This window comes from Pseudomonas parafulva NBRC 16636 = DSM 17004, from assembly GCF_000730645.1.
GTDB lineage: Bacteria > Pseudomonadota > Gammaproteobacteria > Pseudomonadales > Pseudomonadaceae > Aquipseudomonas > Aquipseudomonas parafulva.
The window spans coordinates 115,343-296,298 of the sequence record NZ_BBIU01000006.1 but is presented as its reverse complement, the minus strand read 5'-3'; the positions used below and the strand labels follow the sequence as shown (position 1 = coordinate 296,298).

Below are 180,956 nucleotides of genomic sequence, written 5' to 3'. Positions count from 1 at the left end.
ACCTTCTTCACACACGCGGCATGGCTGGATCAGGCTTTCGCCCATTGTCCAATATTCCCCACTGCTGCCTCCCGTAGGAGTCTGGACCGTGTCTCAGTTCCAGTGTGACTGATCATCCTCTCAGACCAGTTACGGATCGTCGCCTTGGTGAGCCATTACCTCACCAACAAGCTAATCCGACCTAGGCTCATCTGATAGCGCAAGGCCCGAAGGTCCCCTGCTTTCTCCCGTAGGACGTATGCGGTATTAGCGTTCCTTTCGAAACGTTGTCCCCCACTACCAGGCAGATTCCTAGGCATTACTCACCCGTCCGCCGCTGAATCCAGGAGCAAGCTCCCGTCATCCGCTCGACTTGCATGTGTTAGGCCTGCCGCCAGCGTTCAATCTGAGCCATGATCAAACTCTTCAGTTCAATACTGCTTGGGTTTTTAAGAAACCCTAAACTTGGCTCAGCAATCTCAAATGACTATGTGATTTCTCGCATGGCCACTTGTGATGCTGATAATCTTTGTGACTATCAGTCCGTACTCACAAGCACCCACACGAATTGCTTGATTCGATTTGTTAAAGAGCGTTTGGCTACGAGTGTTTCGTCTCAACCGAGGCGCGCATTCTACGCTTTCCTCATTTGCTGTCAAGCGTTTATTTTGAAGTTTTTGCGAGAAACTCGTTTAGCTTCAAACACTTGACTCAACGGCTCAGCTTGCTTTGCCTTGCTGCATCGTTGGAGTGGTGCGCATTATAGGCTGTTATCTCAGGCGGTCAACCTTTAATTTCAACTTTTGAAAGGCCACCTTAATGCAAGGCACGCCTTGTCGAGCGAGCAGCAATTGCGCACTATACTGCGCAACCGCCCTTCCTTATGGAACACCCCCTCGCTATGAACACCTCGCCCCGCAGCCTGGCCGCTACGCTGTTCCCCATCGGCCTGCTGTTGATCGCCATGGCATCTATCCAATCCGGCGCATCATTGGCCAAAAGCATGTTCCCCATCATTGGCGCCCAAGGCACCACCACCCTTCGCCTGGTGTTCGCCAGCATCATCATGTTGCTGATATTGAGACCCTGGCGGGCCCGCCTCAATAGCCGAACCCTGCGCAACGTAGTCATCTACGGCCTGGCCCTGGGCGGTATGAACTTCCTCTTCTATATGGCATTGCAGACAGTGCCCATTGGTATCGCCGTGGCGCTCGAGTTTACCGGCCCGCTGGCGGTTGCAATTTTTTCCTCGCGCCGCGCCATCGACTTTCTATGGATTGCCCTGGCCCTGTTTGGCTTGCTGCTGCTTCTCCCCGCAGGCCACGACGGCCAGGCACTTGACCCGACAGGTGCCGCGTACGCCCTGGGCGCTGGCGTCTGCTGGGCGCTCTATATTCTGTTCGGCCAACGCGCCGGAGCCGAGCATGGCGTGCAAAGTGCAGCCCTGGGCGTGGTGGTCGCAGCCTTGTTCATTGCGCCCATCGGTATCGCCCACGCCGGCGCCACCTTGCTCACCCCAGCCGTGATCCCCATGGCGCTGGGTGTCGCGATACTGTCAACCGCCCTTCCCTATAGCCTGGAAATGGTCGCACTGACGCGCATTCCTGCACGCACCTTCGGCACGTTGATGAGCATCGAACCTGCCTTCGGCGCGCTGTCCGGCCTGCTGTTTCTCGGGGAAGTCCTGTCCATGACCCAATGGCTGGCCATCCTTGCGATCATCATTGCCTCGGTTGGCACCACGCTTTCCATGCGCAAAGCGCCCAGCCCAGCGATCGCCGCTGACTGATATGAGAAATATTTTCATTTGAGACAACGATAGTGATTGTGGCGACCGGCATCGCTGATTAAGCTGTCAAAGCACCATCATCTTCATGCTATCTAATGCATCGAACAGGGACGCTGGGAAATTTCAGGAAGAATCATAGCGATAACGACGGAACCAGCTTGCTGATCCGTCCTGCATTTAAGGACAGGAATGAAACGTACCTTGCTCATCCTGGCCATCTTGGCTATTGCTGGATGTGCCGCCACGGCGAAGACCGAGGTAAAAAGGGGCAAGAAAGGCCTGCATATCAATTGCTCCGGCCTTTCTTCTTCATGGGACAGCTGCTACAGCAAAGCAGCCACCGCCTGCAGCTCACGCGGATACCGCGTCATTGCACGCTCAGGCGACAGCGATGAAGAGGATGGGGATTACCTGTTCGGGATCAACCCTGCGGGCTATACCAGCCGCAGCATGATCGTCATTTGCAAGTAAATGGGGCTGCCGTTGCGCAGCCCCATTCGTATGCAACAACCGCTCTACAGCAAGGCAGTACGTGCGTGAAGCCAGGCCAGCGCTTCACCCTCCAGATACGGTGAGAGCCGTTCACGCACCATGGTGTGGTAACCATTCAACCATGCCCGTTCCTCGGCAGTGAGCCTTTCAGGCAACAAACAGCGGGTGTCGATAGGGCAGAGTGTCAGGGTTTCAAACGCCAGAAAGTCACCAAAGGCGCTTTTGCCTGCATTGCGGTTAGCCACCAGGTTCTCGATGCGAACCCCCCATTGCCCAGGCCGGTAAGTGCCTGGCTCAATCGAGCTGATCATGCCTGCCTGCATCGCTGTTTGCGGTGAGGGCGTTGCCTGGTAGGCAATTACCTGCGGTCCTTCGTGCACATTCATGAAGTAACCGACACCGTGGCCGGTGCCATGACCGTAGTCCACCTGGTCGGCCCACAGCGGTGCACGGGCGATGGCGTCGAGCAACGGCGACAACACGCCCTGGGGGAATGTAGCCCGGGACAGTGCAATCATGCCTTTGAGCACGCGCGTGCAATCCTGCTTTTGCAGCTCGCTGGGCTGGCCCACCGGCACCATGCGGGTGATATCGGTGGTACCGCCCAGGTACTGCCCGCCCGAATCGATAAGCAGCAGACCGTCGCCTTCGATCATTGAATGGGACTGCTCGGTTGCGCGGTAATGGGGCATGGCGCCGTTGGCATTGAAAGCCGCGATGGTGGCGAAACTCAGGGACACGAAACCTGGGCGGCGAGCCCTGGCGGCGCTCAGCTGCTCATCGATCGTCAGCTCGGTGATGGGCTCGCTGCCCAGCCGGGCCTCCAGCCAGGCAAAGAACTCGCAGAGTGCGGCGCCATCCTGCTCCATTACCTGGCGAACATGCCTCAGCTCTGGCTCCCCTTTGCACGCCTTGCTCAACGTGGTGGGGTTCGGGCCTTCGAGCAACTGCACCCCATCGCCCAGGTGGTCCATAAGCCCACACGTGACACGGGCAGGGTCGACCAACAAGCGGCTGCCACCGGGGATATCAGCCAGCGCCGCCCCTGCCTGGTCGTAATCGCGTACCTCTATACCGTCTGCCGCCAGAACAGCACGCAGGTTTTCGTCCAGCTTCCCGCTGCCGACAAACAGCAACGCCTGCTGCTGACTGATCAAGGCAAATGCGAGAAAGACAGGGTTATAGGACACATCGGTGCCGCGCAGATTGAACAGCCACGCAATGTCGTCCAGCGTGGCGAGAAAGTGCCAGTGCGCACCCTTCACCTGCATGACCTCGCGCAATGCGGCCAGTTTGTCCAACCTGGACACGGTGGCATAGGGCGGCAGGTGTTGGTAGACCGGATGGCCGGGCAACGCCGCACGCCCCTCCCACACCTGGCCAAGCACGTCTTTGTCAGTGACCAGGCGCACACCGCGACGGCCCAGGCGCTCACGCAATTGGCGCGCCGAGGCCAACGCCATTACCGCGCCATCCACCCCGACGCGACCATTGGCTGGCGCATGCTCGCCAAGCCAATCCAGCGCTCCGGGCTGACCAGGCGAGAGCTTCATCAATTCAATGCCGGTGCCCGCGAGCTCGCGCTCGGCCTGTTGCCAGTACCGGCTGTCTACCCACAACCCGGCAAACTCGGGCATGACCACCAGCGTACCTACCGACCCATGGAAACCCGACAGCCATCGACGGCCTTGCCAATGTTTGGGCAGGTACTCTGAAAGATGCGGGTCGGCCGATGGAACCAGCAAGGCATCCAGGCCTTCGGCGGCCATGGCCTGGCGCACGCGCGCCAAGCGCTCTGGCGTAGGTTGCTCATAGGTAGGCTGCGCGTTCATGGGCTCTCCTGCAGGTGCGTCTGGGTTGATTCGTGGCACCGATAATGAAACAGCTCCCAGAGGGCTGCAATCAACATCGGCACCGGCATGCCACTAGACCGCGCACATTTCAGCATTTCAGACGGGTCCTACAACCCTCAGGCGTTACCCACGCTGTGCGTCATGCTCACCCACTTGGCAGTAGAGGGCACCGTGTGGGCCACGCGCCAGGCTGCGTAGCGCCTGGTAGGCAGCGAAATGGGCCCCGCGCGCCTGGTAGCGCTCCAGCAATTGCACATACGACTCGTCGACAAAGTAGGCCGCAGCACCGACCCACGCCTGCCGGGACTCCCACTGCAGGTATTGCAGCACCCGGCTGCCGTCTTCGCTCGCCTGTATGCTGATCGTTTGCAACCCGCTGCATTGAAGTGCCAGCGCCTCACTGCGGTTCATCAACGCTTGCGCCAGCTCGCGCTGAAACAGGCTGGGTACTTGGTATTCGATCATCTGGGTGAACCAGATGGCAGTAGGGTTTGCCGACATTCACTCTCTCCTGGCCATTGGTGCTTGGTGCGCAATGCCGGAGAGGGTAAAACCTCAACTAAACTCGAGGTCAAGTGCCTGGCCGAGATATTCGGCTTTCAGATCACGACGTTGCGCACAAAAGTGACTGCGGTTTCGCCGTCGTTCCGGTAGGCATAGCGGCAGTTACTGGGGAACACATGAAACTGCCCTTGCTGCAGCCGGTGCTCGGTGGCTTCGATGATCAATGTGAGCTGCCCCTGCGTCACATACAACTGCTCACTCCAGCCCTCGGCATCGGCCTCGCTGCGATAGCACTCGCCGGGGGCCAAGGTCCACTCCCACAACTCCACCTCGCGCCGCGCCACGCTGCTGCCCAGCAGCACTGCACGGCTTTGCGGGTGTTCACCGGCCCAGGCCAGTTCCTCGATGCGGCCAGGGTCACGCAAGTTGGGCGCCTGGATCAGTGTACTGAACGCCACACCCAGGCTCTGGGCAATCAAGTCCAGCGTGGTGAGGCTGACATTCTTTTCACCCGCCTCGATCGCCACCAGCATGCGCCGGCTCACACCAGAGCGATCGGCGAGCACGGCCTGACTCATGCCTGCCGCGTGGCGCAGGTTGCGCACATTGAGGCTGACGTGCTGCAAAACCGAGGCGCGGTGTGAAGGGTCTTTGTGCACTATATTGCTCACTTACAAGGGTTGCGCAGTATACTGCCCAGTGTGCGGCGATTGTGCGCCGCCCCCTAAGAGCATGCAAGCCCATGACGCCAGCCAGCCAACAGCCCACCCCCACCGTCACGTTTCGCCTGAGCAAGGCGGAACTGGTGCTGATATTCATCACCATGTTATGGGGTGGCACCTTCCTGCTGGTGCACAACGTGATGACCGTCAGCGGCCCCCTGTTCTTCGTCGGCCTTCGCTTTGCCGCAGCTGCGCTGTTCGTGGGCATGGTTTCTGCGCGGGCGCTGGGCGGGCTCACACTCACCGAACTCAAGGCTGGGATGCTGATCGGCGTGACCATCATGCTGGGTTACGGTCTGCAAACCATGGGCCTGCAGACCATAAGCAGCAGCCAGTCGGCGTTCATCACCGCACTCTACGTACCCTTCGTGCCACTGCTGCAGTGGGTGGTACTGGGGCGCAGGCCCGGCCTGATGCCGAGCATTGGCATAGGCATCGCGTTCGTTGGGCTCATGCTGCTGGCAGGGCCGGACAGCGGCAGCTTGCACATGAGCGAAGGTGAAGTGGTCACCCTGGTCAGCGCCATCGCCATCGCCGCCGAAATCATCTTGATCAGCCGCTTCGCCGGCCAGGTCGATGTGCGACGGGTCACCGTGGTGCAACTGGCAACTGCCTCGGTGCTGGCGTTTCTGATGGTGGTCCCGACGCAGGAACGTATTCCGGACTTCTCCTGGCTGCTGCTCACTAGTGCAGTGGGTCTTGGGGCCATGAGCGCCGTGATCCAGGTTGCCATGAACTGGGCACAGAAATCCGTATCGCCCACCCGGGCCACCTTGATCTACGCGGGCGAGCCTGTGTGGGCAGGCCTGGTCGGGCGCGTGGCGGGGGAGCGCCTGCCCGGTGTGGCCCTGTTGGGCGGGCTGTTGATCGTGATCGCGGTGGTGGTCAGCGAGCTCAAGGTACGCCGCACGCAGCCACAGAATGAACGCGAACCCCAGGCCGACCTCTAACGCTGCGGCTATGCTTTGTAAAAAACTGTTATAAAAAAACAGCTTGTCACAGCGTATTTGTAGGATTCTGCGACAGCTTGCGGGTTGGTGATCGACCCCTCCGGCACGTATGATCCTTGGCAAACCTCTCAGAATAGAACTCTATGTCATTGATAGTGCTATTGCTTCTGCCGTTCGTGGGCAGTTTGCTGGCAGCCGCGCTGCCGCACAACGCACGGAACGCCGAGTCCATTCTTGCTGGGCTCGTGGCCTTGGTCGGTACCGTCCAGGTAGCACTGCTTTACCCTCAGATCGCCCACGGGGGCGTCATTCGCGAAGAGTTTTTGTGGCTGCCAAGCCTGGGGCTGAACCTGGTATTGCGCATGGACGGCTTTGCCTGGCTGTTCTCGCTGCTGGTACTGGGCATCGGCACCCTGGTGTCGCTGTACGCCCGCTACTACATGTCTCCACAAGACCCGGTTCCACGCTTCTTCGCGTTTTTCCTGGCCTTCATGGGGGCCATGCTTGGCCTGGTCATCTCGGGCAACCTCATACAGCTGGTGTTCTTCTGGGAACTGACCAGCCTGTTCTCGTTCCTGCTGATTGGCTACTGGCACCACCGCGCGGACGCGCGTCGCGGCGCCTACATGGCCCTGATGGTCACCGGTGCGGGGGGCCTATGCCTGCTGGTGGGGGCGCTACTGCTCGGCCATGTGGCAGGCAGCTATGACCTGGACAAGGTCCTGGCTGCAGGTGACACCATCCGCCAGCACGCACTGTACCCCGTGCTGCTGCCACTGATCCTCATCGGCGCACTCAGCAAGAGCGCGCAGTTCCCCTTCCAGTTCTGGCTGCCCCACGCCATGGCGGCCCCCACACCGGTCTCGGCCTATCTGCACTCGGCGACCATGGTCAAGGCCGGGGTCTTCTTGCTGGCAAGGCTGTGGCCAGTATTGTCCGGCAGCGAAGAATGGTTCTGGATCGTCGGCGGTGCCGGCGCCTTGACGTTGTTGCTCGGCGCCTTCGCCGCCATGTTCCAGAACGACCTCAAGGGCCTGCTGGCCTACTCCACCATCAGCCATCTTGGCCTGATCACCCTGCTGCTTGGGTTGAACAGTCCGCTGGCCGCGGTGGCTGCGGTGTTCCACATCCTCAACCACGCCACCTTCAAGGCGTCGCTGTTCATGGCCGCAGGCATCATCGACCATGAAAGCGGCACGCGCGACATACGCCGTCTCAGTGGGTTGATTCGCCTGGTGCCCTACACTGCCACACTGGCCATGGTCGCCAGCGCGTCGATGGCCGGGGTACCGCTGATGAACGGTTTCCTGTCCAAAGAGATGTTCTTTGCCGAAACCGTATTCATCACCTCCAGTGCCTGGATCGAAGCCTTGCTGCCGGTCATCGCCACCCTGGCAGGCACCTTCAGCGTGGCGTACGCCCTGCGTTTCACCGTGGACGTGTTCTTCGGCCCCACGGCGCAAGACCTGCCGCATACCCCGCACGAGCCGCCACGCTGGATGCGTGCGCCGGTCGAGTTGTTGGTCCTGACCTGCCTGGTGGTGGGCATCTTCCCTGCCCAGTCGGTTGGCCCACTGCTGGCGGCCGCAGCCCTGCCCGTGGTCGGCGGCACGCTGCCTGAATACAGCCTGGCGATCTGGCACGGCTGGAATGCCCCGTTGATCATGAGCCTGGTGGCCATGAGCGGCGGCGTAGTGCTGTACCTGATGCTTCGCAAGCAGATGCGCCGCGGGCGCTTCACGTACCCGCCGGTGATCGAACGCTTCAACGGCAAGCGCCTGTTCGAGCATGGGCAAATACAGTTGATGCTGCTGGCCCGGCACGTGGAGCGCCTGCTCACCAGCCGCCGCCTCCAGGCGCAACTGTTCATGATCGTGGTGGCAGCGTTCCTCGCCGGCCTTACGCCCATGGTCTACAGTGGCCTCACATGGGGCGATCGGCCGAAGATTCCAGGCTCCGGCGTGTTCGTCGCACTCTGGCTCATCGCGATTGCCTGCGCGATTGGCGCCGCCTACCAGGCCAAGTACCACCGCCTGGCCGCACTGATCATGGTCAGCGTCTGCGGCCTGATGACCTGCATCACCTTCGTCTGGTTCTCCGCCCCTGACCTGGCGCTGACCCAGCTGGTGGTGGAAGTGGTGACCACGGTATTGATACTGCTGGGCCTGCGCTGGCTGCCAAGGCGTATAGAAGGTGTATCACCACTGCCAGGCAAATTTGACCGGGCCCGCGCCCGACGGCTGCGCGACCTGCTGCTGGCGGTGCTGGTGGGCGGCGGCATGGCAGTGCTGTCCTATGCCATGCTCACGCGGCCAACCCCCAACGACATTTCCTCGTTCTACCTTAGCCGCGCACTGCCCCAGGGTGGTGGGACCAACGTGGTCAATGTGATGCTGGTGGACTTCCGCGGCTTCGACACCCTCGGTGAAATCACCGTGCTGGTCGCCGTGGCGCTTACCGTATTCGCATTGCTGCGGCGCTTCCGCCCACCCAAGGAGAGCATGCAACTGCCCACACAACAGCGCCAGCTGGCGCCCGATGTGGTGACCGACCTGGTCAACCCACGCCACGCCACAGACACCGCCATGGGCTTCATGATGGTGCCGGCCGTGCTGGTACGCTTGCTGCTGCCCATCGCCCTGCTGGTCTCGATGTACCTGTTCATGCGGGGTCACAACCAACCTGGCGGTGGCTTCGTGGCAGGCTTGGTCATGTCGGTGGCGTTCATCCTGCAGTACATGGTTGCCGGCACCCAATGGGTCGAGGCGCAGATGAGCCTGCGCCCACTGCGCTGGATGGGCATGGGCCTGCTGTGCGCGACCGTCACCGGTGCCGGGGCCATGCTGCTCGGCTACCCGTTCCTCACCACGCACACTGCCCACCTGCACCTGCCGATACTGGGTGATGTGCACGTGGCCAGCGCACTGTTCTTCGATGTCGGCGTGTACACGGTAGTGGTCGGGTCGACCCTGTTGATCCTTACCGCACTGGCCCACCAGTCAGTGCGCGCCTACCGTCCGGCCAACCCGGCCAAGAACCGACAGACAGGAGCCGCCTGATGGAAGAAGTCATTGCAGTCGCCATCGGCGTGCTGGCCGCATCCGGGGTGTGGCTGATTCTGCGTCCCCGTACCTACCAGGTGATCATGGGCCTGTGCCTGTTGTCGTACGGGGTCAACCTGTTCATCTTCAGCATGGGGAGCCTGTTCATCGGCAAAGAGCCGATCATCAAGGCGGGTGTGACGCAAGACTTGCTGCACTACACCGACCCGCTGCCTCAGGCGCTGGTGCTCACCGCCATCGTCATCAGCTTCGCCATGACCGCGTTGTTCCTGGTGGTGTTGCTGGCCTCCCGCGGGCTCACGGGCACCGACCATGTCGATGGCCGGGAGCGTGAGGAATGAGTGGCATGAGTCAACTGATCGTCGCCCCCATCCTGCTGCCCCTGATCACCGCAGCCATCATGCTGTTGCTTGGCGAAAAGCACCGGCAAATCAAGGCCCGCCTGAATTTGCTTTCCACCTTGGCAGGCCTGTGTGTGGCCGTAAGCCTGCTGTTATGGGTGCGCACTCAGGGCCAGGCAGAATCGATCGGCGTGTACCTGCCAGGCAACTGGCCAGCGCCGTTCGGGATCGTACTGGTACTCGATCACCTTTCTGCGCTGATGTTGACGCTGACCGGCATCATCGGTTTCTGCGCCCTGCTGTTCGCCCGAGCCCGCTGGGATGGGGCCGGCGCCAGCTTCCATGCATTGTTCCAGGTCCAGTTGATGGGCCTGTACGGCGCCTTTCTTACCGCCGACCTGTTCAACCTGTTCGTGTTCTTCGAAGTATTGCTGGCTGCCTCGTACGGGCTATTGCTACACGGCTCTGGCCGGGCACGGGTACGGGCGGGGCTGCACTATATCGCTGTAAACCTGTTCGCTTCGTCATTGTTCCTGATTGGCGCGGCGATGTTGTACGGCGTTACCGGCACCCTGAACATGGCCGACCTGGCCCTCAAGATTCCACTGGTGCCCGAGGCCGACCGCGGCCTGCTGCACGCAGGTGCGGCCATCCTCGCCATGGCGTTTCTGGTCAAGGCCGGTATATGGCCGCTGAACTTCTGGTTGGTGCCTGCCTACGCATCGGCCAGCGCCCCGGTGGCAGCGCTGTTCGCCATCATGACCAAAGTCGGCTTGTACGCCGTGCTGCGCCTGTGGACCTTGCTGTTCTCCGGCCAGGCCGGTGCATCGGCCTATTTTGGCGGGGAATGGCTGGTGTATGGCGGCCTGGCAACGTTGGCAGTGGCGGCAGTGTCGATCCTGGCTGCCCAGCGCCTGGAACGCATGGCAGCGCTCAGCATCCTGGTTTCAGCGGGCACCCTGCTGGGCGCTGTCGGCTTTGCCCAACTCGCCCTGACCGGTGCAGCCCTGTTCTACCTGGTCAACTCCACCCTGGCCATGTGTGCGCTGTTCTTGCTGGCCGAACTGGTCGAACGCTCGCGCTCGGCCAATGAATTGCCGCTGGACGAAGAAGAAGACGCCATGCCGTCGCCGCTGGAGTCGCTTCACCCCCCAAAAGGCATCAACCTCGATGACCAGCAAAAGGCGGTGATCGGCCAGATCATCCCCTGGACCATGGCGTTCCTCGGCCTCAGCTTCATCGCCTGCGCCCTGCTGATTATCGGCATGCCGCCGCTCTCGGGCTTTGTGGCCAAGGTGAACCTGATCAGCGCACTGTTCAACCCTAACAGCCTGGGTATGCCGGCCGAGCAGCCGCTAGGCGCGGCCGGGTGGGGCCTGGTGGCGCTGCTGGTGTTGTCGGGTATGGCTTCGCTGATTGCCTTTGGTCGCGTGGGTATCCAGCGTTTCTGGAAGCCAGACGAGCGCCCTTCACCGGTACTGCGCCGCTTCGAATGCCTGGCGGTCGTGCTGCTGCTGGCCTTGTGCATGGCACTCAGTTTCAAGGCCGAGCCATTGCTGCGCTATACCCAGGACACGGCGGCGAGCCTGCAGGCGCCGGATGCCTACATCGACGCGGTGATGGCGGCGCGGCCAATACCTGGCCCGACTTCGTTCGACGTGCAGGCTGAGGTGCAACCATGAGCCGCCTGTTCCCCGCGCCCCTGCTATCCCTGTCCTTGTTCGGCTTGTGGCTGCTGCTGAACCTTTCGGTGAGTGCCGGCAACCTGCTGCTGGCAGCCGCACTGGGTATCCTTGCACCGCTGCTGATGGCGCCCCTGCGCCCGCAGCACGCCCACGTGCGCCGCCCATGGGTGATCGTGAAACTGATCGGTCGCGTAGGCCTGGATGTAGTCCTGTCCAACCTGCAAGTGGCACGGGGCGTACTGCGCGCCGGCAAACGGCCGCCCCGTTCGGCCTTTGTTCACATACCGCTGGCCTTGCGTGACCCCCACGGCCTGGCGGCGCTGTCGATGATCACCACCGTGGTACCCGGCACTGTCTGGTCTGAACTGGCGCTGGACCGCAGCGTGCTGTTGCTCCATGTGTTCGATCTGGAGGACGAGGCGGCTTTTATCAAGCACTTCAAGGAAATCTACGAACGCCCGCTGATGGAGATCTTCCAATGACCGGCCTGCTCGCCAATGCTGTTCTTGCCAGCCTGTTCATCTTCGCACTGGCCATGGGGCTCACGCTGGTACGGCTATTCCGCGGTCCATCGGCCCAGGACAGGGTACTGGCGCTGGACTACCTGTACATCCTGGCCATGCTGACCATGCTGGTGCTGGGTATCCGCTATGCCAGTGACACCTATTTCGAAGGCGCGCTGCTGATTGCGCTCTTCGGTTTCGTCGGGTCGTTTGCCCTGGCCAAATTCCTGCTGCGCGGTGAGGTGATCGAATGACCGAATCTCTGACATTGCCCTTCTGGCTCGAGCTGGTCACAGCCCTGCTGCTGGTGACCGGCAGCCTGTTCGCCCTGGTTGGCGCAATAGGCCTGGTGCGCTTGAAAGACTACTTCCAGCGCATGCACCCCCCGGCACTGGCCTCGACCATCGGCGCCTGGTGCGTGGCGCTCGCGTCGATCATCTACTTCTCCTGGCTCAAGGAAGCTGCCGTACTGCACGCTTGGTTGATCCCGATTCTGCTGTCCATTACGGTGCCGGTCACCACGCTGTTGCTGGCGCGTGCCGGGCTGTTTCGCAAGCGCCAGGCCAAAGAGCCGGTACCCGAAGAAGTCAGCAGCGGCCTGGACAGCGGCAACTGAGCGTGGTTGCCGTCACGTTTGGCTGAGGCGCTGCAATTCGCGCCTGACCATGGCGGCATAGGGCGGCGGCCCCAGCTGATAAAGCTCGGCCGCTACCCAACTCAACCAGCCTGCTCGCAGCTCACAACGCCGGGCCAGCAACCGCTCAGCCTCGGCCACTGCCCGCGCATGGTGCTGGCGATGGAACGCTGCGCGGGTGCCAGTGCCATCCCCGGTCACTCACTGGCCTTGAAGGTAGTGAGCTCACCTTTACGCCATTTGGCAACCTTGCCCGTCACTGCCTTGAGCAGCTTGCCAAGGCCTTCCTGAACCTGCTGCTGGGCTGCGAACACCAGCATGACGCCCTGGCCTTCACGGAACACGATGCCCTCGCCTTCGGGCACCGACACGAATGCGTAATCGCCTACCCCGTACACATTCAACTTGATATCGCGAAAGCGTATTTCCAACTTGCCGCCCTCGCGGCTCGGTAGCACGGCAGCACGAAAGTGGTCGCCGACTTTCAGCTCCAATCGCTGTTTGTCATCCACCACCAACGCGCTTTCGGTATCGAGTTCGGCCATGTAAAGGCCATCGGGGTTCTGTTCGGTAACGTAGACAAAACGGCCTTGAAACAAATGAGCCAACTTGCCGCGCAGGTCGCCCAAGGCGAACAACGCATGCGTATCAAGAGTACTGACTGCCAATGAAGTAATCCTCAACCGGTTACTACCCGCGCCCGTCAACGCTCGACGAGGCACGGCCGTTTCTAATCGATAGGCGAAAAGACTAATAAAACACGCTGTGAAATGTCTGCCCCCGCTGGCGCTGCAGCGTGCAGGAATTTTTACTGTGGCTTGCCGGCTTCGCCGTCGTTAAAAGACTTGGGGCATGCTCCCACGACGATGAGCGTTTAGTCTGACACTCACTGCCTGTAAAAATGCGGTTCAGGAATGGGCCCGCACGATACGAGCCCTGACATCCACTTGCGCACTGCTGGCGGGGGAATATGCCCGAAAACGGTGAAACCCGTCGAGAGCCAATCCCTATTTAGCAGGCCGCAGGGACTTTGCGCAACTGCCACTGCTGTGCCCGGCGTATGTAACCGATCAACCCGCCAGAAAAGCAAAAAGCCCCAGGGATCGCTCCGTGGGGCTGTGCATCGCGTGCGGATCAGACCTGGCGCTGGTGGCGGTCCAGCTGCTCGTGGCGCTCCTGGGCTTCGATGCAGTACTTGGTGGTCGGGCTGATGAGCAGACGCTTCAGGCCGATGGGTTCACCGCTGTCGTCGCACCAGCCGAAGCTCTCGTCAGTGATGCGGTCCAACGCCATCTCCAACTGCGGCAGCAGGCGCTGATCACGGTCGATGGCGTTCACCAGCCAGCTGCGCTCTTCTTCGACCGACGCCACATCGGCAGGGTCCGACGGGGTGTCCAGGCCTTCGATGGTGGCGCGGCTCAGCTCGATGCGTTCATGGGTTTCGACTTTCATCGCTTGCAGCAGCTGTGTGAAGAAGGCCAGCTGATCAGCGTTCATGTAGTCATCGGCCGACATGGCCAGCAACTGTTCCTTGGTCATCGAATTCTCTATGAAAATATGTGCATTTGGGCGATTCGGTTGCCGCCGACGCCCAGGCATCGGCAGCGAAATTCTTCAAGCGCCAATCGGCACTCTTTTACAGGGGGCGGAAGTCTAAGGCGCCACGTCGCCTGGAGCAACAGCAATCGCGGGCGAATTTGCGTGAAGGGGGCAGATTCCGCTGGTCGGTGCGCACAAAGCGGGCCGCCACCGGCAAGTGCCCTTGCAGGTGGCGGCAGCATCCAGCAACTCAAGCAGGCAAGCGGCAAGGCTCAACGGTCCTTGAACTGCGCCTCGCGTTTGGCGATAAAGGCCGACATGCCTTCTTTCTGGTCTTCAGTGGCAAAGGCTGCGTGGAACACCCGGCGCTCGAAGCGCACCCCCTCGCTCAGCGTCACCTCGAAGGCGCGGTTCACGCTTTCCTTGACCATCATGCTCACCGGCACTGACTTGCTGGCAATGGTCGCCGCCACCTTGAGGGCTTCTTCCAGCAGTTCGGCCTGGGGCACCACACGCGCCACCAGCCCCGCCCGCTCCGCCTCTTCAGCCCCCATCAGGCGCCCGGTGAGGCACAGCTCCATGGCCTTGGCCTTGCCCACTGCACGCGTCAGGCGCTGGGTACCGCCCATACCGGGCAATACACCGAGGTTGATTTCCGGTTGGCCGAACCGGGCGTTGTCGCCCGCCAGGATGAAATCGCACATCATGGCCAGCTCGCAGCCGCCGCCCAGGGCAAAGCCAGACACCGCGGCAATGATCGGCTTTCGGCGGTTGGCGATGCGATCGGCGTCGGCGAACAGGTCATCGACGTAGATTTGCGGGTACTCAAGGCCGGCCATCTCCTTGATATCGGCGCCCGCGGCGAACGCCTTGGCAGAGCCTGTCAGCACGATGCAACCAATCGCCGGGTCGCGCTCCAGCTGGTCCAGGGCCTGATTGATCTCGCTGACGATCTGCGCGTTCAGTGCGTTCAGTGCCTGAGGGCGATTGAGCGTAATCAGCCCGACCTTGCCGTGGATGTCCAACAGGATGGTTTCGAATGCCATGCGGTCTGCTCCTTCAAAGATTGCGCGCAATGACCATGCGCTGAATATCGCTGGTGCCTTCGTAAATCTGGCAAACCCGTACGTCGCGGTAAATGCGCTCCAGCGGGAAGTCACTCAGATAGCCATAACCCCCCAATGTCTGCAAGGCATCCGAACAGACCTTTTCGGCCATTTCAGAGGCGAACAGCTTGGCCATCGACGCCTCCACCAGCGCCGGGCGCCCGGCGTCACGCAGGGCAGCGGCATGCAGCACCATCTGCCGGGCGACGGCAATTCGGGTAGCCATGTCTGCCAGCCTGAAGGCGACGGCCTGATGCTCCACCAACGCCTTGCCAAAGCTCTGCCGCTCGCGCGCATAGTCGCGGGCCACCTCGAACGCAGCCCGGGCCATGCCCACGGCCTGGGCTGCGATACCGATACGCCCGCCTTCGAGGTTGGCCAACGCGATGCGGTAGCCCTCGCCCTCTTCGCCCAGACGGTTGGCCACGGGTACGCGCACATGGTCGAACACGATCTGGCACGTGTCGGAGGCGTGCTGGCCCAGTTTGTCTTCGACCCGCGCTACCTGATAACCCTGCGAGTCGGTGGGGACGATGAAGGCACTGATACCGCGCTTGCCAGCATCGGGGTCGGTGACGGCGAATACGATCACCACGCCGGCATTCTGCCCGGAGGTGATGAACTGCTTGCTGCCGGTCAGCACGTAGTGGTTGCCTTCACGCCGCGCACGCGCCTTCAGGCTGCTGGCATCAGAGCCTGCCTGGGGTTCGGTGAGGGCGAACGCGCCCAACATCTCGCCTGTGGCCAACGGCGTGAGGAACTGTGCCTTCTGTTGGTCGCTGCCGAAACGCAGAATGGGCACACACCCTACCGAGTTATGTACGCTCATGATGGTCGAGCAGGCACCATCACCGGCGGCGATCTCCTCCAGGGCCATGGCATAGGCCACGTAGCCCGTGTCACTGCCGCCCCACTGCTCGGGCACCAACATGCCGAACAGGCCAAGCCCGGCCATTTCTTCGATGGCCTCCTTGGGAAACCGGTGGGCCTTGTCCCATTGCTCGGCAAAGGGTTTGAGCCGCTCCTGGGCGAAACTGCGCACCGCATCGGCGATCTGTTGTTGCTCGTCGTTAACCAGCATGCTTCACCTCAGTACAGGCATTCGATGGCCATGGCCGTAGCCTCGCCACCGCCAATGCAGATGGCCGCTACACCACGGCGCAGGTTGTTCTGGCGCAGCGCGTGCAGCAGCGTGACCAGAATGCGCGCCCCGGAAGCACCAATCGGGTGGCCCAGCGCACAGGCACCGCCATGGATGTTGACCTTGTCATGGGGCAGATCCAGCTGTTTCATCGCCGCCAGGGTCACCACAGCGAAGGCTTCGTTGATCTCGAACAGGTCGACCTCGCTCAGGCTCCAGCCGGTGCGCTTCATCAGCTTGTGCATGGCACCGATGGGCGCCGTGGGGAACAGTGCAGGGGCATCGGCGAACGCGGCATGCCCATGGATCACCGCCAGCGGTTGCAACCCGCGCTGGTCGGCCTGGGAGCGACGCATCAGCACCAATGCTGCGGCGCCATCGGAAATGGAACTGGCGTTGGCCGCGGTCACTGTCCCGCCTTCGCGGAAAGCCGGTTTGAGCTGGGCGATCTTGTCCAGGCGCGCCTTGGGTGGCTGCTCGTCATCCTTGATGACCCGCTGCTGCTTGCCCTCGACCACGTCCACCGGCACGATCTCCGCAGCGAAGCGGCCGGCCGCAATGGCCTGTTGGGCGCGGGTGAGCGAGGCCAGGGCGAACTGGTCCTGGGCTTCGCGGCTGAAGCCGTTGGCCTGCGCGCAGTCCTCGGCGAAGGTGCCCATCAGCCGGCCCTTGTCATAAGCGTCTTCCAGGCCGTCCATGAACATGTGGTCGATGACCTTGCCGTGGCCCATGCGGTAGCCCGCACGGGCCTTGTCCAGCAGGTAGGGCGCGTTGCTCATGCTCTCCATGCCGCCGGCCACCACCACATCGGCGGTGCCGGCCAGCAGCAGGTCATGGCCCATGATGGCCGCCTGCATGCCCGAGCCGCACATCTTGTTCAGGGTGGTGCAGGTGGTGTGCTTGCCCAGCCCTGCGCCCAACGCCGCCTGGCGTGCCGGTGCCTGGCCCTGGCCGGCCGGCAGCACGCAACCGAACAGCACCTGGTCGACACTGGCTGCATCCAGGCCGGCGCGCTCGACAGCCCCACGAATGGCGACGCTGCCAAGCTGCGCTGCAGTCAGGCTCTTGAGGTCGCCCTGCAACCCGCCCATGGGGGTGCGTGCAGCGCTGACGATTACCACCGGATCATTGCCCAGGTTCATGATGCTTCTCCTTACTTGGCCGCCATGCGCAGCGCACCGTCAAGGCGGATCACCTCGCCGTTGAGCATGCTGTTCTCGATGATATGCCGCGCCAGCGCGGCGTACTCCTGTGGGCGCCCGAGCCGTGGCGGGAACGGCACGCCGGCCGCCAGGGAAGCCCGCACGTCCTCGGTCATGCCAGCCATCATGGGGGTTTCGAAAATGCCCGGGGCGATGGTCATCACCCGGATGCCATGACGCGCCAGCTCGCGGGCAGCAGGCAGCGTCAGGCTGGCAATCGCCCCCTTCGACGCTGCGTAGGCCGCCTGGCCAATCTGCCCGTCATAGGCGGCTATGGAGGCCGTATTGATGATGACCCCGCGCTCGGCCCCCTCGTCGGCAACCCCTTCAGCCATGGCCTCGGCGGCGAGCCGCAGCATGTTGAAGCTGCCGATCAGGTTGACGTTGATGACCGCGGCAAAGCTGGCCAGGCGGTGCGGGCCCTGCTTGCCGAGCACCTTTTCAGCGCCAACGATGCCTGCGCAGTTGACCAGGCCGTGCAGGCTGCCAAATGCACTGACGGCAGCCGCTACGGCGGCCTTGGCTGCCGCTTCGTCGCTGATGTCTGCCACGCTGAACCTGGCCCGCTCGCCCAACGCCTGGGCTTTGGCCTCGACCGCCTCCGCGTTGAGGTCCACCAGCATCACCGAGGCACCGGCCTCGATCAGCATCTGCGCAGTGGCAGCCCCCAGGCCGGAGGCTGCGCCGGTGACGATGAACTGTTTGTTGGCTATCTGCATGTCGGGTTTCCTTTCAGGCGCCGGCGTTATTGGCTTGTTGCGCTTGTTGTCTGGCCACTTCCTGGTTACGCAGGATGAAGCGTTGCAGCTTGCCGCTCGGGGTCTTGGGCAGCTCGCTGACGAATTCGATTTCTCTTGGGTAGGCGTGGGCGTAGAGCCGTTGGCGAACATGCTGGCGCAATTGCTCTTCCAGTTCGTCACTGGCCGTGAAGCCATTGGCCAACACCACGAATGCCTTGATCAGCTCGGTGCGCTCAGGGTCCGGCTTGCCAACCACCGCCGCCTCCACCACCGCCGCATGCTCGATCAGCGCACTCTCCACGTCGAACGGCCCCACCCGGTAGCCCGACGTGGTGATCACATCATCGCTACGCCCGACAAAGCTGATGCTGCCGTCCGGGTTCAATTCGACGGTGTCGCCGCTGAGGTAGTACTTGCCGGCAAATGCCTTGGTCGGCAGCGCGTGATAGCCCGCAAACCAGCACATCGGCGACTGCTCACGGTCAACGGCCAGAATGCCCGGCTGGCCCGGTGGCAACTCGCGACGCTGCTCGTCCAGCACCACGATGCGGTGCCCAGGCACGGCAAAACCCGCTGCGCCCAGGTGCACGGGATGAGCAAGGCCATGGTGGTTGCACAGCACCATCCCCAGTTCGGTTTGCCCGTAATGGTCATGGATGGTCACACCCAGTTCGTTGCCAAACCAGCGGATAACCTCGGGGTTCAGCGGCTCGCCGGCACTGCTGACCACCCGCAGGCAACCCTTGACCGGTGCAGAAAACTGCTCGCCCGCAGCGATGAGCAGGCGGTAGGCCGTCGGCGAACCGGCAAGGTTGGTGATACCCCGTGTGCGGATCACCCGTGCGCAGCTCTCCACGCTGAACGGCCCGTCATAGAAAGTGGTGGCATGCCCAAGCGACAACGGCCCGGTCACAGCGTAGTAAAGGCCATACGCCCAGCCGGGGTCAGCCAGGTTCCAGAACCTGTCCTCGCCGCGCAGGTCGATGGCGTCACGCATGTAGCCCTGAAACGCAACGATTGCCTTCAGGGGGACCTGCAAGGGTTTGGCAGGCCCGGTGGTGCCGGACGTAAACATCAGCAGAAACGGGTCGTCGCCCGTCAGCATCACCGGGTCGCACCCCTGTTGCGTCTGTTCCAGACACTGCTGGAAGTCCAGCTCACCGTTACGGGCATTGACCGTGATGATCAGCGGGCAAGCCTGGACATCGTCCAGCTTGAAGCGGTTATGGCTGTCGGTGACCACCACCCGGGCGTGCGACTGGTGCAGGCGGTGCTCGATGGCCGTCGGCCCGAAAGCGGTGAACAGCGGCTGGTAAACGGCGCCCAGGCGCCAGGTGGCCAAAATCGTCACCAGCAGTTGCGGAGTCCGCGGCAACAGCCCCGCCACCCGGTCACCGGCTACCACGCCCTGTGCTCTCAGCACGCTGGCAAACCGAGCGGCAAGCGCCTGCAGTTGCTCGAAACTCAACTGTTCGGTATTGCCATCGCGGTCTTCCCAATGCAGGGCCAGCTTGCCACTGCCGACATGGCGATCGCAGCACTCGACGCAGGCATTGAGCGCGTCGAGGCTGCCGTGCAGCGCAGCGCTTGCAGTGTCGAAATAATTGAACGAACGGGCAGCCTCGGCGTAATCACGCATCGTCGGACTCCTGGCTTGTTTTTGTTGGAGTGGTCCGACGATGTTCGCGCCGGCCAGGCGCTGGGGCAATGGCCAAAGCTGTCAATGTGGCTGACCGGTTTGGCCGCTGAGGGCGTCAGCCCAGGCCCCGCTCCCGGCCCAACAGCAACTGCCGCGTCAGTTCCTGAACAAGCATCTGTCGATTCCCAGCGTGCTCGATCTCAAGGTCGTCCCACTCCAACTGGTATTGATCAGCAGGCAACTCGCCTTGTCGCGCAGCCAAGGTAGCGCGTCGGGCGGCCAGATTTATATCGAGTGACGCGAAGGCCTGGGGATGCAGGGTTTCCATGCAACGCTCCCAGAACGCACGCTGGGCCAGGCTGACAGCCAGTGCGTCAGGCGGCTGCGCCGACAGCACCTCCTGACAGGCCTGGTCGAGCTGGGCCTGAGTCACGTTGGCGGCCTCCTCGTAGCGCATCGCCCGGGGCTGGCACGGCAGGTTCAGCCGCACCCGCAAACGCACGCGGTACTGCAGGCTGAGCGCGATCTGGTCGACCCATTCGCGAGCGGCCAACCGCTGCAGGATATCGCGCCTGACCACCTGCTCCAGCCGTTCCAGGCGAAACAACTGCTGGCCGAGCATGAGCAGGTCATTGGTTCGGTCCGGCAGCGTATAATGCTCGGCCGCCTCGGCCAGCACCCTCAGTTGCAGCTCACAGAACCGGTCAGCGACCGTGTTGGCACAGGTCAACGGCAATTCGGCCAGGCTGAAGACGCGCTGTCGCAATTGAGCGTTGCCATCAATCGCTTCAAGTACCGACCAGACTCGCTCGCCAAGGTAGAACGAGGCTTGCTGGTAGTCGCCAGTATCCTGCAGGCGGCTGAGCACTCTGAGCAGGCCGCCACTGCGCGGCATTGCCATGACGCGGTCCCACAGCGCCTGCCGGCCAGGCGTCTGCTGCAAATCGATGGCATCCAGCCAAAGCTGACGGGTAGCCGTCGGCTCGATGGCCCGCCGGGCCTCAGGCAAGTGGAAGTGCTCGGCGATGGTGTCGAGTGCGAAGAGCTGCTGAATGTCTGCCATGCTCAAGCGGTTACGGTCGACCATCAGGCCGAGCCGTTGCACGTGGGGCATTGAAAGGATTGCCTGCGGCACCAGACCCAACTGGTTGTCCCGCAGGTCTGCCCGTTCCAGGCCTGCACACAGCTCCAGCCCGGATGGCCATTCACCCAGTTGGCAATGGCGCAGGTTCAGCTCAACCAGGTGTGGCAACTGGTTGTAGCGCACATGGAAGGCCCCAAGCGGGTTGTAGCTCAAGTCCAGCGAGCGCAGGTGGGGCAGGCCATTCATTACATCCAGGGCATTGCGGTTCAGACGAATGCGGTTGTGCCCCAGACGCAGCGTGCGTAGCTCTACAAGGTAAGCGAGGCCGACCGGTACCTGCAACAGGCGGTTGTTGGAAAGGGTCAGCTCACGCAGGCCACTGAATGCACGAAGAAAATCTGTAGGCACATGGGTGATGGGTACGTCGCGGACCACCAGCGCCCTGATCTGGGGGAAATCGATGTGCCCGGGCAACTCCGGCAGGCTGGCCAGGTTCAGGTTGATCAGGCTCAGCCGCTGGCCCTGCCCGTCGCTGCCCCAGGGTTCCCCTTGCAGCCGCCATGCCCGGCGCAGCCGCGCCGCCACCTGCTGGCGCACAGCTTGGCGTGCAGGGTCGAACTCGAAGCTGGCCCATCGGTTCAGATGCCGTTCAAGGTCGGCAAAGTCCTCCTCCAGCTCAAGCAAAGCGTCGTAGACAGAGCGCTGCCCTTCCAGCAAGCGGTTCAGTTGCTCATCGATCTGGGTATCGTCCAACCCTGGGTACAGATTACGTAAACGCTCGCGCAGTACGCGCTGGGGGCTTGGGTACCGAGGCAAGCGCCCACTTAATGGGTAGCCGTCACGGCCGTCGGGCATGCGCCGACCAGGGTTGAACCAGCGGGCTTGGGGCGCCCACCCGAGCACGCGGGCGATCCCGTCGTGGCTGGCCGGAAGGTGCTTGATCAACTGCTTGCGCAACGCCGTGACCGGCTGGATGCCCGCAAGCCCCAGGCCTTCTGATTGCGCAGGCGTCAACACCGCCACCAGGCACTCGAACAGGCTGCCCGACTCATGCACCAACGCACCATAGCCTGGGGCCACCTCTTCGCGTAACTGGAAAAGCCCACCCCGGTGTACCACCCTCAGCACAGCTGCATTCCCCCTCGGCTCGCCCAACACAGCGATACGACGCCCTGGATCATCCATGCTCCAGAGTTCCAGGTATCGGGGCGGCCAACCTTCCTGCCGGGCCAACAATGCGAACACAAGCTCACCGGCCTCATCGCAATAGGCATGATCCAGATACAAGCCGCAGACAGCGCGATTCAGCCGAGCCACGCGCAACAGCGCTGCGCCCTGCCGCAGGCTACGCAACGGCAACTTGCCTTCGGCCAACGCAAGCTGTCGTTCAGCGGCGCCCATTTCATGGACCAATGCCTGGGCATAGGTTACGGGCAGCCCTGGCAAGTCTTGCGCCATCACCGCCAGCAGTGGGTCGCCGTCAGCCTCCTGGCGGCACAAATGATCGAACAGACGCCTGCGTAGCCGAGGTGCCGCGGCCAGCAGTTCATCACGGGCATCGGCCTCCAGCGATATGCCACGCTCGTTGAGGCACCACGCTAGAACCTGAGCATCATCGCGGGGTATCGAACCTGCCTGCAGCCCCGCGAAGAAATTGCCGATACGCCTGTCAGCGCTAAACCGCAGCAGGGTATCGTGCAGGTTTGCAGGCGTATCCCGGCACTCCACCTGCAGACCGCGCAGCTCATCCATGTCGACACCTGCTGCACGCAGAACGCGGGAGGCGTCCGTTTCATCCAGCGGGCTGTGCAAGGGCCACAGGCTGTTGAGCAACTCCCCAGGGTTCGGCTGCTCAAGCGGGCGTGTATCGGTCAATCGCCAACTGCGGCTGCCAAATGCCTCGATGCTCGGCCCATAGCCGCCTGGGCGTCGAGGGTGGCAAATACGCCAAGGGCCATCGCCTTGCGGGCGGTGCACGGGATAGTAGTGCTGGCCGACGCGAAGCAACCTGTGCCCCTGATCCCGGTACAGCCCATCCGCAGACAGTTGAGGATAATCTGGCGTCAGCGCATAAGGCTTCAGGTCATTGGCCCACAGCCGCTTGCGGCCGTCGCCGAGCACAACCGGTTCCAAGCCTTCAACAAATTCACTGGCGGCGAAACCGCGGGCCGTGATGTTCACGCCTGCTGCAACCGCTGCCGTCACCGCCAACGTTTCTGCTACGCCCAACATGTGTTCCAGTGCCTCATGCTGGTGCCCGTGGTACCAGTCGGCTGCGCCCTCGAAAACCTCAGCAAGCGTCTGAACCACCAGTTGCCCCAGCAACATGGCCCCGACCAGCGGGATGAACAGCCCTGCCAGGTTGGCGAGGCCCAGGCCGACAGATACCCACTGCTCGCGCAACCTTGCCGACGCCTGTTGATCGACCTGCGCGGTGGGCACCAGTAATAGCCGGGCATCGTCCTTTACCCGTTGTACCTGCTGCGTGACCAGCATGCTGAAAATATCCCCGACCTGAGGCACGCCCTCCATCGCCAGGTCTGGCACGGGGTCGGCCAGCCGTTTACCCAGCAACTGCAAAAATGCGGCGCGGTCCTGCACGGCCACCAACTGGCTGAGATAGCTACGGTACCCCGGCTCGCGCAAGGCATCGGCCAATGCGGCGTTCATCCGTGCAGCAGAGGAAAAGTAGCGTAAGGCCTGCGTGGGATCGCTGGGCAGGTACAAGACCAGACCCTGGTCGTTACCGCGTGCATCGCGCAGCTGGATCAGCAAGGCATCGGCCAAGGTGTGCCCCAGCACACTGAACAGGCCTGGATACCCATGAAGGTCCAGGCTGCCCGCATCGCTGCTGGCGATGTGCGCGAGTGCAAGCTGCTGAGGCGCGGTAAGGTCACCGCGCAGTGCGGCAATTTCGGTCGCCAGGCTCAGGGCTGCACGTTTGTCCTGGGCCAACGCTTCACAGGCCTGCTCGGTAAACACCTGCGTCAGCAGGCGTTGATAAAGCTCACCAGCATCCAGCCTGCGGCAGGCCAGCACCAAGGCCTCGGTATCCCCGGAAAGCGGGGTACTCTCGCCTTCCATCACCAAGCCACTGCCCTGATAAAAACTGGCCTTGTCTTCGAAATTCTGCATCAACCGCAACACCGCAGGTTCTCGCCACTCGATGACGGCTTGCACCGGCAGGGCGACCCCCGGTGGCACCGTGAACCTGCGACGGATTTCGAGCCACTGCAGTTTTTCCAGGCCCGGGCTGCCCGGCAGACCCTCGACCAGGCGTTGCATGTGCAGCTGGGCAAAGCTTTGTAACGGAATCAATCGGCGTGTGGCAGAGCGTACGTGCGCCTGGCTGGCGTGATGCGCCTTGAAACGATCGCGCAGGCGGTTGATCTGGGCTGGCGATGCCTGCTTCAGCCATGCGGGCAGGCGGGCGCCGATGAAATCATGGGCAGCACGTGCCATCTTGGCGTTGCGCTGTGCAGTGGAGAGCGGGGGCGTTGCGCGGTCGGTCATGAGGCTTGGTCCAGAAAGAGGGCTGACCACCCAACTCTGTCGCCCTTACCTACTGACCGGCAGCAGGAAACACCCCCTCACTCACCTCGTCATTACCCAGCACAAGGCTGCGGTAATGCCCTGGGTTGCAACCAAACCACTTGCGAAACGCCTTGTAGAACGAGCTGGCATCCGCGAAGCCCAGCCGCGCCGCAATTTCGAACATGTCCAACTGCCCTTCGGCCAGCCAGGCGATTGCCAGTTGCCGCCGCACGCTGTCCTTCAGCCCCTGGTAACTGTGGCCTTCGTCCGCCAACCGGCGACGTAGCGTGGAGGCAGACAGGCACAGTTGCCGCGCCAGTTCATCGGCATCTGGCCATGAAGACGGGTGCCTGGCCAGCAAGCCGTGGCGTACCCGTTGAGCCAGGCTGGCAGGGTCCCGGTATTTGACCAGAATGTTGCCTGGCGCCTGCGCAAGAAACCGCTGCAGCTCGCTTTCGCTTCGCCGTATGGGCTGGGCCAGGCAGTCTGCGGCAATGATCATGCGCGTTCGCGGGCGCCCGAACTGCAGGTTTTCAGAAAACATGACCCGGTAATCATCGCAGAACGGGGGCTCGGCACAGCGCAGTTCAATGGCCAGAATAGGGATGCGTCGCCCCGCCAACCAGCAAGCCACACCGTGCACGATCATCCAGAAGGTAAAGTAGGTGAAGGCCCGGCGCGGCTCATCACGGGGCTCGTTGATGACGATTTCGGCCAGGCTGTGCTGGCGAACCAGGCTTGGCTGCAGGTCCTCGAGCATCAGCGTGAGAAAGTCCAGGGCTGTGTCCAGCCCTGCCTCGACGGTGGGCTGGGCCATGCTCGCCCGGCACAAAAACGCCAGGCTACCGCTGCGCAGGCCGCGCGGGTCCATCGCAAAGAACTCGTCGTTACAGCGTCGTGCCAACAGACGCCACAGGCGCGCATAGGCCGTCGACGGCACCCGTGCATTCGCTTCATGCAGCAACTGCGGGTCAATCCCGGCTTTGCTCAGCAGCCCCGCAACCGGGCAACCTTGCGGGCAGGCCTGCAGCAGCGCCTCACGCACCAGTTGCATGGAAATGGTGTCTTTGTCGCTCATCGCTTGCCCAGATTGCTCGATGCCAGCCATCTTAAAGCGACGGCGAAAAAACACCACCCTGGCGCGTGAACCGGTGGTGGGCCGCAGCAGGCTCGCCAACGGTATCGCGCACATCAAATCAGCCCAACGAAGCCTCGGCCTGCCTGGCCAAGGCCTGGCGGGTAAGCTCCAGCATCTTGGCCTTGACTGCACTGTCACAGGCCTTGGCAATGGCTTTGGCGCGGCGATCGTATACCGCGTCGATCATGCTTTGCCGGTCGGCGTACAAGCGTTCCATCTGTTCGGCGAAGGGCTCGCGGATTGCTTCGAACACAGCGCCATGGCGCGCCTGCAAGTGATCGCTCCAGAAGCCTCGCTCGCTGATGTCCGTTACCAGCTGATCGCTGGCCTCGGCCTGCCGCACATGGGCCTCGGCAGCATCAAGATCCTGCTGGCTAACACCCGCGGTAGACTCGAACTCCATGGTCCGCGCCTGCCCCGGCAAGTCCAGTTTGCTGGCCAACCCTACCCGGTAGGCCAGGCTGACCTCGATCTGGTCGACATTCTCCCCACCGGTTTCGCGCTGGCTCATCGCCTGCCTTGCATACGCCTCGACCTGGTCAAGACGGAAAAAACGCCGGGCAAGGCTCAGCAGCTCTCCCTCGGCATCACCGCCAGCGGCCCCTTCCACTGCCGCGCTCAGCAACCTGACCTCCAGCAGCCCGAAGCTTGAGATCACGCTGTCCACACATGTGCGCGGCTCGCTGGCCAGGGTAAAGGTCTGCTCACGCAGGCCGGTGTGCTGCTCGATTGTGTCAAACATCGCCCACAGTCGCGCTTCCAGGTCTCCACGTGCCAGGCGGAAGTCGCTGGTGTCTGTGAGCTCACCCACCAAGGTAAAGAAATCACCACTGCCGGGCTCGGTCAGCAGGCGGTTCCACTGGGCCGTTCGCAGGGCTCGCGCCTCGGCGTCAAGGTGCTCCATCCAGCGGTTCAGGTGAAACGCATCCCCATCGCTGCTGGCTTCGCTGTCGGAGGTGCGGCTTGCATCGATCCACAGGTCTCGATAAATGTCCGGCAAAGGGTTGCCCGCCAGGGCGATTCGTTGCCGCCACTGTGCCCGCTGCGCATTCAGCGAGGCCGGCAGCTCAGTGATATGGTTGTCACGCAGGTCGACGTACTCAAGCGATACAGCGTGTTCCAGGTGCGACGGGACCTCCGTCAGGCCTGCCCCCCTCAGCCCCAGCTGTCGTAGGCGCGGCAAACGGTCCAGCGCCAGCCCGAAGCTGCCCAGGGGGTTCTCGCTGAGATCCAGCACACTCAACCTGGACATACCTGCCAGCACCTCGAAATGTGAGGCATCCAGATGCAGGTTGTTACGTGAAAGCATCAGCTCCTGCAGATGCAACAGCCGGCTGAGTGCTTGCGGCAATGTGGTCAGGGCATTGTTGTCCACGTTCAGCGCACGCACGTTGCGAAATGGATACATGAACCCGGCCGGCACTTCGCTCAGCTGCATGTTCGCCAGGCTGAGTTCACTGACATGAGTGAGGCCCCCTTGCCCGCTCAGGTCCGGTAGATCTCCGGCGCCTATCCCGGAAAGCACCAGGACCATGCCCGGGTCACCATTGGGTTGGCGTCTGCCTGCCAGGCCCTGGAAGCGCCAGCACCGGCGCAGCTCATCGGCGACCATGCGCCGCTGTGGGCGCCTGGCAGCGCCCGCCGTGTCGACCGTCCACCGGTCCAGCGCCTGGTCGAGTTGTGCGTATTCACGCTCCAGGTCCAGCAAAACCGTAAAGGGCGAGCCTGGTTGCTCATCAAGCACATTCAGAAACAGTTCCAGCTGGCGCTCGCTGAAGCCTGGGTAAAGGCTGCGCACACGGTCCTGCAGGGTACGCTCGGCGAGGTGGTTGCCCGTGCCCCGGCCACTGAGCAAGTACCCGAAGCGCCGATCGGGCAGCCGGTCGGGGGAGCGGAATGTGGGCTTGATCGCTTCGATACCCATCAGACGACGCAGTGCAGCGCGGTCCGTCGGCAGGCGCTGCTGCAAGCTGTCACGCAGCGCAGCCACACCGCCCTCGCCCGCCCAGCCCAGGCGCGCCCTGTCTGCTGCAGGCAAGCAGTCCAAAAGCGCCTGGAGCAATCCCCCACCGCCGCCCTGGCCAAGTTCCAGTGGCCGGCCGCTCTGATGCACCGTCATCTTGCCCGCACCCCATACCAGCACCTTGGGCGGGTTGGCCGAATCAGACGGGTGAAGCTCGGCGATCAACCGCCCACCGGCACCACCCTCGCGCACCTGAACGTTGACCTGCTGCGGCCAGCCCGGGCTCTTTCTCAGCAATGCGAACACCAGCGACGCCGTGTCTGGATGGTACGCGTTGTTCAGATAAAGCCCTTGCAATGCTCGACACACTCTGGCGTTCTGCAGGGCCAGGCGGGCAGCCTCCGCCATGGCCAGGTCCAACCGACCGGTGGCGCTCAGGCGTACCTGCTGGTCGGCACTGGCATTGAGCAGCAGATCGGCGGCATAAGCACGTGGCAAACCGGGGAAATCCCGCTGGATGACGTCCATGCCCGCCGTGCCCTGGCCTTTGTCGGTCAGGTGCAACATCAGTTTTTCACGTAGCGGCGGCGCCTGCTGGCGAATCGCCTGCACCTTGGCATCCTGGGTCGACGGGAGGGTGGCCAATTGCTCGGAGCACCATTGCAGCAGCTGTGTGTCAGGCACCTCCTGGCCAACCTGCAGGGAACGGAAGAATTCGTCGATGCGCCGGTCGGCAGCAAAACGCTCCAAGGTGTCACGTAAATGCACAGGCATGACACGCTGCTCACTGACCAACCGACGCAGCGCGGGCTCATCGACGTCAGCAATGCTCAGCACCTGGCTGATCCGCTCGGCATCGAAATCGTGGGAGATCGGCCACAAGCGCCCCAGCAGCGCTGCCTGACCATGCCACTCCTGAGGGTGTTGCCACGACAGGCGCCAACCGTACTCCCCATTCCATTGCAGGGTGGGCGCAAAACCTTTTTGCCTGTCAGTGCGCAACAGCCGCCACTGGCGCGAGAGCGGGTCCCTGTGAACCTCGTGGTAGTGGCCCTCGTTCAGCCACCAGCGCCGGTCACCGTAGTGGAACAGCCCGTCACGCCCACGCAAAGCCCGGCTGGGCACCTGTGCCGCCCGGAACGGCTTGATGTCTTGCGACCACAGGTTCGCCGTTTCAGCATTGGGTTCCACCGGTACCAGTTCATCGACGAACGCGCTGCGTTTGAACGAGCGAGCGACCGCGTGCCCGCCCGCAGCGCCCAACGCGTTGACCGCCACTACTTCGGCTACGCCCAGCATGTGCTCCAAGGCTTCATGCTGGTGGCCCCGGGACCAGTCGTTCACCCCCTGGTACACCTCCTCGATCACCTGCCCAACCGTCGCCGCGAGCATCAGAGTGCCCAGTTGCGGCACGAACATCGAGGCCATCTGCAGCAGGTTCAGGCCAACCGCTCCCAGGGTTTGCAGGCGATGGAGCCGTTGCTGCGCATCCACATCGGTCACCGGCACCAGGATGAACCGGGCGTCATCCTTGATGCGCTGCACGTGCAGGCCAGCCAGTTCCCTGAACAACGGCGTACCCGCTGGCTTGCCGGTGACTTCCAGGTCTGGCACGGGATCACTCAGGCGCTTTTTCAGCAGCCCCTCGAATGCAACCCGCTCGCTCAACGCAACCTGGGCGAGCAGCACCGGATAGTTGTGGGGGTTACGCAGCAGGGTGGCCATGTGCGCGTTCAAGGCGCCCAGGTCTGCAAACCGTTGCAGTGGCAGATGCGGCAGGTAGAGCAGCAAGCCTGCCGTGGGGCGGGCATGCTCGGGGGCGCCCGCGTCCGACAGCTCGATCAGCAGGCCATTGAGCATGGCATGGCCAAGCACATACAGGTGCTTGACCAAGACTGCGGGGTGCTTGGCGTTGGCGACGGGCAGTTCGCCAAGCGTGTGTTCGAGGTTGGCGACATCCGCTTCATCGATGCCTTGCTGCAACCCTGCCAGCTCCACTGCCAGGGCCAGGCGCTTGCGCTGGTCCTGCGCCATGAATGTGGTAACCGAGTTATCCAGAAAGCCGTCGAGGTACTGCTGGTAGCGCTTGCCCACATCCGCTTTGCGACACGCCACGGCCAGCTGCGCGGTGTCTACAAGTACCTCCGGGGGGTTGGCGGCAGTACGATGGGCAACAGAGACCAGGCCAGTTTTGGAATTGAAGCTGGCGCCTGACGGGAAGTTCTGCATCAAGTGGCTCATGGCCGGGTCGTAGGTATCATGGTTGCGCAGTGACTCGCCCCCCATGAGGCTGTAGTTTTCCCAGCGCTCGCGCCACAACGTGTGGGCAAGGTCGAGCTTGAGCTTGAATGTCTGCTCGAGCATTTCGGTCAGTGCTGCCCGGGCGAAGTGTTCCGGTGAGACCAGGCGGTTGAAGACCGTCTGAAGGCGCTGCTCGATGACGCGGTGGTCTTCGAAACGTGTACGCAGGGCGACGATCTGCTCGACCGAGGCAGCGTGCAACCAGTCGGGCAGGTGTTCGGCAATGAAGCCGTCGATGTGATCGGTGGTGGCGGCAGGGTTGGCCATGGTGGGCTCCAGATGGTTGATAGCCCGGCACCTTTGCCCATCCGCCACAACCTGGGCAGGCGGAACCGCGTCCTAGCCCGCCCGCTGTGCCTGCGACACGTCCATGAACACCTGGATCAAGCGCAGCCCCCGCCGCCGCTCCAGGCAGCCCACCCAATGCTGGTTGACCAACGCTGCACCGCTCAACGGGCGCACCACCACGCGCGGGTCGTGGGGGGCTTCGGTGGACGAGACGATACCGATGCCCAGCTCGGCGGCCACTGCCTCGACCACAGCTTCCCGGCTGCCCAATTCCAGCAGCACACGCGGTTGTAGCCGCGCCACGGCGCAAGCCTCGTCGAAGGTGCGGCGGGTAGTGGAACCCTGCTCGCGCAGCACCATGGCCTGCTGATCGAGCCTGCTGAGCGGCAGGTCGCCAGCGCTCGCAGCCCAGGCATGGCCGGCCGGCAGCAGGGCGCAAATACGGGACTGGCACAGCGGTTGGAGGTAGAGCGCCTTGTGCGGCTCGGTGTCTGTGAGCACTGCCACATCGACGTGCTCGCTGAGCAAGGCCGCCAGGGTTTCACGCGCATTGCCCAGGCGCAGGCTGACGGTGACACCCGGGTGAGCCTGGCGCAACTGCGCCAGAATCGGCATGACGCGGTGCGGGCTGTCGGCAGCCACCTCCAGGCGCCCACTCAGCAGTTGCTGGTTGGCTTCGAGCATGGCCTTCGCCTCGTCGGCCAGGCCGAACATCGCCCGTGTCACGGCTGCCAGCCGCACGCCCGCTTCGGTCAGTTCCACCCGCCTGGCAGTGCGGCGCAACAACGTGACCTGGTAGTGCTCTTCCAGTGCCTTCACATGCCCGGTAACGGCCGGCTGGCTGATGAACAGGCGCGCAGCGGCGCGGGTGAAGCTGCCCTCGCGGGCCACGGCGTCGAACGCGCGGAGCTGAAACAAATTCATGGATATCGGCCTGGCTTATGGCTGGCATCGGAACAAGCAATTTGATTGATGGCCGCACCGATTGCAACCTCATGCCACAACCACGGCCACTGCTGACGAGGCATCCCCCATGAGCACCGCGCCCACTCTTTTGACCCCCGGCCCCCTCACCACTTCCCTGCGCACCCGCCAGGCCATGCTGGTGGACTGGGGCTCCTGGGACGAGGATTTCAACCGCATCACCCACCGCGTGTGCGAACAACTGTTGGCCATCGCCAGCGCCAACGCCACCCATCACTGCGTACCGCTGCAAGGCAGCGGCACGTTCGCGGTAGAAGCGGCCATCGGTACCCTGGTACCCCGCGCAGGCAAGGTGCTGGTGCTGATCAATGGCGCCTACGGCCGCCGCATCGCCAACATCTGCCGGGTACTCGGGCGCACCTGCCTGCCGTTCGAAACCGCCGAAGACCAGGCTGTGAGCGCCGCGCAGGTCGATCGGCTGCTCACTGAGCACGCCGATGTCACCCATGTGGTGCTGGTTCACTGCGAAACCAGCACCGGCATCCGCAACCCGCTGGAGCTGATCGCACAGGTGGTGAGCAGGCATGGCAAGCGCCTGATCATCGATGCCATGAGCTCGTTCGGCGCCATCCCGATAGACGCCAGCAGCACACCCTTCGAAGCGCTGATCGCCGCCTCGGGAAAATGCCTGGAGGGGGTGCCGGGCATGGCGTTCGTGCTCGCCCAGAAGCACGCGCTGGCGGCCGCGGCAGGCAATGCCCACTCGCTGGCGCTGGACCTCTGCGACCAGCAGGCCTACATGGCCAGCACCGGCCAATGGCGCTTCACACCTCCCACCCACGTGGTGGCTGCCCTGCACGAAGCCCTGCAGCAGTATGCCGAGCAAGGCGGCCTGCCCGCACGGGCGCGCCGCTATGCCGAAAACTGCGAATGCCTGCTGCATGGTATGGCTGAGCTGGGGCTGCGCCGCTTTTTGCCCGCTGAAGTCCAGGCACCCATCATCGTCACCTTCCATGCGCCGCGCGATGCCCGCTATCGCTTCAAGGACTTCTACGAAGGGGTCAAGGCCAAGGGCTTCATTCTCTACCCAGGCAAGCTGACCGAGGTGGACACCTTCCGCGTCGGCTGCATCGGCGCGGTATCGCAGGACCGCATGCAGGCAGCGGTGAACGCCGTAGCAGAGGTACTTCGTGACCTGCACATCCGGTACATCTGACCCCCATCGACTATCTGGAAACAGCACCCATGAACTACAGCAACCCTGCGCAATTACAGGCCGCCATCCTCGACTGGGCCGGCACCGTAGTCGACTTCGGTTCTTTTGCCCCTACCCAGATTTTTGTCGAGGCCTTCGCCGAATTCGGCGTCAGCCTTACACTCGAAGAAGCCCGCGGCCCGATGGGCATGGGCAAATGGGACCACATCCGCACGTTGTGCAATGTGCCAACCATCGCCTCACAGTATTGCCAAGCCTTTGGCCGGCTACCTACTGATGAAGACGTCACGGCCATCTACCAACGCTTCATGCCCCTGCAGATCGACAAGATCGCACTGCACTCGGCGTTGGTTCCCGGCGCATTGCACACGCTCAAGCGCCTGCGCGCGAGCGGCCTCAAGATCGGCTCATGCTCTGGCTACCCCAAGCGCGTGATGGACAGGGTGGTCGCGCTGGCTGCCAGCAGCGGTTACGTGGCCGACCACGTGGTAGCCACGGATGAAACACCCAACGGCCGCCCCTGGCCGGCCCAGGCGCTGGCCAACGTGATCGCGCTGGGCATCGAGGACGTTGCAGCGTGCGTCAAGGTCGACGACACGCTGCCGGGTATTCTGGAAGGCCGGCGTGCCGGCATGTGGACCGTCGCCCTGATGTGCTCAGGCAACGCCCTGGGCCTGAGCTGGGAGGGCTACCAGGCACTGACCGGCGAACAACTGCAGCACCAGCGCATGCGCATCGCGGCCCTGTTCGAAGGGGCGCAACCCCACTACCTGGTCGATACGCTCAACGGGCTGCCGGCCGTAGTGGATGACATCAACCGCCGCCTGGCAGCCGGCGAAATGCCCCAGACGGCGCAGGCCAATGCCCTGCTCGGCAGCCTGGGGTGAAGGCTACTGGGGTAACTGCACCTGCGGCTTGTTGGACACGAAAATCGCCCAGCTGGAGATGAACAGCGCCGCGATCAATGGCCCGATCACGAAGCCGTTGAGCCCGAACACCGACAGCCCACCCAGGGTAGATACGAGGATCAGGTAGTCTGGCATGCGCGTGTCCTTGCCTACCAGAATCGGCCGCAACAGGTTATCCACCAGGCCGATCACCAATACCCCGAAGGCGGTCAATATCACCCCCTGAAGGATTGCACCGGTCATCAGGAAGTAGATCGCCACGGGGCCCCAGACAATGCCCGCGCCCACGGCAGGCAGCAACGACAGGAACGCCATCATCACCGCCCACACCAGCGCACTGGGAATACCCAGTACCCAGAAGATGAAGCCACCCAGCGCGCCCTGGGTAATCGCTACCAGTACGTTGCCCTTGACGGTGGCACGCACCACACGCTTGAACTTCAGCTGCAGGCGGCGCTTCTGGTGCTCAGGCAGCGGCACCGCCATGCGCACGCGCCGGGCCACCTCGGCGCCTTCGCGCAGGAAGAAGAACAGCAGGTACATCATGATGCCGAAGCCGACCACGAAATCGAACGTACCCTGGCCGAAGCTGAACGCCTGGCTGGCGAGAATCTGGCTGCCCTCGGAGGCCCAGGTGGTGATCTTGTCGCGCAAGGCCCCCAGGTTGCCCATGCCCATGTTGTCCAGGCCCGTCTGGGCGAAGGCCGGCAGCATCTCCTTGCCCCGCGCGACGTACCCGGCAATGTCCAGCTGCCCGCTCTGGATGCGCTGGTACAGCGACGCGCCTTCCTGCACCAGCAGGCCGCTGGTGACGATGACCGGCAGTACCGCCACCAGCAGGCAGATCAGCGTGGTCACGCCGGCGGCCACGTTGCGCCGCCGCCCGAAGCGGATCAACAGGTTGCGCTGCAAAGGCGCAAACAGGATGCCAAGAATCACCGCCCAGAAGATGGCGCCGTAATAGGGCAGCAAGATCCACACGAAGGCGATGGTCACCAGCGCCAGGAGCACTGCCAGGGCTTTGTTCTGCAAAGCGGTTTCGTTCATTTCCGGTCCTCGGAGGGTTACTGGCATATTAGTGCGCGCGGCACTGCCAAAAGTGCCGTTGTTCACTTGATTCAGATCAATAACCTACCCCGCGCCAGGCGCTAGCATCCGCGCCCTTTACCCGGTGCGCCCATGACCCCCACTGCCAAGCCCGAACTGCTGGCCCCAGCCGGTACCCTCAAGACCATGCGCTATGCGTTCGCCTATGGCGCCGACGCGGTCTACGCGGGCCAGCCACGCTACAGCTTGCGGGTGCGCAACAACGAGTTCGACCACGCCAACCTCGCCCTGGGCATCCAGGAGGCCCATGCCTTGGGCAAGCGCTTCTACGTCGTGGTCAACATCGCCCCGCACAACGCCAAGCTCAAGACCTTCCTCAAGGACCTGGCACCGGTGATTGCCATGGCCCCCGACGCGTTGATCATGTCCGACCCCGGCTTGATCATGCTGGTGCGCCAGCACTTCCCGCACATGCCGGTGCACCTGTCGGTGCAGGCCAACACCGTCAACTGGGCCAGCGTGCAGTTCTGGCAGTCGCTGGGGCTTACCCGGGTGATCCTCTCGCGGGAACTCTCGCTCGAAGAAATCGCCGAGATCCGCCAGCAGGTGCCCGACATGGAGCTGGAGGTGTTCGTGCATGGCGCCCTGTGCATGGCCTACTCTGGCCGGTGCCTGCTGTCTGGCTACCTGAACAAGCGCGATGCCAACCAAGGCACTTGCACCAACGCCTGCCGCTGGCAGTACGACGTGAAACCCGCCAGCGAAAACGCGACCGGCGACATCGTGCGCGAAGTGCAGCCCACGCTGGGCCTGGGGGCGCCCACCGACCAGGTGTTCCTGCTGCAGGAGAGCAACCGCCCGGGCACCGAAATGCCAGCGTTCGAAGACGAGCATGGTACCTACATCATGAACGCCAAGGACCTGCGTGCCATCCAGCACGTCGAGCGCCTGGCCGGCATGGGTGTGCACTCGCTGAAGATCGAGGGCCGCACCAAGTCGCACTTCTACTGCGCCCGTGCGGTGCAGTCCTACCGCAAGGCCATTGATGACGCCGTGAACGGGCGCCCCTTCGACCGCGCGTTGATGGGCAACCTTGAATCGCTGGCGCAGCGCGGTTACACCGAGGGCTTCCTGCGCCGCCACGTGCACGACGAATACCAGAACTACCAGCGCGGCAACTCGGTGTCCGACCGCCAGCAGTTCGTGGGCGAGCTGACCGGGCAGCGCATCGACGGCCTGGCCGAAGTCAAGGTCAAGAACCGTTTTGCCGTGGGTGATCACCTGGAGCTGATGACGCCGCGCGGCAACTATCACTTCGACCTGCACCAGCTGTGCAATCGCCAGCAGCAGGCCATTGCAGTGGCGCCAGGTGACGGCCACGTGGTGTACCTGCCGATTCCGGAACAGGTCGCGCTCGAGCACGGCCTGCTGATGCGTGACCTTGCCGATGACGGAGCTGCCAGCTGACAAAGCTGTAATGAATGCGTCAGCAGGCTGACAGGCGCTGCGGGCGAACATGCATCGCAAGCTGCCCCGCAACCGCGCCTGCGCTATGCTGCCGGCCCGGTCGGCGGTATTTCGCCCGCATCACTCAAGGAGCTTTGATCATGCTGCGCAAACACCTGCTCACGCTGGGCCTGCTGGCCGCCTCCGGCATCGCCCAGGCCGCCGACACCGTCGATGTCTACCGCGACCCGAACTGTGGCTGCTGCAAGGCCTGGATCAGCCACCTGCAGGAAAACGGCTTCACCGTGAATGACCACGTTGAACCGAACATGAGCGCAGTGAAACAGCGCCTCGGTGTGGCGCCACGCCTGGCTTCGTGCCACACCGGCGTGATCAACGGCAAGTTCGTCGAGGGCCATGTGCCCGCCGAGCAGGTGCGCCTGCTGGCCGGGCGCAGTGACCTCAAGGGGGTTGCGGTGCCGGGCATGCCTGTCGGGTCACCCGGCATGGAAATGGGTGAGCGCAAGGACGCCTATGAGGTGATCGGGGTCACCCAGCAAGGCGAGGACACCGTGGTCGCCCGCTACTGATGTTCAGCCTGTGGGCGCTGTTTCTCAGCGCCTTTGGCGCCGCTACCCTGCTGCCGCTGCAGTCGGAGGCCGTGCTGGTCGGCTTGCTGCTGCGCCAGCCCGAAGCCTGGGTAACCCTGCTGCTGGTCGCCACCTTGGGCAATGTGTTGGGTTCGGTGGTGAACTGGCTGCTGGGGCGCGCCATCGAGCGCCTGCGCGACAAGCGCTGGTTCCCCTTCAGCCCCGCGCAATTGGCGCGTGCGCAGCGCCGCTATCAGCGTTGGGGCCCTTGGTCTTTGCTGCTCAGCTGGGTGCCGGTGATCGGCGACCCGCTCACATTGATTGCCGGGATCATGGGTGAACCGCTGTGGCGCTTCCTGCTGCTGGTTACCCTGGCCAAGGCCGGCCGCTACGCCGTGCTGGTCATGCTCACCCTGGGCTGGTTTCACGCTTGGTAACACCTTCTCGACTACGCCGTGTCCAACGGCTGGTACAGTCGCCGTTTCCTACGTGATCTGACATGGAGTGCCACATGCTGCGCGCAACCGCCCTGGCCCTGACCTGCCTGGCCGGCAGTTCGGCCATTGCCGCTGAACCGCCCACCTACGGTGCCCAGCTCGAAGGGTTCACCTACCCTCACCCGCTCAAGCACTTTGAATTCGAATCCCAGCGCCAGGTGCTGCAGATGGGGTACATGGACGTACCCGCCCAAGGCCAGGCCAATGGCCGCAGCGTCGTGCTGATGCACGGCAAGAACTTCTGCGCCGCCACCTGGGAAACCACCATCGATGCCCTGAGCAAGGCAGGCTACCGGGTGATCGCGCCCGACCAGGTCGGCTTCTGTACCTCCAGCAAGCCCGCGCATTACCAGTACAGTTTCCAGCAACTGGCCGACAACACCCATGCATTGCTGCAGCACCTCGGCATCCAGCAGAGCGCCGTGCTTGGCCACTCCACCGGCGGCATGCTCGCCACCCGCTACGCGCTGATGTACCCACAGCAGGTCACACGCCTGGCCATGGTCAACCCCATCGGCCTCGAAGACTGGAAAGCTCTGGGGGTGCCTTATCGCACGGTAGACCAGTGGTATGCCCGCGAACTCAAGCTGGACGCAGCAGGCGTGCGCGACTATGAACGCAAGACCTACTATGCCGGCCGCTGGAAGCCGCAGTACGAGCGCTGGGTGCAGATGCTGGTGGGGCTCAACCAGGGGCCCGGGCATGAAGCGGTGGCATGGAACTCGGCGCTGATCTACGACATGATCTTCACCCAACCGGTGTATCACGAGTTCAAGCACCTGCAGATGCCGACGCTGCTGCTGATCGGTGACAAGGACACCACGGCCATTGGCAGCGATATCGCACCTGCGGACGTGAAGGCGAAGCTGGGCAAGTACGACGTGCTTGGCCCACGCGTCGCCAAGCTGATTCCCCAAGGGGAGCTGATCACCTTCGAAGGCATGGGGCATGCACCCCAGATCGAGGAACCTGTCCGGTTCAACCGCACCCTGATCGACTGGCTGGGGCGCTGAACACCGCGCCTGGCGTCGTCAGGCGAAACGTTGCAGCTGCATTTCCTTCAGCCGGCTGAGGGTACGCTGGTACGGGAAGGCCAGGTAGCCCTCGGTGTACAACTGGTCGAGCGGCACCTGTGCCTCCAGGTACAGGGCCACTCGGCGGTCGTAGCACTCGTCGACCAGGGCGATGAAGCGGCGCACCGCATCGTCCTTGGGCGACAGCGCCGGCAACTCCCGGTCACCCGCCGCTACCCGCGCAGCACCGTCTTCGGTACCGCGGGCGATACGGCCGGCCTGCTGCTGCCCGCCCAGGGCAGGAATACCCGAAAGCAAGATGGCCGTGAACCCATCGCACAGGGCCATGAACTCGGCGGTCGCGAACGGCTGTTCGCACAGGTTGGCGAATGGGCACCAGATCACGTGCTGGCTGCGACGCAACACCTGCAACCGCCTGCTGCCCATGGCCAAAGGCTGATCGGTACCGGGGTCGCCCGGGCTGAGCTGGCTGAACAGGGCCGCAAACTGGCTGACCTGCCCGGCGGGCACCACCCAATAGCGCTGCCGCTGCGCCCCGGGATGCAAGCGGTGATCCTGCTCGCCCGACACCGACAACACGTGCATGTGCTGCTCGATTGCCTTGATGGCCGGCAAGAACCGCTCGCGGTTGAAGCCGTCTCGGTAGAGCTGGTCGGGCGGCTGGTTGGAGGTAGCGACGATCACCACGCCGCGGTCGAACAATACCTGGAACAAACGCCCCAGGATGATCGCATCGGCAATGTCATTGACGAACAATTCATCGAAGCACAGCACGCGGATCTGGCCTGCCAGCTCGGCCGCCAGCGCGAGCAGAGGGTCTGGGGTGCCGTTGAGCTGGAACAGGCGCTGGTGTACCCAGGCCATGAAATGGTGAAAGTGCTGGCGCCGACTTGGCACCTGCAGGCAGCGGTGAAACTGGTCCATCAGCCAGGTCTTGCCACGCCCCACCGGGCCCCAAAGGTACAGCCCATCGGGAACGCGGCCGCGTTCGATCATCTCAAAGCAGGCCTGCAGGGCCTGAACGGCACAGGCCTGGGCGGGGTCGGCAACAAAGCCCTGGGTGCTCAGGGCTTGCTGGTAGAGGGTTTGGGGGTCGTTGGCCATGGCGCATTGTACACGCCCGCGTGCCCCATGCCGGCCAATGCCAACGGGTCAATTGTCGCGGGCTAGCCCCACTTTCAACAGCGCACCGTCCTTGGCATCGGTCAGCACATACAGGTAGCCGTCCGGGCCAACGCGCACGTCACGGATGCGCGCCTTCAGGTCGCCCAGCAAACGCTCTTCGTGCACCACCTTGTCTCCGTCCAGCTGGAGGCGGATCAGCTCCTCGGTGGCCAGGGCGCCAATGAACAGGTTGTGGTCCCAGGCGGTGAACACGGGGCTGTCGTAGAACGCCATGCCACTGACGCCCGGGGATTTCTCCCACACATGGTGGGGGTCGACCATGCCGTCCACATGTTTGCCCTTGGCTTCCGGAATCGGCAGCATCGAATAGTTGATGCCGTGAGTCGCGATCGGCCAGCCGTAGTTCTTGCCCGCCGCCGGAATATTGATTTCATCCCCGCCACGCGGGCCGTGTTCGTTGGTCCACAGCTTGCCCGTCCACGGGTTCAGGGCTGCGCCCTGCTGGTTGCGGTGGCCGTAGGACCAGATCTCGGGGCGCACGTTTTTCTGGCCAACAAAGGGGTTGTCCTTCGGCACCTCGCCGTCCGGTAAAATGCGCACAATCTTGCCTTGCAGCTTGTCCAGGTCCTGGGCGGTGGGGCGCTGGTTGTTTTCGCCCAGGGCAATGAACAGGTAACCGTCGCGGTCGAACACTAGGCGCGAGCCAAAGTGATTGCCCTCGGACAGCTTCGGTTGCTGGCGGAAGATAACGGTGAAGTTTTCCAGGCGGGCGCGGTCCTCGGACAGTTGCCCACGGCCCACCGCCGTCCCCCCCTTGCCGTCATCGCCTTGTTCGGCGTACGACAGGTACAGGGTGCGGTCCTTGGCGAACGTGGGTGACAGCACCACATCCAGCAGGCCACCCTGGCCCTCGGTCCAGACCTTCGGTACCCCGCTGATCGCCGGCCCCACTTTGCCTTCGGCGCTGATGACCCGCAGGTTGCCCATGCGCTCGGTCACCAGCAGGTCCTTGCCGCCCGGCAAGAATGCCAGCGCCCACGGGTTTCGCAGGCCATCGGCGACGGTGTCTACCGTCAGCGTGCCTTCTTCACTTTTGAACGTCTGCTGCGCGGCGGCGTGGGCCAGCAGCGGTGACAGTGCAGCGGCGGTGAGGGTGACTAGCCAGGTTGCTCGGGACATGCGGGGTTCCTTAGGGCAAGTGCTTGGTAGAGGGCTCAAGGCGCGCGCGGGTTGTCGCGCGGGGGCCGCGTGGGTTCGAGGTTGGGGGCTTGCTGTTGGCGGCGCAGGTTGTCACCGTTACCGATCCCGCGGTTGTCCAGCGTGGGCGGGCGTGGTGTGGGCTGCGTGGAAGGGCCACGTACCGCAGGCGTTGCCGGAACGCTGCCCTGGCGGCTATTGGGGTTGGCGCGCTGGATGGGGCTGTTGTAGGGGTTGTTGCTGCCTGCGACAGGCTGCAGCCCGGGTTGTGGGGCTGCCTGCACCGGCAGGCAAAGGGCTGCACCCAGCAATAGCATGGCAAATTGGGGTTTCATGCTCCACCTCCTGTACGAAACGCTGCGCCTGGGGGTTTGATAGCCTACGGCGCAAAGGGTTCGGGCCAAAAGGCAGAATGCGGGCGGAGATGATTCCTGATGTTTCTGGGGGCGGTTTTGGGGGGCGCCGCTTTTGCGGCGCATCGCGAGCTGGCGCTCGCTCCTACGAAAGCAGGAACGGGCACCGGCTCGGGGCGGGCGCCAACTCGCTAGGCGCCGCGAAGGTGGGTGCTCAGTACGCCAGGCTCCAGGTCAAGGTGTACGTTCGCCCGCGCCCCTGGTAGTCGTACAGGTAAGCCGGCCCGTAGGTAGGCGAATAGAACAATGCAGCCCGCTGCCCCCACACCGTGCTGTACTGTTTGTCCAGCAGGTTCTGAATACCGGCGCTGAATGTGCCAAAGCCTGTGTCCTGGCTGCCCAGCAGGTCGAAGGTGGTGTAGCCGTCGATCGTGTGCCCGGCATCGTCCTTCAGGCTGAACGCCCGGTTGGCCTGCAGCCGTGCGCTGCGGCCATCATCCTTCCAGCCAACGAATGCTGTGGCCTTGGACAGCGAGGCATAGCGGGCATCACGCTTGATCCAGCCGCCACCGGCCGCCTCTTCTTCGGAACGGGTCAGGTGCAAGGTGCCACCCGCCTCCCAGCCGCTCTGGAAATGACGGGTAAGCGCACCCTCGAAACCAAAATCACGGCTCTTCTGAGCCTCCACGTCAATGGTCAGCGTTTGCGAATCGACGTTGATGATCTTGTCCGACCAGATGTAATACAGCGCCGCCTGCGCATCCCATTGCAGGTCCGCGTAGCGCCAGCCCAGCTCCACCTGGCGGCTCTTGATACCGGCCAGGGGGTTGTCACCCACGCTCAGGCCAGGCTTGCCGTAATACTTGGCCGGGTCCGGCAGGTCGAAACCCTCGCCGTAGTTGGTCCACAGCTGATGGCCGTTCTTGAAGTCGTAGATGGCCCCGAGGTTGTACAGGTTGACCTGGTAATCGTTACTGCCCCCCGGCACCCCCTTGAAGTTGCTAACATCCACGTCCATCTGCTGACGCCGCGCGCCGCCGGAGAACGTGAGGTTGTCCGTGGCATGCCAGTCCAGCTGCCCGTAGAACGACACGCCGTCCACCCGGTAGCTGGGGTAGCGTGCCGCCTTGCCGGTCTTGTCCAGGTCCAGGCCACCGGTGGCGGACGAGGTGCGGGCGTCAAAGGTGGTCTGGTCGGCATTGAACCGCTCGCGGTCAACGTCCACGCCATAGGTGAGTTTCAACGTGTCCCACTGTTTGGCGAACAGTCCCTTCAGGCTGGTGACCTCGAAGTTCTGCTGGGACCCGGCAAAATACACCCCTCGTGAACCGGTCGGCGCACCGCGGTTGTAGTAAGGGAACGGGTAGAAATTGTCGGCTTCCTTGCGGTAGGACGCTTGCAGGTAGAAGTCCTGGCCCAGCACGTCGCTGTGGTGGTAGTTGGCGTTGAGCAACAGGCGCCGGGTGCGCGGGTTGAGGTCTGACGAATAGCCGCTGCGCAGTTCGGCGTCCTCCAGGTCCGACGGTGCGTTGTACTTGAGGTGGGGGAACCAGATGCCGGTGCTGCCGTGGTTGCCCGAATCGTAGTACTGCGCCAGCAGGTCCAGGCTTTGCTGGTCGTTGAACTGCATACCCACGGTACCCAGCAGGTCCAGGGTGCGGTTGTACTGCAGGTCGGTCTGGGTGTTGTCGATGAAAATCTGGTCGCCCGCACCGTCGTAGAACGCTTCGTTCTGCTCCCCGGACACGCCCAGCCGTGCGTTGAAGCGGTCGTTGCCGCCGCTGACCGACTGGGCGAAGCGGGTGGCGAGGTCGTCGCTGTTGTTGAAACCGCTGCTGGCGCCAAGCTGGGTTTCGAAGCGCGCCGGCCCGGGCTCGCCCTTCTTGGTCACGATGTTGATGATGCCGCCGGTAGCGCCGCCCCCGTAGATGGCGCTGGCGCCGGACAGCACTTCCACACGCTCCACGTTGAAGGGCGAAATGCTGTCGAACTGGCGCGACAGCCCACGGGAGCTGTTCTGGCTGACCCCATCGATCATCACCAGCACATTGCGCCCGCGCATGTTCTGGCCGTAGTTGGTCCGCCCTTCCGGGGCCAGGTCCAGGCCGGGGACCAGCTTGCCGATGGCCTCCTTGAGGCTTACGCCACTGTCGATCTGCTCGCGCAATTGCTGCTGGTCAACCACCCAGACGGTACCTGGGATTTCGGCGATGGCGGTGCTGGTGCGCGACGCCACGCTGACCTCTATGGGCTTGAGGCTCACAGCCTGCGGCGGGGCATCAGCCTTGCGCAAGGTGATGGTGCCGGCATCGGTGAACTGCCAGCGCAGGCCACTGCCTGCCAGCAGCACTTGCAGCGCCCGCTCCACACCGTACTGCCCCTGCAGGGCAGTACTGGTAAGGCCGGCGACGTCGGCCGTGGTGTACAGCAGGTGCACACCCGCCTGGTCGGCAAAGGCCGTCAGGGCCTGGTCCAGGGGCTGGGCGGGGACGTTCAGCTGCACCTGTGTGGCCTGCAGTGGCGCAGGCTGCGCAGCGCTGGCGGCCTGTAACTGCAGCGGGCCGACCAGCAAAGCCACAGCGCTGCAGGACATCAAAGCATGATGGAGGTAACCGCCGCGGCGGTTGATGGGCATGGGCTTCAAATGCACGATTGAGCTTCCAGGCAAGTCGTCAATGGGAAGAGGTTGCTGATCAGTCCCACTACGACGATCTGGCCTGGAAGAACTTGCAGTCCCCATTGAAAGTATTTTTCAGTTAGCCCGCACAGGCGGCTTAACGCACTACCGCCAACCATGGCAGGTAGGTGACTGTCAGGCCGTAGCGCTGTTCCAGGGTACGCAGCAACGCCTGAGGGTCATCGAGGTCGAACACCCCGCTGACCTCCATGGCTGCCAGCTGGCTGTTTGAAAGCACGATGCGGCCATGGCGGTAACGCTCCAGCTCTTCCAGCACCTGGCCCAGCGGCCTGCCATTGAAGATCAGCTTGCCCCGTTGCCAGGCCATCTGCGTGCTGGCATCACTGGCGACTGCCACAGGCTGCCCCCCGACCTGCGCAGTGCCTTGGGCCAGGACCACACCGCCATCGCGGCGCACACTGAAGCGTGCGGCATCGCCGCGCACCCGCTGCGCCGCCGTTTCGACCACAAAAGGCCGCGCCCCGGGCGCAGTCTCGAACAGCGCCTCGCCTGCCACCAGCACCACGCGCCGCTCGTGCTCGTCAAAGGCCACGTCAAGGGCGCTGGCGCTGTTCAATGTCACCCGCGTGCCATCGGCCAAGATAATGACCCGGCGCTCACCTATGCCCGTGTGGTAGTCGGCCAGCAGCGCGGGCGCCTGCTGCCAAACCACCAGCGCTGTCACCAGCGCGGCCACGGATGCAGCCACACCGGCCTGCTTCAACCATCCCCGACAGTGGCGCAGGGCATGCCCGATGTACTTGGCCACCATGCTTTCGGACACCCCCAGGCGCTGGGCTACCTGCCTTTGCGTCAGCCCTTCCACCCGGTTCAACAGCAATGCCTGACGCGCGTTGGCCGGCAGTTGCAACAGCGCCTGGTCAAGAATCTGCAAGCGTTCATGGGCCAGCAACGCCGCTTCCGGCGGGGGTGCCTGGCAGGCCACGTTCACAACGCCCTCACCTTCATCGTGGCACGCTGCGATCCGCCGCTCTCGCCGCAAGGCATCGATCGCCAGGTTGCCCGCCACCCGGAAGATGAAGCTGCGCGCATGCAACACCGGAACCGCCTGGGCGTCGATTTTAACCAGCTTCAGGTAGGTTTCCTGAGCCACATCCGCAGCACGCTGGCGATCGCTCATGCGCCGGGTCAGAAACCGCAGCAGGTCGTCATAATGCTCCTGGAAACTCGCCAGCAAGCCCGGCGCGGGGGAAGTCAGCATGGGTTCGGCCACTGCACGTTAGGAGTAATTATCGGGCGTTAATGAGAAACAGTATCTTTCATCTACGCTGTCACTTTCAACGCCGACGCGCATTTGCCACACTGCCCGCACTCCCCAAGGCAAGGTTTTTACCTCATGACTGCCCGCTTCTACCGTACAACCCGCTCGTTCATGGTACTGGTAATGGTCACCGCCCTTGGCGCCTGCGCCCTGCTGCAGCCGCGCGAGCCGGTTAATGTCAGCGTGATCGGCATAGACCCTTTACCCGGGCAAGACCTGGAGCTGCGCATGGCCGTGAAAATGCGGGTGCAAAACCCCAACGAAACACCCATCGACTACAACGGGGTTGCCCTCAACCTGGAAGTGAACGGCCAACCGCTGGCCGCAGGCGTCAGCGACCAGCACGGGCAGATCGGGCGTTATGGCGAAGCCGTGATCGAGGTACCGGTGAGCATCACTGCGTTTTCTTTCCTGCGCCAGGCCTACGGCCTGGGCAAGCTCGACGCGCTGCAAGGGCTGCCGTACAAGCTGCGCGGCAAGCTGGCCGGCGGGCCGCTGGGCACCGTACGCTTCACCGATGAAGGCAAGCTGGACCTGCCCAAGGGCACCGACTGGTAGGTACCGGTATGCCGGCTTAGCGGCCGGCGTTGGCTGCGGCCATCAGCTTGTTGACTTCGCTGCGCACCATGTTGCCGTACTCGGGCGGGGTCATGTTGTCGAGCTCGTTGCGCACCCACTCTGCCCACTTGCCCTTGCGCCTGGGCTTCTCGGCGATCAGGCGCGCCGCTTCACCCTTGGCCTTACCCAAGTTGGCCTGCCACATTTCGAACAGCCGCGCCTTCTCGGCCTCGATCTGCGCCCGTTCCTCGAAGCTCATGTTGGCGAGGTTGAAACTCATGGATCACCTGCTAGCTGTAAATGGCGGCTATCTTACACCAACGCGCCAACAGCGATTGGAAGCAACTTTTACGGCGCACGAGTATCCATTGTTCTAACAACCCATAGACGAGGAGCATGGCATGGCCCGTAAAAATGCCGCTGCAGCCGACAGCGACCAGATCAAAGACCAGGTATTCAGCGAGTTGCAGGCGCTGATCGAAGAATCGGAAAAACTGCTCAACGACAGCGCTGCCCTGGTGGGCGAGGAAGCGGAAACCCTGCGCGCCCAAGTGAGCCTGAAACTGCGCCAGGCCCGTGAAGCGGCCGGCAACGTGCGTGACAAGGCCCAGCCGATGGTAGACGCCACCCAGGACTACATCGGTGGGCACCCGTGGCAGACCGTTGCCATTTCTGCAGGCGTTGGCCTGGTGGTTGGCCTGTTGCTGGGCCGCCGTGACTGACCCACTGGCCGCCTGGCAACTGTCAGGCGGCTTGCGCCATGGGGATACCACTGTGGAAGCGCAGCTCCTGGTCGGGTGACTGGATAAGCTCCACTTCCGCGGCGCGTACCAACTCCACCCGGCGAGCAATATCCGCCTCATCACCGTAAAGGTGCGCCAGCTTCAGGTAGCCCTGGTAATGGCGTGCCTCACTCTTGAGCAGGCCGTGGTAAAAGCGGCCCAGCTCGTCATCCAGGTGCGGCACCAGGGCCGCGAAGCGCTCACAGCTGCGCGCTTCGATAAATGCCCCCACCACCAGCGTATCCACCAGCTTGACCGGTTCGTGGGCCCGCACCATGCGCCGCAGGCCAGACGCGTAGCGCCCTGCCGACACCGGCCGCAAGGGCACTCCACGGCGTTTCATCAAGCGCAGCACCTGTTCGTGATGCACCAGTTCCTCTCGCGCCAGGCGCGACATCATGTTGATCAGGTCCAGGTGGGTGTTGTACTTGGCGATCAGGCTGAGGGCCGTGCTGGCAGCCTTGAATTCGCAGTTCTTGTGGTCGATCAACAGCGTGTCCTGATCGGCCAGCGCCGCCTGGATCCAGGCGTCTGGCGTGGGGCAGCCGAGAAAGGCGTCGATTTCAGGGATCAGGGACATGAGCGGGCAACCACAGAGAACAGGCAGGGCCGGCGATTATAGCGGCGGCGGCGGCCTGCGTCAGTGGCTATGCTTGATATACGTCAAGCGCCCGCGGGGCAAGCGCCGACTATAGTCAGGCACCGGTTGCCAATCTCGAAGGGAGTCTACGCCCATGCAAGCCGTCCGCAGCATTCTCGTCGTGCTCGACCCTGAGCACGCCCACAGCCGGGCTTTGACCCGGGCCAAACTGATCGCCAGCGTCACGGGTGCGCGCCTGCACCTGCTGATGTGCGACAAGCGCCACGAACACAGCGCGGTGCTGAGCCTGCTGAGCAGCCAGCTGCACGATGACGGGTACGACAACGTTACCCACGAGGAGGCCTGGCGCGGCACGCTGCATGACACCATCATTCATGTGCAGCAAGCCGAGGGCTGCGAGCTGGTGATCAAGGAGCACCGACCCGACAACCCGCTCAAGCGCGCCCTGCTCACCCCCACCGACTGGAAGCTGTTGCGCCACTGCCCCTGCGCGGTGCTGATGGTGAAAAGCGAGCGGCCGTGGACCGAGGGCAAGATCCTGGCAGCGGTGGACGTCGGCAACCAGGATGACCACCACCGGCGGCTGCATGCCGCCATTGTCGACCACGGCTATGACATTGCGGCGCTGGCAAAGGGCGAGCTGCACGTCATCAGTGCCCACCCGTCGCCGATGCTCTCCGCGGCCGACCCGGCCTTCCAGCTGAGCGAAACCATCGAGCAGCGTTACCGGGATGCGTGCAAGGCCTTCCAGGCTGAATATGACATCAGCGAGGACCGTCTGCATGTGGCCGAAGGGCCAGCGGACGTGCTGATACCCCACGTGCAGAAAAAGCTCGACGCCGTGGTGACGGTGATCGGTACGGTGTGCCGAACGGGTATCAATGGCGCTTTGATCGGCAATACATCGGAGGTGGTGCTGGATACGCTGGAAAGCGATGTACTGGTGCTCAAGAGCGAGGAAGCCAGCGCGCACCTGGCGCAACTGGCACGCTCAGCATAACTGGACGGTGTGGGCTGCCTCCGTGCGTTACTGGAGGCAGCCCACTGACCGGTTTCAGCCCAACGCCTCCTTCACCTTCGGGTCCAGCCCCTCCCCGGCATGTTCGTCGATCCACGCCAGCAATTGCCTGCGCATCGACGGTGTCCAGAAGCTGTGCAGGTGCTGGCGTACCCCTTGCACGGCCAGCGCCCGGTTAGGTTCGCTGTCGAAATAATGGGCAATCTGGTTGGCCATCTTCACCAGGCTGTCATTGCTCATTGGCGCACCTCGGCTTTCTCCGCTTTGCGGCGCTCCTGCAGCAGGCGCCGCTGTTCGTCACTGAAGTCCTGATAACGCTTCTGCCACTGCGACGGTTGGAACACCTTCACCACTTCCACCGCCGTGACCTTGTATTCAGGGCAGTTGGTGGCCCAGTCGGAGTTGTCGGTGGTGATCACGTTGGCCCCAGATTCGGGGAAATGGAACGTGGTGTACACCACCCCCGGCGCTACCCGCCCGCTCACACGGGCGCGCAGCACCGTTTGCCCGGCCCGGCTGCCGATGCCCACCCAGTCACCGTCCTGGATACCCCGGCTCTCGGCATCGGTGGGGTGGATCTCCAGGCGGTCGGCGTCGTGCCAGGCCACGTTGCCGGTGCGCCGCGTCTGCGCGCCCACGTTGTACTGGCTAAGGATGCGCCCAGTGGTCAGCAGCAACGGGTAGCGCCCGTTGACCTTCTCGTCGGTAGGCACGTACCCGGTGAGCATGAACCGGCCCTTGCCGCGCACAAACTGGTCGATGTGCATGGTCGGCGTGCCATCGGGCGCGGCATCGTTGCAGGGCCACTGCAAGCTGCCGTGGCGTTCGATCTCGGCGTAGCTCACACGGTGGAACGACGGCGTCAGGCGGGCGATCTCGTCCATGATCTCGGACGGGTGGCGGTAGTTCATCGGGTAGCCCAAGGCGTTGGCCAAGGCCACGGTGGCCTCCCAGTCAGCCTTGCCGGCCAACGGTTCCATCACCTTGCGCACCCGCGAAATACGCCGTTCGGCATTGGTAAAGGTACCGTCCTTCTCAAGGAACGAGCTGCCGGGCAGGAACACGTGGGCGAACTTGGCGGTTTCGTTGAGGAAGATGTCCTGTACCACCACGCATTCCATGGCCAGCAAGGCTGCGGTCACGTGCTGGGTATTCGGGTCACTCTGGGCAATGTCTTCGCCCTGGCAGTACAGCGCTTTGAAACTACCGTCCAATGCGGCTTCGAACATGTTCGGGATACGCAGGCCCGGGTCGGGCTGCAGGGTCACGCCCCAGGCCTGTTCGAACTCGGCGCGCACGCTCTCGTTGGAAATATGCCGGTACCCGGGCAGCTCATGGGGGAACGAGCCCATGTCGCACGAACCCTGCACGTTGTTCTGCCCGCGCAGCGGGTTCACCCCTACCCCTTCGCGGCCGATGTTGCCGGTGGCCATGGCCAGGTTGGCGATCCCCATCACCGCCGTGCTGCCCTGGCTGTGCTCGGTCACCCCCAGGCCATAGTAGATGGCCGCGTTGCCGCCGGTGGCGTACAACCGGGCCGCCGCGCGGATCTCTGCGGCGGGTACGCCACAGACCGGGCCCAGTACCTCGGGGGCGTTTTCCGGCAGGCTGACAAAGTCGCGCCAGCGGGCGAAGTCCTCGGTTTCGCAACGGGCGTCGATAAAGCGCTGGGCCAGCAGGCCTTCGGTGACCACCACATGGGCCAGGGCGTTGAGCATGGCCACGTTGGTGCCTGGGCGCAGCTGCAAGTGCAACTCGGCGCGGGCATGGGGCGAGTCCACCAGGTCGATGCGCCGTGGGTCGATCACGATCAGCCGGGCACCCTGGCGCAAGCGGCGCTTGAGCTGCGAGCCGAACACCGGGTGCGCATCGGTTGGGTTGGCACCGATCACCAGCACCACGTCGGCCTTCATCACCGAGTCGAAGCTCTGTGTACCCGCCGATTCCCCCAGGGTCTGCTTGAGGCCATAGCCGGTGGGGGAATGGCACACCCGCGCGCAGGTGTCGACGTTGTTGTTGCCGAACGCCGTACGCACCAGTTTCTGTACCAAGTACGCCTCTTCGTTGGTGCAGCGGCTGGAGGTGATGCCCCCGATCGAATCACGCCCGTATTTGAGCTGGATGCGGCGCAGTTCGCTGGCGGCATAGGTGACCGCTTCTTCCCAGCTCACCTCCTGCCACGGGTCTTCCAGGCGCTTGCGGATCATGGGCTTGGTGATGCGGTCCGGGTGGGTGGCGTAACCCCAGGCAAAACGCCCTTTCACGCAGGCGTGGCCATGGTTGGCCCCGCCGTTCTTGTCCGGCACCATGCGCACCAGTTGGTCGCCTTTCATCTCGGCGCGGAACGAGCAGCCCACGCCGCAGTAGGCGCAGGTGGTGATCACCGTGCGTTCCGGCTGGCCCAGCTGCACCAGGCTCTTTTCGGTCAGGGTTGCCGTCGGGCAGGCCTGCACGCAGGCACCGCACGACACGCACTCGGAACTGAGGAAATCATCGCCACCGGCGGCCGCCACCCGGGACTCGAACCCACGGCCGGTGATGGTCAGTGCAAAGGTGCCCTGGATGTCCTCGCACGCCCGCACGCAGCGGCTGCACACGATGCACTTGCTGGGCTCGTAGTTGAAATACGGGTTGGAAAGGTCCTTCTTTTCGGCCAGGTGGTTGGCGCCGTCGTAGCCATAGCGCACCTCGCGCAAGCCGACCTGCCCGGCCACGGTCTGCAGCTCGCAGTTGCCATTGGCCGAACAGGTCAGACAGTCCAGCGGGTGGTCGGAAATGTACAGCTCCATCACATTGCGCCGCAGGCCCGCCAGGCGCGGCGTCTCGGTGCGCACCACCATGCCTTCGCTGACCGGGGTGGTGCAGGAGGCCGGGTAGCCGCGCATGCCTTCGATTTCCACCATGCACATGCGGCACGAACCGAACGCCTCCAGGCTGTCGGTGGCGCACAATTTGGGAATGCTGGTGCCCAGCATGGCCGCGGCGCGCATCACCGAAGTACCGGCCGGCACACTGATGGCACGGCCATCGATGTTCAGGCTGACCTGCACGTCGCTGTCACGGGCTGGGGTGCCCAGGTCGGTTTCCGGGTCGAAGTAGTTGATCATTGCGCGGCCTCCGTTTGGGTCAGCCCGAAATCGGCAGGGAAGTACTTGAGGGCGCTGGCCACCGGGTAGGCAGTCATGCCGCCCATGGCGCACAGCGAACCGTACTGCATGGTGTCGCACAGGTCGCGCAGCAGCAGCGCGTGGTCGTGGCGGTCGGTGATGTCCTGGCTGGCGATCAGCCGGTCTACCACCTCCATGCCACGGGTGGAACCGATGCGACACGGGGTGCACTTGCCACAGGACTCTTCGGCGCAGAACTGCAGGGCAAACCGCGCCATGCTGGCCATGTTCAGGGTATCGTCGGCCACCACCACCCCGCCGTGGCCGAGCATGGCGCCCATGGCGGCGAACGCTTCGTAGTCCAGCGGCGTGTCGAAGTGGCTGGGCGGCACCCAGGCGCCGAGCGGGCCACCCACCTGCGCGGCCTTCAGCGGCCGGCCGCTGGCAGTGCCGCCGCCGTAACCCTCCACCAGCTCACGCAGGGTCAGGCCGAAGGCCCGCTCCACCAACCCGCCGTGGCGGATATTGCCGGCCAGCTGGAACGGCATGGTCCCCAGCGAGCGCCCCATGCCGAAGTCGCGGTAGAACGCCGCGCCCTTGGCCAGGATGATCGGCACCGAGGCCAGGGTGAGCACGTTGTGCACCAGCGTCGGCAGGCCGAACAACCCCTCGAGCGCCGGCAGCGGCGGCTTGGCACGCACAATGCCGCGCTTGCCTTCTATGGATTCGAGCAGCGCGGTTTCTTCCCCGCAGATGTACGCACCGGCGCCTACCCGCACCTCCAGCTCGAAGGCCTTGCCACTGCCGGCGACGTTGGCACCCAGGTAGCCCGCCTCCCGCGCGACCACGAACGCCTGGTTCAGGGTCCTGATGGCATCGGGGTATTCGGAACGCACGTAGATGTAGCCCCTGTCGGCGCCCACGGCCAGGCCTGCGATGATCATGCCTTCGATCAGCAGGAAGGGGTCGCCTTCCATCAGCATGCGGTCGGCAAAGGTGCCGGAGTCGCCCTCGTCGGCATTGCACACCACATACTTCTGCCCACCGGTAGCGCCCCGCACGGTACGCCACTTGATGCCTGCCGGGAACGCAGCGCCACCGCGGCCGCGCAGGCCCGAGTCGAGCACGCTGGCGACCACGTCATCGCCCTTCATCGCTACCGCCGCTTCCAGGCCGGCAAAGCCGCCATGGGCGCGGTAATCCTCCACCGACAGTGGCCGGGTAATGCCAGCGCGGGCGAACAACAGGCGTTGCTGGGTTTTCAGGTAGGGGATGGCTTCCACCGGGCCGAGTGCCAGCGCATGGCCAACCGCCTCGCCAAGCAGTGCGTCGAACAACGACGGCACATCCTGCGGGGTCACCGGGCCAAAGCCGACGCGGCCCTGCACACTGTCACACTCAACCAAGGGCTCCAGCCAGTACAGGCCGCGGGCGCTGGTGCGTTGCACATCGAGCGGCAACTGCCGCTGCAGGGCCTCGCGCTGCAGCGCATCGACCACCTGGTCGGCCCCCACAGCACGGGCTACCGAATCACAAGGTACGTACACCGTCAGCATGCTGCGTCCTCCCGGCAACCGTTCACCAGCTCACGCAGGCGCTCAGGGGTGAGCCGCGCGTGCACCTGCCCGTCCAGCTCCAGGGCCGGCGAACAGGCGCATGCGCCCAGGCAGTACACAGGGCGCAGGCTGATGGCACCGTCTGCGCTGGTGCCATGGTCGTCCAGGGCCAACTGCTCGCGCAATTGTGCGGCCAAGGCTTCGGCACCGCGGCTCTGGCACGACTCGGCGCGGCAAAGGCGCAGGGTGTGGCGGGCTGGCGGTGTGGTGTGGAAGTCGTGGTAGAAGGTGATCACCCCGCGCACCTCGGCCTGGCTGAGGTTCAGCGCATGGGCGATTTCGGCGACGGCGGCGTCGGGGACAAAACCGATGTCCTGCTGGATGGCATGCAGGATCGGCAGCAACGCGCCAGGGGTGCCCTGGTGGCGTGCCAGAATACGTTCAACGGCGGGCAGGTGAAGCAGTTCATCAGGCATACAGCGGACCTCGGCATCACGGCCCCGCCCCTGTTGTTATGTTGGCGGGTGCCGGCGTGTTCTGCTGCGGCGCGCCGGCCACGTCACGGTTGCGTGGTACTGGCGGCCTCCGTGCCCCTGTTCATGTGTCTACGCACACTGATACGGGGGCATCCTGAAAGCATGGCACTTGTGGGCGCAAGCGGATGCGTACGAACGACCAGGCGCATCCTGAAACCGACGGATGGGGCAGCCGACCAGGGTGCAGCGTCCAGGGGGCCAAGCCTTAAGCCTCCAGACACTCGACGCCACTCACAACTGCGTTTAAGCTGTCGCGTTTCCTACGCACGGAACAGCGTATGCCAGGCACATTCCAGGGAAGCTGCCTTTGTGCTGCGGTTGGCTACCAACTGCTCTCCCCACCCAAGGCGATAAGCCACTGCCATTGCAGCCAATGCCGCAAAGCCCATGGCGCCGCATTTGCGTCCTACGGCAGTGTGCCCCGCACCCACCTGCGCATTCTGCGCGGCGCCGACCGCATTCACAGCTTTGCCTCTTCTGCCACCGTACAGCGCCAGTTCTGCGCAGCCTGCGGCTCAAACCTGTTCTGGTCGCGCAGCGAGGGTGAATTCGCCGAATGGGTTTCGGTCGCTCTGGGCACCCTGGACACACCGTTCCAGCCCGCAAAGCAAAAACACCTTCACACCGACAACGCACCCTCGTGGCACCTGCCATCAGGTTCCTCCACCCCCGACTCACCACCCGAAAAGGAAATCCCATGCGTACCCTGAAACTCGCCCTTGCAGCCCTGCCGTTTTTCGTTCTGGCCGGCTGCGGCAACGACGCCCTCGAAGGCACCTACGAACAGACCACCACCGTGATGGGCTTCGAAGCCCCCAAGCAAACCTGGGAGTTCTCCAAGGACTACATCATCGCCAATGGCAACAAGCTGAAAGTGGATGAGTGGGAGCGCAAGGATGACGTGGTCACCGCCCGCAACAAGGACGGCATGGCCCTGCTGAACGTTCGTGTACTGGAAGGCGGCAAGCGCCTGGAAGCCATTGGCGGCAGCGAAATGAACAAGAACGTGTTCGTGCGGGTCGACTGACCCGTTGCGGGCCCAGGCAAGGCACCTCAGTTGCGCCTTGCCTGCCCTGCCCCAACGCAGGTCAACCCGCCCGATCACGCATCACATTTTGAAGGTGTTGACCAGGGTATTGAACGAAATGGCCAGACGCGACAGTTCCTGACTGGAAGCGTTGGTCTGGTTGGCCCCTGCCGAGGTCTGGGTCGACAGGTCCTGAATGTTGATCAGGTTGCGGTCCACCTCTCGCGCCACATTGGCCTGCTCTTCCGACGCCGTGGCGATCAACAGGTTGCGGTCGTTGATCTGGGCGATGTTCTGGGCGATCCGCTCAAGCGACTCACCCGTGGCCTTGGCCAATGCCTCGGTGCTGTCTGCCAGGCTGCGGCTGTTGCCCATGGCCTTCACCGCATCGTCGGCACGCGACTGCACACTGGTGATCATGGCTTCGATCTCACCGGTAGACGCCTGGGTACGCGCCGCCAGTGCGCGCACTTCGTCGGCAACCACGGCAAAGCCACGCCCTTGTTCACCAGCACGTGCGGCCTCGATCGCCGCATTGAGCGCCAACAGGTTGGTCTGCTCGGCGATGCCACGGATCACATCCACCACCTTGGCGATATCACGCACGCTGCCCGCCAGCTCGTCGACAATCACGGTCGACTGGCCGATTTCGCTGTTGACGCTGGTAATGGCCTGCACCGCTTCACGGGCCTGGTCACGACCACTGGCCGCCTCCTGGCTGGTTTGGCGAGAGGCTTCGGAGGTGGACGTTGCGTTACGGGCCACTTCCTCGACCGCTGCGCTCATCTCGGTCACCGCAGTGGCCGCCAGCTGAATCTCGTCGTTCTGACGCACCAGCCCGCGGGTGCTCTCTTCGGTGACCGCATTCAGTTCTTCAGCGGCGGAGGCCAACTGGTCTGCCGCACTGGCGATCTGCTGAATTGTGGTTTTCAGGTTGTTCTGCATGCCACCCAGCGCGGTCAGCAGTTGGCCGGTTTCATCGGCATGGCCGCTTTCAACCGCCTGGGTGAGGTCGCCGCCCGCAATGCGTTCGGCGTTACGAACAGCCACCGCAATCGGTTTGCTGATCACCCGGCTGATGAACATGCCCAGCAGCAGTGCAGCCACGAAGGCGACACCAATGCCGATGTACAGGTTGAGCTTGGCAGCCGTCTCACTGTCCCTGGCGTCCTGCGCGCCCTCACCGATCTGGCGGTTGTTGGATTCGACCATGATGGTCAGTTCGTCGATCACGGTACGGAAGGCCTGGTGCAACTCGCCGGCCATCAGTTGCCTGGCAGCTGCAAGGTCGCCGCTCTGGATGGTCGCCACGGTCCGGTCGACGACCGCTTGGTAGGCGGGCCAGTCCTTTTCCATCTTGTCGCCGGCCGCACGCTCGTCATCAGCCAAGGGCGTTGCACGATAAACAGCGAAGGCTTTTTCGCTCGCCAGGCGATTCTCTTTCATGGAGGCGAGAATGGCACTGCGTTCCTCTTGCGGCGCATTGGTGGTAGTTGCCGCCAGGAAGCGATAAAGATCACGACTCTGCGCAATTGCACTGGAGCGGGTTTCGGCAGTTTTGGCCACCGACACCAGGTTATTGGAGAACACGAGTTGCAAACTCGAAGACAACGAGCCGATTCCTTGGCTACCGACAACTCCTACAATCAAGGTGATCAATGCGCAAAGCGCGAAGGCGAGGTACAGCTTGATTGCTAATCGGGCGTCGTAGAACCAATTCATTAGGGAGGCCTGCAATAAAAGGGATGGGCTGCAATTGCACTCAGGCGCTGGCATCAATGCTGTATCGGCGGCACCCGATTACCCTGAAGTGCCGTGCGATATTTTTCATCAACTCAAAAGCCAGGACGATCAGTACGCCCTTGAACGTAACTAATGGCCAATTGCCAAGACACTGACCCCACCCCGGCGCCAAGCGTTCCACTGGCCGATGACTTTAATGAAAAAAATGGCGCCACATCGTTGACGCATATAAAAAACGCCTGCGGTTCAGGCAGGCGTCCGGGCGCAGCAATGCCGCTTACCAGAAGGTGCCACGCAGCGTCAGCACAACGTTGCGCGGCTCGCCATAGTAATTTCCATACTCAGAAGTGCCGACACTGGCGTAATAACGGCGATCGAACAAATTGTTGCCGTTTAGCGCAACCGTCCAATGATTATCAATATCGTATTCAATCATCGCATCGTAGACCGCATAACCGCTCTGGCTGAAATCATAATCATTGCTGTCTGTCACATTGCCGTTGCCATCGAATCGGTAGGCTTTACCGGTGACGTAAGTGGGGCTCATGGCCGTTACCCCACCCCCCACGCGCCAGCCCTCCAGCGCCCCCTTGAAGTTGTAGACGCTCCACAGTTTCAACAGATGACGGGGCGTTACCGTGCTCGACAGCGTCTCTTCGCTGCTGTTGCGGATCACGTTGTAGGTATACCCCGCCATGATGTCCCACCCCGGCATGATCTCGCCGGTCGCCTCCAGGTCGATGCCTTTGCTGATGACCTTGTCCTGCGCCAGGAAGCAACATGAGCTGCTGTAGCTGAAGGGTGGGTTAGGGTAGGCTGGGTCGGTGGCCGCCTGGTGCTCACGGGTGGTGTAGAACAGCGCTGCACTGACATTGAGCGCGCCCTGGAACAGCTCCCCTTTGAGGCCGGTTTCATAGGTTTTACCGGTCATTGGCTCAAGGGGTGATGGCGAGGCCTCGGGGCCTTGCATTTTCTGCGACTGCGGCTTGAACACTTCCGAGTAACTGGCATAAGCAGACCACTGTTCGTCCAACGCATAGATCAGCCCACCATAGGGCACCAGCGTGGTCGCTTCGCGGTCGGTGACCCGGTCCTGCTCTTGCCACGGCCCGGTGCCGTCATTGTTGCGCAGGCTATAGGCCTGCTCGAACCTGTAACGCTGGGCGCGGGCGCCGGCCACGAGTTTCAGCGGGTCGGTCAACTGCAGGCGCAGCGTGGTATAGGCGCCGTACTGCTCTCGCGTATTGGGGTTGTAGTCCCGCCAGAAGCTCCGGTTGGAGCCCAACTCCGGCAAGGGCGTGGCACCAGGGTTCCACAGGTCGATCAACCCGCCTTTACCGTTGACACCCATGGCAGCGCGCCAGCGACTGGTCACCTTCTGGTAGTCGGCGCCCAGCAGCAATTCGTGCTGGCGGCCAAAGGCGTCGAAGGTGCCCGAGAGGTTGATGTCGAATACCGACTGGTTGCTCCAGCTTGAAACGTAGCTGCCCCACCAGTACGTGCCGGTGTTGGTGGTTTCGTCTACTGAGCCGTAAGGGTTTATCCCCTCGACGTTGGCGCTGTTATACGAGTGGGTATAGGAAGCGTTGAGCTTCCAGTCCGGGTTGAAGCTGTGGTCGATCTTGGCAAACCACTCCCGGGTGTAGCTGTCCGACCATGCCCGGTTGGAGGTGAACCAGGTGCTGCGCGGCAGTTTCAGGTCGCCACCTGTGCTGTAGCGCGGCAGGCCGTCCCCGGTACCGTTGTCCTTGACCTTGTCATAGCTGCCACCCACCGTCAGCATCGTGTCATCGGTAACGTCCGCTTCCAGAATGCCGTACAGGAAAGGCTTTTCGGTGCTGCGCTTGTCCATGAAGTATTGGCGGTCGGTGTAGGCCGCCACTACCCGGCCGCGCAGCTTGCCCTCCAGGCCCAGAGGGCCGGTGAGGTCCACTTCGCTGCGGTAATTGTCCCAGGAGCCTGCGGAAGTGTTCAGTTTCAGCTGGTAGCTGGCCATTGGCCGCTTGCGCACCAGGTTGACGATGCCACCCGGGTCCCCGGTGCCGCCCAACAACCCACTTGCACCGCGCAATACCTCAACGTGGTCATAGGGCGCCATGTCGTACAGCCGCTCACTGTAGAAGGTGCCCAGCCCGGTGCCGATGTCCATCGGTGACGTGCCGTCGATCTGCACGTTGTCGATACCGAAACCTCGGGAATAGAACTGCTGCGAACTGTAACTGTTGTTGCGCACGGTGATGCCCGGGGTACGCTTCATGGCTTCGGGCAGCGTGGTGATGCGCTGGTCCTCGATCATCTGCTGGCTGATGATGGAAACAGCCTGGGGGGTGTCCTTCAGGCTGGTGGGCGTCTTCGAACCCACGCTGACCAGGCCTGCCGTGTATGACTTGCTGTTTTCGGTCGCCTCACCCATCCCCTGCCCCTGAATGGTGATGGCCCCGAGGGTCAGCGCATTGTCGGCAGTGACCTGTTCGGCGATCACGTAGCTGCCCTCCGCCGTCTTCTCCACACTCAGGCTCGAACCCTGCAACAGCCGTTGCAGCGCCTGATCCACGCTCAAATGGCCAGCCAGCGAAGGTGCCTGCCGGCCCGCAGCAGTATCGGTGGCGAACAGGATGCGGCTGCCCGTCTGGCGGGCCAGGGCGTTGAGCGCCTGGTCCAGTTGCTGGGCAGGTACATTCACGTTGTACTGGGCTTCCTGGGCCTGCAGGCTGGAGGCCAGCAGCAGGCTTGCCGTCAGTGCCGACAGGCGGCCGACATGGATACGGCGCGGTGGTGTGTGGTTGTTCATGCAGCTCCCCAATGACGCGATCAAAAGTGACGTTCATTGGCAGTGGCGGATGAAAGTAGCGCAATGTTGAGGTGCGATGCGAAAAATTATCGTTAGCTTCTGATAACCGCCCCGGCGACAGCGCTATCGGCCGCTCACTGTAACGGTGCCGTTACCGGAGCGGGTCACTATCACGGGTAGAATCGCCGGCAGCAGGTCAATCAGCGATTCGATGGCCGCCGTGTCAAACTCCCCAGACACACGCAGGTGTGCCAAACGCGGGTCTGCCAGGTTGACCGGCGCCTGGCGGTAGCGACGGATATCGGCCAGCACCTCGCGCAGCGGTGTGCCATCAAAGCGCAGTTTGCCTTGCTGCCAGGCACTGGCCTGCGATGGCGCACGTGCTGTCACACGCCCGAGGTGTTGATTGCTCGCCAGCACCTGCTGGCCGCCCTCCAGGCGTCGTGGCGCAACCGAAGCGGTTGAAACCTCCACCGCGCCTTCCACCACCGCAACCGCGACACCGCGGGCGTCGCTGCGCACGTTGAATACGGTGCCAATATCCCGCACCGTCACCCCTTGGCTGCGAACGATGAACGGCCTGGCACCGTGCGCAACGGTGAAGGCGGCCTCCCCCTCCAGCAGTTCAAACTGGCGGCTACGCAAGCGGTGTTCGATACGCAGGTGGGTGGCGCTGTTGAGCACCGCGAGGCTGCCGTCGGGCAACTGCAGGCGCTGTCGCTGGGCATAACCGGTGCGCAGGTCATCCGTACGCCAGGCCGGGTCCAACATCCATAACGTGACTGCCAGGCACAGCACCGAAACCGTGGCGCCCAGCACTTTCTTGCGTGTGCGCTGCCGGGCGGTTTGCGCCTTGGCTTCAGCCAGCACGGCCTCACGCGAAGGCACCCGTTCGCGCACTGCACGTTCGAAGGCCGTAAGTGGGTCGCCCGGGTCGGGCCGACGGGGCTGTGCCATGGCTCAGCCCCGCCCCGCCAATGCCTGCCGCGCAGGCTCCCAGCGCTGGGCAATGCTGCGCATGGCCCGGGCAAAGTGCTGGGTGACCATGTTCACCGAGATCCCCAGTTCACACGCGATCTCCCGTTGCGGCATGTCGTGAATCCGATGCAGCAGGAACACCTGCCGGGCACGCGCCGGCAACGCGTCGATGATCGCCAGCAGCGCTTCCAACTGTTGCTCGAAGTCCAGCGCTGCGGCGCCATCGAGCTCATGCACATAGCAGTCAGGTACCGAGCCGGTGGGTTCGAAGTACGCCAGGCGCGTGTTGTCCGCGCGGCGGCGGTCGATGGCGCGGTTGAAGGATGTGCGGCGCAGAAACGCGAATGGCAGCTTGACCGCCTGTTGCGGCGGCTTCTCCAGCAATTGCAGGCACACGTCATGCACGACGTCTCGGGCGAACTGGCTGCCGTGAAAGCGCCTGCGGATATAGGCGACCAGGTCGTCATAATGCAGGGCCAGCGCACTGATCAGTTCGGCATCAGGGGAAGACTTGGTCATGACCAGACAGGGGCTAATTGGGAGTGAGTCGCATTATATATAAAATGCGACCCCTGCCTACTCTTCCCGATCGCCCAGGGTTCAGGTGCGCATCATGTCAGCCGCTTGCTCGGTGGCCTCGGTGGTGCGCGTGGCCAGCTTGCGCACTTCATCCGCCACCACCGCAAAGCCCCTGCCCGCCTCGCCTGCACGGGCCGCTTCAATGGCCGCGTTCAGTGCCAGCAGGTTGGTCTGGCTGGCAATGCTCTGGATGGTGCCGACAATCTGCGTAAGCTTGACGATGTTCGCTTCCAGCGTGCGCTGGTGGGCCGCCTCGGTATCGCGCATGGCGCTTTGCTGGTGCTCCAGGTCCACGTCCACCAGCGCCCCCACCACCCGCAGTGGCGCACCGTGGGCATCGCGCTTGGTCTGCCCGCGTGCGCGGAACCAGCGGTATTCGCCGCTTTTCATCTTCAACCGGTACTCAATGTCGAAGGGGGTCTTGCCGGAGCGGTCGTTCAGGTGGGCCTGGAACGCTTCCAGGCTGTAGGCCTTGTCTTGCGGATGCAGGCGCGAGGCCCAGCTGTCCAGCACGTCAGGGAATTCCTCCACCGTCTCGAAGCCCAGCAGGCGGCGGAACTGCGGCGACCACCAGAACGGGTTGTTCGGGTTGACCGGGTCACCCGCGATCACTTCCATGTCCCACAAGCCATCGGACAACATCTCCCGTGCCAGCTCGAAACGGGTGATGATCACATCGTGTTCCTGCTCGCGCTGCAGCTCGTCATGGATGTCCCGCAACGCACCGGCAACCCTCAGCGGCACGCCCCGGCTGTCACGCAGGGTTTCGCCCTGGGCGAAGAACCAGCGGTAGCTGCCGTCCTTCATGGCCAGGCGGTTGCGCACCCGGTACGGTGTCATGCCCGACTTGTCGTTCAGGTGGCGGGCAAACGCATCCAGAGTGGCGGCCCGGTCATCCGGGTGCAGGCGGTCGGCCCAGCTGGCCAGCACGTTGGGGAAGTCGCGCTCGTCGCGAAAGCCCAGCATCTCCCTGAATTGCTGCGACCACCAGAAGCGGTTACGTGGGTTGACTGGGTCGCCAGCCACCACTTCCATGTCCCACAGGCCTTCGCTGGAGGCGCGGTTGACCAGGTCGAAGCGGGTTTCCGAAGCACGGGCACTGGCATCGGCTTCGGCCAGCAACTGGCGCGCAGACTCCAGCTCGCGCTCCAGTTCGGCAATACGGTTGTCCCGCTCTGCCGCTTTCAGTTCGCGTGAAGTCCATTCACTTTGCACGTCTGCCCAGCTGGCCGAGCCACGGCCAGCCTCGGCCCTGGAGGAGGAAGGCAGCGCGGCAGCCAGTTGCCTGAGGACCTGAAGCTCATGGCGGTTACGAAATAGATGAAGCATGGGTTGATACTCGGAGGAAGACGAAGAATGCCGAATCCCTGGCTTGCATGGCACATTGCAGCGGTTACATAACGCAGCATCTGCGGTTGCGAGACGCAATCAGTGCATACTCCGACCGCTGCATTGCGCAAAAGGTTGCGTAGCACTGACATCATTACGATATCAGTTTTAAAGGCGCAGTCACTGCCTAGTGAACACTATTGCCGACAGAGCAACTACGGCTAGGCAACGCACCCGCTGAAGCGGGAATGATAGGCATACCGCAACGTTCAGAGACCCCATCGTTGACCGACCAGAAACTGCTCGCCAAGTACGCGAAACGGTTTGATGCCGTACTCGCCCACATTGATGGCCACCTCGACGGTGACCTCTCGGTCGAAACGCTGAGCCGCCTTGCGAATTTTTCGGCGTATCACTTTCACCGACAGTTCAGCGCGTTCATGGGCGTGCCGGTATCGCGCTACGTCCAGCTCACCCGGCTGCGCCGCGCGGCACATCAGCTGGCGGCGTCACCACAGGTCTCGGTCGTGCAGGCCGCGCTCGGTGCGGGCTTCGAAAGCCCCGAGGCGTTTTCCAGGGCATTCAGGCGCGCCTTCGGCATGCCCCCCAGCGCCTTTGCCAAGGCGCCCAACTGGAAGGCCTGGAGTGCGGTGTTCGTGGTTCCCCACCTTGCCAGGCGTATCAGCATGCAGATCCGTATCGTGAACTTCCCTGAAACCCGCGTTGCCGCGCTGGACCACCACGGGGCGCCCAACCGCGTGGGCGAAACCGTGGCGCGCTTTCGCCAGTGGCGAATGCAAACCGGCCAATCGCCCGTCGCCAGCTGCCGCACGTTCGGCATCCCCTACGACAACCCCGACACCACCCCCGCAGAGGATTTCCGCTTCGCCGTGTGCGGCGAGATGCGCGATGCCCTGCAGGCCAACACCTATGGCGTGCAAGCGCGGGTGATACCGGCAGGACGGTGTGCGGTGATCCGCCACGTCGGCTCGCTGGACTGCATTGGCGAAACGATCTACCCGGTGTACCGGGACTGGCTGCCCGCCAGCGGAGAGGAGCTGCGCGACCATCCGCTGATATTCGAATACCTGAGTGTGTATCCCGAAACACCGGTAGAGCGGTGGGAGACGGATGTTTATGTGCCGTTGAAATAGGCCGGCTTTGGCACTAGTCGGCCTGCTCGTCGGGTATTTGATTCAAGGTGGCCAACATGATCACTTCCGTGGCCGAATACAGGCCATCGATACTGGCCACCACCTTTGCGCCCAGCACTTTCGCGTAAAGCTGCTGGGCAGCGTTGTCGGCACGGGTTGAGACGAGGACCGACTTTATACGTTGGCCCTGGCTGCTGAACGCTTCGGTAACCAAGGCCAGTGACGCCCTGATCAGCTGCTCGCCGAAGCCGTGCCCGCGATGCCGGCCGGCCACCGCTATTTGATCGAGTTCCAGCGTGGCCTCGGGGCGAATGCCGGACTTCTGCGCCCAGAAGATATAGCCGGCGATTTCGCCTTCCAGGTCCAACACGAACGCCAGCATTCGCGGTGAGGCGGACAACGTGGCGTGTACCCAGGTGTCGGAGCCCATCTGGCGTGTGAAGGCCTCGCGGTGCAAGGTTGCGATTGGTAGGGTGTCGGCGAGGGTGGCGGGTCTTACTTGGGGGTGCATGGCGGGGCCTGGGTTGGGTCAGCGGGTGAGCCATCTGAGTGGGCGGATGGGTGGGTCGTTCAGCGAGTTCGCAGTCAAGCGCGGTGAAGGACTGGCACCTGGTGAAGCAGGATACTATTGGCGGCGGCTCATTAGGAGGCTCGGTGCAGAGATGAACCTGGAAGAATGGGATGAAGCGGTGCCCAATCCGCTCACTGCGCGTGAGGCCTGCCAAGTGCTGCGGGAAGCGCTTTTCGGGCGCCGGACGATGACAATTGTTCGTGGCCAGGTTTCAGAACAATTGGATTGCTTGCATTACGTAGTGGATGTCGATGGCTGGAAGATGCGCATCTGCGCCAACAGCGGCGAGCCTGAGTTTTGCGAGTGGTGTGTGAGCCCGGAGGGCAGGTGCTGGGCGTTCGACCCGGGTGCCCGTATTGATCCGATTGCGTTGCTGTCAGGGTGGGAATATCAGAATCTGCAGCGGTTGCTGACTACACTTTAAGCGGATGGCTGCGGTACCTGTGTTGCTTACTGAATAGGTGCAAGGGATATGCGCGATAAAAGACAGTTATGGCTGCTGCCAATCGTGGTGCTCTTCGTCGTGGTCTGGGCAACCGGAAAAAAGAGCCCGTCTGAAGTTAAGAAGCCGATTAGCCCCACGCCAGTGAGCACCCTTGCGGCCGAGTCGCCAGGTGTGGGGCAAAAACCCTCATCTTCAACCCTTGAGCATTTTGTGAACGCTGACAAGCTGAACCTGCGTGCCAGCCCAGGCGGCACGGTGGTTGGCAGCCTTAAACGGGGTGACACTGTGCGAGTTTACGAACAACGCGCGGATTGGGGTCGCATCAGCCTCGATGGCCAGGCTCCGCGCTGGCTTTCGTTAAAGAACCTCTGCACCACAGCAAATTGCTTTGTCCACGCCACGCAAAAAAGGCAGCGGGCGGTTCCGCAGCCTGCTCGCAACGCCGGACCTACGTATGGTATGTCGTGCCCCTGCTCTTCTGGCCGTGTTTGTATCGGGCCCCGCGGTGGTCGCTACTGCATTACCTCAGGGGGTAACAAGCGGTATGGCATTTGACGGGTTTTGTAGCGAGGCCGGGCTGGATGGTTTAGAGCCCAGCTGAAAGCCCCCCATCGGACAAAACCGGACGCGGGATTGCTTGGGTTGATAGACTATGCGCCTCCTCGAATACCACTTGGCCTGGCGCGGTGCGCCTGGTCATTCAGACACGTGACTTAGATGCCTCAAGACTTGAACAAACAACGCATTGAGCCGTCCCGCCGCTTCAGCGTTGCCCCGATGATGGATTGGGCCTATCTTGGCTCTAACGTGCGTGATTCAAAGGCTTGAGCAGAATTAAACTGAATACGTACCATTTTTGTACCAACTGCTCGTTAGCCTAGCTTCGTCACTACCCCATTGACGACAACCTCTAGTAGCGCTTTGTATTATGAGGTGTTAACTAACTCGAACGGTGAGAGCCTGCAAGAATGTCCAAGCCATTGCGGAAAATCATGCCCAGCCCCAGTAGCTAGCCACCAACTATGCATATTGATTCGCAATCCAAGTAACAGCGAGCCAATTGCACGAGCGTGATTTAAAAACGTCTGCTACCGTTCCTGCTTGTGTAGTCGAAACTGTATGTGGCCGCTCTCAAATATTGTGTTTGAGACGTACCGAGAGCTAAATAAATCTTTGTACTTCATTGTTATGACCTAAATGCCCCACGCGACTAAAACCTTAGGCAATTAATAATATCCGATGGCATTTTAGCAAAAAATTATTTTAACAACCTATAGCTCTTGCTTATAAAATTTCATTTTGATATACTGCTAAAATTTAGTATGGAGTTGAGACATGAGCAGCAAATCGCGTAATCGAAGCAAAGGATCTGTAATCGCCAGCGCAAATACGAACCGGGCAGATGCTCCAAAGTTCGCTAACTCTTTTTCCCTTAGCACACTTCATAATGAAGTCATATGCATTGACTTCGCTGACGTCGAGGAAGGTTACGAAAATATTTTCAGTTCTGTAGTGCTTACTAAAACTGCAGCAAAAAGCTTCAACCGACACTTGTCGGATCTGATCGACTCAATGGATCCTGTTGATGAGGAGCACGAATCGGAAGATGAAAACTGATACTAAGAGCGCAGCTCACTCTTTTACAATGGACACCCCAAACATCAAAAAAAAGGTGTTTTCCACGCCGGCTAAATCCCACTTTTTCTTTACCAATTTACCGCAAAAATATAAAAGTAATTCGTTCGAACCATTTAAATTCAATGAATCCGAAGTATTGCTTGATGATTGGTCGGTTTATATGGATCGGTTTTCCGCACCAAGCTTGAGCTTCATAAACTATAGCGCCACGCACGCTTTAAAAGAATTTATCAAAGCCCTTCCGAAAAAATTTAAAACCTCCCATTGGAGCTGGTATTTTTCAGATCTATCGAGAACAATTGACAGCTATATGAAAGAGCTTCACGAAGGTGATCGACCAATGTCGCAACCTTCAGGAGAGTCATTAAATTACTTCCTCCGCTATCTTCCTCATTTTGCTGACTCCAAGGGCAAGAGTTACATTGATAGAAGTACAGGTTGCTTCGGCGTGTTAGTATGCAAAAACTTGAACATACTTGACATCCAAGTCCGCACAGACTCTGACTTAATATTCTCATACGCTACACCTGGCACTCAAAAAAACTTTCCATCATTTAGCGGCGAGGCTACTATTATCGATAGCAGCGATGCCAAGCAAATACGAAAAATTCTGCGCATTGCATTTGATTGAGCAAAGGATATGACTCAAGTTGCCAACAACACAGTACCCGATTATCTTTATAGATTCATTAGATCGAACTGGCTAGAGAACACTCAAGACTGGCTCGTATTGAGACCTGGGCCTCCACCTGAAGATTTTATCTCTCTTTATGTAGGAGTTGGCGCAACATCGCAAATCAGGGTTTGTGACGCTGTCGCCAATTGCTCCCCACGATTTAACCTTTCAGCCGAAGGCAAAGCGTGGGAGCTTGACACTAACGCAATCTCAGAAAGAATTAATCGACGAAAAACAATAGTAAATTTTATTCCAGCTGGACCACCTCACTATGGAATGCAATACAAGACAACTATTGACCGTGAGATCCAGCAAGCAAATACGATTTTAATTGCGATGAGTCACGACAAACTGCATAGCTACAATCATTGCCAAAGTTACATAGAAAAAAAAGCAAAGCAGGCACAGCTAAACAAGGACAAAAAAAAGAAAAAGTAATCCCACACATGTTCTGGCTCGAAGTTCGTCTAATACCGCATATCAAGGCTATGCTGAATAGCCTTGATACCAGCCTTGAGACTCATACCAAAATTGAACCTCATTCTTTGGACTAAGTTAAGCTTTAAACAGCCACCACTCAAGTATCGCTGAAAAGCAGCTTAAACAACTTTCTCAATTCCTTCCCCGATCCACTACCATACCGCGATCAAGCTCGCACCGGCTCTCGAACCGACCCAGGGTGACATTGCACCGGCGCCAACCAGAGACAGGCATTTGTACCCGCCCGACACTTTCGATATTCTATCGCAGGATAGCATAACCAAGTACAATGACCTTGGCAAAGCGCCCGTTTAAGCTAGGCGCCTTTGTAATCTCCCTATGAGTTCCGAACCTGGAGCATGCTGATGGATGACCAAAACTCGACGACTGCGGACACGCTAGAACTGCTGCTTCTGAACCAAGTTGCCATCCGGGCGGCGCTGGAGGAGCTTTCACTTTGGGTAAGCCGTCGTGGCTCAGTCAACGTACATGAAAACGTCACTATTGCTCTAGCGACCCTTGATATTCATGCTGAAGCAATATTGGCTGGTATATCACAGCTCAGGAGTTAAGTCGTCACATAGTTGCAGCGGGCGAATTAGCCAAGCCGACTGAAACCAGACACGAGCATGGTTATGGATTGGTAGACGCTTTCTTCAAACCTTAGCACATTGATACCTACAGACAAAAGCACTTCCACGCCTATGAATTTATACCACTAATAGCTGCCCAATGAAAAGTCTCATCGCTTCGCGGATTGAAAAACTAATACCCCACCCAGTCAACTTCCCATCAACCAAAACAGTCTCGCCCAATTATTCCGATAATCATATATTAACGCAATACTTGGACGAGGAACTTGAAGCAGAACTAGAACTAGAACTAGAACTAGAACTAGAACTAGAACTAGAACTAGAACCAAGCCTAAATTTATACATTAAAAATATATCGACGCTTCAATTTTATTGATCAATCCGCCGCTGTTCTTCACGTTTAGCCACAAAGAAATCTGTCACAGCTTGCGAGCCAAACTCACAGCGAAGTCCATGTCGGGCAAGGCCAACATGCCTAAAGAAGACTGGAGTCCTATGCTTTTTAGTGTATTTTTTCTCCTCATCCATAATCTTGACATAGTGCCGCTTCATGACTTCTCTCAATCGCCCGACATTATCGATACCGAAGTTCACCAGATCTCCCAACAAATCGTTATAGTCTTCCGATTCACTTTTATTAGCGGACGGGAAAATCTTCGTGAGCACTGCCTCAACTAGATCGACATTCAGAAGCTCATCTGGATCACTTACTACAGACTCTGCCTCTAAATACTCATCACGAGCTATAAGCAAACGATCAAACTCGACATCCACAGTCTCCAAAAGTGCAGAAGCCCTATTAATAGCTCTACGCAAGGGCGGAGGCACGCCCGCCTCTTGTTTATATTGGAGCTTGTGTGAAACAGCTGCCCAAATATGTTGAGCCAATGTCCTTACTTGAATTTCAACTCGTAAACCGCCCAGATCACTCCATGTAGGTAGTTTTGTCCATTCGTCTGGGGCCTTTATAATAAAATGCTGAGACTGATAACCGAACTGTGACTCCCCTAGCTGAGCGGACTTGTCTTCAGACTGAATAACCGTGAGATTAGAATTCAGCATCTTAGACACCACAGCCAAATCCTTGCTGAAGAGCAGTATTAATCTTATGCCTATTAGATCATTCAATTTCGCTACACTGTCGAACTCTATAGACTTTCGCTCAGCCTTTTCAGCTATTGACTCCCACGCTTTGATTCGCGACTCAATCGGTACACCGAGAGCAACATTCTCTTTTTTGAGTAAGTGATCTAACTCAGCCAGCAAAGCGATTCTCAATCTTTCTGCTCGGGGCACTATTTTATGATAACTATCCGAGAGTGTGCTTGCACCCATCTTCACTACGATTATATCTCCGATCAAAGATAAACTATCATCCACAGCAGCACAGCTTCGCAGGCGCGAGGCATGGCGATATGACATTACCACGACACATACTGGTTGTGCTTGAGATATCAGACACGACCGCCGTTGGAGCGGTTTTTTTGTGTCCGCAGCATGGCTTCACCCGTTATGGGCGGGCCGTGCATGGGAGCCTTCGGGCTCGCCGGCCCTGCGTCCGGTACGCCAACCCGCACGGTTCCGCTCACCTAATTGGCGTTGGGGAGCGGCTCACAGAGCGAACGCAGGTATCCAACAATGAAGACCATCGTAACCGTTTCTCCTGTATCCATAGAGTTGATTGACGGCCATCCAACCACCACTAGTCTCGATGTCGCTGCCCACTTCGGCAAGCGCCATGACGACGTTCTCAAGCTTCTGCGTAACTTGGATTGCTCATCTGAATTCGCACTCCGCAATTTTGCGGCGTGTGCCCGTCCCGGCTCGAACAATAAGCCCGAGCCGTACTACCGCATGACCCGCGATGGCTTAACCTTCCTGTGCATGGGCTTCACTGGCAAAGAAGCGGCGAAGTGGAAAGAGGCATATATCAACGCCTTCAACCAGCTGGAGCAAGCGGCCACCGAGAAGAGCAGCTTGCCAGTTATACAGGATGCCGTGCTCGAGCACCGCGCGTTCCGTGGCCGCCACATCTTGATCGCTAAACTGAACGACACCTATTGGCTCAGCGCCGGCAACCTATGCACAGCACTATGCCTGGGCAGCTCTGATAGAATAGTCCGCAGCCTGCTGCCACAGCACAAGCGTAAGCTGCGTCGGGGTAATCGTGATCTGTGGATGATCGACACCATGGGTGCCGAGCGTGCAGCAGACTATTGCAAAGCCGAGCTGGGCAGCGAGTCCCGCATATGGCTTAATCGCCAGTTCACTCAGCTGCCAGCAGAAAAGCCTATTGAAGCGCCGACACTGACGGGCCGGCGCCGGTTGATATCGTTCGATCATACGGGCAAGGAACACATCCAACCTGTCCCGGAAGATGCTGTTGTGATGACGCTGAGGGAAATGATCAGCGCCGTTGCCACTGGCCACCTATTGCTATCCACCCCAGAGCTGTTTCAGCTCTCAGCCGCCCTGCATCATCGAATCGAACGGCGCACGGCAGATGAGGCTGAGCAGTTGAAAGAGCTGCAGCAACGAATCGCGATGGGCCGATAGCTCGCACATTGACAGAGCCAGGGTGGGGCACCTGCCCACCCTGCTCGACCAGCGTCAGAAAAGTTGCCCAAGCCCCGTCGGTTGCCAATTCATGATCACCAGTTCGCCGGTCACCTCCGCCTTACCTTGGCGCTGGTTAGTGTTGGTGTAGCGGATATCCAGGTATTCGAAGTGGAAGCCATCGAAGGCGCGCCTGATGTCCGGGTGGTCATTGATGCTGACCATCACCCTGCCCTTGCACCGGCGCATGAAGTCGGCCATGCGCTCGTATTCCTCGAAGGGAAAGTCAACGCCATAGCCAGCCGTCTGCCAGTAGGGCGGGTCCATGTAGAAGAACGTGTGCGCTCGATCATAGCGTTCGGCGCAGGCGAGCCAGTGCAGGTTCTCGACATAGGTGCCGGCGAGGCGTTGCCACGCGGCGGAAAGGTTCTCCTCGATGCGCAGCAGGTTGATGGCCGGCGCAGTAGTTGCGGTACCGAAGGTTTGCCCAGTTACCTTGCCGCCAAAGGTATGCTGCTGCAGGTAGAAGAACCGCGCCGCGCGCTGGATATCGGTCAGAGTTTCAGGACGCGTCATTTTTTGCCACTCGAAGATCTGCCGAGAGCTGAGCGCCCATTTGAACTGGCGCACAAATTCCTCCAGGTGGTTCTGTACCACGCGATAGAGGGTGACCAGCTCACCGTTCAGATCATTCAGCACCTCCACCGGGGCGGGCTGGGGACGCATGAAGAACAACGCGGCACCGCCGGCGAAGACTTCGACATAGCATTCATGAGGGGGAAAGAGAGGGATCAAGCGGTCGGCCAGGCGGCGTTTGCCACCCATCCAGGGGATGATTGGAGAGGTCATAGGTATGCAAGTCTTTACTGTATGGATAAACAGGTGTTAGGCTCGCCGCGCTTTGTGCACAAGGCAGGGGCCACGGCTGGACTTGCAGGAAGGGTCTGCGGGTTCGGTGGGCCGGGCTGGATGTTGACGCATCCTTCCCGGCTCGCCTCTTTTACTGCTTGGTGATTTCGCGGACGTAGGCCTGACAGGCCTGCAAGGCGATCAGTCCGCGGTCGCCTTCATCGGTGATGGCGATAATTCGTTGAGCATGCGCTCGGTCAAGTTGGGCGCGTACGGCGCTAGGTACCACGCCTCCGGTGCCGGCGGTTTCTCGCACCCCACCGCTACAACTCGAGCGGGCAACGGCTCCTGAGTCGACGAGGACTGACAGCCGCAGATCAGTGGTAGCAAGCCGGTCACGCAGGCGAGCTTGAGTTTGTTGCGCATCTTCCATCTCCTTCCAGTGGTTTTGTGCCTGGGCCTGCAGGCGAGCCTCCAGGGCGCTACGGGCTTGCTGCTGTGCAGCTAGATGATCGAGCGCGGCAGACGCCGCCCTCTCCCGCTCTAGGCCGTTGATGCGATCCTTCTCTGCCAGCTGCTTGCCGTAGTCGTCGGCCTGATCAGCGAGCTGCGCGTTGTATGCGTTAGCCTGCCAAACCCAAGCTGCTCGGGCGCCAACCGCACAGGCGAGCAGCAGCGCCGCGACAGCCAATAGGCGGGAGACCCACCCGTTCACTGCAGCACCTCAAGCGCTCGCACGTAGATGGCCTTTCGATCCTCCAGGCCATTGGTACCGCCATTGATGCGCTTGGTGATGGCCAGGAGGTCACCCTTGTCGGCCAGGCTGTTCAAGCCCTCTTTCTGCCAGAACCAGCCTGCCGACATGGATGCGTAGACCGGGTGCTCAAGCAGCTCTGGCGTGTTCAGCAGCCGACTATCTCCGAACAGGGCTTCGCTGCAGGCTTCATAGTTGGAGCGGCCAGTCACTTGAATCAGCCCTCGGCCGCGATAGAGCTGGCCATCCCCATCCGCCTCAGGCGTGTTACCAAGCCGCTGGGCCAAGCGACCGGTGTCGTACTTGGACAGGTACTTGTCATTACCGAGTTCGCGGACGTACTGCAGCTGGCCCGACTCATGGCCGATCTGAGCCAGGAACGCAGCCATGCGCAGTCGCGTAACGATGGCGTACTTACCCATGGTGGCGTTGAGGCCGGGAACAAAAACGCCGGCTTTGCGACCGGCGTTCGGGAGGATCTGTAACAACTGCTTTTCGTTGATTGGCATCGCTTGTCTCCAAAGAGTGATGGGTTACGCCGCAGACACGTCCACGATGCGCAGTGGTTTGGTCTGCTTCTTTTTCTTGCCCTTGGCTTTCGCCTTGCCCTGCTTGCCGCCGTTGCACTCGACCGTGGTCGACCAGCCCGAGGGCATAAACACCTGCTCCACGCTGTCCACCAAGTACTCGCCGTCGAGCCCGTTTTTGAAGCCCTGGGCGTTGATCGAGCGTTCGGCAAACAGGTCGGTGCGCCCGAGCATTTCCAGGCGCACGCCGGCGGTGCTGCGGTTGAACGCAGCCAAGCGGGCTTTGGCCGCCTGCTCGGCAGCGCCCTTGTCGGGGTAGATATGGCGGTCGGTGTGCACGGCGGGCAGGCCTTCGGGCGCTTCGTCGTTGCCCAGCTCCACGACCTTGAGCGCGCCGGTTTTCTTGTCCTGGTACTGCGTCTTCACGGCCTTCTGCGTGGTGCGGTCGCCCAGGCGGAAGCTGTAGCGGTTCACATCACTGCGCTGGATGGTGACGGCACCAAAGGCCTTGCCCCCGGGGGTGCTGCCACCCTGTCGCGGCATGACCAGCAGTTGCCCGTCACCCACCTTGGCCGTGCAGTCGTACTGCCTGGCCAGGCGGGTGATGAAGTTAAAATCGGACTCGTTGCGCTGGTCGACGCGGGCCACCTTGGTCTGCACGGTGCAGCCAGGTTTCCACCCGTTGCGCGCAGCCAGGTCACTGACGATCTGCGCGAGCGGCACGTTCTCCCAGCTGCCACTACGGGTGGTTTTGCCGCTACCGCGCATGTCGCTGGCCTTGCCGCGCAGGGTGATGGTGTCCGGCGGGCCAGTCACCTCGATTTCATCCACCCGGTAACTGCCCAGGCGCGCAAGCGGCTTGCCCTCATAGCCCAAAAAGGCCTCGATCAAGGCGCCGCGCTTGGGCAGCGTGACGGCTTGGTCGCGGTCATCAATGCGCAGTTCGAATTCGTCAGAGTCCATCCCGGGTTTGTCCAGGGTGCGCAGCAACAGCAGGCGGTCGTTAATCAGCAGGGTGATATCCCAGCCGTCAGCGACGATGCGGAACGTGGGTTTCATGGTGGCTCCAGAAAGTAAAAACCCCGCACAGGGCGGGGTTCGTTACGCGTAACGCGGGGTCAGTCCCACAGGGTGACGTGCTCGGCCTCAGCCTCAGCTGCAGGCAGATCGGGGAAGTGAATCAGCACGCCGGCGCGGAACGGCTGCGGTTCCTCGGCAAGGCCTTGGTTGGCTTCCATGACCGCCTCCACGGCGCCCATCAAATGGCCGTAGTAGGCCTGGCACAGCGTATCGAGCACGTCCCCGTCAGACGTTCTGCAGGTCGTCGCCATACTTGGTGAACTCCAGGGTAAAGGCTTGTTTGCGCGGGATACCGCCGGCAAGCAATGCCGATTGATCCTCTTCGACCTTGCGCAGGCACCAGTTGCCCAGCACGGCGCCGTAGCCGGTGGTCAGGCTCACGGGCAGCAACAGGCGGCCGATGGTGCGCAGCGTATCCAGCTGGCTGATACCGCCTCGGAACAACGGGAAAACGGCCCCTTTGATCGTCAGCGTGTCTTCGCCAGGCCCCACGGCCTGCTGGGCCATGTCGCGTGTCAAACGCTCCTGAGCGGCCCAGCGGTACGCGGTACGGCGCTGCAGCTCGTCAAACGCTGCAGTGTTGAGGTTGAAGTAAAAGGGCTGTGACCCTGCCTTGAGTGGCTGCAGGGTCAGCAGGTGGGGGAACGGCGTTACCGCTGCTGCTGCAGGTGTAGCGCTTGGAGCAAACGCACTGCTCGGCACAATGCCCGCCAAGGACGGGCTGAGCTTGCCGGCCATGCGGTTGATAGCCGACCCCGCCTTGCTGGCCTGCTCGCCCAGTGAGCCCAGGCGGTCGCGCACCTGGGTGGCGGCGGTGGTGACCTGGCTGTACTTCGACGCGACCATGCCCACGGTGGACTGCGCCGCGTTGATCGCGCGCATGGTGCGTTGCAGCTTGGCCCCTACCGCCGGCCCGATGATCGGCAGGCTTTCCAGCTCCGATGCGGCGCCGGTCATGTCACTGACGGCGCCATTAAGCGGTCCCAGCATGCCATCGATACTGGTACGGCCGGCCTCGCCGGCCGCCACCAGGGACGATAGCGTTGATTTCATCAAGTCCATGTAAGCCATGGCACCCCCTTAGACATGCGCCTCGTCGTAGAGCTGGGCACTGAACCGGGTACCCGCGAACTCACGCTGCAGGCGGTCAAACAAGCCGCGCAGCGGTGTTTCTAGACCGGCCACAACCTGATAGGGGTCTTTCACATCCCCTTGAATGGTGACCGGCATGCTCAGTGCGATTGAAAAGGTCTGTTCAACCTTGGGTGGCTCGGCCTTGGTGCGTTCGGCCGGCTTGGGCGGTTCCGGCGCCGGCGCTGCAGCACTGGGCGCAGTCACCTCAACCAGCGAACGCACCACGTCGCCCATAGAGTCGGCACGCTCCACCGCATGACGGCGCAGCCCGCGCGCGAACCCGGGGCGCTCCCGATCTGCTGGTTTGGGCGTGTCCTGAGCGGCCGGTACCGGCTCCTGCTTGGGCCTGGCCAGGCCCGTGGGCGAACCCGCCTCAACCTTCACCACGGGCACCGGCTGCTGCGAGCCAGGCGCCGTTACGGTAACGACCGGCGGTTGTACCGTCACCGGCGCCGACGGCGGCGTCACACCCTGGGCAACCGGCGCCGGCGGCTTGGCGATGGGCGCCGGCACAGTGGCCACCGGGGCCTGCGCCTTCGTCACCGGCTCAGGCTGCAGCACCACTGGGGGCTGCAGGGTCGGCTGCAGGGGCTTGGGCGCCTCGATCACCGGCGCTGGCATAACCGCCACGGGTGCTGCAGGTGCTGCAGGCGCAGCGGGTTGCGATTCCGCGCCGGCCTGGCCATCAGCCTGCGCCTGCTCCTGCTGCGGCTTGTCCTCACCGAACCAAGTACGGCCCAGCCAACCGCCCAGGGCATCGCCACCAAGCCCGCCCAGGGCCATGCCAATGGCACCCCCGATGGCGGTACCAATGATTGGCACCACCGAGCCGATGGCAGCGCCGGCGGCACCACCCGCCCAGGCCCCCGCCATGCCGCCCGCCAGGCCGCCATACCCCTCGGCCTTTTCGTCCCGGGTTTGCGCATTCAGCGCGATATCCAGCACCCCGGGGATAGCATCAGCGAGCTGGCCACCGGGCAACCTGCCGGCCGCTCGGGTCATACCGCGAACGCCATGCACCATCTGCCCGAAGCGGCTCAGCTCAGGGGCAACAGGCGCCCTTGGGGCCAGTGCCGATACATCCACCGCTGGCAGGGCCGGTTGTGGACGCCGGGGCATCGGCGCCGGTGCTGCAGCTGCCGCCGGTACCGGTGCCGTCACTTTCGCCGCCGGCGTAACCACAGGGGTCAGCCTAACCGGCGCCTTTGCTGCAGCCGGTACCGGCGCCGCCACTTTCGCTGCCGGCGCAACCACAGGTGTCAGCCGTACTGGCGCCTTGACTGCCGCCGGCACGGGCTTGGGTGGAGCACTGAGCGGACTGCGCGCGGCACCCAGCTGAGCGACCGGCCGGCGCCGGCGCACGCGGCGTGCTCGCTTCGGCCCTCCAGGGCCTGTATTAGGCGCGCCAGGCCCGTACCTGCCAAAGGCATCAGCATTGACCACAAACACGCGCTGCGGCTCGTTGCTGGGCGCCTGGCCAGGGTCATTGCTGGCCGGCACTCCCAGCACCTTGCCCAAGGCACCCAGGCCCGCATCCACCACCCGGTTACGGGCCTTCGGGGCTGCAGCCTCGCCCGGCTGGCCAGATTCCTTGCCTGGGCGCCTGTAGCCCCATGCTCGCCCCAGGGCCACGTTGAATGCACCGCGGCCGATCTTGGCCGCGCTACGGGCCGCCATGACCGCACCCACGGCCGCAGCCAGGCCTGTCAGCCCCATGGCCAACTGGGGCGCATGGTCCGACAGCTTGGTAATCCAGCGGGCAACGGTTGTTGCGCCGGTAGCAAACGCATCGGTCGCCGGCCGGATGGCATCCCCGATGCTGCGCATGGCGTCATCAGTGGACTGCACAAGCTCAGACCAACGCTGTGCCGACGTTTCGCGCCGCTCCGCCAGGTTCTTGTCGAGGATGCCGGTTGCCTTCATGGAATCGGCTTTCAGCTCGTTGTAGAGCCCACGGTTCTGACCATAAGCGGTCAGCGCCGCCTTAACCTGCATATCGGCAAACAAGTCGCCGGTACGCAGGGTCTTTTCCAGGGCTTCCAGCGCCGCTTTGGCCTTTTCCGGGTCGGCCTGCTTATCGATCTTGGATTGCGCATCCTTGATCTTTTTGGCCTTGGCCGGGTCGGTCGCCTCCACGTACTGCATGGCCAGGCCCATGGACGCCTCAATGACGTTCATGCCCTTCTGCAGGCCGGTGTTCAGCGAGGCCTGATAGTCGATGCCGGCATCTTTGTACGCCTTGACCACGTCGCCGGCGCCGATCTTCTCCATCCAGTTCTTGAAGTTGTTGGCCGCTTCGTCCGAGCTGCCGGCAGTCTTCATCTGCACCTGCAGCATCGAGCCCAGCGACGACACAGCGTCAAGGCCTGTGATGCCGTTCTTTTCCATGCCGGCCAGCAGCTGCGGGAACCACTTGGCCATGTCGCTGGCTTCGAAGCTCCCCGCCTGGCCCTGATAGGCGATGGCCTCCAGGGCCTGCTGCATGACCTTCGGGTCGGTGATCTTGGCGTTCTGCTGCAGCGCCATAATCATGCTGGCTGTGTCGACGCCAGAAGCCCCCTGCCCGACCGCGAACGCCGCCGCCGTCTTGGAGTAGGCCATGGCCTTGTCCAGCTCCATGCCGGCACCGACCAGTTGGTTAATCAGGTCGGCCACGTCATTGCGGCCCATCCCGGTAGCGTTCGAGGTCTGGATAACGGACCGGCTCAGCTGCACCTCTTCGGGCTTGTTGGCAGCGTCCGCCTTGATCGCAATGTCGCGAATGATCGCCTGATAGTCCGCGCTGATTTTGGTGGGTACGGCCGTCAGGCCAATGCCCACCGCTGCAGCACCTACCGTGGACTTGAGCGAAGCCCGGCCGGCGGCGATTCGCTCGTGCCCCTTCACCTGCAGGTCGGCGGCTTTGGCATCCCGGCCCAGGCGTTGATACTCCCGCCCCAGGCGGCCCACCTCCACGCCTTGCTTACGCAGGGCATCAAGGTTGCCATTGAGCTTTCGCAGCAGCTTGTCAGCACTGGCCGCGCCGGTGTCGTGGGCTTTCTTCCACTCCGCCTGCAGCTTCATGGTTTCGCCAATGGTGCTCTGCAGCACCTTGGCCTTGTCGCCCTTTTTCTTGAGCTTGTCGATGCCGCTTTCAACCGTGCGGAAAGCGGCCCCGACCGACGACGCGACGGCGCCGCCAATCACCAGCGATAGCGCCAGTTTGCTTGCCATCGGTAACCCCCTTAGCGGCTCAGTCCGTGAGCCACCAGACCATGTCGGACCACGGCATGGTCATGATTTCAGCTGAAGAAAAACCCAGCTCAGTGGCCAGCCGCTTGGCCAGCCCCTTTTGCACCGAGGGGTTAAACCTCGTCGTCTTGCACCAGACGAAAGTAACCCGTCTGCAGACGGGTGTAGTCCTTGAGTGCCAGCCCTTCCAAATCCTTGGAGCCGACTTCCGCCAGGCTGGCAAACAGGTTCAATTCGGCTTGCTCTTCGTCGCCGGCGGCCGTGGTCGACGCCGCACGAACGTCACGCACAGTCGGTGCACGCAGGTGGATAGAATCGGTTTGTACACCGTTCATTTCAGTGGGACAGCTCAGGCGCACGGTAATGCCGGCGTCGGTCAGGGCCAGGTATTTGGGCAGTGGCTTGGTCATGATTGTGGTTTCCTTGAAGTTATGAGGGGTTACAGGCCCAGGGCCTGGCGTTGCGCGGCCAGTTGGTCGACGCCGTCGATGACGCGGCGCATGCCCAGGGCGTCGATTTCGTACACGGTGCGGCCGTCTACTTCGAGCTTGTAGTAAGTCAGCGCTACGGCGTGCTTGATTTCGGCCTTGTCGCCGGCCTTCCAATCGCCCATGTCGATTTCTTTGAGCGAGCCGCGCAGCGTCACAGCCACCGGCTTTATCGCGCCTTTCAGGCCCTTGAAGGCGCCACGGAACGTGCCGTTGAAAGCGGTACCGTCAGCCAGGCCAAAGAATTTCAGCGCCTCGCGGCGCACGCCGGTGGTGGTGAAGTTCGCTTCTTGCTTCTCCATGCCCATGTCCAGCTCAACGGGCATATCCATACCGCCGGGGCGGTGCTCTTCCATCTTGAGCGTGAGCTTGGGCAGCGTCAGGCTGGGCACATCGCCCTGGAAGCTGATGCCGTCCACGAACAGGTTCAGGTTGGCCAGGGTTTCGGGAATCATTGCCATGGTGGTGCGCTCCTTAAGCGGCGGTGTCGAGGACTTCGGTCAGCCACTGGTCAGTGACTTCAACGCGGAAATTGGGGTTTTCGGCAGGCGGCACATCGGTAAGGCGGATGTTCCAATACACCTTGCCCTGCCCCAGCTGGCTGGCCGTGTTCAGCTCAGGGTCGGCGTACACTTCAAAGTTGATGATTGCGCCCTGGGCTTTCAGGTCGCGCATGAAGTTCTGCAGGCCCTCGGTTACGTCCTTGACGTAAGTGGCCGTGATCGAGCGGTCTACCGCCCATTTGTGCCCTGCCTGAATGGCGTCCATGACGATATCGAGCGTTCGCACGCGGGTGACAAAGGCCCATTTCGGATCGCTCGACAAGGTGCGGTTACCCCACAGGCGGTAACCGTCGTCGCGAATGATGGTCGCGATCTTCGCGTTGTTGAGCAGGTTGGCCCGGCACGTCTCGTCACCGTCGAGGAACTCGATAGGCCGGGTGGTACCGGTGATGCCGACCAACTCTTTGTTCGACGGCGAGGCCCAGAAGCCATATTCGCTGTCGGTCCAGGCGAACAGGCCAGCCACCCAGGCCGAACCCGGGGCGTCGACGGTGGCGTTTTTGGTGGTGTCCCAATACTGCACGCCGGGGTCGACCATGAACGCGCGCTTGGCACCAAACCCGGCGGCGTAAGCGATGGCCGCTTCGTCGGTGGTACCGGGACCGTCGATGATGGCGAGGCCGCGCAGCTTGTCCGCCAGGGCCACCAGGGCGGTGCCTACGGCCTGGGTCGCGCTGTGCTTGGGCGCAACCAGCAAACGGGGCTGGGCGTTGAAGCGGCTTTTACCATCGCGCAGCGCCTGCAGGCCGGTGCGGGTGCCGTTGGCCAGCACGCCGCCGATGATGGCCGATGTTTGCTCGGCGGGGTCGGTCAGCTTGGCCACGCCACAGGCGACAATCGCGGCCTTGGCGCGGGTAAAGATGGCGCGGCAGGCTTTGGTGATTGCCGCGTCGGCACCGAAAGCCGCGACTGCTTCACGCTCGCTGGTGATAAGCACCAGGTCGTTTGCCTTGGCGGTCGGGGTACCGGCCGCGCCAGGCCCTGGGGTGAAGGTGTCGACCAGGCCGATGATCGAGGACGACGGCAGGGCAATGCTGCGCGCGCCTGTGTCGACGTTCGTTACGGTAACGCCGTGAAAGAAACCACTCATAAAACCAATCTCCAGATGTGAGAAAGCCCCGCGTGCGGGGCTTGTGGTACTGCGGAAATGAAAACGCCCCGTCAGTGCGGGGCGTCTATTCGGTTAGCGAAGCCAGCCAGGTGGCCAGCGCTTCGTCGTTGGGGCTACTCGGCCAGTCGTCATCGGCCGGGGCGCTGCTGGTGATATCCAGGCGCCCCAGCTCGATGCGGTACACCTTCCACGCTTTGAGCGCGTCGGTTTCGGCCGGGCTGGCCATGTCCAGGTCAACCGCGTCCTGCAGGGTACTGATGCGCCCTGTGGCGTACTGATTGGCCAGCTGCTGCTTGCGGTAGGCCACACGGCGCGCCGCCTCAGCGATGGCCGCTTCGTCCGGCACCCACTTTTCATCCTCCCAGGTATCGAATGGCGTTTCTGGCTCCTGCAGGGTATAGCCCTCGGGCAGGCCCCCCAGGGCATGCCACTCACGAGCCTCGCCCGTCTCGGTGCTGTACACCGTCGCGCCGCGATGGTCTGCGACCACCTCCCAGCCGTTACCGTCACGGTTAATCAGTGCGGCAAACCCAGCTTCCAGCGCTGGCGGCTCGATCTGGTAACTGCAGGCTGGGAATAGCCACACATCCGGCTCCAGCGGGCTGGGGTCAGCTTCCGAAACCCCCAGGTACTCACCGGTACCGCGATGCACGTTGCACACCTTGGGCGCCTCAACCCCCTGTAGGTGCCACCAAGGCAGCTCGGGTTGTTCGGGCAGCTCTGTGGAATCCTGCAGTTCCTGCAGCTCAGTGACCTCTTCGCTCATAAATCCCTCAATACTTGATGCAGGCCAGATAGGCCCGGTTGGCCATACGGGTTTCGTTGCCGCCCGTCGCGCTGATGATTAGGGTGTGGTTGTGCGCCCCCCCAGTGCCGGTAGTCAGCGTTTGATACCCCTCTTCCACCTCGTCACCGAGTACAGCGTCTTTAGACATGGCACCAGACCCGCCGTAGTCGCCATTCACCAGGTCGCGAGGAACGCTCATGTTGTGAACGTGCGCGCCGGCGGTGCTGGTGATGCCACCGTGGGCGTGCGACTCGATTTGCCCGGCCTGCGCCGAGAACAACGCCCGCCCTGCGTCGGCCGCGTTAAGGCCATCGGTCCAGGCCCGGTCAATCAGCTCTCGGTCATCCGGCAGGTTGAACGTGGTTGATCCATCACCAGCACCGAACTGGGTACCAATCACGGCGAACAGCGCGGCGTAGGTCGTACGCGAGACTGCTGCACCGTTACGCTTTAGCCAGCCGCTGGGCGGACTGCTTAGGGCGAAGTGAGCGACCTGGCCGACCGGGGCAGCCATATCAACCTTTTTCTTGACCCAGGCACTGTTGACCGCACGCGTGCTGTTGTCGTCATCAGTCGGCGCGGCCACAGTCGCACCGCACGCAAACCGCAGCAGGCCTGTAGCAAAGTCCAGCTGGAACGGCCGCAGTGCGTTAAAGCTACCGTTTGGGTTTCCATTGTCAGTTAACAGCATGTAAAAGCTGCCGTTGTCCACACGGTTGAGAAGTCCGTATGACTCCGCATCGTTGATGTAACGCAGGACATTACCGCCCTTTACGGACACCTCACCCGTAAAGCTGGGCGACTCCAGCATGGCAAAAGTGGTCCAGCCGGTGTATGTGCCCGTACCTGTTGCGTAGCGAACAAATAGCTTTCTCGCGACGTAGTCGGCCGCAATCTGCGTTGGTCGGCTATCACGGGGCAGGTGCAGCAACGCGCCGGCTGCCTCAGTGGGCGCACCCGGCGTTTTCACTGCGTACATGTACAAGCCGCCTTTGGTCAGGCTGGCAATGTCGCTCACCGCCTCATTGGCAGGGTTAGCACTACCAATGCCAAACAGCCCCATTGCCGCCTGAACAAACGCAGTGTTCGCAAGGCTGGTGTCATTATCTCCAACAGGTGCGGTCGGTGCGGTTGGATTGCCAGTAAAGGCTGGGCTGGCCAGCGCGGCCTTTTTGGCCAACTCGTTGACCATGGTTGTAGAAAAGTTCGGGTCATTCCCTAACGCTGTTGCAAGCTCACTCAGTGTATCCAGCGCAGCCGGGGAGGCATTTATCAGCGCTGCAATGGCGTCTTGCACAAACGCGGTATTGGCGATCTGCGCCGTCTTGGTGCCCTTGGGTGCCGTCGGCGCCGTGGGAGTGCCGGTTAAGGCTGGACTGGCCAGATCTGCTTTCAATGCTGCAAGCGCGGCCACAAAGGCCGTGCTGGCTGCCTGGGTCGTGTTGCTGCCGGCCGGCGCAGTCGGCACCCGAGGGGTACCCGTAAGACTTGGCGAGTCGAGCGGGGCCAGCTCGATCGGGTCACGCCAACTGCCATCCTGATTACTGGCCCGCCCAAAAAACCGGTCCTTGTAGGGAATGTTGCCAATCTCAAACCCGCGATTACCGCCATATGTCATTCGCTGAACAAAGGCGTACTCAGGGTATGGCGAGATCGCTGACGGGTAGTAGTAGTTGCCCGATGGCATGGAGGCTAGGCCCGCCATGTTGTCCGGCAAGCCCTTGCCACCCTCTGTAGAGCCCACACCGAAACGTGCCAGCATATTTCGTGTACTGGCCATGGTTGCCAACGCGTTCGACGTATCGGCGGGGTCTTGATTTGGAGCGGTGGGGCTGCCTGTGAAAGCGGGCGAGTCAAGGCGCCCCACTTGCTGCCAATCGGACCACGCACCACCGGCTTTGGTACGCCAAAAAAGCCGGCCATTGCCAATGTTAGAACTACAGCTTGCCGCCAGCTGGAAGCATCCTGTCTGGTTGAACTGAATATGAAGCAACGCCATAGATGCATTCGGGAACGGTGAGCTTTTGGCGCTGCCTTCTGCTCGATAAAGGCCCGTTTCCGTGACGCCATCGAAATCGGCAATTGTGATGCCGATGGTCGTACCCAAGCCAAAGGCCTGGAGCGCTGCCAACACTGCCACCATGTTGGCGGCCTGCTTGGTAGTCGATCCAACAGGCGCGGTTGGAACCTCTGGCGTGCCGGTGAATACAGGCGAGTCCAGTTCGGCCACTTCTTTGAGCTTGCCACGCCCTACAACGAACCAGGCCGTGCCCGACGACGCCAGTTCAGCCCATTCAAAGGGTTTGAGGGGCATTTGCCCGATTGTCGACCCACCGTCAACGATAGAGCCAGATGATGCGACCACAACGGTCTGCGTGGCTGTGGCCGATGGATTGCGCAGCATCACCGAGGCACCATTGCCCACATCTGCCAGGGACGGTAAGGCGAGTGTCAGCGGGCCAGTATTGAACTGCACAGCGTTGCCCATCTGCGCGGCAGTCAACGTCAGGTTCGTGCTCACACCGATAACGGCCGTCTTGAACTGACGTGCGGACGCGGCCACGGCTGTAGCTAAGGCGCTCATGTTTGCGACCTGCAGCCCGGTGCTACTGGCAGCAGGTGTTGGCGTCTCAGGCGTTCCCGAGAACTTGGGCGACAGCAGCGGCGCCTTTTTGGCCAGCTCGTTGACCATGGTTGTGGCGAAGTTCGGGTCATTGCCGATGGCGGTGGCCAGCTCTTTGAGTGTGTCCAAGGCGCCCGGCGCTGAGTCCACCAGGCCATTCACTGCGCTAGTGACCGAATCGGCAATAGCCTTGGCGATTTCGCTCCGGTTGTAGGTTTCCGACTTGGTGTACACGTCGGTGATGCCATAGCCCCCAACGGTGGTCGGGTTGGTCGCGGCAACCACCCGGCCGTACTTGTCGACCTGCACGCTTTTGTACGTGCCGGCGTTCACGCCCGTGCGGCCAAAGGCCATTTCAAACGACAACGCCGTTACGCCCAGGGCAATCGGGGCATCGGTCACCAGCTGCCAGGCGCTGTCACCGTTGAGCGTGCCCGACTCCACCAGTACCAGCAGGCCTGGGGTTACCTTGGCGCTGCTGTCGGCATCGGTGGAGCGCTTCCAGGCGGCGCCCGAAACCACGGTGTAGATACCGTTTTCCTTGGCCGCTGCTTGGTTCTTGACCAGCACGCGTGCGCCTGCAGCCAAGGCCACACCGTCGATAGTCTGCTGGCCGCTCAGGCTGATGTTTGCCGTGGTGGCCACCAGCACCGAGTGCTTGAAGTCCTGCCGGCTCAGTTCCTCGGTAACCCACTCACGGGTGGCCAGCACCACGCTGGGGTCAATCTTGAGCTGCACGTTCGCCGCGCTGCTGACCACCAGGCTCATGCGCAGCACCTGGGTGCGGCCCGAGCCCTGCGACAGCACCGGTTTGTACGTCGGTGCGCAGTTGGCCACGGCCACCAGGTCGCCGTCTTCATCGTACAAACCGATCTCGCGAATCCACATGCCGCCGATATCGGCCGGGATGACCTGTTCGGCCACGATGATCGACGGGTCGTTGTCGTCCACCTTGAGCTGGTTGAGCGGCGCACGGCGCCACTCGTTAATGAGCGCCTTCTGTGTCGCGTTCGGGGTCGGGTCGGTGCCCTTGGCATCCCCCACGCCCATTTGCGTGATTTTCCACGCGATGCCCAGGGCGTCGGCGTTGGCCTGCTTGGCTGCGCCGACATTCGTCAGGATCGCGTAGAACTGGGTGTTCTTATCAACCATATCCAATTTCCAATGTGTCGATTGTGGTTTCACGGCCACCGCGCCCGATCACGCCGATGACTTCAATGGCGCGCTGTATGGGTGGGTACACGCTCAGAATGTCGCCCTCGCTCAGGCTCGCCCCGATGTAGCAGCGGCCCTTGGTTTCAAGGCTGATTTCCAGGCCGACCATGTGCCGGCTCACCGGCCGGGCGTCATCGAGCAACGCCGACAGCTCGCGGTAGGTGTCATCGCTGATACCCGAGTCCGACACCCCGACCTTGAGCGCGAAGGTGCCAGGCACACCCACAGGGGCCATCCGCCACCACTCGACCACCTCAATCAGGTAGCCGAACGGCTCCACCACACGGCGCAGCGCGCCGATGGTTCCTTTGTGCTTGTGGATGTAGAACGACGACTTGATAACCGAGCGCTTGACCGCCTCTGACCAGTTGTCATCCCAGCGGTCGACCGACCAGGCCCACGCCAGCTGGTACAGCAGGTGGGCCGGGCAGGTGTCGGGGTTGTAGAGGGTGCGCAGCGTGATTTCGGTTGACTCGGTCCCGGCACCCTCTACAGCGCGCTCCAGGGGCGTGCGGTTGTTGGGGAGTAGACTAGTCATCACGTCCCCCGCACTACACTGATTCCACTGCACCAGGCCGCCTGCGCCTTGGTGGGCTTGATATCTGCCCACCCAGTCAGCTCAACCCGGGAAACCCCGTTGATGTGCAGCTGAGCGTCAACCCCGGACCTGGCCACCTCCACCCCGAGGCGCCGCCGGGGGTTGACCCAGGCCTGCAGGCGCTCGCGGCAGGTGGCCAGAATCGCCTCATTCTCAGGGCCATTGCTGACCATGTAGACCTTGGCATTGACCTTGTACGGCAGAATCTGCGCGCTCTGTACGGTGACCCGGTCCGCCACCGGCCGCACGTCATCGTCGTTCAGCTGAGCTGCCACGGTATCGAGCAATTCAGCCGGCGCCGCCCCGGTGCCGTCCAGCGACAGCACAGTGACCACCACCACCGCCGGCGACGGGCTTTCGGCCGTAGCATCTGCCACCAGGCCCGAGGCGTTGCGCGCGTGCAGGATGTAGCTGTTGCGCGGCCCAGCCGTGGTCAGGCCTTCGTAGACCAGCTGCACCCGCTCGCGCAGCGCGTCATCTTCTTCCATCACCGCCGGCACCGGCGGTACCGCAGTCAAGTCCTCGGCCTGGATGACCAGGCGCTGCAGGTTGACGTTGGCGGCCAGTTGGTCAAGGTCGGTGCCCTTGGCATAGGCCAGCAACAGTGCCTTGCCGGCATCATTGACCCGCGCCCGGTTGAGCAAGCGCCGATAGCTGCCCAGCTCGATCAGCTTGGTGACCGGGTCGCTTTCCAGCGGCGCCGACCATTCCTGCCCGTCCTGCTCCATCAGCTGCCGGAAGGTGGCCAGCTCCCCCTGATACGTCTCTTCGAAGTCCAGCGTTTCCAGCACTGCCGGCGCGGGCAGCGCAGTTAAGTCAATCGTCATGCGCTTGCCTCCAGTACCACGTCGTCGCCCAGGTACTTGCCGGATAACTGCAGGGTGACTTTGCCGTCGATGACCGACACAACCTTCACCCGCTCCATCTGCAGGCGGGGCTCCCACCGCCCCAGGGCGCGGGCCACCTCAGCCTGTACGGCGCTTTTCCAGCCCTCGTTAACCGGCAGGTCGACGTAACGGCGCAGGGTGCTGCCGTACTCCGGGCGCATGCGCCGGGAGCCCAGTGGCGTAGTTAGAATGTCCTCTATGGACTGCCGCAGATGGGCCAGGCCCGACAGCGGCTTACCCGTTCGGCGGTCCATTCCGATCATGGGTTACCCCTCCTGGCTCAGCGCCTCGAAGTCGCCACGCGCATCGAGAAACTGGCGCGCCTCGTCGTCGTCGGCCGGCACCACCAGGCGGGCACACACCACCACCAGCTCGCGGCCGCTGGGCAAGAACAGCGAGCGCTGTGAATAGGCTTTGTCGCAATAGATCATGTCCGCCGGCGCACTGGGCGCGGCGCTGTCTTTCTTCGTCCCCATGGAATACTCCAGACGTAAAAAAGCCCGCAGAAGCGGGCTGTCAGTGTTTGTGGTTTGGCGTATTGCCGGCAGTGTCGATGATGCGTGCACCACCTAAGATGTCCCCCGTTACGCTCAACGTCCCGTTGATCGTCACAGGGCCTGTCAGTGTGATGGCACCGGCTTTGGCAGTGATCGCGCTATCGGTTACCACTACTTCGCTGCTGGCCACCTTTACAGTGACTGTGCCGCTTGGGAGCGTGATGGTGTAGCTCTTTGCCTTCCAGTCGTAGACCAGCGAGCCGCCATCATCGAAACGCCACACCTCGACGTGGTCACGGTTGTCTGGCTGCGCGCCGGCGTTGCCATAGAGCCCTGGAATAAACGTGCCCTGGGCAGGCTCACCACTCGGGCTGATAAGCGCGCCCTGCTCGTCCAGACTGGGCGCTCGCCAATGGCGGGCCTTGCCGGCCGCCTGGGCATGCCAGCGGACCCAGGCGCTGGTCCAGCCGCTGCCGTCGGATACACGCACCATGGCGGCTTGCAGATCAACGGCCACTACCCGGCAGGGAATCACCAGGCACGACAACATGCGGTCGTGCTGTGCGGTCGCGTAACTCACAGGTCCTCCGGCGCGACGTAGTGATGCTCATTGCCTGGGCCGGTGTCGGGATCGAACGCAACGACCAGCGGGCCGGGCTCTCGGGGCCAGGGCCATTCCTCTTCACCGAGGTAGATAACCTGCGTCCATTCGACAACCCATACGGCGAAGCTGTCCAGCTCAGGACGGCTCCAGTCCCGCTCTGCCCGCACGAACTCAGCGAACTCCACGGCTAGCCCCCAGGACTGCATGCGCAACAGAACAGTCAGCTGGGCCGCAACGAACGCCGCAACGTGCAGGCAGTTCTCTTCCTCTCCCGGAACAAGTACCCGCGCCTCGAATCGAGCTTCTACCGCAACCTCACCGGTACCGGGATCCTTGTCGGCATTCTCAAATCCGGCCAGCTCCAGCACCACAGCTGGCGGCGGCACCACCTCGATACCGCTCGGCATGGTTCCGACATACTGGAGGCCCGGAATGGCCTGCCTGATGTGCTCTTCCATGGCCGCGTAGACTTGAGCGAGCGGGATAGGATCATCAACCATTGCCGGATCTCCGTAAGTATTTTTGCAACTCGAAGTTCAACTCCTGCTCTATCACGATCACCAAACGCTGATGAGCGCGCCCGGTCCACTCTTCAAAGTGTGGTCGGACTTCCGCCAGGGAGATCTTGGCCTTGGCCACCGGGAAGCGGCTGTCGTTCTCGGAGATCCATCCTGATCGGTGACCGCCACGCCCGGATACCTCGCTATCCGGGTAGTCATCCGCGTCAAAGTGTTTACTTGCGGTGCGGATCCAAATATCCGGCTTGCCTCCATATACCGTTTTGAAGAACGCGCCTTCATATTTACGGCCCGCCACTGCCACGCCTGTGCGTGTTTGACGTGGCCGCCCCGCCCGGCTGGCCTCGATGGCATTGATACCAAACCACAACTTGCCGCGACCGCTTCCCGACACAGGAAACGCCCTGAGCCGTTGCCTCACTGCCGCAATAGCGATGCGCTGCTGCTGGCCAACCGCACGAGCGATATGCGTCCGCAGCCAGCGCAGTGTCTTGTTGATTGCCCTTCGCTGGGCTGCGTGAGCGGCTTTGGGGAATTGCCGGGTGAACTGTTCGAATGCATCAACCCCTGCGGGATCCAACTGCAGTGTTATCAAGCCGCTGTTGGATGACTGCTTGAAATAGCTGCCTACACTCATAGCGCTTTCCTCAAGATCAGCGTTACAAGTCCATCGCCACCAGGCTCACTGCCAGCGATGGTGTACTTCCCGCCACCGTCCTCGGCCGGCAGATCGATCACGACCCTTTGCTTGACCTCGACACCTGCGTTGTCGCCAACGCGGATAACCAGATGCGGCTCGCGAAGCGCTGTTCTGATCTGGCCGAGCTTGGGTTGCAACCAGGGCGCCGAGAACATCCCGAGAACCGGACGACCATCGATTTCAGCCGGATCGCCCAGCACGTCAAAGATCGCCTCATCCACGTCGTCGACCAGGTCACGGAAAGCCATGATCAGATCGTCAGGCGGATGACAGCACGCGGGCGGGTGCAGATGTGTAATGGGTTGGACTGTGCTTCGCCCTCAACCCCCTTGCCGAACTTCATTTCCTCGATCTTGCTGTAATACGGCAGCCCTTCGGTGTTGACCGTTTCCATGTAGTCCGCAGGGGCATAGATAGACAGGAATAGGTCTGAGACACCTTCTGGTACCAGACGAGCTTCGTCGTCAGGCACAAACGGAACACCCGATACCTTGCCCCGATAGCGCTCCCAGCTGATGCCACCGAAGTCGAACGTTTCGCGGCCATCACCACGCAACGCAGCGGCCTGCTGGCTGCCCTTGTAAGTCTCGACCACCGACTGATGGGCAATCAGCTTCTTCCAGTAGTTTTTGCCACAGAAGGCACGGGCGCCCGTGGTGGTAACGTTACCAAGCGCGTCTTCTTGCATGTCCAGCGCTTCAACGCACTGAACCTGGACATTCACATTCGCATCGTTCAGCCCCATCGCCAGCTTCTGCTGGGACACACCAAATACCTTGAAGATATCCAGCAGCACCAAGGAACCGTCAGCATCCAGCACTTTGCCGTTAATTGCCCCCATGCGATGGAACTCGTGGGTGGCATCCAGCTGACGCTTTGCTTTGGCCAGGCGTTTGTTCACCACATCCTGCACAGCCTGCAGCTCGGTCAGGCTGCCAAAAGCGCGAATACCCTGGATCTCGTCCGCCTTGATAGCAAAGCGCTGTGGCAAGTGGACCGTGTTGAACGGGATCAGAGTCCGTTTGCTGCCCCCGACTACCAGGCCGGAAGTGCCGCGCTCGCCGGCAGGCACCAGCGCAAGGGTGTCACCGTCCTTCTCGATCTGCACAGTCAGGGTAGCAACCCCCTCCTCTTGAAACAGACCAAGTGCGGCAAGGCGACCTGGGAGATATTCCTGATCGTTAATAGCTGCGGTGAGGGCCGCAACACTGAAAGCGTCGTCTTGAAAAATGGCAATGTCAGCCATGAGGTACTCCAGAAAGTAAGAACCCCGCTCGAGGCGGGGTTGAGAGAAATGACGTAACAGGATCAGCGCAATATGATGAAGTGCGCGGCTAAGGCTTGTTCGGCATCCGCGTCTACACCTGTCAGCAGAGCCTCATGCACCTCGGCAAGGCGAACCACTGCGCGGCCGCGCCTGGGAATGTCGGACTCGCCCAAGGATGAATAGAGAATGCAGACGGCCTTTTCACTGCCGTCTTCCGCAGCTGGGTTGTAGGCGGTGAATTCACCGGTTGCGGTGACCAGACCGAGCAGCTGGCCGGCCACCAGTGCCGAGCCAGCGGCTACGTTGATTGCTTCGCGGGAAATTTTGCCCGGTCCTTCGGAAAGCAGGAATTCCCCGGCGTGAACCGGTTCCTGTCGGATGCTGCTCATGGTCGTGCTCCTCTGTTGGCGGCCTGCCGGCGGGCAGCCCAAATGCTGGAGGGGTTGGGTAGTTGGGCTCTGACTTTCTCTGGCTCGTCATCGGCCGGGGGGAGGCTGTTGTCGATCTCGATTCCCTTGCCTGAGCCGACCACCTTCTCGAACAACCGCGCCCGCACCGCATCGGGCTCCAGCCCGGCCATCACGAACTCAGCGGTAAGCTCTGGCAACCGAGCTGCTACGCAGAGCCCGTGTACATCCTTGGCGCGATTCAAAGCGGCCTGCACCTCGCTCGGATTAGTCAGTTTTGTCGAGGCAATAAGAGGCTCAACCAGGTTGCTGATCCCCGCTTTCGCACAGGCTTGGGTGATCATCAATGCAAGCGCTGTGGCATCACCGGCACTTGGCGCTGGGGGTTCAAGCGGCGTTGCCGGATCGTCTGTGGGTGGTTCCAAGCTGCTTGCAAGCTGGTCCAGTAGCGCCTGGGGAGTATTTCGGTACCGTGCCATGGCATTGCCTTGGCCAAGGCAGGCCCGTACCTGAAGGCCATTTCCAACCTCATCAGCCAGCCCGAGTTCGAGCGCCTCCTGGGCGGTGAGCCAGGTTTCATCGTTGACCATACGGCGCAATTCAGCTTCATCGATATCAGGTGCTTTGGCCTTGTAGGCTGCGATGATCACTTCGAACGCCTGATCGAGCACATCGGCTACACGTCGCAATTCCTCTGCATCCCCACCCGCCCAGGTGTATGGGTTGTGGATCATCAGGATTGCGTTCGATGCCATCACCACCCGATGTGCGCCGCATACCGCTACGCTGCCAGCGCTTGCCGCCAGTGCATCGACTCGGCCCGTACAGCGTTCGCCCAGGCGGCTCAGCGCATTGTGGATGGCAAGCCCTTCAAAAAGGTCACCACCGTTGGTGTTGAAAGCCACCACAACCGGCGACACGCCATCGTCAACCGCTTTCAAGTCCTGAATAAATTGGTTGGCGGTAATCCCCCACCCGCCAATCTCGCCATAAACATAAACTTCGATGGGGGTGGGCTCAGCCCCATCCGCGCCCTCCTCCTTCACGGCTGCGGTGATCTTGTACCAATGCTGATCTTCGATTGACGGCACCGAGGGCGCCTTATTGAAGATGCGAAACGGCATCAACGGTTTCATGTCTTCCCCTTTTGGCCGGGCTCATCAGGATCATCCTCAATGACCGGCAGGCTGCTGTAGTTGAGGCCCAAGGCCTTGGCCCGGGCAATGTCGGCGGCGTTCTCTTCGTCCACCACCTCTGAGTCGGTCCCGTTGCGCAGGCAAACTTCGCTGCGCGATGCGAACCCCGCAGCGATTTCCATACTGCGTGACTGGACGTCTTGAACCGGGTGGATGTAGGCCCAACCCTGCGGCACCCAGCGGGTACGCTGATACTCACGTCGGCGCTGGGAGTAGTCCGGTAGCTCCAATGCCCCGGCGAGCACGGCCATGTCCAACCAGGCTTTGCGTACTGGGCGACACAGCTGGTGGACGTACACTTGGAACTGGAGCTGCTCCAGCCGCCGCCGGAACTCGTTCAGCACCACGCGGATTGCCCGGTCGTTCACGCCCTGCATGTCACCGGTCATCAGCTCGTAGGGAAGTCCCGAGCCGGCGGCTGCAGCCATCAGCTGCTGTCGCATGAAGTCGGGGTAGTTGTTGCCGGCATCAGGGGGGGCCGAGAACTCGACCTGCTCCCCAGGGAGCAGCTCCTGCATCGTCCCGGGCTCCAGGCCTACCATAGGCGTGAAGGCATCCCGGTCGAGCTTGACCGGCGCACCCGTGACCATGTCGAGTTGAGGTGCGCCATCGGGGGCCGGCTTGCGAACGAAGCCGGCGAACAGGTTGGCCACTTCCTGCCTGAACAGCACCGCATCATCGAAGTTGTCCAGGCTGCGCAGCCGCTTGAGGACTGGCGCCAAGCGCGGCACACCGCGCAGTTGCCCAGGTTCCATAGGCTCGAAGACATGCAGCATCTGCTCTGCCGGAATCCGTACCAGTTGGTTGTAGCCCACATTGAGCGATGATTTATCGCTGGGGTGGTTGCGGTAGCACCAGTACGCCACTCGACGGCCCATGCCATTGAATTCGATGCCCGCCCGGATCACATTGCCGGAACGGGTCAGCTCGAACTTGTCATGGGGGATGAATTCTGGTGCCAGGCACTGCAGCTGCAACGGTACCGCGTAGCCATCTTCAGGTCTGCGCGGGCGCAGGCGGATGAAGCATTCACCCGACTGCTCGACGGTACGCGCTACGAGTGCCTGCAAGCCGTAGAAGTCTGTAAGTTGATCGGCATCAGCTTCATCCACCCAGTCCTCCCACAATTCCTGCATGGCCTTGCGGACCGTCTTGTCCAGCAATCGCGGGTGCGGTGTGATACCGGTGCCGATCAGGTTGCTGACACGCTTATCAATGACGTTGGCGGCATAGGGATCATTGCGTACCGCACTGCGCGAGCGGGACCGCAAGTTCCTCAACGCGGGCATGATCAGGCTGTTTGCGCCAGTGTCCGGCGCATCCCACCCTGATGAACGCCGCCCCTCGGCAGCGCCTTCATAGCTGGCCTTGATACGCTCAGGCACCAAAATGCCCGAACGCCCAAGGGATAGGTATCGTCCGCTCAAAGCCCCTTACCCCCGTGATAAATGCGGATCACCCGGGACCGGGGCCCGGCAGCGGCAGTTAGCTCAGTGCGGATCAGGTCACGAGCCTTGATCAGCTCGTCAACCGTGCGGTACTCAACGGTGCGGTCGGTGTACCGAACGGTCTTTTCACCACGCGCAATCGCCCGCTCGACCGCGTCGAGGTGGGCCTTTGTATATGCCATGTCAGCGTCTCTTGAGATAGCCGCTGCTGGAGCTGCGGCGTTGCATGGATTGGGGTGCGGCTCGCGGAGCCGGCGGTGGTGGGGGATCGTTGCGCTCGGCTGGAACAGGCGCGGAACCCGGCGACTGGACTTCGTTGTCCACGTCGTCATCAGGCTCGCTGGCCTGGGGCCGGGCTGGCTCCGGTTCGCCTTGCTCGAACAAATTGGCCTGAGCGAGCGCCTGCCGCAGCCTGTCCCAGTCCTGCTCACCGTAGCGATGAAGGCCGAGAAAGTTGGCCATGGCCAAGTTGTACACCATCAGGTCGAGCGCCTCGTTGCGGTCGGCCTTGCCTTTTACCCACTCGATTCGCTTATAGCCTTTGACGTAGCGGGCGATCTTCCGCTCGGCCACGCACTGCTTGAAGAATTCATCCGGCAGGTCTTTGGCGAAGTGCAGCGCACCAGGCCCCTTTTCAAAGCTGTAACGGTTGTAAATCCAGTCCTTGGCCGTGTCGGTACCGACAATCCACAACTCCGCGCCGTTACGCTCCGTTTGCCCCTTCCAGGTGACATCCACCTGAGAGGGCCGCTGAGCGATCACCGGGCGCCCTGGTTTACTCGCGCCCTTGAGCGCGAACACGTTGCGCCAGCGCCGCACGCGGGTGAACTGATACACCTCATGCGTGTGATGACCGCCGGAGTCGATGCCAGTGGCCAGGATCCCCAGGCTCACACCACAGGGGTGCCGGTACCGGACCTTTAGACGTTCGTCCAGTAATTCCCAAGTACGCTCATCAGCCGGATCACCTGGGATAACCTGGTGATCAACCACCCAGCGCTCCATCCCGGCCCCCCAGGCCATTGTCATCAGTTCCAGGCGGTTGGCCTGTACGTCAACGGCGGCGGTCAGTGCAAGTGCCCCAACTGGCAAGGTGCCTAGAACGTAGTCCTCTTGCAGCGCCCTCGCCTGCAGCACCTCAGCTTTGGTCTGCTCGACCGCGCTGTCCCAAACCTTCGCCAGACGGGTGTTGTAGAACACCTGCATAGGTTCAAGGTCACCCCGGTCCTGGGCACGCTTGGCCTTCTCGAACTGCTTGGCCAGATCAGCCCATGAAGTCCAACCGAGCGGGGCATACAGAGCGTTGAGGTGGAAACCAACCGTTTCCCCATCGCCCTGGGTGGTCGAGCGCCACTCACCCTTGGCGAGCATTTCGCCCTTGTAGTGTTCCTCGATCAGCACATCACAATCGCCAGATGAACACCTGTAGTGGACTGTCTGGAAATCGGCTGAATAAAGCAGATTCTCCCACTCCAATACCTGCATGTGACCGCAGGTCGGGCACGGGACGTAGTAGTACCGCTGGTCACTTATCTCAAACAGGTCAGAGATCCGCGATGCACCTTTGATAGTGGGCGAACTGGAGAAATAGAACTTGGCATTCCGGCCAAAGGTACTTCCCCGGGTTTCAGCCAGGTCAACTGGGTCCCCCTCTTCATCGACGTCAACGTCCCACCGGTCGATCTCGTCGCCGTAGATGAATCGTGCGGCCAGTTCTGCAAGGTTGGAGGCCGAGCCAGCAGTGGTGGCGTACAGCGTGCCGCCTTCGAACTCCTTGGTATCCATGGTATTACGTGCATCCCGTGAACGGGAGGTCGCCACTCGCGCTTTCAGCTCTGGCGTAGCGGCGATGGTCTTCCCGATCCGTGCTGACACCCGCTTAGCCAGGGCGAGGCTTGGCAGTAACGTCAGGATGTTCGAGGGAGACATATGGATCAGCGCCCCAATCCAGTTCAAGGCGATCTGAGTTTTCATCAGCTGCGAGGCGACCATGGTTATGACGCGCTTGCAGGGATGCGCTGGTGATAGGCAGCGCATAGGTTCACGGGCATATGGCGTCCGCGCCGTGCGGTATTTGCCGGGCTCGGCTGCACCAGTATCACGCGGGATGCGCATGTACTCGTCAGCCCATTCGTCCACCCACAATTCAGGGTCGGGCTTCAGCCCACGGCCATACGCTTCGCGGTACACCTTGACACCGTCCGCGTATCCGGTGGGCATAGGCTCAGCTCTGTGTCATGGCTTGTTCAAGATCGGCGTCACTCATCTTCGCCGCGTCTTCGAAGACTTGGCGAAAGGCACCGGTGAGATGTTTCTCGATTTCCCAGGAATCGTTCATCCCGGTCAGCTCTGCAGCGAGCTGGGGTGCAAGGCCGAACACCAGGTCGCGAAGTGTGCGTCCAGCCGTAAAGGCTGCATCCTCCACACACTTGCGCTCGACTAGGTTGCCTTGCACCCTGTTGAATTCGGCCTCCGCCAGTTGGGCGAGATAGAACTCGCGGTGTGCCCTCGCCTTCTGAAAATCCAGCCCCTTGCCTGGTTGCTGAACCGCTGGCTGCACCGCAGGAGCGTCACTGGCCGGCACGAGTTGGCTGCGGACATCTCGGTCAATTCGGTTTTCCTCATGCCGGGCCGTGACGGCCGCTTTGCTAGGGTCCGCCGACTCGGCTAGCAGGGTCTCTGTCGCCTCGACATCAACTTTGCCACCTTCGGTGAGCACCAGGCGGTCCTGGCTGGCCAGCTTGGAAACATAGGATTTTGACCATCCGCGCCTGGCGGCGAATTCCGATTTCGTCAGGTATGTCATTGCTAAATGTCCAGTTCACCCAATGAATCCAAGGGGTTAACCAGTTCACCGCAGTTCACTAAGCTGGTGAACCTCCCGCTAACGAAGAACCGCGGGTTCCCAGTCCCGTACCCTGGCCAGGTTGCCAGGGTCCCCGGCACCACCGGGGCTGCCGGTCGCGTCACTGCCCCGGCTCGCCGGCCTGGGGCGGCGCCTGGTCGAGGCCCAAACGCTTGGCGGCCCACCGCTCATAGAGATTGATCGCCACATCGGCGCCGGCCATGGCGGTCAGGCATCCAACCGCTGCAGCCGCCCACACCGAAACACCCAACGCATACAGCAGCATGTTGGTCGACAGCCCACAGGTGACGCAGGCACCAGACCGCAGTGCCAACCGGCGAACCAGCCCCCACCCGCGAGCGCCCGCCTTGTCGGCCCGCCACATTTCTCCCGAAACACCGCCGACCAGGGACAGCACTATCACCATCCAGATCGGCAGTTCGGCTAACGCTTGTTGCTCGCTGTTCATTCAAGCCTCGTTGGCAAAGCAAAGTGCCGGAAAAAGAAAACCCCGCCGGTTGGCAGGGTTCTCGATGCACCGATAGGTCGGGGCCGGTTGCACAACACAGTGCTTGTGGGGGAAGCGCCTAAGCGCACTTTTGATATCGTGGGGACTTTTTACAGGTCACCGGAAAAACCGAAAAGGGTCTATTTTCGGTACGTCGCAATGTGGTGACTATCTGTCATCCATGTTGCACGCAAGTCGCATACCCACCCGACGAACGGTCTGTTGTCGGACGCGGCCTGCGCGGGCGGCAAGCACAGAGAAGACCTGCAGATGTAGCGCCTTCACCCAGTTCCGATAGGTACGGTCGGCGTGCTCCCCCAGTCCTACCTCCCGCATCTGCACCCTGATGGTGGCCAGCTCCATGTACCTCAGCTCGGCCAGCTTGGCCAGCGTTGCTCCTCGTTCGTCACGGCGGGCTAATTCAGCCACCGCCGCATCGACTTCGGCAGCGGCATGATCCAGGCCTGCCCCTGCTACCAGTATCCGCGCTCCAGAAGTACCGGTGCGTGGCGCCGAACCCTTCCATTCCATGATGGTACCCATCTGGCTGCCGATGCTTGCTTCAAGCCCAAGCTGCCTACGCTGCTCCCCCCAGTGTTGCATCAGACCGGCCACCAGGTGCAGCCGCTCGGTTTGGTCAATCAACTCGGCCATCTCCTTGATGTGCTGGGCCAACTGCATCTGGCGCTGAGGGCTCCCGCCTGCGTCCATGTTCACCGTTTTACCTCCAAATCCAGCACCCAACACACATTTGGCCAACCCAACACAGACCCAACACACTCGAAACTCAATGAATTCAAAGGATTAGAGATACCTGTGTGAAGTGTGTTGGGTGTGTTGGGTTTTTCAGGGCTCGCATGGAGATTTTTTCCCTCCGTGATTTCGGTGCTTGATAAAGATCGTATGCGCGCACGCGTGCGCGAACCCAACACACCCAACACAGGCTGACCGCAAGCCACGGATTCCGGGGGTTGCATGCGTGTTGGCTTGATAAAACCAACCCAACACCGACCCAACACACCCAACACACTTGCTGACGCGCTCATGCAGCCACCCTTTTTATGTGGTCCCAGGCTTCCACCGTCCAGCCTGCGAGCTTCGCTCGCTCACGCCATTCGCGAACATTCTTCCCCAGCACGGCCGCATTCAAGGATGGGGGCAGGGAAGGATCGCCATCTGTGGGCATGAAGAACGCTGCGAATCTACGGGTTGCACACTCTGTGGAGCAGTCTGACCAAGGGATAGCTCTCGTCTTCTCCACCTTCGCGCTCAGCATCAATGAGAACTTAGTCTGGCTCATGGCGTGTTCCTTGTTGTGAGCACACCATTCGATGAACATGGCGTATACGTCCGAGGTCAGGCAGCAGCCCCAAAGGCCGTACCCAAGCTCGCCGTTGCGCCAGAGGTAGTAGAAGGTTTGCCAAGATGTGCGACTCAGCTCGACCAGCCGCTGGCGGGCCTCCGTCTTCGGTGGGCGTGTTCGTTGATTGAAGTCCTCGAGGTCGACGCCTAGAAGCCATCCATACAGAGCAGCCACGCCACCCTTGGCCAGCTCTGCGGCAATGGCTTTCTGACGCTCAGGTGGCAGCGTTTCCAGAGGCCACATCACCAGCATTCGGCGGTCGTCTTCGCTGATCGGCCACGGCATGATCTCGTTGCTCAGGAATGCAGAGTTCATGTGGTTGGACTCTTCCCAGCCGTTAATGAACTTGGACTCCATGCGTACCGTCTTGCCGGTAATCATGTGCTTGATCTTACCGACCTGGTTGTAGCGCTGATCTCGGCTCACAACCTCTTCGAATACCGCCCACAACTTGCCGCTCTGCCAGGCGTTGAAGTTACCTTCCAACTGCGCCTGCCCTACCGTAGCGCTGTACCTGCCATACAGCTCGCCCATGATGTCTGCGAACAGCAAGCTCTTACCCGAGCCCTCCATGGTCGAATGGAACAGGATCGCCGTATCCATCTTCGCGCCCATGTGTTGCAGCGGGTAAGCAAGCCACTTGATCAGCCAATCCAAGGCTTCTTCGTCATTGTTACAAAGGAAGGCGATCAGCCAGCGCAGGTTCTCGCAGGCGGCGTCATTGCGCACCGGCGTAAGCGGCAGGCCCTCGAAGGTATTGATGTAGACCGCAGGGTCTTTCGTCATCGTCGGGTCGAACACAATATGGTCGACGTCCACTACCCGGCGATCCGGGCTGTTCAGCCAGAGCTGATAGGCATCACCCAAAGCCATTTTGACGCTGCCTTCGGGCAGGCGCCGCTTCTTCTCGCGGTCCCAGGCCTCTTTGGTACCGTCGATATAGATGTACCGATCCAGCGGCTCGAGTTTCAGCGCACCGCCTTTCTTGCTGGACATCTTCCGAGCCTGTTCAAGCTCAGTCACCTGCTCGGACCCGATCAACTTCTTGTCAGTGCGCTCTACCCACTCCTTAGCCAGCGGCTTCCCAACCAAGGCTTCGAACCCTGCCCGCTTCATCGCCCTGCCCTTATCCAAATCCCACACGCTGGTGGTTCCTTCCACCAGGGCGAACCGGCGCATCGCACCGTCGATATCCAGGGTGTCCCCCCCGTTCCCCCCTTTGGCCGAGGAGCCGGCCGGGCTGGGGGCTTCTTCATCCGATGGGGCGTGGGGAAGTTGCTCGGCATCACCGTTCCCGGGCGGAGGCTGTTCGGCCTTCTCAATCACAGATGGGGTGCGGGGAAGTTCGCCTAATGGCGGAGGGGCCGGCGGTCGAGGCTTCGCATCCAAACCGAGGATTTGAGCCGCTGCCCTAGTCGCCGCCCTTTGATCACCGTCGTGCATAAGGATGCAGAAGACATCGAACGCATCATTCTTGTGTCCGTTAGCCAACGGATCCGATGTGTGATGCGAATAGAGTTTGCCGTCCGTGATCGTCACCCCTGGCTGGCCTGAACTGCTGTGCGGGCTCAGCCACTTGCCATCGAGACGCTTGTAGCCATGGGCTTCGATCATGGTTGCAATGTCATGGACCCGATTGAACTCAGGAATCACCTCTGGAAGCCGGTCACCTGACCTAGCCGTTGAGGATGTTGGCCTAGCACTAGGCCGAGAAACCGATGGAGGCTTTGGCGCCTTCGGCTTCCACGGACATACGTTTTCTCCCTGCACCTTGAAGGCATCCCAGTCCTGCCAAATCTCTAACAGATCGGTCGGCAATTCAGGCAGCCCATCTGCAGCCGGCGGGGTCTTCCACGTGTAAGGCCTACCAGTACCTGGGTGTATGGATGGAGGCAAGACGTCCTGCACCAAACCGCCACGTAACTCGAACACGGTCACCTTTTTGAACGGTTCAGCCGCCATGCGGAACGCTGCTTCGCGGGCCGCGTCACCGCTTTCCATGGCAGCCTTTACTTGCGCCATCAACCCCTTGTAAATGGTGCCATCAGGGTCATTCCTGTTGGGCCACACCAGTGCGTGGCGGCTTAATTCCACGCCCTCAGGCACACGAAACATCACGCGGAAGCGTTCAGGGTTTCCGATAGAGGTGGGATATTCCTCAGCCAGGGCGTCAACATTGAGACCCAATGTTTGCTGAAGGACCAGCCGCGTTAGCTCGACGTCGTCAACATCGAGCGAACAGACACGACTCGGCCCAAGCACAACACCGAGGTTATGGCTCGGGTTCCCGGTCCAGAACGCCTCTGCCTTCGACGGGTCGGTGAAGTACCCGCCAGGCTTGTTCCAACCAGCGCCCTTTGGCCCTTTCTCACCTGGCTCAATCGGAACGAGTGCGAGATCGAAGGTTTCAATGTAACGCCGCGCCCAATCAGCGGTTGCGCGGGTTGGGCGCTCTCTCATCTCCGACGCTCCCGCAGGCTCTGGCAGTCGATGCAGGTTTCGCAACCTGCAACCGATTGCTGTCGGGCCAGAGGTATCGCTTCATCACAGTCCTCGCAGAACTGTGCGCTTGGCTTGTCGGGAAGTCGAGCAAGACGCCGCAAGGACAGCTGCAGGAAGTACTCGGCGTGGTCGTTTGCAAAATCAACGGCATCAGCCATGGGCTTCGTCCTCCATGGCTTGGCGGGCCCCGGCCATGATTGCCAGGACTTGGCGGATCACATCCATCCCCCGGTGCTCAAGGTCGAGCACTTCGGTTTCCGTCCAGACGTTGTCAGCAGCTCCGTCGTGCAGGCTACCGACAAATTCACCGGACTCTTCCAGCAGCTTGGCAACGGCAAGAAGAGCCGCATTCGTCGCAGGTACAGGTTCAGGCTGATACCAGACCACGCCAGCCGGCCGAACAAGGGCATCAAGCAGACGAGGGTCTGCGGTCCAGCGAACAATCTCCTCGATCTCGTCCGGGCTGGGCCAACGCCGCTCTTCAGTGGGGTGAAGTTTCTTCTGCAGGGTGTCCACATCCATGACCATGTCGAAGGCCAATTTTGTGATACCACCGTGATAGTCACGACCGGCGCGATAGAGCGCCTGACGCAATGCGAGAACCGGACCAGCGTCCGGCAAAAGATCGATGCGACTCATAACCGTAAATCCTCGGTTTACGGTGTAGCCACAAGAAGGGGTAACCCCTATCCTACAGCCACGACCGTTTTGCTTTGCGTAAATCCGCGCTGTGCTGTGCGTGTATTGCATGCGGTAACAGTCGTCCGGTCGCACTTGTGAGAGAGGCTGCCGGACGATGGGAGTGACGATGCGTAGCACTGTCATAGCTGGGCCGGGAGGTGAGAGTCCTGGCTCAGCGGTCCTACTTTTTTTCCTGTCTCAAGTACCCCCAATCAATGTCTGGACGGAGCGACTCGCATCGAATCTCCCCGCCTGTTTCCCGATCCAGGCTGACAGCCAAGCCCGCACTCGCCCGACGGTTCCCGTAGGCCACCTGCTTGAGCTGACCTACTGAAGTCCCGCAGTGCTGTGCGAGGGCATCCAGCCCCTCCTTGTTCATGGTCTTTAGGTACTCGCTGAGCGTCATAGGGCCTCCATTGGCAGGCAGATTAGCAATTGCTAATTATCTAAGCAATAGCAGATCGTAATTTACTGTTTGCTAACGGAAAGCAATCATCACGGCATGGACATAAATGAAAGGCGTATCGCCTCACTCCGTACGATCATGGGCAAGCTGAGCCAGAAGGAATTCGCTGAGGCTCACGACCTAGACGCGTCGTACCTTTCGCAGCTACTCAACGGCCACCGGAAGCTGGGCGAGAAAGCTGCGCGAAATCTGGAAGTCAAAATAGGACTTGCGGCAGGGATGCTGACATCTCCTCCTGCGGAGGAGCCCTCCAACGCAGCCCCCACAAACGTCGTTCGCCTGCCCACCCGGGCCACAAAGGACAAGAACTTCGTGTTGATTCCGTACCTCGATATCGCGGGATCAATGGGCCATGGCAAGGTAGCCCCAGAAATGCACATTGAAGTCATCCGCGACATGACGGTCCACCTCGACTGGCTGAGGATGCAGGGCCTCACCTTCTCCAAGGTTGAAAACCTGGCCATCATCACCGGCGATGGCGACAGCATGTCGGGTACATTCGCTGACGGCGACGCCCTGCTGGTGGATCGTGGAATTTCCGAAGTTCGAACCGACGCTATCTATGTCTTCACCTTGGAAGGTGATCTCTATATCAAGCGTCTGCAGCGCCTAACCGGTGGCCAGCTACGGATGATTTCCGACAACCCGATCTACCCCCCCATCACCATTGATGAGTCGATGATCGAGCGGATGCACATCCAAGCCCGCGTTCTGCTGGCCTGGAACGCCAAGAAGCTCTAACCGTTCCTCGTTGCCTCACACCGGAGATATTGCCGGGGAGCAACAACGCCCCGCTGATTTAGCATCTGCTATTGATATAAAAATTAGCTTTTGCTAATTTCTGTCTGTGCCCACTCTCACACCAAGGACACAGACAAATGAAAACAGCACAGCGAAGCGGACCAGCAGCGGTCCTGATTCATCCAACAGCTTGCAGTAGCCCTGCGAGAATCCAGGCGTTCCAGCGCAGCACTGGCTTGCAACTAATCGTCGCTCTGGACGGCAAAACTCAGGCTATCCCCGTCGACGGGGGTGCAGCATGAACGACTTCCAGATTCCTCTGCGTCAGATCATGTTGTTGCAGCGCACTCTGGATCACGGAGGCACGGCGACGTGCAGAATGCAGCGCCCTGAAATCACTGTCGATGCACACATCGAGATTGAAAACGACAGCACACACCATTGCATCAAAGTGTCCGTGGGCCCGCTCAGCAGCAGCCTCACCCTTCCACGTGCGCTGTCCACCAAGTGTCAATCCTTACGGGACTTCGTGCAGGACCTTGCGAATGGACGGGCTGACACCGGCGCCCAATCGGAACAAGCGCTGGCACTGATGGAGGCGCAGGTCTGCGTCGAAGAGGTGCTGCAGTCGGGTCAAACCGCCTACGTCATCGCCACCGTCAACCGCCAACTTCCCCTTGGCGCAGTCGTAACCAACGACCTGGGCGACGTCTGCGTTGCTGTGACTGGCTCTAGCAAAGAGCAACTCGCAGCAGCCGTGCACGCCAAGCTTCAGCCCGGCCCTGACGACTTCGGGAAATGCGCATGAGCACCTTGGAGCAACTACGCGCCGAGTTCTCCACGCCCTGCCCAACGCTGTCCGCTGTAAGGGAGCGCTACTTCTCTCACATCGGGTCAGACAGGCGCTTCAAAGAACTTATCAATAAAGGGCGGATTGGTCTTCGCGTGAGCAAGATTGACTGCTCTAAGAAAGCCTCATATGTGGTTTATCTGCACAACCTGGCCGATTACCTCGACCGTCAGGCAGAGCGCGATAAGCAATCCGCCTGAACCAGGCGGCCCCGGCCATCAGGGGCATCCAGCCCGCCGCCGACTCTCACCTTGCCCGGTGGCCGGCTAACTTGGAGCACAGCGCATGCAACCGCACCAACAAGTACTCGCTTTGGGGATCGTATGGCTAGTCAGCCTGATTGCCCTCACCTTCATCATTCCGAAGGTACGACACCGTGTCTTCCTCCACGGCGTCGACGCGGGCAGACAGCAGCAAAGGGCCGATCTGAAGCTGCAGATCAACGGTCTGCAGGCAGATCTGGACGAGGCACGCATTCAGGCTGAAGCAGCACAACGCAAGCACCATCTGACAGTGGCTAACCTCAAAGCCAGTATTGCTGAGCTTGAAGCCCGCGTCATGTCGTACACCGGTCTGGCCGTGACCAAGAAGGACTATGAGAGGCTTGTTAGCGCCTCGTCTACTATCCGCCTGGCCCAACGTACGTTCAAAGCGTTGAACATCGAATCAGAAGCCACCAAAGCAGGTGCACAGGTTGACTTGGTTGACGACTTGGCCAAGCGGATTCACGAACAACTTCGCGTCAACCGTGGTAGCGCCGCTACCTCAGGAGTTGCCGCATGATCGCTAACACTCCACGCAGCTGCATCGTCTACGGTCCAGCGGGATGCGGCAAATCCACCCATGCCTATGCCATCGCCAAAGCGCTTGGCTTGAGTCGCATTCACGATAACTGGACTGCAGGCGCCGTAGTGCCGCTGTTTGATACTTTAATCCTGACAGACGCGGACAATCCCTCCTGGTACTTCAACGGCCGGATGCTGACTTTCAACCAGGCGATGCGGCTGATCGAGAATGGAAAAGCCAATGACCCGGCTGCGCCCGAGGCAGAGCAGCGACCCGCGGCTTGGCTCGGCCAGGCCGGGCTGTACCGCATTCGGTTCGATGCCGTGCGCAATTTCGAGCAGTCTGTCACGCCGGTCTCCGCCGCCGAGCTCTTCAACCTTGCCAGCAAGCAGGTGCTCAACCAGGTAAATGAGGGCCGGCAATCCGCTCGACCAAGCAGCGCAAAACCGATTTCGCATGAGCAGGAGGGCCATGCATGAAGACAGCCTTTGTGTTGATGGCGCAGTACAACGGCGTAGCGATTATCTCGCTCGAACAGGTATGCGCTGACTACTTCACGCACCTCACGCCGCTCGTATTCCAGCGCAAGGTGCTGGCCGGGGAGATCCAGCTGCCAATCACCCGACTTGAATCGAGTCAGAAGAGCGCCCGAGGCATACACATTGCCGATCTAGCCCTGTATCTGGACCAGCAGCGAGATGCTGCGCGCAAAGAGTGTGCGCAATTGAATAAGAGGTGACGGGCGGGCAGATACGGAGAGTGCGCCCCATGGTAAATGTCAGTCGTTCACAGCGAACATCTGACTGCATCCGCCCCTCCTCCTAGTCGAACCCACTTTAGCCACTTTGCATCGATGGCCGCCTACGATCGGCGGCTATTGATCTGCTCCCTAAGTGGGCTGGATGGGAATAGCCAAACTGCCCTAGTCCCTTACACGATACTGGCCGCTTTCGACCAATTGCAGAAATTCAGGGGCTCTCCAAGATGTGGTGTTGCAGGTCGCATCGAGACTTATCTCCTAACAGACCACCCGTCAGCTTGACCCCGCGTGGAGCAGTGTTTCAATACCTGCTAGAACGTTTCGCGGATCGCGACTATGCATCGCGACATATACCCGCATAGTTCCCGAGTTCACCAAGGCCAGCACACATGAAGGTGTCCAAGTTCGAGAGTCACACAAGCAGTCAGCTCATCAAGGCCATTTTCCAGTAGTGAAAGGGCCAGCGCATCTGCCTTATGATCACCAGGCTACTGTGTGAACTCATACAGCGCCTCGCCAAACAAAATAGTCATTTAGGTGAAAAATTCGTCTAGCCGTTAGAGTCGCGCTCGGTGACAACCAATTTTGATTTATAGCTTAAACACCATCACCATAAATTTGGCGTCGTATCGCGTAATCAACCTCGCAATAGCCAGGATATAGTTTACCGCAGGAGAAGTCACGCTCGTCATAACCCGGGAAATACTCAACCCCATCCTCATCCTGCTTAAACTGAATGTACATTTGAGGCGAGCCATTCAGCACCCTGTTGTTTAATGATATAATATGGTTGGCGGCCTTAATTAATTGGTAAAACAAGCTTTGGAGTACACCTTTTCGATATGAAATGTATTTTTCTCGCTGGAAGTAATCAAGATGCTGGCAGCTTACCCAGTAAGCATATTCATCACCTTCAATATATTTGTTTTCGTGCAGACAACAAATGGTGACAAGATCGCGACATACAGAATTAAAGTTGCGAATGGCACTTATAAGTGCCGTGGAATTTATATCATTCTCGTGATCCTCTATTATCCACTCAACTTGAGATAAGTAGGATTGAATTCGAAGCAGGAACTGCTCTGAAATCCGAACATCATAATAAAAAAACGGCAGAAAACAGCAGTAGTAAACAAGGTTGCTCGGATCTATCTTATCGCACCAAAATCGGTAGATTCGCGATGTCGACAGGTCTCGACTGGATGTGTTTCGTGCGTAGAACAATTCAGAATCTAAGAAATCTACAATTGTTTTTAGCTTGGAAAGATCAGAGTTATTAACTATTTCCCTGACTAGATCGGCCACATCAAGCATGTCGCTTTTGGTATCGAATTCGTATTCAGCAGTGCCTATTTTGGCAATCCGATGATTAGATTTGCTCACAATATTTAGAATTATCAACCTATCATAATTTTTATAGAGGCCTTTTTCTATAAACTTGTCGACAGTGTGTTTCGTTTTGGTTAGGGCTGACGTGGACGTCACCTGAAAAGCAACTCGACTTTGGCTGTCACCTAAATCTATCGCAGCAGCATTATTGTTAATGATATTAATATTTTTAAGCTTGAGACCATAAATTAAATTCAGAAGACCGCAATAAAAATCTTCTGCACCATGATTTATATCCGTTAGCGCCATGCCGTTATGAATCTCGACCTGGGCTTTTAACCAAGCGAGCGCTGCTATTATTTCTTTGTGATAGTTAAGTCGATTCATTTCTTTGAGTGCTCCGAAAATTCATAAGTGGCTATGAGAAAGCAGCAGTCGTGACACTACCAAAAATTCGCAAGCCGGTGGCCAGTGATGGCCAAAAGCTACATTTAGTTATGATGGATGTCCACTCAATATTTTGGGTAGTCGCTTTGGGAATAACCCACCCGAATATCACGGACGCATGATAGAAGCACGCGATGATGCGCTCTGATGTCGTTCAGATTGACTGTTCAAGGCTTGAGGATGGGGGATTGTCAGCGTTGCTCAACTGAGCAGGAGCGCTTTAGGGAGGTTCACGCGGGAGCTTAAGGTGCATAGATCAAATTCGACAACAGGCCTTCTCAGTGCTTTGAATGGGAGTCGATAGCGTCCGCTTTCAAGTCAGGCTGTGTGAAAACGTTCGACGCGATCCGGCTGGTTAGAAAACGACCAGAATTCCGCGCTCCTGCGCGAAATCTGGGCTAGCTGAATAACCAAGCCATTACAGATTTCACGTACGCTCGCGCTCTTCAGCGATCCGTTTACGTTTTCACACAACCGGGGTCGAAAGCGGCCACCCTACAATTCAGATAGACCCAAAGCGGTGTTGAGCGCAGAGCAGATCATGGCCGCTTCGGGCCGCTCAAACCGTTCATTGGACTAATCAGGCCCGGTGCATAGAATCGTCAAGACAAGTGCAAGTGACGCTGAATCTGCGCATCCCTCAAACAACTACTCGGCACGTGTGCCTAGGTAGGCTGGCGCCTGGATGATCCGCTCTAACCAAATCCATTCCATATATCGATCCCCACGCCCCCTCAGATGGGTGTAACGCCGCAGCGAGTTCCAGTCACGATGACCGGAAACACTCGATACACGCGGGATGTCCCAATCCATTTCGAACAACCGGCTCACACCTTCATGGCGCAGATCATGAAAATGCAGGTCCTCCACGCCAACCATCTTGCACGCTCTGGACCAGGCTGTGCCGATTGAGTCGGTGTTGTAAGGAAAGATCTCAGCGCACTGACGCGGCATGCTTTGCACAATCGCCCACGCCTCATCCGGTAGATGGCACCACACATCGTTACCGATTTTCTGCCCTGGGTTCTTCATATCCCGCACTTTCACCGCCTGGCGGTGCTCATCCAGATCCTCCCACATGATGCGAGCGATCTCGTCCATACGCCGCGTAGAAAAGATGGCAAACGCCACGACCTTCGGCATGTGAATGACAGTCGGACGCCGTGCAAGCATCTCGAAAAAGTGCTCAAGCACCTTGTCGAGTTCTTCAAGCGTTGGCCTGCGATCCCGCTCCCGGCTTTTCATGTTGTAGCCCAGGCGTTTCAGGACAAGGCGTGCGTCGGGCATAGCCTGGGGGTTGATTTCGTACTCCCACGCTGCCCTGGCCAGCGACAACACTGAACCCAGGTGAGCCAGATCATTGCCGGCTGTCTGCGGCTGGATGCCACCGCCTGAGGGGCTCATACGCCATAGGGCATAGTCCACCAGCACCTGCTGGTTAATTTCGGAGTCGACCATCTCACCCAGGTAGCTGCTTTTGATGGCGTTCAACGTGCGTCGCTTGGTCTCGCCCAGTGGCCGGGCTTTTTCTGCCTCGACCAGGTAACGGTCGATCATCTGCTTGACCGTGTGCCCTACCCGCTTGGCGCGCTCGATAGCACCAGGCTCAGACAGCTCGGTTTCCCGTCGCTTCGCCCAGGCCACTGCAGCCTGTTTGCGGGCGAACGTTTGGCTCTCTTGGTAGACTGTCACCTTGTCGCGATTAATGCGGATCTGGACGAGGTAGCTGCTGCTGCCATCGGCTTTTTTACGCGTTCTGATCGTTGCCATCTGAGATTGGTACACGTCGTCTGTCGGTTGGTACATTGTACCAAGCGCTTGGTTAAAACGCCCCAAAATCCCGAAGATTGGTACAAAACACGTTGAACGAAACGACTGCAAAATCAGGCTATAAGCCAGAAACCACGCGCCCTGGGCCTTCCCGCCGCTTCAGCGTTGCACCTATGATGGACTGGACCGACCGCCACTGCCGGTTCTTCCTGCGCCTGCTATCCAAGCACACCCTGCTCTACACCGAAATGGTCACCACCGGTGCCCTGCTGCACAACGACGCCCAGCGCTTTCTACGTCACGATGCCAGCGAACACCCGCTGGCCCTGCAGCTGGGCGGCAGTGTGCCGGCAGACTTGGCTGCCTGCGCCAGGCTCGCCGAGCAGGATGGTTATGACGAGGTCAACCTGAATGTCGGTTGCCCCAGCGACCGGGTGCAGAACAACATGATCGGTGCCTGCCTGATGGCGCATCCGGCGCTGGTGGCTGATTGCGTGAAGGCCATGCGCGATGCGGTGTCGACCCCTGTGACGGTCAAGCACCGCATTGGCATCAATGGGCGCGACCGTTATGCCGAGCTGTGCGATTTTGTCGGCCAGGTGCGCGAGGCTGGGTGCCGCAGCTTCACTGTGCATGCGCGTATCGCCATTCTTGAAGGCTTGTCGCCGAAAGAGAACCGCGAGGTGCCGCCGCTGCGCTATGACGTGGCGGCGCAGCTGAAAGCGGATTTCCCAGACCTGGAAATCGTGCTCAACGGTGGTATCAAAACCCTGGCAGAGTGTGAAGCGCACCTGCAAACCTTTGATGGGGTGATGCTGGGGCGCGAGGCTTATCACAACCCTTACTTGCTGGCAGACGTGGACCAGCGGCTGTTTGCCAGCGCTGCGCCGGTGGTTACGCGCAGCGAGGTGATGATGCAGTTGCGGCCTTACATCGTGGCGCACATGGAAAGTGGCGGTGCGATGCACCATGTCACCCGGCATATTCTTGGACTCGCCCAGGGGTTCAAGGGGGCGCGGCGGTTCAGGCAGTTGCTGTCGGCGGATATTCACAAGGCGGCGGAGCCGCTGGTGGTGTTTGATCAGGCGTTGGAGTTGTTGCAGGGGCGGTGATTTTTGGTGGCCTTGGGGTTGGGGCTGCTTTGCAGCCCATCGCGAGCTTTGCTCGCTCCTACGCTGAATGGGGTATGGGGCGGGCAAGCGATTCCAGCCTGTTTATGCCGAGACGTTCTAAACAGCAGTCTGCCGTTCGGGGTCAAACGCCTGCGCCTTCGCGCTGCGCCCCACCCATGCGGGAACCTGGCCCCCAGCGCACACTCGAACAGTCACCTCTCGTAAAGCCTTGCCCTTGAGCGACCCTCGGGGCTGGGGTAATGTCGAGTCATTGCACAGGACAGAGCACGCCCATGACCTCCAAGCTGGAACAACTCAAGCAGTTCACCACCGTGGTCGCCGACACCGGGGACCTGGACGCCATTACCCGTCTGAAACCGGTCGATGCCACCACCAACCCGTCGCTGCTGCTCAAGGCAGCGGCCATCCCGGCTTATGCCGACTTGCTCAAGCAGGTTAAAGCCGAAGCCAAGGGTGACGTGGACCTGGCCTGCGATGCGTTCGCGGTGGCGGTGGGCTCCGGCATTCTCAAGGCGATCCCTGGGCGGATTTCCACCGAGGTGGATGCGCGTCTGTCGTTCGATGAGCCTGCACTGCTGGCCAAGGCACGCACCCTGATCGGCCTATACGACAAAGCCGGTGTTGGCCGTGACCGCGTGCTGATCAAGCTGGCGTCTACCTGGGAAGGCATCCGCGCCGCTGAGAAGCTCGAGCAGGAAGGCATCCAGACCAACCTCACCCTGCTGTTCTCCTTCGCTCAGGCCCAGGCCTGCGCCGATGCGGGTGTGTTCCTTATTTCACCCTTCGTAGGCCGTATCTACGACTGGTACAAGAAAAATACCGGCAAGGAATACACCGGCGCAGAAGACCCAGGCGTGCAGTCGGTTACGCGCATCTACAACTACTACAAGGCCAATGGCTACGACACCGTGGTGATGGGTGCCAGCTTCCGCAACGTTGGCCAGATCGAACACCTGGCGGGCTGCGACCGCCTCACCATCAGCCCTGAACTGTTGCAGCAACTCAGCGACGATCAGGGCGACCTGCCGCAGGTGCTCAAACCCGGCAATGCCGGTGAGCCAAAGCAAGCACTCAACGAAAGCCAGTTCCGCTGGGCCATGAACGAAGACGCCATGGCGACAGAGAAGCTCGCCGAAGGCATTCGCCAATTCGCCCGCGACCAGGAAAAGCTCGAGAAGGTGATGGCAGAAAAGGCCTGACACAGTTCGCGTTTGCCTAACGGGCGGGAAATGTTCAGCATTTCCCGCCCGTTTTGCTTCTGCCCCTGCAATCCTGACTAGGCCCGTGCGGCCGGCCCTCGCTCACATGACCACGCCTCCTGTACTACCCCTTGTCCTCGCCGGCCCGATACTTCGCCGGCTGGAGCCACAGCGCCTGGCTATCTGGCTGGCAGCCACACGACCGCTACAGCCCGACGTCGTGTTCCATTCGGCCGAAACCAAGGTGGAATGCCAGGTGGTTGCGGTGGGGCAGCATGCGTTCATTCACCTGCTGGAAGTTCGCTTCGAGCAGCCGCTGCCCTGCGATCAGTGGCTGGACTACGACGTGCTGATCAATGGCGAGGGTATCGCAAGCTGGGCGCCACACCTGCTCTACCCCGGCCAGCAGCGCCCCAACCTGGTGCTGCGCGGGCGGCTTGATCACCTGCTGCATGGCTCCTGCCGCAAACCGCACCACCCCGCGGCTGACGGCCTGCTGTGCGCTGATCGGTTGCTTGAGCGGTGCACACAACCCCAAGATCGCCCGGCAGTGCTGATGATGACAGGGGACCAGGTATACGCCGACGATGTGGCAGGCCCCATGCTGCGAGCCATTCATACCCTGATCGAACGGCTGGGGTTGCACGACGAGCAGCTAGATGGCGCAGTGGTGGCGGACAGCCAGGCTTTGTACCGCCACCCGGCCAGCTACTACCACCGCGCCCATCTGCTTCCTGCACAAGCCCGTAACGAAAACCTGCGGGCGCGCTTTTTCGGTGGCAAGCGCAAGCCGATCTTCTCGTCCAGCAACGCCGACAACCACCTGGTCACCTTCGCCGAAGTCATGGCCATGTACCTGTTGGTATGGTCGCCCGTGCCTTGGCAACTGGTGCATCTGGACATGCCCGAGAGCCTCGACCCTGCATGCCGCACGCGCTACCAGCGCGAATTACCGCTGGTGCAGGGGTTCGCCGAACGCCTGGGGCAAGTCGCTCGGGCAATGGCTCACCTGCCCAGCCTGATGATTTTTGACGACCACGACATCACCGACGACTGGAACCTCTCGGCGCAGTGGGAGCACACCGCCTACGGCCATCCACTTTCGCGACGCATCATCGGCAATGCCTTGATGGGATACCTGGTGTGCCAAGGCTGGGGTAACGACCCGGACGGGTGCGGGCCATTGATCAAACGCTGCCAATCAATGAACGCGCACAACCAGGATGCGCTGATCGGCGAACTGTTGCGCTTCCAGGGCTGGCAATTCAGCTTGCCTACCCACCCGCCGTTGCTGGTGCTCGACACCCGCACCCGCCGCTGGCGCAGTGAAGGTAACCCGGCCAGGCCCTCCGGCCTGATGGACTGGGAGGCCCTGAGCGAATTGCAGCAGGCATTGCTGGACCACCCCTCTGCGGTGGTCGTGTCGCCAGCGCCTATCTTTGGCGTGAAACTGATCGAGACCGTGCAAAAAGTATTCAGTACCCTGGGTTATCCCCTGCTGGTGGACGCCGAGAACTGGATGGCCCACCGCGAAGCCGCACAGGTCATCCTGAACATCTTCCGCCACTCGCGCACACCTGGGCATTACGTGGTGCTGTCAGGGGATGTGCACTACTCATTCGTCTACGAAGTGTTGATCCGCGACCGGCAGCACAGCCCACACCTGTGGCAGGTCACCAGCAGCGGGATCAAGAACGAATTCCCCAGGCGCCTGCTGGATGTGCTCGACCGCCTCAACCGGTGGCTCTACGCGCCAAGGTCACCTCTGAACTGGTTCACGTCGCGCCGTGAAATGCAGGTTGAGCCACGCACACCCAACCGCAGCCAGGCCGGCGAAAGGCTCTGGAACGGGGCAGGTTTGGGGCAGGTATTCTTTAACGAGCAAGGGCGCCCGGCGCGGGTTTCTCAGCTTGACGCGGGCGGTGGCGAGGCTACCGAGTTTGAGCGCCGGTAAAGGATCAGCTGCGTTCCAGCGCACTCACAAGGTCATGGAAGGCTTCACGGTTCGAGTCGTTCAGGCCCATGAGGATTTTGTGCGCCTCCAACACCTTGGAGCGCACCACTTCTTCGTTCTGGTCCTGCGAAGGCAAGTCGGCGAGGCATTCCGGGCAGGGTATCGGGCGGTCGACGATGTTGAACACCTGGTCGAAGCCCATCGACTGCAGCAGCCGGGAAATGTCCGGGTTGGTGGTTACCACGGTCGGCAACAAGCCCACTTTCTGGCGTGACAGGATCGACAGCTTGGCCAGCAGGCCCAGGGTGGTGCTGTCGATGCTCTCGGTTTCGGTGAGGTCGATGACAATGGTCGAGAAATTCAGCGCGGTGAAGATCTTCTCGATCGTTGCATCCAGCGCAGAACACAAGGTCAGGCGCACTTCACCGACGAATTTCAGTACGAAGGTACCGTTCTGCTCGGCGAACTGGATTCTACCGGTACTCATTGAAGGTTCCTGCTCAACACCAATAGGGCGATATCATCCGGCATCTCCCCAAGCGTAGCCAATCCAAAACGTTGACGCAGCCCATCCAGGCTACCACCTGCTGCCCTGACGATCTCCGGCAGGGCGGCTTCTTTATCTTTGAGCGTGGCACCCGGCAAAAGGTCCAGAATACCGTCGGACATCAGGCTGAGGCTGAACCGCGGTGGCAATTCGATCACCTGGTCCTGATAGCTCGCTTCGTCGAACAGCCCCACCGGTAAGCCACGGCCTTCGAGGTAGTGGGTGTGCTCCGGGGTGTGCAGCACCGGCATGGGCAGGTGCCCGCCAACTGCGTAGGTCAGCAGGCCGGTGTCCTCGTCGATCACCCCCCCCACCATCGTCACGTGCTTGCCGAGCTTGCAGTTGATCAACCCACGGTTGATATGGCTGAGCACTTCCGACGGTTTGAAGTCGGGCATCTTGCCGCCACGCTTGAATTCGAACAACAAACGCGTGGTCATGAACTTGAGCAGCACCGTGACGAACGCCGACGAAGCACCATGGCCAGACACATCGGCGAGATAGAACGCGATGCGGCGCTCATCCACGCGGAAGTAGTCGGCGAAATCGCCAGACAAGTACAGCGATGGAATGATCTGGTGCTCGAAAGCGAAGTCGCCCGCTACCCAAGGGCTTTCGGGCAGCATGTTCATCTGCACCTGGCGCCCGGCGGTCTGGTCCTCCTGCAACAGGTGCAGGCTGGCTTCCAGTTCGCGGTTGGCGGCTTCGAGCTTGCCACGGTAGCGCTGGTTTTCAAGCACCAGGTGCGCCCGATCGAGCGCGCGCCGTACCGACAGTTCAAGTACCGCCAAGTCTTCCAAAGGCTTGATGAGGTAATCGGCAGCCCCCAGCCGCAAGGCCTCGACTGCATCGGTCATGACCCCTGCACCCGACACAACGATCACCGGCAACTGCGGCGCGCGTGCACTGATCTGGCGGATCAGTTCGAGCCCGCCCATCTGCGGCATGCGCAGGTCGCAGATCACAAGATCAGGCTGGTGTTCTTCGAAGACCTGGAGCCCCTGCTGGCCGTTGCCAGCCTGGAGAACGCTGAAGCCACTGTCTTCAAGGTAGGCGGCGAGGCTTGCACGGACCACGTCGTCGTCATCGATGATCAGCAGCGTTGCACTGGTTTTCTGCATGTGGGCGAACGGCGCCGATTTGGGTTGGTGCAGCGGTGTCGGCAAGGCAGACGGCCAGCTACGGGAGTTCTATTTGTTCACACTCTACCTGAGTTGTAGGCCAAGAACACCTGCCCGGCAACTGTCAGAGCGACCTTGTAAGGCGCAGACGGTACTCCCATCCGCCAGGCGTTTCAAGCGTGTAACGGTCAGCCAGGGCGCTCTTTACAGGGCAAATCACCGGGAGTTATAAGAAAGCCGACCAGTGCAACCCTAACGGAAGGATGCAGCATGTCTAACACGTCCATTAGCCACAGCGAAAAACGCGATTTCATACGCATGCGCATCGATACCGAGGTGACCCTGCTGCACGAGGGCCAGGTCATTGCCGCCGTGTGCCTGGACCTGTCCAGCAGTGGCATGCAGGTGCAGGCGCCACAAAGCTTTCAGGTAGGTGATAAGTTGGAAGTGCGCATCGACTCCGACCACCCGTCACTCAAAGGCCTGCGTGCCAGCACGGAAGTGGTGTGGATTGCGGGCCAGCCAGACGGGCAACACACCTTCGGGCTGCGCATTCTGGCCATGCATTGACCCAAGGGGCCGCGGTGCGGCCCCCCTCTCCATCAGAAGTCGTCTTCGACCTCGCCGTCGCGCACCTTGAACTCGCGGTTCTGCAGGTAGGCGTTGCGGATGAAGATGTACTTGTCACCCTGAATCAGCTTCTCGGCAGACAGCAGGCTGGCGCGAGTATCCACCACGTCGAGGGCGAAGATGGAGTTGCGCGTTGGCACATGGTCGATATAGCGGTACGGCCTGGTGAACGTGTCCGGGTACTTGGCCACGCCGTCACGTACAGTGCTCGGCCCCAGTAGCGGGATGACCACGTACGGGCCACTTGGCACCCCCCAGTAGCCCAAGGTCTGGCCGAAGTCCTCATCACTGCGCTGCAGGCCCATCTTGGTACCCACGTCGAAGAAGCCGCCCAGCCCGAAGGTGGTGTTGACGATGATTCGCGCAGTATCCACGCCCGCCGCATGCGGCTTCAGTTGCAGCACGTTGTTGGCCAGGTTGGTGACATCCCCCAGGTTGCGGAAGATGTTGTGGATGCCGTCTTCAAGAAATTGCGGCGTGACAAACTGGTAGCCCTTGGCCAACGGCTTGAGCGCGTAGGTGTCGAGGGTATCGTTGAAACGGAAGATCGGGCGGTTGACCGCTTCCCAGGGATCTTCCTCGGTGGCGGCCTGGGTGGCTGCCACGGGTGCCAGCAACATGCCGGCACAGACACAGGCCTGGGTGACTCGTTCGATCACACTGGCACCGATCCTACGCATAGTGTTTCTCCATCGGGTTTTCGGCCGCAAGCGCAACCGGTCGCGCTGCTGTAAGGCGGCAGTATAGAGACTTGCGTGCCGATAAACAGCTTTGCAAGTGTATATGGAATTATTGTGACCAAGTGTTGCTCAAGACGTGCTGTCACAGCACGGCAACATTTTTTCAATAATCTGCCGGCTATTTGCGAGGACGTTGCCATGGATGCTGAACCGGCCTTCACAGCGGTACTGTTCGGCTTGCGCGGCTGCCTGGTACAAAGCGCCGAAACCGGCCCGTCGCCGGCCCCCGGCGCCCTGGCCACCCTCGCCCACCTGCGCGAACGCCAGGTGCCCTGCATCTGGCTGGATGACCTCACAGGCCAGCCCAGCCAGCCCTTTGCCAATGTGCTGCCAGGCTGGTTGCCTGGGCACCGGGAGCAAGGCGCCCGCTGGCCTGCCCCCAACGGTTGCTGGCAGGCACTGATGGCGCTGGGCAGCCAGCGCCTGGACGGCTGCGTACTGGTCAGCGGCGAACCTGGGCTGTTGCAAGCCGGCCTCAATGCAGGGCTATGGACGGTTGGCCTGGCCGCCTGCAGCCCGCACTGCGAGCGCAGCGCCCGTGAGTGGCAGGGCATGACTGCGCAGCAGCAGGGTGCGGCGCGCGGCAAAGCGACCCTGGAACTGTTCAGCCTGGGGGTGCATTCGGTGATCGACCACCTGGAAGCCCTGGACAACTGCCTGGCGCATATCGCCCAGCGCCGCAGCAAGGGTGAAAAACCCTGATACAGCACCCTTGACGCGGGTCATGCAAAGCCGCTGCAGGTGGATTACGCTTTACACAGGCCAGAACCTTTGCCGCTTCGCTGAGGTCCATGGCTTGCCAAGCCATTGATGGAGAAAAGCCAATGCCTGCCCGCGAACTGCAAGAGCGTCTGAACACCCTGCGCGAGCAACTGGACCGCAACGTTCCGCTCTCGGATGAAGAGCTGGCCGCGCTGCACGAAGAAGCGCGCCAGATCGAGGCGCAGCTGAAACTTGAGGAAGCCACCCCTGACAACAATGTGGTCGATGGTGTGAACCTGGCCATCGAACGGTTCGAGGCGGAGCACCCTGACCTTACGGCCACGCTGCGCAGTATTGCCAACTCGTTGCACAGCATGGGTATCTGAGGTTACCCGGGGGCCTTGGCCCCCGGTCGCAACCCGCGTTCGCCCGTGACTCGGGGCCGGGCTACTGGCGCACCAGGCGGCCGTTGGCTGGGGTGATGGTGGTGGTGCTGCGGTAGGGGTTGATGTCCAGCCCGCCACGGCGCACGTAACGTGCGTACACGGTCAAATGCTCCGGCTGGAGCAGGTTTTTCAGGTCCAGATAAATGCGTTCCACGCACTGTTCGTGGAAATCGGCATGTTGACGGAAGCTGATGAGGTAAGTCAGCAGGCTGGCATGGTCCAGCGCCCTGCCCTTGTACTCCACCACGACGCTCCCCCAATCGGGCTGACCGGTCACCGGGCAGTTGGACTTCAGCAAGTGGCTGTGCAGGGTTTCTTCGACCACCCGCTCGGTATCACAGCGCAGCAGTTCAGGCTGAGGCTGTTCGTAGTTGCTGATGGCAACGTCCAGCGCATCCACACACAGCCCTGGCAACGCCACCACGCCCTGCGCCTCGACCTCGGCCAGGGTGCGAACCCTGACCGCTACCGCCTTGCCGGCGGCGGCTGACAAGTCGTTTTCCAGGCACGCCTGCAACTGCTCGAACGACGCGAACACGGTCTGGTTCAGCGAGTTGAGATAGAGTTTGAACGACTTGGATTCAATGATGTTCGGCGAGTCGGCAGGGATCGCAAACTCACCGATCGCTACCACGGGCTTGCCCGATGGCAATAGCCAGGACAGCTCGAAACAGTTCCAGTAATCCACGCCCTGCCATGGCAAGGTCTGGGCAGTGACGCCCAGTTCCGCCCACTTGGCGGTGCGCGGAATCGGGAACAGCAACTGCGGCGAATAAGTGGCGATGTACTCGCTGGATTTACCCAGCGGTGAGTGTTCGGCGGCGGGGTGCATGGAAACTGACCTGCAAGTTCGAAATTGCCGCTAGTCTACCGGTTTTACACCCCGCCTTGCAGCGCCCGTCACTCGATGGTCAATGGGCCGACCATGCCGGCCTGGTAGTGCCCGGGTACATTGCAGGCGAACTCGATGGGCGCCGAGGTGCGGAAGGTCCAGGTGAGCTCGGCGCGCTGGCCGGGCATCACCAGCACCGTGTTGCCGCCACCGTGGGCATGCCCGCCCGCCTGCTCTGCGCCTTGCGCATGGCCCGCCATCTGCCCGTGATCCATGCCCTGATGCCCGCCAGTGGCGCTGTACAGCTTGCCCTGCATGGCCACCATCTCCTTCTGGTGCTCCTCGTGCATGGCCTTGGTGCCCAGGTTGAACTCATGGGGCAGCTGGCCCTCGTTCACCAGCACGAAACGCACGGTTTCACCTGCTTTTACCTGCAGGTTCTTGGGCTCAAAGGCAATGTCCTTGAGCAGCACCTCGACGGTGCGGGTTGCTTTCGCAGCCGGCGCAGGCTCACCGAAGGGGAAGCGTTGCGCAGGCTCTGCAAGCGCAGGCAGGCTGGCCAATGCAAGGGCAGATGCGATCAACAGGCGGTACATGGCGTCTCCACGGCTCAACGATCAGATGCCGCAAACCTTAAACTGCGGCGACTGCCAGCAAGCTGACCGCAACATTACAACTTTGTCAGTTTGGCTAGGATGATGCCAGGTCACGTATTATTTAAGACCTCGCAACGCCGGAGCCCAAGCCCGCAATGAAACTGCTGATCGTCGAAGACCAGGCCCGCACCGGCCAGTACCTGAGCCAGGGCCTGAACGAAGCCGGCTTCGCCACCGAGCTGGCCACCGACGGCGAAACCGGCCAGTTCCTGGCCCTGACCGGCGGCCACGACCTGTTGATTCTCGATGTGATGCTGCCAGGACGCGACGGCTGGCAGATCCTTCAGGCCGTGCGTCAGGCAGGCCTGGGTACACCGGTGTTGTTCCTGACCGCCCGTGACGCGGTGGCAGACCGGGTGCGGGGACTGGAACTGGGTGCCGATGACTATCTGGTGAAGCCGTTCGCATTCTCCGAATTGCTGGCCCGGGTGCGCAGCCTGCTGCGCCGGGGAGCCAGCCCGGCCAGCGAAACCTCACTGGGCCTGGCCGACCTGCGCCTGGACCTGATCCGCCGCCGCGCCGAACGGGCCGGCCTGCGCATCGACCTGACCGCCAAGGAATTCGGCCTGCTGGAACTGCTGCTGCGCCGCCAGGGCGAAGTGCTGCCCAAATCACTGATCGCCTCGCAGGTGTGGGACATGAACTTCGACAGCGACACCAATGTGATCGAAGTGGCGATCCGCCGGCTGCGCCTGAAAATCGACGACGCGCATGGCAACAAGCTGATCCACACCGTCCGCGGCATGGGCTACGTGCTTGAAGAGCGGGCACCGTGATGGGCAAGGTATCGCTGGTCAACCGCCTGGCGCTGCTGTTCGCCGCCTGCACAGCCGCCGTGTCGCTGGGGGCCGGCCTGCTGTTCAACCACGCCAGTGAGCAGCACTTCATCGAGCTGGACCAACAACTGCTGGAATCCCGGCTGTCCTTGCTGCGCGCGCAACTGGCCGGGGTCACCCGCGCCGAAGACCTGCGCGCCCGCCTGCCCGCCCTGAGGGCCGAACTGGGTCACCAGGCCGACCTGGGCCTGCGCATCATCGCCAGCGACGGCACACGCTGGTTCGAAAGCCGCAACGGGTTACCTGCACTGCCGGTGCCCGGCGGCCTTGCCACCTTGCACGCCCAGGGCACCGATTACCGCAGCCTGGCGCAACCGTTGCTGCCGGGCGCCCCGCAGTCGCCGCAAGTGGCGCTGTACCTGGATATCACTCACCACCAGCATTTTCTGCAGGGCATGCAACGGTTGATCTGGCTCACGGTGGGCCTGTCGGCGCTGGCCACTGCGCTGCTGGGCGCCTGGGCTGCACGCAGCAGCCTGCGGCCGTTACGGCAAATGGGCCAGGTGGCGGCCAGCGTGGGCGCAAGCTCGTTGACCACACGCCTGCCGGTGGCGCAGATGCCCGACGAGCTGGCAGAACTGGCCACCGCCATGAATGCCATGCTGCAACGCCTGGACGACGCCTTCCAGCGTCTGTCGGCGTTTTCGGCCGACATCGCCCATGAGCTGCGCACGCCATTGTCCAACATGCTCACCCACACCCAAGTCACCCTCACCCGCCCGCGCAGCCTGGAGGAATACCACGAGGCGCTGCATGGCAACCTTGAAGCACTGCAGGGCATGGCGCAGATGATCAACGACATGCTGTTCCTGGCCAAGGCCGACCATGGCCTGCTGGTACCTGGGCAGACGCCGCTGGCGCTGCATGATGAAGCAGATGCCTTGCTGGAGTTCTACGCGCCCCTGGCCGAAGACAACAGCGTGACCCTGCACCGCGAAGGGCAGGCCACGCTGAGCGGCGACCGGCCGATGTTGCGCCGGGCACTGTCCAACCTGCTGGACAACGCCCTGCGCTTCACCCCCGACGGTGGGCAGGTGCAGGTGACCTTGCAACCCGGGCCTGTCATCTGCGTGGCCAATACCGGCGCGGCCATCAGCCCGGCCGCCCTACCGCGGCTTTTCGACCGTTTCTATCGGGTAGACCCGGCCCGCCATGAAGGCAGCCGTGAGCATGCGGGGCTGGGCCTGGCGCTCACCAAGTCCATCGTGCAAGCCCATGGTGGGGACATTACGGTAGCGTGTGCAAACGGCTGGACACGCTTCGTGATCACGTTCTCAGAAGCGCACTGAGAGGGGCGCAGCACGCCCCTCCTGGGGTACCGGCTGTGGTTACACAGCCAGGCCGATCGCCGGCTGCACCTGCGAGGCGCGGTAGGCCGGGTAGAGGGTGGCAAGGAAGCTCATCACCAGGCCAGCCGCGCAGATGATCGCCACATCCCCCCACTGCAGCTCGGAGGGCAGGCTGCTGATGAAGTACACGTCCGAGGTAAAGATGTGCTGGCCGCTCACGCGCTCCAGCCAACCGACGATCTGGCTCACATTCAGCGCGGCAATCACACCCAATACGCCGCCGATGAGCGTGCCGACCACCCCGATCAGGCTGCCTTGCACCATGAACGTGCCCATGATCTGCGCAGGCGTGGCACCCAGGGTGCGCAAAATGGCGATGTCCGGGCCCTTGTCGTTCACCACCATCACCAAGGTGGCGATGATGTTGAATGCGGCCACGGCGATGATCATCATCAGCAACAGGCCGATCATGGTCTTTTCCATCTTCATGGCACTGAACAGGCTGCCCTGGGTGTGGGACCAATCATCGGCGCGGTAGCCGTCGCCCAGTTGCGCAGCAATGGCCTTGGACACCTGCGGCGCGGCGTACAGGTCATGCAGCTTCAGCCGTACGCCCTGCACCTGGCCCGGCGCCCAGCGTTGCATGGCTGCGGCATCGGCCATGTGAATGTAGGCCTGGGAACCGTCGAGTTCGGCGCCCACCTTGAAGATGCCCACCACGGTCAGGCGCTGCATGCGCGGCGTGATACCGCCTGGCTCGGTGCTGATTTCCGGCACGATCAGGGTTAGCTTGTCACCGGTATTGAGGCGAAAGCGCCGGGCGGTCAGCTCGCCGATCACCACCCCGTACTCGCCGGGCTGCAGGGCCTGCAATTGGCCCTGGACGATGTGCTGGCCAACGATAGAGACCTTGCTCTCCTGCGCTGGGTCGATGCCGCCTACCTGGATGGGCTGCATCGCGCCTTTGTAAGACAACATGCCTTCCATCTCGGTGATCGGCGCCGCCGCCATCACGGCCGGGTTCTGCAGGGCGGCGTCGGCCACCTTGTGCCAATTCTCCAGTGGCTGCTCGCCAAGGATGGCGGCATGGGGCACCAGGCCGAGGATGCGCGAGCTCATTTCGCGCTGGAAGCCGTTCATCACCGACAGCACCACGATCATTGCCAGCACGCCCAGCGACAGGCCGATCATCGAAGTCATCGAGATGAACGAGATGAAGTGGTTGCGGCGCTTGGCCCGGGTGTAGCGCGCGCCGATGAAAATGGGCAAGGGTCTGAACATGTGCAAGAACACCCAATGAAAAACGGAAAACGGGGCGGCAGTGCCGCCCCGGCAAATCGGTCAGATCGCCACCAGGTGGCCGTCTTCGAGCTTCAGCACGCGGTCCATCTGACGGGCCAGGTTCAGGTCATGGGTGACTACCAGGAATGCCGTGCGCGATGCACCCGACAGCTCCTGCATCAGCTCCTGTATGCCCTGGGCGGTGTGGTGGTCGAGGTTGCCGGTGGGCTCGTCGAGCATCACCAGCCCCGGGCGGTTGACCAGCGCCCGGGCAATGGCCACCCGCTGACGCTCACCGCCGGACAATTCTGCCGGCTTGTGGTTGAAGCGGTGGGCCAGGCCCACGCGCGTGAGCAGCGCTTCGGCACGCTCACGGGCCTCGGGGATGGGCGTACGGCCGATCAGCAGCGGCATGCACACGTTCTCGACGGCGGTGAACTCGGGCAGCAGATGGTGGAACTGGTAGACGAAACCCAGCGCCCGGTTGCGCAGCAAGCCGCGGGCACGCTCCCCCAACGCCGACAACTCTTCACCGGCCAGCCAGACGCTGCCCTGGGTCGGCCGGTCGAGGCCGCCCAGCAGGTTGAGCAAGGTACTCTTGCCCGAGCCAGAACTGCCGACGATGGCCACACGCTCACCGGGGTGCAGCTCCAGGTTGAGCCCGGACAACACCTGCACCGATTCCGGCCCCTCGTCGTAGGCCTTGCCCAGGTTGCGGCAACTCAGAACGGCTTTATCACTCATGCGCGACTCACTCATAACGTAGCGCCTCTGCAGGCTGGGTGCGGGCGGCACGCCAGGCCGGGTACAGGGTGGCGAAGAAACTCAGGACCAGCGCCGCACCACAGACCATGTACACATCCTGGGCCTGGATCTGCGAGGGCAGGTAATCGATGAAATACACGTCGGCATTGAGGAACTTGTGCCCGATCAGTTTCTCGATGCCGGCGATGGCGGCGCTGACGTTAAGCGCCGCGAGGATGCCGACCACGGCACCGATCAGGGTGCCGATCACGCCAATCACCGTGCCCTGGACCATGAAGATGAGCATGATCTGGCCCGGGGTAGCCCCCAGTGTGCGCAGGATGGCGATGTCGCCGCGCTTGTCGTTCACCACCATCACCAGCGTGGAAATGATGTTGAACGCAGCCACTGCAACGATCAGCAGCAACAACAGGCCGATCATGGCCTTCTCCATGCGGATGGCCTGGTACAGGTTGCCGTGGGTACGGGTCCAGTCGCGGCTGTAGAATTCCTGGTCGCCCAGGCGCTGGGCGATGTCATAGGCCACCCGTGGCGCCTGGAACAGGTCATCGAACTTCAGCCGCAGGCCCTGCACCTGATCGGGTTTCCAGCGGTGCAGGCGCGACAGGTCGCTGATGTTGGTCAGCCCCAGGTAGCCGTCGATCTCACCCGCGCCAACGTGGAAAGTGCCCACTACGGTAAAGCGTTTCATGCGCGGGAACATGCCGGCAGGCGTCACACTGACCTCGGGGGCCACGAACGTGAGCTTGTCGCCAATGGCCACGCCCAGTTTGGCAGCGGCCTTGTCCCCGATCATGATGCCCCACTCGCCCGGCGCCAGCTGGTCCAGGCGGCCTTGCAGGAGGAACTTGTCGATGATCGACACCTCCCGCTCGCGCGCAGGGTCGATGCCGTTGAGCAGCACCTTCTGCACCTTGCCATCATGGGTCAGCAGGCCCTGCATCTGGGTGTAGGGCGCTACGGCCAGCACCTGAGGATTCTGCTTTACTTGTTGGGCAAGGGCCGGCCAGTCGGCGATGGGCTGGCCGCTCTCCAGGGTGGCATGCGGGATCATGCCCAACACCCGGGTGCGCATTTCGTGGTCAAAACCGTTCATGACCGATAGCACCACGATCATCACCACCACGCCCAGGGCGAGGCCGATCATCGAGGTCAGGGAAATGAACGAGACGAAGTGGTTACGGCGTTTGGCACGGGTGTAACGCGTGCCAATGAATGCGAAAAGAGGTCTGAACATGTCGGGGCTTGTTCGGATGAAAGGGAACGTCCTTGTGGCGAGGCGCCTGCGGCGGCTTTACACTCGGACCACTGCCGCTACCCAGGGTTCGCCATGACGACATTAGACGAAGAAGATCGCCGCGAATACTACCGCATCGCAGACCGCATCGCACTTCAATTAAGCCCCCTGAGCGCAGCGCAAGCCCTTGAGGCAGATGTGTTGCAGGATGAATCCCCACTGTTCAACCTGCTCAGCGAGCTGCATTTGTCCGACTTCGAGGCCCAGCACCTGCTGCGCCAGCTGAGCGACAAGGACCGCACCCTGGCCGCGTTCCTGCGGGCGCAGAACAAACGCCTGGACCTGCTCAGCGCAGTGGTGGCCCAGACCTTGCTCGGCGAAGTGGGCCAACCGCAACCGGTGGTCATCTCCGAGGGCGGCATCGAATGCGTGCAGGCCACCCCCGTGCCACCGGGCACCCGCGTGAAGGTGAAACTGGTGCTGATGCCGCGCGCCCATGGCCTGCTGCTGCGCGGCAAGGTCACCCACTGCGACCCGCGCAGCCAGGGCGGGTTCGACATTGGCACCGAATTTACCGACATGACCGACGCCCAGCGTCAATTGCTGGCCCGCTATATTCTGCAGCGCCAGCAACAACAGCGACGTGAGCAACTGGAACACAACGACCCTGCGTCCTGAATGCCTTTTCTCTCTGATTTGAAGGAACGAACGTGACCCTGATCTACGGCCATCGCGGCGCCAAGGGCGAAGCACCCGAGAACACCCTCAACAGTTTCCGACAGTGCCTGTCTCACGGCGTGATGCGCTGCGAGCTGGACCTGCACCTGTCGGCAGACAACCAGCTCATGGTCATCCACGACCCGAGCCTCAAACGCACCACAGGCAAACGCGGCAAGGTGGTCGAGCACCCGGCGGCAGACCTGGTCAAGATCGACGCACGCAACGGTGGCCCGGGCTGGGTGCAGCCCTGCCCTATTCCGCGGCTCGAGGAGTTGTTCGAGAAGTGCCCGTTCGAGCACTGGCAGCTGGAAGTGAAAAGCGCCTCGCGCACCCGCGCCGCCACCACGGTTCTGGCCATTCGCGAGCTGGCACAGCAATACGGCCTGCTGGACAAGGTGACCATCACGTCAAGTTCACGTGAAGTACTGGGCGCCGCCCAGGAACTGGTGCCAGACGTGCAGCGCGGCCTGGTGGCCGAGTACGCCTGGCTGGACCCGCTGAAAGTGGCCCAGAACTACGGCTGCCAGATGCTGGCGCTGAACTGGACACTGTGCACCCCCGAGCGCCTGCTCAAAGCGCAGGGCCAGGGTTTGCACGTGTCGGTGTGGACGGTCAACGAACCCGCGCTGATGCGAAGGCTCGCCGACTTCGGCGTGGACAGCCTGATTACAGACTTTCCCGGTTTGGCCAGGACCACCCTCGGGCAGGGTTGAATTCGGTCTCTCCGACCGGCTCAGGCCACCGGTCGGAGCCGCTCAAAAAAGCCGGTTCAGGCCGTCGTACGCCGCTACCCGATAGGCCTCGGCCATGGTCGGGTAGTTGAACGTGGTGTTGACGAAGTACTTCAGGTTGTTCAGTTCGCCAGGCTGGTTCATCACCGCCTGCCCGATGTGCACAATCTCCGAAGCCTGGTAGCCGAAGCAGTGCACGCCCAGCACCTGCAGGGTTTCCCGGTGGAACAGGATCTTCAGCATGCCCTGGGGCTCACCGGCAATCTGCGCCCGCGCCATGCTCTTGAAGAACGCCTTGCCCACCTCGTACGGCACCTTGGCCTGGGTGAGTTCCTGCTCGTTCTTGCCGATGGAGCTGATCTCGGGAATGGTGTAGATGCCGGTGGGCACATCGTTGACGAAGCGCCAGCTACCGTTGTCGACGATGCTGCCGGCGGCAGAACGGCCCTGGTCGTGGGCAGCACTGGCCAGGCTCGGCCAGCCGATCACGTCGCCCGCACCATAGATGTTCGGCACGCTGGTGCGGTAGGCCTCGTCCACTTCGATCTGGCCGCGGCTGTTGACCTTGATGCCGATGTTCTCCAGGCCCAGCTTGTCGGTGTTGCCGGTACGGCCATTGCACCACAGCAAGGCATCGGCCTTGATCTTCTTGCCCGACTTCAGGTGCAGGATCACACCGTTGTCCAGCCCTTCCACGCGCTCGTAATCTTCGTTATGGCGCACGGTGATGTTGTTATTGCTGAAGTGGTAGCTCAGCGCCTGGGAAATTTCCGAATCCAGGAAGCTGAGCAACTGCCCCCGGTTGTCCACCAGCTCCACCAGCACGCCCAGGCCGCTGAAGATGGAGGCATATTCGCAACCGATCACCCCGGCCCCGTATACGATCAACTTGCGCGGGGTGTGGCTGAGGCTGAGGATGGTGTCGCTGTCATACACCCGCGGGTGGTTGAAGTCGATGTCGGCAGGGCGATAGGGGCGCGAGCCGGTGGCGATGATGATGTGCTTGGCGTTGAGTTTTTCAACCACACCGTTGGGGCACACCACCTCGATGGTTTGTTCGTCAGCGAAGCTGCCCGTGCCGAAGAACAGGTCGACGCGGTTGCGCGCATAGTAGCCGGTGCGTGAAGCCACCTGCTTGGCGATGACCTTTTCGGCGCTTTTCAGCACATCAGGGAACGAGAACCAGCGCGGCTCACCGATGGCGCGGAACATGGTGTTGGTGTTGAACTGCATGATCTGCCGCACTGAGTGGCGCAGTGCCTTGGACGGAATGGTACCCAGGTGAGTGCAGTTACCCCCGACCTGGCGACGGCTGTCCACCATCGCCACCTTGCGCCCTGCTTTGGCGGCGTTCATCGCCGCACCCTCACCGGCCGGGCCGGAACCCAGCACCACTACGTCGTAGTTGTAGACAGCCATGCGTACTCCTTCAGAACTGGCCCGCAAGCCACGGTCGCTTGCGGGGCGCGATCATGTCGCCAGGGCGCCATGAGAAAATTCGGGTGCAGTCTAATCAAGCGTGAACGCCGCGCACATTAACCCTTGGTCGCGTCGTAGGCCAATTTTACCCGCACTACATAGGGTCACCGATTCCCTGGCGTTGATCATCCCTGCTGGTGCTTTCACTCGCCTTTCGACGCCTGCCGAATGCGGGGCAGTCACCCAGCCACTGCACAAAAGCGTCGGCCATTCTCCGTCAAATGCCGGATGGAGTCACCCGGGCACTCGCCGCCGGCCAGAACGAAAACGGGAACCCGAAGGTTCCCGTCTGCTCATGGCCTTGCAGGCGTATCAGTGCGGGAATGCTGGCGGGTTGACCCCGGCCATTTCTTCCATCACACGGACCACCTGGCAGCTGTAGCCAAACTCGTTGTCGTACCACACGTACAGCACGACACGGTTGTCGTTGCAGATGGTGGCCTCGGCGTCTACCACACCGGCGTGACGCGAACCGACGAAGTCGGTGGACACCACTTCCTGCGAGCTGACGTAGTCGATCTGCTTGTGCAGTTCCGAGTGCATGGCGGTCTGGCGCAGGTACTCGTTGATTTCTTCGCGGGTGGTGGCCTTGTCCAGGTTCAGGTTCAGGATGGCCATCGACACGTTCGGCGTCGGCACGCGAATGGCGTTGCCGGTCAGCTTGCCCTTGAGTACTGGCAAGGCCTTGGCGGCAGCGGTGGCAGCACCGGTTTCGGTGATGACCATGTTCAGCGGCGCGGCACGGCCACGACGGCTGCCCTTGTGGAAGTTGTCGATCAGGTTCTGGTCGTTGGTGAACGAGTGAACGGTTTCGACGTGACCATTGATGATGCCGTACTGGTCGTTGACAGCCTTGAGCACCGGCACGATGGCGTTGGTGGTGCAGGAGGCGGCCGAGATGATCTTGTCATCGGCAGCGATGTCGCCGTGGTTGATACCGTGCACGATGTTCTTCAGCGCGCCCTTGCCAGGTGCGGTAAGGATCACGCGACCGGCGCCCGGGCAGGCCAGGTGCTGGCCCAGGCCGTCGGCATCGCGCCATACGCCGGTGTTGTCGACGATCAGTGCGTTCTCGATGCCGTACTGGGTGTAGTCGACTTCGCTCGGGCTCTTGGCGTAGATGATCTGGATCAGGTTGCCGTTGGCGGTGAGGGTGTTGTTGGCTTCATCGATGGTGATGGTGCCATCGAACGGGCCGTGCACCGAGTCGCGACGCAGCAGGCTGGCGCGCTTGACCAGGTCGTTTTCAGCGCCTTTGCGCACGACGATGGCACGCAGGCGCAGGCCGTCGCCACCACCGGTTTTTTCGATCAGGATGCGTGCCAGCAGGCGGCCGATGCGACCGAAGCCATACAGCACCACGTCGGTGCCCTTGCGCGCAGCAGCGTTCTGCTGGCCAACCACTTCGGCCAGTTCTTCGCGGACGAACTGCTCGGCCGTACGGCCATTGCCTTCCTGCTTGAACTTGTTGGCCAGCTTGCCCAGGTCGACCGAAGCGGCGCCCAGCTTCAGCTCGCTCATGGCCTTGAGCAGGGGGAATGTCTCGTGAACAGACAGTTCGGTTTCGTCGGTTTGGCGATGACGCGCAAAGCGGTGCGCCTTGAGGATCGAGATAACCGAACGGTTGATCAGGCTACGGCCATAAATCGAGCTCACCACATTGTTGTTGCGGTAGAGCTGACCGATAAGCGGGATCATCGCTTCAGCCAGGGCTTCACGATCGATCCACTCACCAAGACACTGGTCGGGCTTCTGAGTCACGGGAACCTTCCACATGTAGGGACAGAAAAAAGGGGCTACATTATGACGCCCCGATGCGTAACCGGCAATGAGCGCCTGTCGCGGTGACGCAGGCCAGCAATCATGCCCATCCAAGCCTGACAGCCGGCACGGTCACCGGTACAATCGACCTCTTTGCCGCAACGCTTGGAGTGCCATCTCCCGTGTCAGTTCTGCGCCTACCGCAACTGTCGGCCACGGCCGGCAAACAAACCTGGGGCAACCTGCCCGGGGCCGCCCTCAGCCTTGCCATCGCCGAGGCCGCCAGCAGCGCTGGCCGCTTCACCCTGCTGCTGACCGCCGACAGCCAGGCCGCCGACCGCCTCGAGCAAGAGCTGAAGTTCTTCGCCCCCGAGCTGCCGGTGCTGCCGTTTCCCGATTGGGAAACCCTGCCGTACGACCTGTTCTCGCCGCACCAGGACATCATTTCCCAGCGCATCGCCAGCCTGTACCGGCTGCCGGAGCTCAGCCACGGCATCCTGGTGGTTCCCATCACCACCGCCCTGCACCGCCTGGCGCCTACACGGTTTCTGCTGGGCAGCAGCCTGGTGCTGGACGTAGGCCAGACGATCGACGTAGAGCAGATGCGCAGCCGCCTGGAGGCCACGGGCTACCGATGCGTCGACACCGTGTACGAACATGGTGAGTTCGCCGTGCGTGGCGCCCTGATCGACCTGTTCCCCATGGGCAGCAAACTGCCCTACCGCATCGACCTGTTCGATGACGAGATCGAAACGCTGCGCACCTTCGACCCGGAAACCCAGCGCTCCATCGACAAGGTCGACTCGATCCGGCTGCTGCCGGCGCGGGAATTCCCGATGCAGAAGGAAGAAGTGACCCGCTTCAAGGCGCGGTTCCGTGAGCGCTTCGACGTCGACTTCCGCCGCAGCGCTATCTTCCAGGACCTCGCCAGCGGCATCATCCCGGCGGGCATCGAGTACTACCTGCCACTGTTCTTCGAAGAAACCGCCACGCTGTTCGACTACTTGCCCGCCGACACCCAGGTGTTCTCGCTGCCAGGCGTGGAGCAGGCCGCCGAGCACTTCTGGAACGACGTGCGCGGCCGCTATGAAGACCGCCGCGGCGACTTGAGCCGCCCGCTGCTGCCCCCGGCCGAACTGTTCCTGCCGGTAGAAGACTGCTTCGCCCGGCTCAAGCAATGGCCCCGGGTGGTGGTCAGCAGCGAGGACCTGGACGCTGGCGCTGGCCGCGCGCGTTTCGCTGCCCGGGCGCTGCCCAACCTTGCGATCGAAGCCAAGGCCAACCAGCCACTGGCCGAGCTGTCAGCCTTCCTCGACCAGTTCGGCGGCCGCGTGCTGTTCACCGCCGAATCCGCCGGGCGCCGCGAAGTGCTGCTGGAGCTGCTCGAGCGGCTCAAGCTGCGCCCGCACACGGTCGAGGGCTGGGCAGACTTCATCACCGGCAGCGAGCGCCTGGCCATTACCATCGCCCCGCTGGACGAAGGCCTGGTGCTGGACGACCCCGCCATTGCCTTGGTTGCCGAGAGCCCGCTGTTCGGCCAGCGCGTGATGCAGCGCCGGCGCCGTGACAAGCGCGGCGAAACCGCCAACGACGCCGTCATCAAGAACCTGACCGAACTGCGCGAAGGCGCGCCCGTGGTGCACATCGACCACGGTGTTGGCCGTTACCTGGGCCTGGCTACGCTGGAAATCGACGGCCAGGCCGCCGAGTTCCTTACCCTGGAGTATGCCGAGGGCGCCAAGCTGTACGTGCCGGTTGCCAACCTGCACCTCATCGCCCGCTATACCGGCAGCGACGATGCCCTGGCCCCGCTGCACCGGCTGGGTTCCGAAGCCTGGCAAAAAGCCAAGCGCAAGGCCGCCGAACAGGTGCGCGACGTGGCCGCCGAACTGCTCGACATCTATGCCCGCCGCGCCGCGCGCAAGGGCTATGCCTTCGCCGACCCGGCCGCCGACTACGCCACCTTCAGTGCCGGCTTCCCGTTCGAGGAAACCCCTGACCAGCAGGCGGCCATCGAAGCGGTGCGCACCGACATGCTGGCGCCCAAGCCCATGGACCGCCTGGTGTGCGGCGACGTGGGCTTCGGCAAGACCGAAGTGGCCATGCGCGCCGCATTCATCGCGGTGCACAGTGGCCGCCAGGTGGCCGTGCTGGTGCCTACCACCTTGCTCGCGCAGCAGCACTACAACAGCTTCCGCGACCGCTTTGCCGACTGGCCGGTGACCGTAGAGGTCATGAGCCGCTTCAAGTCCGCGAAGGAGGTGGCCAGCGCCGCTGCGGACCTGGCCGAGGGCAAGATCGACATCCTCATCGGCACCCACAAGCTGCTGCAGGACGATGTGCGCTTCAAAGACCTGGGCCTGGCCATCATCGACGAAGAGCACCGCTTTGGCGTGCGCCAGAAAGAACAACTGAAGGCGTTGCGCAGCGAGGTCGACATCCTCACCCTCACCGCCACGCCCATTCCGCGCACGCTGAACATGGCAGTGGCCGGCATGCGTGACCTGTCCATCATCGCCACGCCGCCGGCACGTCGCCTGTCGGTGCGCACCTTCGTCATGGAGCAGAACAACAGCACGGTGAAGGAAGCGCTGCTGCGCGAACTGCTGCGCGGCGGCCAGGTGTACTACCTGCACAACGATGTAAAAACCATCGAGAAGTGCGCCGCCGACCTGGCAGAGCTGGTGCCCGAGGCGCGCATCGGCATCGGCCATGGGCAGATGCGCGAGCGTGAACTGGAGCAGGTGATGAGCGACTTCTACCACAAGCGCTTCAACGTGCTGGTGGCCTCAACCATCATCGAAACCGGCATCGACGTGCCCAGCGCCAACACCATCGTCATCGAGCGCGCCGACAAGTTCGGCCTGGCCCAGCTGCACCAGCTGCGTGGCCGGGTAGGCCGCAGCCACCACCAGGCCTACGCCTACTTGCTCACGCCCACCCGGCAAAAGGTGAGCGCCGACGCCGAAAAGCGCCTGGAAGCCATCGCCAACACCCAGGACCTGGGGGCCGGCTTCGTGCTGGCCACCAACGACCTGGAAATCCGCGGGGCTGGCGAACTGCTGGGCGAAGGCCAGAGTGGTCAGATCCAGGCGGTGGGCTTCACGCTCTACATGGAAATGCTCGAGCGCGCGGTCAAGGCCATCCGCAAGGGCACCCAGCCCAACCTCGAGCAGCCACTGGGCGGCGGCCCGGAGATCAACCTGCGCCTGCCGGCGCTGATCCCGGAAGACTACCTGCCGGACGTGCATGCGCGGCTGATCCTGTACAAGCGCATCGCCTCGGCCGCCGACGAAGAAGGCCTCAAGGACCTGCAGGTGGAGATGATCGACCGCTTCGGCCTGCTGCCGGAGCCGACCAAGAACTTGATGCGCCTGACGGCGCTCAAGCTGCAGGCAGAAAAGCTCGGCATCAAGAAGGTCGACGCCGGCCCCAACGGCGGCAAGCTCGAGTTCGAGGCCGAAACCCCGGTCGACCCGTTGACCCTGATCAAGCTGATCCAGGGCCAACCCAAACGCTACAAGTTCGAGGGGGCTACCCAGTTCCGCTTCATGGTCCCGATGGAACGGCCCGACGAACGCTTCAACACCCTGGAGGCGCTGTTCGAGCGCCTGACACCACAGCCTGCTTAAGGAAGACCCATGCGTGCCATCCGTTGCCTGACCCTGCTGCTGGCGGCTTTTGCCCCCAGCGCATTCGCCCAGGGCCTGTACCAGGTAGAAATGATACTGGTACGGCAAAACAACGTGCCCGCCTTCACCAGCCCGTTCGCGCCTGAAAACTGGAGTGCCGGTGCCCCACGCCTTGGCAAGGACGCCGAACAGCGCCCTGCCCTTGAAGATGAAGCCACCCGCCTGGAGGCCACGGCAGACTACACCGTGCTGATGCACCGGGCCTGGCAGCAGCAGGTGGGCGATGGGCCAAGCCGTATTGCCTTGGGTGAGGGCAACGAGCAGTTCGGCCACTTCCCTATCGAAGGCAACCTCAGCATTGGCCAAGGCCGCTTCATCACGGTGGAGGCCAACCTGTGGGTCAACCAGCTCGACGGCAATGGCAACGTGTTGCAAAGCGAGCAGTTCAGGCAGGCCAACAGCAACGTCAAAGGCGGCCAACTCACCTTCCTCGACGGCGGCCACTTGGCCTTGCTGCTGAAAGTAACGCCGCCGGGCACGCCCAAAATGCCGCCCATGGACCCGGAATTGCTGGAGCAGTAAGCCATGGCAAGAGATGCGTTCGAATGCTTGAGCGACAATCCGAACTGGGTCAAATGCTTCGACCGTGGCGCCTTGCAGCGGGGCGAGAAATACGCCGAAGAAGGCAGGGTCGAACTGGAAGCAATCGACACCCAGCTGATTTCCGCCACGTGCGAGGGAAGCCGCGGGCAGCGCTACAGCCAGACGATCTTCGTCACCCTGGAAAACGGGCGGTGCATGATCGACGGTGACTGCACCTGCCCCGTGCAGGTCAACTGCAAACACTGCGCCGCTGTGCTGTTTTCAATCTGTGACCCTTACGCCAGCCATGCGCCCGCCGCACCCAAAAGCACGACCCTCTCGCCCGAGCTGCAGCACTGGCTGACCGGCCTGGAGCAGGCACCCCGCAAAACCGAAGAGGGCAAGGACAAACGCGGGCGCATGGTCTGCTACGAACTCAGGCTCGAGAATGACGACAGCTGCTCGTTGATGGTGCGCAAAGGCACACGCACGGCCGATGGCATCCGTTACAGCCGTGTGCAGTCACTTTACGATTACCTGTATCAGCCGCCGAACTTCGTCACCGAGGACGACATCCGCATCCTGCGGCTGCTTTCGGCACTGAACCAGGGCGGCGGCCAGGATCGCGGCTACCGGCTGAGGGGTCACGAAGGCGGCGAGCTGTTCCAGCGCGCCCTTGATACCGGGCGCCTGCTGTACCTACCAGAGCTGCCGCTGCTGCGCCAGGGGCCTGCGCTCAAGGCCGAGTTTCGCTGGGTACGGCTGGACAGCGGTGCCTATCGCGGCACCTGGGTGAGCGAAGGGGGGCAGATGCTGTGTGTCATCCCCCTGGTACCACTCTACTACCTCGATATCGATACAAAAGAAGTCGGCACGGTCGAGCACACCCTGAACCCGCACACGGCCATGCAACTGACCGTCGCCCCTGTGGTGCCTGAGCACCTGGTCGTCCCTCTCAGCCATAAACTCAACGCGCTCAGCCATCAGGTGCCCACCCCGGCGCCCGTACAGGAGCAACTGATCGACGACATCCCGCCCACGCCCCACCTCACCCTGGGGAGTGTCGAGTTCACCGCCTACATGCCCAAGACCGGCCGCATGCAGCGGCAGTTGCAGCACCGCGCCGCACTGGCCTTCGACTACGATGGTTTGCGGGCGAGTGGCAATGACGACAAGCCCCTGACCCGCCTGGTGGGCAGCACCAGCCAACGCATCCGCCGCCAGCCCGAAGCTGAGCAACGGTTGCGCAAAGCGCTGCGCGACATGGGCTTCAAGGTGGCAACGCGGCAGAGCAAGGCACTGCCTGACAGCGCGGGTGAAATGTTCCAACTCGCCGACGACGAAGCATGGCTGAAGTTCGCGCGCGAAGGCGCAGGGCAGCTGCGTGATGCGGGCTGGCAAATAGATATGCACCGCGACTTTGCCTTCAACCTGCAGGAGGTGGATGACTGGTACGCGTCCATCGATGAAGCGCCAGGCCATGAATGGTTCGACCTGGAACTGGGCATCGTGGTCGAAGGGCAGCGCCACAGCCTGCTACCCATCGTGCTGCAACTGCTGCGCAGCAGCCCCGAACTGCTACGCCCCAGCGAACTGGCCAAACGCAACGATGACGAACACCTGCTGATTGACCTGAACCGCGGGCGGCTGGACAGCCCTGCCCTGCGCGTCGCCCTGCCCTATGGCCGGGTCAAGGCGGTCATGGCGACCCTGGGCGGGCTGTACCTCGGTGAACACGAAGCCGGCCCCGCCGTACGCCTGGACCGTGCCGATGCCGCGCGGCTGAACGAAGTCGATGGGCTGCCCCTGCACTGGGAAGGCGGCGCGCATGTCCGCGACCTGGGCCGCCGCCTGCGCGATGCCCGCGACCTGCAGGTGCCACCACCCACAGGTCTACAGGCCAGCCTGCGCCCCTATCAGCAGCAAGGCCTGAACTGGTTGCAGGCGCTGCGCGAGATGGGCACGGGCGGCATCCTGGGCGATGACATGGGGCTGGGCAAAACCCTGCAGGCCTTGGCGCACCTGCTGCTGGAAAAAGAAGCCGGCAGGCTCGGCTCGCCGGCCCTGGTGGTGATGCCCACCAGCCTTGTACCCAACTGGCTGGACGAGGCCCAGCGCTTCGCCCCCGAACTGCGCGTGCTGGCCCTGCAGGGCCCTTCGCGCAACAAGCACTTTGCAAACCTGCACGAATACGACCTGGTGTTGACCACCTATGCACTGGTGCCCCGCGACCTGGGCTATTTACAGGATCAACCCTGGCACGTGCTGATCCTGGACGAAGCGCAGAACATCAAGAGCAGCACCAGCAAGGCTGCGCAAGCGGTGTGCGAGCTCAAGGCCAACCAGCGCGTATGCCTGACGGGCACGCCGATGGAAAACAACCTGGGCGAGCTGTGGTCGATCTTTCACTTCCTGATGCCCGGCTGGCTGGGGGACCTGAAGCGGTTCAACCAGGACTACCGCAACCCGATCGAGCGTCAAGGCGACAGTGAGCGGCTGGCCCACCTGGTGACCCGTATCCGCCCGTTTCTGCTGCGCCGTACCAAGGAACAGGTCGCAACCGAGCTGCCAGCCAAGACCGAGATGGTGCACTGGGTCGAGCTCAGCGACGCCCAGCGCGACACCTACGAGGCGGTGCGGGTAGCGATGGACAAAAAGGTTCGCGACGAAATTGCCCGCAGTGGCGCGGCGCGCAGCCAGATCGTCATTCTGGATGCGCTGCTCAAGCTTCGCCAGGTGTGCTGCGACCTGCGCCTGGTCAAGGGTGTGGAAACCCGGGGCAACCAGGCCGACAAGGGCAAGCTGGGGGCATTGATGGAGATGCTCGCCGAGCTGCTGGGTGAAGGGCGGCGGGTGTTGCTGTTCTCCCAGTTCACCTCGATGCTGGCCCTGATCGAACAGGAACTGCAAAAGCGCCACATACGTTACAGCCTGCTCACAGGGGATACCCGTGACAGGCGCACACCGGTGCAACAGTTTCAGGAGGGTCACAGCGAGGTATTTCTGATCAGCCTGAAGGCAGGCGGCGTGGGGCTGAACCTGACCGCTGCCGACACCGTGATCCACTTCGACCCCTGGTGGAACCCGGCCAGCGAGAGCCAGGCCACCGACCGCGCCTACCGCATTGGCCAGGACAAGCCGGTGTTCGTGTTCAAGCTGATTACCCGCGGCACCGTCGAGGAGAAGATCCAGCTGCTGCAACAAGACAAGGCAGCGTTGGCCGCCAGCTTGCTCGACGGCGGGCAGGCCGGGCAATGGCGCCTGGGGGATGAGGAAATCGAAGCCCTGTTTGCACCACTGCCGGGTAAACGCGGCCGCTGACGGGTACGGAACCATGCCCACCCCGCAGCCGCGGGGTCAGTCGATCAACTGCGCCTCGCGCAACGCCCCCAACGCCTCGAGCCAGCGCGGTTGCTGGCGGTAATCCGTGCAGGCAAAGCCCTGGCCGCGCATGCGTGCGATGCGTGGCGAGGGCTTCACCTGCATACGCTGTGCTGCGCTCAACGCCAGCTCCGCTGCAGCCCGGTCATTGCACACCAGGCCCATGTCGCAGCCGGCGGTAAGCGCCGCCTCGATTCGGCTGGCGGCGTCACCCACCACATGCGCCCCGGCCATGGACAGGTCGTCACTGAAGATCACACCGTCGAAGCCCAGCTCGCCGCGCAGGATGTCCTGCAGCCAGCGCCGGGAAAAGCCAGCCGGGCGGTCGTCGACCTGCGGGTAGATGACATGCGCCGGCATCACCGCCGCCAGCTGCCCACTGAGGCGGCTGAAGGGAATCAGGTCGGCCTGGCGCAGTTGCGCCAAACTGCGCTCGTCGGTCGGGATGGCCACATGGGAGTCGGCTTCAGCCCAGCCGTGGCCAGGGAAGTGTTTGCCGCAGGCAGCCATGCCCGCCGCATTCATGCCCCGGATGAACGCGGCAGCCAGATCGGTAGCGCGCTGCGGGTCACCCTCGAAGGCTCGGCTGCCCACCACGGCGCTGCGCTGGTGGTCAAGGTCGAGCACGGGGGCAAAGCTCAGGTCCAGGCCAACCGCCAGCACTTCGGTGGCCATCACCCAGCCGCATTGCTCGGCGAGGTACAGGGCATTGCCGTTGTCCGCCAATGCCCGCATGGCCGGCAGTCGTACGAACCCCTGGCGCAGACGCTGGACGCGGCCGCCTTCCTGATCCACTGCCAGCACAAGGTCAGGGCGGATGGCGCGAATGGAGGCGCACAGCTCACGCACCTGGCGCGGGCTGTCGATGTTGCGGGCAAAGATGATCAACCCCGCCACTTCGGGTTGACGCAACAGGTGGCGGTCTTCGGCGGTCAGCCATTGGCCGGCGATATCCACCATCAGGGAGCCTTGCAGGCTGACGGTCATGGGTAATCCTTGAATTGAGACGGGGTGGCGCGCGCCGCAGCCTCGCGGCGTGGCGGCATCAAGCCTTGGCGCTGGAAACCACGGGGGCGGCCTTGGTGCGCGGGCGCAACTGGGCACTGGCCATGGCCGGGTCGGTGACACCGGTGTCGGCACGCATGCCGGCCGCCAGGAAAGGTACCATGAGGCGCATCACCTGTTCGATGGAGGTGTTGATGCCAAAATCGGTTTCGGCAATAGCCCGCAGCGCCTTGATACCCGACATGCTGAAGGCAGCAGCGCCGAGCATGAAGTGCACGCGCCAGAACAGCTCCAGCGGCGGGATGCGCGGCGCAGCCTCGTTGACCAGCAGCATATAGCGGCGGAACACCTTGCCATACATGTCTTCGAGGTAGCGGCGCAGGTGCCCCTGGCTCTGGCTGAAGGCCAGGCCCAGCAGGCGCATGAAGATCGACAGGTCATTGTTGCTGCGCGGCTGCACCACCAGTGCCTGCTCAACGAGCATTTCCAGCAGTTCTTCGAGGGTAGGCCTGGGTTCCGGCTTGGCTTGACGGCGTTCGAGCTCGCGCTCCAGGCTGGCGCAGAACGGCCCCAGGAATCGCGAGAACACGGCCTGGATCAGGGCTTTCTTGGAGCCGAAATGGTAATTTACGGCAGCCAGGTTGACCCCGGCCTTGCTGGTAATCAGCCGCAACGAGGTTTCGGCGAACCCTCTTTCCGCGAACAGCTGCTCGGCAGCATCGAGAATGCGTTCAACGGTTTCCGATTGGGCCATGGTTACTCCGCGCGCTCCGCCAGACAAACAGGTGTTTGAAACATACGTTTCAACCCTGCGTCTGTCAAGGCTCCGTGACCGGCCAGTCTCACCTGCTTCCTACCCGTTCTGGGCTGCCCTGCCGGCCCTTGCCGGTGATGCTTATTACTTGCCACTAGCAGCTTGCCACTTGCAGCTTGAGGCTAGAAGCTTGCAGCCACCCCAATACTGTATATAATCCCAGTCACTGTACAAAAAGACAGAGCGCTGATCATGTTGAAACTGACGCCACGCCAAGCCGAAATCCTCGCGTTCATCAAGCGTTGCCTTGAGGACAACGGTTTCCCGCCGACCCGCGCCGAGATTGCACAGGAGCTCGGGTTCAAGTCCCCCAACGCCGCAGAAGAACATCTCAAGGCACTCGCCCGCAAAGGCGCCATCGAGATGACCCCTGGTGCTTCGCGCGGCATCCGCATCCCGGGCCTTGAAGCCAAGGCCGAGGAAGCTGGGCTGCCGATCATCGGTCGGGTGGCAGCGGGTGCCCCCATTCTGGCCGAGCAGCACATCGAGCAATCGTGCAACATCAGCCCTGCCTTCTTCCACCCCCAGGCCGACTACCTGTTGCGCGTCCACGGCATGAGCATGAAGGACGTCGGTATTCTAGATGGCGACCTGCTGGCCGTGCACACCTGCCGCGAAGCCCGTAACGGGCAGATCGTCGTGGCCCGCATCGGCGACGAGGTGACCGTCAAGCGCTTCAAGCGCGAAGGCAACAAGGTCTGGCTGCTCGCTGAAAACCCAGAATTCGCCCCCATCGAAGTCAACCTGAAAGAACAGGAACTGGTGATCGAGGGCTTGAGCGTCGGCGTCATTCGCCGCTGATCCAGGAGGCGTCATGCAGCAGATCATTCACGCACACGAGCAAGTCCAGTTGCCCCTGTTCGAAGCATTCCTCGCACAGCCTGTATTGCCTGGGCTGAAAGCCAGCGAACTGAGTCGCCAGAGCAGCGCGCCCGACCTGTTCAGCGAGTTGTCGCTGCACGGCGCACCCAGCCATTGCCAGACCTTGTTAGCACCGGTACTGCGCGAACTGAGCGAAGAGGACGAAGCCCGCTGGCTCACCCTGATCGCCCCGCCGTCCAGCCTGACCCAGGCGTGGCTACGGGATGCCGGCCTCAACCGTGAGCGCATCCTGCTGCTGCATCCTCGCGGCAACAAGAGCCCGTTGCAACTGACCTGCGAAGCGCTGCGCCTGGGGCGCAGCCATACCGTGGTCAGCTGGCTGGGCAACGTCAACGCAACTGCACGCCAGCAGTTGGTCCGCGCTGCCAGCGCGGGTAATGCACAAAGCCTGAACATCCGCTTTGGCTGATGTTCAGGCTTTGCCAGCGACCACACAGAACTTTACGCGTGACGCACCTCAATGCAGTACGCGCGGCCCTTCTTCCCGCTCAAGCTCGCCATCCATAAGCCGCCCGGCCATTTGCACGCCAACGCTGAGCATGGCCTTGGCCACCTCCACATGCTGACCCTGCAGAAACACCTTGGCATCCTCCGAGAAATCCAAGGTTACCAATGAGCCCTCATCCTCGGCGCGACGCAGTTCGATGCGGCCATCAGGCAACTCGACAATTTCCAGAAAAGACGTAGACATAAACGGCGGTTCTCCACGAAAGGCCAGCATTGTACCAGCGCTGGCTGGACTCAGCACTCACTCAACGCGTCGCGAAAACGCCTGACGAGCGCTTTGAGGTTAGAGCGCCAGCTTTCCAACTCATCCCTCGACAGTGGTTCGGTGGCCGGCTCATCAAGGCTTACAGCCTGGATCAGCGGCTGAGTGACGTCAGTTTTTGGCGCCTTGCGTGCGACGGGCGGCCGGAACAGGTCGGCGTAAGCCCCCAGCATTTGCGCCAGCCAGGTCTCCCGCTGGCGGGCAAGCTCCAGCAGTTCTGCAACCTCTGGGATGGCAAGGCCATTAAGCGCATCATCCGCCAAGGCCTGCTCCACACTGGCAGCAGCTGGAAGACGGTAGAAAGCACTGACCTCATGACACAGCCCTAGCAATGCGCCATACAGGTGAAACAGCGCGGCTTCACGCTCTGCCTGGGCCAGGCCCTGCGCGTTCATGGCCTGGCTTTGTTCCGCCTTGGCCATGGATTCAAGCGCAAGCCCGGCAAAAAACAGTTTCTGGTTGGTACGGGTGTAGACTTCCTGGGCCATTTCTATGCCCTCCCATCAGGCTGCATGGCGAATTAGACGGCTCATGAATGACGAGGGCCGCATAGCGGCCCCAATACAATACACGCTGTTGCTCAGCGCTTGTCTTCGACCTTCCAGGCGTTGCCATCGTAGAACGCCTTCCAGCCAGTCGGCTTGCCGTCGACTTCAGACTGCACGTACTGCTCCTTGGTCTTGCGGCTGTAGCGGATCACCGCCGGGCGGCCGTCCGGGTCTTTGGCAGGCGCATCGCACAGGAAGTGGTACTTGGGATCGATCTCGTGCTTGTGCGGCACAATCTCCAAGACCAACGGCGCACGGGTTTCCCGATTTTTCGGGAACTGGCTGGCAGCCAGGAACAAGCCTGAAGCACCGTCACGCAGCACGTAGGTGTCATCCACCTTTTCGCACTTGAGCTCGGGCATGTCCACCTTGTCCATCTTCGGCGGCGCCGCTTCGCCACTTTTCAGCAGCTTGCGGGTGTTCTTGCAGGCCGGGTTGGTGCAGCCGAAGAACTTGCCGAACCGGCCCGTTTTCAGCTGCATCTCGCTGCCGCACTTGTCGCACTCAAGGCTAGGCCCTTCGTACCCCTTGATGCGGTAGTTACCCTCTTCGATCTCGTAACCCGGGCAGTCAGGGTTGTTGCCGCAGATGTGCAGCTTGTGCTTCTCGTCCAGCAGGTACGCATCCATCGCCGTGGCGCAGATCGGGCAGCGGTGCTTGCCAAGCAGTACCCGCGATTCCGACTCACCCTCGTCGTCGGCGGCGATCTCATCGCCCGGCACCAGGTTGACAGTCGCCTTGCAGCGCTCTTTGGGCGGCAGGCTGTAACCGGAGCAGCCTAGGAACACACCGGTCGAGGCGGTGCGAATCATCATCGGCCGGCCGCATTCCTTGCAGGCGATGTTGGTCATGGTCGGCTGGTTGGCGCGCATGCCGTCTTCGCTGGACTCGGCAGTCTGCAGCTTCTTGCTGAAGTCGCCGTAGAACTCGTCCAGCACGTTCTTCCAGTCGCGCTCACCCTGGGCCACGTCGTCCAGGTTCTCTTCCATGCCGGCGGTAAAGCCGTAGTCCATGAGGTTGGCGAAGCTCTCCGACAGGCGCTCGGTTACGATGTCGCCCATTTTTTCGGAGTAGAAACGGCGGTTGTGCAACGTCACATAGCCGCGGTCCTGGATGGTGGAAATGATCGCCGCATAGGTTGACGGGCGGCCAATGCCGCGCTTTTCCATTTCCTTGACCAGGCTGGCCTCGGTGAAACGCGCTGGCGGCTTGGTGAAGTGCTGGCTCGGGTCGAGCTGCATCAGCTTCATGGCTTCGCCCTGCACCATCTCTGGCAGCACATCGTCTTCGCCCGGCTTGCTCTGCTGCGGCAGTACCCGGGTATAACCGTCGAACTTCAGAATGCGGCCCTTGGCACGCAATTCGAAGTCACCTGCCGCCACGGTCACGCTGGTGGACAGGTACTGGGCCGGTGGCATCTGGCAGGCCAGAAACTGGCGCCAGATCAGCTCGTACAGGCGCTCGGCATCACGCTCCATGCCACTGAGCTTGGTCGGGTGCGTGTTGACGTCCGAAGGGCGGATAGCCTCGTGGGCCTCCTGCGCGCCTTCCTTGCTGCCATAGACCATGGGCGCTTCAGGCAGGTACTGCTTGCCGAACTCGCGCTCGATGTAGTTGCGTGCCATGTCCAGGGCGTCTACCGACAGGTTGGTGGAGTCGGTACGCATGTACGTGATGTAGCCCGCCTCGTACAAACGCTGGGCCATCATCATGGTCTTCTTCACGCCGAAGCCCAGGCGGTTGCTGGCAGCCTGCTGCAATGTCGAGGTGATGAACGGCGCCGACGGCTTGCTGCTGGTCGGGCGGTCTTCACGCTTGACCACGCTGTAGCTGGACGCCTTGAGCTTGTCCAGGGCCGCCATGGCCTGGGCCTCATTCAGCGGCTTGAAGGCTTCACCGTTCTCACGGGCGACTTCGAAACGCACCTTGGCATTTTTTGCAGTGCCGAGGTCGGCGTGGATTTCCCAGTATTCCTGGGGGATGAACGCACGAATTTCACGTTCACGCTCCACCACCAGCTTCACCGCCACCGACTGCACGCGCCCGGCGGACAAACCGCGAGCGATCTTGGACCATAGCAATGGCGAGACCATGTAGCCCACCACGCGGTCCAGGAAGCGCCTGGCCTGTTGCGCGTTGACCCGGTCGATATCCAGCTCCCCCGGTTGCGAGAACGCGTCCTGGATGGCTTTTTTGGTGATCTCGTTGAACACCACACGCTTGTAGCGGGTGTCGTCGCCGCCGATGGCTTCGCGCAGGTGCCAGGCAATGGCTTCCCCTTCGCGGTCCAAGTCGGTTGCGAGGTAGATGGTGTCAGCATCCTTGGCCAGGCGACGCAGCTCGTCGATCACCTTCTCTTTGCCGGGAAGGATCTCGTACTTGGCCTTCCAGCCGTGATCCGGGTCGACGCCCATGCGTGCAACCAGCTGACGGCGAGCCTTTTCTTTCGGCGAAAGGGCCGGTGCCTCACCCGCGGCCGCCTTGCCACGCTTGGCGGCGGGCTCTTTGCTGGCGCTGGCCGAACCGCTGGTGGGGAGGTCTCGGATATGGCCGATACTCGACTTCACCACGTACTGGTTGCCCAGGTACTTGTTGATGGTCTTGGCCTTGGCCGGGGATTCCACAATGACCAGCGATTTGCCCATGGATCGGTGTATTCCTGAATCTGAAGATAAAAAACACGTCAGGTGCCAGACGCGGCACCGCTATATATAGTGGCAAAAGTGCGAGGTCAAGTTCGGCTGATCAGCCGTGCGACTTGTCCGACACCCCTGCCAGGCCCTCTTCGGCCTTGACCAAAGCAAAGCGTGGCACCTGTTCGCCGTCAACCTCAACCGACTCACAGAACATTGCAAGGGGGCGCACCCAAAAGCTGTAGTCACCATACAGGCATTGGTAGAAGACCATCCACTCCTCGCTTTCGGAATGTCGCGCAACGCTGAAGACACGGTACTCAGGCCCTTTGTAATGCCGGTACACACCTGGCTGTATCTGCATGCCGCCCACCTCTGGGTCAAAACGGTAGAAAAAACAAAACCGGGGCACAAGGCCCCGGTCGCTGTCAGCTTACGCGTTTAGACGCGTTCGAAGACAGTGGTGATCCCTTGGCCCAGGCCGACGCACATGGTCGCCACCCCCAAGGTACCGCCGTTCTGCTTCATGACATTGAGCAGGGTGCCGGAAATACGTGCCCCCGAGCAACCGAACGGGTGGCCCAAGGCAATGGCGCCGCCGTGCAGGTTAACCTTCTCATCCATCTTGTCGAGCACTTTCAAATCTTTGAGCACTGGCAAGGCCTGCGCAGCGAAGGCTTCGTTGAGCTCGATGAAGTCGATATCGGCCATGGTCAAGCCCGCACGCTTGAGGGCTTTCTGGGTAGAGGGCACTGGCCCGTAGCCCATGATTGCCGGGTCTACGCCGGCCACTGCCATGGCACGGATAACCGCCATCGGCTGGATACCCAGGTCCATCGCACGCTGCCCCGACATCACGATCATGCACGAGGCACCGTCGGTGATCTGCGACGACGTGCCCGCAGTCACGGTCCCCCCCTTGGGGTTGAACGCAGGCTTGAGCGAGGCCAGGCCTTCAAGCGTGGTTTCCGGGCGAATGGTTTCGTCAAAGTCGAACACCTTGAGGAAGCCATTCTCGTCATACCCTTGCATGGGGATGATCTCGTCCTTGAACTTGCCTTCCACCGTGGCCTTGTGGGCCAGCTGATGCGAACGCACGCCGAACAGGTCTTGCTGCTCTCGGGTGATGCCGTGCATCTTGCCGAGCATCTCGGCGGTGAGGCCCATCATCCCCGAGGCCTTGGCGGCGTGCAACGACAGGTGCGGGTTAGGGTCCACGCCATGCATCATGCTCACATGGCCCATGTGCTCGACCCCGCCGATCACGAAGACATCGCCGTTGCCGGTCATGATGGCCTGGGCAGCGGTGTGCAGCGCGCTCATCGACGAACCGCACAGGCGGCTGACCGTCTGCGCAGCCGAGGTGTGCGGGATGGGCGTCATCAGGGACGCCATGCGGGCAATGTTCCAGCCCTGTTCCAGGGTCTGGTTGACGCACCCCCAGATCACGTCTTCCACCTCTTTGGGGTCGACCTTGTCGTTGCGTTCCAGCAGTTTGGTGATCAGGTGCGCCGACATGTCTTCGGCGCGGGTGTTGCGGTGCATGCCACCCTTGGAGCGGCCCATGGGTGTGCGACCGAAGTCGACAATCACCACGTCTCTTGGATTCAGGCTCATATCAAATCTCTCGCTCTAGCTCGTTGACCGCTCAGTTGAAGAAGCGCTGGCCAGTCTTGGCCATTTCACGCAGCTTGGCGGTCGGGTGGTACAGCGGGCCCAGATCGGCGTAGCGATCGGCCAGGGCAACGAATTCGGCCACACCGATGGCGTCGATGTACCGCAGCGCACCACCCCGGAAGGGCGGGAAGCCAATACCGTAAACCAGGCCCATGTCCGCTTCGGCGGCGGTTTCGACGATACCGTCCTCCAGGCAGCGCACGGTTTCCAGGCACAGCGGGATCATCATCCAGTTGACGATGTCCTCGTCGGTAACCTCACGCTGCTCGAATACCACAGGCTTGAGCACGTCGAGCACCGTGGCGTCGGCCACCTTCTTCGGCTTGCCACGCTTGTCGGTTTCGTAGGCGTAGAAGCCCCTACCGTTCTTCTGGCCGAGGCGGTTGGCGTCATAGAGGGCATCCACCGCCGAGCGACGGTCGTCCTTCATGCGGTCCGGGAAGCCCTCGGCCATCACGTCACGGCCGTGGTGGCCAGTGTCGATGCCAACCACGTCCATCAGGTAGGCCGGGCCCATGGGCCAGCCGAATTTCTCCATGACCTTATCGATGCGTACGAAGTCGACGCCGGCACTGACCAGCTTGGCGAAGCCGCCGAAATACGGGAACAGCACGCGGTTGACCAGGAAGCCCGGGCAGTCATTGACCACAATCGGGTTCTTGCCCATTTTCTTGGCGTACGCCACGGTGGTAGCGACCGCAACGTCACTGGACTTCTCGCCACGGATCACTTCTACCAGCGGCATCATGTGCACAGGGTTGAAGAAGTGCATGCCAACGAAGTTTTCCGGGCGTTTCAGCGCTTTTGCCAGCAGGTTGATGGAGATGGTCGAAGTGTTCGAGGCCAGGATGGCATCGTCACCCACATGCCCCTCTACCTCGGCCAGCACGGCCTGCTTCACCTTGGGGTTCTCCACGACTGCTTCGACCACGATGTCGACATGGCCAAAGTCACCGTAGGACAAGGTAGGGCGAATGGCATTGAGCGCTTCCGCCATCTTGGCCGGGGTCAGGCGGCCCTTCTCCACGCGGTTGCCCAGCAGTTTGGAGGCCTCGTTCAGGCCCAGCTGGATGGCTTCCTCGCGGATATCCTTCATCAGGATAGGCGTGCCTTTTACCGCCGACTGGTAGGCGATGCCGCCCCCCATGATGCCAGCACCGAGCACGGCGGCCTGCTTCACGTCATGGGCGATTTCATCATGGGCCTTGGCCTTGCGCTTGAGCTCCTGATCGTTCAGGAACAGGCCGATGAGGCTTTCTGCAACCGAGGTCTTGGCGAGCTTGGCAAAGCCTGCTGCCTCCACTTCCAGCGCCTTGTCACGGCCGAAGTTGGCCGCTTTCTGAATGGTCTTGATGGCCTCGACAGGGGCCGGGTAGTTCGGCCCTGCCTGGCCGGCGACGAAGCCCTTGGCGGTTTCGAACGCCATCATCTGCTCGATGGCATTGAGCTTGAGCTTCTCAAGCTTCGGCTGGCGCTTGGCCTTGAAGTCCAGCTCGCCACCGATCGCGCGCTTGATCAGGTCGAGCGCGCCCGCCATCAGCAGTTCAGGGGCCACCACAGCGTCTACGGCACCCACTTTAAGCGCGTCTTCGGCACGGTTTTCCTTGCCTGCGGCGATCCACTCGACGGCGTTGTCCGAGCCGATCAGGCGCGGCAGCCGTACGGTACCGCCAAAGCCTGGGTAGATGCCCAGCTTCACTTCAGGCAGGCCGATACGGGCGCTGGTGGACATGACCCGGTAATCGGCGGCCAGGCACATTTCCAGGCCGCCGCCCAGGGCGATACCGTTGATGGCGGCCACGGTGGGTACTTCGAGGTCTTCGAAGGCGTTGAAGATGCGGTTCGCTTCCAGGTTGCCGGCGACCAGTTCGGCCTCGGGCAGCTTGAAGTTGTCGACGAACTCGGTGATGTCGGCGCCGACGATGAACACGTCCTGGCCACTGCTGACGATCACGCCCTTGACCGAGGCGTCGGCCCGGATGGCATCGACGGCTTGGCTAAGCTCGCTCAGGGTAAGGCGGTTGAACTTGTTGACGGACTCACCCTTGAGGTCGAACTTGAGTTCGACGATGCCACTTTCAAGAGCCTTAACCGTGATGGCTTTACCTTCGTAAATCATCAACTGATCTCCACGATATGGAAGCTGAACTGTACACGCCGATCACTGCAGCAAAAGCAGGCTCGCCTGCCCTGCCCCAGGCACACCCGTCAGCGCGCTAGTCGGGGGCATGAATTGGCGCAGTGCCATACAAACGCTCAATTCATACGCCCGTTTGATTTGGGTGTGCACACATTCTCCGAAAAGGTCAGCGTTGTCAAATGCTGCCGAACGGGTCGAAAACGCGACTTTCCGGTCATTTTGTACCGGCCTGATACGAACGATGATGACAATGATCGGGGTGCATTCACGTCAGCGATTGACCACACTCAGGCCCGAGGGCTGCATGTGAGTCTGGATACTACAAACCGGAGGAGGCAGATGCCGGCCCGGGTGGGACCGTGGCATCAGTGCAATGAGAGGGTGAGGATCAGGCGAGGGTTTCGAGCACGTGAGCAACATCTTGCAATACAGCGGCATCACCGCGTTCAGTCCAGTACAGGGCGATCATTTGCGCGTCCGCCTCGACCTTGTAGACGCTGGCAGGCAGCCGGGCCAGCGCGTCCAGAAAACGTGGGTCCTCACACGGTTCGCGCCACTGGTTCCACCACACGCCCGGGCTGACCTGCCAGAAGCTGAAGCTGTCCTGGTGACCACGCCGACGGGCCCGATGGTATTGCGGACAAGGGCTTGGCGGTTGCCGCTCAAGCCAATGCGGCCACTGCTGCGGCGCCAGTTGCATGGCGAGGCCCATGCGGCGGGCCTCCAGGCGCAGGCGCATCTGCTCGCTCTGCTGGCGCGACGAGCGCAGCCAGGAAAGCGGGCTGAGAATCAGCGCAAGGATTGACACCACCAGCAATACCGTCATATCAGTAGTTCCCATAAAACGTTGCAAATGAGCCGGTTAGCCATTTTTCACGGAAGACCCGCCCGAAAGCGACCATACTTCATCTAATGCGATTGTCTGGAGTACAGCTCATGATCTATGAACATCTTCTGGTCGCCGTCGACCTGACTGAAGAATGCGACCCGGTGATCAAGCGCGCCATGGCCCTGGCCGCCCCGTCCAACGCTAAGGTATCCCTGGTGCACATCGTCGAGCCTATGGCCATGGCCTTTGGGGGTGATGTACCCATGGACCTGTCGCAGCTGCAACAACAGCAGTTCGACCAGGCCAAGGAGCGCATGGACCGACTGTTCGCCAAGTACCCGGACATCAACCGCGGCGACTCGCACCTGACCTACGGCCAGCCCCGGCAAGAAATCCATCAACTGGCCAAAGAGCAGCAGTGCGACCTGATCGTGGTTGGCAGCCATGGCCGCCATGGCCTGGCGCTGTTGCTGGGTTCCACTGCCAATGACGTGCTGCATGGCGCACCGTGCGACGTACTGGCGGTCCGCTTGCTGAAAAAAGACTGACGGGCTGTACGCAGGCCCTGACGCCGGCAAGCTGGCACGCAGGGCCCTACAGCTTGATGCTGGTCAGCCTTCGAGCTCAGCCCAGCGCTCCACCAGCACATCCAGCTCGGCCTGCAGCTTTTCGATACGGGCGAGCACGGCCGACGTTTCTGCGATGGGCCGCTGATAGAACCCCGCCGCACTCACCTCTTCCTGGGCCTCGGCCATGCGCTGCTCCAGCGCATCGATCTGCCCTGGCAGCATTTCCAGCTCTCGCTGCAGCTTGTAGCTGAGCTTCTTCTTCGACGTGTCCTCGGTCACTGGCGCGGCGACAGGTGCGGGCTTGGCCTCCACCTTTTCCACCACCGCGCTGTTGAGCGCCGACTTGCCGCCCTTGCTCTCCGTCACGCCCAGCAGCTTGGGGGAACCGCCTTGGCGGATCCAGTCCTCGTAGCCACCCACGTACTCGCGCACCTTGCCGTCACCCTCGAACACCAGGGTGCTGGTGACCACGTTGTCGAGGAATGCCCGGTCGTGGCTGACCATCAGCACGGTGCCCTTGTAGTTGGAGAGCACCTCTTCAAGCAGCTCGAGGGTTTCAACGTCCAGGTCGTTGGTCGGTTCGTCCAGCACCAGCAGGTTGGCCGGCTTGCTGAACAGCTTGGCCAGCAACAAACGCGCGCGCTCGCCGCCGGACAACGCTTTTACCGGGGTGCGTGCACGCTGAGGGCTGAACAGGAAGTCGCCCAGATAGCTCAGCACGTGGCGGTTCTGGCCGTCGATCTCGATGAAATCACGGCCTTCTGCCAGGTTGTCGATAACAGTCTTTTCAAGTTCCAGCTGGTGACGCATCTGGTCAAAGTAGGCCACTTCCAGCTTGGTGCCCCGCTCAACCTTGCCCGAGGTGGGTTCAAGGTCACCGAGCATCAGCTTGAGCAAGGTGGTTTTGCCGGTACCGTTGGCACCCAGCAGGCCTATGCGGTCTTCACGCTGCAGCACCATGGAGAAATCACTGACCAGCAGCGGCCCGTCGGGGTGGGCGAAGCTGACATGCTCCAGCACCATCACCTGCTTGCCCGACTTCTCAGCCGATTCGATCTGGATATTCGCTTTGCCCTGGCGCTCGCGGCGCTCACCACGTTCCACACGCAGCGCCTTCAACGCCCGTACTCGCCCTTCGTTACGGGTGCGGCGGGCCTTGATGCCCTGGCGGATCCATACCTCTTCCTGGGCCAGGCGCTTGTCGAACAGGGCGTTGGCGGTTTCCTCGGCGGCCAGGGCTGCTTCCTTGTGCACCAGGAAGCTGGCGTAGTCGCCGTTCCAGTCGATCAGGCCACCCCGATCAAGCTCGAGAATGCGGGTTGCCAGGTTCTGCAGGAACGAACGGTCGTGGGTGATGAACAGCACCGCACCGTTGAAGCCGCGCAGCGCCTCTTCAAGCCAGGCGATGGCGCCGATGTCCAGGTGGTTGGTAGGCTCGTCGAGCAGCAGCAGGTCGGGCTCCGACACCAGCGCCTGGGCCAGCAGCACACGACGGCGCCAGCCGCCGGACAACTCGGCCAGGGTCTTGTCTGCCGGCAACTGCAGGCGGCTGAGGGTACTCTCCACCACCTGCTGCAGGCGCCACCCGTCACGGACTTCGAGCTCGTGCTGGACGTGCATGAGCTTCTCCAGGTCTTCGTCACCCTGGATGTTCATGCTCAGGTGGTGGAACTGCGCCAGCAGCTCGCCAACGCCGTCAAGCCCGGCGGCGACCACGTCAAACACGGTGCGCTCGTCGGCCACCGGCAGTTCCTGGGGCAGCTCGCCGATCTTCAGGCCCGGTGCCCGCCAGATCTCGCCGTCGTCGCCTTTCTGCTCGCCCTTGACCAGGCGCAGCATGCTGGACTTGCCGGTGCCATTGCGGCCGATGATGCACACCCGCTCGCCACGAGCGATCTGCCAGGACACCTTGTCCAGCAGCGGCATGGCGCCGAATGCGAGGGACACATCGCTGAATTTGAGCAGGGTCATGTTCGTCTCCATAAATCGGGCGCGCATTCTACCTGAGTTGGCGGTTGGCCGACATCCGAATGCCCCTGCGCCAGCCACCAGACGACACCTGGTCGAACTTAATATCCCGATACAAGCACAGTGCTTTCACCCACCGCCGGCAAACAGCTAAGCTAGGGCCATAGCTTCCGACAGTGCTGGCTCCGCCTTCACTTCCCCATGGTTCAACTGCCCGGACGTATCATGCGCAGCCGCCTGTTACAAATTGCTTCCTGCCTGTTGCTCACTGCTGCCACCTGCACGGCCCAGGCCACCGACATTACCGTGCAACGCCAGTATTTCGATGAGGCCAAGCGCGCCCTGGCCAAGGGCGACAAAGGCCCGTACCTGCGTTATGCCGATGCCTTGAGCGATTACCCGCTCACGCCTTACCTCGCCTATGACGAACTCACCGCGCGCCTGAAAACCGCCAGCAACGAGGAAATCGAGCAGTTCCTGGCCAAACACGGCGACCTGCCCCAGGCCAACTGGATGAAACTTCGCTGGTTACGCTGGCTGGCAGAGCGCGGCGAATGGCAGCCCTTCGTCAAATACTACGACCCCAAGCTCAACTTTACCGAACTGGACTGCCTGAACGGCCAGTACCAGCTCAGCCATGGCCTGCGCGCCGAGGGCTTTGCCACCGCCGACAAGCTGTGGAGCGTGGGCAAGTCGCAGCCCGCGGCCTGCGATACCTTGTTCGCCATGTGGGCAGCAGAGGGCCAGCTCACCGAAGCCAAGCGTTGGGAGCGCACCAAGCTGGCCGCACAAGTGCGCAATTACGCACTGGCCAACAACCTGGTCAAGACCCTCACCACCCTGGGCCCACAAGGGCGGATGCTGGTGGATGTGGCGCAAAAACCCGAACTGCTCAACCAGCCGTCACGCTTTGCCCCGGCCGACGACGCCATGTCCGACGTGGTCAGCCTTGGCCTGCGCCGGCTCGCCCGGCAAGACCCCGAGCGGGCCATGGCATTGCTCGACGACTACGCTCAGCGCATGCACTTCTCCCGCGACGAAAAGGTCGCCATCGCCCGGGAAATCGGCTTGACCCTGGCCCGCCGCTATGACCCCCGCGCGCTGGACCTGATGACCCGCTACGACCCGGAACTGCGCGACGACACGGTCAGCGAATGGCGCTTGCGCCTGCTGCTGCGCCTTGGCCGCTGGGAGGATGCCTACCAGCTGACCAAGCGCCTGCCCAAGGACCTGGCCCAGAGCAGCCGCTGGAAGTACTGGCAGGCACGCAGCCTGGAGCTTGCGCAACCCAACAACCCGCAGGTTCCACTGCTGTACAAGAACGTGTCCCGTGAACGTGACTTCTACGGGTTCCTCGCCGCAGACCGCGCTCAAACACCGTATCAACTGAACAACAAGCCGCTGGCGCTCAGCCCGCAGCTGGTCAACAAGGTCCGCAACACCCCCGGGATCCGCCGAGCGCTGGAGTTCCATGCCCGGGGGCAGATCGTCGAAGGCCGGCGCGAGTGGTACCACGTCAGCCGGCACTTCAACCGTGACGAAATGGTCGCGCAGGCGCGCCTTGGCTACGACTTGCGCTGGTACTTCCCGGCCATTCGCACCATCAGCCAGGCCAAGTACTGGGATGACCTGGACATTCGCTTCCCCATGGCCCACCGTGACACCCTGGTGCGCGAGGCCAAGGTGCGCGGCCTGCATTCCAGTTGGGTATTCGCTATTACCCGGCAGGAAAGCGCCTTCATGGAAGATGCGCGCTCACCCGTGGGTGCCAGCGGGCTGATGCAGCTGATGCCCGCCACGGCGAAGGAAACCGCACGCAAGTTCAGCATCCCCCTGGCCTCCCCCGCCCAGGTGCTCAACCCGGACAAGAACATTCAGCTGGGCGCTGCCTACCTCAGCCAGGTGCACAGCCAGTTCAACGGCAACCGGGTGCTGGCCTCCGCCGCCTACAACGCAGGGCCGGGGCGCGTGCGGCAGTGGTTGAAGGGTGCCAAGCACCTGAGCTTCGATGTGTGGGTAGAGTCCATCCCGTTCGATGAAACCCGCCAGTACGTGCAGAACGTGCTGTCGTACTCCGTCATCTACGGTCAGAAACTGAACGCGCCGCAGCCATTGGTTGACTGGCACGAGCGCTATTTCGACGACATGTAAATACCCGCCCTGTAGCGGCGGCCCAACCGGGCCGCTGCTACAACACCTCCACTGGCATCCCCACTTCCAGGTAGCCGCAGCCGTCGGCCGCCAGGTTCTGACCGAACAACACATCGCCTTCTTTCTGGCGGAAGGTTTTCAGGGTAGTCATCGGCTCGCGGTCAGGGCTGCGCTCACCGGTGGCCGGGTCGATAGTGGTGAAGATACAGCGCACACTCGGCTTGAGTACCCGAAACTCCAGGCTACCGATGCGAATACGCTCCCAGCCATCTTCGGCAAAGGCTTCGGCGCCCTGCACGACCAAGTTTGGCCGAAACCGCAGCATCTCCATAGGGCGGCCAACGCGCTGGTTGAGGGCATCCAGGGAGGCCTGGCCAATCAGCAGAAGCGCAAAACCATCGGCAAAGGCCGCGCGGTCGGCGTTGGTGCCGTACCCATTGGGCAGGTAACGGGCTCTCTGCTCCGGGCAATGCACCAGCCGTACCTTCACGCCCAGCCACTGGCTGAGCCAGGCAGCCGCAGCGTCGCCGGCGTCCGGCACGCGGAACGTGTCACGCCACAGGGTAACCCCGCGCAAATCCACATCGGCCTCGGGCACCGGCACCTGCAACAGCGCCTGGCCTGGGGCGCGCAGCAACAGCGTGCCGTTGCCCTCGTCAATGGCCTGTAACTGCCCCAATTGTGGCCAGGCGCGCTGGGTGAGGAAGCGCCCGTTTTCTTCCTCCACCACCATCCAGCGGCGGTCACCTTGCAAACCCAGCAGCCCCACCTGCGATGACAGCAGGCGCTGCGCCTGCCCGGACTTCACGGGGTACCGGTACAACTCACTGAGAAACATCCCTGCCGCCTCACGTCGCGTCAAACGTCAAGCTTATACCGCACGGGCCCAAGGTTCACGCTGGCGGGGTGTCCAGCAACAGACGCTGCTTGACCACATCCACCAGGCGATCCGGCTGGAACTTGGACAGGAAATTGTCGCAACCCACCTTCTTCACCATCGACTCGTTGAAGCTGCCCGACAGGGACGTGTGCAGTACCACGTAGAGCTTGCGCAGCCGTGCGTCATCGCGGATCTCGGTGGTCAGGCGGTAGCCGTCCATTTCCGGCATCTCGGCGTCGGTGAACACCATCAGCAACTTCTCGTACACATCCTCACCGGCATCTGCCCAGCCCTTGAGCATGCGCAGTGCCTTGAGGCCATCGCTCGCCACGTGCAACTTCATACCCAGTTGGGACAAGGTGTCGCGCAGCTGCGCAAGGGCAACACTGGAGTCATCCACCAGCAACACCTCGCGGCCTCGGGCCCTGGCGAGCACGGGGTCGGCCAGTTTGTCACCCGAAACCCGTGCGTTGTAAGGCACGATCTCAGCCAATACCTTCTCGACATCGATCACCTCGACCAGTTTGTCGTCGACCTTGGTGATGGCGGTCAGGTAATGCTGGCGCCCGGCACTGGTGGGCGGCGGCATGATCGACTCCCAGTTGAGGTTGACGATGCGGTCGACGCCCCCTACCAGAAACGCCTGCACCGAGCGGTTGTATTCGGTGACGATGATGGTGCTGTCCGGCCCAGGCTGCAGGGGGCGCATGCCAATCGCCTGGGACAGGTCGATCACCGGCAAGGTTTGCCCGCGCAGGTTTACCACACCGCACACGAAGGCGTGGCGCTGAGGCATCAGGGTGAGCTTGGGCAGTTGCAGCACCTCCTGCACCTTGAAAACGTTGATCGCGAAAAGCTGGCGCCCGGCCAGCCGAAACATGAGAATTTCCAGGCGGTTCTCACCTACCAGTTGCGTACGTTGGTCTACCGTGTCGAGAATGCCAGCCATTGGAGAGCCCCCAGGCGTAGTGCGAAAAAAATTGGGATATTGAAGCTGTATCGGCGGCGTCACCTGCATCTTGACCCCTGCAATGTGCTGCCCTTAGCGGCAATTGATATCACTTTACCACCATGCTTAACTGCGGACCCTCGCAGATATCGCCGGCGGCATGAAAGTTCCTTCCCTGAGCCCGCTATCAGGGAAACCCCTAGTGGCAATCGGGCGCAACCTGATGTTCGCAATATCCTTTAGCCATTAATGTGACGCCATTCTCACTGCATGAATGGAGTCAGGCTTTGCTAGCTACCGTAACGGCGTGCCCGTCCCCTGCGCCTGTCCCGCGCGTGGAGACCTCGTGATGGACAGTGCCTTACCGTTCAATGACGCCCTCCAATGCTTTCTGGTGGACGCCCAGGTGCTGCTGACACGGGCACAGGAATGCCTGCACCACCTGGAACTGATTGAAAACGACCCCGATGCCTGCTACTGCCTGGATGACACCCTCGACGGGCTCGCCCGGCACGCCAATCACCTGGGGCTGCGTGAAGTGGCCTACTACACCGCCTCCCTGCACGAGGTACTTGCACCGGCCTGCCAACGTGCCTGCCTGCAGCCCGAGGCGCTGCCAGCAGCAACGGCGTGCCTGACACTGCTGGCCTGGCAGCTTGAACTGGTCGACCTGCACACGGGGCGGCTGAACCTGGACATCGGCGAACAACTGGTGCTGTTGGGCGAGCTGGCAAAGGTGGTGCAACCCGGCTGCCCAGCGACTTCACACTAAGCAGTGCAAAGTTCAACTTGGGCGCTAGTAAGAGACGCTCGCCGGGGATGAACTTGTAAAGTTGAAGTCCGTGTTTCGGAAAGTTGCAAGGAAAGTGCGTAGAACATGGTCGATGGATGGCATTTTGCTACTCGTCATGCCCAACGCAAACAGCCTCTACCGTCAACGGCCAGCGGCGACCACCTGAATACGAAGTGTTAGTATGCGCCCCCAAAACGCTTGCAACTTGAAGAAAGGTTGAAAGATCACGTGGTTGAAAAAACATCGAAAGTACTGCGCCAAAGCCTCTGAGCTGCACTGTGCAAGGCCTCCATCAGCAATACTTCAGTGGCTTCCCTACCTATGTTCCCACGCTTGATGACTTCTTTGCGTTGCCACTCCCCGTCCGCCCTGCTGTGCTGGGCAACGGCAGTGCTGTGCCTGGCCTCGTGCGGCGCTCACCTGGCGCTTTACCTGCTTCATCAGCCCATCCCCTCAAGCCTGATGGTGCTGCAGCTGGCCACGGCGCTGTGCGCCGCGCTGCAACTGGGGGTGGGTGCCAGGTGCATCAGTTTGCGGCCTGCAGAGCTGGCAGAGCGAATGCTGAAAGTGCAAGAAACTGAGCGTCAGCACCTGGGCCGGGAGCTGCATGACGACATTGGCCAGCTGTTGACTGCAGCCAAGTTGCAACTGCAATGGCTGCAGCGGCGCTTGCCCTCCGAGTTGCAAAGCCATTGTGACGCCCTGCGCAGTACACTGGACGACACCTTGGGCAACGTGCGCGATGTTTCTGCACTTTTGAACCCTCGGCAACTGGCCAGCCTGGGCCTTGAGGCCAGCCTGCGCGCGCACTTGGTGCGCACATTGCGCAGCAGTGGCGTGCACTGGAGCCTGGCCTGCAAACAGCGCCTGGGGGGCATCGACGAGGTGGTCGCCATGGCGGTGTTCCGGATCACCCAGGAGGCCGTCACCAATATGCTGCGACACGCACAGGCCCGTAACCTGGTCGTCCGCCTGCAACGTACTGCGGCGGGGCTGGCGCTGTCGATTCACGACGACGGCTGCGGGTTCACCCCTGCAAAGCACCCTGCCCTGGCAGGCCAACGCGGGCTGGCCGGCATGCTGGAGCGGGTCACGGCGTTGCAGGGCAGCCTGAACATCATCAGCGAGCCAGGCCGGGGGGTACGCATTGAGGCCGTGTTCCCATGGCCTGCGCGCACCCGGCAACGGGCAGGAAGAGCGGCTGCCCATGACCTGTAGACTGCTGCTGGTAGACGATCACTCGCTGATCCGTGCCGGGGTCAGAGCCTTGGTGGGCGATATACCCGGCTACGAAGTGATTGGCGAGGCCGATGACGGTAGCCAGCTGCTGGAACAGGTACGCACCCTGAACCCGGACATCATCCTGCTGGACATTTCGATGCGCTCGACCAGCGGCCTGGATGCACTCACCCCGCTACGCGCCAGCGGCAGCCCCTGCCGGGTGCTGATCCTGTCCATGCACACAGACCCGGACCTGATCATGCGCGCACTTGAAAGTGGTGCTCATGGTTACCTGCTCAAGGACACCAGCGCCACCGAGCTGGAACAGGCCCTGGGGGCGGTGCGCAGTGGTGAGCGCTACCTCAGCCCAGCCATTGCCCATACCGTGATCAACCAGGCGCTGCGGCACAGCAGGCACGGCAAGCATGCGGCGTGCGATCGCCACAACCTTACCGCCCGGCAGTTGGAAATTCTGCGCCTGATCGTGCGAGGCAAATCAACCCGCGAAATAGCAGCCGGCCTTGGTCTTTCGATCAAGACCGTGGAAACCCACCGTTCCCAAGTGATGAAACGCCTGCAAATCCATGACGTGGCCGGGCTGGTGCTGTTTGCCGTGCGCGAGAAAATTATCAGCCTGGATGACTGAGCAGCGGCGAGGCACTGGGCAGGTGCAGGCGCAAGGCCGCGGGTTTTGCTGCAAAGCGCAGGCTGTCTGCCTTCAGGGGCTCACCGTCCAGGTTGATGTCCAGCCCCTGCGAACTCTTCACCTCCACCCACGGCAGCCTCGCCCTGATGAACAACCCTTCGCCCCCGAAAAGATCACGCAGGGCGCCCACCACCTCGGTGGGTGCTGGCAGGATGGCGATATCCAGCAGGCCGTCATTGACCACCGCTTCGGGGCATAGCACCTGCCCCCCGCCGGCTTGACGGCCATTACCAATACCGAGGGCCAGCAAATCCCCTTGCCAGTGGAAATCCGGCCCCTGCAGTTCGACCGACGCGGCCTGCAGCTCACTGAACCGCGATAACCCGGTAAACAGATAGGCTGCAGCGCCGAGCACCTTTTTCAGGTCCTCAGAGGTGCTGGCCGTGACCTGGCTGCCGAAGCCACCGGTCGCCATGTTCAGAAAGAGCTGCTCGCCTACCTGGCCCAGGTCAATCGCCTGGGCAGGCTGGTTTAGCAGGGCCAGTGCGGCAGCAGGTTCCAGGGGGATACCGGCAGCCTTGGCAAAATCATTCGCGGTACCCAGCGGCAATAGCGCGAGGCTCGCCTGCGTGCCCGCCAGCCCCATGGCTTCAGCCACGTCCCGCAAGGTGCCATCGCCACCACCTGCAACGATGTGCGGGTAACCTGCAGCCAGCGCTTCGCCGACCAGGCGCTGGGCATCGCCACCCTCCCAGGTCACCCGGACATCCAACTGCCAGCCCGTGTCCCGCAGGGCATGCACGGCACTGCGCAGCTCTTCGTTCATCGCCTGCTTGCCGTGCAGGATCAGCATCGCCTTGCGCCCTTGCATGAAGGTGTCTCCGTGAAATTGACCAACCCTGATCTCGACCATTCGCAGCGCCTATTCGTTGCATGCAAGCCCGTAAATAGCGGGTGCAGGCACCGAGGCCGCTCAGCCGAGCAATTCGCTGAAAGGAATGAACCGTACGCTGTCGCCCTGCTTCGGTGTGGTGCCCTCAAGCACCTCGACCAGGCCCTCGGCCCACACTGCGCTGCGCAGCACACCTGAACTCTGGTTTTTGTAGATACGCACCTGGCCTTGCTCGATGCGCGCACGCAGGTACTCCCGGCGGTTGCCAGGCTTGGGCCAGTCGAAGCCGGCCGGCATGGGGAAACTCAACGGGGTCACAGCGGCAACCCCTTGCCGGCGAAGCAAGTAAGGCCTGGCCAGCAGGCCGAAGGTGACCAGGGTGGAGGCCGGGTTACCCGGCAAGCCGATTACCGGTACACCCTGGAAATGGCCGAACGTGAGCGGCTTGCCCGGTTTGATTGCCAGCTTCCACAGCGCCAGCTCACCGGCCTCACGCAGGGCAGCGCCCAGGTAGTCCGCCTCACCGACAGACACCCCACCGGTGGACAAGATCAGGTCTACATGCCTCAGGTCTGCGAGGCAGGCACGCGTGCGCGCCAGGTCATCGGGCAGGATGCCAGCATCTACCACGTCGCAGCCCAAGCGCAGCAACCAGCTGAGCAACAGCTGGCGGTTGCTGTTGTAGATCTGCCCAGGCCCCAGCGGCAGGCCAGGCTCGACCAGCTCGTCACCCGTGGACAGCACGGCAACGCGCACTTTGCGCACCACATCCAGGTGCCCGTGCCCCAATGTCGCCGCAAGGCCCAACTCGATCGGCCCCAGCCGAGTGCCCGCAGCCATCACCTGCTCGCCCTTGCGGGTTTCCTGGCCTTGGGGACGAATGTTCTGCTGAGGGCTCAACGCCTGCAGAAAGGTGACACGGCCGTCATCGCCAAGCACGGCATTTTCCTGCATCTCCACACAGTCGGCGCCCTGCGGCACGGGTGCCCCGGTAAAAATGCGCGCACAGGTGCCTGGTTGCAAAGGCTGCGGTGCATGGCCGGCAAAAATTCGCTGGCTGACGGGTAGCGGCTGGCCCAGCCAGTCAGCCATGCGCAATGCGTACCCGTCCATGGCACTGTTGGGCCAAGGCGGCAGGTCGAGGGACGCCACCAGGTCGGTTGCCAGCACCCTGCCCTGTGCTTCGGCCAGTGCAACGGTCTGCACTTCGCGCAGCGGCGCAGCATCGGCCAGCGCCAGCAATTGGTCGAGGGCCTGCTCCACCGGCATCAGCGCGCTGGCCTGAATCGCCTCAACCACGGCTTTCACAGGCCGCTGCCTGCTTCAGGTGGGGGACAAAATTGCACGGGCGATGCCGCGCATCAAGCTGCTCGGCCAGGATGCCGTCCCAGCCTGTGCGCACGGCATTGGTCGAGCCAGGCAGGCAGCACACCAGGGTGCCATTGGCAAGGCCGGCCAGGGCCCGCGACTGCACCGTCGATGTCCCGATATCAGCCACTGATATCTGCCGGAACAGCTCGCCAAAACCCTCTACCTGCTTGTCGAGCAGGCAGGTGACCGCCTCTGGGGTGCTATCCCTGCCGGTGAAGCCGGTACCGCCGGTGATCAGCACCACTTGAACCTGGTCATCGGCGATCCAGGTGGCCACCTGCGCACGGATCTTGTACAGGTCGTCCTTGAGCAGCACGCGTTCGGCCAGACGGTGGCCTGCAGCGCTCAGCCGGTCGACGAAGACCTGGCCAGAGGTATCAGTGTCGAAGGTACGGGTATCGCTGACGGTGAGCACAGCAATGTTCAGCGGTACAAAGGGGGTATCTGCCTTGGCTTTCATGGGTATCCATCACAAGTACATGCAATGGCCGCAGTTATATCACAGCCCATGCGTCGGCAGAGGATGTGCCCTGCGCTTGCGCTGGATCAAGCAACGGCGTTGCCGTTATGCTGCACTTGAAAGGAACTTGCACTAACGTCCCGCGTCTTAACTGTCATCTTGCACCATCGCACTTGGAGAACCACGATGATCAAACGGACCCTTCCCGCCTTCCTGCTCGCTGCGGGCATGGCCGCCCTCGCAGGCTGCTCGACCCCATCCGTCATTACACTGAACGACGGCCGCGAAATTCAGGCAGTGGACAAACCGTCCTACGATGAAGACTCCGGCTTCTACGAATTCGAGCAGTTGGACGGCAAGCGCATGCGCTTGAACAAAGACCAGATCCGTACCGTCAAAGAGCTCTGATCAGGCACTCGATTTTGGCAAAGCCCCTTTTAACAACAAGGGCTTGCGTGCAAAATCGGGATGCAGTAGGATTTTGTTCATCGGAGTGTAGCGCAGCCAGGTAGCGCGTCTCGTTCGGGACGAGAAGGCCGCAGGTTCGAATCCTGTCTCTCCGACCAAATCCTTATCAAAAAGCCCGCCATGAGCGGGCTTTTTGTTGTGCCTTTCTTGTGGGTTGCAACGCCTCAGGCGCTAAGCCGCGAGGTCACCTGCGCCAATTGCCCAGATAACCCATGCAGGCGCTGGCCCGCTTGCTCGGTGTGTTGCACCGCCTGTTGGTTGGCGGTCGCGATGCGGGTGATTTCGACCAGGTTGCGGGAGATGTCCTCGGCCACACTGGTCTGCTCTTCAGCGGCCGTGGCAATTTGCCTGTTCATATCGCGAATGGCCTCGACGGCCAAGGTGATGCGCCGCAGCATCTGGCCCGCCTGCTGCACTTGCTCGGCACCCTCTTCGCTGCGCTGCTGGCCGCTTTGGATGGCCTTCACCGCTTCAACCGCACCACCCTGCACGGCATCGATAATCTGATGGATCTCGGCAATCGAGGCAGCGGTGCGCTGCGCCAGGCTGCGCACCTCGTCCGCCACCACGGCAAAGCCACGCCCGGCCTCACCGGCCCGGGCCGCTTCGATGGCAGCGTTGAGGGCCAGCAGGTTGGTCTGCTCGGCGATACCACGGATGACCTCAAGCACTTTACCAATGCGTGCACTGTCGGTTTCCAGGTGGCGGATCACCGCCGCCGTGCCGGTAATTTCCCGGTTCACCATGCCGATGATGTCGATGGTCTGCTGCATCACCTGCTCACCCGCCTGGGCACCCTGGTCCGCGTCATCCGCTGCCCGCGCCGCCTCGGCGGCGTGCCGGGCAACTTCCTGGGCCGTGGCAGACATCTCATGCATGGCGGTGGCGACCTGGTCGGTACGCTGGAACTGGTCTTCGGTACCGTTTGCCATCTCACTGGCAATGTGGCGCAGCTGGCCGCTGGCGTCCTCAAGCTCGTGGGCATTGCCCTTGAGCCGGCCAACGGTCTCGGCCAGAAAATCACGCAAGGTGTTGGCCGCCTTCGCCAGGCGCCCCAGTTCATCCTGCCGGCGGCTTTCCACACGGCCTTCGAACCGGCCTTGGCTGAGCTGAGCGACGTAGTCGATCAGTTGCCGTATAGGCTGGACCAGGCTGCGGTTCACCAGCCACAGGCTCAGCAGGCCTACCAGCAGTGTCGAGGCCAGCATCACCAGCAGGCCCAGCCAAACCGTACGTTCGGCACTGGCATTGATGACGCCGGCACGTTGGCCGGCCTCGGCACGCAACTGCTCGACAAGCTGGCTCATCTGCTCGCTGGCTGCGCGGTCTACGCCCTTCACCGCGAGGTCGCCGGCAAATGGGTCGCCCCCGGCGGCGATAAAGGCCTGACGCCCGCGCTCGTAGTCCTGCCCCAGTTGCAGGTGGCTGTCACGCAGTTGCTGCAGTGGACCCTTCAAGCGGCTGTCACTGCGCTCGATCAACTGGTCCAGCAGTTGTTGCACCTGCTGTTCTCGCGCCTGGAACTGCTGCCAGTATTTGTCCATATCCGCAGGCTGACGCCCGCGCAGCAGCACGTTCTTCCATTCCTGCACCTGAATCTTGAACTGAAGATTGGCCTCTTCGATCATCTGGGAGGCCTGCAGTGGCCCGTCCACCAGTTGGGCATAGCTACGAACGCTGGAAGACAGGAACTGAAAGCACACCAGCGCGATCAGCAGCATGGCCGCCAGGCTACCGCCCAGCATCAGCAGAATCTGCACCTTGAGGGATTTGCTAAACATCATGCATCTCAAAACAGGAAGGGAAGAAACGGCGCGCGCTCGCGACACCCGTCTAGACACTCCCTGTCCCGGAAGGCAGGCCAAAAAAAAGCTGCCATCAAGCAGATAGCAGCCAGTTCGAGCACGTGCACAACAATTGGGGCAGATAGTCTCAGGCAATTACTACAAAAATATGACAATCCCGCTGCAGGCTAATCGGTATTGAACTGCAACGAAGCCAGCCGCGCATACAGCGGGCTAGTCTCGATCAACTGGCGGTGTGTGCCCACCGCAACCACGCGGCCTTTATCGATCACTGCGATGCGGTCGGCATGCTGCACCGTCGCCAGGCGGTGGGCGATCACCAGCGTGGTCCGGCCTGCCATCAGCGCGGGGAGTGCCTGTTGAATCAAGTACTCGCTTTGCGCATCCAAGGCGCTGGTGGCCTCATCGAGCAGCAGCACCGGCGCATCCACCAACAAGGCCCGGGCGATCGCGATGCGTTGCCGCTGGCCACCGGACAGGCCGATGCCGCCCTCCCCCAGGAGGGTCTGGTAACCCTGCGGCAGTTGGCGGATGAATGCGTCCGCATGGGCACCCTGCGCCGCCGCTTCAACCTGCACGTCAGTGGCCTGCGGCCGGCCATAGCGGATATTCGCCGCCACCGTACCGCGAAACAGCGAGGGGTTCTGCGCCACCAGGGCGAATTGCCGGCGTAACGTGTCAGGTTCGAGCTGGTCAATTGCGATGCCATCAAGCAGGATGCGCCCCTGCTGTGGGTCGTGGAAGCGCAGCAGCAAGTCGAACAGCGTGGACTTGCCAGCCCCCGAAGGCCCAACCAACGCCACCGTCTGCCCAGGCTCAATCTCCAGGCTGAGGTGGTCAATGGCTGCCACTGCCGGGCGTGAGGGGTAGGCAAACACGATGTTGTGCAGCGCGATGCGCCCGCTCGCCCGCGCCAGGGGCAGTTGCTGTGCAGGTGCAGGGGGCTGGATCACACTGGTGGCGGCCAGCAGTTCGGCAATACGCTCAGCCGCGCCCGCCGCCCGCTGCAGCTCACCAATCACTTCGCTGAGCGTACCGAAGGCACTCCCCACGATCAGGCTGTAGAACACGAACGCCGCCAGCTCGCCGGCCGAAATGCGCCCAGCGATAACGTCCGTACCGCCTACCCACAACATCACCCCAATCGCCCCGAGCACCAGCATGATGACCAGCGTGATCAGCCATGATCGCTGGGCAATACGCTTGCGGGCCACCGAAAACGCTTCTTCGACAGCCTCGGCAAACTGCTCGCGGTCGTGGCCCTGATGGGTATAGGCCTGCACAGTCTTGATCTGGCCGAGGGTTTCGGCCACGTAACTGCCCACGTCCGCCACCCGGTCCTGGCTCAGGCGCGACAGGCTGCGTACCCGGCGACCGAACAACAGAATCGGGGCGAGCACCACCGGCAGCGTCCCCACCACGATGCTGGTCAGTTTGGGATTGGTGATGAACAGTACAATCACCCCGCCGATCACCATCAACGCATTACGCAGGAACATGGACAGGGACGAACCGATTACCGACTGCAGCAAGGTGGTATCGGCGGTCAGGCGCGACTGTATTTCGGAGCTGCGGTTGTCTTCGAAAAACCCAGGGTGCAGCGTCAGCAGGTGGTCGAACACCGCCCGACGGATATCCGCCACACAGCGCTCACCAATCCACGACACCAGGTAAAAGCGGCTGAACGTTCCCAACGCCAGAGCAACAACCAACGCCATGAACAGCGCGACGGTCTGGTTGAGCTGGTGCACCGAACCGGTCATGAACCCTTGATCCACCAGCAACCGTATGCCTTGCCCCATGGACAGCGTAATGGCTGCGGTCACAACCAGTGCCAGCAGCGCCAGCAGCACGCGCTGGCGGTAGGGGCGAACGAACTGCCAGGCCAGGCGCAAGGCGCGGCGTGGGCGAGCATCGGAGTGAGGCATGGGGGTTATCACAAAGAGGTGGGCCTTCCAGCCTACCACTCATCCCCCCTCATGGAACTTCCGCAGGCTGCTATAGCCTATCGATCTAACCCTGGTATGGAGCTTTTGCGCCGTATCTGTTGCACTGTGCCTGCCTGGCCCGCGAGAGGCTTGTCACCGCCTGGTCATGGCGCAGGGTTAACCTGATTCCGTCACTGAAGAGGAGACCATGCATGAACGTGCAATCCAACCACGATCACCACGCCAAGCCTGGGTGCGCACCACAGCAAAAGGTTGCCGGCGCCCTGATCGACGCACAGGGGCGTGAGGTACCCATCACCGAGCAGATGATCCAGCAGGCCTGCAAAGCCCTGGAAGAAAGCCGGGTGGAACGCGTACGCAAGGACTGATTGGCGAATTTCTGTAACCCGGCACCTGTGCCGGGTTTTTTTCGCCCGCTAGATGGCGATGTTCGCCACCCCCTGCTCGGCTGCTTTCAAACCAGCCTCGCGCCCAACGCCCCCACCATCTGCACCAATTGCGGCGAATCTCCACGTACATGAACGGCCAGGCCCTCGATTTCACGACGCGGCGGGTAGTGCTTGCGCAGCTGGTCGAACGCTGCGCGTTGCCGTTGGCTGTCGTCACTGAGGCTGCGGCGCAAATCCGCATCGTCGCGGCGTGGGTCATAGACCGCACGGCACAGGGTGGCCAGTGCCCATTGCAGGTCCGCACCGGCATCCAGCTCGATCTGCGCCAGCGGCGGGCGTGGCAGCAGGTCGGCCAGCGCCACCTGCTCATCAACGCCCAAATAGCGGCACAGCGCCTGGTAGATCTGTGCGGTACCGCGCTGGCGGCCATCAAGGCTGTAGCCTGCGATATGCGGGGTGGCCAGCGTGCACAGGTCGGCCAATGGCAGGTCGACCTCCGGCTCCCCTTCCCACACGTCCAATACAGCGTGCACATCGGCACGCGCGTTCAGCAGTTCGCGCAAGGCTGCATTGTCGATCACGGGCCCGCGGCTGGCATTGAGCACCCAGGCACCGGGGCGCAGGCGGGCCAGTTGCGGCTGGCCGAGCAGATGCCAGGTAGGGCAATCCCCGCCGCGCTGCAGGGGCGTATGCAGGCTGATCACATCGCAGTGTTCCAGGATGGCATCAAGGCTGACGTAATCACCGTCCTCGGCAGCCTGGCGCGGCGGGTCGCACACCATGACCTTCCACCCCAGGCCACGCAGTACGCGCACCAGTCGCCCGCCCACCTCACCGGCGCCCACCACACCGTAGACCTTGTCAGGCAGCGCAACCCCTTCGAGGTCGGCAAGTGTCAGCAGGCTGCCCAATACGTAATCCACCACGCCTCGGGCATTGCAGCCAGGGGCGCTGCTCCAGCGGATACCCGCTTGGGTAAAATAATCGAGGTCGAGGTGGTCGGTGCCAATGGTGCACGTACCCACGAAGCGCACGCGGCTGCCTTCAAGCAGTTGGCGATCCACCTTGGTGACGGAGCGTACCAGCAGAATGTCGGCATCCCTGACGCTGGCAGCATCGAGCCCCCGCCCTGCGTATCGACGTATCTCGCCGAAGCCCTGGAAGAATGCATCGAGCAGCGGGATATTCTCGTCGGCAACTATCAGCATGGCGCTCTCCTGTCTGGGGAGCGCAGTGTAGGCGCAACGCGGGGTGTGTTCCAGAGCGCTTCAGTCGGCTCTCTTGCGGATCCAGTACAGGAAGGTGCCAGCCTCTTCCTGTTGCTGCAGCAGTTCGTGGCCAAGAAAGTTGCAGAACTTGGGGATGTCGCGGCGCGTGGAGGGGTCGGTGGCGATGACCTTGAGCAGGCCGCCTGCGGCCAGATCACGCACGTGCTGGTGCAGCATCATCACCGGTTCCGGGCAATTCAGGCCCGTGGCGTCGAGGGTGGCATCAGGGGTGAAGTCGGTCATGGAGGGCTCCGCAAAATGATTGCCATTGTCGCGCATTGTTCGGTGTGTACCAAGCTGGATGGTGGCCGCCTCGATAATGCTTTTGCCTGCGAGACCGAGCGCCACCACTTGAGCCAAGGCATGCCCGTGGTTGCCATCACCGGCGCGGTTTCAGATCCAACCGGCGCAAGTGACAGGTCACCTCCTCACGGTCATGGTAAAGCTGCTTGCAAGCAATCGACACCCTCACCTTGCTCGCCTTGAACGTTGCCTCCATCCGATCCAGCAACCGCCGCACCTCTGCATACCGCTGTTTCATCGGCAACTTGAGGTTGACTACCGCCTCCCGACACAGCCCTTCCCCTAACCACGTCTCGATCAGCGAAGTGGTTCGCGCCGGCTTCTCGACGATGTCACACACCATCCAGTCCACCGTCTGCTTCGGCCGCCAGGTGAAACCATCGGCCATCAAATGCTGCACCAGCCCCGTGTCCATGAGGCTTTCTGCCATAGGCCCGTTATCGATGGCCGTGACCAGCATGCCCCGTCGCACCAGCTGATACGTCCAGCCGCCAGGCGAAGCACCCAGGTCCACCCCCGTCATGTCGTCGCCCAGGCGCTGCTCCCACTGGTCCCGCGGGATGAACTGGTGCCAGGCTTCTTCCAGCTTCAACGTCGAACGGCTGGGCGCCTCGCGGGGGAACTTCAGGCGCGGGATGCCCATTGGCCAAAGCGCGCTGTTGGCAGGCGGTGCACTCCCGGCAAACACCCGTCGGCCGCTGATGAAGGTCAGCAGCAAGCGCGGGCGTGAGGTGTCCTCGACCAGCCGCCCAGCCTTCTCCAGCGCCTTGCGCAACGGCGCCTCGAACTTGCGGCAGAACGTGGACAGCTCCTTGCCGTCATTGCTGTCCAGCACTTCCAGCCAAAGGCTGCCGAACACCGGCTGGCCCGCCAGTTGCTCCAGCAGCACACTGATGCGGTCGGTTTCCGGCAACTCGATGTACCCACCACATGCCCACTGCCGCGCAAAGATCAGTTGGCTGAAGCGCAGCGCGCCCATCAGCCGCTCGGCAGCGCCCGCCTCGCTACAGACGAACTCGGCGCAGGCGCCATGCGCCTTGCCCTTGGCGTAACCGGCAATGCCCACACGGGCAGCATGCTCGCTGATCTCGGCGCACACCTCGCCCTCGAAACCGGGCCGGCAATGCATGAACAGGGTATTCATCTCTCACTCCACGACGGCTGGCGCACCCAAGGCGCCGGCAGGGCCGCGATGATAAAGGAAGTTCGGAACCTGCGACATGCCCCGTCGGTCCAGAAAAGGGTCAGGTAACGCAAACCGGACTAACCTGACCATTCAGCCAGGCCCGTGCCGTGCGGGCTGGTACACAGCGGTGCTACCGGCAACCCTTTGAGTCGTTGCCCGGCACCGGCGCAGAAGGAGTTGGCAATGCCCTCGCTCGATAGCCTGAAAACCCTCAAGCCGCTACAAGTCGGCAACCAGACCTACCACTATTTCAGCCTTGCCGAGGCCGCCCGCCAGTTGGGTGACCTGCAGCGCCTGCCCATGTCGCTGAAAGTGCTGCTGGAAAACCTGCTGCGCTGGGAGGACGGCAAAACCGTCACCCGTGACGACCTGCAAGCGCTGGCCCAGTGGCTGACCGAGCGCCGCTCGGACCGCGAAATCCAGTACCGCCCGGCCCGCGTGCTGATGCAGGACTTTACCGGCGTCCCTGCAGTGGTCGACCTGGCCGCCATGCGCGCGGCCATGGCCAAGGCCGGCGGTGACCCGCAACGCATCAACCCGCTGTCGCCAGTGGACCTGGTTATCGACCACTCGGTGATGGTCGACCACTACGGCACTGCACAGGCTTTCGGCGAAAACGTCGACATCGAAATGCAGCGCAACGGCGAGCGCTACGCATTCCTGCGCTGGGGCCAAAGTGCCTTCGACAACTTCAGCGTGGTACCACCGGGCACCGGTATCTGCCACCAGGTCAACCTTGAATACCTGGGCCGTACGGTCTGGACCCGCGAGGCGGACGGCCGTACCTACGCGTTCCCCGACACGCTGGTGGGCACCGACTCGCACACCACCATGATCAATGGCCTGGGCGTGCTGGGCTGGGGTGTGGGCGGCATCGAAGCGGAAGCGGCGATGCTCGGCCAGCCGGTATCGATGCTGATACCGCAGGTGATTGGCTTCAAGCTGACCGGCAAGCTGCGCGAAGGCATCACCGCCACCGACCTGGTGCTGACGGTGACCCAAATGCTGCGCAAGAAAGGCGTGGTGGGCAAGTTCGTCGAATTCTACGGCGACGGCTTGGCCGAGTTGCCCCTGGCCGACCGTGCAACCATCGCCAACATGGCACCGGAATACGGCGCCACATGCGGTTTCTTCCCGGTGGATGATGTAACCCTGGATTACCTGAGGCTGTCGGGCCGGCCGGCTGCCACCGTGGAACTGGTGGAGCAATACTGCAAGGCCCAGGGGCTATGGCGCCTACCGGGCCAGGAACCGTTGTTCAGCGACACGCTGGCCCTGGACATGCATGATGTGGAATCCAGCCTGGCAGGGCCCAAGCGCCCGCAGGATCGGGTAGCACTGGGCCAGGTCAGCCAGGCCTTCGATCACTTCATCGAACTGCAGCCCAAACCGCTTGCCCGCGAAGTCGGGCGGCTGGAGAGCGAGGGCGGCGGCGGCGTGGCCGTTGGCAATGCCGACCAGGCCGGTGAAATCGACTACAGCCACCAAGGGCAAACCCACACACTGCGCGATGGCGCGGTGGTCATTGCGGCCATCACCTCGTGTACCAACACGTCCAACCCCAGCGTCATGATGGCTGCAGGCCTGGTTGCCAAAAAGGCCCTGGAAAAAGGCCTGCAACGCAAGCCGTGGGTCAAGAGCTCGCTGGCCCCTGGTTCGAAGGTGGTCACGGAGTACTTCCACGCGGCCGGGCTTACGCCCTACCTCGACGAACTGGGCTTCGACCTGGTGGGCTATGGCTGCACCACCTGCATCGGTAACTCCGGGCCGCTGGACGAACCGATTGAAAAAGCCATTGCCAACGCCGACCTGACCGTCGCCTCGGTGCTGTCGGGCAATCGCAACTTCGAAGGCAGGGTGCACCCACTGGTCAAGACCAACTGGCTGGCCTCCCCGCCCCTTGTGGTGGCCTATGCCCTGGCTGGCAGTGTGCGTGTGGACCTGACCAAGGACCCGCTGGGCACCGACAAGCATGGCCAACCTGTCTACCTGAAGGACATCTGGCCCACCCAGCAGGAAGTGGCTGCTGCGGTAGCCAAGGTCGATACCGCGATGTTCCACAAGGAGTACGCCGAGGTGTTTGCCGGCGATGCACAGTGGCAGGCCATCGAAGTGCCGCAGGCTGCGACCTATGTGTGGCAACACGACTCCACCTATATCCAGCACCCGCCCTTCTTCGAGGGGATCGAGGGGCCCGCTCCGCAGATCACCGACATCCGTGGCGCACGCATACTGGCGCTGTTGGGCGACTCGGTCACCACCGACCACATCTCGCCCGCGGGCAACATCAAGGCCGACAGCCCGGCAGGGCGTTATTTGCGTGACAAAGGGGTGGAACCCAGGGATTTCAACTCCTACGGATCGCGCCGCGGCAACCACGAAGTGATGATGCGGGGCACCTTTGCCAATATCCGCATCCGCAATGAAATGCTTGGCGGCGAGGAAGGTGGTAACACCTTGCACGTACCCACGGGCGAGAAACTGTCTATCTACGATGCCGCCATGCGTTACCAGCAGGAGGGCACACCGCTGGTGGTGATTGCCGGCCAGGAGTACGGCACTGGTTCCAGCCGCGACTGGGCGGCCAAAGGCACCAACCTGCTTGGGGTCAAGGCTGTGCTTGCCGAGAGCTTCGAGCGTATCCACCGCTCGAACCTGGTCGGCATGGGCGTGCTCCCGCTGCAGTTCAAGGCTGGGCACGACCGCAAGCAGCTGTGCCTCACCGGCAAGGAACAGATCGAGCTAACCGGCCTGGCAGGTGTGCAGATTCATCCCGGCATGAGCTTGCCACTGCGCATCACCCGCGAGGATGGGCAACAGCTGGACATCGAGGTGTTGTGCCGCATCGACACCCTCAATGAAGTGGAATACTTCAAGGCCGGCGGCATTCTGCATTACGTGTTGCGCCAACTCATAGCGGCGTGAAGGCAATGGGGCATCTGCGCCTTCCGCGCAGGTGCCCCGACATTCAACGCAATGAATAGTTCACCGAGCCATCACTTAAACGCAATAAAAAGCGCGTTATTGCGGCTATCAGCTGCGAACTTTCACGTTCGGTAATTCAAGTGCTTCACTGGCGTATTGCCTTGGATCAACCCCTGCAAATATTCCCTCAACAAAACACGCGGCGTGCCGATAGCCCTCCAAAGCCCCGCGGACATCCAAGCCATGCGTAACAACCAGCCGATTACCCAGAGAGAACGGACTTTCCCTGCCAAGCAGCGGTTGATCTCCACCACCAATGCCAAAGGCGTTATTACCTACTGCAACGATGCGTTCATCGAAATCAGCGGTTTTACCCGCGATGAGCTGATGGGTGCGCCGCATAACCTGGTCCGTCACCCCGACGTGCCGCCCGCCGTCTTTGCCCACATGTGGCAAACCCTCAAGCAGGGCCAGCCCTGGATGGGTATCGTCAAGAACCGCTGCAAGACCGGCGACCATTACTGGGTCAATGCCTATGTCACACCGGTTTTCGAAAACAACGAGGTTGTCGGTTTCGAATCGGTCAGGGTCAAGCCGACCGCTGAGCAGATCCGCCGCGCCGAGGCGTTGTACAAGCGCATCAACCAGGGCAAACCCGCAGTTCCGCGCCGCGACCGCTGGCTGCCGGTGCTGCAGGACTGGCTGCCGTTCATTCTGATCAGCCAGATCGGCTTCCTGATTGGCATATGGCTGGGCCACTCCTGGGGCTTCGCGTTGGCTGCGGCGCTTTCCGTGCCCCTGGGCCTGCTGGGCCTGACCTGGCAGCAGCGCGGGCTCAAGCGCCTGCTGCGCCTGGCTGAACAGACCACGTCCGATCCACTGATCGCGCAAATGTACACCGACAGCCGCGGGGTGCAGGCACGCCTGGAAATGGCCATGCTGAGCCAGGACGCACGGATGAAAACCTGCCTGACACGCCTGCAGGATACCGCCGAGCACTTGAGCGATCAGGCGCGTCAATCCGATGTACTGGCACACAAGAGCTCTTCGGGGCTGGAACGCCAGCGGGTGGAAACCGAGCAGGTTGCTGCCGCCGTCAACCAGATGGCCGCAACCACCCAGGAAGTGGCCAACCACGTGCAACGCACCGCCGATGCCACCCAGGAGGCCAACCGCCTTACTGGCCAGGGTCGGCAGATTGCGGGTGAAACCCGTGAAGCTATCGAGCGCCTGTCGGCGGCAGTTGGCGAAACCGGGCAGACCGTGACTCAGCTGGCCAAGGACAGCGACGAGATCGGCGGCGTGGTGGATGTGATCAAAGGCATTGCCGACCAGACCAACCTGCTGGCCCTCAACGCTGCCATCGAGGCAGCGCGCGCGGGTGAGATGGGGCGTGGTTTCGCGGTGGTCGCCGATGAGGTGCGCCAGTTGGCCCAGCGTACCGCCGAGTCCACTGGGCAGATCCACAGCCTGATCGCCAAGCTGCAACAGACCGCCAGCAATGCCGTCACCACCATGGAAAGCGGCCACCGTCAGGCGCAGGAGGGGGTGGATCGTGTGATGCAGGCCGACGAGGCACTGGTGGGCATCAGTGAGGCGGTGGCCAACATCACCGACATGGCCACACAGATTGCTGCCGCAACCGAAGAACAGACCGCAGTGGCCGACGAAATCAGCCGCAACATCAGCACCATTGCCGACCTGGCTGACCAAACGGCCGAGCAGGCGCAACATTCGGCGCTGTTGAGCGAGGAGCTGAACACCACTGCCGGCAGCCAGTATTCGCTGGTGGAGCGGTTCAACCGCTGATTCCGGTGCCTCAGGCGCCCGTTATCGGGCGCCCCTGCAGGCGTTACCAGTCGAGTTGCAGACGGCTCTGGAAATAGCGTTCCTCGCCAGAAAGCGGGTCGACAAAACGCAAGCTCTGAGCCAATAGCTTCAGCGGTTGCTGGTAATCATCTTCGACAGTGCGCAGGTGGGGGTAGAAAGGATCGTTGCTGATACCCGCCCCCAACGCGGCCATGTGAACCCGCAGTTGGTGGGTCTTGCCAGTTACCGGGGACAGGCCGTAGCGCCATAGCCCGCCATTCTTTTCCAGCACCTCAGCCACGGTTTCGCTGTTGGCCTGCCCGTCCACCTCATGCATGCGGAAAAACGGCTCACCGTGCTCCAGACGGCTTTTATGCACCAGCGGAAAGCTGTGCTGCGGCATGGCGGCGGCAATGGCCTGATAGCGTTTTTCGATACGCCGCTCAGGGAACAGCCGCTGGTAGGCGCTGCGGGAGTTCGGGTTGGCAGAAAACAGCACCAGGCCCGCAGTATGGCGGTCTATCCGGTGCAACGGGACCAGGTTCGGATTGCCGAGGCGGCGGATCAAGCGGCGCAGCAGCGTTTGCTCCACGTATTCGCCGCCAGGTGTCACGGGCAGAAAATGCGGTTTGTCGGCCACCACAAGGTGTTCGTCAGCATGCAGCACCACTTCCTGGGCAGGGATGACCCGCTCATTGGGCACCTCGCGAAAATAATGCAGGCGCATGCCCCGCTTGTACGGCAGGCTGGCCGCTACCGGCCGCCCCTGCGCATCCAGCACCCGGCCCCGGGCAAAACGGTCGAGCCACTGGCTACGGTCGATGGCCTTGAAGTGATCGCACAAGCAGTCGAGCACGGTTGTCCAGCCCCCCGGTGGCAAGCACACCGTGCTGGCTTGCTGCTGGGCGGGGTCGAAGGGCGTGGTCATGGCATGGCTCGAAGCGGGTAAGGCCGCGCATTATCCCCCATGCCTGCGCTGTCAGCCAGCCTGGGCCAACGCCTCGCTGCGTGCCTTCAACCACCGCAACACCTGCACGGGCTCCCAGCGCCCCGGGTCGTAAAGGGCGTACAGCAGCCCCTCATAACCCACCACATCGAGGCCACGGTGGTACCCCGCACGCTGGAACAAGGCCTCGATCTCGGCAAAACAGGTATTGAAATGCACTTTGCCAAAAGGCGTGAGGTTTTCGGTCACCAGCCCTTCGAGGCGCAGTTCCAGGACAGCGTCGGCCACCCGCTCGACAGGCATGCGGTTGACGCTGTACTTCAATTGCTCGACGTTGAGCATGGATTTACCTCAATACTGTATTTATATACAGCATACGAACATCCCTCTGTGGTCGTCAATGCACCTTATTGCAGGCCGGGCAGGTAACCGCTGCCTTTGCGAATGGTCAACACCTGCCGCCTTGGCGCACCACGGCTGACTGACAGGTGCACCCACTTGTCGAACTCCAGAATCAGCTGGTCGAACCCAATGGTGCTGTCGCAGATGCGTTGTACAGTTTCACGGGGGCATACCTCGATGACCGTGAAATCGGCCGCCAGCCCCTGCACATGCTGGCTTTTGGCGGAGCCACCAATCAGCGTGTTAAGGCGCTCGCTGCGGTAGCCACTGCTAATGATGATGGGGGCGTCGAACAGGGCGCGCACCTGCTCGAGGGTGTTGCACAGCAGCTTGAGGTTGTCGACCACAGGGCCTGGCGGGGTGTTGTCGAACCCGTCCCGGGCGGCTAGCTGGGACACGATCATTTCCCTTAGGGTGAAGTGCGGGGTAAGCAGCATGACAGGCGATTCCGATGAAGGTTGACCAGGTCGGCACCCGTGTGCCGCCGACCAATCATTCACCTATCACCGCCCACTTGGAGCAGGGTCAGGGATCCTCCAGGGGCCTCATTGCTCCAGGAAAGCCACGACCTGTTCGGCATCGAATGGCCAGTGCAACTCCCCCCCGTTGTCGCAACGGCGCAACACGGGGATGACCAGACCGTAGCGCTCGAACAGCACCTCGTTGTCGGCAATGTCCACCAGTTCGACCAACAGGCCATGGTCGACGAAAGGCATCAGCACAGCCTCCGCCACCTCGCACAGGTGGCAGCCAAGGGTGCCGAACAATTGGCATTCAGGCAGCATGGGGCGGGCTCCGTTGCATGTGCAGAGCGCTATTCTAGGCCGTTAACGCTGCCCCTGCACCCGAACCTGATCAATCCTGGGTAGTGGCGCCAATGCGGTGCAGCGACAGGTCAGCCCCCTCGAATTCCTGCTCGTGGCTCAAGCGCAAGCCAAGCACGGCGCGCACCGTGCCATACACCGCAAACCCACCAGCCAGCGCCACCAGCACCCCGGCCAGGGTACCCAACAGCTGGCTCCACAGGCTGACACCGCCCAAACCACCCAACGCGGTCTGGCCGAAGATGCCACACGCCACCCCGCCCCAGACCCCACACAGGCCGTGCAAGGGCCACACGCCCAGTACGTCATCGATCTTCCAGCGGTTCTGCGCGGCGGTGAAGGTCCAGACGAACAGCACACCGGCCACCAGGCCGGTCGCCAGTGCACCGGCCGGGTGCATCACGTCAGAACCCGCACAGATGGCAACCAGCCCCGCCAGCGGCCCGTTATGCAGGAACCCTGGGTCATTGCGCCCGGCGAGCAGTGCCGACAAGGTGCCACCCACCATGGCCATCAGCGAGTTGATCGCCACCAGCCCGCTGACCCCTTGCAGCGTCTGAGCACTCATCACATTGAAGCCGAACCAGCCGATGATCAGAATCCACGAGCCCAGCGCCAGGAACGGTATGCTGGAAGGCGCAAATGCCACCAGGCGGCCGTCCCGATAACGCCCACGGCGTGGCCCCAACAGCACGACTGCGGCCAGTGCCAGCCAGCCGCCCATGGCATGCACCACGATGGAGCCGGCGAAATCGTGAAAGGGTGCAGCAAACCGGGCCTGCAGCCAAGCCTGTACACCGAGATTGCCATTCCAGACCATGCCTTCGAAGAACGGGTAGACGAATGCCACGATCACTGCCGTGGCGCACAACTGCGGTACAAACCGTGCCCGCTCAGCGATACCGCCCGAAATGATTGCCGGGATCGCAGCAGCAAAGGTCAAAAGGAAGAAACACTTGACCAGCGCATACCCCTGGTCGGCGGCGAGCGCGGCCGCCGGCTGGAAAAAACCCACGCCGTAGGCTATCCAGTAACCGATGAAGAAGTACACCAGCGCTGAAACGGCGAAGTCGCTAAGGATCTTTGACAATGCGTTGACCTGGTTCTTGTAACGCACCGTGCCCACTTCAAGAAACGCGAAGCCGGCGTGCATGGCCAGCACCAGAATGGCCCCCATCAGAATGAACAGGGTGTTGGAACCGTGGACCAGTGAGTCCATCGCGCTGAGCGGATTTTCCATGAAGTTGGCAGACCTGCGAAAAAGCACCAGGACAGCTCATGGGGCCGCAGGCATGCACCATCACGGTGCCGGGATGGTCCATTTCCAGAAAATGGACCCGCGCTGCGAAGTTGCCCATGGCTGCTAAGGTGGCTTGGGTTAAGGTTTAGCGTCAGGGCCTCGAACGGGCGCCCCTGATCGGCGCAAACAGGGCTTGCAGCGCACCATGGCGAAGCAGCCCTCGGGCAAACCCTAAGCAAAGCTCATACCAGCTGACGCACTTGAACCTTCGGGTGTGCCATCACTCGAAGTACCATCATTGATTGACAGGGAGAGACACATGGCCAGCAAATCGGCGAAGCATGCCCAAGAAGTACTGATGGCTGACTTCCAGGCCTTGGTGCGCGACACGGAAAAGTTGCTGGCCGACACTGCCAACCTGGCAGGCGACCAGGCTGACGAATTGCGCGAGCAGATCCATGAGCGTCTGGCCCAGGCCCGCGAAACCCTGCACGAGACCCAGGAGTCGGTGCGTGAGCGTGGTGAAGCAGCGCTCGGCACAGCTGAACTGTATGTTCAGGAAAAGCCCTGGCACGCTATCGGCATCGCCGCGGGCGTGGGGCTGTTGATCGGCTTGCTGGCCAACCGGCGTTAAGGGGTCTACATGGACAATGATGCTGTAGGTGCCGGCGCCGCAGGTCGGCGCCTGGGTGCCGCCATCCTCGGGCTTTTGCATAACCACATCGAACTGCTCGGCATTGAACTGCAAGAGCAGAAAGGCCGTACGTTGCGCCTGTTGCTGTTCGCAGGCCTGGCCTTGGTATTTGCGTTGTTGCTGCTCACGGCCCTCTCCGGCCTGCTACTGGTATTGCTGTGGGACAGTTATCGCCTGGCCGGCATCATCGGCCTGTGCGTGTTCTACGGCCTGGCAGCGGTCTACTGCGGCCTGCGCCTGAAGGCCGCGGTGTTCGATGAATCGTCGCCTTTCCATGCCACCCTCGAAGAACTTGCCAAGGACAGGGAGCGCCTTCTGCCATGAACCTGCCAGAACTGCCCACCTCGCGAAACCCGAAAGAATTGCGTAAGGCGTTGTTGCGCTTGCGCATGGAGATGAATCGCCAGGAAATTCGCCACGAAACCGGCCAACTGCTTGAGCCGGTACGGCGCATGCGCGGCATGGGCGGCTCGCTGCAGGCAGGCCTTGGCATCAAGCATGCACCGTTGTGGGGTATCGGCGCAGTCGTCGCGCTGGGCTTTCTGACCGGCAAGGGTGTTCGCAGCGGCAGCCTGCCACGCCTCGTACGCCTGGGCACCAGCTTGTTGCCGTTGGTGCGCCTTTACCTTCAGGGTAATCGCCGCGCCTGAAGGCCCGACATACGCACATCCCCTAAGCCTGCGGCCTTGCACGGCCGCCGGCAGCGCGTATGCTTGCCCTTTGGACTCACAGGAGACCGCGCCTTGGACTGGCATACCCTGCTCACCCGCGAACGCCTGGGCAAAGCCCAGTACAGTGCCGATGAACTTGGCCGAAGCCCCTTCCACAAAGACCACGATCGCATCACCTTCTCTGGCGCATTCCGCCGCTTGGGGCGCAAAACCCAAGTTCATCCGGTCACCAGCAACGATCATATCCACACGCGTCTTACCCACTCGCTGGAAGTCAGCTGCGTGGGCCGTTCACTGGGTATGCGCGTAGGCGAAACCTTGCGCAACAGCCTGCCGGACTGGTGTGCCCCCAGCGACCTGGGGATGATCGTGCAGTCAGCCTGCCTGGCCCATGACATCGGCAACCCACCGTTCGGCCACTCAGGCGAAGATGCCATCCGCCACTGGTTCCAGCAGGCCGCAGGGCGCGGCTGGCTGGACGACATGAGCGATGACGAGCGCGCCGACTTTCTCAACTTCGAAGGTAACGCCCAAGGCTTCCGGGTGTTGACCCAGCTGGAATATCACCAGTTCGACGGCGGCACCCGCCTTACTTACGCCACGCTCGGCACCTACCTCAAGTACCCTTGGAGCGCTCGCCACGCCGACGCCCTGGGTTACAAAAAGCATAAATTCGGCAGCTACCAAAGCGAACTGCCCTTGCTCGAGCAAATTGCGCGCAAACTGGGTTTGCCACTGCTTGAGGACCAACGCTGGGCACGCCACCCGCTGGTTTACCTGATGGAAGCGGCCGACGACATCTGCTATGGGCTGATCGACCTGGAAGACGGCCTGGAGATGGACTTGCTGCAGTACGCAGAGGTAGAAGCCCTGCTGCTGGACCTGGTGGGCAATGACCTGCCAGAAACCTATCGGCAGCTGGGGCCGAATGACTCCCGTCGGCGCAAGCTGGCGATCCTGCGCGGCAAAGCCATCGAGCACCTGACCAACGCCGCAGCCTACGCCTTTGTCGAACAACAGCAGGCGCTGCTGGCCGGTCGCCTGCCTGGCGATCTGGTCGAGCACATGCATGGCCCAGCCCAACGCTGCGTGCTGCAGGCAAAGGCGATGGCGCGCAACAAGATATTCCAGGATAAACGCAAGACGCTGCACGAAATCGGTGCCTATACCACGCTCGAAATTCTGCTCAATGCCTTCTGTGGGGCCGCGCTTGAGCAGCATGGTGGGCGCAGCCCTTCCTTCAAGAGCCGCCGCGTGCTGGACCTGCTGGGCAGCAACGCCCCCGACCCTCATGGCTCGCTGTATGGCGCTTTCTTGCGCATGATCGACTTCATCGCCGGCATGACGGACAGCTACGCCAGCGAAATGGCACGGGAGATGACGGGGCGCTCTGGCCCGCCGTAAGGCAGGGCCCCTGCGGCGTGGCACGGCCATGCCGCAGGCTCCAGCTGGGAAACTTCCTACAACTTGAGCGTACTATTAAACATCGAGCATAAATCCCAATGAAAAGTTACCAAACACCTTTTGACTTCCTCCATTAATCGGCTGTTACGTAGCCTCTTTTGTTTTATCCTGTAAGCCGTTTCCCATAAACAAAGAATGGGCAATCCTCACGTTACCCACGACTTCCATCTGCGATAAGGTGCCGCCTGTCACCCTCATAGAACGCAGGGAAGTTGAACATGCACTCCATATTTATCGTCGACGATCATCCCGTCATCCGGTTGGCCGTTCGTATGCTGCTGGAAAACCAGAATTACCGGGTCGTCGGGGAATCGGACAACGGCGTCGACGCCATGCAGATGATTCGTGAAACCACACCCGACCTGGTCATTCTCGACATCAGCATCCCCAAGCTTGACGGGCTGGAGGTGCTGGCGCGTTTTCAGTCCATGGCACTGCCCTTGAAGGTGCTGGTTCTCACTGCGCAATCACCTGCACTGTTTGCCGTGCGCTGCATGCACTCCGGCGCGGCTGGGTACGTGTGCAAGCAAGAAGACCTGGGGGAATTGCTCAGCGCAATCAAGGCGGTGCTGGCAGGCTATAACTATTTCCCCAGCCAGGCGATCAAATACCCCCACACTGGCGATAACGACCTTGAACTTCTGCGCCACGTCAATGACCGCGAGTTGATGGTATTGCAACTCTTCGCCCAGGGGCGCAGTAACAAGGACATTGCCAAGGGCATGTTTCTGAGCAGCAAAACTGTCAGCACCTATAAAAAGCGCCTGATGCACAAACTTCAAGTCAACACATTGGTCGACCTGATCGAAGTGGCCAAGCGCAACGCACTGGTCTGAGGGCAGCATGGTGCGCCTTCTCGCTTGCTGCCTGCTGCTCGTGCTCCTGCTGCCCGGCGCCCTGACCCAAGCTCAGCAGCGGGAGGTGGCGCCCTATACGCTGCTGGCACGGTCAACTGCACAGCCGGCGCAGCCGGCATTCACCCCTGAGCAGCAACAGTGGCTGCTCAGCCGCGACGAACTGGTGCTGGGTACCTCGGCACCCGACTACCCACCCTTTGACATCAGCAGCGGCGCCCGTGACTACCAGGGCCTCACTGCCGAGTATGCGAGCCTGATTGGCGACGCACTCGGGCTGCCGATCCGCGTCATGCGCTACCCGGACCGCCAAGCGGCCCTGCAGGCACTGAAGGATGGCGACATCGATCTACTGGGCAGTGCCAACGGTTACGACGCCGTCTATGGCGGGCTGCGGCTCTCCCATGCGTACGCCATCGACCAGCCCGTGCTGGTGACCCGTGAGGACGAGCAGCGCGCACTGGACACAGGGCTGGGGGGTATGCGGCTGGCCATGCTCTACCATTACCTGCCGCGCAAGGAAGTACTCAGCGCCTACCCCCAGGCGCAGCTCATGGCATTCGGGTCCACGAGCGAAGCACTCAACGCCGTGGCCTTCGGCCAAGCCGATGTGTTTATGGGTGATACCATTTCTACCCACTACCAACTCAGCCGTGGGCAACTGCCCCGTTTGCGCATGGCGAGCTTCAGCAAGCATGAAGCCCTCGGGTTCGGCTTCGCGCTGCGTCAGCAGGACGCACTGCTGCTAGGGTTGGTCAACGCTGTGCTGGACAACCAGCCCGCCGCCATTCGCTCGAGCATTTTCAAGCGCTGGAGCCCCGGCAGCGACCTGCTGCTCACCGATCGCAAGCTGCAGCTGACCAGTGCGCAAGCCCAATGGCTGAAGCGCCACCCCGTGATGCGTGTCACCGTAGATGACACCGCTGCCCCACTGTCGTACTTCGATGGGTCGGGGCATTTTCGCGGCATCACCGCCGACCTGCTCGAACTGATCAGCCTGCGCACCGGGCTGCGCTTTGAGGTTGAGCGCGCCAGCGGCATCGCCGACATGCTGTCCAGGATCAAGGATGGCCGTGCCGATGTGATTGCTGCACTGGCAACCGGTGGCCCGGCAGAAGGCGACTTGCTGATAAGCCGAGCCTACCTCGAAAGCACCTATGTGCTGGTCAATCGCAAGCAGAAGCAAGCCCCAATGTCACTGGACCAGATGCGCGGCAAGCGCATTGCAATCACCCGGTACAGCGGCCTGGACGACATGCTCTCGCGCTATTACCCGGAAATAGGCTGGGTGGAAACCGAGAGCCCATTCTATTCGATGGCGCTGCTCAACAGTGGCGCCGTCGATGCCGTCATTACCACCCTGATCGACGCCAACCATGCACTGGCAATCAACCCTGAGCTGGTCATCCGTACGACGGTTGGCCGCAACCCTGCCAGCTTCGCCATGGCGACCAGCGCCCCTTCGCAACTGTTGATCTCCATTCTGGACAAGGCACTGCTGAGCATCTCTCCAGAGGAACTGGGGGTCATCAACAACCGCTGGCGCGGCTACAGCCTGCAGGACGAAGGCAGCAGCGGGGAGTTGCGTCGGTTGGTCGTGCCGGTGGTACTGGCCAGTGCAGTGCTCCTGCTGCTCGCGCTGCTCTGGAATGCGCGGTTACGCTGCCAGATTCGCCAGTGCCAGCGTGCCGACCGGGCACTGAACGATCAGCTGGCGTTCATGCGGGCACTGCTCAACGGCACGCCACACCCCATGTATGTGCGCGATCGCAGCGGTTGCCTGCAAAGCTGTAACTACAGTTATCTCGAAGCGGTCCAGGCCAGCGCCGAAGAGGTAATCGGCAAGCAGCTCGAGAACAGCCTGTTCGCCGACTGCGAGCAGACCCGCCAGATCCAGGCGGATTACCGCAAGGTCATGGCGGCCGGCTCGCCGATGATCATGGACCGCCCGCTGCGCATTAAGGACCGGGAGATCACCATTTATCACTGGATTCTCCCCTACCGCGACTCCCTGGGCGAGGTCCAGGGGATCATTGGTGGGTGGATCGACATCAGTGACCGTCGCCAGTTGGTCAACGAATTGCGTCAGGCAAAGCAGCAGGCCGATGACGCAAACCGTGCCAAAAGCACCTTCCTGGCCACCATCAGCCATGAAATCCGCACACCCATGAACGCGAAGAAGTCGTCAACTTTTTGATTTAGAGAGAATCAAATTATCGCGTAACTAGTATGCAAAATTGGTTAAAAAACGATCATTAACCTCTGTTAAATCCGTGCATAACCCGTACTGCCTTCACCTTGTTTGTGTAGCCAACATCCTTCAAGCTCCATGTTTACTGGCTTTGCTGGAGCTCTGAACCAGTCCGAGCTAAGCAAAAGGCGTTTCCCTCCGTGAAATTGGTTTTCTCGTGAAATCCGTTCTGTCAAGAATTAGTTGACAGATGACTCTACCGAAGAGTAAAGTCCGCCGCCTACCCAGTAGGTAGACAGACAGCCGAAAAGCCTCCACCGCGACCACCAAATTGGTGCCTTGCAAGGGGGCTTTTTAACGTCTGCGATTTATCAAACCAAACCGGCACAAACCGAGAGGAATGCCTATCGAGAATGAACTAGAGGAGATTACGAATGCAGCATCCATCCGTTTTGAATTTGCCTGCCAGCTCGGCCAATGACGAGCACGCTCAAGCACCAGCCCCCACGCCACAAGCACCGGCCATCACTGCGTCCACGCCTGAGAAATGGGCAGTACAGCTGCGTCGTGAGGGAAAATCTTACGCTGCAATCATTGCAGCCACTGGGCTTCCTGAGCGTAAGGTAAAACTGCTTGTTAAAGATGTACCAAAGGAAATCGCCACTCCACTGAGCAAGTCAGTGAGTCGCGTGTACGAGCTCGCAATTCGTGCACAGGGAGTCAAAGACTTTGAGCTCCGGGGCATTCTGCACGAAGAATACGGCTGCAAGTGGAACGCTGCCGAAGGACGCTATGAGAGCTCCTTTGATTCCAGCGTAATCAGACGTGTCAAAGAGAAGGTGCGTGAACGCTCCACCTCTAACGGCACCCAGCCTGTATTCGTTATGGATTGGGTCGATGACCAAGCACCTACTGCAAGTCGTCTGCACCTTGAGCAGTCAGCATTGAATCTGATGGCTCGTGTGGATGAGGCCATCAACGAATACATGGAGCTCCACTCTGTACGAGTCTCAGAGGACAATGAAGGCGTTGAACTGGCTCAACAAAAGCAAGCGTATGCTGCTCGACAGCACATCCTGAAGCTTGTCAGCGGACTCGGTACAGAGCCGATTGCTACGCTCATTGAACGCACAACCAAGGTCACGAATGCCCTGCAAGGTACACCGGACGCTGAAGCACCATCGGTGCGGCATACTGAGAGCAGGCGCCAGATGCCAGAGCCGACTGGTGCTGATCACTTCCTTGATTTCGCTGAGTCACAGGGATGGTTGGCAGCAGCCAAATGACTCCTGCCATATGCGTGTCCGAACAGCGCCCACCATATGTATAGGGTCGGACATTGGACGGCACACACCATGACCGATAAGGTCTAAACGAAACGCGGTTGACTCAGATGTAAAACCTCTTCCCCTATTGCGCAAGCAATGAGTCGTACACAGGGACAACAAACAACAAGGTTGTCCCAAATGAAAATAGCTATCATTGTTAGCTGGCGCTAATGGCCAATCGTACCAGTCCAACCAACCAATAAAATGGTTGGACAACAAGAATGCGAGCAGCTACCTGAGCTGTGCTCTGATCGTGCAAAACTCAATCCTGCGGATCAGATATTGTACACAGGAACAGCGTCAGCTGTAGATAGTACGGATTAGTAGGTTTTGGGGGGTTGGTTGTTTCACCCCCTCTACACCGTTAGGTGTCCACGATCCCTACCTTCGGTCATCTACAGTGCAACCAGCGGAAAGCTTACCGCTTTCGGTGCAAACGCCAGCGGAGCTGATCAAGGAGTTTGCATAGACGCTCCACTGAAGGTGCGCAACCTCTACCGTAGGTAGAAGTACAGAAACACCACCACCAACAAAACAAAAATCACCCTTCCTTGAAGCACGTCAGCATTCAGTTTGTCTGCCTTCAACTGCTGGTGCGTGGCAGCATCGCTCAAGCCCTGAGACTTGTAGTGCATGATCTGGTCGATTTCCCTA

General features: G+C 61.7%; 167 protein-coding genes, 1 tRNA gene, 1 rRNA gene and 6 pseudogenes (1 of these 175 cut by a window edge). 66 read left to right on the top strand and 109 right to left on the bottom strand.

All coding sequences use genetic code 11. The features are described 5' to 3' along the window. A 16S ribosomal RNA gene (locus PPA02S_RS05715) occupies positions 1-412 on the bottom strand; the annotation flags it as partial. 468 nt (positions 413-880) lie between these two features. Between PPA02S_RS05715 and rhtA the strand changes: the two genes are divergently transcribed. Together rhtA and PPA02S_RS05705 are read left to right on the top strand one after the other, a co-directional pair. After that, the gene (gene rhtA / locus PPA02S_RS05710) at positions 881-1,768 is read left to right on the top strand and encodes a threonine/homoserine exporter RhtA (RefSeq protein WP_028632589.1); all 888 of its coding nucleotides are present in this window, start codon (positions 881-883) and stop codon (positions 1,766-1,768) included. Positions 1,769-1,957: 189 nt separating this feature from the next. Beyond that, positions 1,958-2,239 carry a hypothetical protein gene (locus tag PPA02S_RS05705; RefSeq protein ID WP_028632588.1) on the top strand — a complete coding sequence of 94 codons (282 nt, stop codon included), beginning with the start codon at positions 1,958-1,960 and terminating at the stop codon, positions 2,237-2,239. A gap of 44 nt (positions 2,240-2,283) precedes the next feature. Here the strand turns inward: PPA02S_RS05705 and PPA02S_RS05700 are convergent, their stop codons facing one another. From PPA02S_RS05700 to PPA02S_RS05690, 3 genes are all read right to left on the bottom strand, one after another. Continuing rightward, positions 2,284-4,092, bottom strand: coding sequence for an aminopeptidase P family protein (locus tag PPA02S_RS05700; protein WP_028632587.1), 1,809 nt, complete (start codon positions 4,090-4,092; stop codon positions 2,284-2,286). A 144-nt stretch (positions 4,093-4,236) separates the two neighbouring features. Beyond that, the gene (locus PPA02S_RS05695) at positions 4,237-4,614 is read right to left on the bottom strand and encodes an antibiotic biosynthesis monooxygenase (RefSeq protein ID WP_028632586.1); all 378 of its coding nucleotides are present in this window, start codon (positions 4,612-4,614) and stop codon (positions 4,237-4,239) included. A gap of 98 nt (positions 4,615-4,712) precedes the next feature. Then, complete coding sequence (locus tag PPA02S_RS05690; RefSeq protein ID WP_028632585.1) at positions 4,713-5,276, bottom strand: helix-turn-helix domain-containing protein; 564 nt, start codon at positions 5,274-5,276, stop codon at positions 4,713-4,715. An 83-nt stretch (positions 5,277-5,359) separates the two neighbouring features. On the opposite strand from PPA02S_RS05690, the gene PPA02S_RS05685 reads away from it, so the two are divergent. The 7 genes from PPA02S_RS05685 (at position 5,360) to PPA02S_RS05655 (ending at position 12,496) form a co-directional block, all read left to right on the top strand. Beyond that, positions 5,360-6,289: a DMT family transporter gene (locus PPA02S_RS05685; protein ID WP_028632584.1), complete on the top strand. Its 930-nt coding sequence runs from the start codon at positions 5,360-5,362 to the stop codon at positions 6,287-6,289. A 143-nt stretch (positions 6,290-6,432) separates the two neighbouring features. Further along, a complete protein-coding gene (locus tag PPA02S_RS05680; protein WP_028632583.1) occupies positions 6,433-9,348 on the top strand; it encodes a monovalent cation/H+ antiporter subunit A in 2,916 nt (971 codons plus the stop codon). Then, positions 9,348-9,692, top strand: coding sequence for a Na+/H+ antiporter subunit C (locus tag PPA02S_RS05675; RefSeq protein ID WP_028632582.1), 345 nt, complete (start codon positions 9,348-9,350; stop codon positions 9,690-9,692). Before PPA02S_RS05680 ends, PPA02S_RS05675 begins: the two co-directional genes overlap by 1 nt. Continuing rightward, positions 9,689-11,374, top strand: coding sequence for a monovalent cation/H+ antiporter subunit D (locus PPA02S_RS05670; RefSeq protein ID WP_028632581.1), 1,686 nt, complete (start codon positions 9,689-9,691; stop codon positions 11,372-11,374). The genes PPA02S_RS05675 and PPA02S_RS05670 overlap by 4 nt, the downstream gene beginning before the upstream one ends. Continuing rightward, positions 11,371-11,859, top strand: coding sequence for a Na+/H+ antiporter subunit E (locus PPA02S_RS05665; protein WP_028632580.1), 489 nt, complete (start codon positions 11,371-11,373; stop codon positions 11,857-11,859). Before PPA02S_RS05670 ends, PPA02S_RS05665 begins: the two co-directional genes overlap by 4 nt. After that, entirely contained in the window at positions 11,856-12,134 is a 279-nt protein-coding gene (locus PPA02S_RS05660) for a K+/H+ antiporter subunit F (protein WP_028632579.1), read from the top strand. Before PPA02S_RS05665 ends, PPA02S_RS05660 begins: the two co-directional genes overlap by 4 nt. Beyond that, complete coding sequence (locus tag PPA02S_RS05655) at positions 12,131-12,496, top strand: Na+/H+ antiporter subunit G (RefSeq protein ID WP_028632578.1); 366 nt, start codon at positions 12,131-12,133, stop codon at positions 12,494-12,496. The genes PPA02S_RS05660 and PPA02S_RS05655 overlap by 4 nt, the downstream gene beginning before the upstream one ends. A gap of 12 nt (positions 12,497-12,508) precedes the next feature. On the opposite strand, the gene PPA02S_RS05650 is transcribed toward PPA02S_RS05655, so the two are convergent. The 12 genes from PPA02S_RS05650 to PPA02S_RS05595 all read right to left on the bottom strand — a co-directional run bounded on the left by PPA02S_RS05650 (position 12,509) and on the right by PPA02S_RS05595 (position 31,113). Beyond that, complete coding sequence (locus PPA02S_RS05650) at positions 12,509-12,715, bottom strand: hypothetical protein (protein ID WP_028632577.1); 207 nt, start codon at positions 12,713-12,715, stop codon at positions 12,509-12,511. Next, on the bottom strand, positions 12,712-13,182 hold the full coding sequence (locus PPA02S_RS05645) for a hypothetical protein (protein ID WP_028632576.1): 471 nt from the start codon (positions 13,180-13,182) through the stop codon (positions 12,712-12,714). Before PPA02S_RS05645 ends, PPA02S_RS05650 begins: the two co-directional genes overlap by 4 nt. A 466-nt stretch (positions 13,183-13,648) precedes the next feature. After that, positions 13,649-14,053 (bottom strand): TraR/DksA family transcriptional regulator, encoded by a 405-nt coding sequence (locus PPA02S_RS05640; protein WP_028632575.1) that lies wholly within the window; start codon positions 14,051-14,053, stop codon positions 13,649-13,651. A 272-nt stretch (positions 14,054-14,325) separates the two neighbouring features. Beyond that, positions 14,326-15,099, bottom strand: a complete 774-nt coding sequence (locus tag PPA02S_RS05635; protein WP_028632574.1) for an enoyl-CoA hydratase — start codon at positions 15,097-15,099, stop codon at positions 14,326-14,328. A 13-nt stretch (positions 15,100-15,112) separates the two neighbouring features. Next, a complete protein-coding gene (locus PPA02S_RS05630) occupies positions 15,113-16,240 on the bottom strand; it encodes an acyl-CoA dehydrogenase (protein WP_028632573.1) in 1,128 nt (375 codons plus the stop codon). A gap of 8 nt (positions 16,241-16,248) precedes the next feature. After that, positions 16,249-17,442 (bottom strand): acetyl-CoA C-acyltransferase, encoded by a 1,194-nt coding sequence (locus tag PPA02S_RS05625; RefSeq protein ID WP_028632572.1) that lies wholly within the window; start codon positions 17,440-17,442, stop codon positions 16,249-16,251. An 11-nt stretch (positions 17,443-17,453) separates the two neighbouring features. Then, the gene (locus PPA02S_RS05620; protein WP_028632571.1) at positions 17,454-18,221 is read right to left on the bottom strand and encodes an SDR family NAD(P)-dependent oxidoreductase; all 768 of its coding nucleotides are present in this window, start codon (positions 18,219-18,221) and stop codon (positions 17,454-17,456) included. Positions 18,222-18,234: 13 nt separating this feature from the next. After that, a complete protein-coding gene (locus PPA02S_RS05615) occupies positions 18,235-19,881 on the bottom strand; it encodes an AMP-binding protein (protein WP_028632570.1) in 1,647 nt (548 codons plus the stop codon). Between the two features lie 115 nt (positions 19,882-19,996). Next, on the bottom strand, positions 19,997-24,478 hold the full coding sequence (locus tag PPA02S_RS05610; protein WP_028632569.1) for an NEL-type E3 ubiquitin ligase domain-containing protein: 4,482 nt from the start codon (positions 24,476-24,478) through the stop codon (positions 19,997-19,999). Positions 24,479-24,527: 49 nt separating this feature from the next. Next, a complete protein-coding gene (locus tag PPA02S_RS05605; protein ID WP_033727953.1) occupies positions 24,528-25,577 on the bottom strand; it encodes an AraC family transcriptional regulator in 1,050 nt (349 codons plus the stop codon). 118 nt (positions 25,578-25,695) lie between these two features. Beyond that, the gene (locus PPA02S_RS05600) at positions 25,696-30,168 is read right to left on the bottom strand and encodes an NEL-type E3 ubiquitin ligase domain-containing protein (RefSeq protein ID WP_028632568.1); all 4,473 of its coding nucleotides are present in this window, start codon (positions 30,166-30,168) and stop codon (positions 25,696-25,698) included. Between the two features lie 72 nt (positions 30,169-30,240). Beyond that, positions 30,241-31,113: a LysR substrate-binding domain-containing protein gene (locus PPA02S_RS05595; protein ID WP_028632567.1), complete on the bottom strand. Its 873-nt coding sequence runs from the start codon at positions 31,111-31,113 to the stop codon at positions 30,241-30,243. Between the two features lie 109 nt (positions 31,114-31,222). Between PPA02S_RS05595 and PPA02S_RS05590 the strand changes: the two genes are divergently transcribed. Continuing rightward, a complete protein-coding gene (locus tag PPA02S_RS05590; RefSeq protein ID WP_028632566.1) occupies positions 31,223-32,329 on the top strand; it encodes a 2-aminoethylphosphonate--pyruvate transaminase in 1,107 nt (368 codons plus the stop codon). 29 nt (positions 32,330-32,358) lie between these two features. After that, complete coding sequence (phnX, locus tag PPA02S_RS05585; protein WP_028632565.1) at positions 32,359-33,216, top strand: phosphonoacetaldehyde hydrolase; 858 nt, start codon at positions 32,359-32,361, stop codon at positions 33,214-33,216. A 3-nt stretch (positions 33,217-33,219) separates the two neighbouring features. Here the strand turns inward: phnX and PPA02S_RS05580 are convergent, their stop codons facing one another. Next, positions 33,220-34,284, bottom strand: coding sequence for an AI-2E family transporter (locus PPA02S_RS05580; RefSeq protein ID WP_028632564.1), 1,065 nt, complete (start codon positions 34,282-34,284; stop codon positions 33,220-33,222). A gap of 132 nt (positions 34,285-34,416) precedes the next feature. On the opposite strand from PPA02S_RS05580, the gene trhP reads away from it, so the two are divergent. The 4 genes from trhP (at position 34,417) to PPA02S_RS05560 (ending at position 37,830) form a co-directional block, all read left to right on the top strand. Next, a complete protein-coding gene (gene trhP, locus PPA02S_RS05575; RefSeq protein WP_028632563.1) occupies positions 34,417-35,751 on the top strand; it encodes a prephenate-dependent tRNA uridine(34) hydroxylase TrhP in 1,335 nt (444 codons plus the stop codon). 140 nt (positions 35,752-35,891) lie between these two features. After that, positions 35,892-36,320: a DUF411 domain-containing protein gene (locus PPA02S_RS05570; protein WP_028632562.1), complete on the top strand. Its 429-nt coding sequence runs from the start codon at positions 35,892-35,894 to the stop codon at positions 36,318-36,320. Further along, positions 36,320-36,757, top strand: a complete 438-nt coding sequence (locus tag PPA02S_RS05565; protein WP_028632561.1) for a YqaA family protein — start codon at positions 36,320-36,322, stop codon at positions 36,755-36,757. Before PPA02S_RS05570 ends, PPA02S_RS05565 begins: the two co-directional genes overlap by 1 nt. 74 nt (positions 36,758-36,831) lie before the next feature. Continuing rightward, positions 36,832-37,830 carry an alpha/beta fold hydrolase gene (locus PPA02S_RS05560; RefSeq protein WP_028632560.1) on the top strand — a complete coding sequence of 333 codons (999 nt, stop codon included), beginning with the start codon at positions 36,832-36,834 and terminating at the stop codon, positions 37,828-37,830. A gap of 18 nt (positions 37,831-37,848) precedes the next feature. Here the strand turns inward: PPA02S_RS05560 and zapE are convergent, their stop codons facing one another. From zapE to PPA02S_RS05535, 5 genes are all read right to left on the bottom strand, one after another. Continuing rightward, a complete protein-coding gene (gene zapE / locus PPA02S_RS05555; protein ID WP_028632559.1) occupies positions 37,849-38,955 on the bottom strand; it encodes a cell division protein ZapE in 1,107 nt (368 codons plus the stop codon). A gap of 48 nt (positions 38,956-39,003) precedes the next feature. Beyond that, entirely contained in the window at positions 39,004-40,155 is a 1,152-nt protein-coding gene (locus PPA02S_RS05550; RefSeq protein ID WP_028632558.1) for a PQQ-dependent sugar dehydrogenase, read from the bottom strand. A gap of 35 nt (positions 40,156-40,190) precedes the next feature. Next, positions 40,191-40,508 (bottom strand): hypothetical protein, encoded by a 318-nt coding sequence (locus tag PPA02S_RS05545; protein ID WP_028632557.1) that lies wholly within the window; start codon positions 40,506-40,508, stop codon positions 40,191-40,193. 232 nt (positions 40,509-40,740) lie between these two features. Continuing rightward, entirely contained in the window at positions 40,741-43,161 is a 2,421-nt protein-coding gene (locus PPA02S_RS05540) for a TonB-dependent receptor (RefSeq protein WP_033727930.1), read from the bottom strand. 139 nt (positions 43,162-43,300) lie between these two features. Next, positions 43,301-44,425, bottom strand: coding sequence for a sigma-70 family RNA polymerase sigma factor (locus PPA02S_RS05535; protein WP_028632555.1), 1,125 nt, complete (start codon positions 44,423-44,425; stop codon positions 43,301-43,303). Positions 44,426-44,560: 135 nt separating this feature from the next. Here PPA02S_RS05535 and PPA02S_RS05530 point away from each other — a divergent pair, with 135 nt between their 5' ends. Then, a complete protein-coding gene (locus PPA02S_RS05530) occupies positions 44,561-45,043 on the top strand; it encodes an LEA/WHy family protein (RefSeq protein ID WP_028632554.1) in 483 nt (160 codons plus the stop codon). A gap of 16 nt (positions 45,044-45,059) precedes the next feature. Here PPA02S_RS05530 and PPA02S_RS05525 read toward each other — a convergent pair whose 3' ends face one another. Beyond that, a complete protein-coding gene (locus PPA02S_RS05525) occupies positions 45,060-45,323 on the bottom strand; it encodes a hypothetical protein (protein ID WP_028632553.1) in 264 nt (87 codons plus the stop codon). A gap of 121 nt (positions 45,324-45,444) precedes the next feature. Here PPA02S_RS05525 and PPA02S_RS05520 point away from each other — a divergent pair, with 121 nt between their 5' ends. After that, positions 45,445-45,765, top strand: coding sequence for an ElaB/YgaM/YqjD family protein (locus tag PPA02S_RS05520; protein ID WP_028632552.1), 321 nt, complete (start codon positions 45,445-45,447; stop codon positions 45,763-45,765). A gap of 22 nt (positions 45,766-45,787) precedes the next feature. Here PPA02S_RS05520 and PPA02S_RS05515 read toward each other — a convergent pair whose 3' ends face one another. After that, positions 45,788-46,405: a MiaE family protein gene (locus PPA02S_RS05515; RefSeq protein WP_028632551.1), complete on the bottom strand. Its 618-nt coding sequence runs from the start codon at positions 46,403-46,405 to the stop codon at positions 45,788-45,790. A 154-nt stretch (positions 46,406-46,559) separates the two neighbouring features. Between PPA02S_RS05515 and PPA02S_RS05510 the strand changes: the two genes are divergently transcribed. Further along, positions 46,560-47,426: a universal stress protein gene (locus PPA02S_RS05510; protein ID WP_028632550.1), complete on the top strand. Its 867-nt coding sequence runs from the start codon at positions 46,560-46,562 to the stop codon at positions 47,424-47,426. 54 nt (positions 47,427-47,480) lie between these two features. Here the strand turns inward: PPA02S_RS05510 and PPA02S_RS05505 are convergent, their stop codons facing one another. From PPA02S_RS05505 to PPA02S_RS05490, 4 genes are read right to left on the bottom strand one after another with little or no spacing between them, the layout of a single operon-like run. Then, positions 47,481-47,684: a formate dehydrogenase subunit delta gene (locus PPA02S_RS05505; RefSeq protein WP_028632549.1), complete on the bottom strand. Its 204-nt coding sequence runs from the start codon at positions 47,682-47,684 to the stop codon at positions 47,481-47,483. Then, on the bottom strand, positions 47,681-50,551 hold the full coding sequence (fdhF, locus tag PPA02S_RS05500; RefSeq protein ID WP_028632548.1) for a formate dehydrogenase subunit alpha: 2,871 nt from the start codon (positions 50,549-50,551) through the stop codon (positions 47,681-47,683). Before fdhF ends, PPA02S_RS05505 begins: the two co-directional genes overlap by 4 nt. Further along, complete coding sequence (locus PPA02S_RS05495) at positions 50,548-52,107, bottom strand: formate dehydrogenase beta subunit (RefSeq protein WP_028632547.1); 1,560 nt, start codon at positions 52,105-52,107, stop codon at positions 50,548-50,550. Before PPA02S_RS05495 ends, fdhF begins: the two co-directional genes overlap by 4 nt. Next, positions 52,101-52,583, bottom strand: coding sequence for a formate dehydrogenase subunit gamma (locus PPA02S_RS05490; protein ID WP_028632546.1), 483 nt, complete (start codon positions 52,581-52,583; stop codon positions 52,101-52,103). The genes PPA02S_RS05495 and PPA02S_RS05490 overlap by 7 nt, the downstream gene beginning before the upstream one ends. A gap of 338 nt (positions 52,584-52,921) precedes the next feature. Here PPA02S_RS05490 and PPA02S_RS05485 point away from each other — a divergent pair, with 338 nt between their 5' ends. Both PPA02S_RS05485 and PPA02S_RS05480 read left to right on the top strand, forming a co-directional pair. Then, the gene (locus PPA02S_RS05485) at positions 52,922-53,353 is read left to right on the top strand and encodes a GFA family protein (RefSeq protein ID WP_042141335.1); all 432 of its coding nucleotides are present in this window, start codon (positions 52,922-52,924) and stop codon (positions 53,351-53,353) included. Then, positions 53,341-53,670, top strand: a complete 330-nt coding sequence (locus tag PPA02S_RS05480; protein WP_028632545.1) for a hypothetical protein — start codon at positions 53,341-53,343, stop codon at positions 53,668-53,670. The genes PPA02S_RS05485 and PPA02S_RS05480 overlap by 13 nt, the downstream gene beginning before the upstream one ends. Positions 53,671-53,751: 81 nt before the next feature. Here PPA02S_RS05480 and PPA02S_RS23585 read toward each other — a convergent pair whose 3' ends face one another. The 7 genes and pseudogenes from PPA02S_RS23585 to PPA02S_RS23570 all read right to left on the bottom strand — a co-directional run. Continuing rightward, complete coding sequence (locus PPA02S_RS23585) at positions 53,752-54,615, bottom strand: methyl-accepting chemotaxis protein (protein WP_439646124.1); 864 nt, start codon at positions 54,613-54,615, stop codon at positions 53,752-53,754. Continuing rightward, positions 54,610-55,392 (bottom strand): annotated as a pseudogene (locus tag PPA02S_RS23580) (MCP four helix bundle domain-containing protein); the annotation flags it as partial. The gene PPA02S_RS23585 and the pseudogene PPA02S_RS23580, both read right to left, overlap by 6 nt. 298 nt (positions 55,393-55,690) lie before the next feature. Continuing rightward, positions 55,691-58,204: a TonB-dependent siderophore receptor gene (locus PPA02S_RS05470; protein ID WP_028632543.1), complete on the bottom strand. Its 2,514-nt coding sequence runs from the start codon at positions 58,202-58,204 to the stop codon at positions 55,691-55,693. A 123-nt stretch (positions 58,205-58,327) separates the two neighbouring features. Further along, on the bottom strand, positions 58,328-59,161 hold the full coding sequence (locus PPA02S_RS05465; protein WP_028632542.1) for a FecR family protein: 834 nt from the start codon (positions 59,159-59,161) through the stop codon (positions 58,328-58,330). Between the two features lie 3 nt (positions 59,162-59,164). After that, positions 59,165-59,701 carry an RNA polymerase sigma factor gene (locus PPA02S_RS05460; protein ID WP_028632541.1) on the bottom strand — a complete coding sequence of 179 codons (537 nt, stop codon included), beginning with the start codon at positions 59,699-59,701 and terminating at the stop codon, positions 59,165-59,167. A gap of 105 nt (positions 59,702-59,806) precedes the next feature. Then, positions 59,807-60,010, bottom strand: a pseudogene (locus tag PPA02S_RS23575) (methyl-accepting chemotaxis protein); the annotation flags it as partial. Between the two features lie 102 nt (positions 60,011-60,112). Next, positions 60,113-60,796: pseudogene (locus PPA02S_RS23570) on the bottom strand (PAS domain-containing protein); the annotation flags it as partial. Between the two features lie 578 nt (positions 60,797-61,374). Between PPA02S_RS23570 and PPA02S_RS05450 the strand changes: the two are divergent. After that, entirely contained in the window at positions 61,375-62,244 is an 870-nt protein-coding gene (locus PPA02S_RS05450; protein WP_028632539.1) for an AraC family transcriptional regulator, read from the top strand. 13 nt (positions 62,245-62,257) lie between these two features. Here PPA02S_RS05450 and PPA02S_RS05445 read toward each other — a convergent pair whose 3' ends face one another. After that, positions 62,258-62,755, bottom strand: coding sequence for a GNAT family N-acetyltransferase (locus PPA02S_RS05445; protein ID WP_042141331.1), 498 nt, complete (start codon positions 62,753-62,755; stop codon positions 62,258-62,260). A gap of 151 nt (positions 62,756-62,906) precedes the next feature. Between PPA02S_RS05445 and PPA02S_RS05440 the strand changes: the two genes are divergently transcribed. From PPA02S_RS05440 to PPA02S_RS05435, 6 genes are all read left to right on the top strand, one after another. After that, positions 62,907-63,239: a DUF7693 family protein gene (locus PPA02S_RS05440; RefSeq protein ID WP_033727950.1), complete on the top strand. Its 333-nt coding sequence runs from the start codon at positions 62,907-62,909 to the stop codon at positions 63,237-63,239. A 48-nt stretch (positions 63,240-63,287) separates the two neighbouring features. Further along, entirely contained in the window at positions 63,288-63,815 is a 528-nt protein-coding gene (locus PPA02S_RS22510; RefSeq protein WP_080667823.1) for an SH3 domain-containing protein, read from the top strand. Positions 63,816-64,595: 780 nt separating this feature from the next. Next, positions 64,596-64,877: a hypothetical protein gene (locus tag PPA02S_RS22960; protein ID WP_154660051.1), complete on the top strand. Its 282-nt coding sequence runs from the start codon at positions 64,596-64,598 to the stop codon at positions 64,875-64,877. Continuing rightward, positions 64,867-65,529 (top strand): hypothetical protein, encoded by a 663-nt coding sequence (locus PPA02S_RS22955; protein WP_154660050.1) that lies wholly within the window; start codon positions 64,867-64,869, stop codon positions 65,527-65,529. The genes PPA02S_RS22960 and PPA02S_RS22955 overlap by 11 nt, the downstream gene beginning before the upstream one ends. Positions 65,530-65,538: 9 nt before the next feature. Further along, positions 65,539-66,012, top strand: a complete 474-nt coding sequence (locus PPA02S_RS22950; RefSeq protein WP_154660049.1) for a hypothetical protein — start codon at positions 65,539-65,541, stop codon at positions 66,010-66,012. 407 nt (positions 66,013-66,419) lie between these two features. After that, on the top strand, positions 66,420-66,626 hold the full coding sequence (locus PPA02S_RS05435; RefSeq protein ID WP_028632537.1) for a hypothetical protein: 207 nt from the start codon (positions 66,420-66,422) through the stop codon (positions 66,624-66,626). 390 nt (positions 66,627-67,016) lie between these two features. On the opposite strand, the gene PPA02S_RS05430 is transcribed toward PPA02S_RS05435, so the two are convergent. Then, a complete protein-coding gene (locus PPA02S_RS05430) occupies positions 67,017-68,027 on the bottom strand; it encodes a GTP pyrophosphokinase (RefSeq protein ID WP_161629579.1) in 1,011 nt (336 codons plus the stop codon). A gap of 258 nt (positions 68,028-68,285) precedes the next feature. On the opposite strand from PPA02S_RS05430, the gene PPA02S_RS22505 reads away from it, so the two are divergent. Continuing rightward, on the top strand, positions 68,286-69,203 hold the full coding sequence (locus tag PPA02S_RS22505) for a Rha family transcriptional regulator (RefSeq protein ID WP_080667821.1): 918 nt from the start codon (positions 68,286-68,288) through the stop codon (positions 69,201-69,203). A gap of 54 nt (positions 69,204-69,257) precedes the next feature. On the opposite strand, the gene PPA02S_RS05420 is transcribed toward PPA02S_RS22505, so the two are convergent. From PPA02S_RS05420 to PPA02S_RS05255, 33 genes are all read right to left on the bottom strand, one after another. Further along, complete coding sequence (locus PPA02S_RS05420; protein WP_028632536.1) at positions 69,258-70,052, bottom strand: DNA adenine methylase; 795 nt, start codon at positions 70,050-70,052, stop codon at positions 69,258-69,260. 151 nt (positions 70,053-70,203) lie between these two features. Continuing rightward, on the bottom strand, positions 70,204-70,767 hold the full coding sequence (locus PPA02S_RS05415; RefSeq protein WP_028632535.1) for a lysis system spanin subunit: 564 nt from the start codon (positions 70,765-70,767) through the stop codon (positions 70,204-70,206). Beyond that, positions 70,764-71,315, bottom strand: coding sequence for a glycoside hydrolase family 19 protein (locus tag PPA02S_RS05410; RefSeq protein WP_028632534.1), 552 nt, complete (start codon positions 71,313-71,315; stop codon positions 70,764-70,766). The genes PPA02S_RS05415 and PPA02S_RS05410 overlap by 4 nt, the downstream gene beginning before the upstream one ends. Positions 71,316-71,339: 24 nt before the next feature. Continuing rightward, a complete protein-coding gene (locus tag PPA02S_RS05405; protein WP_028632533.1) occupies positions 71,340-72,392 on the bottom strand; it encodes a phage late control D family protein in 1,053 nt (350 codons plus the stop codon). 59 nt (positions 72,393-72,451) lie between these two features. Next, positions 72,452-72,664, bottom strand: a complete 213-nt coding sequence (locus PPA02S_RS05400) for a tail protein X (RefSeq protein ID WP_028632532.1) — start codon at positions 72,662-72,664, stop codon at positions 72,452-72,454. Next, on the bottom strand, positions 72,639-73,484 hold the full coding sequence (locus tag PPA02S_RS05395) for a phage tail protein (RefSeq protein WP_028632531.1): 846 nt from the start codon (positions 73,482-73,484) through the stop codon (positions 72,639-72,641). The genes PPA02S_RS05400 and PPA02S_RS05395 overlap by 26 nt, the downstream gene beginning before the upstream one ends. A gap of 9 nt (positions 73,485-73,493) precedes the next feature. Further along, complete coding sequence (locus PPA02S_RS05390) at positions 73,494-76,760, bottom strand: phage tail tape measure protein (protein WP_028632530.1); 3,267 nt, start codon at positions 76,758-76,760, stop codon at positions 73,494-73,496. Positions 76,761-76,891: 131 nt separating this feature from the next. Beyond that, positions 76,892-77,188 (bottom strand): phage tail assembly protein, encoded by a 297-nt coding sequence (locus PPA02S_RS05385; protein ID WP_028632529.1) that lies wholly within the window; start codon positions 77,186-77,188, stop codon positions 76,892-76,894. Between the two features lie 29 nt (positions 77,189-77,217). Next, a complete protein-coding gene (locus PPA02S_RS05380) occupies positions 77,218-77,727 on the bottom strand; it encodes a phage major tail tube protein (protein ID WP_028632528.1) in 510 nt (169 codons plus the stop codon). 13 nt (positions 77,728-77,740) lie between these two features. Continuing rightward, positions 77,741-78,919 (bottom strand): phage tail sheath subtilisin-like domain-containing protein, encoded by a 1,179-nt coding sequence (locus PPA02S_RS05375; protein ID WP_028632527.1) that lies wholly within the window; start codon positions 78,917-78,919, stop codon positions 77,741-77,743. Positions 78,920-79,004: 85 nt separating this feature from the next. Next, positions 79,005-79,706, bottom strand: a complete 702-nt coding sequence (locus PPA02S_RS05370) for a tail fiber assembly protein (protein WP_050577086.1) — start codon at positions 79,704-79,706, stop codon at positions 79,005-79,007. Between the two features lie 7 nt (positions 79,707-79,713). Beyond that, complete coding sequence (locus PPA02S_RS23235) at positions 79,714-83,502, bottom strand: phage tail-collar fiber domain-containing protein (protein WP_050577085.1); 3,789 nt, start codon at positions 83,500-83,502, stop codon at positions 79,714-79,716. Next, a complete protein-coding gene (locus PPA02S_RS05355) occupies positions 83,495-84,103 on the bottom strand; it encodes a phage tail protein I (protein ID WP_028632526.1) in 609 nt (202 codons plus the stop codon). The genes PPA02S_RS23235 and PPA02S_RS05355 overlap by 8 nt, the downstream gene beginning before the upstream one ends. Then, on the bottom strand, positions 84,103-84,990 hold the full coding sequence (locus PPA02S_RS05350; protein WP_028632525.1) for a baseplate assembly protein: 888 nt from the start codon (positions 84,988-84,990) through the stop codon (positions 84,103-84,105). The genes PPA02S_RS05355 and PPA02S_RS05350 overlap by 1 nt, the downstream gene beginning before the upstream one ends. Continuing rightward, positions 84,987-85,313, bottom strand: coding sequence for a GPW/gp25 family protein (locus tag PPA02S_RS05345; RefSeq protein ID WP_028632524.1), 327 nt, complete (start codon positions 85,311-85,313; stop codon positions 84,987-84,989). Before PPA02S_RS05345 ends, PPA02S_RS05350 begins: the two co-directional genes overlap by 4 nt. A gap of 3 nt (positions 85,314-85,316) precedes the next feature. Further along, positions 85,317-85,526, bottom strand: coding sequence for a hypothetical protein (locus PPA02S_RS05340; protein WP_033727929.1), 210 nt, complete (start codon positions 85,524-85,526; stop codon positions 85,317-85,319). 40 nt (positions 85,527-85,566) lie between these two features. After that, positions 85,567-86,127: a phage baseplate assembly protein V gene (locus PPA02S_RS05335; protein WP_028632523.1), complete on the bottom strand. Its 561-nt coding sequence runs from the start codon at positions 86,125-86,127 to the stop codon at positions 85,567-85,569. Next, entirely contained in the window at positions 86,124-86,651 is a 528-nt protein-coding gene (locus PPA02S_RS05330) for a hypothetical protein (RefSeq protein ID WP_028632522.1), read from the bottom strand. Before PPA02S_RS05330 ends, PPA02S_RS05335 begins: the two co-directional genes overlap by 4 nt. After that, a complete protein-coding gene (locus tag PPA02S_RS05325) occupies positions 86,644-87,306 on the bottom strand; it encodes a hypothetical protein (protein WP_028632521.1) in 663 nt (220 codons plus the stop codon). Before PPA02S_RS05325 ends, PPA02S_RS05330 begins: the two co-directional genes overlap by 8 nt. Next, on the bottom strand, positions 87,303-87,617 hold the full coding sequence (locus tag PPA02S_RS05320) for a head-tail joining protein (RefSeq protein WP_028632520.1): 315 nt from the start codon (positions 87,615-87,617) through the stop codon (positions 87,303-87,305). Before PPA02S_RS05320 ends, PPA02S_RS05325 begins: the two co-directional genes overlap by 4 nt. A 2-nt stretch (positions 87,618-87,619) precedes the next feature. Then, complete coding sequence (locus PPA02S_RS05315) at positions 87,620-88,615, bottom strand: major capsid protein (RefSeq protein ID WP_028632519.1); 996 nt, start codon at positions 88,613-88,615, stop codon at positions 87,620-87,622. Positions 88,616-88,677: 62 nt separating this feature from the next. Beyond that, positions 88,678-89,025, bottom strand: a complete 348-nt coding sequence (locus tag PPA02S_RS05310) for a head decoration protein (RefSeq protein WP_028632518.1) — start codon at positions 89,023-89,025, stop codon at positions 88,678-88,680. Continuing rightward, positions 89,022-90,179: a head maturation protease, ClpP-related gene (locus PPA02S_RS05305; protein WP_028632517.1), complete on the bottom strand. Its 1,158-nt coding sequence runs from the start codon at positions 90,177-90,179 to the stop codon at positions 89,022-89,024. The genes PPA02S_RS05310 and PPA02S_RS05305 overlap by 4 nt, the downstream gene beginning before the upstream one ends. Then, complete coding sequence (locus PPA02S_RS05300) at positions 90,176-91,666, bottom strand: phage portal protein (RefSeq protein WP_028632516.1); 1,491 nt, start codon at positions 91,664-91,666, stop codon at positions 90,176-90,178. The genes PPA02S_RS05305 and PPA02S_RS05300 overlap by 4 nt, the downstream gene beginning before the upstream one ends. Next, on the bottom strand, positions 91,663-91,869 hold the full coding sequence (locus PPA02S_RS05295; protein ID WP_028632515.1) for a phage head-tail joining protein: 207 nt from the start codon (positions 91,867-91,869) through the stop codon (positions 91,663-91,665). Before PPA02S_RS05295 ends, PPA02S_RS05300 begins: the two co-directional genes overlap by 4 nt. Position 91,870: 1 nt before the next feature. Continuing rightward, the gene (locus tag PPA02S_RS05290; RefSeq protein WP_028632514.1) at positions 91,871-93,907 is read right to left on the bottom strand and encodes a phage terminase large subunit family protein; all 2,037 of its coding nucleotides are present in this window, start codon (positions 93,905-93,907) and stop codon (positions 91,871-91,873) included. A 4-nt stretch (positions 93,908-93,911) separates the two neighbouring features. Then, positions 93,912-94,493, bottom strand: coding sequence for a hypothetical protein (locus PPA02S_RS05285; protein ID WP_028632513.1), 582 nt, complete (start codon positions 94,491-94,493; stop codon positions 93,912-93,914). A gap of 160 nt (positions 94,494-94,653) precedes the next feature. Next, complete coding sequence (locus tag PPA02S_RS05280; protein WP_028632512.1) at positions 94,654-95,001, bottom strand: phage holin family protein; 348 nt, start codon at positions 94,999-95,001, stop codon at positions 94,654-94,656. Positions 95,002-95,208: 207 nt separating this feature from the next. After that, on the bottom strand, positions 95,209-95,751 hold the full coding sequence (locus tag PPA02S_RS05275; RefSeq protein WP_428829800.1) for a hypothetical protein: 543 nt from the start codon (positions 95,749-95,751) through the stop codon (positions 95,209-95,211). Between the two features lie 331 nt (positions 95,752-96,082). Then, positions 96,083-98,863 (bottom strand): bifunctional DNA primase/polymerase, encoded by a 2,781-nt coding sequence (locus PPA02S_RS05270; protein WP_028632510.1) that lies wholly within the window; start codon positions 98,861-98,863, stop codon positions 96,083-96,085. Further along, positions 98,860-99,063, bottom strand: a complete 204-nt coding sequence (locus PPA02S_RS05265) for a TraR/DksA C4-type zinc finger protein (RefSeq protein WP_028632509.1) — start codon at positions 99,061-99,063, stop codon at positions 98,860-98,862. Before PPA02S_RS05265 ends, PPA02S_RS05270 begins: the two co-directional genes overlap by 4 nt. Then, positions 99,056-99,544, bottom strand: a complete 489-nt coding sequence (locus tag PPA02S_RS05260) for a phage regulatory CII family protein (protein WP_028632508.1) — start codon at positions 99,542-99,544, stop codon at positions 99,056-99,058. The genes PPA02S_RS05265 and PPA02S_RS05260 overlap by 8 nt, the downstream gene beginning before the upstream one ends. A gap of 223 nt (positions 99,545-99,767) precedes the next feature. After that, the gene (locus tag PPA02S_RS05255; RefSeq protein WP_028632507.1) at positions 99,768-99,992 is read right to left on the bottom strand and encodes a YdaS family helix-turn-helix protein; all 225 of its coding nucleotides are present in this window, start codon (positions 99,990-99,992) and stop codon (positions 99,768-99,770) included. A 96-nt stretch (positions 99,993-100,088) separates the two neighbouring features. On the opposite strand from PPA02S_RS05255, the gene PPA02S_RS05250 reads away from it, so the two are divergent. The 6 genes from PPA02S_RS05250 to PPA02S_RS05220 all read left to right on the top strand — a co-directional run bounded on the left by PPA02S_RS05250 (position 100,089) and on the right by PPA02S_RS05220 (position 103,168). Next, on the top strand, positions 100,089-100,793 hold the full coding sequence (locus tag PPA02S_RS05250; protein ID WP_028632506.1) for a LexA family transcriptional regulator: 705 nt from the start codon (positions 100,089-100,091) through the stop codon (positions 100,791-100,793). Positions 100,794-101,091: 298 nt separating this feature from the next. Further along, positions 101,092-101,601: a hypothetical protein gene (locus PPA02S_RS05245; RefSeq protein ID WP_028632505.1), complete on the top strand. Its 510-nt coding sequence runs from the start codon at positions 101,092-101,094 to the stop codon at positions 101,599-101,601. Beyond that, complete coding sequence (locus PPA02S_RS05240) at positions 101,598-101,843, top strand: pyocin activator PrtN family protein (RefSeq protein WP_028632504.1); 246 nt, start codon at positions 101,598-101,600, stop codon at positions 101,841-101,843. The genes PPA02S_RS05245 and PPA02S_RS05240 overlap by 4 nt, the downstream gene beginning before the upstream one ends. An 85-nt stretch (positions 101,844-101,928) precedes the next feature. Further along, positions 101,929-102,426 (top strand): hypothetical protein, encoded by a 498-nt coding sequence (locus tag PPA02S_RS05235; RefSeq protein WP_028632503.1) that lies wholly within the window; start codon positions 101,929-101,931, stop codon positions 102,424-102,426. Then, positions 102,423-102,908: a P-loop nucleotide/nucleoside kinase family protein gene (locus PPA02S_RS23290; protein WP_245614635.1), complete on the top strand. Its 486-nt coding sequence runs from the start codon at positions 102,423-102,425 to the stop codon at positions 102,906-102,908. The genes PPA02S_RS05235 and PPA02S_RS23290 overlap by 4 nt, the downstream gene beginning before the upstream one ends. Beyond that, entirely contained in the window at positions 102,905-103,168 is a 264-nt protein-coding gene (locus PPA02S_RS05220; protein ID WP_028632502.1) for a pyocin activator PrtN family protein, read from the top strand. The genes PPA02S_RS23290 and PPA02S_RS05220 overlap by 4 nt, the downstream gene beginning before the upstream one ends. Positions 103,169-103,786: 618 nt before the next feature. Here PPA02S_RS05220 and PPA02S_RS22365 read toward each other — a convergent pair. Both PPA02S_RS22365 and PPA02S_RS05210 read right to left on the bottom strand, forming a co-directional pair. Continuing rightward, positions 103,787-104,905: an SMEK domain-containing protein gene (locus tag PPA02S_RS22365; protein ID WP_050577084.1), complete on the bottom strand. Its 1,119-nt coding sequence runs from the start codon at positions 104,903-104,905 to the stop codon at positions 103,787-103,789. A gap of 708 nt (positions 104,906-105,613) precedes the next feature. Continuing rightward, positions 105,614-106,735, bottom strand: a complete 1,122-nt coding sequence (locus PPA02S_RS05210) for a site-specific integrase (RefSeq protein ID WP_028632501.1) — start codon at positions 106,733-106,735, stop codon at positions 105,614-105,616. 92 nt (positions 106,736-106,827) lie between these two features. On the opposite strand from PPA02S_RS05210, the gene dusA reads away from it, so the two are divergent. The 3 genes from dusA (at position 106,828) to PPA02S_RS05195 (ending at position 111,021) form a co-directional block, all read left to right on the top strand. Beyond that, the gene (gene dusA, locus PPA02S_RS05205) at positions 106,828-107,847 is read left to right on the top strand and encodes a tRNA dihydrouridine(20/20a) synthase DusA (RefSeq protein WP_028632500.1); all 1,020 of its coding nucleotides are present in this window, start codon (positions 106,828-106,830) and stop codon (positions 107,845-107,847) included. 293 nt (positions 107,848-108,140) lie between these two features. Further along, positions 108,141-109,067 (top strand): transaldolase, encoded by a 927-nt coding sequence (tal, locus tag PPA02S_RS05200; protein WP_028632499.1) that lies wholly within the window; start codon positions 108,141-108,143, stop codon positions 109,065-109,067. A gap of 106 nt (positions 109,068-109,173) precedes the next feature. After that, positions 109,174-111,021: an alkaline phosphatase D family protein gene (locus PPA02S_RS05195; protein ID WP_028632498.1), complete on the top strand. Its 1,848-nt coding sequence runs from the start codon at positions 109,174-109,176 to the stop codon at positions 111,019-111,021. Positions 111,022-111,025: 4 nt separating this feature from the next. Here PPA02S_RS05195 and rssC read toward each other — a convergent pair whose 3' ends face one another. Both rssC and rssB read right to left on the bottom strand, forming a co-directional pair. Further along, positions 111,026-111,508 carry an anti-sigma factor antagonist RssC gene (rssC, locus tag PPA02S_RS05190; protein ID WP_028632497.1) on the bottom strand — a complete coding sequence of 161 codons (483 nt, stop codon included), beginning with the start codon at positions 111,506-111,508 and terminating at the stop codon, positions 111,026-111,028. Continuing rightward, the gene (gene rssB, locus PPA02S_RS05185) at positions 111,505-112,689 is read right to left on the bottom strand and encodes a two-component system response regulator RssB (RefSeq protein ID WP_028632496.1); all 1,185 of its coding nucleotides are present in this window, start codon (positions 112,687-112,689) and stop codon (positions 111,505-111,507) included. The genes rssC and rssB overlap by 4 nt, the downstream gene beginning before the upstream one ends. A gap of 270 nt (positions 112,690-112,959) precedes the next feature. Between rssB and PPA02S_RS05180 the strand changes: the two genes are divergently transcribed. After that, positions 112,960-113,259: a PilZ domain-containing protein gene (locus PPA02S_RS05180; protein ID WP_028632495.1), complete on the top strand. Its 300-nt coding sequence runs from the start codon at positions 112,960-112,962 to the stop codon at positions 113,257-113,259. A gap of 32 nt (positions 113,260-113,291) precedes the next feature. Here PPA02S_RS05180 and PPA02S_RS05175 read toward each other — a convergent pair whose 3' ends face one another. Next, the gene (locus tag PPA02S_RS05175) at positions 113,292-113,999 is read right to left on the bottom strand and encodes an MlaA family lipoprotein (RefSeq protein WP_028632494.1); all 708 of its coding nucleotides are present in this window, start codon (positions 113,997-113,999) and stop codon (positions 113,292-113,294) included. Between the two features lie 198 nt (positions 114,000-114,197). Here PPA02S_RS05175 and pcrP point away from each other — a divergent pair, with 198 nt between their 5' ends. Beyond that, positions 114,198-114,761, top strand: a complete 564-nt coding sequence (gene pcrP, locus PPA02S_RS05170; protein WP_028632493.1) for an HAD superfamily inactivated hydrolase PcrP — start codon at positions 114,198-114,200, stop codon at positions 114,759-114,761. 122 nt (positions 114,762-114,883) lie between these two features. Continuing rightward, positions 114,884-115,147, top strand: coding sequence for a DUF4404 family protein (locus PPA02S_RS05165; protein WP_028632492.1), 264 nt, complete (start codon positions 114,884-114,886; stop codon positions 115,145-115,147). A gap of 61 nt (positions 115,148-115,208) precedes the next feature. Here the strand turns inward: PPA02S_RS05165 and queF are convergent, their stop codons facing one another. Both queF and PPA02S_RS05155 read right to left on the bottom strand, forming a co-directional pair. After that, positions 115,209-116,039 carry an NADPH-dependent 7-cyano-7-deazaguanine reductase QueF gene (gene queF, locus PPA02S_RS05160; protein WP_028632491.1) on the bottom strand — a complete coding sequence of 277 codons (831 nt, stop codon included), beginning with the start codon at positions 116,037-116,039 and terminating at the stop codon, positions 115,209-115,211. A 68-nt stretch (positions 116,040-116,107) separates the two neighbouring features. Continuing rightward, entirely contained in the window at positions 116,108-116,635 is a 528-nt protein-coding gene (locus PPA02S_RS05155; RefSeq protein WP_028632490.1) for a cupredoxin domain-containing protein, read from the bottom strand. A 155-nt stretch (positions 116,636-116,790) separates the two neighbouring features. On the opposite strand from PPA02S_RS05155, the gene PPA02S_RS05150 reads away from it, so the two are divergent. Together PPA02S_RS05150 and PPA02S_RS05145 are read left to right on the top strand one after the other, a co-directional pair. Further along, on the top strand, positions 116,791-117,471 hold the full coding sequence (locus tag PPA02S_RS05150) for a heavy metal response regulator transcription factor (RefSeq protein ID WP_028632489.1): 681 nt from the start codon (positions 116,791-116,793) through the stop codon (positions 117,469-117,471). Further along, positions 117,471-118,820 carry a heavy metal sensor histidine kinase gene (locus PPA02S_RS05145; RefSeq protein ID WP_174435878.1) on the top strand — a complete coding sequence of 450 codons (1,350 nt, stop codon included), beginning with the start codon at positions 117,471-117,473 and terminating at the stop codon, positions 118,818-118,820. The genes PPA02S_RS05150 and PPA02S_RS05145 overlap by 1 nt, the downstream gene beginning before the upstream one ends. A gap of 39 nt (positions 118,821-118,859) precedes the next feature. Here PPA02S_RS05145 and PPA02S_RS05140 read toward each other — a convergent pair whose 3' ends face one another. The 3 genes from PPA02S_RS05140 to PPA02S_RS05130 are packed head-to-tail and all read right to left on the bottom strand — an operon-like array spanning position 118,860 to position 122,103. Then, positions 118,860-120,101: a lipoprotein-releasing ABC transporter permease subunit gene (locus PPA02S_RS05140; protein WP_028632487.1), complete on the bottom strand. Its 1,242-nt coding sequence runs from the start codon at positions 120,099-120,101 to the stop codon at positions 118,860-118,862. Positions 120,102-120,161: 60 nt separating this feature from the next. Further along, positions 120,162-120,845 carry a lipoprotein-releasing ABC transporter ATP-binding protein LolD gene (lolD, locus tag PPA02S_RS05135; protein ID WP_174435876.1) on the bottom strand — a complete coding sequence of 228 codons (684 nt, stop codon included), beginning with the start codon at positions 120,843-120,845 and terminating at the stop codon, positions 120,162-120,164. Positions 120,846-120,852: 7 nt separating this feature from the next. Then, the gene (locus tag PPA02S_RS05130) at positions 120,853-122,103 is read right to left on the bottom strand and encodes a lipoprotein-releasing ABC transporter permease subunit (RefSeq protein WP_028632485.1); all 1,251 of its coding nucleotides are present in this window, start codon (positions 122,101-122,103) and stop codon (positions 120,853-120,855) included. 93 nt (positions 122,104-122,196) lie between these two features. Here PPA02S_RS05130 and PPA02S_RS05125 point away from each other — a divergent pair, with 93 nt between their 5' ends. Both PPA02S_RS05125 and PPA02S_RS05120 read left to right on the top strand, forming a co-directional pair. Further along, a complete protein-coding gene (locus PPA02S_RS05125; RefSeq protein ID WP_028632484.1) occupies positions 122,197-122,781 on the top strand; it encodes a PilZ domain-containing protein in 585 nt (194 codons plus the stop codon). 32 nt (positions 122,782-122,813) lie between these two features. Then, positions 122,814-123,536, top strand: a complete 723-nt coding sequence (locus PPA02S_RS05120; RefSeq protein WP_028632483.1) for a glycerophosphodiester phosphodiesterase — start codon at positions 122,814-122,816, stop codon at positions 123,534-123,536. A gap of 42 nt (positions 123,537-123,578) precedes the next feature. Here PPA02S_RS05120 and sthA read toward each other — a convergent pair whose 3' ends face one another. Both sthA and PPA02S_RS05110 read right to left on the bottom strand, forming a co-directional pair. After that, positions 123,579-124,973, bottom strand: a complete 1,395-nt coding sequence (gene sthA, locus PPA02S_RS05115; RefSeq protein WP_028632482.1) for a Si-specific NAD(P)(+) transhydrogenase — start codon at positions 124,971-124,973, stop codon at positions 123,579-123,581. Positions 124,974-125,345: 372 nt separating this feature from the next. Then, positions 125,346-126,809, bottom strand: a complete 1,464-nt coding sequence (locus PPA02S_RS05110; RefSeq protein WP_033727928.1) for a glyceraldehyde-3-phosphate dehydrogenase — start codon at positions 126,807-126,809, stop codon at positions 125,346-125,348. Positions 126,810-126,976: 167 nt separating this feature from the next. Between PPA02S_RS05110 and mfd the strand changes: the two genes are divergently transcribed. Genes mfd through PPA02S_RS22500 form a run of 3 tightly spaced genes read left to right on the top strand, consistent with a single transcriptional unit; the run spans position 126,977 to position 134,329 of the window. Next, positions 126,977-130,426 (top strand): transcription-repair coupling factor, encoded by a 3,450-nt coding sequence (mfd, locus tag PPA02S_RS05105; RefSeq protein ID WP_028632480.1) that lies wholly within the window; start codon positions 126,977-126,979, stop codon positions 130,424-130,426. A 9-nt stretch (positions 130,427-130,435) separates the two neighbouring features. After that, positions 130,436-131,008, top strand: a complete 573-nt coding sequence (locus tag PPA02S_RS05100) for a peptidoglycan binding protein CsiV (protein WP_028632479.1) — start codon at positions 130,436-130,438, stop codon at positions 131,006-131,008. 3 nt (positions 131,009-131,011) lie between these two features. After that, positions 131,012-134,329, top strand: coding sequence for a DEAD/DEAH box helicase (locus tag PPA02S_RS22500; RefSeq protein WP_080667820.1), 3,318 nt, complete (start codon positions 131,012-131,014; stop codon positions 134,327-134,329). Positions 134,330-134,365: 36 nt separating this feature from the next. Here the strand turns inward: PPA02S_RS22500 and nagZ are convergent, their stop codons facing one another. Next, positions 134,366-135,364 carry a beta-N-acetylhexosaminidase gene (gene nagZ, locus PPA02S_RS05090; RefSeq protein ID WP_174435877.1) on the bottom strand — a complete coding sequence of 333 codons (999 nt, stop codon included), beginning with the start codon at positions 135,362-135,364 and terminating at the stop codon, positions 134,366-134,368. 70 nt (positions 135,365-135,434) lie between these two features. Beyond that, positions 135,435-136,148: a TetR/AcrR family transcriptional regulator gene (locus tag PPA02S_RS05085; protein WP_028632477.1), complete on the bottom strand. Its 714-nt coding sequence runs from the start codon at positions 136,146-136,148 to the stop codon at positions 135,435-135,437. Between the two features lie 252 nt (positions 136,149-136,400). Between PPA02S_RS05085 and lexA the strand changes: the two genes are divergently transcribed. Together lexA and sulA are read left to right on the top strand one after the other, a co-directional pair. After that, the gene (lexA, locus tag PPA02S_RS05080; RefSeq protein ID WP_028632476.1) at positions 136,401-137,009 is read left to right on the top strand and encodes a transcriptional repressor LexA; all 609 of its coding nucleotides are present in this window, start codon (positions 136,401-136,403) and stop codon (positions 137,007-137,009) included. A 13-nt stretch (positions 137,010-137,022) separates the two neighbouring features. Next, positions 137,023-137,499: an SOS-induced cell division inhibitor SulA gene (sulA, locus tag PPA02S_RS05075; RefSeq protein ID WP_028632475.1), complete on the top strand. Its 477-nt coding sequence runs from the start codon at positions 137,023-137,025 to the stop codon at positions 137,497-137,499. 48 nt (positions 137,500-137,547) lie between these two features. Here the strand turns inward: sulA and PPA02S_RS05070 are convergent, their stop codons facing one another. From PPA02S_RS05070 to PPA02S_RS05040, 7 genes are all read right to left on the bottom strand, one after another. Then, positions 137,548-137,781: a hypothetical protein gene (locus tag PPA02S_RS05070; RefSeq protein ID WP_028632474.1), complete on the bottom strand. Its 234-nt coding sequence runs from the start codon at positions 137,779-137,781 to the stop codon at positions 137,548-137,550. Between the two features lie 50 nt (positions 137,782-137,831). After that, the gene (locus PPA02S_RS05065; protein WP_028632473.1) at positions 137,832-138,347 is read right to left on the bottom strand and encodes a DUF6586 family protein; all 516 of its coding nucleotides are present in this window, start codon (positions 138,345-138,347) and stop codon (positions 137,832-137,834) included. Positions 138,348-138,439: 92 nt separating this feature from the next. Beyond that, complete coding sequence (gene topA, locus PPA02S_RS05060; RefSeq protein WP_028632472.1) at positions 138,440-141,052, bottom strand: type I DNA topoisomerase; 2,613 nt, start codon at positions 141,050-141,052, stop codon at positions 138,440-138,442. Positions 141,053-141,152: 100 nt separating this feature from the next. After that, on the bottom strand, positions 141,153-141,404 hold the full coding sequence (locus tag PPA02S_RS05055; RefSeq protein ID WP_028632471.1) for a DUF1653 domain-containing protein: 252 nt from the start codon (positions 141,402-141,404) through the stop codon (positions 141,153-141,155). A 77-nt stretch (positions 141,405-141,481) separates the two neighbouring features. Beyond that, positions 141,482-142,657: an acetyl-CoA C-acyltransferase FadA gene (fadA, locus tag PPA02S_RS05050; RefSeq protein WP_028632470.1), complete on the bottom strand. Its 1,176-nt coding sequence runs from the start codon at positions 142,655-142,657 to the stop codon at positions 141,482-141,484. Positions 142,658-142,688: 31 nt separating this feature from the next. Continuing rightward, positions 142,689-144,836 carry a fatty acid oxidation complex subunit alpha FadB gene (gene fadB / locus PPA02S_RS05045; RefSeq protein ID WP_028632469.1) on the bottom strand — a complete coding sequence of 716 codons (2,148 nt, stop codon included), beginning with the start codon at positions 144,834-144,836 and terminating at the stop codon, positions 142,689-142,691. Between the two features lie 409 nt (positions 144,837-145,245). After that, complete coding sequence (locus PPA02S_RS05040; protein ID WP_028632468.1) at positions 145,246-145,683, bottom strand: hypothetical protein; 438 nt, start codon at positions 145,681-145,683, stop codon at positions 145,246-145,248. A gap of 110 nt (positions 145,684-145,793) precedes the next feature. On the opposite strand from PPA02S_RS05040, the gene PPA02S_RS05035 reads away from it, so the two are divergent. Further along, entirely contained in the window at positions 145,794-146,234 is a 441-nt protein-coding gene (locus PPA02S_RS05035; protein ID WP_028632467.1) for a universal stress protein, read from the top strand. 63 nt (positions 146,235-146,297) lie between these two features. On the opposite strand, the gene PPA02S_RS05030 is transcribed toward PPA02S_RS05035, so the two are convergent. Beyond that, positions 146,298-148,226 carry an ATP-binding cassette domain-containing protein gene (locus PPA02S_RS05030; RefSeq protein WP_028632466.1) on the bottom strand — a complete coding sequence of 643 codons (1,929 nt, stop codon included), beginning with the start codon at positions 148,224-148,226 and terminating at the stop codon, positions 146,298-146,300. A 222-nt stretch (positions 148,227-148,448) separates the two neighbouring features. Between PPA02S_RS05030 and PPA02S_RS05025 the strand changes: the two genes are divergently transcribed. Next, a complete protein-coding gene (locus PPA02S_RS05025; RefSeq protein WP_028632465.1) occupies positions 148,449-150,374 on the top strand; it encodes a transglycosylase SLT domain-containing protein in 1,926 nt (641 codons plus the stop codon). 37 nt (positions 150,375-150,411) lie between these two features. On the opposite strand, the gene PPA02S_RS05020 is transcribed toward PPA02S_RS05025, so the two are convergent. Next, entirely contained in the window at positions 150,412-151,212 is an 801-nt protein-coding gene (locus PPA02S_RS05020; RefSeq protein WP_028632464.1) for an MOSC domain-containing protein, read from the bottom strand. Positions 151,213-151,267: 55 nt separating this feature from the next. Continuing rightward, entirely contained in the window at positions 151,268-152,203 is a 936-nt protein-coding gene (locus tag PPA02S_RS05015; protein ID WP_028632463.1) for a chemotaxis protein CheV, read from the bottom strand. 349 nt (positions 152,204-152,552) lie between these two features. Between PPA02S_RS05015 and PPA02S_RS05010 the strand changes: the two are divergent. From PPA02S_RS05010 to PPA02S_RS05000, 3 genes and pseudogenes are all read left to right on the top strand, one after another. Continuing rightward, positions 152,553-152,963, top strand: a pseudogene (locus tag PPA02S_RS05010) (histidine kinase); the annotation flags it as partial. Positions 152,964-153,317: 354 nt separating this feature from the next. Beyond that, complete coding sequence (locus tag PPA02S_RS05005) at positions 153,318-154,214, top strand: sensor histidine kinase (RefSeq protein ID WP_028632462.1); 897 nt, start codon at positions 153,318-153,320, stop codon at positions 154,212-154,214. Continuing rightward, positions 154,204-154,863, top strand: a complete 660-nt coding sequence (locus PPA02S_RS05000; RefSeq protein WP_028632461.1) for a response regulator — start codon at positions 154,204-154,206, stop codon at positions 154,861-154,863. Before PPA02S_RS05005 ends, PPA02S_RS05000 begins: the two co-directional genes overlap by 11 nt. On the opposite strand, the gene yegS is transcribed toward PPA02S_RS05000, so the two are convergent. From yegS to moaB, 3 genes are all read right to left on the bottom strand, one after another. Next, positions 154,847-155,734, bottom strand: coding sequence for a lipid kinase YegS (gene yegS, locus PPA02S_RS04995; RefSeq protein ID WP_028632460.1), 888 nt, complete (start codon positions 155,732-155,734; stop codon positions 154,847-154,849). The genes PPA02S_RS05000 and yegS overlap by 17 nt on opposite strands. A 102-nt stretch (positions 155,735-155,836) precedes the next feature. Continuing rightward, entirely contained in the window at positions 155,837-157,063 is a 1,227-nt protein-coding gene (locus tag PPA02S_RS04990; protein ID WP_028632459.1) for a molybdopterin molybdotransferase MoeA, read from the bottom strand. Continuing rightward, positions 157,047-157,586, bottom strand: coding sequence for a molybdenum cofactor biosynthesis protein B (moaB, locus tag PPA02S_RS04985; RefSeq protein WP_028632458.1), 540 nt, complete (start codon positions 157,584-157,586; stop codon positions 157,047-157,049). The genes PPA02S_RS04990 and moaB overlap by 17 nt, the downstream gene beginning before the upstream one ends. A gap of 186 nt (positions 157,587-157,772) precedes the next feature. On the opposite strand from moaB, the gene PPA02S_RS04980 reads away from it, so the two are divergent. Together PPA02S_RS04980 and PPA02S_RS04975 are read left to right on the top strand one after the other, a co-directional pair. Further along, a complete protein-coding gene (locus PPA02S_RS04980) occupies positions 157,773-157,994 on the top strand; it encodes a YgdI/YgdR family lipoprotein (protein WP_028632457.1) in 222 nt (73 codons plus the stop codon). 81 nt (positions 157,995-158,075) lie between these two features. Next, positions 158,076-158,152: transfer RNA gene (locus PPA02S_RS04975), tRNA-Pro, on the top strand. A 66-nt stretch (positions 158,153-158,218) separates the two neighbouring features. Here the strand turns inward: PPA02S_RS04975 and PPA02S_RS23565 are convergent. From PPA02S_RS23565 to PPA02S_RS04965, 3 genes and pseudogenes are all read right to left on the bottom strand, one after another. Continuing rightward, a complete protein-coding gene (locus tag PPA02S_RS23565; RefSeq protein ID WP_428829799.1) occupies positions 158,219-158,923 on the bottom strand; it encodes a methyl-accepting chemotaxis protein in 705 nt (234 codons plus the stop codon). A gap of 228 nt (positions 158,924-159,151) precedes the next feature. Beyond that, a pseudogene (locus PPA02S_RS23560) lies at positions 159,152-159,262 on the bottom strand (hypothetical protein); the annotation flags it as partial. A 764-nt stretch (positions 159,263-160,026) separates the two neighbouring features. Further along, complete coding sequence (locus tag PPA02S_RS04965; protein ID WP_028632455.1) at positions 160,027-161,787, bottom strand: ABC transporter transmembrane domain-containing protein; 1,761 nt, start codon at positions 161,785-161,787, stop codon at positions 160,027-160,029. 212 nt (positions 161,788-161,999) lie between these two features. On the opposite strand from PPA02S_RS04965, the gene PPA02S_RS23170 reads away from it, so the two are divergent. Next, positions 162,000-162,176 (top strand): PA1571 family protein, encoded by a 177-nt coding sequence (locus tag PPA02S_RS23170; protein WP_169338807.1) that lies wholly within the window; start codon positions 162,000-162,002, stop codon positions 162,174-162,176. Between the two features lie 86 nt (positions 162,177-162,262). Here the strand turns inward: PPA02S_RS23170 and pdxB are convergent, their stop codons facing one another. From pdxB to rlmM, 3 genes are all read right to left on the bottom strand, one after another. Beyond that, positions 162,263-163,405: a 4-phosphoerythronate dehydrogenase PdxB gene (pdxB, locus tag PPA02S_RS04960; RefSeq protein ID WP_028632454.1), complete on the bottom strand. Its 1,143-nt coding sequence runs from the start codon at positions 163,403-163,405 to the stop codon at positions 162,263-162,265. Between the two features lie 60 nt (positions 163,406-163,465). Beyond that, complete coding sequence (gene tusA / locus PPA02S_RS04955; RefSeq protein ID WP_028632453.1) at positions 163,466-163,708, bottom strand: sulfurtransferase TusA; 243 nt, start codon at positions 163,706-163,708, stop codon at positions 163,466-163,468. A 136-nt stretch (positions 163,709-163,844) separates the two neighbouring features. After that, positions 163,845-164,912, bottom strand: coding sequence for a 23S rRNA (cytidine(2498)-2'-O)-methyltransferase RlmM (gene rlmM, locus PPA02S_RS04950; RefSeq protein WP_028632452.1), 1,068 nt, complete (start codon positions 164,910-164,912; stop codon positions 163,845-163,847). Between the two features lie 225 nt (positions 164,913-165,137). Here rlmM and acnA point away from each other — a divergent pair, with 225 nt between their 5' ends. Beyond that, on the top strand, positions 165,138-167,879 hold the full coding sequence (acnA, locus tag PPA02S_RS04945) for an aconitate hydratase AcnA (protein WP_028632451.1): 2,742 nt from the start codon (positions 165,138-165,140) through the stop codon (positions 167,877-167,879). 243 nt (positions 167,880-168,122) lie between these two features. Further along, the gene (locus PPA02S_RS04940) at positions 168,123-169,688 is read left to right on the top strand and encodes a methyl-accepting chemotaxis protein (RefSeq protein ID WP_028632450.1); all 1,566 of its coding nucleotides are present in this window, start codon (positions 168,123-168,125) and stop codon (positions 169,686-169,688) included. A 43-nt stretch (positions 169,689-169,731) separates the two neighbouring features. On the opposite strand, the gene PPA02S_RS04935 is transcribed toward PPA02S_RS04940, so the two are convergent. The 5 genes from PPA02S_RS04935 to PPA02S_RS04915 form a co-directional block, all read right to left on the bottom strand. After that, positions 169,732-170,616 (bottom strand): pseudouridine synthase, encoded by an 885-nt coding sequence (locus PPA02S_RS04935; RefSeq protein ID WP_028632449.1) that lies wholly within the window; start codon positions 170,614-170,616, stop codon positions 169,732-169,734. Between the two features lie 51 nt (positions 170,617-170,667). Further along, on the bottom strand, positions 170,668-170,976 hold the full coding sequence (locus tag PPA02S_RS04930) for a hypothetical protein (protein WP_028632448.1): 309 nt from the start codon (positions 170,974-170,976) through the stop codon (positions 170,668-170,670). A 65-nt stretch (positions 170,977-171,041) separates the two neighbouring features. Beyond that, positions 171,042-171,473 (bottom strand): D-Ala-D-Ala carboxypeptidase family metallohydrolase, encoded by a 432-nt coding sequence (locus PPA02S_RS04925; RefSeq protein ID WP_028632447.1) that lies wholly within the window; start codon positions 171,471-171,473, stop codon positions 171,042-171,044. Positions 171,474-171,581: 108 nt separating this feature from the next. Next, entirely contained in the window at positions 171,582-171,821 is a 240-nt protein-coding gene (locus tag PPA02S_RS04920; protein ID WP_028632446.1) for a glutaredoxin family protein, read from the bottom strand. Between the two features lie 70 nt (positions 171,822-171,891). Continuing rightward, entirely contained in the window at positions 171,892-173,100 is a 1,209-nt protein-coding gene (locus PPA02S_RS04915) for an ammonium transporter (RefSeq protein ID WP_028632445.1), read from the bottom strand. A gap of 319 nt (positions 173,101-173,419) precedes the next feature. Between PPA02S_RS04915 and PPA02S_RS04910 the strand changes: the two genes are divergently transcribed. From PPA02S_RS04910 to PPA02S_RS04880, 7 genes and pseudogenes are all read left to right on the top strand, one after another. Then, the gene (locus PPA02S_RS04910; RefSeq protein ID WP_028632444.1) at positions 173,420-173,734 is read left to right on the top strand and encodes an ElaB/YgaM/YqjD family protein; all 315 of its coding nucleotides are present in this window, start codon (positions 173,420-173,422) and stop codon (positions 173,732-173,734) included. 9 nt (positions 173,735-173,743) lie between these two features. Then, on the top strand, positions 173,744-174,118 hold the full coding sequence (locus tag PPA02S_RS04905) for a phage holin family protein (protein ID WP_028632443.1): 375 nt from the start codon (positions 173,744-173,746) through the stop codon (positions 174,116-174,118). Continuing rightward, a complete protein-coding gene (locus tag PPA02S_RS04900) occupies positions 174,115-174,444 on the top strand; it encodes a hypothetical protein (RefSeq protein ID WP_028632442.1) in 330 nt (109 codons plus the stop codon). Before PPA02S_RS04905 ends, PPA02S_RS04900 begins: the two co-directional genes overlap by 4 nt. Before the next feature lie 93 nt (positions 174,445-174,537). Then, on the top strand, positions 174,538-175,869 hold the full coding sequence (locus PPA02S_RS04895; RefSeq protein ID WP_028632441.1) for a deoxyguanosinetriphosphate triphosphohydrolase: 1,332 nt from the start codon (positions 174,538-174,540) through the stop codon (positions 175,867-175,869). A gap of 278 nt (positions 175,870-176,147) precedes the next feature. Continuing rightward, a complete protein-coding gene (locus tag PPA02S_RS04890; protein WP_028632440.1) occupies positions 176,148-176,765 on the top strand; it encodes a response regulator transcription factor in 618 nt (205 codons plus the stop codon). 7 nt (positions 176,766-176,772) lie between these two features. Further along, positions 176,773-178,959: pseudogene (locus PPA02S_RS04885) on the top strand (transporter substrate-binding domain-containing protein); the annotation flags it as partial. Positions 178,960-179,408: 449 nt separating this feature from the next. Next, the gene (locus PPA02S_RS04880) at positions 179,409-180,260 is read left to right on the top strand and encodes a hypothetical protein (RefSeq protein WP_028632439.1); all 852 of its coding nucleotides are present in this window, start codon (positions 179,409-179,411) and stop codon (positions 180,258-180,260) included. 536 nt (positions 180,261-180,796) lie between these two features. Here the strand turns inward: PPA02S_RS04880 and PPA02S_RS04875 are convergent. Continuing rightward, positions 180,797-180,956: the 3' portion of a hypothetical protein gene (locus PPA02S_RS04875; RefSeq protein ID WP_028632438.1), read on the bottom strand. It continues 149 nt past the right edge of the window; 160 of the gene's 309 nt are visible here — the last part of the coding sequence; its start codon lies off the right edge, out of view; the stop codon is at positions 180,797-180,799.

Coding starts and splice junctions, on each gene's coding strand:
- rhtA (WP_028632589.1), top strand. CDS start 881: ATGAACACCTCGCCCCGCAGCCTGGCCGCTACGCTGTTCCCCATCGGC.
- PPA02S_RS05705 (WP_028632588.1), top strand. CDS start 1,958: ATGAAACGTACCTTGCTCATCCTGGCCATCTTGGCTATTGCTGGATGT.
- PPA02S_RS05700 (WP_028632587.1), bottom strand. CDS start 4,092: ATGAACGCGCAGCCTACCTATGAGCAACCTACGCCAGAGCGCTTGGCG.
- PPA02S_RS05695 (WP_028632586.1), bottom strand. CDS start 4,614: ATGTCGGCAAACCCTACTGCCATCTGGTTCACCCAGATGATCGAATAC.
- PPA02S_RS05685 (WP_028632584.1), top strand. CDS start 5,360: ATGACGCCAGCCAGCCAACAGCCCACCCCCACCGTCACGTTTCGCCTG.
- PPA02S_RS05680 (WP_028632583.1), top strand. CDS start 6,433: ATGTCATTGATAGTGCTATTGCTTCTGCCGTTCGTGGGCAGTTTGCTG.
- PPA02S_RS05675 (WP_028632582.1), top strand. CDS start 9,348: ATGGAAGAAGTCATTGCAGTCGCCATCGGCGTGCTGGCCGCATCCGGG.
- PPA02S_RS05670 (WP_028632581.1), top strand. CDS start 9,689: ATGAGTGGCATGAGTCAACTGATCGTCGCCCCCATCCTGCTGCCCCTG.
- PPA02S_RS05665 (WP_028632580.1), top strand. CDS start 11,371: ATGAGCCGCCTGTTCCCCGCGCCCCTGCTATCCCTGTCCTTGTTCGGC.
- PPA02S_RS05660 (WP_028632579.1), top strand. CDS start 11,856: ATGACCGGCCTGCTCGCCAATGCTGTTCTTGCCAGCCTGTTCATCTTC.
- PPA02S_RS05655 (WP_028632578.1), top strand. CDS start 12,131: ATGACCGAATCTCTGACATTGCCCTTCTGGCTCGAGCTGGTCACAGCC.
- PPA02S_RS05640 (WP_028632575.1), bottom strand. CDS start 14,053: ATGACCAAGGAACAGTTGCTGGCCATGTCGGCCGATGACTACATGAAC.
- PPA02S_RS05635 (WP_028632574.1), bottom strand. CDS start 15,099: ATGGCATTCGAAACCATCCTGTTGGACATCCACGGCAAGGTCGGGCTG.
- PPA02S_RS05630 (WP_028632573.1), bottom strand. CDS start 16,240: ATGCTGGTTAACGACGAGCAACAACAGATCGCCGATGCGGTGCGCAGT.
- PPA02S_RS05625 (WP_028632572.1), bottom strand. CDS start 17,442: ATGAACCTGGGCAATGATCCGGTGGTAATCGTCAGCGCTGCACGCACC.
- PPA02S_RS05620 (WP_028632571.1), bottom strand. CDS start 18,221: ATGCAGATAGCCAACAAACAGTTCATCGTCACCGGCGCAGCCTCCGGC.
- PPA02S_RS05615 (WP_028632570.1), bottom strand. CDS start 19,881: ATGCGTGATTACGCCGAGGCTGCCCGTTCGTTCAATTATTTCGACACT.
- PPA02S_RS05610 (WP_028632569.1), bottom strand. CDS start 24,478: ATGACCGACCGCGCAACGCCCCCGCTCTCCACTGCACAGCGCAACGCC.
- PPA02S_RS05605 (WP_033727953.1), bottom strand. CDS start 25,577: ATGAGCGACAAAGACACCATTTCCATGCAACTGGTGCGTGAGGCGCTG.
- PPA02S_RS05600 (WP_028632568.1), bottom strand. CDS start 30,168: ATGGCCAACCCTGCCGCCACCACCGATCACATCGACGGCTTCATTGCC.
- PPA02S_RS05595 (WP_028632567.1), bottom strand. CDS start 31,113: ATGAATTTGTTTCAGCTCCGCGCGTTCGACGCCGTGGCCCGCGAGGGC.
- PPA02S_RS05590 (WP_028632566.1), top strand. CDS start 31,223: ATGAGCACCGCGCCCACTCTTTTGACCCCCGGCCCCCTCACCACTTCC.
- phnX (WP_028632565.1), top strand. CDS start 32,359: ATGAACTACAGCAACCCTGCGCAATTACAGGCCGCCATCCTCGACTGG.
- PPA02S_RS05580 (WP_028632564.1), bottom strand. CDS start 34,284: ATGAACGAAACCGCTTTGCAGAACAAAGCCCTGGCAGTGCTCCTGGCG.
- trhP (WP_028632563.1), top strand. CDS start 34,417: ATGACCCCCACTGCCAAGCCCGAACTGCTGGCCCCAGCCGGTACCCTC.
- PPA02S_RS05570 (WP_028632562.1), top strand. CDS start 35,892: ATGCTGCGCAAACACCTGCTCACGCTGGGCCTGCTGGCCGCCTCCGGC.
- PPA02S_RS05565 (WP_028632561.1), top strand. CDS start 36,320: ATGTTCAGCCTGTGGGCGCTGTTTCTCAGCGCCTTTGGCGCCGCTACC.
- PPA02S_RS05560 (WP_028632560.1), top strand. CDS start 36,832: ATGCTGCGCGCAACCGCCCTGGCCCTGACCTGCCTGGCCGGCAGTTCG.
- zapE (WP_028632559.1), bottom strand. CDS start 38,955: ATGGCCAACGACCCCCAAACCCTCTACCAGCAAGCCCTGAGCACCCAG.
- PPA02S_RS05550 (WP_028632558.1), bottom strand. CDS start 40,155: ATGTCCCGAGCAACCTGGCTAGTCACCCTCACCGCCGCTGCACTGTCA.
- PPA02S_RS05545 (WP_028632557.1), bottom strand. CDS start 40,508: ATGAAACCCCAATTTGCCATGCTATTGCTGGGTGCAGCCCTTTGCCTG.
- PPA02S_RS05540 (WP_033727930.1), bottom strand. CDS start 43,161: ATGCCCATCAACCGCCGCGGCGGTTACCTCCATCATGCTTTGATGTCC.
- PPA02S_RS05535 (WP_028632555.1), bottom strand. CDS start 44,425: ATGCTGACTTCCCCCGCGCCGGGCTTGCTGGCGAGTTTCCAGGAGCAT.
- PPA02S_RS05530 (WP_028632554.1), top strand. CDS start 44,561: ATGACTGCCCGCTTCTACCGTACAACCCGCTCGTTCATGGTACTGGTA.
- PPA02S_RS05525 (WP_028632553.1), bottom strand. CDS start 45,323: ATGAGTTTCAACCTCGCCAACATGAGCTTCGAGGAACGGGCGCAGATC.
- PPA02S_RS05520 (WP_028632552.1), top strand. CDS start 45,445: ATGGCCCGTAAAAATGCCGCTGCAGCCGACAGCGACCAGATCAAAGAC.
- PPA02S_RS05515 (WP_028632551.1), bottom strand. CDS start 46,405: ATGTCCCTGATCCCTGAAATCGACGCCTTTCTCGGCTGCCCCACGCCA.
- PPA02S_RS05510 (WP_028632550.1), top strand. CDS start 46,560: ATGCAAGCCGTCCGCAGCATTCTCGTCGTGCTCGACCCTGAGCACGCC.
- PPA02S_RS05505 (WP_028632549.1), bottom strand. CDS start 47,684: ATGAGCAATGACAGCCTGGTGAAGATGGCCAACCAGATTGCCCATTAT.
- fdhF (WP_028632548.1), bottom strand. CDS start 50,551: ATGATCAACTACTTCGACCCGGAAACCGACCTGGGCACCCCAGCCCGT.
- PPA02S_RS05495 (WP_028632547.1), bottom strand. CDS start 52,107: ATGCTGACGGTGTACGTACCTTGTGATTCGGTAGCCCGTGCTGTGGGG.
- PPA02S_RS05490 (WP_028632546.1), bottom strand. CDS start 52,583: ATGCCTGATGAACTGCTTCACCTGCCCGCCGTTGAACGTATTCTGGCA.
- PPA02S_RS05485 (WP_042141335.1), top strand. CDS start 52,922: ATGCCAGGCACATTCCAGGGAAGCTGCCTTTGTGCTGCGGTTGGCTAC.
- PPA02S_RS05480 (WP_028632545.1), top strand. CDS start 53,341: ATGCGTACCCTGAAACTCGCCCTTGCAGCCCTGCCGTTTTTCGTTCTG.
- PPA02S_RS23585 (WP_439646124.1), bottom strand. CDS start 54,615: ATGCAGAACAACCTGAAAACCACAATTCAGCAGATCGCCAGTGCGGCA.
- PPA02S_RS05470 (WP_028632543.1), bottom strand. CDS start 58,204: ATGAACAACCACACACCACCGCGCCGTATCCATGTCGGCCGCCTGTCG.
- PPA02S_RS05465 (WP_028632542.1), bottom strand. CDS start 59,161: ATGGCACAGCCCCGTCGGCCCGACCCGGGCGACCCACTTACGGCCTTC.
- PPA02S_RS05460 (WP_028632541.1), bottom strand. CDS start 59,701: ATGACCAAGTCTTCCCCTGATGCCGAACTGATCAGTGCGCTGGCCCTG.
- PPA02S_RS05445 (WP_042141331.1), bottom strand. CDS start 62,755: ATGCACCCCCAAGTAAGACCCGCCACCCTCGCCGACACCCTACCAATC.
- PPA02S_RS05440 (WP_033727950.1), top strand. CDS start 62,907: ATGAACCTGGAAGAATGGGATGAAGCGGTGCCCAATCCGCTCACTGCG.
- PPA02S_RS22510 (WP_080667823.1), top strand. CDS start 63,288: ATGCGCGATAAAAGACAGTTATGGCTGCTGCCAATCGTGGTGCTCTTC.
- PPA02S_RS22960 (WP_154660051.1), top strand. CDS start 64,596: ATGAGCAGCAAATCGCGTAATCGAAGCAAAGGATCTGTAATCGCCAGC.
- PPA02S_RS22955 (WP_154660050.1), top strand. CDS start 64,867: ATGAAAACTGATACTAAGAGCGCAGCTCACTCTTTTACAATGGACACC.
- PPA02S_RS22950 (WP_154660049.1), top strand. CDS start 65,539: ATGACTCAAGTTGCCAACAACACAGTACCCGATTATCTTTATAGATTC.
- PPA02S_RS05435 (WP_028632537.1), top strand. CDS start 66,420: ATGGATGACCAAAACTCGACGACTGCGGACACGCTAGAACTGCTGCTT.
- PPA02S_RS22505 (WP_080667821.1), top strand. CDS start 68,286: ATGAAGACCATCGTAACCGTTTCTCCTGTATCCATAGAGTTGATTGAC.
- PPA02S_RS05420 (WP_028632536.1), bottom strand. CDS start 70,052: ATGACCTCTCCAATCATCCCCTGGATGGGTGGCAAACGCCGCCTGGCC.
- PPA02S_RS05410 (WP_028632534.1), bottom strand. CDS start 71,315: ATGCCAATCAACGAAAAGCAGTTGTTACAGATCCTCCCGAACGCCGGT.
- PPA02S_RS05405 (WP_028632533.1), bottom strand. CDS start 72,392: ATGAAACCCACGTTCCGCATCGTCGCTGACGGCTGGGATATCACCCTG.
- PPA02S_RS05400 (WP_028632532.1), bottom strand. CDS start 72,664: ATGGCGACGACCTGCAGAACGTCTGACGGGGACGTGCTCGATACGCTG.
- PPA02S_RS05395 (WP_028632531.1), bottom strand. CDS start 73,484: ATGGCTTACATGGACTTGATGAAATCAACGCTATCGTCCCTGGTGGCG.
- PPA02S_RS05390 (WP_028632530.1), bottom strand. CDS start 76,760: ATGGCAAGCAAACTGGCGCTATCGCTGGTGATTGGCGGCGCCGTCGCG.
- PPA02S_RS05385 (WP_028632529.1), bottom strand. CDS start 77,188: ATGACCAAGCCACTGCCCAAATACCTGGCCCTGACCGACGCCGGCATT.
- PPA02S_RS05380 (WP_028632528.1), bottom strand. CDS start 77,727: ATGGCAATGATTCCCGAAACCCTGGCCAACCTGAACCTGTTCGTGGAC.
- PPA02S_RS05375 (WP_028632527.1), bottom strand. CDS start 78,919: ATGAGTGGTTTCTTTCACGGCGTTACCGTAACGAACGTCGACACAGGC.
- PPA02S_RS05370 (WP_050577086.1), bottom strand. CDS start 79,706: ATGAGCGAAGAGGTCACTGAGCTGCAGGAACTGCAGGATTCCACAGAG.
- PPA02S_RS23235 (WP_050577085.1), bottom strand. CDS start 83,502: ATGGTTGATAAGAACACCCAGTTCTACGCGATCCTGACGAATGTCGGC.
- PPA02S_RS05355 (WP_028632526.1), bottom strand. CDS start 84,103: ATGACTAGTCTACTCCCCAACAACCGCACGCCCCTGGAGCGCGCTGTA.
- PPA02S_RS05350 (WP_028632525.1), bottom strand. CDS start 84,990: ATGACGATTGACTTAACTGCGCTGCCCGCGCCGGCAGTGCTGGAAACG.
- PPA02S_RS05345 (WP_028632524.1), bottom strand. CDS start 85,313: ATGATCGGAATGGACCGCCGAACGGGTAAGCCGCTGTCGGGCCTGGCC.
- PPA02S_RS05340 (WP_033727929.1), bottom strand. CDS start 85,526: ATGGGGACGAAGAAAGACAGCGCCGCGCCCAGTGCGCCGGCGGACATG.
- PPA02S_RS05330 (WP_028632522.1), bottom strand. CDS start 86,651: ATGGTTGATGATCCTATCCCGCTCGCTCAAGTCTACGCGGCCATGGAA.
- PPA02S_RS05325 (WP_028632521.1), bottom strand. CDS start 87,306: ATGAGTGTAGGCAGCTATTTCAAGCAGTCATCCAACAGCGGCTTGATA.
- PPA02S_RS05320 (WP_028632520.1), bottom strand. CDS start 87,617: ATGGCTTTCCGTGACCTGGTCGACGACGTGGATGAGGCGATCTTTGAC.
- PPA02S_RS05315 (WP_028632519.1), bottom strand. CDS start 88,615: ATGGCTGACATTGCCATTTTTCAAGACGACGCTTTCAGTGTTGCGGCC.
- PPA02S_RS05310 (WP_028632518.1), bottom strand. CDS start 89,025: ATGAGCAGCATCCGACAGGAACCGGTTCACGCCGGGGAATTCCTGCTT.
- PPA02S_RS05305 (WP_028632517.1), bottom strand. CDS start 90,179: ATGAAACCGTTGATGCCGTTTCGCATCTTCAATAAGGCGCCCTCGGTG.
- PPA02S_RS05295 (WP_028632515.1), bottom strand. CDS start 91,869: ATGGCATATACAAAGGCCCACCTCGACGCGGTCGAGCGGGCGATTGCG.
- PPA02S_RS05290 (WP_028632514.1), bottom strand. CDS start 93,907: ATGCCCACCGGATACGCGGACGGTGTCAAGGTGTACCGCGAAGCGTAT.
- PPA02S_RS05285 (WP_028632513.1), bottom strand. CDS start 94,493: ATGACATACCTGACGAAATCGGAATTCGCCGCCAGGCGCGGATGGTCA.
- PPA02S_RS05280 (WP_028632512.1), bottom strand. CDS start 95,001: ATGAACAGCGAGCAACAAGCGTTAGCCGAACTGCCGATCTGGATGGTG.
- PPA02S_RS05275 (WP_428829800.1), bottom strand. CDS start 95,751: ATGGACGCAGGCGGGAGCCCTCAGCGCCAGATGCAGTTGGCCCAGCAC.
- PPA02S_RS05270 (WP_028632510.1), bottom strand. CDS start 98,863: ATGAGAGAGCGCCCAACCCGCGCAACCGCTGATTGGGCGCGGCGTTAC.
- PPA02S_RS05265 (WP_028632509.1), bottom strand. CDS start 99,063: ATGGCTGATGCCGTTGATTTTGCAAACGACCACGCCGAGTACTTCCTG.
- PPA02S_RS05260 (WP_028632508.1), bottom strand. CDS start 99,544: ATGAGTCGCATCGATCTTTTGCCGGACGCTGGTCCGGTTCTCGCATTG.
- PPA02S_RS05255 (WP_028632507.1), bottom strand. CDS start 99,992: ATGACGCTCAGCGAGTACCTAAAGACCATGAACAAGGAGGGGCTGGAT.
- PPA02S_RS05250 (WP_028632506.1), top strand. CDS start 100,089: ATGGACATAAATGAAAGGCGTATCGCCTCACTCCGTACGATCATGGGC.
- PPA02S_RS05245 (WP_028632505.1), top strand. CDS start 101,092: ATGAACGACTTCCAGATTCCTCTGCGTCAGATCATGTTGTTGCAGCGC.
- PPA02S_RS05240 (WP_028632504.1), top strand. CDS start 101,598: ATGAGCACCTTGGAGCAACTACGCGCCGAGTTCTCCACGCCCTGCCCA.
- PPA02S_RS05235 (WP_028632503.1), top strand. CDS start 101,929: ATGCAACCGCACCAACAAGTACTCGCTTTGGGGATCGTATGGCTAGTC.
- PPA02S_RS23290 (WP_245614635.1), top strand. CDS start 102,423: ATGATCGCTAACACTCCACGCAGCTGCATCGTCTACGGTCCAGCGGGA.
- PPA02S_RS05220 (WP_028632502.1), top strand. CDS start 102,905: ATGAAGACAGCCTTTGTGTTGATGGCGCAGTACAACGGCGTAGCGATT.
- PPA02S_RS22365 (WP_050577084.1), bottom strand. CDS start 104,905: ATGAATCGACTTAACTATCACAAAGAAATAATAGCAGCGCTCGCTTGG.
- PPA02S_RS05210 (WP_028632501.1), bottom strand. CDS start 106,735: ATGGCAACGATCAGAACGCGTAAAAAAGCCGATGGCAGCAGCAGCTAC.
- tal (WP_028632499.1), top strand. CDS start 108,141: ATGACCTCCAAGCTGGAACAACTCAAGCAGTTCACCACCGTGGTCGCC.
- PPA02S_RS05195 (WP_028632498.1), top strand. CDS start 109,174: ATGACCACGCCTCCTGTACTACCCCTTGTCCTCGCCGGCCCGATACTT.
- rssC (WP_028632497.1), bottom strand. CDS start 111,508: ATGAGTACCGGTAGAATCCAGTTCGCCGAGCAGAACGGTACCTTCGTA.
- rssB (WP_028632496.1), bottom strand. CDS start 112,689: ATGCAGAAAACCAGTGCAACGCTGCTGATCATCGATGACGACGACGTG.
- PPA02S_RS05180 (WP_028632495.1), top strand. CDS start 112,960: ATGTCTAACACGTCCATTAGCCACAGCGAAAAACGCGATTTCATACGC.
- PPA02S_RS05175 (WP_028632494.1), bottom strand. CDS start 113,999: ATGCGTAGGATCGGTGCCAGTGTGATCGAACGAGTCACCCAGGCCTGT.
- pcrP (WP_028632493.1), top strand. CDS start 114,198: ATGGATGCTGAACCGGCCTTCACAGCGGTACTGTTCGGCTTGCGCGGC.
- PPA02S_RS05165 (WP_028632492.1), top strand. CDS start 114,884: ATGCCTGCCCGCGAACTGCAAGAGCGTCTGAACACCCTGCGCGAGCAA.
- queF (WP_028632491.1), bottom strand. CDS start 116,039: ATGCACCCCGCCGCCGAACACTCACCGCTGGGTAAATCCAGCGAGTAC.
- PPA02S_RS05155 (WP_028632490.1), bottom strand. CDS start 116,635: ATGTACCGCCTGTTGATCGCATCTGCCCTTGCATTGGCCAGCCTGCCT.
- PPA02S_RS05150 (WP_028632489.1), top strand. CDS start 116,791: ATGAAACTGCTGATCGTCGAAGACCAGGCCCGCACCGGCCAGTACCTG.
- PPA02S_RS05145 (WP_174435878.1), top strand. CDS start 117,471: ATGGGCAAGGTATCGCTGGTCAACCGCCTGGCGCTGCTGTTCGCCGCC.
- PPA02S_RS05140 (WP_028632487.1), bottom strand. CDS start 120,101: ATGTTCAGACCCTTGCCCATTTTCATCGGCGCGCGCTACACCCGGGCC.
- lolD (WP_174435876.1), bottom strand. CDS start 120,845: ATGAGTGATAAAGCCGTTCTGAGTTGCCGCAACCTGGGCAAGGCCTAC.
- PPA02S_RS05130 (WP_028632485.1), bottom strand. CDS start 122,103: ATGTTCAGACCTCTTTTCGCATTCATTGGCACGCGTTACACCCGTGCC.
- PPA02S_RS05125 (WP_028632484.1), top strand. CDS start 122,197: ATGACGACATTAGACGAAGAAGATCGCCGCGAATACTACCGCATCGCA.
- sthA (WP_028632482.1), bottom strand. CDS start 124,973: ATGGCTGTCTACAACTACGACGTAGTGGTGCTGGGTTCCGGCCCGGCC.
- PPA02S_RS05110 (WP_033727928.1), bottom strand. CDS start 126,809: ATGTGGAAGGTTCCCGTGACTCAGAAGCCCGACCAGTGTCTTGGTGAG.
- PPA02S_RS05100 (WP_028632479.1), top strand. CDS start 130,436: ATGCGTGCCATCCGTTGCCTGACCCTGCTGCTGGCGGCTTTTGCCCCC.
- PPA02S_RS22500 (WP_080667820.1), top strand. CDS start 131,012: ATGGCAAGAGATGCGTTCGAATGCTTGAGCGACAATCCGAACTGGGTC.
- PPA02S_RS05085 (WP_028632477.1), bottom strand. CDS start 136,148: ATGGCCCAATCGGAAACCGTTGAACGCATTCTCGATGCTGCCGAGCAG.
- lexA (WP_028632476.1), top strand. CDS start 136,401: ATGTTGAAACTGACGCCACGCCAAGCCGAAATCCTCGCGTTCATCAAG.
- sulA (WP_028632475.1), top strand. CDS start 137,023: ATGCAGCAGATCATTCACGCACACGAGCAAGTCCAGTTGCCCCTGTTC.
- PPA02S_RS05070 (WP_028632474.1), bottom strand. CDS start 137,781: ATGTCTACGTCTTTTCTGGAAATTGTCGAGTTGCCTGATGGCCGCATC.
- PPA02S_RS05065 (WP_028632473.1), bottom strand. CDS start 138,347: ATGGCCCAGGAAGTCTACACCCGTACCAACCAGAAACTGTTTTTTGCC.
- topA (WP_028632472.1), bottom strand. CDS start 141,052: ATGGGCAAATCGCTGGTCATTGTGGAATCCCCGGCCAAGGCCAAGACC.
- PPA02S_RS05055 (WP_028632471.1), bottom strand. CDS start 141,404: ATGCAGATACAGCCAGGTGTGTACCGGCATTACAAAGGGCCTGAGTAC.
- fadA (WP_028632470.1), bottom strand. CDS start 142,657: ATGAGCCTGAATCCAAGAGACGTGGTGATTGTCGACTTCGGTCGCACA.
- fadB (WP_028632469.1), bottom strand. CDS start 144,836: ATGATTTACGAAGGTAAAGCCATCACGGTTAAGGCTCTTGAAAGTGGC.
- PPA02S_RS05040 (WP_028632468.1), bottom strand. CDS start 145,683: ATGACGGTATTGCTGGTGGTGTCAATCCTTGCGCTGATTCTCAGCCCG.
- PPA02S_RS05035 (WP_028632467.1), top strand. CDS start 145,794: ATGATCTATGAACATCTTCTGGTCGCCGTCGACCTGACTGAAGAATGC.
- PPA02S_RS05030 (WP_028632466.1), bottom strand. CDS start 148,226: ATGACCCTGCTCAAATTCAGCGATGTGTCCCTCGCATTCGGCGCCATG.
- PPA02S_RS05025 (WP_028632465.1), top strand. CDS start 148,449: ATGCGCAGCCGCCTGTTACAAATTGCTTCCTGCCTGTTGCTCACTGCT.
- PPA02S_RS05020 (WP_028632464.1), bottom strand. CDS start 151,212: ATGTTTCTCAGTGAGTTGTACCGGTACCCCGTGAAGTCCGGGCAGGCG.
- PPA02S_RS05015 (WP_028632463.1), bottom strand. CDS start 152,203: ATGGCTGGCATTCTCGACACGGTAGACCAACGTACGCAACTGGTAGGT.
- PPA02S_RS05005 (WP_028632462.1), top strand. CDS start 153,318: ATGTTCCCACGCTTGATGACTTCTTTGCGTTGCCACTCCCCGTCCGCC.
- PPA02S_RS05000 (WP_028632461.1), top strand. CDS start 154,204: ATGACCTGTAGACTGCTGCTGGTAGACGATCACTCGCTGATCCGTGCC.
- yegS (WP_028632460.1), bottom strand. CDS start 155,734: ATGCAAGGGCGCAAGGCGATGCTGATCCTGCACGGCAAGCAGGCGATG.
- moaB (WP_028632458.1), bottom strand. CDS start 157,586: ATGAAAGCCAAGGCAGATACCCCCTTTGTACCGCTGAACATTGCTGTG.
- PPA02S_RS04980 (WP_028632457.1), top strand. CDS start 157,773: ATGATCAAACGGACCCTTCCCGCCTTCCTGCTCGCTGCGGGCATGGCC.
- PPA02S_RS23565 (WP_428829799.1), bottom strand. CDS start 158,923: ATGTCTGCCACGGCCCAGGAAGTTGCCCGGCACGCCGCCGAGGCGGCG.
- PPA02S_RS04965 (WP_028632455.1), bottom strand. CDS start 161,787: ATGCCTCACTCCGATGCTCGCCCACGCCGCGCCTTGCGCCTGGCCTGG.
- PPA02S_RS23170 (WP_169338807.1), top strand. CDS start 162,000: ATGAACGTGCAATCCAACCACGATCACCACGCCAAGCCTGGGTGCGCA.
- pdxB (WP_028632454.1), bottom strand. CDS start 163,405: ATGCTGATAGTTGCCGACGAGAATATCCCGCTGCTCGATGCATTCTTC.
- tusA (WP_028632453.1), bottom strand. CDS start 163,708: ATGACCGACTTCACCCCTGATGCCACCCTCGACGCCACGGGCCTGAAT.
- rlmM (WP_028632452.1), bottom strand. CDS start 164,912: ATGAATACCCTGTTCATGCATTGCCGGCCCGGTTTCGAGGGCGAGGTG.
- acnA (WP_028632451.1), top strand. CDS start 165,138: ATGCCCTCGCTCGATAGCCTGAAAACCCTCAAGCCGCTACAAGTCGGC.
- PPA02S_RS04940 (WP_028632450.1), top strand. CDS start 168,123: ATGCGTAACAACCAGCCGATTACCCAGAGAGAACGGACTTTCCCTGCC.
- PPA02S_RS04935 (WP_028632449.1), bottom strand. CDS start 170,616: ATGACCACGCCCTTCGACCCCGCCCAGCAGCAAGCCAGCACGGTGTGC.
- PPA02S_RS04930 (WP_028632448.1), bottom strand. CDS start 170,976: ATGCTCAACGTCGAGCAATTGAAGTACAGCGTCAACCGCATGCCTGTC.
- PPA02S_RS04925 (WP_028632447.1), bottom strand. CDS start 171,473: ATGCTGCTTACCCCGCACTTCACCCTAAGGGAAATGATCGTGTCCCAG.
- PPA02S_RS04920 (WP_028632446.1), bottom strand. CDS start 171,821: ATGCTGCCTGAATGCCAATTGTTCGGCACCCTTGGCTGCCACCTGTGC.
- PPA02S_RS04915 (WP_028632445.1), bottom strand. CDS start 173,100: ATGGAAAATCCGCTCAGCGCGATGGACTCACTGGTCCACGGTTCCAAC.
- PPA02S_RS04910 (WP_028632444.1), top strand. CDS start 173,420: ATGGCCAGCAAATCGGCGAAGCATGCCCAAGAAGTACTGATGGCTGAC.
- PPA02S_RS04905 (WP_028632443.1), top strand. CDS start 173,744: ATGGACAATGATGCTGTAGGTGCCGGCGCCGCAGGTCGGCGCCTGGGT.
- PPA02S_RS04900 (WP_028632442.1), top strand. CDS start 174,115: ATGAACCTGCCAGAACTGCCCACCTCGCGAAACCCGAAAGAATTGCGT.
- PPA02S_RS04890 (WP_028632440.1), top strand. CDS start 176,148: ATGCACTCCATATTTATCGTCGACGATCATCCCGTCATCCGGTTGGCC.
- PPA02S_RS04880 (WP_028632439.1), top strand. CDS start 179,409: ATGCAGCATCCATCCGTTTTGAATTTGCCTGCCAGCTCGGCCAATGAC.